The sequence below is a fragment of the Aquirufa nivalisilvae genome (assembly GCF_004307455.1).
GTDB classification, from domain to species: domain Bacteria; phylum Bacteroidota; class Bacteroidia; order Cytophagales; family Spirosomataceae; genus Aquirufa; species Aquirufa nivalisilvae.
Genome location: NZ_SEWX01000005.1, coordinates 576,716 through 807,401, shown reverse-complemented (window position 1 = coordinate 807,401; position 230,686 = coordinate 576,716). Strand labels below are relative to the sequence as shown.

The window sequence follows — 230,686 nt, the reverse complement described above, 5'->3', positions numbered from 1 at the left end:
TTTGGTGATATTGTTAAGGTAACCCCTTCGTCTAAAGTAGTGGGAGATATGGCTATTTTTATGACGGCCAATTCTTTAACGGCAGAAGATGTGTATGCCAAAGGTGCAACGCTTTCTTTCCCAGAGTCGGTGAAGGATTTCTTCAAAGGAGGATTAGGTCAGCCATATCAAGGATTTCCAAAACAATTGCAAGAAATCATCTTGAAAGGAGAGATTCCGATGGATGGGAGACCTAATGATCATTTAGCTCCGATTGATTTCGATAAAGATTTTGCTGCTTTTCAAGCAAAATTCCCAGATAACGAAGGTGGATTCTATGACTACTTGTCGTACAAGATGTATCCAAAGGTGTACGAAGACTTCTACAAAAATCACCAAATTTTTGGTGATTTGACAGCTATGCCTACACCAGCATTCTTCTATGGCTTAAAGCAGGATGAAGAAATTATGATTACGATTGAGCCAGGAAAAACGATTATCGTTAAATTCTTGCATATGTCAGAACCAGATGAATCAGGTTTACGTAATGTAACTTTTGAATTGAATGGTCAGGCTCGTCGAATCAAGGTTTTAGATAAGAATATCAAAGTAGAACGCCCACAACATGTGAAGGCTTCTCAAAAAGGGGATATTGGTGCACCATTGCAAGGACGCTTAAGTCGTATTTTGGTAAAACCGGGAGAAGAAGTTAAGAAAAATGCTCCTTTGTATGTGATAGAAGCCATGAAGATGGAATCCATCGTTTCTGCTCCTTTCGAAGGAATCATTGGCAATGTAGTTTTACATGAAGGAACGGTAGTAGAACAAGAAGATTTAGTATTAACCTTGGAGGAGGCTAAGCTTCCTGAACCCAATGTAGAAGAATATCTATTTGTCTATGGTACACTTCGTCGAGATTGTGGAAATGACTTACATCGATTACTAGCGCGTAATTCTGACTACATTGGTATGGCAACTTACCAAGGACGCATGTATCAAGTGGCAGAATATCCTGGAATCATTGCATCGGAAGATTCAAAAGATCAAGTTGTAGGTGAATTGTATCTTTTATCCAATACCATTAAATTATTGAGTGTATTGGATGAATATGAAGAGTTTGATGCCGATAAGCCTGATAAAAGTTTATTTGTTAGAACTAAAGTACAGGTTCAATTGAATGGACAGGAAGTTGAGAGCTATGCTTATTTATACAATAGACCGACGCAAGCTGACACTCAAATTGTTTCTGGTGATTATTTAAAGAAATAGGATGAAAAACGTTTTCTTAGGCATATTACTTTGTTTTTTTGCAAGTAATTTGATGGCTCAGCAGGCCTTATTAAAGGCGCATGCTCACAATGATTATGAGCATACGAAGCCATTTTATGAAGCATTTAATCTAGGCTTCGGGTCTATTGAGGCAGATGTCTATTCCATCAAGGGTGAATTATTAGTAGCCCATGATGTGAAAGATGTCAAAGCTGATAGGACATTAAAGACTTTGTATATTGACCCTATTGTGAAGGTTTTGACCGAAAATAAACAAGGGAATTTTCATCAGTTTTTAATTGATTTTAAAACGAGTGCAGATTCTACTTTGCCCGTTTTGATAAAAGCTTTAGAGCCTCACAAAGACTTATTTATCAAAAGAGGATTGAGGATCGTCATTTCAGGAAATCGACCAGCGATTAAAAATTATGTATTGTATCCAACTTGGATCACATTTGATGGCCGGTCTACTGAAACATATCCTGCTGGATTAGGAAATCGAGTGGTTTTAGAGAGTGAATCCTTGTATAAATTTGGAGCATGGAGTGGACAAGGTCCCATCAGCCCTGAATTGAAAGAAAAATTAAAAGCTTATGTAGACCGAGTGCATGCTCAAGGAAGAAAATTGAGGTTATGGGCTACGCCAGATAGTTTACTAGGTTACCAAACTTTATATGATTTAGGGGTTGATTATATCGGAACAGATCATTTAAGTGAATTAGCTGATTTCTTGCGATTAGCCGTTAAGTAGATTAGACAAAACCTTACCTTTACCACATAAACCTACAACTATGATTAAGCGTCGGGAGTTTCTCCAGCAAAGTTCTTTATTGGCCATCATGGCTTCCTTTCCTGCATCAGTAGCAGATTCATCCTTTAAAATGGGGTATTCAGCCATTACTTGGGGAGGAAAAGATGAACAAGCTATTTTAGATATTGCCTCTTTAGGATTCAAGGGAATTCAATTAAGAGCGAATTCTTACACTAAATACAAAGACAATCCACAGGAATTAAAGGCATTGTTGGATGCCTCTAAACTTCAATTAGTCATGTTTTCCAGTGGAAATGTGGAGATTGATCCAGCTAAAGTTCCTGCTTCGATCGAGCAACATGTAAACCATGCAAAGTTTGTCAAAGCTTTAGGTGGAGATTCTATTCAGTTAACAAATAGTTTGAGAAAAAAGGGAGAAACACCTAGTCAAGAAGATTTGGTGAAATTGGCAGAAGTGATGAATGAAATTGGTAGAAAGACCAAAGAAGTGGGAGTACAAGCTACCTACCATAATCACATGAATCAGTTTGGTGAAACTCCAGAGGAAGTTGATATCTTGGTTAAGAGCATGAATCCTGCTTATCTACGTTTGTTACTTGATGTGGCACACTACCATCAAGGAGGAGGCAAGCCAGCAGATGCTGTTTTGAAGTACAAGAATATCATTCATGCATTTCATATCAAGGATGTGGAGAGTCCTATCAAAGGGCAAGAATCAAATCCATCTTCGTACAAGTTTGTCGAACTAGGACAAGGTAATGTAGATATGAAAGGTATTTTCAATAATATTAGAAAAATTAAATTCAAAGGATGGGCCATTGTGGAATTGGATGGAGTACCTGATAAAGCAAAAAGCCCTTTACAATGTGGAACAATCAGTCGAGATTTTTTACGTGATACAATAAATTACAAGTTTGTATAAGTGCATCAACTAGCATAAAATGGCTCGTCAAAAAGGTTCAGCAAGTATATTATTCATTTTTATTACACTAGTTATTGATGTATTGGGTATAGGTCTCATTGTACCGATCATGCCCACCTTGATTTCTAGTTTCACAGGGGGTGATTTGAGTTCTGCATCTCAGTATTCAGGTTGGATGATGGCATCTTATGCGATTATGCAATTCTTGTTTTCTCCAGTTTTAGGTGGTTTGTCAGATCAATTTGGTCGTAGACCAATTATATTAATTTCCTTGCTTGGGTTTAGTGTCAACTATTTAATTTCGGCCTTGGCTCCCAGTTTGATGTGGTTGTTTTTGGCTCGTATTTTTTCAGGAATTACAGGAGCAAGTTTTACTACTGCTCAAGCTTACATAGCTGATATTTCTAAACCCGAGGACCGTGCCAAGAATTTTGGTATGGTAGGAGCGGCATTTGGTATAGGTTTTATCATTGGCCCGGCGGTAGGAGGTTTTCTGGGAAGTTATGGAGTTACCGTGCCATTCTATGCATCTGCTATTTTGACTTTGCTAAATGCCATGTATGGTTATTTTGTTTTACCTGAGTCATTAGCTCAAGAAAACCGAAGGAAGTTTGATATCAAGCGAGCTAATCCGCTTGGGTCATTAAAAATATTTACTCGTTATCCATTGATCACTGGATTATTTGGAGGATATTTTTGTTTACAATTGGCTGGCCAGGCACATCCAAGTACTTGGTCATATTTTACCATGAAAGTATTTTCTTGGACACCAACCGAAGTGGGCTATTCTTTAGCATTCGTTGGAGCCATAGTCGCCATCGTACAAGGAGGATTGTCGCGTTTTATTATGCCAAAATTGGGAGATAAACGTGCTATTTTGTACGGATTGATGATGTATGGCTTAGGTTTTTTCTTATTTGCCTATGCTACTAAATCTTGGATGATGTATCTGTTTATGGTCCCTTTTGGGCTAGGAGGAATTGCAGGACCTGCATTACAAAGTATGATAACCCAACAAGTGGGACCCGATGCACAAGGGGAATTACAAGGTGGTTTAACGAGTTTGCAATCCATCACGACCATTTTAGGCCCTTTAGTCGCATCAAATATGTTTGCCTATTTTACTTCTTCTGCTGCACCCATTCAATTTCCAGGAGCTGCTTTTTTTATAGCGGGAATTCTTGTGTTTATTGGTTTGGCCATCGTTTTGTCTTCTATAACCTCTAGAAAGAGGATTTAATTGATAATAGGTGCATTCAAGGGATGAGTGATTTTTGTATCAAGCATTTATCCTATAATTTCGGGTTCAAATAAAAACCCTAATCATGAGAAAAATCGTTTATTTATGGGCAATTCTTGCCATGAGCATCAGTTCGTTTATTGTTTCTGCTCAAACTGTTGATGAAATTTTTGCTAAGCACCAAGAAGCTATGGGAGGTGCTGATAAGTGGAGTAAAGTTAAATCCGTAGTTCAAAGTACCAAGTTTACGGTCCAAGGAATGGAAATTCAGTCAAAATCATCAATTCTGGTTGGAAAGGCTTTTCGATCGGAAATTGAAGTGATGGGGAATAAAATGGTTCAGGTAATAGAAGGAGAAAATGGTTGGTGGATTCGTCCACAAATGATGGGTGGATCTGGTGAACCTGAAGATATGCCTAAAGAGATGATTAAAGTAAGTAAAAATCAAGAAGCTGTAGGTTCAGTATTATTGAATGCTAAATTGGAAGGAAATAAAATCGATTTAGTTAATAAAGAGAAGCTCGATGGCGCTGATGTTTATGTAGTTCAAATTACTAAGAAAGATGGGGATGTAGGGACGGCATATGTTTCGGCAAGTACCTATTTGGTCATGAAGTTTGCCGCTAAAGTGAATCTAGGTGGCCAAGTTGTAGATACCGAATTGAAATTTTCTAATTATAAGGCTATTGATGGTTTGTATTTTCCTTTTTCTATGGAAACAGCAAGTCCAATGGGCGGAGGAACCATGCAGGTAGATACGACGTCTATTGAAATTAATCCAGCTTTAGATGCGGCAATATTTGTTAAGCCAGTGAAAAAATAGATTTAGGTTTAAGATTTAATATGAAAGAGCCGAGGATTTAAATCCTCGGCTCTTTGTTTTTTTGAAATCGAAACCCCTTTGATCTATGTCCGAGGATTTAAATCCTCGGCACGCGCTCCATTAAGGCAAATACTGCTTAATGTGATTTCTAGCACTTAAAATGGCCTTTTCAATATCCTCATCAGAACCTTCATAAGCTTTGTCCTCCACTTCAATCACAATCGGTCCACGATATCTTACATCATTTAATGCTGAGATGAATTTGCCCCAATGAATATCCCCCAATCCTGGAATTTTAGGGGAATGATATTCCAGTGGATTCGCTAAAATCCCTACTCGGTTCAGTTTTTCAGGATATACTTTTACGTCTTTTAAATGCACGTGGTGTAGTTTATCCGCATAATGATAGATAGGGTAGGTGTAATCCATCATTTGGAATACCATATGCGAAGGATCATAATTTAACCCAAAGTTTTTAGATGGAATGATACTAAATAATTGATCCCAAATTTTAGGTGTAGTCATCAAATTTTTACCACCCGGCCACTCGTCGTCGGTAAAAAACATGGGACAATTTTCTATACCTATTTTGATATTCAATGAATCGGCCAAAGCAACTATCTCAGGCCACACCTCAGTGAATTTGCCGATATTATAAGCTACGTTTTTAGTATAATCTCGACCAACGAAGGTATTAACTGTTCCAATTCCTAATATGGCAGCTGCTTGGATAATTTTCTTAATATGTTCCCGATAGAATAATGCTTGTTCTTCATTAGGATCCATTGGATTAGGATAATACCCTAAAGCGGAAATCTTAACGGGATGTAGAGCTAATTGAGCTTTTAAAGCTAATAATTCATCTGATGATAGACTATCAACAGCAATATGACTAACACCCGCATATCGACGAGTATCGGCATTGCTGGAAGGCCAGCACATGATTTCCACACAGGCAAATTGTTGAGCATGAGCAAAATCCAAAACCTCCCATAATGTTTTATTCGGTAGAATGGCAGAAACAAATCCTAAGTCAAGCATGTATTAATTGTATTTTTTATCAAGTAAATAAAATGTCACAAAAGATAGTGAAGTAATCCAAAGGCCAACTGCCTCACGAGCTAATTCTTGATTCATGGTTTTCATACTTAATCCATCCGTAATGAAACCTTCCCAGGCTGTCATTTCTACCCAAGTTTGTAAGCCAGCAACTCCTGAAAGAATGAATAATATGATCATTAATTCAGAATTAACTTTTCCAGAAATGGCTCTAAATGCCGTGTATGTAGGAATTAAGTAAACAGGTACCCATAAGATTGGATCTGGGTCATTTAATTGCCAATAGGCAAATAAGATAAAAATAAGGGTAAATAAGCTTCCAGAAATAAGAAATGCTTTGTTCATTTTGCTTGGGTTTAGGTGTTATTCACATAGTTTGTGGACAGCCTCTTTGGCTCCCGGGTAATTCAATTTTCCTGCTTGCTGGAATGCTAAACAGGCTTTTTCACTCAATTTTTGCTGGTATAAACTTAAGCCTAAGGCATAATACCCTTTTCCAAATTCAGGATTAATTTCAACAGTTTTTTCAAAGTCCTTGGCCGCCTCTGTTAGGTTTTTCCCTTGATAATAAATATTGCCTCGGTTGTACAATGCATTAATATCATTGGGATTTTTACTCAAACAGGTAGTGAAATCAGAGATGGCTTGCTGAGGTTTAGCCAATGCAGCCCATACTATTCCCCTTTGTAAATAGGCAGAGGCAGAATCTGGGGCATTTTTTATGGCAACTTCTAATGGTGCCAATGCTTTTTCCCAAGCAGATTTCTCCATTCTAACGGCAGCTAAATTCAGCTGAGCTTGATATAAAGAAGGTTTTAATTCAGTGGCTTTGATATAATTGCTTTCAGCTTCTTCGTATTTCTTCTCTTGAAAGTCAATGACACCTAACATATTGTAGGCTTCAGCTGAACCGGGGTTTTTATCAATGGATTTTTTTAGAGCCTCTCGGGCAGAAACTAATTCACCTTTTTTAAGGCGTGTTTTTGCTTCTTCTAGCCAAGCATCTGAAGAAGAAGAACAAGAAGTCATTAGGGCCAAAAGTATACAGCCAATTAAGGGCCAGGATTTTAGGAAACGTATGTTGGTTGATAGCATGACCAAAGTTAATGCCTAGTGGGAAAATAACGGTATGTATTTTGAAAAAAGGGGCATTTTTTATTATATTTGCAACGGCAAATTACCAGCTCCCGCTGAATCCCCCAGGTCTTGATCGAAGCAAGGGTAAGTTGGTTGTAGCGGTGAATTTGCCATTTTTTTGTTTAAACCAATCCATCCCATGAAATTTTTTATTGATACAGCTAATTTAGATCATATTAAAGAAGCACAAGATCTAGGTATTTTAGATGGTGTTACTACCAATCCATCCTTGATGGCCAAAGAAGGCATCAGCGGTAAAGATCAGGTATTGAAGCATTATAAAGCCATTTGTGATATTGTTGATGGAGATGTTTCTGCGGAAGTAATTGCAACTGATTTTGCAGGAATGATTCGTGAGGGTGAGGAGTTGGCAGAATTAGATGAAAAAATTGTTGTTAAGATACCTATCATAAAAGACGGTATTAAGGCGCTAAAGTATTTTTCTGATCATGGTATTAAAACCAATTGTACATTGGTGTTTTCTGCAGGACAAGCATTATTAGCGGCTAAGGCTGGTGCAACTTACGTATCTCCATTCATCGGTCGTTTAGATGATATTTCTTATGATGGTATTCAATTGATTGAACAAATTCGATTGATTTATGATAACTATGAATTCGAAACAGAAATTTTAGCTGCTTCTGTTCGTCACCCAATGCACATCATCAATTGCGCTGAAGTAGGTGCAGATGTGATGACTGGTCCATTATCTGCAATTCTCGCTTTATTAAAACATCCATTGACTGATAGCGGTTTGGCTACTTTCTTGGCTGACCATGAAAAAGCAAAGAATAAATAAGCAAATCTATGGCCGTTCTATCCTTTGAAAATGTAACTATTTTGCAAGATGGTATTCCAACCTTGCAAAACATCAGTTTGGAGATGAATGAGGGAGATTTTGCCTATTTAATTGGCAAAACAGGCAGTGGTAAAAGTACACTTTTTCGCTCCATATATGCCGAACTTCCCATCGAATTAGGCGTAGCTAAAGTTGCAGGATATTCATTGAACGACATTAAGCGTAACGATGTACCATTCTTACGTCGTAAACTTGGATTTGTTTTTCAAGACTTTCAATTGCTAACAGATCGCAATGTTGAAAAGAATCTTTCTTTTGTGCTTGAAGCAACAGGCCACACAAATCCAGAGGAGATTCGATTTAGAATAGAACAAGTATTGGCGCAAGTGGGTATGAGCAATGCCATTCATAAGCGTGTTCATCGACTGTCTGGTGGAGAGCAACAACGAATTTGTATTGCAAGGGCTATTTTAAATAACCCTGTTCTTTTATTGGCAGATGAGCCTACAGGTCACCTAGATCCTGAAGTGTCATTGGAGATTATGCAATTGTTCAAACAATTAAATCAACAAGGCACAGCTATATTAATGGCAAGTCATGATTACAATACCATGCGCCAAATTCCAGGGAAATTCCTAAAATGTGAAGGCGGGAATATCTTTCCTGTAGATAGTATTTAGAGTGGAAAGAGCTGAAACATTGCTTCAGCTCTCAGCTTGTTCTACTTACCTGTCAGATACACCACCGGTATAATGCATTCTTCCAGTGAAATTCCTCCGTGCTGAAAAGTATTTCGGTAGTGATTCACGTAGTGATTGTAATTGTTTGGATAAGCAAACATATAATCTTCTTTACTGAACACATAGGTAGTGGATACATTGGGCTTGGGCAAAAACAATTGCTCTGGCTTCCGAGAAACCATCATTTTGTTGGTGTTATCCCAATTTAAATTTTTCCCCTGCTTATACCTTAAATTGGTATTTGTAGTTCTATCTCCCACAATTTTGATAGGATTCTGAACACGTATCATTCCGTGATCAGTTGTAATAATTACTCTACCTTTTTTATCTGCAATCCGTTTTAATAAATCAAAAAGAGGAGAGTGTAAGAACCAACTGGCGGTCAAACTCCTATAAGCAGATTCATCCGGTGCCAATTCCTTAATCATGGCCATGTCAGTTCTCGCATGGGATAGCATATCCACAAAATTATAGACAATCACATTCAGATCATTCGTCAATAATTTGCTGAAATTATCAACCAAATTTTTACCTTGATATTGATGTATAATTTTATGATAAGATGCCTTGGCATTGATTCTTAAACGCTTTAATTGTTCCTGCAAAAAGAACTCTTCATATTGATTAAAACCTTCCTCATCCTCAGAATCTCCTAAATCAAAAATCCATTTATCAGGATAGTTTTTTTGAATTTCCAATGGCATCATCCCAGCAAAAATCGCATTTCTTGCATAGGCAGTTGTAGTAGGTAAGATCGAATAATAAGTCTCCTCTTGTTCCAATTGGAAATATTCTTGAATAAAACCTTCTAATATTTTCCATTGATCAAAACGTAAATTATCAACTAGAATAAAGAATAGGGGGCTTTTCTCTTTCAGTTTAGGAAAAACATATTTTCGCATCATCAAGTGTGAAAGTATGGGAGTTTCAGTGTCTGGTTTTTGAAGCCAGTTTTCATACGAATTCTCAATGAATTTGCTAAAATGGACATTGGCTTCAGACTTTTGACTACTTAAGACCTCTGCCATCGACTTGTTCTCTGTTTTGTCAATTTCAAGCTCCCAATACAATAGCTTTTTATAAATATCGGCCCATTCCTTGGCACTTAATTGATCCTGATATTGCAGGGATAATGCTCTGAATTCTTGCTGATAACTAATATTAGTTTTTTCTTCTTCCAATCTCTTTTTGTCAAAAATACGTTTAACAGAAAGTAGTAATTGGTTGGGATTGAGTGGTTTAATTAGGTAGTCGGCAATTTTCGAACCAATGGCATCTTCCATAAGTTCTTCTTCCTCTGATTTGGTAATCATGATAACTGGAAGATTAGGTCTAATTTGTTTGATGGAAATTAAGACTTCTAAGCCTGACATACCTGGCATATTTTCATCTAAGAAAAGCACATCAAATTTTTGTTTTTCCACTAATTCCAAGGCATCCGCTCCAGAATTGACGGTTGTTACCTGATAGCCCTTGTTTTCAAGAAAAAGTATATAGGGTGTTAATAAGTCGATTTCGTCGTCAGCCCAAAGTATCGAATACGTCATAATTGTTATTTTATTCTTCTTCCTTAACCAATCTCTGAATGAAATATTGCCCAATCAAAAATTTAATTTTTGTTAAATGGACAATCTAGGTTTTGGTCACCTAAAATTAGCTAATTTTGTTTGGTAATCATTTTTTTCCATGTCTAATACGGGAGCTCCTGTACGTTTTACTGAAAGTGCTAAAGCAAATTTGTTGCCATTGGTTCATGATGGTAAAATGCCTGAGCCATTCATTCGGGTAGGAATGAAAGGAGGAACCTGTGGAGGTACCTATGTTTTGGGTTTTGATTCCAAAACGGAATTTGATGAAGAATACCTGATAGATGAAATACCTTTATTAATTGATCGTCGACAATTGCTTTTTGTCCTTGGTACCGAAATTGACTTTGAGGCCCGTGCCAATGGCTTTTATTTACATAAACCCTCTGCTCTATGAAGTTTGCTGCTATTGATATTGGATCCAATGCTGCCCGACTACAAATTTCCAGTGTATTGGAGAATAACGGAGCCATTAGCTTCAAACGGATTGAATATGTTCGTTTTGCCTTACGTTTAGGGCATGACGTATTCATTGATGGAGTTATTTCTCCTGATTCAGAGGTAAGAATATTTAAGCTGTTGCATGCCTATAAATTACTTATGGATTTGCACGAAGTTAAAGATTATTCCATCTGCGCAACTTCTGCTATGAGGGAAGCCTCCAATGCCCCAGATATCATTACCCGAATTCATAAAATTTTGGATATGAAGATCAATGTAATTGATGGAAGTAGGGAAGCTGAGCTAATCAATGATGTGGTGGTACAATCTTTACATCCCAAGAAAAATTACCTACACATAGATGTGGGCGGAGGTTCGACGGAATTAAATATATACCATAACCGCCAGAAATTAGCCTCTAAATCCTTTAAAATTGGTTCAGTCAGGTTGTTGGAAGGAAAAGAGAAAGAAGGGGATTGGGAAAAGATGCAAAAGTGGATTATTCATCAAAAGATGGAAATTCCAGGGCAAATGATTGCTGTAGGTACAGGAGGTAATATTAGTAAATTGTATAATATTTCTGAAAAAGTCAATGAATCTAAAACGATGCAATTCAGTGAATTACAGCGTATTTCTGATTATGTAGCATCATTTACTTATGAGGAGCGCGTTCATAAATTGCGCTTAAATACTGACCGGGCCGACGTGATTGTTCCAGCAGCTTCAATCTATTTAGCTGCCATGAAAGCAGCAGAATGTGAAGAGATTTTTGTGCCTGATTTAGGTCTAAAAGATGGAATCATCCAACTGTTGTACGACCGTCACATGCAACGAAAAAAATGAGGGATTTTGTGGAAGTGTTTAGTTATTAGGGATTAGTTATGGCAGCTACATTCTTAATTCTACATTCTACATTCTTCATTCTACATTCTTCATTCTTCATTCTACATTCTACATTCTTCATTCTTCATTCTTCATTCTTCATTCTTCATTCTTCATTCTACATTCTTCATTCTTCATTCTACATTCTTCATTCTTCATTCTTCATTCTTCATTCTACATTCTTCTTTATTCCTCTAAAAACTAATCACTAATAACTATTTAGATATTTTATACAATAATCCCATCGATAATATCTGGGAAAATTGCCAATTGGGATCTTGGTCATAATCTCGGAATAGAACAGCCTGAACGTTTGTGCTCAAGTATTTATTCACTTTCATGGTTAAATTGGCATCAAATCGATGAACAATACCATTGGAGACCCCAAATCGGAAATAATCGATTAAAGCAGAATACCGCGCTTTAAGATTCACGTTTTCAAAAACATCTTTATCTACGTTGGCTAGAAATTGGAATACAAATTGGTTACGAATATTATCGCCTGGTTTTTGTAAACCATATAATCCAGCCCTAGAAATTCGCTCATCTAGCACAAAAGTTTGACGTAAACTACCAATACCAAAGCGGGTATAAAATGCCTTTTGAGGATGGTACTCAAATCCCATAGAAGTAGTTAAATAGGCTGGGGCAAAAATGGATGATGTAATCGAGTCAACTGGAACTCCCGCACTATTCTTCTTATTATATTCAAATCCCTGGAAAAATTGAGTTTGAAAGTTGGTTGATCCATAGTAATCCCATTTTGGACTAATCCGATAACCTGCTTTAAATTCGTAAAAGATTCGGTCTACGTTTTTACGTAAACTCTGTGTTCTATTTTGTAAGAATCCGACCTGCATTTGTAAATCACTGGCTAAACGCCATGAATTATTTTGCACATTGGCCGAGTGGTTTAAATACCATCCTGTAGCAAATGTATTCGTTCCCCCACCTTTCCAGTTATCGCTAAAGCTTGATTGATTTAGGTTAATACCCGTAGTAAATTCCTGCTTCCATTTTCTCACAACGCTGTCAGGCTTCATCGAGCCCATAGACTGAAAAGCAACAAAAAGGCCAGCGAAAATTAGGAGTAAATGGAACTTCATAAGACAAATGTACAAAAATGATTGTTCTACCTTGTGAGCTCTAACGGATTTCCTACCCAAATTTGTACATTTCCTTGAAAAAAATCTTTTGGTTTTAATTGAATTAGCCCATCCAATGTATTAAATGCATCCGTATTGGCCGTCATTGGTTCAATTGCAACGCAATTTTCATTGGCAGGAGCAAAGACTACCAAAAATGGGAATAATTTACTGGACTGCTGTACAAATAAGGCTCTATTTTGCTTGGTATCGACTAATTCGGTCAAATGAGTATCTACTGAATTCAGTCGAAAAACATGATCTATTTGTTCGGTTCTAAAGGATAAACCATTTTTCATTTCTAACGCTTCCTCCTTCATGGGAATCATTTGGGAATCAGATAAAAACCTACTTTTTCCTTGAAAGTAGATGTAGTAATCAGCTAATTCGGTTCCAGGAATTTGGAAATAAGGATGCCAGCCACAGGCAAATGGCATGTCACTATCACCTGTATTGATACATTTCATGGAAACATCCAATGCCCCTTGCGTTAAAGTGAATTCCCACTCAAATTGAAAATGAAAGGGGTAAGCATCAAAATCACCCACATAGTTATAAAACAAGACGACTTTGGCATATTCCTTCGTAGTTTCCTGTTTTCCTAATTCAAATTTTCGCCTAGCTAAAAAACCATGAATCGCATTGCCCAAGGCCTTTTCATTGATTGGTAATTGATAGTTTTTTCCCAAGAAAGAATAATTGCCATTTCTTACTCGGTTTACCCAAGGGCAAAGTAAAGCACTTGGATACAAATCATTTTCCTTCATAGAATATTGATTTGCCTGAGGAATAGCGATGATGTTTTCCACTTTTTCATGTAAGTTCAGATGCAAGCTTTTTAATGCTCCTCCCAAGTCTTGTAAAATTTCAGCAGATTCTCCTGTGTCAGGATTATGAAGCTGAACCACTTGGCCATCAGGTGAATCGAAAATATTTATTTCCATAGCGTTTTTTCTTCTATTCCCATACCATACAACGCAAAATCATATTGTATAGGATCCATTGAATCATATAATTTTAATACTCGAGTTAATTCTAATGCTTTCTTCCAATTAGTAGGACCAGCAGATACTAAGCCCAATTTTTCTGCTGTTCGTTGAGAATGAACATCCAATGGGCAAATTAATTGGTGAGGAGATATTTTTGACCAAATTCCAAAATCAACTCCCGCTGTATCTTTTCTAACCATCCACCTTAAAAACATACAAAGTCGTTTGCATGCAGAGTTTTTCAAAGGAGCAGAAACGTGTTTTTGGGTTCTCTTTGGGGCCCATTCTACTTCAAAAAAATAACGATAAAAGCCATTCAAAGATGCTTCAATCGTTGAGTTGTCAGGCTTAAATTCTCCTAGAGTAAAGGCTGCTTCTAAGCTGGAATATTGCTGGAAATGTCTTTGGAAAAAGGAAATGAAATATAAAGTATCCGTGTAGTTAAACGTTCGATGTTTGAATTTTTCAAATCGCTGAAGATCATTTTCTTGATGATGAAGTACAAAGTCATAAGGAGCACCATCCATCAAATCAATCAATTCATGACCTTTCTGTAAAATAGTTTTTCGTTGACCCCAAGCTAACATCGAAATCCAAAAGCCCATAATTTCTATGTCCTGCTGCTTGCTAAATAAATGCGGGATAGAAATAGGATCATGTTCAATGAATCGAGGATGATTGAAAAATGCCACTTTCTTATTCAGTAGCTCAGCCAGTTCCTGCTGCATCTTCCTATTTTTTTGAACCAAAGAAAGCTATGATTTTAGATGGTAAAGAGAAAATCCAAACCAAACAAGTGACTAACACGGAAAATACGGCAATGAAAGGGTAGGATAAGATAAAAAATATCTCAAATACAACATTTCCTGCGGTAATTGGCCTTTTACGTTTTGCCATCTTATTGAACTAAATAACTGATTTCAGTTCGTATACGTTTATCAACAGCATTTAATCGCTCAAATGCTTTAGGTGATAATTTGATGATGACCTTATTGTCGGTATTAGGTAATCTTCCAATCACTTTCACCCAAATACTTTGATTGTTAGCTAGATTTTTCACTAAAACCAATGTTCCTATGGGCGCAGATTTATGCAAGGCTAAATATTTACCTGAATTGTCAGGCACATCGATCAATTCTGCGATACCGGTTTCAATAGTCTTACGAATCCCTTCCTGTGTTGTACTTCCCTCTGGTGTATTCGTACTTGTAGCTGCCGCTGCATTTTCTTTAGCAGCTGGTAAAGTCATATCAATTTTCGCTTCGGTACTAGCTGGCGCCTTCTCCGTTTTGTTAGGTAGCAAGCTCGATTTATCAATGCTTGTAGCAGCACTTGGTTCTGCTATAATCAAACGTTGACCTTCTTGTAATCGATCAGAGGTAAGATTATTCCACTTTCTGATTTGCGCCATCGTTACTTGGTGCATGTTGGCAATGGTCAAAAGACCTTGTCGACGAGCCACGATGTGAATACCTTTATCCGACTTATTTCCATCTTCCGCTATTTTTTCATTAGCCGAAGGTGCTACACTTGTTTCATTGGGCTTGTCGATCGTTTTAAGAATACTAGGACTTTCCTCCAAATACCGTAATGGAATAAACACCAATTCCCCTGTTTTTACAGGAATAGCAATTTCAGGATTAACTTGCTTGAATTCAGTTAAGGATAAATTATAACGACGAAGTATTGAAAATAAAGACTGTTTAGGTCCTACTTTAAATACGACATAAGTTTTATTGTTTTCTTTTTTTAAGCCAAGAGAATCTACCGTAATGGCATTTATTTGCGAGGAAAAACCTAAGCAAATAAAGAGGAAGAGTATACATGATTTAAAATTCATAAATTTCTAGTTGTAGCTTATGTTGAATAAATAATAAGTGATTTTGGAAAATTTGGAAGGTATGATATCCCATTAAATCACCCTCTTCTAATAGTTCATGCAATAAAATCTGGAAGTTTAGATCGCAGACCAAAAGGTAATTTTTCCAAGCACCATCGTAAAGATAATAAGAAAAAATTAGCTTATCCTCGCCTTCCCAATAATCCAAACCCTTTGCAATCTGTAAACTGAATTTTAAGCTAAAAAATTGTTTGAAGGCATTAAATTGTTCTTGACTTTCTTCAATATGATGTGGGCTTTCAAAGTTAAATCCCTCATTATCAATGTTTTTCTTTTGCTCAGAAAGTATTTTTCCAGAATCTAAATCCAAGATTAAAACAGAATTCCCTTGTTGAATAAGTACTTGATCCTCTGTAAGTTCTTTAGCTTGTTGACTTTCAACAGTATATCGCAATTTACCATCCTGTAACTGATAGGCTTCAATGGCCTCAATACCCGGATTTTTTCCTGATTGTAAACGCACAAAAACACCTAAATTTTCTCGACCTTTTAACCATTGTAAATGACTGCTATGCGCAGGAATAGACGAAATGACACTTAGCTGGTTGGTATTGAAATCATATGCATACCAATTTCCTTCTAGCGCATTTTTTGCTTCTATCCATAATTTGGGTGTATCACTGAGGCCCCAATAACCTAGGCTCCAGATTTGTTGAGGAAATTGATATTGGAATTTTTTTTTCAAGTCGGACAAAAGGTTTCTAGGCAAATAATGTGCAAATTTGGCAATATTCTATCAATTAACGTACATCTGAATATGATGCAAGGCAAAAAAGTCGTAGCAGTAATCCCAGCTAGGTATGCTTCTACTCGCTTTCCAGGAAAACCATTGGTTGATTTGGGAGGTAAACCCATGATTCAACGAACCTATGATCAAGTGGCTTTGGTACCCGGTTGGGAGAGAATCATCATTGCTACGGACGATGAACGTATTTATCAGGTAGCCCAATCGTTTGGAGCCGAGGTAATGATGACAGATGGATCACATCAATCAGGTACTGACCGTTGTGCTGAAATTTTAAGCAAATTGGATAGTCCTGTGGATTATTTAGTTAATATACAGGGAGATGAGCCTTTCATTAATCCTGATCAATTGGTTGAACTAAGTAGAGGATTTGAGAGTAATGCCCCCATATTAACTTTGGTCAAGGAAATACATGATGAATTAACGCTATTCAATACCAACGTGCCCAAAGTAGTCATGGATGATCAGCATAATGCCTTGTATTTTTCACGACAAACCATTCCTTATTTGCGTGGTGTGGCCACAGAAGATTGGTTCGATCACCACCACTTTTTTAAACACATTGGGTTGTATGCTTATCGAGCTGATGTTTTGCCTAAATTAAGTCGATTACCAGTTTCTAGTTTAGAAAAGGCGGAAATGCTGGAACAACTGCGCTGGTTGCAACATGGCTTTCAAATTAAACTCATCGAAACCCAGCATGAAACGGTCGGAATCGATAGCCCATCAGATTTAGAAAAAATTAAGAAATTAGGCTTTCTTTAAATAAATATCTCTTTATCTAGACCTCCAAAAGGCGTATCTTTATCAGATTTTTAGTGATTATTCGAATTTTTGTAAGATTCTAGGAAGGTTTATATCTATATGCAGAAACAAAATATTTTCGATCGATTGAAAGATCGAATCCTAGTGCTTGACGGCGCTATGGGTTCTTTAATTCAACAGTATCAATTAACAGATGCCGATTACCGTGGAGAAAGATTTAAAGATTTCCCTCACGAAGTGAAGGGGAATAATGATTTGTTGTCCATTACTCGGCCAGATGTTATTAAGGAAATTCATGCCAAATATTTTGAAGCTGGGGCTGATATCGCAGAAACAAATACTTTTTCAGGTACCTCCATTGCCATGGCAGATTATCACATGGAGGATTTGGTATATGAGTTGAATTTTGAATCGGCTAAAATAGCCAAAGAAGTTGCTGACGAATTTAGTAGAAAAACTCCCGATCAACCACGCTATGTAGCAGGTTCCATTGGACCAACGAATAGAACACTTTCATTATCTCCTGACGTCAACGATCCAGGTTTTCGAGCTGTTTCTTTTGATGAATTAGTGGAAGCTTATCAAGAGCAGGTAAGAGGTTTAGTTGAGGGTGGAGTCGATTTACTTTTGGTAGAAACCGTATTTGATACCTTAAATGCCAAAGCAGCTCTTTTTGCTATCGATCAATATTTTCAGCAGAATCCAGACAAGCCTTATTTGCCTGTCATGGTATCAGGTACTATCACGGATGCGTCGGGAAGAACACTTTCTGGTCAAACGACAGAAGCATTTTTGGCTTCCATAGCCCACATGCCTTTGCTTTCAGTTGGTTTAAACTGTGCTTTAGGAGCGGATTTAATGCGACCATACATCAAGACGCTTTCTGATAAATCTCCTTTTTTAGTTTCGGCTCACCCTAATGCGGGTTTACCAAATGAAATGGGAGAGTATGACCAAAGCCCAGAGCAAATGGCCGTAGTCATTGAAGATTATTTACAAAACGGCTTTATTAATATCATTGGTGGATGCTGTGGAACTACCCCTGAACACATTCGTTTAATAGCGGAGACAGCAGCAAAGTATCCGCCACATCAATTGCCAACAAAAAATCTAAACCAAAAGCTTTCTGGTTTGGAGCCTTTGGAAATTACGGAGTTGACCAATTTTGTTAACATTGGTGAACGGTGTAATGTAACTGGTTCTAAGAAATTTGCTCGTTTAATACGTGAAGAAAACTTTGAGGAAGCAATTGCCATTGCTAGAGAACAAGTGGATGGCGGAGCTCAAATATTGGATGTCAACCTAGATGAAGGAATGATTGATGGTGTCAAAATGATGCCTCAATTCCTGAATTTGCTGATGTCAGAACCTGATATTTCACGATTGCCCATCATGATAGACTCCTCTAAATGGGAAGTTATTGAAGCAGGCTTGAAATGTGTTCAAGGTAAGTCCGTTGTGAATTCGATTTCATTGAAAGAAGGAGAAGAACGCTTTATTGAATTGGCCAAAAAAGTAAAACGCTATGGCGCTTCCGTCGTGGTGATGGCCTTCGATGAGCAAGGTCAAGCGGATTCATACCAGCGTCGGATAGAAATATGTCAAAGAGCCTATGATATTTTAGTCAATGTAGTGGCTTTCCCTCCACAGGATATCATTTTTGATCCCAATATATTGACCGTAGCAACTGGAATGGAAGAGCATAATAATTATGCCAATGATTTCATTGAAGCTACAGCTTGGATTAAGAAAAACCTTCCTTACGCTAAAGTATCAGGTGGAGTTTCTAATATTTCATTTTCTTTCCGAGGTAACGAAGTTGTTCGAGAAGCCATGCATACGGTATTTCTATACTATGCAATTCAAGCGGGTATGGACATGGGTATCGTTAATGCCAGTCAGCTAGGTGTTTATGATGAAATTTCTCAACCTTTAAGGGATCTTTGTGAAGATGTACTACTCAATAGAAATCCAGAAGCAACCGAGAAATTAGTGGCATTTGCCGATACAGTTAAGTCGGCTGGAAAAGAACAAGTAATCGATGATGCTTGGAGGAGATTACCTGTTAATAAGCGCCTTGAACATGCTTTAATCAAAGGTTTAACGGAGTTTATTGATGAAGATACCGAAGAGGCTAGAAAGCTTGTTGATCGTCCTATTCAAGTGATTGAAGGCCCATTGATGGACGGAATGAATGTGGTGGGAGATTTGTTTGGCGCTGGAAAAATGTTCTTACCACAGGTAGTAAAATCTGCCCGTGTCATGAAAAAGGCAGTAGCTTATTTGTTGCCATATATCGAAGCCGAGAAACAAGTAGGTGAGAGCTCTTCTGCTGGAAAAATATTATTAGCTACTGTCAAAGGCGATGTTCATGATATTGGAAAAAATATTGTGGGAGTTGTATTAGCATGTAATAATTATGAAGTAATTGATTTAGGAGTCATGGTTTCCTGCGATAAGATTTTGGCTGCTGCCAAAGAGCATCAAGTGGATATTCTGGGCTTATCAGGATTAATTACTCCAAGTTTAGATGAAATGGTTTATGTAGCCAAAGAAATGAAGCGCATGGGCTTTACCATTCCATTGTTGATTGGAGGAGCAACCACTTCCCGTTTACATACGGCGGTGAAAATTGATCCTCACTATGACGGACCAGTTATTCACGTATTGGATGCTTCTCGCTCCGTACCAGTGGCAGGTAGGTTATTGCAAAGTGAATTATCTCAAAAAGAAATATTCACCGAAATCAAGGAGGAATATGCGCAAATTCGGGTGCAGCATGCAGCTCGTCAACAAGAGAAAAATTATTTGACGATCGATCAAGCTCGACAAAAATCAAGAGGAATCGATTGGTCTGAATTTCAAGCACATCAACCTAGTTTCTTAGGAGTAAAATACTTTGAAGATTATTCTTTGGCTGAAATAGCTAAATACATCGACTGGACTCCATTTTTTGCAACGTGGCAACTGAGCGGTAAATACCCTCGTATATTTGATGATACCGTAGTTGGCCCTGAAGCCAAGAAGCTATTCCAAGATGCGCAGGATTTATTAGCGGAAATTATTCGAGATAAATCATTGCAAGCTAAAGCTGCTTTAGGATTTTTCCCTGCCAATGCTTTTGGTGATGATATTATATTGCATGATTTTAAGGTCAAGGAAAATAAAGTGGCTTGTGAAAAACATGGAGAGCATATCCATGTGCAATATGAGATTCAAAAGAAGGATGCTAGCTCAGATTCTAGTCAATGGCTACACCATTTACGTCAACAAAATGTCAAGGCAGCCAATTTAGCGAACCATTGTTTAAGTGATTTTGTAGCTCCTTTGGAAACAGGTGTTACTGATTATGTAGGAGCTTTTGCTGTTACCGCAGGTATCGGAATTGAAGCTTTATTGGAAAAGTATGATAAGGCTCATGATGATTATAACTCCATCATGGTGAAAGCTTTAGCAGATAGGCTAGCCGAAGCATTGGCAGAATTGTTGCACGAGCGAGTACGTAAAGAATTCTGGGGATATGAGCGAGATGAAGATTTATCCAATGAAGATCTAATTGCAGAGAAATACACAGGTATTCGCCCTGCACCAGGTTATCCAGCTTGTCCAGATCACACTGAAAAGAAGCGTCTGTTTGAATTGTTAGATGCCGAAGATAAAATTGGGATTAAGTTGACTGAAAGTTATGCCATGTATCCAGCATCTTCCGTTTCAGGTTTTTACTTTTCCCATCCTAAATCAACTTATTATGGTTTAGGTAAAATTACCAAAGATCAAGTGGAGGATTATGCTCAACGTAAGCAGATGTCGGTAGAGGAAATTGAACGTTGGCTAAGTCCTGTATTAAATTACGATGCATAGATTATGACTAAAATTACTGAGTATTTTAAGAATTCAGGAGGTAAAACCTTATTTTCCATAGAAATCATTCCTCCTGTTAAAGGACAGCATTTAGGGGAGTTAATGGGGCATATTGAGCCATTGATGGAATTTAAGCCACCCTTTATAGAAGTTACCTACCACCGTGAAGAATTCATAGAGAAAGAGGTGAACGGGGAATTGAAAAGAATTCCTATTCGTAAACGTCCAGGAACCTTAGGAATCTGTGCTGCTTTGATGCAAAAGTTCAAAGTAGAAGCGGTTCCTCACGTTATTTGTGGAGGATTTACCCAAGAGGAGACAGAGGATTTTTTGATTGACTTACATTATTTAGGAATTGAAAATGTTTTAGCCTTACGTGGTGACCAAGAAAAAGGAGAAGATCGATTTATTCCTAAATTAGGAGGACATGCTTATGCCAATGAATTGGTGGAACAGATATGTCGAATGAATAAGGGACAATTACTTTATGAAGAAACGGAATCATTCCCAACAAACTTTTGTGTAGGTGTAGCGGCCTATCCTGAGAAACATTTTGAAGCCGTTTCCTTAGAAACAGATCTACAGTATTTAAAACAAAAGGTGGATGCTGGGGCGGATTATGTAGTAACCCAAATGTTTTTTGATAATCAAAAATACTTTGATTTTGTGAAGGCTTGTCGGGCCGTAGGAATTAATGTACCTATTATACCAGGAATAAAACCATTAGCTACTGTTAAGCAATTGGAGGTATTACCAGCGATATTTCATTTAGAAATTCCAAACGATCTATCAAAAGCAGTATTGGCTGCAACAAATTCAGCAGGTATCAAACAAGCTGGAATAGAATGGGCAATTCAGCAAGGAAAAGAATTAATCGAAGCGGGTGTTCCAGCTTTACATTTTTATACTATGAGTAAATCGGATAGTGTCCGATCCATCGCTTCGGCATTATTTTAGTAAAAAGAGCGATTGAAAAATCGCTCTTTTTTATTTACAAGACTCCTGTTTCTTCTAGCTTGACATGTTTCCAGTTTTCACCTGAACGAATCCGGTTAAGCTGAGTATGTGTAATGCCGAATTGCTTAGCAATCATTTTAAATCGACTTTTCTCCGATTTTAACATTTTTTTAATCATCAATACTTTGCTTTCCGTCAGCTTATAATTCTTGGTTCTTTTCGGAATTTGACGATTAATCACACTTGGATTATTTTTATTGTGTGCTGTGACTAGACTTCGATTTCCCCAAACTAGATTTTCAGCTCGATTATTCATTTTGTCATGATCCAAATGCAACACAAAATTGTCGGATTCTTCTTTTTTCTCAACAAAACATTCAGCCACTAATTTGTGGATATAGCGATTCGCAGATTTTTGCTGAAATCGAATATTGAGAGAACGATATCCCTGAATCATTGAACCTTGAATCAGATCACCCTCGGGATTATTCTGAAAGCTTTTTACTCGGCCGTAATTAGAGATTTCATAATGAATTTGATTATCAAATTCGGGGAACGGAATGCGCTTCCATTGCTCATTCCAATAGTTTTTTAAGGCGGTCATAGAATTAAAGTACTTATTATAGAACGGGTAGTTTTGCAATTTAAATATATTCTTTGAATTGCGAAAGTTTAGGTCAAAACGAAAAACTTCATTCAAAATTGTTAAATATTCTGAATCTTTATTTCAAAAAAGGTATGAGTGGTTTTTATTCGATTTAGCAATGGTTTAGGAATTTCTATTTAGCTTTCAAAATGATTGAATTTGATCCTTGAAAGTAATTTTTTAGCTAATTTCTGGAAGGTGATTATTAATTCAATTTGGCATTGATTTAGTAAATCAAGAACTTTATTCAACTAAACTAGGTTCTAAAAGAATAATAAAACATAGCCTTAACTTTATCATAATTCATGAAAGTTTTAATTTACGGAGCCTCCATCAACCCTCAACGTTACGCCTATTTAGCGGCTCATATGCTGCATAATAAAGGGCATGAAATTGTATTGGTAGGAATAAAAAATGGAGAATTATTGGGAACAAAGATCCATCCCATTGATTGGATAGAAGAAAACGTAGATACGGTCACTTTATACGTAGGTCCACAAAATCAAAATGGCTTATTGGACTACCTTAGAAAACTAAAACCAAGAAGAGTAATATTTAATCCAGGTACGGAAAATGAAAAGCTGAGGACGAGCCTGGAAGAAGAGGGGATAGAGACAGATGAAGCCTGTACCTTGGTATTATTGCAAACAGGGCAATTTTAATAGGTATCTGTTAGTTTGTATCCCAACAGATACCGACTTTATTTAGATGGCCTTCAATACGAAGTCAAATTCTTCCATAATCAAGTTCGCAAGTAATTTCTTACATGCATTGGTTACAATGTCATTGGCCTCTGCCTCTGAACTAGCTTCTATTTGCAGCTGAATATGTTTGCCAATACGCACATCAGCTACCTGATGTATATCTAAGTTTTGTAAACCGATACGCACAGCTTTACCTTGTGGATCAAGGATTTCTTTTTGAGGCATTACATTAATTTCAGCTAAAAATTTCATTTTTTTTGGGTATTAAGTATGTAAAGAACTCCTGAAAGGAGAATATAGGATGCTACTAACAGTGGCAATGCTGCAAATTTAAGGAAAATCAGTCCAGCAACACAAAAAACTAGGAAAATGAATTTAATTTGATTGCTTTTCCAATCCCAAGTTTTAAACTTAAAGGCCATTAAGGGCAATTCACAAACGAGTAAATAGCTCATGAAAACAGAATAGATCAATAAGCCCTTAAAATTAAGTACGTATTCACTGAACTCCGGTTGAAATTCCAAAATGAGTGGTAAAGCAGCAATCACAATCCCATTGGCTGGAGTAGGAACACCAATAAATTGATCACTTTGTCGGGTATCCACATTGAATTTGGCCAAACGATAGGAGGAAAATATAGCCAAAGAAAAAACGATAAATGGTTTATAAAAGCCAAATAATCCAACCGAGCATTGTGTTCCACAACTAGCTTCTACTAAATGAAATAGCATAAACGCAGGTAATACACCAAAGGAAACCATATCGGCTAAGGAATCAAGTTCTTTGCCTATTTCCGAATATGCATGCAATAATCTAGCTAAAAAGCCATCCAAGAAATCAAATATAAGTGAAATTAGAATACAGTAGGAGGCCCATAATACATGCCCTTGCATAACAAAATAGAGACCAAAACAGCCTGACAATAAATTGCCAAGGGTTAAGGTATTGGGGATTTCTTTTTTGATTGACATCTTATGCTCTAACAAATGGATTTTGAATTTTCTCTATTCCAATGGTGGTACTTCCTCCATGACCAGGAAAAACTTCAGTTTCCTCTGGTAATACATATAATTCATTTTGAATGCTGTTGACTAAGTCCGCATGATTGCACAAGGGAAAATCAGTTCTTCCAATGCTTCTTCTAAATAATACATCTCCATCGATGAGCCAGCCTTGTTCTTCCAAATAAAAGGCTACATGTCCAGGTGCATGACCCGGAACAAATAAAACTTTAAGCTTCATTTCTCCTATTTCAATGATTTCATTGTCCACGAGAAAGCGGTCAACTTCCACTGCTTGGAAGGCAGGAAAACCATATACTGCCGCTCTATTGGCTGCATCATTTAATAAAGGTAAATCTTTGGGATGTAAGGCGAAAGGAACCTTAAAATGCTCTTTGATATAATGAACCCCCATCACATGGTCAATGTGCGCATGTGTATTAAGGCAATACTTCAATTGGATTCTCTTTGATTCAATAAACTCAGTAATTATTTTTCTTTCCTCATAATTGTGGCAACCTGGGTCAAAAATGATTCCATTTCCTTCATCATCCCAAAGCAAATAGGTGTTTTCTTGAAATGGGTTGAACGTAAAAACTTCTTTATATACCACGAATGACTTGTTTTGAATGCAAATTACTTATTTCCTGTAAATTGATGTTGACCTAATAAGAATAAGCAGGGTTTTTTATGCAAATCAGGAGGAAGTTTAGCCCATGTTTCTGTCGTTTTAGTTTGTATGAACCCTGTTGGGGCTTGAATATCGCATCCAATACAGATTAATTGGTATTTGGGGCAAATCTGCAATAAATCCTCTAATAAGGCATTGTTTCGATAGGGCGTTTCAATGAATAGTTGAGTTTGTCCGGATTTGTCAACTTCTTTTTGTAATTGCTCTATTTTTTTCATTCGAGCATTTTTATCAATGGGCAAATAGCCATGAAAACAAAAACTTTGTCCAGAAAAACCTGAAGCCATTAAGGCCAATAGGATAGAAGATGGACCAACCAATGAAACAACTTCAATTTGTAGTTGATGTGCAATGGATACCGCTAATGCTCCAGGATCGGCAATGCCTGGACAACCTGCTTCTGAAATGATACCAATGGAATGATTCGCTTGTACTTGTGTCTGAATGAATTTTTCAATGGTAGAAGCACTACTATCTTTATCTAATACTTCAAAAACTAAATCTTCAATCTTGATCCCTAGTTTTAACTCGCTGATAAATCTCCGTGCCGTGCGAATATTTTCAACCAAAAAATGCTGACATGACAATATGGCTTGACTAACCTCAGGTGCTAACACTTGAGTGGCGGTATTTTCAGCGATAGGACAAGGAATCAAATAGATTTTCATAAAATACTTCGTAAGACTTCAACAAAAGCCTCTGGTTGGTCTGCCTGAACCCAGTGACCTGCCTGAGGGACTTCAATCAGTTCAAAGTTGGGGAAAATTTCAGCAATATAGCGCTCATCTTCTGGCTGGATATAATGTGATTCTGCCCCTTTGATGAAATAGGCAGGAATGTTGACTGAGTTTTTAACCCAAAGTTCATGTCCTACCACATCGATATTTTTAGTGATTACCTTGACATTAATTCTCCAAGCGAATTCTTGTTGATCATTTCTGTACAAGTTTTTTAATAAAAACTGACGAACTCCTTCTTTTTCCTCAAATCGCTTTAAATGTTCATTGGCTTCTGTTCTACTTGCCAAATTTTTCAAATCTAGGCTATTTAAGCCTTCCAAAATGGCGGTATGATGTACTGGGTAGAATTTGGGAGCAATGTCCACTACAATCATCTTTTGAGCTATATCAGGATGGTTTAAGGCAAATTGCATGACCACTTTACCACCCATTGAGTGTCCTAAGATAATGGGTTTAACCAATTGATGTTCTTGAATAAACTCCAATAAATCTTCAGACATAACTTGGTAATCAAATTCATCTGACCATGGTGATTGGCCATGATTTCTTTGATCCACTAAATAAACTTGGAATTGGTCAGCAAGTACTTTAGCAATTCCTAACCAATTGTCGGATGAACCAAAAATGCCATGAAGTATAATGAGAGAAGGTCCTTGTTCTCCCACTTTTCTAAAGTATAATTTCATTTATTGAATATAAATAGCCTTTTCTTGTTGTTTTATTGTTTTCCCAATAAAATCTAATGAGAAACCTTGTGCTTTTGCAAATGATTCAAATTCAGATTGAAAATTCTTGTCGACTGCAATCAATAGTCCACCAGAAGTTTGTGGATCAGCACCAATGAGTTGTTGAAATTCAGAAATACCTTCTTCAACTCGATGTCCATAACTAGCCCAATTTCTGGATGTTCCACCTGGAAAACATTTTTGCTCTAAATAATGACCAATCTGTGGTAAGGTCGGAATTTTATCAAAATACAATTGGGCACTGACTTTTGATCCATCGCACATTTCCACTAAATGACCCATTAAGCCAAAACCTGTTACGTCAGTTAATGATTTGACATATTCCAATGGCCCTAGTTTTTCACCCAAGTGATTGAGTGTACTCATTTGTTTGACAGCTATTGCTAGGTCCTCGGGGCTCACTATGCCTCTTTTTTGAGCAGTAGATAAAATACCTACACCTAATGGTTTGGTTAAATACAATAGGCAATTGTCCGTAGCTTGATCGTTTTGCTTTAAATGTTCCTTTTTAACTTTACCTGTTACTGCTAAACCAAAAATTGGTTCAGGAGAATCGATGGAATGACCTCCTGCTAGAGGAATTCCGGCTTCAGCACAAGCAGCACGCCCACCTTCCAACACTTTTTTAGCAATCTCTGGAGCTAATTTGTCAATAGGCCATCCTAAAATTGCGATAGCCATTAGAGGAGAACCTCCCATGGCATAAATATCTGAAATAGCATTGGTGGCAGCAATTTTCCCAAAATCAAATGGATCATCAACAATGGGCATGAAAAAATCCGTGGTGGAAATGACAGCTTCTCCATTTTGCCAATCAAATACAGCAGCGTCATCCCTACTTTCATTTCCAACTAAAAGGAGGGGATGATTTTTTTTTGGAGTATCCGTATGTAAAATTTGATCTAAAATTTGAGGTGAAATTTTACATCCGCAACCTGCTCCATGGGAAAATGAGGTCAATTTTATGCTAGTGTCCAATGTCTATATTTTTAAATGAGTGGTACAAAAATATTCTTTAAATAATTAAAAATTAAGTTTGTGTTAAGATTTAAGCCAAAATAGTACAATTAGATGACCATATTCATGTATATAATTACAGAAAATGCCTTATAAGTTCTAATTATCAGTTGATTAGTGCAATTTTCCGAGAAATGACTTTTGTCAAACAGTTGTAGTATTTGATTTTTTCCATTTATTTTGTGTAAATATCTTTCAACACAATTATAACTAAATTCCAAATTTATGCAGAAAAGATTTATTACTCGTTCTGTGTTATTGGGGGCGTTTTTTGCGCTTTTGATGGCATTGCCGATTGGGCAGCTATTTGCTCAAGTTACTAGCTCTTCTTTTACCGGTACGGTTACCGATGCTAAAGGAGAAGTTTTGCCAGGTGCTAGCGTTTTAGCTGTGCACACTCCATCAGGTACCAAGTATGGAGTAGCCACCAATGCCGCTGGTCGTTATACCCTCATTGGTGTTCGTGTGGGTGGACCATTTGTTCTAAAAGTAACTTTTGTAGGTTACAAAGAACAAGTTAAAGACAATTTATTTACTAGTTTAGGAACTTCTACTAACGTAAGTTTCAAGTTAGAAGAAGAAGGTCAGCAATTACAAGAAGTTGTAGTAAAATCTTCACGTTCAGATCTATTTAGTTCGAATAGAACAGGAGCTGCTACTTCATTTGCTACAGAAACCATCAATGGATTACCAACGATTGGTCGTACCATTGACGATATTACTAAGTATAACGCATATAGTAACGGACGTTCATTTGCAGGACAAGATTCTCGTTTCAATAACTTCACTATTGATGGTTCGGTATTCAATAATGGTTTTGGTTTAGGTAGTTCATCTCAAGCAGGTGGTCGTACTAGTACAACGGCCGTTTCATTAGATGCAATTGAGCAGATTCAAATCAATATTGCTCCATTTGATGTTCGTCAATCAGGTTTTGCAGGAGCTGGTATCAATGCCGTGACTCGTTCAGGAACTAATGATTTTACTGGTTCAGCATATCATATTTTTAGAAATAGTGATTTAGTAGGAAAGAAAGCTGATGGTAAAGATTTGCCTCCAGTAAATATTTCTGAGAAAACAACTGGATTTCGTGTAGGAGGTCCTTTGATTAAGGATAAATTATTCTTCTTTGCTAACTACGAAGAATTCAAGAGTTCTACTCCAGCATTAAACTGGTCGGCTAATCGTCCGGGTGCTACAGGTAACGTATCTCGTGTATTGGCCTCTGATATTGAAGATTTAGGAAATTTCATGAAGACTAATTTCAATTATGAAATCGGTGCAATTGATAATTTTAATAATGAAGTTAATTCTAAAAAAGGTTTATTGCGTTTGGATTATAACATCAATAACAACAATAAGTTAACGATTCGTTACTCTCAACATGATTCAGATTCAGGAGTTACTATCTCTAATTCAAATAGTAGTAATACTGCTGGAAATGGTAACCGTACTAACTCTTCGTTAGCTTTATCTCCACAGAATACAGGTTATATCATTCAAGATAACACACGTTCTATCGTAGCTGAGTTAAACTCTACTATTAATTCAAAATTTGCTAACAACTTCATTGCTACATACAATAAGCAAATTGAAGATAGAGCTCAAACGGCTTTGTTCCCAACGATTGATATCTTAAAAGATGGTTCTACCTATACATCTTTAGGTATGGATCCATTTACTCCAAACAACAAGTTGAATTATTCTACTTTGAATTTTACTAACAACTTGACTTATTTCAATGATAAACATACGTTCACATTCGGATTAAGTTATGAGTATTTTGTGTCAAATAACGTGTTCTTCCCATCATCGAACGGTGTCTATGTTTTTAACTCAATCGCTGATTTCAAAACTGCTGCTTTAGCTTACAAAGCCAATCCAAATTTGGCTGTTTCTCCAGTAGTGATGCCTCGTTTTAACTACCGTTACTCTTTGTTGCCAGATGGTGCTGAGCCATTACAGCAATTGAAAGTTTCGACTTATTCAGCTTATTTACAAGATGAATTCCAAGTGTCTGACAAATTTAAAGTTACTGGTGGTGTACGTTTTGACTTATTCTCTTATGATAATTCAACTTCGAAGGATTTTTATAATCCAGTTGTTGCAGGTTTGACTTACAAAGATGAAAATGGCAATGATTTGAAAGTAAACACAGGAGCATTTCCTCCAGCTAAATTATTGGTTTCTCCACGTATTGGATTTAACTATGATGTAAATGGTGACAAATCTCTACAAATTCGTGGTGGTACAGGTTTCTTCGTATCAAGAATTCCTCAAGTATTGGTTTCTAACCAATTGGGTAACAATGGTGTTAATACAGCGGTTATTTCTGCTTCAAACACAACTGCTTATCCATTTACGATGAATCCAACTGTTTACAAGCCAGCTACTACTGACATCAATAAATTGCCAGCTTATGTAGTAAATGCTTCAACAGAAGATTTGAAAAACCCAATGATTTGGAAAACTAACTTTGCTGTTGATAAGAAATTACCTTGGGGCTTAGTTGGAACATTAGAGGCTATTTATAATAAAAACCTTAACTCATTGCGTTACATTGATGCTAACTTAAAAGCACCAACGGCTAACTTTGTAGGTCCAGATACTCGTAGCCGTTTTGCTACAGCGGGTCGTTTCATCAATGCAGCTACTACAAACGTATTCGTGTTAACTAATACAGATAAAGGAGAGTCTTACTCTTTCACTGCTAAATTAGAGAAACCAACTGTAGATGGTTTTGGTGGAATGTTAGGTTATACTTATGCAGTTGCTAAGGATATTCAATCTGTTGGTTCTACTGTACAAGCTAACATTGCTACAGAATATGGTCAAAACTATTTGGGTACTTCTTATTCAGATAACGACTTGCGTCACCGTTTTGTAGGATTTGTTAACTATCGTTTGAATTATGGTGGTAAATTAGGTGGATCTACTATGTTTACTTTAGGTGCAGTTTCATCTTCAGGTTACCGTCAATCATATACATTCGGTGCTGACTTCAATGGTGATGGTCAAACGAATGACTTGATTTTTGTTCCTTACAAAGGCTCTGATTTGACTTTCACTCCTCAAACTATCAATGGACGTACTTATTCAGCTGCTGAGCAAGCTGCTGCTTTTGATACTTTTATCGATGGAAACGATTATTTGAAAAATCGTCGTGGAATGTATGCTGAGCGTAACGGTGCTTATTCTCCTTGGTTAACTCGTTTCGACTTTACTGTTGAGCAAGATTTTCATATCAAGACGGGTAAAAACAAAAGAAATATCATCCGTTTACGTGCTGATATCTTGAACGTAGGTAACTTAATTGATAATACTTGGGGTGTAGGTTGGGTTCCAACGAATGCTAACCCATTGCGTTTCACTACAGCATCTAATGGTACTGTTACTTACCAAATGGGTACTCAAGTTATTCAAAATGCTTCAGGAGCAAACGAAACAATTTTATTACGTGATTCATTCGTGAAATCAATCAACGTAAATAATGTTTGGCAAGCTCAATTGGGTATTCGTTATATCTTCGAATAGTCGAAATATACAATTTCAATATGTTAAAACAGGCTGCCCATTGGGCAGCCTGTTTTGTTTTCAACGCATTTTTCTCACGCTGGCAAGGTTCCGAACCTTGACAGCGTTGTGCGTTGATAACGATTTTGAAAATAATTTTATTTTAATTCAATTCTTCTTATCAAGTTCTAGATAAATATTGGACAAAAAAAAGCCAGCAATTGCTGGCTTTTACTTTCAATGTTATTTTTAGATTTTATTTAAACTCCTTATGATGTGCTAATCGATGTAAGTCATCTTGACTTAATGATTTGAAATATTCATAGGTGATTTTTAATCCTTCAGCTCTAGAAACCTTGGGCTCCCAGCATAATATAGCTTTTGCTTTGGTAATATCTGGTTTTCTTTGCTTGGGATCATCCGTAGGCAAAGGAAGTGAAATTAATTTCTGACTTGTTCCAGTTAATTTGATAATTTCTTCTCCAAACTCTTTGATGGTGATTTCATCTGGATTACCAATATTCACTGGTTGGGCATAATCACTGAGCAATAAACGGTATATTCCTTCAACCAAATCATCTACATAGCAAAAAGCTCTAGTTTGAGAGCCATCACCAAACATGGTTAAATCTTCTCCACGTAAGGCTTGACCAATAAATGCAGGTAAAACACGACCGTCATTCAGACGCATTCTTGGCCCATAGGTATTGAAAATACGTACAATTCTTGTTTCAACACCATGATAGGTGTGATATGCCATGGTCATAGCCTCTTGAAAGCGCTTAGCTTCGTCATAGACACCTCTTGGACCAACTGGGTTCACATTTCCCCAATACTCTTCTGTTTGAGGATGAACCAAAGGATCTCCATAAACTTCGGAAGTAGAGGCAATCAGTACACGGGCATTTTTGACACGGGCTAATCCCAAACAATTATGAATTCCCAAAGAACCTACTTTTAAGGTTTGAATGGGGATTTTTAAATAATCAATTGGGGAGGCAGGTGAAGCAAAATGAAGAATATAATCTAATTCACCGGGTACGTGGATGAACTTAGATACATCATGATGATAAAATTCAAAATTGGGAAGCTTAAAAAGGTGCTCAATGTTTTTCAAATCGCCCGTGATTAAATTATCCATGGCAATCACATGAAAACCTTCTTTGATAAAACGATCACAAAGATGCGATCCTAAAAATCCAGCTCCTCCAGTTATTAATACTCTTTTCATTTCAATGATTTATGATAATATGGTTTGACGGCCAATCGAATAATAAGTATATCCTAATTCCTTCATTTGAGATAATTCATATAAATTTCTGCCATCAAAAATGACTTTATTTTTAAGTAATGAATCCATCTTCTCGAAATCAGGAGTACGGAATTGAGGCCATTCTGTGACAATTAACAGTGCATCAGCTTCTTCCAAGGCCTCATAAGGATTTTTACAAAACTGAACGCTGTCTCCTAATAGAGCCTGAACGTTTGGCATAGCTTCTGGATCATACGCTTTAATGGTACATCCCGCCTCCAACAACGCTTCAATGTTATATAAGGCAGGAGCTTCACGAATATCATCGGTATATGGCTTAAATGCCAATCCCCAAATGGCAATGGTTTTACCAGCTAAATCATGGTTGAAATACTGACGTACTTGAGGTAATAATTTAGTCTTTTGGTTTTCATTAACCCGCATGACACTATCCAAAATATGGAATTTATAATTATTCTCTTCGGATGTTTTTGCCAGAGCTTGAACATCTTTCGGAAAACAACTTCCTCCATATCCTATACCCGCAAACAAAAAGCGCTTACCAATCCGAGAATCGGTACCAATACCTCTACGAATATCGTCCACATTGGCTCCTACCAATTCACACAAATTGGCAATTTCATTCATAAAGGTGATTTTGGTAGCTAAAAATGCATTAGCAGCATATTTGGTCATCTCCGCAGAGCGTTCATCCATAAAAATGATTGGATTTCCTTGACGTACTAAGGGAGCATATAATTTGGTCATTAATTCCTTGGCTCTGTCTGATTCTGTTCCAATCACCACGCGGTCTGGTTTCATAAAATCTTCTACTGCCACTCCTTCGCGTAAAAATTCTGGATTTGATACCACATCAAATGGCACTTTGGCATGTTGAGCAATAGCATTTTTGACCAATTCAGATGTTCCAACAGGAACTGTACTTTTATCAATAATGACTGTATATTCTTTTAATAAAGGACCTAAATCATTAGCTACTTGTAATATGTATTTCAAATCTGCTGAACCATCTTCTCCTGGAGGGGTTGGAAGTGCCAAAAAGATTACTTTGGCTCCTTCAATTCCTTCTACCAATGAAGTGGTAAAGTTTAATCGACCTTCTTCCACATTGCGGTGAAATAAATCTTCCAAACCTGGTTCATAAATGGGTACTATACCCGCTTTCATTTGATTAATCTTAGCCTCATTGATATCTACACATGTGACGTGGTTACCTGTTTCTGAAAAACATGTTCCTGTGACAAGGCCAACATATCCCGTTCCTACTACCGCAATTTTCATGGGTTAATCTTTATTTAGTTCAAAAATTTGGCTCAAAATTAGCCATTTTTCTTATAAAATTTATAATTGAATTGGAATATCAAAACTTATTTAGCTATCGGTATAATTTTACCAATACTTCCTGACGGCTCCATGCAACCTAACCAATTAGCTAAGGTGGTAGAAATGTCACTTATGCTCGTTCTGCTACTGAGTTCTTGTGGTTTCACCTTCCAACCATAAAACAATAAGGGTACATGAGTATCATAAGCATAAAGTGTACTATGCGTTGTTCCCGTCTTTCCACCCATGAACCATTGTGGTTTTAATAATATCATGAAATCGCCACTGCGAGCTGGATTATAGCCATTCGTAACCAAATCTTTATAGGGTTGAATTAAGGTACTATTCGCAACATCTTGCATATCAATGATGGTGGATGTACCCTCAATTTTAGAATAAGCTGCTAAAATAACTTGGTGTAATTTTTTACGATTGATGGCTAATTTTTCCACCAAAGAATGATCAATGTAAAATTGCGAGTTTTCACTTCCAATAATTAATTTATCAGAGCCAAACTCTTTTTGCAAGGCACTTTTCGCCTCTGTTAATGCTTTATTCGCCTCAAATACACCACCTGGCATTTTTTTCGATTGTAAGTATCCTGGAACCTCAGCTACGGCATGGTCAGCAGTTAAAAACACCAATACTCGATCTTTACCAAATTGCTTATCCAAATAGCTCAATAATTCAGCAATATCTCGGTCCAAACGTAAATACGTATCTTCCAATTCGATGGATTGTGGTCCAAAAGCGTGACCTACATAATCAGTTGAAGAAAAGCTAACTGCTAAAAAGTCAGTGTTATTGTTTTGGCCCAATTTTTCTTCCTCAATAGCCTTTAATGCAAAATCTTTCGTAATCGAATTACCATATGGTGTAGAACGAATGATTTCTAATGGATTAGGTCCTTCTAATGCATGTGGGAAAGTAGGTGTTTTTTCCGAAGGTAGTTTTCCTTCAAAAGGCAAATTGTCTTCTGCACTTTGAACATATGTATCAATGGGATATAAGGTATTCCACCCTTGTTTGACATATTTAAGTGCTTTTTCTTCGGCATTGAATTTCTGAACCCAGCTCGGTAATTCTTTCATGTAAAACGTGGAAGTAATCCAACGGCCTTCTTTTGAATCATACCAATAAGAACCATTAGCTGTATGACCACCTGGTAAAATAGCACCACGATCTTTTAAGGCAATGGCAATGGTTTTTGAACGGAAATTTTGAGAAATACGTAATTGATCAGTAATGGTGCTGGTCCAAAGATTTTTGGGTGACATAAACCCTGTTTTACCTGTAGTTCCTACCGTAGTAACTGTACTGTCTTCTGTACAATATACCTTTTTTCCAGTGGCTACATCTGTCCAATCATTTCCAACAATGCCATGAACCGCAGGCACTGTTCCTGTATATACACTAGCATGTCCAGCGGCTGTAACAGTAGGAGCATAGTTATAATGATTATCTTGGCAGTTTAAGCCTTCTCGCATCAAGCGCTTAAAGCCATTGTCGCTATATCGATCTTGATATTTATATAAATAATCATAACGCATTTGATCTACTACAATTCCTACTACCAATGCAGGTCTTTTAGCTAATGTTTTGGATTTGTTTTGAGCCCAAGTTGTACTAAAACTAAGTAGGCTAATGATTAAATAGGCAAATACTTGTGTCGTTTTTTTCATGAATAAATAGGAAAATGTGTTAATGTATTCGTTTTTTGGTGTAATAAATCTATTTCTAATAGTTTGGTTTCCAGTCCATTAGTAAGCACTAAATATTTGGAGTTTATCTGTTTTTGATATTGACTAATTTGCTGCCAAGTAATTTCTGTGAGCTTAACATGAGGTGCTTTACATTCAATCACCATAAAAACAGTCCCATCCTTAGCAAATATTTGAATATCACTTCTTCTTTGTAACTGATTAACAATAATGCCTCCTTCAATTTGAATCATTCCACTTGGATACTGCAAGTGATTCGTAATGTACTGCAAGCAGTGCTGACGCACCCATTCTTCTGGAGAAAGTAGCCTATATTTTTTGGCAATAGGGTCAAAAATATAGAGTTTTCCATCCTTTTTTTTTAATTTGTAATCATAAGGGGGAAACTGCAGCGTCAGGTCAGCTATAGGTTGCATCATAGGCCATTACACAAACTCTAAATTAATCTATTTGTAGATTAATTTCATCACGAACTAGCTCTTTTCATGAAAACTAAAGAAGAAATTGTACAAAATTGGTTACCTCGCTACACAGGTACACCCTTGGAAAAATTTGGTCAGTATATATTATTAACCAATTTCAAGAATTACGTCGATATGTTTGCACAAAAATTTGACGTAGAGATATTGGGACAAGATCGTCCTATGCAAACGGCAACGGCAGATAATATCACCATCATTAATTTTGGAATGGGTTCTCCTATGGCTGCTACCGTGATGGATATTCTTTCCGCCATTTCTCCTAAAGCTGTATTGTTTTTGGGTAAATGTGGTGGACTGAAAAAGAACCTCGCTTTGGGAGATTTAATTCTTCCCATTGCAGCCGTTAGAGGGGAAGGTACTTCCGATGAATATATGCCCAAGGAGATACCGGCTTTACCATCATTTCGCTTACAACGTTCCGTTTCTTCCATGATCAAGAAACACGAAAAAGATTATTGGACAGGTTTGATTTACACCACGAATCGTCGCGTGTGGGAGCATGATGAAGAATTTAAAAAGTATTTATCGGATATCCGTGCCATGTGCATCGACATGGAAACGGCAACAATTTTTACCGTAGGATTTGTGAATAAAATTCCACGTGGAGCACTCTTGTTAGTGTCAGATAATCCGATGACTCCAGATGGAGTGAAGACAGATGTGAGTGATAAAAAAGTTACAGATAATTATGTTAATCTACACCTTCAAATAGGTATAGATGCCCTGGAAGAATTAGCATCTTCAGGTGAATCGGTTAAACACTTACGTTTCGAGTAAAATTAGTTACAGAAATCTCGGATAACTTGGAAGGAGGGATTGTATCCTAATTCTCCTGATTTGCTTAAATCCAAACATCCTGTGGTGTCCGCTAAGGCTAATTTGATGATTCCTCTGACAAAATAAGCTTCTGCGTATTTGGCATTCAATTTTATGGCATTACTGCAATCTTGAATGGCATTACGTTGATCTCCCACATTGGATTTGGCCATGGCTCTCATGAAATAGGCATCAGCATAAATGGGATTTAAGGAAATTGCCCGATTATAATCTTCCATGGCTTGTTTAGGATCACCCGATTTTGATTTGGCCAAGCCTCTGTTGAAATATATTTCAGCACGTTCAGTAGTGAATTCGGCTATTTTGATTTTATCCTGAACTGAATTACGTAATTCATCTAATACGGCTTTATTCATTTTGGCCGTGTAAAGAATTTTAGCATTATCTAAATTTCCCATATCCACAGCTTTGGTATAATCCTCTATGGCACCACGTTGATCTCCTAGTTTAGATTTAACAAAACCACGGCCATAGAATGCTTCTACTTTAGCAGGTTCTAATTCTAAAGCTTTGTTGAAATCTTCTAAAGCACCTTTTTCTCCATTTTCTCCTCGAAAATTTTCCAATTGCGTTTTGCAAAATCCTGAATAATACCAATCATTGGCTTCATCTGGACTGATTTTTAATGCCTCATTGAAATCCTTTAAGGCATTGGCAAAATCATTTAATTTCATTTTGGCAAATCCTCTTCCAGAATAATACGTAGATCTTTTAGGGCTAATTTCAATGGCTTTGCTGTAATCCTCTATACTACTAGCAAATTCTCCTAATTTAACTTTGCAATCTCCTCTAGCAGCCAAGCATGGAGCATATTCTGGGTTTAATTCCAAGGATTTGTTGAAGTCTGATAAACCTCCTCGGTAGTTTTCTAATTTACTTTTTGATAAGCCTCTAGAATAATAAGCGGTAGCTTCTAATGGGTTTAAGCGAATCGCTTCATTGTAATCCTGAATAGCAATCTTGTGATTGTCTTGCTTACTATAACTTTGACCGCGGGCAATGAATGCCTCGTAATACGTGGATTTTAATTCAATCGCTTTTTCGAAATCCAAAATAGCTCCTCTGAAATCCTTTAAATTATATTTAGCAAAGCCTCGGTTATAAAAAGCAATAGGATTGGGATTAGCTGTGTTTTTCTCTATTTCAATACTGAAGTTTCGCAATGCCTCAGCATAATTACCAGTTTTGTTTTGAGTTAAACCTAATTCCATGTAATTGACGCCTTCTTGAGCCAAAACTGAATTAGAAATAAGTAGTAAGCAGGCAATAGCCAGAGAAGTCCACTTCATGGTTAAATTTAAATTTATACTGTAAAAATAAGGGAAATCACTCGCTAAGAAAAATTTGAGTAAAGCCAAATACTAAAATTAGCCATAAGGTAATTAAAGCTGTTTTTTTTAAATATGGATCTATTTGTGTTGGCGTTAAACTAGGTTGTAATTTATTGGCTAATAAGGCTATAGGAATGAAGGCTGCCAGCATGGTGGAGCTTTGCATTAAAGTAGGAGGGGTTCCATGATTTAACATGGGAAATAGACCAAAACTTAAGATGGTCAAAATGTAAAGGAATTTTTGATATAAAAATCCAGCGGTTTTACCAATACGAACAGGAATGGAGAGTTTGCCTTGTTTTTTGTCATTTTCTAGGTCACGTAAATTATTCAAATTCAACACAGCTACTGACATAAATCCACAACCTGCTGCTGGTAAAAAAGTAACAAATTTGAATTCTAACGTTTGTAAGAAATAGACTCCAACTGTACCTACTAAACCAAAAAATAGAAATACGGAAAGGTCTCCCAATCCCATATATCCATAGGGTCTTTTCCCCACGGTATAGGCAATAGCTGCAGCTATTGCCAATATGCCTAAAACTAAAAATCCAAGTATAATTTCAATACTCGCCGTTTGAAGGCTGATATACAATAGACTGATGCCCGAAATAAACGCTAAGAGTGCACTGATATAAACGGCTTTTTTCATTTCTGAAGGACTAATGGCCCCAGTTTGAACAGCCCTTAGTGCCACTTTTCTATCGGCATTATCAACGCCATTTTGTGTATCCCCCAAATCATTGGCAAAATTGGATAAAATTTGAAGCAGCAGGGTCGTAAGAATGGCTAAGGCACCAATAGTCCAAAGAAAATGACCATCTACATAGGCCAATATATTTCCTAAAATGGTACTTGCTATGGCCAATGGTAATGTGCGGGGCCTAGCGGCTTCAACCCAACGATTCATATATTTTCGTATTAATTAGAAACAAATATCCCTGAATTAGGTCATAATTCAGGGATGTAAGAAATCAATTACTTCGCTAAAGCTTGAAGGAACTCAGGACTTGTAGGTTTAATTGCCGAAGCAAAAAAGTTAACTAGTTCACCCTTTTCGTTGATGACATATTTACAGAAATTCCAGCTTGGTTCTTTTTCATTCCAACCATTACCTTTTTTATCTGTAAGCCATTTGTATAAATCACATTTTCCATCGCCTTTTACCACGACTTTTTCCATCATTTGGAAACTAACACCGTAGTTTTTTTGGCAAAAACTCGCAATTTCTTCGTTGCTACCTGGTTCTTGACCCCCAAATTCATTGGCAGGGAAACCTAAGATAACAATGTCTTTATTAGCTTGATGGAATTTCTCCCAATCAGCATACTGTGGTGTATAACCACATTTAGAAGCGGTATTTAATACCACTACTTTCTTACCTTTAAATTGGCTAAAGTCTATAACCTTGCCATCAATACCTTTCATTTTGAAATTATGAAAAGTCGGTGCTGCAACAACAGTTTCCACGTTTTCTGGGCGATTTAAAATGATGTTTTGCGTAAACGGCAATGTAAGAGCCGTTAATAAGGATCCAATTTTTACAATATTTACTAGCATAACGATAGTGATTAATATAAGTGAGAAAGTTAAAATTCGTTTCATGTTACATTCGTTCAGGAGAAACTATCCCCAATAACGAAGTTGCGTGCTGAATTGTTTTGCCTGTTAAGTCTGCCAAGGTAAGTCGAATTGTTCTAATCTCCTCGCTTTCTTCATTTAAGATGGTCAATTCATTGTAAAATTTATTGAATTGTTTTGCTAAATCAAAGGAATATTGTGCAATAATTGAAGGAGAGAAGTTTTCACATGCTTCTGCTAGTTTCGTTTTGTAGGTTCCCAACAGATAAATTAATTCTCTTTCAGATTCCGCAAAGGATATGTTCGATTGAGTTTCGCCACTTAGAGGAAAGCCTTTTTCTGTGGCTTTTCTACGGATAGAGCATATTCTTGTATGAGTATATTGAATGAAAGGGCCTGTATTTCCTTGGAAATCAATGGATTCCTCCGGATTAAATAACATGCGTTTTTTAGGGTCCACTTTTAATAAAAAGTATTTTAATGCGCCCATTCCCAATTGTTGAAACAATTGATTCGACTCTTCTTCTGTGAAACCTTCTATTTTTCCTAATTCCAAGGTTCTTTCTTTGGCAGTATTTACCATTTCCTGCATCAAATCATCCGCATCCACTACCGTTCCTTCTCTTGATTTCATTTTACCATTTGGTAAATCCACCATACCATAGGATAGGTGATAATTCCCTAGTGAGAAAGGTTTATTCAATTTCTTTAAAATATGAAACAAGACCTCAAAATGGTAATCTTGCTCATTACCAACCACATATATAGACTGTTGTGCTCCAAAGTCTTCATATTTTAATTGGGCAGTTCCCATATCCTGGGTGATGTACACCGAAGTTCCATCCTTTCTCAATACCAATTTCTCATCCAATCCTTCTTCCTCCAGATTAATCCAAACAGAACCATCAGGCTTTTGATAGAATACTCCTTGAGCTAATCCTTCATCAACTAATTTTTTACCTAATAAATACGTATTGGATTCGCGATAAATTTTGTCAAAATCAACGCCCATTTGCTTATAACTAGCCGCAAAGCCATCCAATACCCAGGCGTTCATGGTTTCCCATAACTGGATCACAGACGGTTCTCCTTGTTCCCAAGCCAATAACATAGCCTGAGCTTGTAACATGATTGGAGCTTGTGCTTTCGCTTTTTCTGGATCAATACCAGTAGCAACTAATTGTTCAATTTCAGATTTATAAGCCCTATCAAAGGCCACATAATATTTACCTACTAAATGGTCGCCTTTCAATCCACTGGAATCAGGTGTTTCGCCGTTGCCAAATAATTGATAAGCCAACATCGACTTGCAAATATGTATGCCCCGGTCATTGACTAAATTAGTTTTAATCACCTCATAACCACCGGCTTTTAGTATTTGAGCGACCGAATAGCCCAGAAAATTGTTTCTTAAATGACCTAAATGAAGTGGTTTATTGGTATTGGGGGAGGAATATTCAATGACAATTTTTTCATTTTTATGTGCCAATTGAAACGCCGATTTATCTAAGGCTAATTCTTGCAATAATCCATACCAAACAGAATCGTGTAAGGAAATATTCAAAAATCCTTGAACAACTTGGTAGGCTTTTACTAATTGAGGGTTGTTTTCAACTAAGAAATCACCCAAGGCTTGAGCAATTTGTGCCGGTGCCTTGCCAGCCCTTTTGGTATATGGAAATACAACAAAAGTATAGGCTCCTTCAAATTCCTTTTTAGTTTCTTGAAGGCTGAGGTCACTTTCCTCTATTTGAAATAAGGAACTTAAACCGGCTTGAATACTTGCAATGAGTTGTACTTGTATACTCGACATACCAAAGACGAAGAAATTGTGATTAAAATGTTTGCAAAGGTAGCCAATTCAAGCTAAACATTGATTCTCGACTTAATAAAAGAGGAATTAATCTTTACCTTTGTGATATGATACAGTCCATTTACGACGACGCAGTAAAATCATTAAAATCAGGAGGAGTACTCTTATATCCTAGTGATACCATCTGGGGTTTAGGTTGTGATGCCCGGATGGATGCGTCCATTGAGAAATTGTTTGACATCAAACAAAGACCAGAAAACAAGGGTCTAATTTTGCTTATATCCAAGATAGAGCAGTTAAATGAATATGTAGAGCAAGTGCCAGATATAGCTTGGGATTTAGTAGATTTTGCCGAAGATCCCTTAACAGTTATTTATCCCAAAGGTAAAAACGTTAGTAAGCATGTGTTAGGTCCTGAAGGAACCATTGCCATTCGTTTAGTTAAAGATGAGTTTTGTAAAGGTCTTGTTTATCGATACCAAAGAGCGATTGTTTCCACTTCAGCGAATATTTCAGGAGAGCCTTCACCAGAAAACTTTGAGACTGTTTCACCTATAATAAAAGGAGGAGTAGACTATATTTTACAAAACCCAAATCCTCCCAAAGGGAAAGCCAAGGCATCTAAAATTGTCAAATTAGGCTTGAATGGTGATTATACTATGATTCGTCCATGATAAAAACGGGAAAGGAAATTATTGAGAATCCAATTTTTGTCAAGATTGGAGCTGCTGCTGACCGTTTAGGATTAGATACCTATGTCATTGGAGGATATGTACGTGATGCCATTTTAGGTAGAGATAGTAAGAAAGACATTGATGTAGTTTGCATAGGCTCTGGAATTGCATTAGCAGAAGAAGTAGCCCGTGAATTTAATTTGCCTGAACATCAAGTTTCCGTTTTTAAGAACTTCGGTACAGCCATGTTGAAAGTGGACGATTGGGACTTAGAATTTGTTGGGGCGAGAAAAGAATCCTACCAACGTGATTCCAGAAAACCCATCGTGGAGGAAGGCAGTTTAGAAGATGATCAAAATCGAAGAGATTTTACCATCAATGCCATGGCAGTTCAGTTAAATTCAATGCATTGGGGTAAACTTCTGGATCCTTTTGATGGATTGAAAGACTTAGAAGCTCGAATTTTACGAACACCTCTCGAGCCAGGAATTACCTTTTCTGATGATCCATTGCGCATGATGCGCGCCATTCGTTTTGCTGCTCAGTTAGGTTTTGATATACATCCTACCACATTTGAGGCGCTTCAAGTAGAGAATGTTCGCTTGGAAATTATTTCTATGGAGCGTATTTCGGAAGAATTAAACAAAATTATACTTTGCAGAAAACCTTCCTATGGTTTTTTACTTTTAGACGCCTGTGGGATTTTACCCATCATTTTCCCTGAATTTGTTAAGCTAAAAGGGGTGGATACAGAAGATGGAAAAGGACATAAAGATAATTTTTACCATACCCTTCAGGTTTTAGATAATATTTCTCAACACACAGACGATTTGTGGTGGCGTTGGGCTGCCATTTTACATGATATTGCCAAACCTGCCACCAAACGTTTTGATCCTAAAAAAGGCTGGACATTTCATGGACATGAAGAAATGGGAGCGAGACAAGTGCCCGCTATTTTCAAGCGATTAAAATTGCCTTTGAATGAGAAGATGAAATTAGTTCAAAAGCTCGTTCGATTGCATTTGAGGCCAATTGCTTTGTCAAAAGAAGAAATTACCGATGCGGCTTTACGTCGATTGTTATTTGAGGCAGGTGAGGAGTTAGAAGCATTAATGACACTTTGTCGAGCTGATATCACTTCCAAAAATGGAGATAAAGTAAAGCGCTATTTAAAGAATTTTGATAAAGTAGAAGAGAAATTGAAGGAGGTCGAAGAGAAGGACTCCTTGAGGAATTTTCAACCTGTCATTTCGGGTGAGATTATCATGCAAGTCTTTGATATTGGACCAGGAAAAGAAATTGGTTTAATCAAAGTGGCTATTCGAGAAGCAATATTAGAAGGTCAAGTCAAAAATGATTTAGCTTCTGCCTGGGAATTTATGTTGGAAGAAGGGAAGAAACTTGGATTGAATCCTCAATTAAGTTTGGCAGATTTGGCATAAAAAAAGGTCTCCACGGAGACCTTTTTCTTTTTTAAACAATATGTGTAAATAATTCTTCTTTTGGCCAGCGTACTTTTTTGGCATTGACCATAAAGTCGGAAGCCTCATCTCGCTCACCTATTGCCATCATTAAAACAGCATGCAATCCTTTTTCTTTGAGATTTAAAATCTCATCCACTTCGGAAGGTTTGAATCCCTCCATAGGGGTGCTATCAATTTCTAGTTTGGCAGCAGCAACTAATGCTGTACCTAAAGCGAGGTAAACTTGTTTATCCATCCATTTAACTTGATCTTCCACAGGTCTACTAAGCAAAGAGCCTGCAATGGCATCTTTATAGGCTTTCAGGTCAGCGACGTCGACATTTCTTGTTTCGGAAACTAATTGAATGAAAGCATTAATTTTTTCAGCTGTAACTTCATTCCAAGCGGCAAAAACCAACAAATGCGAAGATTCTACAATTTGCGGTTGATTGTATGCGGCAGGTTGAATTTTCGCTTTTAATTCTTGGTTTTCAATCACAAGAATTTGATATGGCTGTAAGCCAAATCCTGATGCAGATAATTGAATGGCTGATAAAAGGGATTCAATTTTAGATGCGTCCACTTTTTTTCCATTCATTCTTTTGGCGGCATAGCGCCATTGCAAAGCATCTACTAAAGACATAATTTTAGGGTATAATTGTGTTAAACAAAGCTTAGCCTTTTTAACAGGCTAAGCTCGTAAATTGTTTTATTCAGAAACTAAAGTCACTGCTAAAGAGAAATCATCAAAGATGGCTTTATCGCCAATTGATTCGAAAAATTTCTTAGAACCAAACTTGATGTCATAGTCTGTACGGTCAATCGTGATGTTAGCTTTCGCACTCACTTTGCCATTGTTTACTGTAATTTGAGCAGGAAACGTGATCGCTTTTGTGATACCTTTGATAGTCAAATTGCCACTTACTTGGTTGCCAGCTACTTTGGTGATAACAAATTGTGCAGTCGGGAATTTTTCAATCTCAAAAAAGTCACCAGAAGAAATATGACCTACAAATTTCTTGTTGTACTCAGGATCAGTAATATCCTTACAAACAATCGATTTCATATCAATAGTGAAATTACCACCAGTGATCTGATTTTTATTAACTACTAATTTACCTGCTGAAATGCCAATAGTACCAGTGTGCTCACCAGTTACTTTTTTTGCATTCCAAACAATGCTACTAGCTTTAGTAGAAACTGGACTTGTACTAGGAGCAGCAATAGATGTTTGAGTAAATGCCACAAAGGCTAAGGCGGAAAGAATAAAGCTTACTTTTTTCATTGTTGATTAATTTTAAAAGGGTTTTAATTGAATTGAATAGAGAAATATAAAATTGTTGATGAATTGTAATGCGTATTTAATTTCTAAAAAGGTCCAAAAGTTCATTTAGTTTGATTAAATCTTCTTGAGTCATGTGCTCAAAACGTTTAACCCACTGATTTTGAATTTCATCCACTTGTTGAAGTAAGGCAAGTCCTTCAGGAAGAATGAGGACATCCACCGCTCTACGGTCATTCGGACATTCTCTTCTGAGGACCCATTTTTTTTCTACCAACTTATCGACCAAACGAGAAGCATTGGATGTTCGATCCAACATGCGCTCAATGATGGCCAGTACTGTCATGGGTTTTCCATTTTGACCTCTTAAAATTCGAAGTACATTGTACTGCTGCATCGATAAGTCAAAAGGTTTCAACAATTCTTGTTGTTGGTAGGCAATCCAGTTACCTGTGAAAATCACATTAACAATGGCTTTAGCCTCTTCTGAGGCAAAGTTGGTTTGTTGTAATTCGTTTGCAATTCCCATATCAGTATAAATTGATGTTGCAAAATTAAATGTAATTACATTAAATACAAATGTTTTTAAATATTTTTTTTGAAAATGGGCCTACATGAATCAAAATCATGTATTTTTGATTCATGTCAAGCTCACTATCTCTCCAATATCCTCTAATTTTAGCGTCAAATTCTCCTCGCAGAAAAGAAATTTTAACGCAGGCAGGTTTCGATTTTACCGTTTTGCCAGCTGATATTGACGAGTCGATTGATGCAGCTTGGCAGATAGAAGATGTGCCAGGTATTTTGGCAGAAAAGAAAGCCAAGGTTTTAGCGGAATCATGTCCGAATCAATTGATACTTGCTGCAGATACCATCGTCGTGGTGGATGGGCAAATTTTGAATAAGCCGGCAGATAAGCAGGAGGCCCGAGAGATGTTGTTGCAACTTTCAGGCAAAGATCATGAAGTTTTTACAGGAATATCGCTCATTGGACCCAATGTAGCTGATACTCAAGTGGATCGAGCCGTAGTTTCATTTAGAAACTTGTTGGATTGGGAGATTGATTGGTACGTGAAAGGCGGTTCATCTTTGGATAAAGCGGGTGCCTATGGTGTACAAGATTTTATTGGTATGGTGGGAATCAGTCGATTAGAAGGTTCTTTTTATACCGTGATGGGTTTACCAATTCATCGAGTATATCACATGATGCAACCCTATATTCTGGAAGGTCGACAATCAATATTATCTTTTTAAAGAAAATTTAGATAGAAAAACTCTCTCCGCAACCACAGGTACGTGAAGCATTCGGGTTTTTAAATTGGAAGCCTTTGCCATTTAAGCCATCCGAAAAGTCTAATTCAGTACCAGCTAAGTAAAGGATGGATTTTTTATCAACCATCACTTTAACTCCTTTGTCTTCGAAAATCATGTCTGAACTTTGTGGCTCAGCCGCAAAATCCAACTGATACATTAATCCAGAACATCCGCCACCTTCAACTGCCACTCGGATGTTGTACTCTTCAGTTAAACCTTCTTTAGATCTTAACTCTTTAATACGGTCTGCCGCTAAATCAGATATAGTTATCATGGTGATGAATTTTGTATTTGATGCAAAATTAGAAAAAAAATGGAGAATAATCGCTATTGTTTAGAGTGAATCTAAATAAGCTATGGTTTTTCCAAGGTATAGGTTATAATTTTGTGATTCAAAGCAAGAATCAAATACAAACATTATGCTGTCAATTAAAAATTTACATGCTTCTATTGGAGAAAAAGAGATTTTAAGAGGAATTGATTTAGAAGTAAAAGCAGGTGAAGTACATGCCATCATGGGACCCAATGGTTCAGGTAAATCCACCTTAGCATCCGTTTTAGCGGGTCGAGAAGATTATGAAGTTACTGAAGGTACAGTACAATTTTTAGGTAAAGACTTGTTAGACTTAGCTCCTGAAGCCAGAGCTGCAGAAGGTATTTTCTTAGCATTTCAGTACCCAGTAGAAATTCCAGGTGTATCAACTACCAATTTCTTGAAGTCTGCAGTGAATGAAATTCGTAAATACCGAGGAGAAGATCCGATGGATGCGGTTCAATTTTTGAAGATGTTCAAAGAAAAGATGGCTTATGTTAATATCGATCAATCTCTTTTGAGTAGAGCTTTAAACGAAGGTTTTTCAGGAGGGGAGAAGAAGCGTAATGAAATCTTCCAAATGGCTGTTTTAGATCCTAAATTGGCTATTTTGGATGAAACAGATTCAGGATTAGATATTGATGCATTGCGTATTGTAGCGGAAGGGGTTAATAAATTGAAAAGTCCGAATAATGCGACCATTGTCGTTACTCACTACCAACGTTTACTAGATTACATCGTTCCAGATTATGTACATGTACTTTATAAAGGACGTATAGTGAAATCTGGAACCAAAGAATTGGCTTTGGAATTAGAAGAAAGAGGTTATGATTGGATTAAATCTGAAGTAGATTAATAAGATATGTTATCAGCTGAATTAAGTACAACATTACAAGATATTGCCCAGACATTAGGTTTGGAATCTGACCAAGGTAAAGCTTTGAGTCAGTTTCTAGCCAAAGGTTTTCCTACGTCAAAATGGGAAGAGTGGAAATATACTTCATTGAAAGATTTTAATGGAATTGATCGGAATTGGTTTCCAAAAGGAAATTCCAATTTACCTGTTTCAGCCGATTGGGCAGAATTGATTATTCGTTCATCTGATGCTTATCTAAGCATAGATAAGGCTAGTTCAAATGATGGGATTGAGGTACTGAGCTTTGATGAATTTGTTCAAAAATGCCCTGAATTCCAGATGATTTGGGCCAATAAAAACCCTATTTTAGATCAGAATTCATTATATGATTTGAATGTGGCACTTTGTCCACAGCATACGGTTATTTGGATTAAGAAGGATGTTGAAATTGCCCAAGCTATTCTACATCAATATCAAGTAAATTCGACTGAAAAAGCATCTTCTGTACAATCAAGACTGCTAATCTATGTCGAAGAAGGAGCAAAAGCTAGTTTAATTGAGCAACAAACTTCTACAGGTTCGGCAGATATCTTATCCAACTTTGTTCAAGAGATATTTGTTTCTAAAGGGGCTCAATTTACTTATTTGAAGGATCAAGATTTCCAACAAGGGGTAAGCCACATAGACCATACCTTTATTTATCAAGCAGAAGGAAGTCAGGTTGATACATTTACGTTCTCCTTAAACGCTTCTTTGATTCGAAATAATTTACATTTCTACATTGATGGTCCACAAGTAGTTTCCAACTTGAACGGCTTATATGTTCCAGGAGAAAATCAATTGATGGATTCTCACACGGTCGTGGATCATAGAATGCCCCATGCTGAATCCAATGAATTGTATAAAGGAGTATTGATGGGAAATGCCACCGGCGTGTTTAATGGAAAGATTTTTGTTCGTCAAGACGCACAAAAAACCAATGCATTTCAATCTTGTCGAAATGTATTAGCTTCTACTAGAGCTACCATGAATACGAAGCCGCAATTGGAAATTTGGGCAGATGATGTAAAATGTTCGCATGGAACTACTACTGGCCAATTGAATGAAGAGGCCTTATTTTACATGCGTTCTAGGGGAATTTCATTAGCAGCTGCTAGAACTTTATTGCTATTGGCATTTGTTCAAGAGGTAATTAATAAAGTGGAGCATCCTGTTTTGAGAGAATCTCTAACAGAGAAAATAATAGCTAAAATTCAACAGTCCGTCGATTTGTCAAATTAGTATCATGGCCAGCATTGAACAAATTCGTTTAGATTTCCCCGTGTTAGACCAACAAGTCAATGGTTCACCATTGATTTATTTTGATAATGCCGCCACGACACAAAAGCCCCAAGTTGTTTTAGATGCGCTGAATAAGTATTATTCTGAGGATAATGCCAATATTCATCGGGGAATACATGCTTTGGCAGAAAGAGCAACAGCAGCATTTGAACTGACACGTAAAAAGATTCAATCCTTTTTACATGCTGAATCAAGTGATCAAATCATATTTACCTCAGGAACTACAGCAAGTATCAATTTAGTAGCTCAAACCTATGGTAGAGCTAATTTTGAAGCTGGGGATAAAATTCTTGTTTCTAATTTGGAGCATCACTCCAACATTGTGCCTTGGCAAATGATTGCTTTGGAAAAAGGAGCAGAGGTAATGGTTATTCCAGTGCTCGACTCAGGAGTGTTGGATTTAGATGCTTACCAGAAATTATTACAAGAAAATACCGTCAAACTTGTAGCGGTCAATCATGTTTCCAATGCCATTGGAACGATCAATCCCATTCAAGAGATGATTGCATTAGCTCATGCACATGGAGCTAAGATTTTGATTGATGGTGCACAATCGGTCGCACACATGGAAATGGATGTTCAGCGTTTTGATATGGACTTTTTTGCCTTTTCAGCTCATAAATTATTCGGTCCAACTGGGGTAGGGGTTCTTTATGGTAAACGCGACTTACTGGAATCAATGCCACCTTATCAAGGAGGAGGGGAGATGATCAAAGAGGTGAGCTTTTCTGGTACAACCTACAACGAATTACCATATAAATTTGAAGCAGGAACGCCTAACATTGCGGATGTAATAGCTTTTTCGGCGTCTTTTGATTACCTGAACTCTTTGGAAAAAGGTTGGGTGGAAGAGCAAGAAAATGCATTGTTAAGCTATGCGACAGAACAATTAAGTCAAATCGATGGTTTGAAGATCATCGGTACAGCACCCAATAAAATAGCTGTAGTAAGTTTCTTAATTGAAGGAACTCATCCTCAAGATATAGGTGTTTTATTAGACAAATTTGGTATTGCAATTCGAACAGGACACCATTGTGCACAGCCTTTGATGCAGCGATTTGATATACCTGGAACTTGTCGGGCTTCATTCTCGTTCTACAATACTAAAGAGGAAATTGATCGATTGGTTGCTTGTTTGAAACGAGTTGTTACAATGTTATTATAATATGGCTTTGAGTATAAACGACACCCAGGAAGAATTGATTGAAGAATTTGGTCTTTTTGACGATTGGGCTGATAAGTATGAATATTTGATTGACCTAGGTAAGAAATTACCCGGATTGTCAGATGAATTTAAGACCGAAGAAAACGTCATTAAAGGTTGCCAAAGTCGCGTTTGGCTTCATGCTTTTATGCAAGATGGAAAACTGATTTTTCAAGCTGATTCGGAAGCAGTCATTGTAAAAGGACTAATCAGTATGTTGATTCGCGTTTTATCTGGGCACAGCCCAGCTGATATCATGAAAGCTGATTTATACTTCATTGATCAAATTGGAATGAGTCAACATTTAGCTCAAACCAGATCCAATGGATTGTTGTCCATGGTAAAACAAATGAAAAATTATGCACTTGCTTATTCTTCACAAGCTTAAGATATGGAAAATACGACACCAAGTTCAGTGCTAACTGAAGCAGATTTAAAGGAAAAGGTTGTACAGGCCATTAAAACAGTATATGATCCAGAGATTCCTGTGGATGTGTATGAATTAGGGCTGATTTATGAAATCAAGATTTTCCCAGTTAATAACGTGTATGTACTGATGACTTTAACTTCCCCATCTTGTCCTTCTGCCGAAAGTATTCCGGTTGATATAGAAAAGGCAATTCGTGAGATTGAAGGAGTAGCTGAAGTTTCAGTTGAATTAACTTTTGATCCGCCATATTCTCAGGATATGATGTCAGAAGTGGCCAAATTAGAACTTGGCTTTATGTAAATGATTATCACATTCAAATTTAAATAGATTTAATATGTATCCAGAACATTTAGTACATCCTATGAGGATGGATATCGTAGAGGGTGGATTTCAAGAATTGAAACAAGCCTCAGAAGTGGAAGAAGTTTTAGCTAAACCAGGCACCACTTTATTGTTTATCAATTCAGTTTGTGGTTGCTCGGCTCGCACGGCTCGTCCAGGTGTGAAAGAAGCAGTAGCTGCCTCAACAAAAAAGCCTGATACCTTAGTAACTGTTTTCGCAGGAGTAGATCAAGAAGCTACTCAAAAGGCGAGAGAATATACCTTACCTTATCCTCCTTCATCTCCATCCATTGCTTTATTTAAAGATGGGGAGTTGGTTCACTTTGTGGAGCGCCACCACATTGAAGGTCGTTCAGCAGAATTGATTTCAGCGCATTTAGAAGGCGTTTTTGAGGAATTTTGTTAGTATAAAAAAAGCCGAAGCTTAATGCTTCGGCTTTTTATTTTATATGAGCCCAAGCAATGCTTGGGCTTTTGTTTTTTGTGCCATAGCATTGCTAGGGCTTTTAGCTTAGGGCTTAGGAGCACCGCCTACTGCACCTGTATTACTTGGAGCAGTTTCAGCCTTGGCTGCTTTTTTCTTAGCAGCACCTTCATAATCTCCAGCCTTAATTAATGACATTTTTAGTAAGTCCAACGTTTTGCGAGTCGCTTGTAAAATTTGCTCAGAAGTTAAAGCATTTACTTTTTTATCTAATTCCTCTGAGAATTTTAAACTACGATTCAAGAATAAATTATTATTCAACGTATTGCTTAACGAATTGTCTTGAGAGCGAGCCACTTGTCTACCTTGTAACCAAGATTTTTTCGCTTCTTCAATTTCTTTTTCGGTATAACCATCTTTTAAGATTTTTTCAATTTCTTCTTTGAAAGCAGCTTCTAATTTGGCTAAGTTCTCAGGTGCATAGATCGCATAGGTTAAGAAACTACCTGCTTTATCAATTGGATGAGCACTAAATTGTGAAGCAACACCATAAGATAAACCTTCTTTTTGGCGAATTCTTTGCATTAAGCGGTTTGCAAGGCCAGGACTACCACCTAATATGTAGTTACTAATTTCCAAAGCTGCAAAATCTGGATCTGTATCAGAAATTTTTAATGGTTGATATGCTACAAAAAATGCATTAGCCTTATCCGGAGTTTCAATGGATTTAATGATAGGTTTGGCATCTGTAACAATTTCAGGTATTCTCGTATAAGGCTTAAGAGATTTCCAAGTTGAAAACTCAGTTTTAATTAGGTCTTTCACCTCATTTTCATCAAAATCTCCAACTGCAGAGAATGTAGCTGAACTTGCTCCATAAAAATTCTTATAGAATGAAATGGCATCCTCTAATTTAGCGGCACTATATAGGGAACTTTGCTCAGCTAAAGTAGGATTGTATCTAACATCATTTTTAGGGTAATGTGCTGTCCTCACTTGGTTCAAAGCCTCAATAGCTTTCGCTTGTGGATCGCTTTTTTGAGCATCAATTTGAGTTAAGTTTTCTTGCTTTAACTTTTCAAATTCATCCGCAGGGAAAACAGGAGTCTTTAACGCTTCAGCTACTAATTTAAGCGCAGGTACTAAGTTTTCATGGGTAGTTTCAATAGATACATTAGCTTGAGTAGCACCACCAGTGATAGTGACACGAGCTTTTAATTTATCAAGTTCATCTTGGAATTGCTGACGAGTATGCTTCGAGGTCCCTTTAGTCAACATATCTGCTGCTAAATCAGCTACTGTCGCAGTTCCTAATAAGGATTTTTCATCACCAAATCTCAAAGTCATACGAGCATAAACCGAACTACCTCTCGTTTTCTTGGATAATAATGCCACTTTGACCGATCCAATTGTTTCTTTTTTTGTTCTAGAATCAATATTACTTGGAGATGGATCAAATGCTTCACCTTCTGCAACGGCTGCCCTTCCTTTGAAGTCTTTTAAAACCACTTCTGCTTCATTTGCTTCTGGGATTTCAGCACGCTCTGGTTTTTCTGTTGGATAGAAAATACCTGATGTACGATTGGATGCTTTGAAATATTTTTGAGCCACTCGCTGAACATCTTCAGCTGTAACCTTTTCTACTAAATTTCTTGTATGAAATAATAAACGCCAATCTCCTTGTGCGATGTATTCAGATAATCCAACACCTACACGTTGAGCATTGTTTAATAATAATTCAATGTTCTTGATGTTTTTTAATTTAATACGATCTACGTCAGCTTGAGTAGGAGGAGTTTTAGCAAATTGCTCAATCGTCTCCAACATAATGGTACGTACAGAATCTGCTGATTTATCTTTAGGCACCTCGGCACCAAAATAAACCAATCCAGGCTCTTTTAACTGGAAACTAAAGCCAAATTGAGAAGCCGCTTTTTTAGTGTCAATCAACGCTTTGTAAAGCCTTCCTGAAGGGGCATCAGTCAATAAATCAACAAACACATCGCATGCAATGTAGTCTGGATGCAAACCAGATGGAATATGATAAGCTGCACCTACCGCTTGAACATCACCAACACGACGAAGAATAACTTGGCGCTCACCGTCTTGAGTAGGTTCTGCCGTAAAGGTCTTAGTTAAAACACGTTCTGGTTTAGGGATTACTCCGAATTTTTGATTGATTAGATTTAATGTCTTTACTGGATCAAACTTTCCAGCTACCAACAATACGGCATTATCTGGTTGATAATATTTCTTATAATAGGCTTGCAAGTTCTCAATAGGAACTTTTTCAATGTCGGAACGAGCTCCGATTGTTGAGTTACCATAATTGTGCCACAAGAAAGCCGTAGAAACGATTCGGTCATTTAACACAGAACCAGGATCATTTTCACCCATTTCAAATTCATTACGCACAACAGTCATTTCTGTTTCTAACTCACTTTTGGCAATTCTAGAATTGATCATACGATCAGCCTCCATGTCCAAAGCCCAATCCAAATTTTCATCTGTGGCAGCAAATGTTTCAAAGTAATTCGTGCGATCTAACCAAGTTGTGCCATTAAATTGAGCACCATGGTCGGTAATTTCTTTTGCAACATCTTTGTGTTTCTCCTTTGTTCCTTTAAACACCATATGCTCTAATAAGTGAGACATACCTGTTTCACCATAACCTTCGTGACGAGAGCCAACTAAATACGTGATATTTACAGTGATGGTTTGTTTAGAAGGATCAGGAAACAATAATACTTTCAATCCATTTCCTAATCGGTATTCCGTAATTCCTTCAGCAGAAGTTACTTTTTCCGGAATAATTAATGTACTTGTTTTTGCTGTGGCATTACTTGTTTTAGGAGCAGCACCAACTGTTTTTGATTTTTGTTGAGCTTGTATACTACTGATTCCAATAATATACAATAGTGCAATGAGAATTGTTCTTTTCATAAAAATTAGGGTTGGAAAAAAATAAGTATGGAAAATGCCAAAATATAGAGGAAAATTCTAGCAATTAAGTACAAATGGTTTCAAAACTACATGTAAGGTTATTTCTTATACTGTTGAATTAGTTTAAAAATAGCCTTTTGAGTTTCTAAATTGGGGAAAAACTCAAATATGACCTCGTGCTTGTCGTAGTCTAAAAGTAGACCAGATTCTAAGAAATGAAAGGCATCTTTAAACTGACCGGCTTTTATCAAATAAACAGCAGAACGATAGTATAATTCAGCTTCTTCTGGCAACTCATCAATGGCTGAGAGCATGATATCAGCCGATTTTTCATAATCTTCTAATTCAAAATGCAATTGAGCCCATTTAATCCAAGTTGGAGCAAAAAATGAATCTAATTCAATGGATTTTTGATATGCTTCATCTGCCGATAGTGTATTACCTAGATAGGCTTCAACGTCCGCTAATCCAGTCCAATAGAGCGGATTAGTCTCATTCAGTTTAAGTGATTTTTTTAGGAAATGAAGGGCTTCAAACCATTTGTCTAATTCAGTCAAGCAAACTGCCAAGCCATAATATCCCTCATCCCACAATGGATCAATTTTAATGGCTTCTTTATAAAATTCAATAGCTTCATTGAATTTCTTTTGTCGTTCTAAGCTAGCTCCTAAACAACAATACAATTCAGGATTAGGCTCATCGTATTTTAAACATTGACGGTAATTTTCTTCAGCTTGCACATAATCTTGAAGGTTCATGTGCGTATTACCCAAATTAAACAAGGAAGACCCAAACGTCGGCTCAATGGCTAATGAATATTCGTATGAATCTATCGCTTTTTCGTATTGTTTGAGTTTAGAATAAGCAATACCTAAATTATACCAAGCAGTATAGGAAAAAGGATCTTCATCTATGAATTGCTTGTAAAAAGGAATGCTTTCCTCAATTTTGCCTATATCATCCAAGGAATTGGCTAATTCTACTAATGCATTTTCATTCTCTGGATTAATTTCTAAAGCCTTTTTGAACATATCCACCGCTTCTCTTGGCTTTGACCAAGCATGATAGGTTAAACCTAAGCGAAAATAGACCTCATCCTTTTCCTCAGCTATTTCTAGAGCTGCAAGAAATACTTCTACAGCCGCTTCATGCTGTTGCATTTGACTCAGTAAAGAACCTTTTACCAACATGATTTCTAAATCTGTTGGAAACAACAAAATAGCATTCTCAATTAATTCCATGCCTTCTTCTGGCTTCTGCATGTCGCCCAAAATTTGAGCTTTTAGCGAAATTAATTCCAGGGTATAGGGAAAATGAGTCAATCCTAAATCACAGGCTTTTAAGGCTTCATCGAATTTGGCGTGAATAAAGTAGTGCTCAGCGATTTGTTCCAAAGTCTCAACATCAAAAAACGAATTCTCATGCTGATAAATCATTTTTTCGAAACGCTGAACAGAAGATTGTAAATCTTCTTTGTTTTCATCATAGTTTGGATCCAGCATAAATTTTTGTTGAGATGGAGGAAGCGAACGTTTCCTCTAAAATAAAGAAAATAATTCAGGACTTTAACCTCAATTGGGATTAATTTTGTTCCAAAATAGAAATAAATATGACGCCTCGTGCGATTATCGACTTAGGTACAAACACCTTTCAATTATTGATCGCACAAAAAGCGAATTCTGAGAATGGAATGCTTGTTTTAGCTCATGAACAAAGGGCAGTTTCTTTGGGTAAAGGTGCTATGAAATCTGACATTTTGCAGGATGATGCCATGGAAAGGGCATTTGAAACCTTAAAGGAATTTAAGCAGATTGCCAATTCTTACCAATGCTCAGATAATCAAATTGTTGCCTTAGGAACTAGTATATTGAGAAGGGCAAAGAATACACCTGAATTGGTAGAAAAAGTCCAAAACCAATTGGGCATTCGAGTGGAAATAATTTCTGGAATTAGAGAAGCAGAATTAATTTATCAAGGTATTGAATCATCTTTACCTAAACCTTGGAATTCAACAAGTTTAGTGATGGATATAGGTGGAGGAAGTGTCGAGTTTATTTTATTTCGCTCCAATCAAGTACTAGGAAAAATAAGTTTGGAAATCGGAGGATTGCAGTTACAATCCTTATTTCATGTTCATGGTGAGTATGACCAACAAATAGAGGAAACTTTGGAGTCTTTTATTCAGCAGGCTTTAGAACCTTTGGATCAATTATGTTTGCATGAAAAACCCGAAGTATTAATTGGAGCTGCTGGTGCATTTGAAACCCTTTGGGACTTAGAAATGGCTTCGAGTTTGACAGAAAATAATTCGGCGGGGAGTTCTCATCCTTTGTCAATCTCACAATTTCAGATTAACAAGGCATTGATTGAGAGCATACCTTATTCGGAAAGAGTGAATTTACCAGGGATGAAAAAGTTTCGGGCAAGCATCTTACCTTATGCCAATGCCTTAATATCTCAAGTTTTACAACGGTACCATATACCTAAAATGTGGATTTCAACGTTTAGCCTAAAAGAAGGATATTGGTTTTATTTGCAATCTCAAGCCGATAAATAGGACTAGAGATTTTGAAAAAAAAATCGTAAACTTGTAAACAATTGTAAACCTTATTTAAGACTTATCTTTTATGGCTTTATCGCTAGCTTCCATTCTACTTCAAGCAGGTTCGACCCTCGATTCAGTGTCTGCTGCAGTTTCCGATTCCATTGTTAATGCTCAGCCAGTTCAACAAGCTACCAAAGTAGTGGAAGAGTTTTCTGTACTAGATCTATTAGGAAAAGGTGGATATGTTATGTATCCTATCGGATTCTTATTTGCTGGAGCAGTATTCTTGTTCATTGAGCGCTATTTGTACATTCGTAAAACAGCCAAATTGGATGAGAATTTTTTACATACCATTAATGATATGTTAGTTAATGGGAATGTTCAAGGAGCCATTACCTATTGTAAAACATCCCAATATCCGATTGCCAAATTATTGGAGAAAGGTTTAAGTCGTTTAGGTTCTCCTATTCGTGATATTGAAACAGCAATCGAAAACAAAGCTAAAGTTGAGATTTATAACATGGAGAAGAATTTAGGAATCTTGAGTGCTATTGCACGTATTGCTCCTATGTTCGGATTCTTAGGTACTGTTACTGGTATGATTCGTACGTTTCATAATATTTCTATCTCTAATAAGATTGATATTTCAACCATTGCAGGAGGTATTTATGAAAAAATGGTGACTTCTGCATCAGGTTTAATTGTTGGTATTATAGCCTATGTGTTATATACGCTTTTAATGACTATGATTGATCGTACGATCAATAAAATGGAAATTACGGCTATTGATTTCTTAGATATCCTTCATAAACCAGCTAATAAAGTTTAAGAGGCATGAATTTTAGAAAACGAAATAGAGAAGCCTCAGAAGTTGAAACAGGCGCATTAGCAGATATTTTATTCTTTTTGCTCATGTTCTTTTTGATGATTTCTACCTTGGCTTCGCCTGATGCAATCAAGCTTTTGCTTCCTGAAACAGCTAAACCTGCACCTACACCAGCCAATGAAGTAGTTCGCTTGACGGTTGATGAAAATCGTAATTATTTTATTGACGATAATCCTGTGGATTTTGCCAATTTAGAAGCCGAATTGACTCAGGCTGTATCTGCTAAAAAAGCAGCCACGCTAATTGTACGTATGGATCGTAACCAAACGGTTCAGGAATTGACGAATGTATATGATTTAGCTGCCAAATTGAACCTATCTATGGTCATGGCAGCAGAAAAGAAAAAATAATATGGAGGGCTACGTTCTTATCGCCCTTAAATCAATAGCCGTCTACGTGTTCATCGTGGCGGCTATTCGTTTTTTTGGGAAGCGCGAATTTGCTCAATTATCAGTTGTAGACGTGGTGTTTATTCTGCTTATCTCGAATTCTGTACAAACGGCTATGGTAGGTGAGGACGCTAGCTTACTAGGTGGACTGGTGGCAGCCATGGCACTTTTTTTAATGAATTTCCTATTTAAAAAAATCATTACCTCTAATAAATCTTGGTCAAAAGCCATTGATGGAGAGCCTATTTTATTAATCTATCAAGGTGTATTAAAACCTGCAGGACTAAAAGAGGCAAGTCTAACGATGGAGGAATTAGAAGCTGCTATTCGAGAACATGGGGTGGAAAAAATAGAGGAAGTGAATTTAGCTGTTTTTGAAGTCGATGGAAATATATCTGTTCTTTCAGAAAACTATCGAAAAATATCCAAAAGGAGGCGAGGTGGCCATCGAATTATAGGGAATAATACAGCCTAATCTCGTATATTTGTCGAATTCTTGTCTGTTTGTAGAGGCAAGTATCATTTTTCTCTTCTTAATTAATGGAAAAAATTTTAAAATTCGGAGGGACCAGTTGTGGAAGCGTCGAGAGTATCCAATCCGTCTTATCCGTCATTGAATCCAATTGGAAATCATCAAAACAGTTTGCCGTGGTATTTTCCGCAATGAGCGGAGTTACCAACTCGTTGTTGGAGGCAGGTAAATTGGCATCTCAAGGGAAAGAACCTTATTTGCCATTGATTGAAACCATCGAAACAAGGCATTTTGAAGTCATCAAACACTTCATCCCTTTAAAAGGACAATCTCAAGTTATAGCCCATATTCGAACCTTAGTGAATGAATTAAGGGACGTGTTAAAAGGTATTGCCTTAGTCAAAGAAATTTCTCCTAAAACCTCCGATTTGTTGGTCAGTTTTGGTGAAAGATTATCGACCTCATTAATCACTTCTATCTTAAAAGAAAAAGGTTTGCCTGCTCTTTTTGTAGATGCCCGTCAGTTTATTAAAACCAACGATACTTTTGGTAAATCTGAGGTCGACTTTGTTCAAACCAATGCCTTGATTCATACATTTTTTGAGCAGCATGCTCAGGAAATTTGTTTAATTACTGGCTTTATAGGTTCAAATGCTCAAGGAGAAACAACTACACTTGGTCGTGGTGGCTCAGATTATACAGCTTCAGTGATAGGGGCGGCCTTGGACGTTAAAGAAATAGAAATTTGGACCGACGTTGATGGTATGATGACTGCGGATCCTCGTAAAGTGAGCAATGCCTTTACTATTCCTTCCATTAGCTATGCGGAAGCCATGGAATTGACACACTTTGGAGCCAAAGTGATATATCCACCTTCCTTACAGCCTGCTTTTGCGAAGAATATACCCATTCGGGTGTTGAATACGTTTAACCTGAACTTTAAAGGAACAGTTGTAAGCAAAGAACAAAAGCCTAACCCATACATTATCACAGGAATTAGCTCCATTGATTCTTTGGCATTAGTCAATTTGCAAGGATCAGGAATGATTGGTGTTGCTGGGGTTTCAGCTAAATTATTTACCGTTTTAGCTCGGGAAAAAATATCTGTTATCTTAATTTCTCAAGCTTCATCCGAGCACTCTATCTGCTTTGCCATAGAGCCACAAAATGCCGTTCGAGTAAGTGAAATTTTAGAGGCAGAGTTTGCTCAGGAAATGGCTATAGGTGATATTGAAGGAATCGATATTCAATCTAATTTGTCTGTAATAGCCGTTGTTGGAGAGGGGATGCGCAAGCACACAGGTGTTAGTGGTAAATTATTTTCTGTATTAGGTAAAAACGGAATTAACATTGTTGCCACTGCCCAAGGTTCTTCTGAATTAAATATTTCGGTAGTTATTGAGCAGAAGGATTTATCTAAAGCACTGAATGTTATCCACGAAACCTTCTTCTTTTCTAAGTTAAAAACATTGCATTTGTTTTTAGTGGGTACTGGATTAATAGGAAAGACTTTACTAGATCAATTGGCTGGACAAGAGCGTTATTTGGCCAAATATCGTGGACTGAAAGTCAAATTGGTGGGTATTGCTAATTCTAGACAACAACTCATTCAAGAAAAAGGAATTGATGTAAAAACGGCTTTAGGCCAACTGGCTCAACATGGAAAATCTCAGGATTTACCTGTATTTATAGAAAAAATAAAAGCGCTCAATTTACCAAATTCAATCTTCGCAGATTGTACAGCAGATAAACAAATTTACTCCCATTACTTAGGTTTATTTAAGTCGAATATTTCTGTAGTAACTCCCAATAAAGTCGCTAATTCAGGACCTTATCCATTATATGCTGAACTGCATCAAACGGCCTTAGAAAAAGGAGTTAAGTTCTTATACGAAACCAATGTAGGGGCAGGTTTGCCCGTTATTAATACCTTACAAGGATTAATTGCTTCCGGAGATCGCTTTGAAAAAATTGAAGGAATTTTATCAGGAACCTTATCTTTTATCTTTAATCAATTTAAACCAGGGCGTTCATTTGCTGAGGTGTTGAGAGAAGCGAAAGCCAAAGGTTATACCGAACCGGATCCTCGAGAAGATTTAAGCGGTATGGACGTAGCTCGTAAAATCTTGATTTTAAGTCGTGAAATTGGTTTAAAACTGGAGTTCTCCGATATCACGATTGAAAAAATCATTCCACCAGCTTGTGAACAAGCCGCTACGGTCGATGATTTCTTTTTGGAATTGGAGAAAGCCAATGATTATTTCGAAAAAATGGTGGCATCGGCCTCAGAAAGAGGGCATGTTTTACGCTATATCGCAGCATTAGAAAATCAAAAAATCACGATTGGTTTGCGTGAAATAGATGCTCAACATCCTTTCTATCAAATGGATGGAGCTGATAATGTGATTGCATTTACCACCAAACGATACCATGATCGCCCATTGGTGATAAAGGGACCAGGTGCTGGTGCAGAAGTAACCGCTTCAGGTGTTTTTGCTGATATTGTTTCAATGGGTAGCTATTTAGCATAATATGGAAAAGATACGTGTTTATGCCCCTGCAACAGTAGCTAATGTAGCTTGTGGATTTGATATATTTGGTTTTGCGGTCAACCGACCAGGGGATGAAATTGTATTAGAAAAAAGAACTGAACCAGGAATTAGCATCATTGAAATTACAGGAGATGATGGTCGATTACCCAAGGAAGTAGCTAAAAATACGGCTGGTATTGCCATTCAAAAATACCTAGCGCATATAGGAAGAGAAGACCAAGGGTTTAATTTGTCCTTGCATAAAGATATGCCTTTAGGTTCAGGATTAGGATCATCGGCTGCTTCTGCTGTAGCAGGTGTTTTTGCTGCCAATGAATTGATGGGTAAGCCTTTGACTCAAAAGGAACTTCTTCCTTTTGCCATGGAGGGAGAACGGGTAGCTTGCGGTTCTGCTCATGCTGATAATGTAGGACCAAGTTTATTGGGGGGATTCATCATCATTCGAAGTTATGATCCCTTGGATATTGTTCAAATTGCTACTCCCCTTGATTTATATGCTAGTATTGTGCATCCGCACATTGAAGTAAATACCAAGGATGCACGTGGTATTTTAGATAAAGAGATTTCATTATCAACAACGATTACCCAAATGGGAAATGTGGCAGGTTTAGTCGCAGGATTAATGCTGCCTGATTATTCCTTGATTGGTCGTTCCTTGGTGGATGTGATTATTGAGCCTTCTCGAGCCATTTTAATTCCTCAATTTGCGGAAGTAAAAGCAGCTGCCTTGCAGGCAGGAGCTTTAGGTTGCTCTATTTCGGGTTCTGGACCGTCCTTGTTTGCATTATCCAAAGGAGAGGAAACGGCTCAGCAAGTGGCAGAAGCTATGCGCGATCAGTTTGCACTAGTCGGAATTGGGTCGGATATTTTCGTTTCGCCAATAAATCAACAAGGCCCTATGATATTGCCTAATTAGGCTTTTGGGTGAGCTTGTGCGTAAATTTCCTTGATTTTTTCCATGGAATTATGGGTATACACTTGAGTGGCTGCTAAGTTGGCATGCCCAAGAAGCTCCTTAATCGCATTTAAATCAGCTCCATTGTTCAATAAATGAGTGGCATAGGTATGTCGTAGCACATGAGGAGAAAGTTTCTCTAAGGTACTAATCTCTCCCAACTGTTTTTTAACGAGCCTTTGGACCATCATGGGGTAAACAGGCTTTCCTTTATTGTCTACGATTAAATGTGGACTATCAAATGGGCATAATGTCAAATATTGCTGAATGAGTTGTAGCAGAAATGAAGGGATGGGTATAATTCTTTCTTTATTTCTTTTCCCCAATACACGCAATGTTCCTTGTGCTTGATTAATATGACTTTTTTGAAGTGAAATAAGTTCTGCCAAGCGCATGCCTGTTCCATACAATAAGTATAAAATCAAATGATCTCTGATGGTAGCGAAGTCTTGATTTGTTTCATCCATTCTGGGGTTTTCGGCCATTTCACTTTCTCGTAGAAACTGAGGAAGTTTTTTCCTAGTTTTAACGGTTCGAATGGGTAAAAGGGGATTTTCCTGGATTCGGTCTTTTTGCAGTAAAAATTTATAAAAAGTACGTAGACTAGCTAATTTTCGATTAATACTACGATTTTCAATGGAATTTTCTGACAAATAAACCATCCAAAGTCGGATTTGACTGGACGACACTTGGGTTAATGGGAGGGAGTCATGCTGCTCTTTTAGAAAGAGGCTAAACTGGTTTAAATCAGTCGCATAGGAGGTAATCGTGTGCGGACTGCAGCGCCGCTCCACGGATAAGTGCTCTAAAAAAAAATTGACTACGTCCGAATTCATCACTCGAAAGTAGTCAATTATTAGAAATTAGGGGAATTAGTTATTGATATTCCCGTAAGTTTTTTGCTTGTAAGACGCACGAATCAATTCAGTACGGCGAGCGATAGATGGTTTTTCGAAAGCAGATCTTCTACGCAATTCTTTAACTACACCCGTCTTCTCGAATTTCTTTTTGAATCGCTTTAATGCTTTGTCTATTGACTCGTTTTCTTTGATTGAAATTATTAACATGTACGTAATGATTTTTAAAATGTCCGCAAATATAACTCTTTGTTTTTTTACATGCAAACCTTAATTCAAGATTTTAAGAGATTTATTCGAGTTCCAAATGCTGTTTTTTAGCTAAATTTGTATTTCATTTTAACAAGAGATATGTCAGAGTTTAAACGAACCACTGTTACTGCAGCTTTAATTTATGCCAATGGGCCTATTCATATCGGTCATTTGGCTGGATGTTATTTACCTGCCGATATCTATGTTCGTTTTTTAAGACTTCAAAATAGAGACGTTATTTTTGTTTCTGGAACAGATGAACATGGTGTGCCTATCACCATCAAGGCTCAAAAAGAGGGAAAAACTCCACAAGAGGTAGTGGATTATTATTACAAAGAGATTAAGCAATCATTTGAGGAATTTGGGATTTCATTTGATATATATGGAAGGACGTCTGATCCTGTTCATCACAAACTATCTCAGGAATTCTTTTTGAAATTATACCAAGAAGGTAAGTTTATTGAAGAAGTAACAGAGCAGTTTTACGACGAAGAAGCTGGTCAGTTTTTAGCTGATCGTTATATCGTAGGAGAGTGTCCTAGTTGTCATCAGCCAGGGGCTTATGGAGATCAATGTGAGAAATGTGGTACAACTTTGTCTCCCAATGAGTTGATTAATCCTAAATCCACTTTAAGTGGTTCTGCACCGTCTTTGCGTCCTACAAAAAACTGGTTTTTGCCTTTAGATCAATGGCAACCAGAACTAGAGAAATATGTGGCTTCTCATGCTGATTGGAAGCCCAATGTAGCTGGTCAGGTTAAATCTTGGTTAAATGATGGCTTAAAGCCCCGTGCGATGACACGTGATTTATCTTGGGGAGTTCCTGTGCCGATTGAAGGGAACGATGGAAAGGTGTTGTATGTGTGGTTTGATGCTCCCATTGGTTATATTTCTATGACCAGTCAATTACGTCCCGATTGGGAGAAATACTGGAAAGATAAAGAAAGCAGAATCGTTCATTTTATAGGTAAGGATAATATTGTGTTTCACTGCTTGATTTTTCCAGCTATGTGCATGGCTCATGGAGAATATCAATTAGCTGATCAAGTTCCTGCGAATGAATTTATGAATTTAGAGGGGGATAAAATTTCGACTTCTAGAAATTGGGCGGTTTGGTTACATGAATATTTGCAAGAATTTCCAGGTAAACAGGATGTTTTACGCTATGCCTTAACGGCTTCAAGCCCTGAAACGAAGGATGCAGATTTTACTTGGGCCGATTTTCAGACGAAAAATAATTCTGAATTGGTAGCCATTTTAGGCAATTTTGTCAATCGAGCATTTGTGCTTTTGGATAAGAATTTTGAATCAAAAGTGCCTGCAAAATTAGAAGATACCATCCTTGAAATTGAGTTAAAGAAAGCGGTAAGTGAAATACCAGAAAAATTAGCAGCTGCTTTAGAGGGGTATAAATTTAGAGATGCATTGGTGTATGCTATGGAAGTAGCTCGATTAGGAAATAAATATTTGGCTGAATCGGAACCTTGGAAGTTGATGAAGGAAAGTCCTGAAAAGGCGGGTCATGTATTGAATTTTGCCATTCAATTAGTTTCTCATGTTAGCATTGCTTTGGAGCCATTTTTGCCATTTACAACGCAAAAATTGAGAAATGCATTGGGAATAGAAAAGGCAGATTGGGCTTTGTTAGGAGATTTTGAAAGTATACCGGTGGGGACGGTATTGAAAAATCCGGGTTTATTGTTTGAAAAATTGGAGGATGATGTCATTCAAAAGCAAGTAGATAAATTACAGCAAACGAAGCAACAGATGTTATTGCAATCTAAACAACCTAATCCCATCAAAGAAACTGTTGATTTTGAGAGTTTTGCCAAGATGGATATCCGAATTGGTCAGATAATTGCGGCTGAAAAGATGGAGAAAAGTAAGAAGTTGTTGAAGTTGACTGTTGATGATGGTTTACGTCAACGTACTATTTTGAGTGGAATTGCGGAGCATTTTCAAGTGGAAGAAGTGCTTGGGCGTAAGGTAACATTCTTAGCCAATTTGGCTCCTCGTAAAATGATGGGCTTGGAAAGCGAAGGAATGATTCTGATGGCCGAGGGTCAAGATGGAAAATTGTCCTTTATTGAACCTGAATCAGGAATTTGGAATGGTGCCACAGTGAGTTAATTAGGGCATTTTAGGCATAAAAATAAGGTCAGAAGATGCTTCTGGCCTTATTTATTTAACCTCTAAACCTATTTAACTATGAAAATTTATACAAATATATATGATTTCTTAGAATAATATAAGATTAATGCAAAAAAAATTATTGTATCATTTAGATTAAATAAAAAAGGTGTCGTTATCAACAACACCTTTTTTTATTACCTCTAAACCTATTTAACTATGAAAACTACTTACAATCTAATTTTTGAATACAACAACTAATTCTGCGTTTTGTTCCGATTCCAAATCTAATTTTGAATCGATTACCGGTTCTTGACCTAAAATTGCCCAGATAGTATTGATGGCTTTTGCCGATTTGTTAATCTCTTTCATCCAGTTTAACGATTTTTCATCCGAGAAATTTTGCGCTTGGCGGGAAATTGTCTGGATAGTTTGGTTGAACGTGATTTTATCTTGTTTACTTGCATTTAAGTATTCTGCTTTTCCATTTTGATAATCTTCTAATATAGAGATAGTTAAGCTGGCCGCAGATGGCTTAGTTGCGTTGTGATCTTTCTTTATAAAACTCTGAATTACTTCAGATAAAGTTTCTTTCTTGATAGACAAATTACTTGTCGACGTTTCGTTGCTACGATTTGTACCGCTTGCTTTTGTTTCCGCTCCGATTAGGCTTAGTCCAACTAAACAGCTAATCACTAATAAATTCTTTTTCATAAGTTTTGTTATATTTATTTCCTAAATCAACAATACAAAATTATTGTATTTTTTCGATATAGCAAAACTTGAATTTAGACAATTTGTAATATAAAAATTCTAAAAATTTGTTTTTAGGCTAAAAAATCAGAATATTTTATATGTTTTTTATATTTATTCGGAATAATATTTGGCAATACTTATTGATACATTTTGATAATTCTAATTTGAAAATTTAGGAATAATTCAAAAATTCTTTAAAAAGTACAATTACTGATTGTATTTATTCATTGTTTGTTGGATGCCTTCCAAGCAAAATGTTTCAATGAATGGGATGGACCTCTCTAAGACCTCTGGAATTAGTCCTAATTCTTCTTCGGAAAAGTTACTAAGTACATATTCGGCTTGTCGACCTTTGGGAAAATTGTCGCCAATACCCATTCTTAGCCTAGGGTATTCACTACTTTGTAGGCTTGCCTCAATACTTTTTAAACCATTATGGCCACCACTGGAACCTTTAGGCTTTAAACGAAGTGTTTCAAAGGGTAATGCCAGGTCATCTACAAGGATTAATACGTTTTCTTTTGGCACTTTGAGATGTTGCATCCAATAATTCACGGCCTTACCACTTAGATTCATGTAGGTGTTGGGCTTGATGAGGTGAATTTGATGACCTTTTAATTTATAAGAACACTGGCTAGCATATCTATCGGGTGAGAATTTCAAATCTTTTAGTTTGGCTACATAATCCAATGCCATAAATCCTATATTATGGCGAGTAAAAAGATATTCAGGGCCAATGTTGCCTAATCCTACAATCAGATAATTCATAAGTCAATTTTTGACAAAAGTACAAGCAAATTTTTTAGAAGACAGCTTTGACCTTAACTTAGTAGAAAAATTTGATATGAATAAAATTGCTTGTATTACAGGGGCCAGTTCAGGAATTGGTTTAGCAACTTCTAAAGCTTTAGCTGACTTAGGGTTTCATTTAATTCTTTGCGGTAGACGACGTGAACGATTAGAAGAATTGCAGCAATCCATATCATTACCTAGTTATATATTAACTTTTGATGTTCGAAATTGGACTGAAGTAGAGCAAGCTTTTCAAAGTTTGCCAATTGAATGGAAAAACATTGATGTGCTGGTTAATAATGCCGGAAATGCCCATGGACTTGCTCCTATACAAGATGGTGACTTAGAAGACTGGGATGCCATGATTCATGGGAATGTTAATGGCTTATTGTATGTATCTAAAATGGTTATACCAGAAATGATACGGAGAGAGCAAGGGCATATTATTAATATGTCTTCTATTGCTGGTAAGCAAACTTATGCTAATGGGAATGTGTATTGTGCTTCCAAAGCGGCGGTAGAAGCTTTATCGCAAGGTATGCGTATTGACCTCAATCCTTTTAATATCAAAGTATCCAACATTGCTCCAGGAGCAGTTAATACAGAGTTTTCAGCAGTACGTTTTAAAGGTGATTTACCAAGGGCAGCATCTGTTTATCAAGGTTTTACACCATTGGAAGCTTCGGATATAGCTAGCTTGATTGCCTATATGGTAGCTTGTCCAGCCCATGTGAATTTAGCGGACGTGACAATTTTACCAAGTGCACAAGCTTCAGCTACACAAATCAAGAAAGTGTTGTAATTAGTCTATTCTTTGACGTAAAGCTTCGTAGATGATGACACCTGCGGCAACTGATACGTTGAGAGAGCCTACTTGTCCCGTTTGAGGAATTGCAGCTAGTTCATCAGACTTTCGGATAATCTCATCTGAGATTCCATCTTCTTCCGAACCTAGAACGATGGCAGTAGGTTCTTTAAAGTCCTTAGAATAAACGGAATCTTTGGTTTTTTCTGTACAGGCAATTACTTTTAAACCAGCATTTTGTAAGTATTCAATCGTGCTGATTAGGTTTTCTTCCCGACAAACCGGTAAAAAATTTAATGCCCCAGATGATGTTTTCATGGCATCTGCATTAATCTGAGCAGCTCCACGAGAAGGAATCACGATGGCATGTACGCCAGCGCATTCTGCAGTACGTGCTATAGCTCCAAAATTTCTTACGTCAGTGATTCGATCTAAAATTAGAATTAAAGGAGTTTGACCTTTCTCAAATGTATCTGCAATGATATTTTCGATCTTGGCATAATGAATGGCAGAAACGAAAGCAATGGCACCTTGGTGATTTTTACGAGTAATGCGATTAAGCTTTTCAATTGGTACTTTCTGTACCTGAATGCCTTTTTCTTTGGCTAATTCTAAAATCTCAATACTTCCTAATTCCCTTTGAACTAGAAGGCGGTCAATTTCCTTTCCAGCACGAAGCGTTTCTAAAACAGACTGAATTCCAAATACAAATTCTTTATTATCTGTTTTTGGGGTTGTAAAATGCCTAAATGGCTTCTTAAAAGGCTTGGGATCTTGATCGAATGACACGTTGAATAGCTATAATGTCCTGCAAAGGTCGGGATTTTTTTTCATTTTTCTTTAAAATCCTTATCTGGAGCTAAATCATGCATCGAAAAGTAAGGTTGATTCGCAGATCTGTTACCTTTTTTGATTTGGCAAGAGCATGTTTCCAATGTTCTTGAATTGCCCCCTTCATATTGATTAATTGCCCATTTTCTAAATCCAAACTTCTTTTTTCACCTGTGGCGAGATGTTTTAAATCGAATCTTCTTCGGCAACCTAAACTTAAAGAGGCAATGCTTGAATGTCGCACAATGGACCTTTCATTATCTGCATGCCAGCCCATGCCTTCATTTCCATCATGATACAAATTCAATAAACAAGCATTGTATGTAGCCTGACAAATTTCTTCCACTTGGGATTTGATCTCCCAAAGGAGTGGAGTCCAAGTATGAGCATGTTTGACACTTCCTGAGTACTGATATGTCCTACCTTGATCTCCATACCAAGCTACTTTTCGAGCGGTAATATGGGTTTTTCCAAATATTCTAACTTGATCATGTTCCCAAGCTATACTCTGTAATAAGTTATTTAAGTTGGCATTAGCCTGAACTTCACTATAGATTTTGCCATAAGAATATAATTCTCCATCAAAAGGAAGTAAATTTTGTATGTTTTCTAATGCTTGCATGGCAAAACTAAGCTAATTAAAAATCCTGACTCCTATTAGGAGTCAGGATCAAATTACATGCCCGAAATTAAATCAAATGAATCGGCTTATTTTATGGTTAGGTATTATTTTCATTTAAATGGAGATAAGTTTTAATGTTTTCTACATAAACTTCAAATGCTTTTTTTCCAGTTTCTGATATGTGTATGATGGTTAAGGGATAATTATTTTTGAATGTTTTCTGTATTTGGACGTATCCTGCCTCATGTAGTTTTTTTAATTGATGACTTAAATTACCTTGGGTAGTTTGTGTTTCCTTTAATAGATCATTGAATTGGGCATGCTTTACTGTAAGTAAAATCGACATGACCGCTAGTCGTACAGGTGAATTTAATATAGGGTCTAATTCATTAAACATGTTGAGAAATTAGATTTGGCATGACATTGCCTATGAGCATACAAGCGCCATTGAGCAGTAATTGTTGCTGAAAGGGTAGGTATAAGCAGTAGATGGCCCCTATTCCAAATAGGATGCCACATAGAATGAATAATCGGTTTTTCATCATGAAACCAGATATACTAGTACCAATTCCAACGCAGACTAATATAGATGGGAATGGACTGTTCTGATAGAATAGGGAAATGTAAAGAGAGATTCCCATGGCGATATACAGCGTAAACCACATGGTTAGTACAAAATGATTGTAATAACTTAAAGTGGTCTTTTTACCTGAAATTCCCCAAAATAAGCTCAGAATTAGTCCTATGCTTGGGAAAAAAATCCAAGGAAAATACCAAGCTAATGAAATATAGTTGTTTAAAATGGCATATTGAGTGAAACTAGCTACTGCAATTAATATTCCCCAGAGGATGTAAAATTTTCGTTGAATGTGATAATCTTGACGAGTAGAGTTGACTACTTTTTGGATTATTGCGAGACTTTCATGAGGTGTAAGTATAGTTTCTGACATGTTTTAGTGGTTTAGTGTTTGCAATATTAATGTAGTTTGCAATGCAAACCAAATTATTTAGAAAAAAATATTTATTTGAATATTCCTACCTTTGTAATCAAATTCATGAATATGTATAAAACTACTGAAATTGCCTCCTCTGAGATTGCATCGGATAATCCGATTCACCAACGTCTATTATTTCCTTATTTACATGTAAGTCAATTAGTATCCGGAGATGTATTGGAGATTGGATGTGGTACTGGTAGGGGAGTAGGTGTATTAGCGCCGCAAGTCAGTAATTATACTGGGGTAGATAAGAATACAGAATTGATGCAGGAGTTAAGCCAAAAATATCCTTCATTTACCTTTATTGACATGTTTTTGCCTCCTTTAAAAGATTTGCCATCCAATCATTATGATTTTGTGGTAACTTTTCAAGTGATTGAACATATCGAAAACGATGACTTTTTCCTTCAAGAAGCAGCTAGGGTATTAAAACCAGGTGGTAAATTATATTTAACTACAGTTAATAAGAAATTCTCTTTAACACGTAACCCTTGGCATGTAAGAGAGTATGATGCCATCAGTCTCCAAAAATTGATGGAAAAACATTTTTCTACGGTAATTACAGAAGGGATTCATGGAAATGATAAAGTGATGGCTTATTATGAAGAGAATAAAAAATCGGTTCAAAAAATTACTCGATTTGATTTTTTAAACCTTCAATACAGATTGCCAAGAACCTGGTTACAAGTTCCATATGATATTGCTAATCGGATGAGTCGTTTGATTGTTTCTAAAGCTAATAATCAACTAGTAGATTCCATTCAAGTGGATGATTATTCGTTAAATCAGACTCCAGATACGTCTTTTGATTTCTTTTACACCGGTATAAAATAGTACCATGGAATTCATAGATCCAGCTATTGATGCTTATTCTAGGGCATTTACTGAGCCTGAAAGTGATTTGTTGAAGCGCCTAGATCGTGAGACTCACGCACAAGTCTTACAACCTAGGATGTTATCTGGGCATTTACAAGGACGATTTTTGGCGCTCATCTCTTCCTTACTTCAACCTAATTTAATCCTAGAAATTGGCACTTACACAGGTTATTCAGCTCTTTGCTTAGCAGAAGGCTTAGCGCCCTCTGGTAAATTAATTACCATAGATGTCAATGAAGAATTGGAGCGCTTTACTCGGTCTTTCTTAGAAAAATCTCAGCTAAGCTCACAAATAGATTACCGAATTGCTGACGCCAAAGATGAAATTCCAAAGATCCAAGAAGAAATAGATTTAGTCTTTATTGATGCAGATAAACGTAACTATACCTTATATTTTGATCTTGTCGTGGATAAGGTAAGAAAAGGAGGTTTAATCATCGTAGATAATGTCCTTTGGAGTGGAAAGGTAGTCGATGAATCAGCCAAAGATAAATCGACTCAAGCATTGAGAGATTTTAATCAAAAATGTTTAGATGATCCACGAGTAGAAAATCTACTACTTCCTTTAAGAGATGGTCTTTTAATTCTTAAAAAGAAAAGTTAAGGCTGAATTTTCAATTTTTGACCTACTTGAATCGTTGGTTTTTTGCCTAATTTATTCCAATCGGATAACTTTTGAACACTTATGCCGTATTGAGAAGCAATTCTAAATAATGTTTCTCCGGCTTTCACTTGATGAAATTTGGGGCTAGCAGGTGTCGTTTTAGTTTCTACTGTTGCAAGGGTTTTTACGAGTGAAGTTTTTGGGGTCTCCTCCATTACTTTCACTTCAGATTTTTTTTCTTTTTCGGGAGCATCCGATCGGATCGTAATTTCTCTACTTACGGCAGGGTCAATGTAAATCGAACTCCCTGTACTTTTGATCGTTACTTTAGGTTCTTCAACGATAGCTTCTTCTTGTTTCTCTTTAGATTCAACGACTTTAACAGGGGCTTTTTTTGCTTTTTCATCCAATTGCTCTGCAATTAATTCCAGCATAGGTATTTTGCGAACTATTTTGATTTTTTGACCTAAACTAATTACTGAGCTCATTTCTAAATCGTTCAGTTTTAATAATTCGGGCAATTTCATTTCAAATTTGCGCGCAATGGAACTTAGACTTTCGCCAGATTCAACGGTATGAAAACGAGTTTCTACTTTATCGCTTAAAATGGGTTTATGTTTTTTCTTTGGGTATAATGCTTCTTGTGGAATTTCTGTTTCCACATATAGTTTATTGGTGTCATTCGAGGCTATTAGAGCGGAGCTTTGAGCGGCTAAACTTACATTTCCTTTGGATTCAAAAATAGAAATATTGGAGGGATGATACAGTGTATATTCCTTATCATCGGGCACCCAGTCCTTTAATACCCAAGAATTGTATTTTTTCAAATCATCGTAACTAACTTTCCATTCATCAGATAATTCCATCAGGTTTTTGCCTTTTACCTGTTTATAGGTGATCATGCTAGGAGAATCAGTGGCTACTTCTTGAGAATTCAATTGTAATTCTGTTTCCCAAAAATGTTTGTAGGCTAAAAAACGTAACACGTACCAGTCGGTACTTGAATCAACCTCAATCAGGGATTTTCCGAGCCAGTCTGTTGCTAAAGGCATTTTTTTTAAGGTGCCTAACCCTAATCGGTAGGAAAGCAAGGTGCTTAACCAGTTATCTAATACGGTATTATTTCGACTCAAGTAATTGACAGCTCCCTTGGTAGCTTCCATTATGTGGCGCCTTTCGTCTACTTCTTTATTCACTTTTAAGCCAACGTCCTTGGCTGTTTCTAATTTAAATTGCCAATAACCTACGGCATTGGAAGTAGAAACGGCATTGGGGTTCAATGAACTTTCTTGAACGCATAAGTATTTAAAATCATCGGGTATATTACCCTCTTTCAAAATGGGCTCAATCAATGGAAAAAATAGCCGCATTTTCTCTTTCATCATCCCAACAAATTTCTTGTTGGCGCCAAGCATGGCCCATTCTTTTTCTAAAATGGGTTTGGCAGAAGGATGGATAGCCACACGTAAATTGCCCAGACTTAAGGTGTCAGGACGTGTGATAGCATGTACAGAGATTAATGAACAGCTTACAAACAACAAAAAAAGAAATAGTAGCTTTTTTTGATTCATACGTAATGGGATAACAAAGCAATGAGAGCTTTTAAAGCCTATTTTATGTAAAATTACCAAATATTCTCATTTAACGGTTTTAAAATAGGATTATTGCTAATTCTCCTTTTGTTTTAAGAGCTTGCGAATATCTTTACCTTTGTGAAAAATAGAAAAAAATGATTTTAATTGACGATACCGTTATCAGTGAAGATGTAGCCGATGAATTTTTTGTATGTGATTTAAGTAAGTGTAAAGGTGCATGCTGCGTGGAAGGTGATTTAGGAGCACCCTTAGAAGAAGATGAACTGGCTATAATAGAAAGTATTCAGGAGCAAATAGCTCCTTATTTATCGGAGGAAGGTAAAGCTGTCATTGAAAAAGTAGGGACATGGGTCAAAGATGAGGATGGCGATTTTTCAACGCCAGTTATTGAAGGAAGAGAATGTGTGTATGCCATTTACGATGATAAAAAATACCTGAAGTGTGGTATTGAACAAGCTTTTTTTGATGGAAAGATTGACTTTAGAAAACCTATTTCTTGTCATTTATACCCCATTCGAATTGCTAAATTAGCAGAGTATCAGGCATTAAATTATGATCGCTGGAGCATCTGTTCTGATGCTTGTTCTCATGGTAAACAATTAGGAGTACCGATTTATAAATTCTTGAAAGAACCCTTAATCCGTAAATTTGGTGAGAAATGGTACAGTGAGTTGGAGAAAGAAATAGAGGAGAGGAAAGAAGAGAAGTAAATTTTGAGTTATCAATTACAAGTTATAATTGATCGTGTATAAGTTAATGTGTTAAAAATGGCTGCCAATCTCAATTCCTTTGATGCAATTTATCAAGTTGTTCAACTGATTCCCCAAGGAAAAGTGACTTCCTATGGAGCTATAGCAGCATATTTAGGGATGAAGGGTGGCGCAAGAATGGTGGGTTGGGCTATGAATGCTTCCCACACATTGGAAAATGTTCCTGCTCATCGTGTGGTGAATCGAAATGGTTTATTAACCGGTAAAAATTTCTTTGGAGGGAATCGGATGCAAGAACTTTTGGAAGCGGAAGGAATTCAGGTGAAAGATGACAAAATTGTGAATTTTCACCTACATTTTTGGGATCCTAGTTCTGAGTTATAACCAATGGATTTCGGCTATTAATCAATCTGACTAACAAATTTTTTACCCCCAAGCATGCGCATTTGTCGTTGGATGGTATTACTTCTACGTTGTACGTAGTTTGATGGGTTTTGAATGGAAAAACGAATGGGATTGGGTAAAACGGCGGCTATTCTGGCAGCTTCGGCACGACTCACCTCTGAGGCAGAATGACCATAGAACTTTCGACATGCTGCTTCAACTCCAAAGGTCATTTTACCAGTTTCAGCCACATTGAGATAGACTTCTAGTATTCTTTGTTTGCCCCAGATTAATTCAATCATGAAGGTAAAATAGGCCTCTAATCCTTTTCTAAGGTAGCTTCTTCCTTGCCATAAGAAGACATTTTTGGCAACTTGTTGAGAAATAGTGCTCGCACCTTTGATACGTTTCCCTTTCATATTATGGCGCATGGCACCCCACATGGCTTCAAAATCAAATCCATTATGCTCTGGGAAAAGCTGATCTTCAGATGCAATTACTGCCAAAGCGCAGTTTTTATCAATTTCTGAATAGGAAGTCCAATTGGAATAAATTTTACTAGGCTTGCCTTCCATGATCGCATCAATTTTACGGCTAGCCATGGTAGGAGTAAAGTATATGGGAAGAAATTTCAATAAAACGATCATCACCAATGAGGCAATCCATGCATAAAAAACAAACCAAGCCAACTTAATGAGGTACTTTTTGAAGATACTTCTAGATTTAGCACTTGAACTAGAATTAACTTTTCCGAATTTAGACGATTTTGTGGCTAGGCGCGCTTCTTTCGTTAAGTCAATTCTTTTTGCCATTGAGATGTTGAGGTATTACAGATTACAAAAATACAATCTTAATTGAAATGCAGGTTTAAATTAGAAAAATATCACTACTCAATTTATCTGCAATGAGTTTCCCTGACTCTGTTAAGATTAAAAATCCATCTATTTCTTTTGCCCATTGTCTTTCTTTCCATTCATTAATTTCTACGATCGGGAAGCTTTGGTTTATTTCTTCGATTGACTGTTTCAAATATGCCAAATCCAGGCCCCACATTGTTCTTAATCGGGTCATGATGTATTCATTAATGCGATTTTCAGGACTCAGATGTTCTACTTCAAAATAGGGGTTCCCTTGCTCTATGGCTAATAAATAGGATTTGTTATTAGCAACATTCCATTGGCGGCTATGGTAATTAAAACTATGAGCAGAAGGACCAATTCCTAGGTATTCTTCTTGGTTCCAATAGCTCGAATTGTGTTTGGAATAACGCTTGTTTTTGGCAAAATTGGAAACTTCATAAGCTTCGAAACCAGCAGATTGTAATAGCTGGTGACTTAATTCAAAATGAGCAGCCATTTGATTATCTGGTGTTTCTTTGAGCAAGCCTTTATCTTTTTGTTTTCCAAATACGGTTCTGGGCTCAATGGTCAAACTATAAGCTGATATATGATCAACATTTAGTGAAATAGCTTGTTGAATGTCAAACTCTGTATCAGACAAATTATGGTCCTTTAGGCCATAAATGATATCTATGCTCATGTTTTTTAAGCCCAAATCTTGAGCCTTCTTTATCGCTTCTATCGATTGCTCGCTGCTGTGGTTTCGGTGTAGGTGTTTTAGACTTGAATTATTAAATGTCTGAATGCCAACACTTAATCGGTTTATCCCAATTTTTTTTACCTGTTGGATATATTCCTTGCTCAAATCTTCGGGATTTGCTTCCAAGGTAATTTCAGCACCTGGGTTGATTGAATATAGTTGATTGATTTTATCAAAAAGCTGATTTAATTGAAATTCAGATAATAGAGAAGGAGTACCCCCTCCTAAATATATGGTATCAATTTGCTTATTACTTAAATAGTCTTTTTGTATTTCTAATTCCTGCACCATAGCATTTACCATCACCTCTCTTTGAGAAAGTACCGTCGAAAAGTGAAAGTCACAGTAGTGGCATGCTTGTCGACAAAAGGGAATGTGTAGGTACAGATGCAAGGGATTCCTTAAGGTTCAAAGATTAGGTAACTAAGCTGATCTGGCACAAACATCTCTTGTGCTAAGGTTTGTAACTTATCCGAAGTAATGGCATCAATTTGTAGGAATAATTCATCCAAACTTTCAATTTTCTCTCGATCAAGTAAGTTTTTAGCCATCATAAGCATGAAGTTTAAATTACCTTCTTCTGCCATGGCTAATTGACCTTTTAGTTGCGACTTGATTTTTTGCAAGGCAGGACCTGACAAAGCTTTTTGCTGAAGCTTTTCGAACTCCCTCATAATTAACTTGATGGATTTATTTACTTGATTAGGTTCTGTACCAAAGTAAATAGCCCAAAAACCGGAATCAATATAGGATGTAAAGCTAGCTTCAATGGAATAGACTAATCCATGTCTTTCTCTGACGGAAACGTTTAATAAGGAGTTCATTCCTGGTCCTCCTAAAAGATTTATCAAGGTAAAAAAGGCCATCCGATTGGGATTAGCTAAGGCATAAGATTGCCTACCTAATGCCACGTGAGATTGGGTCACGCCTCTTTTCACGACTTTTCTTTCAGGAAGCATTAAGCTTGGCTGAATGCGTTTTAACTGTTGTTTTTTTGCTTCAATATGTCCCAAATGTTTTTCTGCCCAAGCAAAAACTTTATCATGAGGTAATTTTCCGATGGATGAAAATACGATGCGCGATGTATCCACATTTCTCTCAATGAACTGAATCAAATCGGATTGTTGAAAACGTTGAACGGTTTCATTCGTTCCCAAAATATTCATTCCTAGAGAATGATTGGGGAACAATAATTCGTCGAAATCGTCTTGAATAGCATCTTCTGGAGAATCATAATACATGGACATTTCTTCCAAAATGACACTGCGCTCCTTTTCTAATTCCTTTTGAGGGAAAGTAGAATGAAAGGTGATATCAGCTAATAATTCTAAAGCTCGTTCATAATAGGGACTTAAAACGGAGGCATGAAAACAAATCTTTTCTTTGGTGGTGTAGGCATTTAATTCTCCTCCGATAATTTCTAAACGATTGATAATCTGTATATTATTTTTCTTTTGAGTGCCTTTAAATGCCATGTGCTCCCAAAAATGAGCCAGACCTTGCTCGGAGTCATTTTCATCTCGACTACCTATGTCTAGCATGATGCCTACATGCGAAATTTCTGTATGTACAACTTGTCGGTGGACAAGGATAATGCCATTGGAAAGCGTTCGGGTTTGAATCGAATTCATGTAGTCAATTGGATAAAAATGTCCCAAATTTAACTAATTTTATGGCCATTTCATTCATTTTTTTCTATGCTTGAGCATTCCAAAGTCCTTTTGATTCAAACAGCTTTTTTAGGGGATGCTGTATTAGCTACTGCTTTATTAGAGAAGATTCGAAATGAATCTCCAGATACAGAAATCCACATTTTAGTTAGAAAGGGAAATGAAAGTCTTTTTAAGGCCTATCCTTATCCTAACTTGCGACGAGTTTGGACCTACGATAAATCAAAAAAATGGTCTTCTTGGTTGGAATTACGTCATGATCTGAGCTCCGAGCATTTTGATGCAGTTTTTGTCATTCAACGTTTTTTTGGCATGGGACTGTTAAGTTTAAATATTGGGGCCAAGCGAGTTGTTGGCTTTGATAAAAATCCTTTGTCATTATTTTTTACCGAGAAGGTTAAACATGAATGGGGGACAGGGGTTCATGAAGTAGAAAGAAATACAGCCTTAGTCCAATCTTGGTTAGGAGGGAAGGTGTATAGACCTTGTTTAAAAGCAGCAGATATAGGTTTAGGGCCTGAAATGAGAAAGAAGGAATACATCTGTATTTCTCCAGGGAGTGTTTGGGAAACCAAGCGTTTACCTATCCGAATTTGGATCGAATTTATTCAACTCTTGCCTCAAGATCAAGTGGTTGTGTTGATGGGCTCGCCAGGAGAAATTGATTTATCCAATCAAATTGCCGAAGCATTTCAAGGAAGTAATCGAGTGATATTAAATGAAACGGGTAAGCATCCTTTATTGGCTTCAGCTTATATATTTCAGCAAAGTAAGATGAGCTTTGTGAACGATTCAGGTCCCATGCATATTTGTTCGGCAGAAAATGTACCAACTGTCGCAGTTTATTGTTCTACTGTTCCATCTTTTGGCTTTGGACCGCTAGCTGATTGGAATCGAATTGTTGAAACAAAAGCGGCATTAACCTGTAGACCATGTGGTGACCACGGGAAAAAGAATTGTCCTTTAGGACATTATGCTTGCGGAGAAGGCATTGAGGCAAATGCCATTTTTCAGGCATATCAAGAATATTTAAGCGCGGGAAGCCAGTAAATACAGCACGGCCATTCTTACTGCGACTCCATTTTCTACTTGATCTAAGATGATGGAATGGGGAGAATCGGCGGCATCGGAACTTAGTTCCACACCTCGATTGATAGGGCCTGGGTGCATCAAGACAATTTCCTTTGGCAATTCATCCAGCATTTTTCTCGTGATTCCAAAGAATTGGGCATATTCTCGAAGCGAAGGGAAATACTTGATTTGTTGACGTTCTAATTGAATTCTCAAGACATTGGCAGCATCGCACCAAGCTAGCGTGTCTTTCACATCATGAGATACTTCCACGCCTAGACTCTGTATGTGCTTAGGGATCAAAGTGCTTGGTCCACAAAGTCTAACTTGGGCTCCTTGTTTTTTCAAGGCATAAATATTGGAAAGGGCCACTCGAGAGTGTAAGATGTCACCAATGATGGCTATTTTTTTGCCCGCTAAATCACCCAGTTTTTCTCTAAGTGAAAAGGTATCTAACAATGCTTGTGTCGGGTGCTCATGTGTACCGTCCCCTGCATTGATGATATTGGCTTTTATGTGCTTGGATAAATAATGTGGAGCACCTGGGCTGGCATGTCGCATGACAATCATGTCCACCTTCATGGCCAAAATATTGTTGACCGTATCTAGTAAGGTTTCTCCTTTTTTAACGGAACTTCCTGAAGCTGAGAAATTAATGGTATCGGCAGAAAGTCTTTTTTCTGCTAGCTCAAAGGAAAGACGAGTCCGAGTAGAATTCTCGAAAAACACATTGGCAATGGTCACATCACGTAAAGAAGGCACTTTTTTAATAGGTCGGTTTAGGACCTCTTTAAATTCTTTGGCCGTTTTTACTATCAGGTCAATGGATTCTGCATCCAGGTCTTTTATTCCTAATAAATGTGGCGATTTCAACATATTTATTTCATCATGGATGAGTGATTAACCAAATTTTATCTGATTCATGGCCTTGTTCGGTCCATTCAACCAGTACTTTTTCGGTTGAAAGTGTATTTACACTTTTACCAATATAGTCAGCATTAATAGGCAAATCTCGGTTGTAAATTCGATCAATTAATACGCAAAGTTCTACTTTAGCAGGTCTACCAAATGCAGTCATGGCGTCAAGTGCTGCGCGTACCATACGGCCTGTTGCAAGCACGTCATCCACTAAGATAACCCGTTTATTTTCAATGATAAAAGGGATATGCGTGCTATTAGGAGCAACGGTATCTCTTCTTCTAAAATCATCTCGATAGAATGTAGCATCTAACTGACCTATTTGGGGTGCTTCAGGAAGATGTTTGCTTAATTCTTTGGCAATTCTTTCGGCGAAGTATATTCCTCTAGGCTGAAGGCCTAAAATTACCGTTTCAATGCCTTGAATTTGATTTTCAATGAGCTCTTGGCATAACCTAGATATGGTTATTTCTAATAATGGGCTTGATAAAATCAGCTTACGAGTCATTGTTACAAAGGTAATATTTTTAGCGTATCTATTTTAAAAGATTCGCTCGGCAGCATTAAAATCTGGCAAAATTTGATCTTTATCAGATACATTGGGTTGATCAACGCCCCAATCAATGGCTAGGGTAGGGTCATTCCAACGAATACCTGATTCAGCTTCTTTATTCCAGAAATCAGTACATTTATATACAAAAATGGTTTCTTCTAGTGCAACAAATCCATGGGCAAAACCCACAGGAACATAAAGCATATTTCCTTTATCGGCATCCAAAAGGAATTTTTCATGTTGACCGAAAGTTGGGGAATCTTGTCTTAAGTCCACAATGACATCCATCACTTTGCCTGTCATGCAACGTACCAGCTTCCCTTGTCCATGAGGATTTTTTTGAAAGTGTAAACCTCTTAGTACTCCTGGGGTAGAAAAAGAATAATTATCTTGAACGAAATTTTCTGATATACCATTGGCAGCAAATAATTTTTGGTTGTAAGACTCATAAAAATGGCCTCTAGCATCAAAAAACTTGGTTGGGACACATTCAATAACTCCTGGGAGTTGGTGTTTAATAAATTGCATAAATTCGAGATGGTGATTGCTTTCCTCTTTTTTTGATATTGCTTGGAAAGAACTTAATTTGCGCCAAAATTATTCATATTTCGGCATTTAAACAATGTCCTTTCCCAATCTCTATGAATTCAGCTGAATTAGTCAAACAAATTGAACAAAAACGGTCATTTTTATGTGTAGGATTGGATTCAGATCTCAGTCTGATTCCAAGTAAATTCCGTCAAGAGAAAGACCCCATTTTTGCATTTAATCAAGCCGTCATTGATGCGACGCATACTTATGCAGTAGCGTATAAGCCCAATATTGCTTTTTATGAGGCCATGGGACCTCGTGGTTGGGAGAGTTTGCAGAAAACAATGGAGTATATACCGAATGATATTTTTACCATTGCCGATGCCAAAAGGGGAGATATTGGGAATACTGCCTTGAAATATGCTCAAACATTTTTTGACCCTGCCAGCAGTGGATTGAATTTTGATTCCATTACTGTAGCGCCCTATATGGGTCGCGACTCGGTTGAGCCATTTTTGACTTATCATGATAAATGGGTGATTCTTTTGGCCTTAACTTCCAATGTGGGTAGTCATGATTTTCAAATGACTAAATCAGAAGATTATATGCCCCTTTATGAGCGAGTGATGCGTACTGCCATGTCGTGGGGATCACCAGAGCATTTAATGTTTGTCATTGGAGCAACTCGCTCTGATTTTTTACAAAAGGTAAGGGAAATTGCCCCAGATAATTTCTTTTTAGTTCCGGGTGTAGGAGCACAAGGAGGAAGTTTAGAAGATGTGGCTAAATATGCCATGAATTCCAATGTAGGATTATTGGTTAATTCTTCCCGAGGTATTATTTATGCTGGCGATGATACTTCGGTCTCTGCCGCCCGTGAAGCCAAGAAGATTCAAGAAGAAATGGATCGGTATTTGGATGAATACCGGAAGTAAATGATAAATTATGAATGGTAAATTGTAAATGGTGAGTGGTTAATGTTTTGATTTATAATAGGCTGATTATCATTTGTTTAATTTGTTTTTAAATTCTTTTGTTTCAAGTTTTGAATATCAGTTTAAATGGAATAAAAATTTCTATGTGCCCCAAAACGGTCAACGTCATTCAGGCATTCACAATATCTCATTCACCATTCACCACTCACCATTTAACATTCACTTATGGAGCTTAGCATATCAACCCCCGCATTATTGTTTTCAACAGTCTCATTATTGATGATCGCATTTACCAATCGATTTATGTCGATGGCATCATTGATTCGAGATTTACATGTGAAGTTTCAAAAGAATCCTGAAGATGCTATTTTCAAGCAAATTGAAAATCTGAGATTGCGGATGAAGTTAATTCAGTCGATGCAAATCATAGCTATTTTTAGCTTACTGTTAAGCGTGATTTGTATGTTTCTTCTTTTCATGAATGAAGAAATCATTGCCCGATGGTTTTTTGGAATTGGACTCATTGGGATGAGTTTAGCCTTGAGTTTGAGCGCTTGGGAAATTACAATTTCGACAAAAGCTTTGGAGGTAGAACTGTCCGATATGGAGGATATCATCGCCAAACGAAAGTAATCCAAATTTATTTTTATTTTTTATTCGAATAGTTAAAAATATTTTTTGTTGCTATTTCAAGTATTGAATATTAATACTATTTTTGTGTACAATTTCAATGATTAATAAGATGAAATTGTATTGAAACAGAATCAAACATTAAAAATACTACTTAGGCGGATTGAATAAAGGCTCGGAATTTTTCTGAGTCTTTATTGTTTCTAAGCCTTTAGTATTAATGCAGCCATAGGAGGAAGATTCAAAGAAATAGAGAAAGCTTTTCCTTGCCAATTGATCGCTTCTGTCATCACTGCTCCTGAAATTGGATAATCACTTCCTCCCAATTCTTTCTTATCCGAATTGAAAAGAACCTTCCAAACACCTGGCAATGGTACCCCAATACGATAATTTTCTCTTGGTGCAGGAGTTAGATTCAATATGACTATGACTTGTTGTTTGGCAACTTCTCCTTTACGGATGTAAGTAATGACGGAATTTCCTTGGTCGTTTGATTCTATCCATTCAAATCCTTCATGGGAGAATTGCTTGCTGTACAAAGCAGCTTCATCACGGTACAATTGATTTAAAGCTTTGACGGTCGACTGGATTCCTTTATGATAGAAATTATCCAATTCATGCCAATCCAAGGATTGATTATGATTCCATTCTTCTTTTTGGCCAAATTCACCACCCATAAACAGAAGTTTACTTCCTGGATGGGTGAATTGTTCACTCAATAATACCCTTAGATTAGCAAATTTTTGCCACTCATCTCCTGGCATCTTATTTAGCAAGGAATTCTTGCCATAAACTACTTCATCATGAGAAAGAGGCAGACAGAAATTTTCTGTAAAGGCATAAATGAGTGAAAAAGTTAAATCATTTAAGTGGTATTTACGGTGTATAGGATCCTTATGGAAGAAGTTCAACGTATCATTCATCCAACCCATCATCCATTTTTGACCAAAGCCCAATCCTCCCTGAAATACGGGTTTAGTCACTCCAGGGAAACTGGTTGACTCTTCAGCAATCATTTGAATATCTGGGAATTCACCATACATGTGAATATTTAATTCTTGCAAAAAGGAAATGGCCTCTAAATTATGGTTTCCTCCATATACATTTGCTTCCCATTCTCCATCATTTCTAGAATAATCCAAATAGAGCATCGAAGCCACAGCATCTACCCGTAAACCATCGATGTGGTAACGATCTAACCAAAATGCAGCATTGGACAGCAAGAAGCTTCGTACTTCATTTTTTCCATAATCAAAAATATAGGATTGCCAATCTGGATGGAAACCACGCTTTGGATCGGGATGCTCATATAAACAGCCACCATCAAAATTGCGAAGTCCATGATCATCACCTGGAAAATGGGAAGGAACCCAGTCCAGAATAACACCAATTCCTTCTTGATGGAATCTTTCTACTAAAGTCATAAATCCTTGAGGATCTCCAAAACGAGAAGAAGGGGCAAAGTATCCCGTTATTTGATATCCCCAAGATGGCGCATAGGGATGTTCCATGATGGGCATAAACTCCACATGAGTAAAGCCCATGTCTTTAACATATTGAACTAATTTGTCGCTCAGGTCAGCATAGCTTAGATATTCATTTTCTAAGGTTTTTTGCCAAGAACCAAGGTGTACTTCGTATATCGACATAGGTGCGTTCAGGGAGTTCTTTTGACTTCTTTCTTGCATCCATGTTTGATCTTTCCATTCTTTATAGGTATTCCAAACAATACTGGCTGTTTTAGGAGGAGTTTCGCAGAAAAGGCCCATAGGGTCTAACTTTTCTAAAATTTCTCCCGTTTTACTTTTTATCCAGTATTTATACGTTTCCCCAGTTTTGATGTTGGGGATAAAACCTTCCCAGATTCCCGATGAATCCCAGCGTGGATACAATCCATGTTCGCTTGAATCCCAGAAATTGAAATTTCCCACGACAAAAACAGATTCGGCATTGGGAGCCCAAACGGAGAAATAGGTACCTACTTCACCTTCTAATTCAATTTCAAAAGCACCTAGTTTCTCATATAAACGGGTGTGTTTACCATTTAAAAAGAGTGCAATATCAAAATCGCTAAAAAAAGAATGAGGTTTAACTATAGCCATAAGAGGGTGGGTTTCAATGTAAAGGCTAAAATAATAAAATTAAATTGATTAAAACTCGCTTTTTTTTTTCGTGCAGTATTTGAATTTTTAAAGGAAAGCTCTACCTTTGTGCCACCAAATTAATAATTGGTCCGTTCGTCTAGGGGTTAGGACACGTCCCTTTCACGGATGAAACACGGGTTCGATTCCCGTACGGACTACTTCGGTAGACAAATTGACCCTGTAAATGAATAATTTACAGGGTTTTTTGTTTTATTTCGGCTCGCCCATCTTCCAGTTTTAGTCTTTTATCGGTCAATTTTGATCCAATTAATTCCAATCTTTTAGAGTCTGATATATCCAATTTTCACTCCTATGCCTCAGGTCAGCACGTCTATTTTTTTGTATTTTACCTTGGTGAAGTAATTTTATTCTCCATGTTAAGAGTTTACTGCCCTTCGAAATCATTCAAAAAGGGTATAGATATTAAAGTATAATCAGATATAAGGGTATTAGTTTTGATTCAGAATTAACTCATTTAATTATACATCTCCTAAATTGATTACGTTTAATAAATTTATGCCAAGTCTAAGCGCATTTTAAATCTATTTCTAAAGATTAATTTATAAGTTTACATTTCTCCGGTTCTATCCTTCATACTATTTATACCATTGTAAATAATATTTGGTCAGCATGAATTCTTGGTCACCGGTAGATTATTTGTTCTATTTGAGTTTTGTCTTTTTTGCATTTGGAATTTCCTTGTTCTTCAAAAAGGGATTAATTGCAACAAAGTTTCTTGGTATTCAATTTATCGGATTAGCATATCAGCTCTATGCTGGGTATTTTATTCAACCTAGTCGTATCTATGATTACCCACATTTTTTCAGAACCGTTTCTCCTTTTTTCTATCTATTAGGGCCACTCGGGTATCTTTTTCAGCATTATTTACTTTATCCAGAACGGAAGTTTAGGCTAATTTATCTGTTACATTTTCTTCCATTTGCTCTACATGTAATCGAATATATTCCTTTTTATATGCTTCCTGCGGAGTTGAAATTGGAAGAAGTTAAGCATGTATTTCAACAAAATACCTTTTATAATACGCAATCTATCTACGGATGGATTTCCATGCGCGACCATCTATTCGTTAAGACCATTTATTATATCGCCTATATCTTTTGGACGCTCTATGAATTATATAAATTTTATAAAACCACTTCTCAGTCGTTCCTGAGAAAAAATTCCTTGATTGTTTATTGGTTATCAGGCGACATGGTCATGAAGTTTGTGGTTATTATTTTGCATTGCTTCAATTTAGTTTTTGCTAAAAAAAGGCATTTGGAGCTAACCTGGATGGATTATGTATTTGTTCTCGAATATATTACCATGATGCTTTTCATGTTATTTAACCCCAAATTGTTACAAGGGCCCACGCTGAAAGGTTTAGTATTTCAACATTCTGCGGGTTTTAACGAAAAAGAATCCATCGAGACGACCAAGCAAGTGAAAGCCCATCAAAAGTCATCTCGTGACAAAAATGTACTATTCACCTTGAATCGATATTTTGAAACGGAACAATTATTTCTCCGACCAGAAATCACCTTGGCAGAAGTTAGTCGATATCTGAAAATTAAACCTAGAATCATTCGAATGGCGCTTCAGATGGAATTGGACCTGTCATTTTCTGATTATGTCAATACTTGGAGAATTCAATACGCAGAGGAACAGTGCCGAGAAAATCCGAAATGGAAAAATTATAAGTTGGAGGTAATCGCCATGGAATCAGGGTTTGGAACTCGTCAAAGTTTCAATTCTGCCGTGAAAAAAATTAAGGGTGTTTCTCCAGGTAAATATTTTGAAAACATCATGCAACAACCAAAAAAATAAGAGTTTTAAGTATTAATTAGCCCGTTTATTATAAATTCAAATAAAAAAGAGACAAACATCCAAGAAATAGATATCCATGGCACCCATAGATTACTTATTTTATCTTTGCTTTGTTTTTTTTGCCTTTGGAGGATCCTTCTTCTTCAAAAAAGGTATTGTAGCTACCAAGTTTTTAGGGCTTTTGTTTATTGTCTTAGGTCTACAGACTTTTTTGAACTATTACATTCGACCAGAGTATTTATTAGAATATCCGCATTTTTTTAGAACAGTTTCCCCCTTGATGTTGACCATCGGGCCTCTGTATTATTTGTTTCAGCAATTTCTACTTTACCCAGAAAGAAAATTTAGGCCAATTTTGTTCTTGCATTTTTTGCCTTTTGCGCTTCATGTTATTGAATATATCCCCTTTTATATTTTACCAACAGAGTATAAAATTATGGAAATCAAAGAAATGATTTCCGAAAATACCATCTATACCATCCATTCAAAATATGGCTGGATTACGATGAAAATGCATTTATACATCCGATTCACTTCATTTTTTATTTATATCGGTTGGGGTTTTTATGATTTACTAGCCTACTATCAATCAGCATCTAAAACATTCATTAAAAATAACCTATTGATTGTCTATTGGTTGTTTTTTAACATGGTTTTGAAGTTCATTGTCATGGGTTTGATTATTTACAATTTGATTTACCCAGGAGAAAAACAAATCAACTTACCTTGGAAAGATTTTTTCTACTTGATTGAATATGTGTTGATGATGTTGTTTATGCTGTTTAATCCTAAATTATTATATGGTCCAACCTTGAAGGGCTTGATATGGCAACAAGCATATCATAGGATGGATGGCCCAGTAGAATTAGTCAATAATAAGGATGTTTCTATTAAGATTATTTCTGGAAATGAAAAAGAAAAGGCTCTATTGGGTTCTTTGAATCGCTATTTTGAGACAGAAAGGATTTTCTTAAAACCGACACTAACCTTAATTGAAGTAGCTCGTAAACTTAAAGTTAAACCTCGTTTGATTCGAATTGCTTTACAGTCTGAAATGAATTTGTCTTTTTCCGATTATGTCAATACCTGGCGCATTCAGTATGCAGAAGAACAATGTCGAGAAAATCCCAAATGGAAAAATTATAAACTAGAAGTAGTGGCTTGGGAGTCTGGTTTTGGAACCCGCCAAAGTTTTAATTCGGCAGTTAAGAAAATCAAAGGAGTGTCGCCAGGGCAGTATTTTTCTGAATTTTTGTATTAGTTTCACTCTATGGTTACATTGTAACCATCAGTTCATTTGTTCTATTCATTTTTCAACTTAACTAATTAATATGGGTTTATTTTCTGCCATTTTGGGGAATGCTGGCTCGGTTTCAGCAGATCAATTACAAAAGGATTATGCCAAAATTTTAATTGATGGCGAGGCCATCGAGATTGGCTTTAAATTACTTCGAGATACCTTCATTTTTACTAATAAACGCTTAATTCTGATAGATAAACAAGGAATTACAGGTTCTAAAACGGAGTATAAATCCATCAATTACAAGACTATATCTCGATTCAGCGTAGAAACTGCTGGGACATTTGAATTGGATGCTGAATTGAAAATTTGGATATCAGGAGAGGCCAATCCTAGTATTATTAAGCAATTCAATAAATCAGTTGATGTGTATGAGGTCCAAAAAGTATTGGCTTTTCACGTTCTGAAATAAAATCTTACATAAAAAAAGCATGGCTTTATGGGCCATGCTTTCTATTATACTTCAAAAGAAATTACAATTTCCAGCCTGCGCGGTATTCGCGTTTCACAAACTGATTGGCATCTTCGAAATTGGTGATTTTCATATTTTGTCCATCCCAAAGTAGCTTTTTACGGCCTGGATATGTGAAGCGATTCGCTTGACCTTGAATTGGAGTACGAAGAGTATAACTTCGTATCGCTAAATTACCCATCAATACCGTTTCAGATAATGGACCAGCATAATCGAATGAAGAACTTAATTCTTTATGCTCTTTCGAATTAAATCCTGCCTTACAAGCTTCTGCCCACATGGCCTGATGTCCATATTCTTTTAAGTTGTTGGGCTCTTGTTTAGGCATTTCAATTTTATCCCCATTATTTAAGTAAATACGTGGTTCTAAACCATAGGTAGCATGTGTTAAAACACCTTTGCTACCAATCATCACGACACCATTGCTGTTATCTGCTGTTCCAATGGGATCATCCGCAGGAATTAGGTCTGGGTGGAATCCACGTAAACCTCCATCCGTCCAGTTCATGGTTACGGCCGACTTATTCTTTTTAGAAGCTGGAAATTTCAATTGGATAGAAGCAGATGGTGGACAACCCTCAGGAATGTATTCTGGTTGGTTTCCACTGATAAACACAGAACCTATACTAGCCTCCACCTCAGTTGGATAACCTAGGCCTAAAGCTCTGAAAGGCCCATCAATTAAATGGCATCCCATATCACCCAATGCACCTGTACCAAAATTCCACCAACCTCTCCATTTAAATGGATGATAAGCAGGGTTATAGTCAATCAAAGAGGCTGGTCCTAACCAAACATCCCAATCGATGTCGGCAGGCTTGGCGTGCTGACCCGTTGGCACAGGTATACCTTGTGGCCAAATAGGACGGTTTGTCCAAATGTTTACGGTATGAACCTTTCCAATAAGACCTTGATCGATCCACTTAACAATTTGTTGTGTGCCAGGGCTAGATGCTCCTTGATTACCCATTTGCGAAACAACTTGGTATTTTCTAGCTGCTTCTGTCATCGTACGTGCCTCAAAAATATTATGGGACATGGGTTTTTGTACATACACATGTTTACCTAATTGCATGGCCGCCATGGCAATTGCCGCATGGTTATGGTCAGGAGTAGAAATAGTTACCGCATCAATACTCTTGTCTTTTTCCAACATAACACGCCAATCTTGATATTGTCCTGCTTTGGCATATTTTTCAAATAAAGGCTTGGCTCTGGTTAAATCCACGTCGCATAGGGCAACAATGTTGTTGACACCTTCATTGAAGGCATTATTGACATCGGATAAACCTTTTCCATTGATACCAACTCCCGCAATATTTAATTTATCGCTTGGAGCTCGATAACCTTTTCCCAATACATGTCGGGGAACAATGTAAAAGCTACCTGCAGCCAGCGCGCTCTTACCTAAAAAACTTCTTCTTGAAATGCTCATGAGCTATGTATTTTAATGTATTTAGATGAACGGATAAATCAATCCTGTAGGATTTAGTAAGCCAATATAGAGTAAAATAGAATAATTTCTATCTGTATTTGGATTTAATTAGGTAAAATTGAGCGGCATTTTTTGCTTCTTTCCATTTTATCCTATTCAGGATAGTCAGCCCATTTAATTTACCTAATTTGCGCCCTCATTGAATCTGGATTTATTCCATTCTTTATTTTTTCGTTTTTTGTGAAAAGAAGTTTATTAGTTTTTCTTCTATTATTTAGTTTCGTGATACCCAACATTTTGGCCCAAAACATTGCCAGAATGCGTCAGGATGATAATTTCTCTTATTTAAAACTAGATACCAATCGATTTAAGACTTGGGATGAGTCGTTAAAGTATATTCCCTTCGTTCGGCGCACGACCATTAGTTTTGGTGGGGAGTGGAGAGAACAATATCAGTCCTATCAGCATGTCAATTTTGGGGATGTTCCGGATAATTTTTTGACAGAAAACCCACATCAAATCATGCATCGGGTGATGTTGCATGCTAATTGGGAAATTAGTCCATCATTTCGAATATTTACTCAATTAAATAATACACTTCGGTTTTTAAATGATAATCCATTTACATCTACATTAGATCAAAATGCCTTGTCGTTGCATCAAGCGTTTTTGGAATGGAATATTAAACCCAATTTAGCCTTGCGACTAGGTAAACAAGAATATACCTGGGGTTTAGAGCGATTAATGGCCCTTAAGGAAGGACCCAATACGAGGCAGCCTTATTATGGAGCAACACTCAAATGGCATCAAGGGAATCAGAAAATAGATGCTTTTTTGGCTAATCCGATGAAACAAAATACGGGTGTTTTTGATGATGTACGTTCTTCTGAAGTGGTTTCTGGTACGATCTGGAATCATACATTTTCTTCCAAAAGAGACTTTTTTGATGCTTATTATTTTTTCATGGAAAGTTCCTTGAGGGAATACTATTTAAAGAAAGGGTTGGAGGCGAGAAATACCTTGGGAACACGCTGGTATAGCGAGAAGAAGACATTTAATTATGATTTGGAAATGGCAGGTCATTGGGGCATTTCAATGATCTGAGCATTCAAGCATTTCTATTTGTGTATGATTTCAATTATGAATGGAAGCGGAATTTTTATGTTGGATTTAGTGGTAATTGGGTCCCTGGTGATGTTTCCAACCATGATCAACAGCTAAATACGTTCAATACATTATATTCCAGACCACCTTTTGGCCAGACGGTGTCTTTGAACATCACAAATACCTTGAATTTAAGCCCTTATATTCGATATAGCGATAACCACAAATGGTTGACAACCTTAAGAGCGTCATTTGTTCAAAGAGCCAGTTTACGGGATGGTATTTTTACTCCCAATATGTCGGCATTGTTACCTGTCATAGGGCGTCAAATTGAAAGCAATGCTAGCGGAGTGGCAGATATTTTTGCCTTGGAAGCCAATTATTTTGCGAATAAACACTTGGCATTTCAATTTGAATTGGGCTATTGTGCTGCTGGTGCCTACTTAAAGGAAACAGGACCAGGGAAAGATGTTCAATATTTGGCCACTCGGGCGGCGTATAAGTTTTAATAATGCTTTTGGCTTCGAGAACCTCAGCCAAAGCGAGTGCGTTTTGTTGGCTTCGAGTGCCTCAGCCAACAGCGAGAACCTCAGCCAACCACGAGAACCTCAGCCAAAACGAGAGTCTCAGTTTTAAACGTTGGCTTCGAGTGCCTCAGCCAACTCAGAGAGCTTCAGTTTTAAATGTTGGCTTCGAGAACCTCAGCCAACTACGAGAGATAAAAGGGATTTGTAATACTAAGTTTAAAGTTGGCTTCGAGAACCTCAGCCAACTGGCTGTTGTGCATTCGATTTTTATGTGGTTAATGGATGTATATGTATTTGTCCTCCAACTGCTTTCAAAACTTTCATTATTGTTGAAAATTGAGGTTTGGATCCTTCCGACAGCGCTTTGTACAAACTAGGTCTGCTCATCCCAGTTTCTTCTGCAATTTTGGTCATACCAATTGCTTTTGCAATATGTCCAATTGCAGTAATAACATCAGCCTCATTGCCTTCTTCCAAAACGGTATTTAGGTATTCAGCAATCATTTCGTTGTTGTCCAAATAATCTGCAATGTCAAATTTTGACGTTTCCATTTTCTATTTTTTTAATTTTTTCCAAATTTCTTTTGCCTTTTCAATGTCTTGTTGTTGAGTCGATTTATCGCCTCCCATAAGTAGGATAATTATTTTCTGATCAATTTCTTTGAAATAAACTCTGTAACCTTATGCGTAGTTTATTTTCAGTTCTTGAATTCCATCTCCAACAGGTTCGCAATCTCCAAAGTGTTTGTCTATTTCTATTTTTTGAATTCGGAACAAAATTTTTGCTTTTGCTCTAATGTCATTTAGTTTCTTAAACCACTTATCAAATTCCGTTGTTTTTTCAATGAAGTACATTATTTCAAATGTATCCAGTTGGATACAAAATTATGATTAATAAGTTAACTAGCAAATTCTTTTTAAACGTTGGCTTCAAGTGCCTCAGCCAAAGCGAAAGTCTCAGTTTTAAACGTTGGCTTCGAGTGCCTCAGCCAACTGAACACAGCTGTTCGACATGTTCACCTCTCTACGTTTCGGTGTAAACCGAAGGGCATATCTAACGTCAGAATTATATAATATTGACTTTGCGGGTCTTGAATGGAATATGCATGAGTCATGGTTACAGATCAAATGGACAAATTGCGGTTTTTTTGTTTTCAAAAATAAACCAGCAAATGAACAATAGTAATCTGTAAACTGATAATGGTTAGAAGAAATCAGTTTAATGGATTATTTATGATGTATGGGGATATGTCTGAGATTAAAAATCCCTTTCCTCTGTCGTTCGACATAACCCTTCGGAACATGTCGAACAGCAGAGGCCTTTGGAACATGTCGAACAGCGGAAGGCATTATTTTATTTGTCAATATAAAAGTCAATTTGCTTGATTGTTGAGGTAGGCAAAATTATGCAGCGTTTGGGAGGTTGATACATGAATAAATATTTGTCTGTCTGTCCAATGTAATAACATGACTTACTTGAAATGTATGTAGTATCATTTGTCACAATTTTAGTCCCATCATATTTTCCATTAATCACTAATTTAAGTTCTTTTGAGGTCGTAATTGTAACATGTAATAATGTCAACGCCAAAAAAAGTAAAAAAAACGAAAACTCTTTATTCATTTCAAGGTATTCCTTAATGAATTTGGTTTGTCTAATAGTGATAAACAAGAAAATGTATGTGTAAGCTGAATTAACAATCTGTCTGTAATATTCTTTCTCTTGTAAATTCCATATTAAAAGTCCAACGTTCACTACAAGGACGAATATGCTAAGAATTAAATTTGCTTTATCTTTTGAAGAAAAAAGCGTGAATTCTTTTTTTATATTATCTTTTATCAATATTTCAACTGACAATAATATAAAATAAATTAAAATAAAGAGTAAAATATCTTCTGCAATTATTATTGTAATTTCTGTGAGACCAACAAAGTACTTAATTGGAAGGTCAAAACAATTATAAAAGATGAGCAACTTGATTATACCTAAAATGATGATTAAAGCTCCTAATATAGGAATATGTTCAATTAATTTTCTAGTCATTTTTGTAGCTTTTTGATAAGATAAATTGCTTTCTGTTAACGTTCCCATGCTTGGCGCAGTGGCGGCTTTCGGAGCACAAAACTGTCAACCAGCACTGAACTTGAATAGAAGCACAAAGCTCCATGTTTGCACACGTCACCAGGCTGATGCAAAACCCGTGTTAGCAGCCACTTTTCTGTCTGTCATTGCAAAATGGATTTCAAGTAATAAATTAGTTTTTTGTAAACCGAAACCTTATACCGCTTATTAAGAATACATGTCTTATTCTTATAAAGGTATTTGGTGAAACCAGTGTTACGGTAATGATACTCTATCTCTTTTTGTGTAACTGTTAAGTTTTGGCTATTGAGCACAAGTTCAGATAAAGATTCTGTTGTCTCCCATACTTTGTCAAGCAATAGATAATTAAAAGTAAAATCTAAAAAACCGAGTCTATATTTATCATAACTAATTTCTCTAATTTGCGTCTGTTCGGTAATGTATTCGGATGTCAATTCCCAGTCACCAATAAAACCATTAAGGTCCAATAAATTTGGTTTAGCCAAATAAGTGTTGAGATTATTTCTTATGTTATCGTGTCCCTTAATGAAAATATTTTGAGCTGCTAAACCTCCCCACATTGAAATTATGAGTTTGTCTTTATTCTCTAATGTCGGGGTTTGCAATGTTTTAAGTTTTGGTTTTAAATGGATTCCTCCTCTCCAGTCAGTAGTGTCTGTATGAGCCGCATATATATTGGGTGAAAGAGTTATACTTTTCACTTCAAAGTCATCGTCAAAAAGTTTTGCAATTACAGCGTGTCCACTTTCGTGAATTGCATCCTTTTTTTGTTGTTCTGTCGCCATTTAAATCTACTAATTGTCTATTCTATTTGTAAAATGTCTATGAAAAACGGTTGTAATAAAGTGGCTGCTAATTAGAATATACACCCTACACTATAGCGTAGATATATGTGAAAATGGGTGTATTGGCGCTAAAGAGTTAAGTAAAATCAATATAATATGTTTTATAAATTATCAAAGAGGGAACTGAATGTTTTGGATGCTTTTCGTTTTACGTGGGTCTATTTTTAAAGACAACTAACTGTTTTAACCATAGAAACCTAACAGAAGATTTTAGATGATTATTGCTTTTACTTGCAGTTCTTACTTTTTGTTTAAACTTTCGTCCTTCAAATCTTTGTAATTCGCTAAAATTAAAATTAAAGTTATGAATGCTGCCAACATTTCAGTTCCAACAAAAAATTTAGCATAAAAAGTCTTGGCTTGGATTTGACTTGTGTTATTCATTATAAAAATGCCAAAACTGTATAATATGAAATCTAAATATTCTTTTTCTGCAGAAACGTTTGTGAAATTTAAATTATTGTAATCGAAAATGCACCAATAATAAGAAGCAAATGTTAGAGATAATAAAATAACAACTCCCATTGTATGAGCTAAAAACTTTCGCCTTCCTGAACTGTTATTCTGATGTTCATCTATTTTTTCAGTATGATATGTCAAGAAATATAAAGTACTTATAAAGAGAATAAAAAAAAATAAACAACCAAAACCAAAACTGTATTTTTCAAAACTGTTATATTCTGTTGCTAAAAATACTTTAAAGGTAAAATAACATAAAAAAGGTGTACCTATAAATATTACGTGTTTTTTAAAGTATTTGATTAAATCTTTCATTAACAGGAGGTTTATTTGAATTACCACTAATATATCTTTCACCCCAAAGCCCAAAGCTCAAATATATTCGCTAATAAGGCACCGAGAAACCCAAATATAACAAGTATTATCAATTATCGAAGCGAGAGTTGAAGCTTATACAGATTACATAATCAACCAAAGCATATTGACTTTTTCATCATATTTTAATACATAATTGTTTAAGCTTAAGGATAAGAGTTTTACCTTCGTTAAATTTTTTAAACCTATGAACAACATATTAAAATCTATTTTTCTTTCTATTTGCGTATTTCAAGTTAGCGCACAAACAATTTTAGAAGTACCCGGGCGAGATTTGCCAGCCAAAATTGACATCCATGGTTATTCTGTTTTACCTTCTGGTCGATTAGTAAAACCAGCCGGAAAAACGCTTCGCATCAACAGTGATCCATTCGGTATGGTCATTAGTCCAGATGGGAAATGGGCCGTAACCTTGCACAATGGTGCATTTACCCGCATTGATTTAGAAAAACAAATCTCTAAACGTTTTCCTCCTTACGGCACACCTTCCAAGCTTTCACCCTACGGAAAAAGTACCTATTTGGGCGTTGTATTTTCACCCAATAGTGAATGGATTTACTTAAGTGGGGGCGATTCAGGCAATGTATTGGTCGTTGAATTATCCACAGGAAAAGTCCTAAAAACCTTTAGCCTAAATGGAAGCTTTATAGGATATGATTTTGATGATAGCTTTACTTCAGACCTAGTTCTATTGCCAGAAAAAAATGAATTGTTGGTTTTGGATCGGGCCAATTTCAGGATGGTTCGCATGAAAGCGGAGACCGGTGAAATTGTAGGTGTGGTTCCAACGGGTCGTCAACCTTTTGGTATTTCATTAAGTCCTGATCATCAATTTGCTTTTGTAGCTAATGTAGGTATGTATTCTTACCCATTGATCGAAGGTACCACCTTAGCCAATCTGCAATCACAGCACATTCCTTGGCATCCCTATGCCAACGACACGAAAGAGTCTCGTGAAGGAACTGAAATCATGGGTAAAAAGATCCCAGGGGTAGGGGATCCTAACTCGGATGAATCCATGAGTATTTTTCAGATTAATTTGTCGACAAATCAAATCACTAAAAAATACAAACCAGGCTTTTTATTAGGCGAAATGGTGGAGGAGATGGAAGTAGTGGGCGGATCTAGTCCCAACTCATTGGCTGTCAGTTCAAAATTTGCTTATGTGAGTAATGCTACTAACGATAATATTGCGGTGTTGGATTACGCGACTCGACAAATCAAATCGCATATTCCGATTAAGCTAAATGCTGTTTTAGATAAGCGAAGAGGTTATTTGCCATTTGGTTTATGCCTGAGCAAAGACGAAAAAACCTTGTATGTGACATTATTAGGTTTAAATGCCGTGGCAGTTATTGATATTCCAAGTCAAAAAACCAAAGGTTTTATACCAACGGGTTGGGGCCCAACGCGCGTTCGACTATCTGCAGATGAGAAAACGCTTTATGTGACGACTTGTCGCGGTTATGGAGCAGGACCCAATGGCGGTAAAGACTTTAAGGCACCTGAACAAGGCTCTTATGTAGGTGATATTCAATTGGGTACATTCCAAACGATTGAAATGCCGAATGAGGCACAATTAGCAGCTTATACACAAGAAGTAAAGAATAATACCTACCAAGAATATTCAAGTAAGGGGAGAGGGAACAAAATCCTGTCGTTAGACAAAAATAAGCAGGCCCAATCTCCGATTAAGCATATTGTTTACATCACGAAAGAGAATCGTACTTATGATGAGATTTTCGGTCAATTTAAAGGTGCCAATGGCGATTCAACCATTGCACGCTATGGCTTAAATCAGACAGTGGTATTGCCTGATTCTTTGAAAACAACTTACCATAATGTCAACGTGATGCCTAATCATACGCTTTTGGCTAAGCGATTTGCCATGAGTGATAATTTTTATTGTGATAGTGATGCCTCCATTCATGGACATCACTGGATGGTAGGAGTAATCCCCAATGAATGGGTAGAAGCGAACTCAAGTGTCAGTAAGTCAGCCAAAATATTCTCAAAAGCGCCGGGCAGAAGACATCCAGGTACCACTGGAAGTATTGATCCTGAGGATTATGCGGAAGCGGGTGGTTTATGGGAGGCCTTAGAGCGCAAAAATATTTCCTTTTATAATTTTGGAGAGGCTAATGAAACGGCACATAACAGAGAAGAGTGGTTTGATACCTTAACAGGAGCAGGCCATGTGGTCATGGTGCCAATGCAAAAAGCATTGTGGAAGAATACGAGTCATAATTATGCAGGTTTCAATACGGATATTCCGGATATGTTTCGTGCTGAGCAATTTGAATCAGAATTTACCAAGATGTGGCTGAAAGGAAAGAAAAAAATGCCTTCTGTGGTGACGATTCAATTACCCAATGACCATGGTGCGGACCCAAGACCAGAAGATGGATACGTAAGCAATCATTCCTTTATGGCAGATAATGATTTGGCATTAGCTAGAATGATTAGCTTCTTGTCAACGACTCCATATTGGAAAAATATGTTGGTCGTCGTTACCGAAGATGATCCACAAGGAGGAGTAGACCATGTTGATGCTCACCGAAGTGTCTTAATGATGGCTGGACCCTATGTGAAGCGTAATTATGTATCTCACAAGCATGCCAATTTTGGATCCTTATTGCGCTTGATCTATACCAATTTTGGTGTTCCAAGTGTGAACCATTATGATCAAACAGCTACCTTATTAGATGATTTTTTCACTGAAAAACCCGATTTTAGTCCCGTTGATTTTGTATTCCCAGACCGTCGAATTTTTCAGCCAGAGGTGACCATGAAAAAATACAATAAGAACATTGATTGGAAGAAAATTAAAAAGCGTGTTGAGATGGATAATGTAGAGGAAATGCGCAAGGAACATTATAAAAGCCTAGAAGACAAGTAGACTTTTTTCGCAGGATTTTGGATTTTTGTCGCAAATTTTTCCTCATCCAAGACGATTTTTTGATTTGTTAATTGCTTTTGTCTTATTTAATGGTAGTTTCGAGTCGTATAATTAACCCATTAAAAAATATTAATATGAAAAAATTACTTTTAGCTATTGCTCTTTTATCATGTGGAATATCTGCACAAGCTCAAAAATGGAATGTAGACAAATCACACTCTAAGTTAGGATTTAGTGTTGTTCACTTATCTATTTCAGATGTAGAAGGTGCATTTAAAATTACTGAAGCAACGATGACTTCAGCTAAAGATGATTTTACAGATGCAAAATTCAATATTGTTGCCGATGTAAATACTGTATTTACTGACAATGAGCGTCGTGATACGCACTTAAAAAGTCCTGATTTCTTTGATGCGGCTAAATTTCCAACATTGACATTTGCTAGCAAGTCAATCAGTAAAGTAGCTGATCGTAAATATAAAGTAGCTGGTGATTTAACCATGCACGGTGTTACTAAGCCTGTTACATTAGATTTAGTGTTAAACGGAACTACTACTAACCGTCAAGGTAAAAAAGTAGCTGGTTTTAAAGCATCAGGTGCTATCAATCGTACTGCTTGGGGTGTTGGAACTATGCCAGCAGCTATGGTTGGAGAAGATATTGAATTACGCGCAAGTGGCGAGTTTATTCAAGAGTAATTATTATTCCAAGTTCTAGTAGAAGGGCGGCCCTAGGTCGCCCTTTTTATTGTCTATTATTTTTTAATTCGGATAGCCCAAAGTAGTGCAAAACAGATAGCGCCATTGAGAATCAATTTAGCGAAACCAAAACCTCCAAATAAAGCTTGAGATTGCCATTCTAGTAAAAAGGTTATGATAGGGGAGGCTACGCAAATAATTGGAACCCATTTGTCTTTTACCTGAGTTTTGGTGAATAAACCAAAGGAGAATAGACCTAATAGCGGTCCATAGGTATATCCAGCCAAATTGAACACAGCCGAAATCAATTCTTGGTTGTTGAAAATATGAAACAAGCCAATGACCACGAAAAATAAAGCGGAGAAGCCTAAGTGAACATAATGTTTGATTTTATGTCTTTTTTGTTCTTGAAACTTCTCAATTCTTAAGAAATCAATACAAAAAGAGGTGGTTAAAGCTGTCAAAGCAGAATCAGAGCTGGCATAGGAGGCTGCAATGATCCCGAGTAAAAAGGTAACAGCCGCTAAGGTGCCAAAGTGCCCATTTAAGGCAAGCATGGGATATAAATTATCGGTCTGTGCAGGAATGGCTATGTTTTTGCTTTGCGCATAGATGTATAATAAGGCACCCAAAGAAAGGAATAAAAGGTTGATTAATAGAAGCACCCAATAAAACCAAAACATGTTTTTTTGCGCTTCTCCGATGGATTTACACGTCAAGTTTTTTTGCATCAAATCTTGATCAAGCCCAGTCATTACAATAGCAATAAAAACCCCGGCCAGGAAGTCTTTTCCAAAGAAATGGGTGTTTTTCCAATCCCATTCAAACATGTGGGAATACTTACTATCTGAAATGGTGTGAACCATATCCATGAATCCCATGTTCATTTGTTGACCTACCAAAAAGATGGTAATAAATAGTGCGATCAGTAGGAATAAGGTTTGTAAGGTATCTGTCCAGATGATTGTTTTTACTCCTCCACGGTGAGTATACAGCCAAATCAGCAAGATGGAAATAAACACTGTCAAGCCAAAAGGAACCCCAATAGGAGCGAAAATAGCGATTTGTAAGACATTAACAGCCAGATACAAACGGGCAGCGGAGCCAATGGTTCTAGATAATAAGAAAAAGGCAGAGCCGGTTTTATAGGACCAAAATCCGAATCGACTTTCTAAATATCCATAGATGGAAATTAGGTTTAGTCGATAATATAAAGGCATTAAAACGAGAGCAATGGTTAAATAACCAAATGAATGCCCTAAGATTAATTGATAATAAGTAAAAGAAGTTTTACCTACAGCTCCTGGAACAGAAATAAAAGTTAATCCAGAAATGGAAGTACCAATCATCCCAAAGGCAACTAACCACCAAGGAGATTGTCTATTGGCTGTAAAAAATGCATGTGTATCTGCACCTTTGGAAGTAATGTAGGAGATGATTAAAAGAAGGCCAAAATAGATGGCAAGAATTCCTCCGGCTAAAGTTACAGACATAGGTGTTTCAAAGGATTTTTTTTAAATTTGCTAAGAGGTCGTTTTTAAAATCGTATCAAAAATATGGAATTCTCGGAAGATAACATTTCTCGTTTTCGTATTTCTTTTCAAAACCAAGAAAAGCATCAAGAAGATGTTGAGGTGGCCTTTGACGAAGAAGTTGTAGCATCTCATCAGTTGGTGGTGTATAATGATGAGGTTAATTCCTTTGATTATGTCATTATTACCCTGATGGAGGTATGTGAGCATAGTCCAGAACAAGCAGAGCAATGTACCTTGCAAATTCATTTTAGAGGGAGATGTGGAGTTAAATCAGGAGATTTTGATGAATTAGTTAGTATGCGAAATGAAATATGTCGACGAGGTATTTCTGCTGAAATAGAGTCTTATCAATAGCTTATGGCCATGAACAATTACCCTTCTCGGATCATTGAACAAGCGGTAGAAGAAATATCGAAATTGCCGGGTATAGGTAAAAAATCAGCATTGCGCCTAGCTCTTCATTTATTGAAAAGACCTGAATCGCAATCCTTGCAATTAGCACACGCTCTAGTTCAATTACGTACAGAGACTCAGTTCTGTCCACAATGTCATATGATTTCAGATGGAGGTTTGTGTGGAATTTGTAATAGTCATAAGCGAGAAGAAAGTCTGATTTGTGTCGTGGAGGATATGCGTGATGTATTAGCCATTGAAAATACAGGTCAATTTATAGGTCTTTATCATGTTCTTGGAGGTATTATTTCTCCATTAGCCGGTATTTCTCCCAGTGATTTACAAATAGATTCTCTTATCCAACGGGTAGGTACGGGTCAAGTCACCGAAGTGATTTTAGGGCTTAGTCCAACCATGGAAGGCGATACTACCGCTTTTTATTTGACAAAAAAATTAAAAGAATTTCCTATTAAAATCTCCACCATTGCTCGTGGTATTCCCATTGGCGGTGATTTGGAATATACGGATGAAATTACCCTTGGGCGAAGTATTGTCGGCCGAGTAGTCTATGAATAAACAATTTTTCTACGCTCATGAAAAGATCACATTTTTTGCAAAAAACAGTCGGGCTTTTAGGCGCGAGTATTGTTTTACCTAGTTTCACATCTCGAGCACAAAGCTCTCTTGAAACAGCCCCATTCAGCCTGCCAGCTCTAGGATATTCATTTGATGCTTTAGAGCCGCATATCGACAAGTTGACGATGGAAATTCACCATGATCGTCATCATAAAGCTTATGTTGATAATTTAAATAAAGCTGTTACAGGAACTCCTGCTGCTTCTTTATCATTAGAGGCAATGATGGGTCAAATGAGTCAATTACCCGTAGCTGTTCGCAATAATGGAGGTGGACACTGGAATCATAGCTTTTTTTGGAAATTGATTGGACCAGCTACAGGCACTAAGCCAAGTGCAGATCTTTTGGCACAAATACAGAAAGATTTAGGTGGATTAGATGCACTAAAAAGCGAATTTGCAAAAGCTGCTACCGGTCGATTTGGTTCTGGCTGGGCTTGGTTGCTTTGGAAAGATGGGAAATTGGTCATTAGTTCAACTCCCAATCAAGATAATCCATTAATGGATGTGGCAGAAGTAAAAGGTACACCTATTTTAGCATTAGATGTTTGGGAACACGCCTATTATTTGAAATATCAAAATAAAAGAGCTGATTATATTACGGCGTTTTGGAATGTAGTCAATTGGGATTTTGTATCTCAGCAATTTTCATCAATAAAAAAATAAAACATGTTATTAGAAGAAATCCCTTCTTTGGATTTGAACGAATTTACTTCTGGCGATCCAGTTAGAAAGGCCAAATTTGTTCAGGATTTAGGTAATGCCTTTAATACGATTGGCTTCGTTGCGGTGAAAGGACATGGCCTTTCAGATGATTTTACAAAAAAATTATATCAAGAAGTTGAGCAATTTTTCCAATCACCTGATTCCTTAAAACAAGCCTATGAAGTTCCCGGTATTGCGGGACAGCGAGGATATGTAGGAAAAGGTAAGGAAACTGCTAAGGGATTTAAAGTGCCTGATTTGAAGGAGTTTTACCATGTGGGTCAGAAACATCAAGACGATGGAGATTCAGTGTGGAGTGAATATCCAGAAAATATTTTCCCCAAGGAATATCCCGATTTTGAGACATATACGGTTGGAGCTTATCAAACCTTAGAAAATGCTGGTAAATCACTTTTAAGAGCGATTGCTTTGTATTTAGAGTTACCTGAGGATTATTTTGAAGATAAAGTGAAAAATGGGAATTCCATTTTAAGAGCCATTCATTATTTCCCGATTCCTAATCCAGATGCTTTGCCAGAAGGAGCTGTTCGTGCAGCTGCCCATGGAGATATCAATTTGATTACCTTGTTGATGGGTGCATCTGCTGAAGGCTTGGAAGTTTTACGTATGGATGGAAAATGGATTCCAATTACTGCTTTGCCAGACCAAGTGGTGGTGAATGTGGGAGATATGTTGGATCGACTGACAAATCATCATTTGAAATCTACGATTCACCGTGTAGTGAATCCACCAAGAGAGAAAATGGGTACATCTCGTTATTCCATTCCTTTTTTCATGCACCCTAGATCGGAAATGGATTTAACTTGTTTGGAATCCTGTGTATCTGTAGAAAATCCTAAAATGTATACCGATATGAGCGCTGGAGAGTTTTTAACAGAGCGTTTAATTGAATTAGGTTTGAAAAAATAAGCCCATGTGGAGAAAGCCCAAACATGTCGAATTCCTTTGGGATGTGTTAGTGTTGGCTATGACTTCATTTGGTGGTGTGCAAGTACATATAGCCCTTTTCCTCAAAAAATTAGTGAAGGAGAAGGGCTATTTGACGGAAGATGAATTGTTTGAAATCCAAGCTCTTTGTTCTTTTTTACCAGGTCCCACTTCGACCCAAATGATTACAGCCATTGGCTATAAAAGGGGAGGTGCCAATTTAGCTTATGTTACGCTGATTGCATGGATTAGTCCTGCGGTTTTTGTTATGACATTAGCTGCTTTTGGGATGACTTATTTAAGAAATAGGGACATTATTCAATTTGTAACTCCAGTGGGTATTGGCTTAATTCTTCAAGCAGGATGGATTATGGCACAAAAGTTTCTGCGTGCGCCCATGTATATCCTGATATTTTTGTTCACGGTGGCCATCGGTTTGTACATCCAAAGTCCTTTTATATTTCCTGTTTTACTTTTGATAGGCGGTTTGATTTCGTCGTTGAATTTTAAAGATTTTCCGCGTCAGAATAAACATAAAATGATTATCCCCTGGGCCAATTTTCATTTATTCTGGGGCTTTTTGGTCTTTTTAGCAGTCTTGGGGCATTTTACGGATTATTATCCCATTCGAATTTTTGAGAATTTTTACCGAAATGGGAGTTTGGTTTTTGGAGGTGGACAAGTGTTAGTTCCTGTCTTATTTACTGAATTTGTTGAATTTAAGCACCTCATTCGTGAAGATGATTTCTTGACGGGGATGACCTTGTCTCAGACCTTACCAGGGCCCGTTTTTGCACTTACGTCTTATCTTGGTGTATTATTGATGAAAGATTATGGTACCCTTGGAGAACTTGCGGGTAGCGTTATTGGAGCATTAGGTATATTTTTACCGGGTACTTTCCTTATCTTTTTTGTGTATCGAATTTGGGGACAATTAAAGCAGTATCGCTTTATAAGAGCCTCTTTACCAGGAATCCAATCCGTTTCGGTTGGATTAACCATCGTGGCAGTATATGCCTTTATTCATCCGATGATTATACAAGCGAACCTGATTGGATTCGGTATCGTTGTGGTGACATTTTTGGTGGCGCAAATGACAAAGCTTCCACCCATTGCCTTGTTTGTTATCGCTTTATTAGCTGGAATAATTGTTTCTTAACGCAGTAGATTTAATAAATACTGACCATATCCACTTTTTACCAATGGTTTGGCAATCGCTTCTAATTGTTTAGCATCAATAAAACCCATACGGTAGGCTACTTCTTCAATGCAGCCAATTTTCATACCTTGACGCTCTTCGATGACTTGTACAAACTGACCAGCCTGCATCAAAGAGGCAAATGTACCTGTATCTAACCAAGCTGTTCCTCGGTTTAAAATACCCACTTTAAGCTTTCCACGTTTTAAATATTCTTTATTGACATCCGTGATTTCATATTCACCACGAGGAGAAGGAGCAATGTTTTTGGCTATTTCAACCACCTCATTGTCATAGAAATATAAACCTGGGACGGCATAATTCGACTTAGGTTGACTCGGTTTTTCTTCGATGGATAAGACATTATTGTTTGAATCAAATTCCACCACTCCGTATCGTTCAGGATCGTTGACAGAATAGGCATACACGACTCCACCATCCGGGTCATTGTTGGCTTGAAGTAGCTTACTTAAGCCAGAACCATAAAAGATGTTATCTCCTAATACTAAGGCCACCTTTTCTTTTCCAATGAATTTTTCGCCGATAACAAAAGCTTGCGCTAAGCCATTTGGTTCAGGTTGAACGGCATATTCAAAGCGACAGCCAATTTGTGAACCATCACCTAATAATTTCTCAAAGTGAGGTAAATCATGTGGCGTGGAGATAATCAATATTTCACGTATCCCTGATAACATCAAAATGGATAAGGGATAATAAATCATTGGTTTGTCGTAAACAGGCATTAATTGCTTACTTACTGCTAAAGTCAATGGATGTAGACGAGTTCCTGAACCGCCTGCTAAAATAATTCCTTTCATTTTTATCTTTCTTGATACATGTTTTGATAATACTGCTGGTAAGCTCCAGATGTGACATCTTTCAGCCATTTCTCATTGTTTAGATACCAATCTACGGTTTTTTCTAAACCTTCAGCAAATTGTAATGAGGGTTCCCAGCCTAGCTCGTTCATGATTTTATGTGCATCGATGGCATAACGTAAATCATGGCCTGCACGGTCTGTTACATAGGTAATCAATTGCTTGGATGTTCCTTCTGCACGACCTAGTTTTTGATCCATAATTTGGCATAATAAATGGACTAAATCGATGTTTTTCCATTCATTGAAACCTCCAATGTTATAAGTATCTCCAATCTTTCCTTGGTGGAATACCGTATCAATCGCGCGAGCATGATCAACTACATAAAGCCAATCCCTTACGTTTTCACCTTTTCCGTATACAGGTAAGGGTTTGTTGGTAAGGATGTTATGTATCATCAAAGGGATAAGTTTCTCTGGGAAATGGTTGGGTCCATAATTGTTGGAACAATTCGTGATGACGGTCGGCAAACCATAGGTCTCATGAAAAGCTCTTACAAAGTGGTCAGAAGAAGCTTTGGAAGCTGAATAAGGAGAACGAGGATCATAAGGAGTAGTTTCTAAAAAGAATTCCTCTGGATTGTGCAATTCACCATATACTTCATCTGTGGAAATGTGATAAAAACGCTTTCCTTCGTACTGATTAGCCCAATGCTTTTTGGCTGCTTGTAGAAGATTAACCGTTCCAATGACATTGGTTTTAACAAAAGCTAATGGATCTGAAATGGAACGATCCACATGTGATTCGGCCGCTAAGTGCAATACACCATCAAATTGATGTTCAGCAAATAAGGCATCTATATGAACGGCATCGGTGATATCCGCTTTGATGAAATGATAATTTGGCAAATGAGCGATATCTTCGTTATTGGCTAAATTACCTGCATAGGTTAAAGCATCCAAGTTATAAATTTGGTATTCAGGGTATTTCTGAACGAACAAACGTACCACATGCGATCCAATGAATCCGGCACCTCCGGTAATGACTATTTTTTTCATAAAATTATGATTTAAGAAGCTGTTCTTGCCATCTCCAAGAATCAACTAATGCTTCTTCTAAGCTTTTTTTTGTTGACCAATGTAAAATCTCTTTCGATTTATCTGTAGCTGCATAAACAGCTGTTATATCTCCTGAACGTCGAGGTTTTATTTCGTAAGGTACTTTTTTACCTGTGGTTTTTTCAAAGGCATGAATGACATCTAATACTGAACTACCTGTTCCTGTCCCAATATTAAAATAATCATAATAAGTAGCCTGAGGCTGATTTAATAAATAAGCTAATGCCTTAACATGTGCCTCAGCCAGATCACAAACATGGATATAATCCCTAATGGCCGTACCATCGGGTGTTGGATAATCATCTCCAAATACCTGCAAGGGGCCACGTAAACCAGCCACAGATTGCATTAAAAAAGGCACTAAATTAGCCGGGGGGCCAAGAGGCAACTCTCCAATTAATGCACTTTCATGTGCTCCAATAGGATTAAAATAACGTAACGAAATAGCTTTTAAATGGGCATTTTTGGCATGAACACTATCTCGGATGATTTCTTCACAAATTTGCTTGGAATTCCCATAGGGGGAAACTGCTGGTTGGACGGGGGCTGATTCCGTCACAGGTAAGCTTTCTGGTTGTCCATAAACCGTACAAGAAGAAGAAAAAACAAGGTTTTTAACACCGTATTCATTCATTTTCTCTAACAACAAGACTGTTGCAGCTACATTATTTCGGTAGTATTTTAACGGATTCTCTACAGATTCACCAACTGCCTTAGCTGCGGCAAAATGTATCACTCCATCAATGGTATACTGTTGAAATAGTTGGTCATAGACCGAAGCATCATTGACGTCACCTTCTACATAAATCACCTCATCCTTAGTGATGGTTTTTAAACGTTCAATGACATCGATGGATGAATTGGCAAAATTATCAACGATAATAGGAGTGAAGCCGTTTTCTTTTAGGACTACATAGGTATGTGAGCCTATGAAACCCGCTCCTCCAGTTATTAAAATATTCATATATTGAATTGATGCTTCAATGAGCTAGCAAATTTAGGCTTATATTCTCTTGAAAAAAAATATATCGGGTCAACAATTATTGTACGGGCTTACCATGTAAGCCGTTTGTAATTCGATACTTAGTGCTTATTTTTGATACAAATTAAAACCCTTATGAAGGAACCAGCTATCAAAGCCATGATTCAATTGCTCGACGACAGTGATTCTGAAGTCGTACAATTGGTGGAGCAACAGATTCGGACCTTAGGGCCTTCCATTATTCCTGTTTTGGAATCAGAATGGGAACAATTAAGCTTAAACCCATTTTTGCAAGAGAAAATTGAAAATTTGATTCATGATTTTCAGTTGGAATCTATGCGTAATCGACTGGCAATCTGGAAGGAAGCTGGGGGAATGGATCTCATGGAGGGAATGTGGATTGTGGCAACCTATCGCTTTCCAGACTATTCTTTTTCTCAATTAAAGACAGATTTAGACCAACTTTATTATGAAGTTTGGCCTCAAATACGAGAGAATTTGCATCCTATGGATCAAATTAAAGTGTTGAATGGGGTTATTTTTGACCAATTGAAATTTGGTGCCAACACTAAGAATTTTCATGCGGCCAATAATTCCTATATCAATGTGGTGTTGGAGAGTAGAAAAGGAAACCCGATTAGCTTATGCGTCATTTATATGTGGATCGCGCAACGATTAGGATTTCCGGTATATGGAGTCAATTTGCCTAATTTGTTTGTGTTGACATACAAGCAAAAGGGTGTGCAGTTTTATATTAATGTATTCAATAAGGGATTGATTTTCAATCGAGTAGATATTGATAACTATTTGGCGCAATTGAACTTAGCTCCCAATGAAATCTACTATAATCCATGTTCGAACTTAGAAATCATTCGTCGAGTGCTTCGGAATTTAATCATGGCTTACGATAAGGCAGGAGATGAGGAGCACAAAAATGAATTGAGCCAAATAATCGATTCATTGGATTAAATTCGAAGTGCTAAACTAATCCAGAAGTTGGGGAATTCTTCCTGCCAAAGCTCAAAGTCAACTCTTTCTTGAGCTAGCTGGACAAATCCTTTTTCTATTGGACCTATTAAATTAAAACCGATTTCTTTCCTAAAATCTAGACCAGCTTGATGCTGCGCTTTGTAAATAGCTTCTTTAACAGTCCAAGCAGATAAGAGTTTGATATCATCATTTTGAGACCAAGCTAATTCACTTTGGGATAGAAAGCGAGCAGCCACTTTCTGTATGTTTCTATCTTTTTTTTCAAGGTCCAGGCCAATGCTATTTTTATAACTTAACGCTGCAGCCACATAAGGAAACGAATGACTGATGCTGATTTGCCAGTCGGAATCACTTAAATAAGGTCTATTAGTACTTGATTTCAATAATTCGATTTCATGACCTACTTGGGATTGAACAATTTGCCACAAGCAATATCGTGCCGCCAAAGACTCTAATCTCTTGGTTTCATGTGCTTGATTGGGAGGAAGTGTCATTTTCCAAGAATCAGGAATTTGGGCAAAAAAGGCCTCATTTTCTGTAATTTCCCAAATCATACAAGAGGTTCCCGTAAAGTTTAATTCTTGAATAGGTAAAATTTGAGGCATGTATGAACGTATTTGCTGGTAAAATTACCATTTTTGTGTTCAAATTTTGACATCATGCAAATTGAACGGATAGATACCTTTTCAGGGCATCGTGGACCGATTTATTCTTTAGCATCTGGGGAACAAGCGCATGAATTTTATTCAGCAGGCTCAGATGGATGGGTAGTTCAGTGGAATTTACAAAAGCCAGATTTGGGCAAAGTTGTAGCTCAGATAAACGGGTCTGTGTACGCGATGAAGCAGGACGATCAAGGCGTATTATGGGTGGGTCAAAATTTTGAAGGAATTCATGGAATTCAATTATCCAATCAGGAACGTATTTTTTCAATTGCATTAGGAGCAAATTCCATCTTTGATATCTTATTTAATCAAAATCAAGTTTGGGTGGCCCATCAAGATGGATTGATTAGTGTGGTAGATAGCGTTTCGAAGCAAATTATCAAACATATCAAGGCAAGTGATAAGAGTGTTAGAACCTTACGCTTATTACCTCAAGGCCGTATAGCTGCAGCGTACAGTGATGGGTATATCCGTATTTTTAATTCAAAATTTGAACTGGAATATGCTTGGAAAGCCCATGAAGGAAGTGTTTTTGGCATACAATATTGGGAAAAGGAAGAAGTGATCATTTCGGTAGGAAAGGATGCCCGAATTAAGAAATGGAAATTAAGTACTATTCATTCCGCTCAATTCTTACCAGAATCAGAGGTGATTGCGCACATGTATTCCATTCACGATTTAGTCTTTCATCCGCAAAAGCATTTATTTGCTAGCGCCAGCATGGATAAGACCATCAAAATATGGGATGCAACAGATTTGACTTTGTTAAAAGTGATTGATGCAGCACGATATGGAGGGCATAAAAATTCGGTTAATAAATTAATTTGGACTTCATTCGATGATCAGTTAGTCTCAGCATCGGACGATAAAAATATCTCTGTTTGGAAGATTCATTAATTTTTTTTCTATTTTAGCAGATTATGAAGCATATATACGAACTACCTGAAGCAGCTTTTTCTAAATCCTTTCGTGGATACGATGTTTCTGATGTGAATGATTATTTATTCCGAATTGAAGAGTATCATCAGTCGGTCCAACAAACACAAGATCGCTTGGAAGCCAAGATTGCAGATCTAGAAAAAGAGCTCAATCGTTTAAGAGAAGCCGAATCTTCCATGTTGAAAGCCGTTCAAATGGCTGAGGAAGCTCAATTGAATTGGAAAATAAAAGCAGAAAAAGATGCTGAACTAGCTTTGCAGAAGGCGGAAAAGCAAACAAGTAATCTAATTGAACAGGCGGAGAAAGAGGCTGCCAAAATCAAATTGATGGCAGAAGGAGAATCTAAGCAGATTTTATTACAGACAAATCAAACGATTAAGGAGCAGGAACGTGTTTTGCGAGGACTTCAAGAAGCTCAAAAAGAGGTTGCAGAACAATTGATGGGCATTTCAGAAAAAACATTGCAACAAATCAAAACTTGGTCTGTTTCTAATGATTCCCTACTTACTGTCAATTCGGAAATAGAAAATAGTCAAGTACTTGATAGTAAAACGGTAATTCCCAAAGCCCCAAGAGCTCCCAAACAGGTAAAAAAAGCTAAAAAGACTTCGGTGAAAGCTAAACCCAAAGGAAAAGTTGGCCGTCCCAAGTCAAAATCATCTTCCAATGCTGAACAAAAAATACCAGCCAAAAGGGGAAGAAAACCTAAGGCTATCATCTTAGCTGAGCCAGTAAAAAAAGCTACATCGCAAAGAGCTAAAAAAATACCAGTTAGAAAGAATAAAGGAATAGATCCTACCCAATTAAGTCCTGATGATAGTCTTCCAACATTGAACAAGGTATTGGAAGCTTATGCTAAATCTTCTGGGCCACAAGGGAAGATTGGAGAGATAAATTAGTATGGACTTTTACCAAGTTTCCTGGCAAGGATTACGTTTTTATGCCTATCATGGTTTCTTCCCGGAAGAAAGAATATTAGGTAATTGGTATGAATTGAATATTACAATTAGCTTACTTTCTCTTGAGGAGTTTCAAGATAATTTAGAACAAACGTTGGATTACAGTCAAGTTTACCAAATTTGTCAAACTATCATGAAAGAGCCAGTTGATTTATTGGAAACATTGGTTGAAAAAATGGGGAGTTCCATTTTTCATCGTTGGCCACATATCAAAGGAATAGAGTTAAGCCTAAGTAAAATCAATCCACCATTAGGACAAAGTCAAGGAAATTCCTGTATTCAATGGCATAAAACATTTGAATAACAGGCTGGTTTATAGATAGTAGAAACAAAACGTCAAACGGAATGCGTCATCAAGTAACAATCAAAGATATTGCTAAGCAGTTGAATGTTTCTGTGGCCACTGTTTCACGCGCCCTTCGTGATTTACCTGATATTCATCCAGATACGAAGAAATTAGTTTTGGATCTGGCCAAAGAATGGGACTACCAGCCTAATTTGTTGGCTACAAGCTTAGTGAAAAGTAAAACCAAGACATTGGGTTTAATTGTGCCTGATTTAGGGTATTACTTTTTTTCTACCGTCATCAAACACATTGAAGAAGCAGCAGTTAAAGCTGGATACAGTTTGCTGATTACGCAGACGCAGGAGTCTTATGAACGTGAATTGACCAATATTCAAAATTTGTCGAGAGGTCAAGTGGATGGAATCATTATTTCACTTTCTCGTGAAACCAGTAATTTTGAACATTTGACTCGTTTACAGAGGAGAGGAATACCTTTGGTATTTTTTGATCGTAATTGTGAGGATATTGAAGCTTCAAAAGTCATGGTGGATAATGAACAATCAGCCTATGAAGCAGTTAAGCATTTAATTGAAAATGGATGTAAGCGGATTGCATTTTTGGCAGGTCCAAAGAACGTTTCTGTTAGTAATCAAAGGCGATTGGGTTACATACATGCTTTAGAGGAAGCTGGTTTATCAGTAGATCCTAGTTTGATCATACATTCTGACTATTATCAAGATACTGCTCGATCTCAGACTCATTTGCTCATGCAATGCGACAATCGACCTGATGGGATATTAGTGGTTTCTGATCGCTTGGCCTTAGGTGTATTGACAGCATTGAAAGAGCTTAAAATAAGTGTTCCCCAAGATGTTAAGATTGTTAGTTTTAACAATGAGCCAATATGTCAAGTGATTTCTCCGACAATAACCTCTGTTTCACAGCCCTTAGATGATATTGGTCGGATTTCAGTGGAATTGCTTTTGGCTCAAATAGAGCATAAGACAGGGGAATCTATTCCTAGAATAGAAGTATTGAAGACAAATTTGGTCGTGAGAGAGTCCTCAACCAAACTGAATTAATGCGTTAATTTAAGGGTGAATCTTTTACCTTGATAATGGTATTCCAAAATGTATTGACCACTGGGGATTCCATCCATGATATGCTGGTCTACTACACCTTCTTTTTGGATTGATTTCCAAGGCCTTCCCAACAAATCGAATATTTGCAATGAATCAAAAGGTTGAGATATTAACTCTTCCCAATTCGTGGTACCTAATGGAGGATTAACGGTAATTTCATATTGATCTTGCAAACATTTTTGACTGTCGGTAACCGTATAAGTGCTTGATTTTAAAGGCCTTAAATTTATTTTTTCGGATTTGTCGCCGGTTGACCAATTATAAGAATTGGCAGGTGCAGGCCAGGAGGCTTTAAGTTCGATGGCATCGTAGGCATTGATGGTTTGCTTAATGACTTTGTTGACTTCTTTAAAAATGGTAAACTGATCGATCACGGCACCATCTTCATCAATGAATTTGGCATCTAAACGATTATTTTCAATGTCAACGGCCATGGATCCACCTCGCTTATCCAGAGAGAATTCCATTACTGGATGTGGCCAGTTGAAACGATGTGCGGCAGTTTGTCCTCCGCATCCATTGACTACATAGGTGGTACCTTTTTTACTTGGATCTGAGTTATTCATGACATAGGCGCAGGATTTATCTGTACCGTCATATCTTCCAGATGAATTAAATGGCCAGTTTTTTTCCGGAGAAAACTCACTAGACAGGCCATATTGACCCTTTAGCGGTCTAGATCTTTCATAAACATGGCTATGGCCAGACATTACCAAATCAACCCCGTATTCGTCAAATACGCGTGTTAAATAATCCCTAAGCTTGATGATTTCACCACTGACATCGGAGTCATAAGTACCTTTTGTATATACTGGATAATGAAAATACACCACTTTCCAGTCTTGCTTGGTGGCTTTTAAATCTTCCTTTAACCAATTTAATTGGATATTATTGACTTGATCAAATATGCGAAAATTGTCTTTTCCCCAGGCATATGAATCTAAGCAAACGAAATGTGCGTTCCCATAATCGTAAGAATAATAGGCTTCGGAAGTAGAGGGAATACCACCTAATTCACCTTTGCTGGGTAAGGTGAAATTTTGAAAATAAGCCATATTAGGCTCATCTTGTTGATACGGGAAAGGCTGATTATCATAATCATGATTACCTACAGATGGGAATAAGGCGCTTTGACGTAATAAACGACCCGTATGATAAGGGGTGAAAAATTCATCTTGCCAACAAGCATCACTTCCACCGCAATATACATTATCTCCTAAGCTCAGGAAAATATTGGTATAATTGTTTTTCTGGTAGTTTAAATAGGCATTGTATACCTTTTTTTGAGTATCGCCTGCAGCCATGTCGCCCACTGAAAAAATGGAAATTTTTTCTTTAGAACCAATACTTGGAGCTGTTTTGAAAAAGTATGAGGAGTCTCCCACAATTTCTTTATCTCCCAAATGAACTCGGTAATAATATTTAGTACTAGGTAGTAAGGAGTTTAAGGGAAGACTATGTTCGGTTTGAGCGCTGGTGCTTTTTATGCTTGGACTGAAACTTTTACCATCCGTACTTAAGCTGATTTCAGAGGTGATGGCTTGATCTGTACGGTAACGAATTAGAACGGAAGTAGATTGAGCTAATTGAATATAAGGGTATCGAATAATTTTTTGTGCTGAGGAAAATGTAGAAGTGCATAAAATCAATAACAGGGAAATGAATCCGATACTGGAATAGTATGCTGAAATGATTGATTTTCTTAGGTTCATAATTTTTGGTATCGAGTAAAGATAAACAAAAGCCCAAATTTTGTATTCAATCTGTGTCTTAGAGCGAGTGATTTTTTGAATAGCCCATTGCTCTTAGTCATAAAACAATCAAACTATTTAGATTGAATATAAATAATTTCAAATCTACGAAAGAATGTGCGATATACCTAGGTGCTTTGGATTTGAGAACCGATTAGGTAGCACTCAACTTTTGGATAAACTAAATGAAAGAAATTTGAAATAATTAGGGTAGGATTAGTAGCTTCATTCACAGGTGTTTATAGGAAATTTTAAATAGGAGAGGGGAAAAAAGGAGGAAAAAGGGAAGAAAATTTGGTGAAAATAATACCTAGTTCATGTTGGAAATAGACCTAAAAATGAAGGTGGGAAATGAGTCCTAAAATGCTATTTTTTTAGGTGGGAAAAATTGACAATTTATTGTGATTTATCTTGGAAAAATAGGCATAATTAATGATATTTGTAGCTATTGGAAATCTCTGTAATTCAATCATTTTTTGAGTTGATTCTTGGAGGTTGTTCAACGCATCAAACCATAATTTATGTCAGTATCTACAAATATTATCCCTATCAACATCGAAGATGAAATGAAAGGGGCGTACATTGATTATTCAATGTCAGTAATAGTGTCTCGTGCATTACCCGATGTTCGAGATGGATTGAAGCCGGTTCACCGGAGGGTGTTGTTTGGAATGGAGGAGTTGGGAGTTAGTTATAATAAGTCATACAAGAAATCTGCTCGTATTGTCGGGGAGGTATTAGGTAAGTATCACCCGCATGGTGACTCATCTGTGTATGATACGATGGTGCGTATGGCTCAGGACTGGTCTTTACGTTATCCTTTAGTAGATGGTCAAGGTAACTTTGGTTCGGTAGATGGGGATTCTCCAGCAGCGATGCGTTATACCGAGGCAAGATTGAAGCGAATTGCCGACGAAATGTTGTCGGATTTAAATAAAGAAACCGTTGATTTTCAGCCCAATTTTGATGATTCATTAGAAGAGCCAACCGTATTGCCGGCTAAGATTCCTAATTTATTATTAAATGGTACTTCGGGAATTGCTGTGGGTATGGCTACTAACATGGCTCCACATAATTTATCGGAGGTAGTAGACGGTATTTCGGCTTATATTGATAACCGTGATATTACAATCATGGAGTTGATGCAATATATTAAGGCACCCGATTTTCCAACAGGTGGTACTATATATGGTGTTCAGGGGATCAAAAATGCTTTTGAGACGGGTCGTGGACGTATTGTTGTTCGTGGAAATGCGACATTTGACACCTCGAAGACAGGTAAGGAGCAAATCATTGTTTCTGAGATTCCTTACATGGTAAACAAAGCGTCATTAATCAAGCAATGTGCTGATTTAGTGAACGACAAAAAGATTGAGGGAATATCTGAAATCAGAGATGAGTCTGATCGTCAAGGAATGCGCATCGTATTTGATTTGAAGCGTGATGCGGTTGCTAATGTTGTATTGAATAATTTATACAAGCATACAGCACTTCAATCTTCTTTCAGTGTCAATAACGTAGCCTTAGTAAAAGGACGCCCTATGATGCTTAATTTGAAGGATTTGATCCATCATTTTGTTGAGCATAGAAATGAAATTATTGTTCGTCGTACTAAATACGATTTACGTGAAGCTCGCAAAAGAGCCCATATTTTAGAAGGTTTTATCATTGCATTAGATAATTTAGATGCAGTAATTAAATTGATTCGTGAGTCCAAAGATCCGAACTCAGCACAAGAAGGCTTGATGTCGACTTTCAACTTATCTGATTTGCAATCGAAAGCTATATTGGAGATGCGTTTACAGCGTCTTACCGGTATGGAGCGTGAGAAAATCATGAATGAGTATGCCGAGATCATGAAGTTAATCGAGGATTTGGAAGATATTTTGGCAAAACCTGATCGTCAGTTACAGATTATCAAAGATGAATTGACTGAAATGAAAACACGTTATGGTGATGAGCGTAGAACGCAAATCAACATGACAGATGATGAATTCTCAGTGGAAGACATGATTGCAGATGAGGAGATGTTGATTACTGTATCTGCACAAGGTTACATCAAGCGTACGCCTATCACCGAATATCGTGCTCAAACAAGGGGAGGAGTTGGTTCTCGAGCAGTAGCGACAAAAGACGATGATTATACTGAGCATTTATTTACAGCAACGATGCACAATTGGTTGTTGTTCTTTACCGAACGAGGTAAATGCTTCTGGTTAAGAGTTTACGCCGTTCCTGAGGGTTCTAAAGTTTCCAAAGGAAGACCTATTCAAAACTTGATGAACATTGAGAATGGAGATAGTATTCGTGCTGTTATCAATGTGAAATCGATTACTGATCCAGATTATATTGACAATAACTTCATTGTTATGTGTACGGAAGACGGTACGATTAAGAAAACAAGTTTAGAAGCGTACTCTCGTCCTCGTCAAAATGGTATTATTGCCATTACGATTCGTGAAGGGGATCGTTTATTAGATGTAGCTTTAACTAACGGAAATAATCAAATCGTCATTGCTACTAATACTGGTCGTTCTGTTCGTTTTGAAGAGACACGTGTTCGTCCAATGGGGCGTTCGGCTGCTGGTGTGAAAGGTATTTGGATAGATGAGGATATTGCTACGGAGAAAGTAGTTGGTATGGTTTGTGTATCTGATCCAGAAGTACAACAGTTGTTAGTTGTATCTGAAAAGGGATTTGGTAAGCGCTCGGAAGTAGAAGATTACCGCTTGACTAATCGTGGAGGAAAAGGTGTTAAAGCTTTGAATATCACTGAAAAGACAGGTAATTTAGTTGCGATCAAAGAAGTGAATGATAATAATGATTTGATGATCATTACAAAAGCGGGAATTTTGATTCGTACTAGTGTAGCTGAGTTGCGTGTCATGGGTAGAAATACCCAGGGGGTTAAGTTGATTCGTTTGAAAAACGAATCAGATGAAATTTCATCAGTGACTAAAATCGACAAAGAGCCTGAAATAGAAGAGGTTGAAGTGCTTGATGGAATTGCGACCGTTGTGGAGGATACTATCATAAGTGATTCCTCAGAAGCGGGTAAAGAAGGGGAGGAATTAGGAGCAGAAGATGAAACTTTAACAGAAGAATAATAATTTTATCGGCCTGAGATTAAATTCAGGCTTTTTTTTAATTTAATCAAACACATGAAAAAACTAGTTTTAACCCTGTTTACTGTGGCTATGGCCATGGGCTCGACCTTCGCTCAAGCGGATAAGGCTTTGGTAGAGGCTCAGAAAAAATCGATCTTGGAGTCTGTAAAGAAATCAGATGAAGAGGCAAAAAAAGCGCCTACGAAGGCCAAATCATGGTTAAATAGAGCTTTAGCTTATGTTGACGTAGCGTCTTTTCCTGATTCTACTTTTGCATTGACGGATGCAGATGCAGCTTTTAAAGCCATTGAATACATCAATGAAGCGGTTAAGTTGGATACCAAAGATGGTAAAAAAGGTTCGATTGCTAAAGAAGCAGAGAAATTGATTGAAGACAAGAAAATTTATACGGCTTTGATGAACATGGGTGTTATCAAGTATCAAGGAAAAGATTACAAAAATTCCTTGAAATACATGTCTAAAGCTTCTGAGTTAACTCCTAAAGATACAACTTCAGCTATGTATACTGGGGTGGTTGCTCAGTTATCTCAAAACGATGACGTGGCTTTGACAGCTTACGAGCGTTATATGACAATAGGAGGGAAGGACGTGGCCATTATTTATGGTTTGTCTCAAATCTATAAAACTAAGAAGCAAGAAGATAAGGCTTTGGCTTTATTAGACCAAGGAATTGCTCTTTATCCAGCTAGTAAGGATTTGAAAAATGAGAAATTCAATATGTTGATTTCTTTCAATCGAATCGATCAAGCTATTGATCAATTGAAAAAAACGATAGCTGCAGATCCAAAGGATGCTATGTCTTTACTAAACATTGGTTTATTGTATGAAAACAAAATCAATGGATTGAATGATGAAGCTCGTAAAATTTCTGATAAAACAGTTAAGGTAGAAGAAGCTAAACGTAAAATAGCGGCTCAGAAAGAGCAAGTAGCAGCATTCGCGGAAGAGATTACGCGCAATAAGGCTAAATTAAAAACTGCTCAACCAAAGCAAAAAGCAGCTATTACTGCTCAAATTGCTCAATTAGATGGAACAGTTAAAGAGCAGAACGCAAAACTAGAAGAGTTGAAAGGGGAGTTGAGTAAGGTAGAATCAGAAGTAGGGGATGCAGCTCAAAATGCAGCTAAATTAGCTGACTTGAATGCTAAAATGGATGCTTTGAAGTCAGAAGTTCCTGGCTTTTATACTAAGGCTTTAGCTATTGATGCCAATTATTATGATGCATTATATCAAATGGGAGCTTTCCGTTTCAATGAAGCATCTGAAATCAAGAAGAAAGTGAATGCCATGGATATGGAAACATATAAAAAGGAAGGTAAAAACGTAGAAGCTCAAATTTCAGCTAAATACAATGAAGCATTACCATTCTTTGAAAAGGCTTATGCTGCTAAAAAAGACGAGGATTTGAAAGAAATCTTAAAGCAAGTTTACCGAGAACTTAAGATGGAAAGCAAATTGGCAGAGTTGAAATAATCTGACTTTCATTAAATTTTAGCCCATCAGCCGAGGATTTAAATCCTCGGCTGATTTGTTTACTAGAAAAAGCCCAATCTTAAGATTGGGCTTTTTGTTTATAGAGATGAATTATAAGCAAAGCAAATTAGCAGAATCTGATTAAAACAGGTTATCCGAGGATTTAAATCCTCGGATGTTGGTCTAAACGCCACAGCCTTGGATTTAAATCCAAGGCTGTGGCGTCATAATACATGATACAAAATAATGATTGTGGGGGATTGAATTTAATGAATCGATTATAGCATTTACCTTAATACACAATCTATTTAACATAATATATATTATATAACAAATATAATAATGATTACAAATCACGAAAATCTATAACTTATAATCTATAATTTATAATTTCCTCTCACGGTTTTGTCTGAGGTAAAGCCATGGTAAACTCTGTCCATTCGTTGGGATTAGATTGAACCTGAATTGTTCCGTTATGCAAATGAATAATACGTTCTACTAAAGATAGTCCGATACCATAGCCTTTAGATGAGGCGGTATTTTCACCACGGAAAAATGGTTGAAAAATAAATGGTAGATCTGTTTTAGGAATACCTTTTCCTTCGTTTTTCACGCGAATATTGATGGTGTTATGGTAAACGCGCAATCCCACAAAGGCACAATGTTTAGGACTGAATTTACAGGCATTTTCCATCAAGTTTTTAATCGCTGTTAGAATCAGTTTCTCATCACCCCGAATCATCAATTCTTCTTCATCATCAGGCATAAATGATGTATCAATGCTAACTTTATAATGGCTATTGAGCTTTTGAGTTAAGCTTCTAGCTTCCCAGATAATTTCATCAATTCGAATTAATTGAAAACCTGCTTGATAGTCTGAAACGCTAATTTTGTTTAATTCTAATAATGATTCAGTGATAGCTGCCAGTTCTTGAGTATCTTCTAATACAGAAGCTATGGTCTCTTTATAATCTTCTGCGGCGCGTTCCTTTAGTAGACTAACTTCCAATTGAGAGGAAATCTTTGTTAATGGGTTTTTTAGTTCATGGGACACATTCGCAATGAATGTTTTTTGCAGTTTAAAAGCATTCTCGATGCGTTCTAATAGACGATTGATAGTGGATACCATCTTCCCTATTTCGTCCTCAGAATCAGAGGATTCCAGCCTCTCTTCCAATCTTTTGGGAGAAAGATGATCAACTTGTTTGATGACTTCAGAAATGGGATTGACAGCTCTACCAGCAAAAAACCAGCCTGATATCACCACAATGAACACAAATAAGAGAAATAAGGCTATCAATATGTTTTTTAAATCCTTCGCATTTTCAGCGGAATATTGATCAACAGCACCCGCAAAAACCACAATTCGGCCCTCTGGAGTGGCAAATACAGTTCCAAGAATTTCAATATCTTCATGCGCAAATCGTACTTCTTTTTTGCGACGCACTTCCTTTACTCGGTTAACATCTATATGAAACGAAATGGTATCATTCGAACGGTAAATACGTTCATTGCAGGTATCATAAGCCATGATATTTTCCCGGAAGAGAATGTCCCGGTTAGCTCGGTCAATGATACGTAATAGCTTAGAATCCACTTGGTTGACATTGACCAGGAGCTCTGCTGCTGTATTAGCCTTTTGCCTTAGTCGAGAATAGAAATTCTCCTTATAATTTTGCTGCGAGAAAACATAGATAATTAGATAGGATACGAATAATATCGCAGACACCAAATAGGTAAATTGATATGTCAATCTGGAACGTATCTGCATGTTTTCTTATTCTTGTCGGAGGATATAACCCATACCAAACTGCGTATGTATCAATTTACTAGGGAAGTTTTTATCCACTTTTTTACGTAAATAATTGACATATACCTCAATGAGGTTTGACGAATTTTCGTCTTCAACCTCCCAAATATTTTCAGCGATTTCAGCTTTGGAAATTACTTTTTCTTGGTTTTTTAGGAAGTATTCCAATAATTGAAACTCTTTAGCTGTTAAATTGATCTTTTGCCCTGAACGTGTGACTAATTTACTAGTAAGGTCAAGTTCTAAATCAGCAAATTTAAGGACTTGAGAATCTACAAGAGTTTGATTAGAACGCTTGATAAGAGCCTTTACACGCGCCATAAATTCTTTGAAATCAAAGGGTTTAGCTAAATAATCATCAGCTCCAGCTTCAAATCCTATCAATTTATCGTCTGTTGTGCTTAATGCAGTCAACATTAATATGGGTGTTTGAATACCTAAGCTTCTCAGTTCTTTACAAAGTTCTATTCCATTGATTCCTGGAATGATGATGTCAGAAACGATCAGTTGATAAGTATTTCTGGTAGCTAATTGCTTGCCCATAAGACCATCGTAAGCCACTTCTACCTCATAGTTATTCTCTTCCAAACCTCTTTTTAAGGATTGCACTGTTTTAGGTTCATCTTCTATGAGTAAGATTCGTATCATCCAATGATGTCTTTAAGATTAGCTGGGGAGTAAGCGATTGATTTTAATACTTTATTGTCCGATTTACGGTAAACTTTCCATAAACCATGTTCTTCCTTGATTTCCGCTTCGGTGCCATCTTTTAAGAAGTAATATTCCACCGTTTTTTCAGCTTCTTCTAGGCTTTTACAGGCCTTGGACATATTAGAACGCTGAACTTCATTAAACAAATCGACAAATTTTTCTCCCAAACCAAATTCCAAAACAGCTCCCGATAGAACATATTGTAAATCACATAAAGCATCAGCTATTTCTATCAAGTCATGGTCTTTGATAGCTTGTTGTAATTCTTCTAATTCTTCTGCCAATAAACTCACCCGTAGTTTGCAACGATCTTCAGATGGAATACACGGTTGAGCTAAAATAGGAGCTCCAAATGTTTCATGAAATAAGGCAACTTGATTTAAGGAATCGATTTTTTTCATAAGGAATATCTAATAGATTAAAATTAGTCAATTAATTGAATAAAGTAAATCCCTAAAATGGATGCTTTATCCACATTTTACGGTGATAATTTTCGGTACAATTTGAAATGACGGAATTATCAAGCTGAATTTGTTTCCTTTTGTACACATTTCCACGACTTATCCACAGCTCCTTGTGGATAAGTAAAGTCAAATTAGTTTAAATCGAACAGATTTATAAAAAATAAGGGAATATATAGGGCTAACTCAAAGGTCTCAAAATACAATTGTGCACGAATGTGGATAAGTCGTGGATAAGTCAATCAGAATGTTACTAATTGTTAATTCGTAACAATATATAGAACAACAGGAATGTTAGAACACCAGGAAATATAAATTATTGTTTTTTATCATTCGCTAGGTTTACTTTCTGTAAAAGATCCATCAGTATAAAAGATGATAACTCGTTCAATCCTTTTAGTCAAATGAGTACTTGAAGCGGCTTGATTAGCAACAGCCATCGAGGAATTGCCTGAACTAGGGCTGATTTTAGCGCTTTCTCGGTTCCGCCTGAGATTTGATTGTACGATAGTTGGCTCAGCTAAAGAATTTTTATCCGATTCTGAAGGGCTTGCCTCTGGAGCATCAAAAAGAGAAGGATTGGAATTAGTCACCTCTATTTTAGAAGTGGGAGATGAATTTAAGGAGAGTAGTCGATCATCAAATAATAATTCCTCTGCGGTTAGCTCTGGAAAAGCTTTAAGGATTTTCTGAACAACATCCAAGCTAGGCTTATTTCTGCCCGACAAGATATGGGATACACTACTTCGTGGTATTCCTATCTTGTCAGCAAATTGAGAAGAACTGATTTGTTTTCTCTGAATTAACAATTCTATCTTTTGACTTAAATTCATCTTTGTAAATATTCATTACGAGTTACAAAGTTAAATTTATAATAGACAAAAGCAAAATTTATTTATATTACAAATGTTTATGATTTGATTATACAATTGTCACCAAGTGTAATTAATTTACTTTTGTATAAGCCACCTACAGCCTTCTTGAAATCCTTTTTTGACATACCTAATTGCTCATAGATTTCTTCCGCAGGGCTTTTATCGTGTAGGTTTAATGTACCACCATGTAGTTCAATAGCTTCCATAATCTTTTCCCTTTGTGAATCCATACGTTGAATGCCTACGGGTTCAATACGTAAATCAAGTTTACCATCTTCACGTATGTTATCAATGTAAACATCTAATAATTGCCCGAGTTTAACATTTGTAAATATTTCATTTTTGAATAATTGACCAAGTTTACAATTGTTTACTAAACATTTGATTCCTAAGTTGGTGTATTCAAATGGTAATGCTTGTACTTTCTGACCAATTGTAAATTCTTCCACTTCGTCTAATAGGGATAAGAACTTATCAATTCTAGCTGATGCCACAATCCGATCAGTTTGAGGATCTAGGTAGACATATACTAAATATGACTTTCCTACAGACATCTTTTCCCATTGTTGACCAAAAGGAACTAATAGATCTTTCATTAGACCCCATTCAAGGAAAACACCTATTGGGGTAACTTGCTTAACTTCTAGGAAGGCAAACTGATTAATCGTGGCCAGCGGTTTTAGCGTAGTCGCTATGATTCGATCTTCTGAGTCTCGGTAGATGAATACATCGATGAATCCATCTATTTCATAACTTTCTGGTACATACTGAAGAGGAAGAAGTATTTCATCTTCATATCCATCTAAATACAATCCGAAGGGGACTTCTTTGACGATTCTTAATCGATTATATTCCCCAATTTTTAATTCATTTTCCATAAAAAAACCCGGTGTTTAGCCGGGTGTAAAGGTATTCAATTTTCTGACGTTAAACGACTACGTTGTTTTCACGTAAGGCTTGATTCAAAGAAGTCTTCAAATCAGTGCTTTCTTTTCTTTTACCAATGATTAGGGCACATGGAACTCCGTAAGTACCAGCTGCAAAAGTCTTTTGAATGCTACCTGGAATAACTACTGAGTTTTCAGGAACGTATCCAATGTATTCAACCGGTTCAGGACCACTAACATCAATAATCTTAGAACTACCAGTAATAGTAACTCCAGCACCTAATACGGCTTTTTTTCCAATATGAGCGCCTTCTACTACAATGCAGCGGGAACCTATGAATGCACCATCTTCAATGATTACTGGAGCTGCTTGTGGCGGTTCTAATACTCCACCAATACCAACGCCACCACTTAAATGGACATGCTTACCAATTTGAGCGCAGCTTCCTACAGTAGCCCATGTATCAACCATGGTTCCTTCGTCTACATATGCACCAATATTGACATATGAGGGCATTAGAATAGTTCCTTTAGCTAGATAGGCACCATATCGGGCAACAGCAGGGGGAACAACTCGAACTCCTAATTCTTTGTAATTCGATTTTAAACGCATTTTATCGTGGTATTCAAAGATACCCACTTCACTTACGGACATTTGACGAATAGGGAAATACATCACAATGGCTTTCTTTACCCATTCATTCACTTGCCAGCTTCCATCTGCTAATGGCTCAGCTGTACGTAAGATTCCTTTGTCGACTTTTTCTACTACTTCTTCAATGGCTTGAACCACTTCCGGGTTTTGACGCAAGGATGTATCGTCCCAAGCAGATTGAATGATATTTTCTAATGAATTCATATAATATGTATGCAAAATTTGATACTACAAAGAACGGAGAAAATGCCTGCATAATCAATATGACAAAGGAATTATCTATTGGAATATTGAAAAGCACTAGCTAATAGCTATAAAAACCTAGTAAAATTTAACTTCAACTTTAATAAGTTAAGTTATTGATTATCAAGTAGTTGATAATTTGTTCAAAATTTAATTTGGTGAAAAATATGCTAGAATTTAGCTAAAAAGACAAGTGACATTCTGTCACGCCCCTACCCTTTTGATAATGCTGGGTAATTGGCTTATGTAAATATGCAAAAAAAGCTTGAATAAAAAACGTATCCAGTTATTTTTTTACTAAAAATATATTATTTAGCCTAATGGGTAAATAATTATGTGTTTGTTTACTTTTGTGTAAAGTGCCTTCTGGGCGATTAAACATATATTTATCGTTCAATTTTTGAGAATTGAGGAAAAAAGGGTATTTTTGATTTTAATCTGAAATCAAATTATTTGTATCAATGAAAAAAATTAAAGTAGCTATTAATGGATTTGGTCGTATTGGTCGACTTACTTTTCGTAGATTATTAGAAAAGGAAAATGTCGAAGTTGTTGCGATCAATGATTTAACAGACAATGCCACTCTGGCTCATTTGTTGAAGTATGATTCTGTTCACGGTCGTTTTAATGGAACTGTGACTTCTGATGCTGATTCTATTACTGTTAATGGAAAATCAATCAAGGCATTAGCTGAGCGTGATCCGAAATTATTACCATGGGGTGCTTTAGGAATTGATGTAGTTCTAGAATCTACAGGTCGTTTCGTTGATGAAGCTGGTGCTGGACAGCACTTAACTGCTGGTGCACGTAAAGTAATTATCTCTGCTCCTGCTAAAGGAAATGTTCCAACTGTTGTATTAGGTGTAAATGAAGATACATTAACGGATGAAATGACTATTATTTCAAATGCTTCATGTACTACGAACTGTTTAGCTCCAATGGCTAAAGTGTTAGACGATGCATTTGGTTTAGAAAAAGGATATATGTCAACTATCCACGCTTATACAGCTGATCAAAACTTACAAGATGCTCCACATGCTGACTTACGTCGTGCTCGTGCTGCAGCTTATTCTATTATCCCTACATCTACAGGTGCTGCTAAAGCAGTTGGTTTAGTATTACCACACTTGAAAGGTTTATTGGATGGTTCATCTATGCGTGTTCCTACTCCAGATGGTTCAGTTACTGAATTTACAGCCATTTTGAAAAAAGAAGTTAGTGCAGATGAAATTAATGCAGCCGTTAAGAAAGCAGCAGAAGGTCCAATGAAAGGAATCTTGGAATATAATACAGACGAAATCGTTTCTATCGATATTATTGGAAACTCTCACTCTTGTATTTTCGATTCTAAATTGACTTCAACTATGGGAACTTTGGTGAAAGTAGTTGGTTGGTATGACAATGAGTACGGTTATTCATCTCGTGCAGCAGATTTAATTGCTCGTGTAGGTTAATAATAGGCACATTTGATATAAAAAAAGGGAGGCTAGCCTCCCTTTTTTATTTGTTATTAACTGCTCGTAAATACTTGATAGAAAATCCTTTTTGAAAGTACATTTCTTCAAATCTGGTTTTGATACCATAGTGATCTTGATTCCATTCTGATTGATATAAATCCCAAGTTTGAATGAGTAATTGCCAAGGTGCTTTGACCAATTGTTCTAATGAATATTCAAATAAGGAATCTGAATCGGTTTTTAAATGAACAATCCCTTGACTTTTTAATACTGTCTGATATTTATTGAGAAAGAATGGAAAAGTTAGACGTTTCTTTTCATCTCGATCTTTCGGACGTGGATCAGGAAAAGTAATCCAAATTTCATCAACTTCATTTTCCGCAAAGTATTCAGGTAAATGTTGAATATGAATTCTCAGAAAAACGACATTCGTTAATCCTTCCGCCTCAGCCTGCCTAGCTCCTGCCGCTAGACGATCTCCTTTGATGTCTATACCAATAAAATTCTTTTCAGGAAATAATTTAGCGAGCCCCAAACTATATTCCCCTCGACCACATCCTAATTCCAAAACGATTGGATTGTTATTTTGAAAATAGGCCTCTCTCCATTGACCTCTACTAGAATCAAAAAAATCTTTACCTGACTGAATGACCCATGGCGAGCGTATAGCTAAATCGTACTTATATTCTTTTCTTCTACTCAAAACTTACACATTTATTTCAGCCACCAAATAGGTACTGCCCGTAATTAAAATAAAATCATTTTCCTTGGCGGAATGTTTAGCCATTTCTATAGCCTTATTTACATCGTTTTCACAAAAACCTACTAATTCATGCTCCAAAGCCATTTTTTGTAAATTTTCGGATGTAAGTGCTCTTGGATTTTGAGCTTGACAAAAAATATAATGGGCTTCTTTAGGAAATAATTTCAGTACAAGATGGATATCCTTATCCGCCACCATACCTAAAATTATCCACAAATCTCCTTGATTGAGACGCTTTACTTGGGATAACAATTGGCTAATCCCACTTTCATTATGCCCCGTATCAGCCACAATCCAAGGATTTTTTTGAATGAGCTCCCACCTGCCATGTAATTGGGTATTGATTTTTGATTTTTCAATACCAATTAAAATCTTATCCCATTGCAATGGAATAATTCCCTCGCTCTGGATTTGTTCGCACCAGGCTAAAATGCCTGCAATATTCTTTACTTGATATTCCCCAGCATAGGGAGATGAAACTTCAAAGGTTTCATACTGACTAGACTTTCCTTGAAGTTGTAGTTGCTCTTGCAAGTTGGTATATGAAATCCATTGTATTTTATCTTCAGCAAAAACGATAGGTGCATTCAATTCCTCTGCCTTTTTTTGAAAAATTTGTTCTGAGAAACTTTGTCGCTCAGAAATACAAATCGGAACCCCTTGTTTAATTATGCCAGCTTTTTCTTCCGCAATTAACTCCAATGTATCTCCCAATATATCTTGATGATCCCAACTGATATTGGTAATCAAGCAAGCTTTGGGTAATATAATATTCGTAGAATCTAGTCGACCACCCAATCCTGTTTCAATAACGGCCCAATCTACTTGTTGATCTTTAAAATAAGAGAAAGCCATCAACACTGTCCATTCAAAAAAGGAAGGTTTGATATCTTGGATGAGTTGTAAGTTTTTTTCAACGAACTGAACCACCCAATCTTCCGCAACATTTTGTCCGTTTATTTTTATTCTTTCAGTAAATGATTTTAGATGCGGCGAAGTATAAAGCCCTACTCGGAAGCCGTGTTCTTGTAAAATAGATGCCATGAAATGGGACGAACTCCCCTTTCCATTAGTACCAGCGATATGCAATGCTTTAAAGGAATCTTGGGGATTCCCTAGTCGTTCGCATAATTGTTGGATATTCCCTAGACCAGGTTTAAATGCTTTTTTACCTTCCCGATGAAATACGGGTAATTGGTTGTATAAAAAAGCAATGACTTCTTTATAATCCATTCGATGATGTAAAAAATTATTTCGAATTGATTTTAAATACAATAGTTCCAGTAGATACTTCCGGACGTTCGCCGCCTGAGGTTGGCTTAAAACTTAATTTTTCCACAGCTCTCTTATATTTTTGAGCTACAGAAGCCGATAAGGTATTTTCGATGATTTTTAAGGAGATAATATTCCCACTTTCATCAATTTTTAGTGAAAAACGAATAATACCTGATTCATCTGAATCATCATTGACTTGAGGTCTGGAGGCAAGAGCCCAACCTGTCATATTCAAGGCTACTCCATTTCCTCCACCAATTCCACCACCACTACCACCGCCTTTTCCTTTTTGTCCAGAATAAATAGCTGAATTATTAATATCTCCGTCTAATTGACCTTTATCACCAATTTTACCTTTATCATTTCCATTGGAATTTCCTCCTGGAGCATCACTTGTACCTCTTGTTCCATTACTACTAGATTTCTTTTTGAACAAGGCTGATTCGTCAATTTTAGGTTGTTCTTCCACAACAGGCTTTGGAGGTTGAACGGCCACTTTTTCAGCTGGTTTATCAGCAATTTTAACTGTACTTTTAACGGTAGAGCTTAATAAGGGAGTTTCTTTAGTCGGAGTAGTTTTAACGATTTCTTTTTTAGGTTCTACTTTTTTATCGGCAGGTTTAGACTCCACTTCATTGGGTAAATCATTTGCCTGATTGTGAGTTTGAATATTTCCTCCTCCTTCGTCAGTATTACCATAATTCACTTCAAAACCTCCAGCAGGAATTTCCATTTTTACTTCATCGCCTGACCAAATGTTTAAAGTCCAGAATAGTAACAATAGTCCACCATTAATTAAAATAGTGAGCACTAATGCTTTTAACTGATTTTTTTTCTCTAGTTCTTTCTGTGCGAGAACGCTATTCATATGCTTATGGTTTATACACCCAAATGTCTAATTTCTTTAGGCTTTTTATTTCAGCTGCCTTTTTATACCCCTCTTCCATGTTGGCTTCTGTTCCAATACTTACTCGAAAATGGATTTCATCTTGCGCTTTTGGTAAAATGACAGCCTGATCAAATCCTTTTGATTTTAATTCACTCACCGCTAATGCTGCTTTTGCTTGTGTTTGAAAACTAGCAGCTACCAAGTATACTGATTGGGTATTGTGGTTAACAGGGGTTTTGGTTTCTTCTGTAGCAGGAACTAAAGGACTTGGTATAATACTTGAATCTGCAGCAAGTGCTTTTTCTTCAGTGATAGCTACTTTACTTTCTTGAGAAATAGGAGTACTTTTTTCTTTTTTAATTTTGATGGTAAATGGACTCAATGAGCTGTTTACATAACGAGAATTAGGCTCTGTTAAAAAATAGGCACTAAGTCCGCCCAATAAAAAGGCTAAGAGGGCGTAAACATAGACTTTCGTGCTAATTCTTTTGGGTAGAAGTTCTTCTTCCTCTAAAGTATCTTCACTGATTTCTTCATGAAGAATCATGGACTTTTCAACAGGACTTTCAATCAAAGTTGGCTTAGGAATATTTACCAAAGTTGGTAAACCTACCGGATTTAAGCCAAACAGATTTAAATCAAAATTTTGATTGGGATTAGGAGCAAAGGAAATTTTGGATTCAGCAGTTAAGCTTAGAGTTCCAATCTTATCCAATACAATTGAATGTTCTGATTTCAGTGCATCTTTCAGTGATTTACTGAATTGATTGATTTGATCAAAAGCTAGTTTATGACTGATTCCCTCCTTCTTTGCCCAAGCCGTAGCCAATATTCCATCATCCGAACGAAGTCTTTCATTAAAGGCAATCCATCTTTTTCTGGGGTATATCATTTCCTCCGCAGCATTGAATTCAAAATCTTTGATATTGACTACAAAACCCCCAAAATTAGGAATAATGATACAGTCATGCTCATAGAGTAATGTTTCAATTAGGTTAACTATGGAGTTATTGATGGTCATATTAGAAGGAATAAGCAACGCTTACGGTATAGTTTAAGCCTTGTGAAGGGTAAAATAAATACCTTTCATAATTTTTTCCAAGTAAATTATTAGCACTAACAGCCGCATTAAACTTTTTAGTAATTAAATAATTCACTTTTAAATTCAAATCAATGATATCCTTCATGGCCACCGCCGTGTTAGTTCTAGGATTTAAACCATAAAGTCCATTCATATAAAACACATCTGGAGAAATGATGATTTTGTCTTTAAATGTAATGGAGTTGGTAAAAGAGATATTCATGGCTGGACGGTGATATGCCTTTTCCAATGTGCCTAAATTATCATATTGATTGATGTCGTATTTCAATACGGATAAGAAACGTTCGTTCAATTGATAGTTAAACTGTCCAGAAAAATTCATCACTTGTGCCTTTTTTATATCTCCTGCATAGACGACAGTGTATTTAGAACTATCTGCTGCACTAGGTACAAAAAAGGATAAATTACTGAATTCTGAATACATGAATTTAAATTCAAAATCGAAACTATGTTCATTAGATCCTTTGAATCCACCAAATACATTAGCCGTTTGAGCGGTATTTCTTAAATCGATTCGATTTCTCAACCAAGGATTTAGTGAAGCCATTTGACTCAAGGTATTGAAATAGGTATCTCCCCCTAAACCTGCGAAAAAGTGAATAAAATTGGCAGCTTTATAATCCAATTTAACCACTGGAAATAAGCTTGTTGTATTCAATCCTCTTAACTTATCTTTTTCGTTGACCACATTAATTCCAGCGTGAACGGAAACACGATCGCTTTTGTAGAAAAAACTGGGCTTAACTCGATAAAGCTCTCTTCGGTTATTTTCCAAGCTAGCGTATTCGCTCATGGTCATATCACCTGAAAAATGTGCGGATAAATTATCGTTGATGGTTAAAACCGTCTGAATCTTACTATCCCAAATCCATTCTCTTTCATTTTGAGAAGTAGACATCATGGTTAATCCCGAAGTGGCGATATAATCGAATTTGGCATCTTTTTTGGCGCTAGAGATACTGCCCACGTAATTAAAACGATCGTAATACACACCAAATGTGCCGTTAGCCATATTGTTGAATTGCTCTTCAGGTCTACCGTACCAATTAGCCTCTACTCTTTTATAACTAATAGATCCATTCAATAAATAAGATGGAGTAAAAGTCTTGCTGTATACTTTAATTTCATTTTCATTTCTTCCTGAAAAACTAGTTGCTACAGGACCCCTACGATTGGCATCGTGATTGATGTATAAACCATGAAAGGAATTTTCATTGGGAGTAAATCCAAAATGAGCATTCATTAAGGTATGGCCATAATTTCCAGCACCCACCTTAAACACATTTTTAAACTTAGGTCCATAAGATGATGTTAATTCATCTCCTTCTCTAGGATCAACGATGGAAGTATTGATTTTTGGTAAATGAGTTCCCTCCCATTTTCTATCAACCAAATCATATTTCATTTTACGGTCTTTCCGTAAATCTTGTGCCTCTTCTAAGAGATCAAATCCTCTTGAAACCTGCGGCTGTAATTCAATTTTTCTGGTTTTCTCAACTTCAATGGCTTCATCCTGAATAGAGCCTTCCCTTTTTTGGGCAAAACCCTCAAATGCGCCTAAGCAGAGTCCGAATGTAGCAGTGAATAGTACTTTTTTAGCTGTTCGATTGAATCTCATCTTATATTATTTTAAGGGTAAGCTTTCTAATTTAGTTTTGGCAGCTTGAATTACCTCTGCATCACTGGAATTATCCACGATGGATTTTAAGGTAGCTCTTGCTTGTGGGATATTTTTCAAGGCGATGAAATTATCGGCCAATAAAATATAGGCTTTGCCTAAAATGGCATCTGATGCTTCAGAAAAGACATTTCTGAATTTATCCAAAATCATTTCGCTTGATTCTTTAAATTTAGATTCTTTGTATAAAAGACTTGCCAATTTTAACTGCGCTGAAGCTCCGATGTCATTCTTATCTAAATTGGTCGTGATTCCCAACCAATTTCTTTGGTTAACAATATCCCCTCCCGATTCAAAGGTATTAGCCATCTTTTCAGCCAATTTTGCCTTTTCCTCTTCACTGATATCTTTTTGTTGAATTAATTCATCTGTTATATAGGCTGCCGAATCTAACATATTAGCTCCAATGAAAGTGGACAATAGGCCATTATTAGCTAATAATTGATCTTTAGTTCCGGTATATTTAGATTTATACAAATGATACAAATTGGCAGAGGCAGAATAGTTTTTATTTTCTAACTCTATTTCTGCACTACGCTGGATGGCTTTATTGATTTGAGGATGCACATTTTGCTCGACCATTTTCTTGTAATAAATCAGCGCTTCTGATTTGTTATTGGTACGATAAGCAGCATCGGCTATTAAGTAAGTCGCTTCCACTAAATTTTCATTGTTTGGATATTTTTCAATGAAAGCTTTCAATGGGGCAATGGCTTTGTCGTATTTTTCGCCTAAATAAATGCCTTTAGCGGCACGGTATTCTAAATCCACATTTTCCGGTTCATTCGGACTGCTTTTTTGGAAGTTGCCTAGTAATTGTCCAAAATCTTCTGGTCTACCAACTTCATTCAATTCCTCTTGAAGCCCTACTAAAGCATCTTTAGCCGTTTTGTCTGTTGGGTAATCTTGAATAATGCGTTTATAATCTGCAATGGACAACTCATGCTGATTCGTATTAGCATAAGATTGTGCACGTTTCAATAATGCCTGAGTGAAATATGGGCTTTTGGAATTGGTTTCAATTAAATCGGTAAAACCTACAATAGCTTCTTTGTATTTATTGGTATTGAAGGAAATGACATTCTCTTGGAATGCAGCATCATCTACATATTTAGAATTCGGGAATGAAGTTCTTAATTGTTTGAAACTTGCTTTCGCTTCATTGTCGCGGTTCAAATAAGTCAAGGTTACCCCTTTTTGATATAAAGCATAATCTTTTTCCGTCTTAGCCAAATCAATTGCCTGATTATAATAGGTTAAGGCTTCGTCATATTTTTTTGATACTAAATAAGTATCAGCCAAACGAATTAAAATGGTTGGATTGTTTTTGGCATCAGGACTTAGCTTCAAACGATCGACATAAGCTTTGAATAAGACATTGGCTTTAGTAAAGTCTTTGGTATTGAAATAAGCATACGCTAATCCCATACGAACCTTTTGCAAAAAGTCATTGGGTTTAGCTACAGGTGGTGTTCCAATCAATAAGGGAGAATAAACCTGAATAGCTTGTTCATATTTCTTTTGTTGCGACAAGGCCTCTCCTTTTCCAAATAAGGCTTGGAATTTTAAATCAGCACTTTCTGGGTTTTCTGAAGATGTTTGAAATAAATCCAAAGCTTGATCAAATTTATTTTCATTATAGGCTTTTACACCCAAATTATAAGTCAAGGTTTGATAAGCGGCGTTTAATTTAGCATTTCGATTTGATAAACCTTTCAGATAATCCAAGGCAGCTTGAATGTTATTGGAATGAATAAAGGCATCAGCCACTAATTCAGTTGATTCTTCTGTAAACTTACTTTTAGGGTATTTTTTGCTAAATTCTTGAATAGCATAAATGGTTTCACTAGCCTTTCCTAAGTCTAATAATACCTTAGCGTAATTGAAATAGGCTTCCTCTTGAATTTGTGCATTGAACGACAAATCTTTGGCTTGTCCAAATGCCTGAAGTGTTGCTTCTAGATTGCCAGATTTAAGTTGTGCTAAACCTAAAGTAAAGGCAGCATATTGAGCTAAGGTGTCTTTTTTGCCTGCTAAAGCTTTTAATTCATCCGATGCCTCATTGAATTTGTTGGTTTTATATAAGGAATAACCAAAACGGTACTGGATTTCAGAGGTGATTTTTGTCGGATTTAGCTTTTTGTATAAGCTGTAGCTTACAGCTGCTTTTTCAAAATAACCTAGTTTAAATTGTACTTCTGCTACCAAAAGAGATAATTCATCAAGATTATAACCTGCTTTTTTTTGTTTTAAAATAGGTTCAGCATAGTTCAATAATTCATTGAATTTTCCTTCATGAAAATAGCACATGGCAATCCAATTCGGGATATCTTTTCTAAATCGACTTGAACCTTCTGCCTTTTTGAAGTCGGTATTGGCTTCTCCGAATCTTTTTTCTCCAAAATTGATTACTCCAGCATAATAAGCTGCAGCAAAAGCAAACTCTTCCTCAGGCTCGGCTTTAATTTCGTTGAATAAAGGCAAAGCCTCTCTGACATCTTTCAATTGATAATAAGAGACAGCCAATTTGAACTTAGCCTCTAAATTGGTATCAGAAGATTTACTTAAATATTTTATCGCTTTTTTGTAATCGCCATTGTCGTAAAAGAAACTACCTATACCCCTCATTAATTTAACTGCTTGAGGATGTTCTGGGTAATTTGCCACAAAACGGTCCGCCACAATTTCTGCTTCGGGCTGACTCATGTATAAAGTACACATGGTCATGTAGTACTCTGCCAAAACTCGCTGACCTGCTTGCTCATTATTTAGAGGCTCCAAACTTGCTAAGTAGGCAGAAAACTCTTCTTTGGCCGCTACATAATTTTTTGAATCAAAATATTCTTTGGCCTGTCGAAAGTGTAGCGTCTGATCTCCAAAACTCAAGGTTTGTTGAGCCACCGCTGACCAAGAAAGCAAGAAAAATAAAATAGCTGGAATCCAGCAAAGCGTACGATTTTGTTTTCTCATTAGTAGAAGATTACAGCATTCTCAATTACTACAATAATACGATTTTTCTTCCAATTAATTGTAGCGGATACCCAATTTATTTAGGCTAATTTGGGGATACAATGGCCAATTTTAGTTTGATTAAGGCGATTTTCTTATATTTACACTCTACACCTAATCAACATTTAATTTTTTTAATTCATGACAAAATTTACCATAAATTCCTTGGTGCTAGTCACACTTTTGTTGGGAATCAACCTATTAGGCTTTAGTGCCTCTCCTGTTATACGACATGAAATTAGTATGACGGCACCGCACACTCATTACTTTCAAGTTAAAACGACTGTAGACCTAAATCAAAGCCATTGGAACAAGTCCTATATTGATTTTAAAATGGCAGCTTGGACACCTGGCTCCTATTTGATTCGTGAATTCGCTCGTAATGTTGAGTCTTTGTCGACAGTAAAAAACGGAACATTGATTCCCGTTGAGAAGATTAATAAAAATACTTGGCGTGTGCATTTAAGTAAAGGTCAAAAGCAAGTGACTATTTCTTATGACGTATATGCCTTTGAGTTATCTGTTCGTACTTCCTTTTTAGATGATACGCATGGGTATATCAATCCGGCATCTGTTTTATTGTATGTTCATGAGTTGGCACAACAAGCGCAGTCGGTTCAAATTAATCCTCATAAATCTTTTCAAAGGATTTCTACCGCTTTAAAACAAACAGCTTCACAAACCTATGAAGCTAAAAACTTGGATGAACTGATCGACTCTCCTATCGAGATTGGAAATCATCAAGTATTTCAATTTAAAGTGGGAAACATCCCTCATCAAATTGCCTTTTATGGCCAAGCTAAGGTAGATACTACCAAATTCATTGCCGATGTAAAGAAAATGTGTGAGGAAGCGGCTCGAGTAATTGGCCAACATCCTTGTGATCACTATTTGTTTATTATCCATAATTTGCAAAAAGGCTCAGGAGGTTTAGAGCATTTGTATTCCACCACGTGTCAAGTTGCGCGAGCAGCTTATGAAACAGAAAATGGCTACCATGGAATTATCGGTTTATTATCTCACGAGTATTTCCATTTATGGAACGTAAAGCGGATTCGTCCAATGGCCCTTGGTCCATTTGATTACGAGAATGAAAATTACACCCACAATTTATGGTTATCTGAAGGGATGACATCATATTATGGAGCATTGATATTACAGCGCTCAGGACAAACTACTACTGAAGCATATTTGAAATCAGTAGCGGATGAAATTTCATCTGTAGAAAATACTCCTGGAAATAAAGTGGAATCTGCTGCATCAGCTTCTTGGGATGCTTGGATTAAGTACTATCGTCCAAATGAAAATAGCCGTAATTCTACAGTTTCATATTATTCTAAAGGATCTGTTTTAGGAACGGTATTGAACCTTTGGATTATTAAGCAAAGTAATGGGAAAGCGAATTTGGATGATGCATTTAAGTATTTATACCAAAATTATTATGTCAAACAACAGCGCGGATTTACGGATGCAGAGTTGGAAAATGCTTTTTCATTTGTAGCAGGAACATCTGCTAAAACGATTTTTCAGCAATTGGTTTATGGAACTGTTATTCCTGATTATGCAGGTTTATTACGAGAAGTGGGTTATGAGTGGACAGATGTAAACCAAGGGAAAACAATCCCTTATTTAGGATTTACTGTTACAGCAGGAAAAATTTCTACCGTATTGAAAGGAAGTACTGCTTATGATCATGGTTTGAATGTAGGAGATGAAGTATTAAAAGTAAATTCAGATACTTTTGAGAGTGTAGATAAGACTTTGAAAGATAAAAATGTAGGTGATACTTTATTGTTCACAGTTCGTCGAGATGGTCTAGAAAGAACATTGGCTATACCAGTAGGTAAATCCAATTTATCCGCGTTTAAAATAAGTTCAATGACCGATTTGAATGAACGTCAGAAAGCTTTGCGCTTGAAGTGGCTTGGGAAAATCAATTAATTGATATGTTTGCCCATTTCGGCATACATGGAATGGAAATTATTCAGGACATAAGTTTGAAAGGAGGAGCTGGATGCCAGCTCCTCTATTTCTTTTTGAGAGGAAAAGTCCAAAACGGAGAATTTGTAGCTTTGTTCTAAATTAGGTGCTTCAAACTTTACAATGTATTTGGAGTTCCATTCAAACAAGGAAATTCGCATGGATTCGTGGGGAATTTCTTTGATGAAATGCATATACTAAGCCTCTTCTACGATTTTGATACTTTGGATTTTATCGCCTTCGCGAATTAAATCAATCACTTCTAAACCTTCCACTACTTTACCAAAACAAGTATGTTTACGGTCTAAATGAGCCGTATTATTTCTTGAATGGCAGATAAAGAATTGAGAACCACCTGTATTAGGTCCACGGTGGGCCATCGACAATACTCCACGATCATGGAATTGGTTATTTCCCGTTAACTCACATGGAATGGTATAACCTGGGCCACCAGCACCAGTTCCTGTAGGATCTCCTCCTTGAATCACAAAATCAGCAATTACTCGGTGAAATGTTACTCCATCATAAAATCCTTTATTGGATAAATCAATGAAGTTTTTCACGTGAATGGGAGCATCTTCCTCATAAAATTCAATTTTCATTAACCCTTTATCGGTCAACATTTCTGCGTATGCCATAATTTCATTTAATTTTGAGGCACAAAGATGCGAATGAAAATTGAATTATTTAAATTGAAATCTTTTAATTGCCTAAACTAAAGCCACCACATGTTTTCTACAAAACAATTCATCTCATTTTTTTGCCTACTGATCATGGTAGGGTTATTTTCCTGTGATAGTGAAAAAGAGAAAAAAGAGGCCACTCAGTTTTTTTTAAGAGGAAACCAAAAGTTTAAGGAGAAAGAATATTTTGAGGCGATAAAATGGTACAGCGAGGCTATTTTAAAGAAGAAGGATTTTTCGGATGCCCATTATAATCGGGGTTTGATTTATGAGCAGTTGGAAAAAAATGAGGAAGCATTGACTGATTTTTCAGAAGCGGTAGAATTGGATACTCATTTTGGTCCTGCCCTCTTTAAAAAGGTGGAAATGCTTCAAAACATGAAACGATTGGATGAGGCTGAACTGGAAGCACAAAAATTGGTTAAGCTTTTTCCGGATTCATCAGCTTGTTACCGTTTGCAAGGTGATATATTTTTTGAGAAGGAATCCAATAATCAAGCTTTAGCATCTTATGAAAAAGCTATACAAATTGATAGCAATTCGGTTGAGGCATTAATCAATAAAGGCGTAGTACTACAAACACTGGGTGAGCTGGATTTAGCTGAAAAAGCATTTCAGCATGCTTTGACCAAAGGAAAATATAAGCATTTGATTTACAATAATTTAGGTTATTTAGAAATCGAAAGAAGGCAATGGAAATTGGCGGAGAAATGGGTGCGTAAAGCCTTGGAAATTGAACCGAATAATGCCCTGTTTTTGAAAAATTTAGCTAAAATTAATAAGGAATTAGCCCTTAAATAAGGCCATATACAGAGCTAGAGCCGCAGCATTGATACTCGAATTGCTTTCAATTTCCATCAATTGAGCTCGATCTGATTCTTGGAAAAAGCTATTTAAAGCATGAAGTAATTCGTTTTCGTTTTTGACACTGATATAGGTGACACCTGCGTCTTTGGCTGTATTTTCTGCGTTAAAAACTTGCCGAGTTTCCATGAAACTCTCCAATTCAGGAAGATCTTTGGCCCCTTCTAAATTTCTAAATATACCCCCACCTTGATTATTCATGACAATAATCCTTACATTATTGGGTACATAGGAATTCCAAAGGGCATTTTTATCATAGTGAAAAGCCACATCGCCGATGATGGAAATAACTAGATTGGGATTGCCTTGGGCCGCTCCAATGGCAGTGCTTAGGCAACCATCAATGCCAGACGTACCTCGATTGGCAAAGACTTCAATACCTTTCGGAACAAATTTTGTCCAATTTAAATACCTGACAGATAGTGAGTTAGCAACATGTATTTCCGAATTGGATTGAGGTAAAGCTTGGCTTATTTTTTGGAAAATCCCCAGTTCATTCCAATCATTAATATCTTTTGACCTTTTAGAGTCAACAATTTCATCCTCCTTTTCCCAGGCTTGGTAATAGGCTTGTTGCTTTTCAGAAAAGTTGAGTAGTGTCAATTCTTTTAAAAATGCCACTTCATCTATTTCTAATAAATGTTGTAATCCTTTAAATGGATCAGTCACAAGTGCTTGCGGATGAGGGTTAACTTGCCATTCTTGCTTTTCGGCATTTGAACGCAAAAATTGCTTGATTCTTTTGGTGACGAAACTTTTACCAAGATGTATATGAAGGTCGGGCTGTAGACTTTCCCAGGTTTTTGGATTAGCTAAAATGAGATCATGGCTGTCAAATGCTATTCCAGATAAATTGGCAATGGAATCTGCCAGTACAGGAATCCCTTTTTGCATCAATTCCTCCAAAAGATCTTGAATTTTGGAGTTCATCGGCATTTGCCCTACTGTAATAAGCACCTTATTTGAGGAACTCAATTGCCTTTGAATAAATGTTTTGATGGATATATCCAATAATTTAGGAGAAATCCATTTTTGTATTTTTCGTATGGGATGAGCTACAGGTAAAGCTGCTCCTTTTTCTGGGTAAAAAGGTTCTTGAATGGGTATATTGATCTGAACTGGACCTTGAGGGGCAGAAAAAGCCGACCAAAAAGCATCATTGGCTATTCTATTTCGGTGCCAAATTTCATCCAAAGATTCATGTGCATGAGTAGAATAAGAAAAGTACTGTTTGGCATGAGCACCAAAAATACGTTCTTGAAAAATGGTTTGTCCATCCCATTGCCCAATCCATTCTTGTGGACGATCTGCTGTTAATATAATTAGTGCTACTTCTTGAAAATATGCTTCTGCAACGGCGGGAGCCATATTTAAAGCAGCAGAACCTGAAGTACAGCAGAGTATAACTGGCTTTTTGTAACGTAGAGCTAGGCCGAGGGCAAAGAATCCAGCTGAGCGTTCATCGCTAATGGAGAATGACTGAATAGCCGTGTTTCGGCTAATAGCTAACATGATGGGGGCATTTCGTGAGCCAGGGCATATAACTGCCTGTTCTACACCATGTTGGCTTAGGGTTTCGATCAGTTCTACAAGTCCAGAGGGAAAGGCCATAGGTAAAAAAAGCCTCGTGAGAGGCTTTTTAAAATTATCCAAGATATGTTTTCAGAGCTTTACTTCTTGAAGTGTGGCGTAAACGACGAATCGCTTTTTCTTTAATTTGTCTTACACGTTCACGAGTCAAATTGAATTTTTCTCCAATTTCTTCTAAAGTCATAGCATGTTCTCCATTCAAACCAAAATACAAGGTTACCACATCGGCTTCTCTTTGCGTTAAGGTAGATAGCGCACGTTGAACTTCTCTACGAAGAGAATCATTGATCAAACCAGAGTCTGGCTTATCTTCTGAATCATTTTCTAACACATCTAATAACGAGTTTTCCTCTCCCTGCACAAAAGGTGCATCCATGGATACGTGACGACCTGATATTTTTAATGTGTCAACTACCTCTCCTGTTGAGATTTCTAAAACTTCCGCTAACTCTTCAGGAGAAGGTTCACGTTCAAATTTTTGTTCTAACTCAGAAAAGGTTTTTGAAATTTTATTCAATGAACCTACGCGGTTCAAAGGCAAACGAACAATTCTAGATTGCTCAGCTAATGCTTGTAAGATGGATTGACGAATCCACCAAACGGCATAAGAAATAAATTTAAATCCACGAGTTTCATCAAAACGCTGTGCAGCTTTAATCAATCCTAGGTTTCCTTCGTTGATTAAATCACCTAAGCTTAGTCCTTGGTTTTGATATTGTTTTGCCACAGACACGACGAAACGTAAATTGGCTTTCGTGAGACGTTCTAAGGATAATTGGTCCCCATCTCTAATTTTTTGAGCGAGGATTACTTCCTCATCTGGGGTCAACAAATCCACCTTGCCAATTTCTTGTAGGTATTTGTCGAGTGATTGACTCTCCCTGTTGGTAATCTGTTTGCTAATTTTTAGCTGTCTCATAGGGGCTTACAAAAGAATGAATGGGTTATATAAAAACATATAACCCATGAAATAACATATTAGTTGTCAGAATTTTCTGAGCTACGTTCTGGTTTTGGTAATAACACTTTAGCAGATAAACGGAATTTCCCTGTTTTCTTGTCTACTTCTACCAATTTTACTTTCACTTTGTCTCCTTCTTTGAAAACGCCATCCATGGTTTCGATGCGATCCCAAGAAATCTCAGAGATGTGTAGTAAACCATCTTTTCCAGGTAAAAATTCCACAAAAGCACCAAATGCTTGAATGTTTTTCACTTTACCTTCATATACCTCACCTACTTCTGGAATAGTAACGATGCCTTTGATCATTCGAACAGCATGGTCCATAGCAGCTCCGTTGGCAGAGAATACGCTTACATAACCACCATCTTCTTTTTCTTCAATCGTTACTGTAGCGCCTGATTGCTTTTGGATATCTTGAACTACTTTACCACCTGGTCCGATTACCGCACCAATTTGGTCTTTCATGATCTTGATAACTGTAGCGCGTGGAGTTTGAGGTTTGAAATCTTCTCTTACTTGAGGAATCGCTTTTTTCATCTCATTTAAGATGTGTAAACGACCTTCTTTAGCTTGAGATAAAGCTTCAACTAATACTTCGTAAGAAAGTCCTTGAACTTTAATGTCCATTTGGCAAGCCGTAATACCATTTTCTGTTCCTGTTACTTTAAAGTCCATATCTCCTAAGTGATCTTCATCACCTAAAATGTCGGAAAGAACGGCATATTTACCCGTTTTTGAATCAGAGATTAAACCCATAGCAATACCAGAAACTGGAGCTTTGATTTTAACACCGGCATCCATCAAGGCTAAGGTACCTGCACAAACAGTTGCCATAGATGATGAACCATTAGATTCTAAAATATCAGAAACGATACGCAATGTATAAGGGAAGTCTTCCATTTTAGGAAGTACTTTCTTGATAGCACGCATAGCTAAATTACCATGTCCTACTTCACGACGGCCTACACCACGATTTGGTTTAACTTCACCCGTTGAGAAACCTGGGAAGTTGTAATGTAGCATAAACTTATTATAACCTTGAGTCATTGGTTGATCGATGATTTGCTCATCCATCTTAGTTCCTAAGGTAACAGTCGTCAATGATTGTGTTTCTCCACGAGTAAATACAGAAGAACCGTGAGGAGTAGGTAAATAATCTACTTCACAAGTAATTTGACGAATTTCGTTCAATTTACGGCCATCTAAACGGTAGCGCTCTTGCAATACCAATTGACGTGCTGCTTCTTTCTCGATATCGTGGAAATAATGTTTCGCTAAGGAAAGATTAACAGTATGATCTTCAGGTAATGAAGCTACATACTCATCTACGATAGCTTTGAAAGCTGCTTTGCGCTCATCCTTTTTAGGATTTGCTTGCTTAGCTACTGCCAAATATTTCTCATAATAGTTTTTCCACAACTCTGCACGTAATTCTTCATCATGTGTTTCGTGTGAATAAGTGCGCTTTTCTGTCTTTCCTGCCGCAACAGTCAATTCATTTAAAGCAGCACATTGTAATTTGATTGCTTCATGAGCGATTTTTAAAGCTTCGAGCATTTCTATTTCAGAAACTTCGTCGCCTTCGCCTTCTACCATCAAAATATCGTTTTCGTTGGCAGCAACGATTAATTCTAAACTAGCCCCAGCTAATTCGCTAACGCTTGGATTTACTTTATATTCACCGTTGATTTTGGCAACACGAACTTCAGAAATAGGTCCATTGAATGGAATATCTGAAACTGCCAAAGCAGCAGCAGCAGCTAAACCTACAAATGCATCTGGTAAAACTTCGGAATCAGCAGATATTAAGTTGATTAAAACTTGAACGTCTGCATGATAATCATCTGGGAAAGTTGGACGCAAAGCACGGTCAACTAAACGAGAGATAAGAATTTCATAATCAGAAAGGCGAGCCTCTCTTTTAAGGAAAGAACCAGGAATACGTCCGTTTGACGCAAATTTTTCTTGATAATCTACAGATAATGGAAGGAAATCTACTCCTTCTTTGGCCTCTTTGTTGGCTACTACAGTAGCTAACAACATCATATTTCCGGATTTGACTACAACGGCTCCATCGGCTTGCTTGGCTAGTTTGCCAGTTTCGATTTGGATTTCCTTGCCGTCAGGCATTGAAATATGTTTCGTAATAATGTTAAATGACATACGTTTTTGAATAAATTACTACGCCCTATGCGTAGAATAAAGATGTTTGTTTGATGATTCAAACTGTACCGCAATGAATAAAGCAGGGCTTCATGACATGAAACCCTGCAATTAATCTTATTTACGAATACCTAATTCAGCGATGATAGCACGATAACGTGTAATATCAGTACGAGTTAAGTAATCAAGTAAACGACGACGCTTACCAACTAATTTCAAAAGACCTAAGCGTGTGCTGTGATCTTTCTTGTTTTTCTTAAGGTGCTCCGTCAAATGATTGATTCTGAATGTAAATAACGCAATTTGCGATTCAGCAGAACCAGTATCGATTTTTGACTTTGCTTTCCCTTTAGATTCAAAAATTTCTTGTTTTTTCTCGGGTGACAAATACATCTTTTACCAGTTTTTAAATTGTGAAAAATTAATTTGCAAAAGTAGGAATTTTTAAGAGAAATTCCAAATAGTATCACTTAAGCCTTGGATGATATTCTGTTCTTGCGATTCTCCCAATAGGTTTTTATTCGATCCCAAAGGATTCTGTAGAAATCTGATTCAAAAAGTCGAGAGTCTTTCAAAGCTATTCGAAGGAAATAGGCACCAATTAGCGCCAAAATACCATTGGAGATCCAAGCACCAATTTCCACTAGCACCTTCCCTTCTTTAGCCATTTTGTCCCCTTGTTGGGTTAAGATATACATCAAAATAAAGAAAGAAACCGCTACGACAACTGGAATGCCAAAACCTCCTTTTTTGATAATGGCCCCAAGGGGTGCGCCAATCAGGAACATGACTAATACCGCCAAGGAATTGGTGAATTTATGATGCCATTCCAAATCGGTTTTTTTAAGTTCGGTGACACGTTCGGCTAAATTGACTTCATTGGTCTGTCCGAAAGCAATCAGATTTTGGACTTCTTGTTTGGCCAATTCTTCCATGGGGCGGAAATCTTTACTGCTTTTTGACTTTTCAGCAATTTTTGGCCCTATCCATTTCGTATGATGGTTCATGCTCCGAAGTGATGCTCCTATAGGTTTCCTGAAATAGACATAATATACACTTGAAGCTATGTTGAAACCCTTTCTCATGTTGCGAATGTTCCTCGACAATGAATCGGCATCATCGGCCAATTGGTTGTTATTCCGCATGATTTGATGGTGGGCAAACTGATTTTCCTCGGTTTTTTGTAAATCAAAACCAGACAGCGACATCACAATTTTACTTCGTTTAAAGCTGTGAATAGCTAGTTCAGATAAATCATTGCCAGGTCCTCGATCAGCATCTTCAATGTAATCTTTCCCATTAAAGAGTTCGAATATCAAGTATTTTCTATCCAAAATGGTATACATCTGGGCGGAATCCGCCACAGTGACATGTCGATTTCCGTCGTTTCCAGTATGGTCATAGATAATAAGCGACTTCAGTGTTTTATTGTCGGGAAATTTCTTCGCTACCTTGATGGAATATCCTGGAAGGTCATTATAAAAAATTCCTTCTTTGATATTTAAAGTAGTTTTAGTGGTTTTGATGTCATACAACAAGCTCCATCCTTTCAAGTTAGCCCAAGGAAGCGCCACATTGACAAACCAAAACATAAAGATGCTGATAAGTACAGTTGTGACAAAAATAGGCCTAAAGATGCGAAAAACGGAAATTCCTGCACTTTTCAGAGCAGTCAATTCAAAGTTTTCTCCCAATTTTCCAAATGTCATCAAAGAGGACAACAATATGGATAAAGGCATGGCAAGTGGTACGGTAATTAAGGAAAAATAAAAGAACAGTTCGACGTAAACGGTCGCACCTAGGTCTTTTCCAAATAGATCGGCAAAGTAAAAAAGCACCAATCGTAATAGGAAAATGAAAATGACAATAAGGAAAGTAAGAACAAATGGCCCCCAAAAGGCATTGAGGACTAGTTTATCTATTTTACGCATGTTAGCTCCCGACGATTTCTTTTAATTTATCGCAAAGATAATCCCAAAGTTCGGCAGCATCATCGTCTGATTTAAAAGTTGATGCACTATCTGTTACTTTTAAATAGGTGGTATTGGAAAGTTCGCTGACTTCTAATTTGAGTTCGATAAAACCTTTGGAAGTCTCATCTTTGGAATTTAAAAACTCAAATCGAACGAATTTGTTCAATTTACTTTGTATTAAAACCGCAGGATGATTTTCGTCATCCCAGTAAAAATGAAAGGTGCTGGCATTAGGGACTGTGACTTTATCAGCAAACCACTGTTGAAGACCTGATGCAGTACTTAAATATGGATAAAGTACTTTTGGTGAGGCTTTTACCTCGTATTCAAACTCAAAATTATTTGCTGGCATATCATTTATCTATTAATGGATTAGGCTTTTCACTCACGATTCTAACCCGCTGTTAGCAAAGGTATTATTTCTAAGTTAAATCCCAAATCTGCCACAAAATTAATCAATATTAAGAAATTATTTGTGACTCTAATCGCTTTCTACTACCTTTGCAACGCAATTTGGCGGGGTAGCTCAGATGGTTAGAGCGTTGGATTCATAACCCAAAGGTCGGCAGTTCGATTCTGCTCCCCGCTACGATTAGAAAGACAAGTCGAGAGATTTGTCTTTTTTTTTGCAGGTGGCTTCGAGAACCTCAGCCACCTGCTACTTTCTCTTTCTCTATCAAGCACCTCAGCTATCATTCATTTATATCAGGTATCTGAGTCTCTCGAAGATACTTGACAGAATCTCAAACACTTTCAATAATTTGAGGTGACTTCTAGAACCTCAGCCACCTTCTTCTTTCTCATTCTCTATCAAGTACCTCAGCTATCATTCATTTATATCAGGTATCTGAGTCTCTCGAAGATACCTGATCCTATTCAATAATTTGAGGTGGCTTCGAGAGCCTCAGCCACTTGCTAATATCTCATTCGCTATCAAGCACCTCAGTATTCATTCAGAATATCAGGTATCTGAGGCCCTCGTAGATACCTGATTGCTTTCAATAAGCTGAGGTGGCTTCGAGAACCTCAGCCACCTTTTACCATCTCATCAACTCTCAAATACCCCAGCTATCATCCAGAATATCAGGTATCTGAGGATCTCGAAGACATAGGAGCTGTATATCTCGATGTGCCATTGCTAGTTTAGGTAATAATTTATAAGCACCCTTAATTAAAGCCTCTTTTTTCTCCCTTCTCCATCCCTGTACTTGCTTCTCTCGATGAAAAGCTAAATCAATTCGAGGGAATATTTCATAATAGATTAATGAGACTGGTAACCTATTTTTTGTGTGATTGGCTCCTAAACCCATTTGGTGTTTTTTGATTCGTCTTCGAAGGTCTTTTGTGCTTCCGCAGTAATAACTATCATCGCAACATTTTAAAATATACATGTATCCTTTCATGTTTATTTGGTTAGGTATTATTGGAAAGTTAGGATATTGGAATTATATATTTTTGTTAACAATTGAAAATATCAATTAGTAGATAGGTGGCTTCGAGAGCCTCAGCCACCTTTTACCATCTCATCAACTCTCAAATACCCCAGCTATCACCCAGAATATCAGGTATCTGAGGCCCTCGAAGATACCATCCAGAATCTCAAACACTTTCAATAATTTGAGGTGGCCTCGAGAGCCTCAGCCACCTTTTGCTATCTCATTCATTATCAAGTACTTTATCAAGGATTCAGAATGTCAGGTATTCAAATATTATATTTTTCAGTCTGTGCCTGAGGTTCTCGAAGGCACAGGGGCAGTAAGTCAATCATGTCAGAGGTATCTGAGTCTCTCGAAGATACTTGATTGCCTTGAATAATTTCAGTTAGCTTAGCCTCCCAAAGCCACCTATAGCACTCCGTGTTTAGATTTAAAAGGAAGTCCACTGCTATTCAATTGAAAAATAAATCGGATATTTGTGGTCAAATTTGCCTCACCGATTCTTCAGTCTATATGAATAAACCCCCATTCGATGCGATTTTCATGGAATTAGCTCAAAATTTAGCTTTGAGATCGCATTGTACCCGTGCCCAAGTAGGATGTGTTCTCACGAAAGAAACCCGAATTATATCCATTGGCTATAATGGCCCACCAGCGGGTACACATAATTGCGATGATGAATTTGGCGAAGACGGATGTCCTAGAGATTCCAAAGGATCATGTTCTTTGGCTTTACATGCTGAACAAAATGCTATTTTATATGCCTCCAAAAATGGAGCTGATGTGGAAGGATCCACCATTTATGTGACCCTCTCCCCTTGCATATCCTGCGCGAGAATCATTTATAGCATGAAAATCAAACGTGTAATTTACTTAAATTCTTATGCTGCCTACAAAGGCCTTCCTTCGGACGAAGGGGTGGATTTTTTACGCAAATTTGGCGTTGATGTGATGGCTTATTCTGAGATGGAATTGCAATAGAATGAAGAATGTAGCATGTAAAATGTAGAATGAAGAATTTTTAATGTTCCAAAATTCATTCTACATTTTACATGCTACATTAACAATTAATGATGGTGTACTCCACCTTCGCCATGCACATGGCCATGAGCAATTTCTTCGGCAGTAGCTTCACGTATTTTAATTACTTTTCCACTGAACATTAAGTCTTTTTCTGCCAATGGATGGTTAAAGTCCATAGTAACGGTTTCAGGACTTACTTGTACTACCATACCTTGCATACGATTTCCTTGATCGTCAGTCATAGGAATGAAATTCCCGACTTTCAACATATCACTCGTATCTTGTCCTTCAATTTGAAAGATGGATTTGGGTAAATCTATAATGGCATTAGGGTCAACAACGCCATAAGCGTCTTCTGCCTGAATAGTAAAATCAAAGGTATCATTAGCTGAAAGGCCATTTAAATTAGCTTCGAAAGCTTCTGGCAATCCACTCAATCCATGGATAAATACCATAGGTTCATTTTCGTCAACTATTTCCACCACTTCTGGCTCACCTTCCTCATTCGGGAATGATAATTGGTAAGAAATGAATACAACGGAGTTCGGTTTAATCTGCATATTGTTCTATTTTACAGCAAACCTACGGGATTAATTTGTAAAGCTTGATGCTCCTGCATTAATATTTTTGGATCAAAAGCTTTTGATTAGCTTTGTGTTTCGAATTAAATTTCAAGATTTCCATGCAAAAAAGTGCTCAAGACGTATTAAAAGACATCAAACAACAAAAATTGGCACCTATTTACCTTATACATGGGGATGAGCCGTTTTTTATTGACCAAGTGGTGGATGCTTTTGAAAATAAAGTGTTGAGTCCAGACCAGCAGAACTTTAATCAATTTGTCATGTATGGAAAAGATCAAAGCTTAGCGGAAGTGATTTCCTATGCCCGAAGATTTCCAATGATGTCAGACAAACAGGTTATCATTGTGAAAGAAGCTGTTTTTTTGGAAGCTATGGCCAAAGGGAAAACAGATACTAAAGACAAAGGCAATACAGATTGGAAAGCTTGGGTGGATTATTGTGAAAGACCTACGGAGTCGACAATACTAGTTTTTACGCTGAAGACCTTACTGACTGATAAATCCAAAATTTTAGCTCCTTTAGATAAAAAAGGGGTGGTTGTAACATCGAAGAAAATCTCAGAGGATCGTTTAGGAGTTTGGCTGAAAGACTATTTAGGTTCTCATTCTTTGCATATTCAGGCTAATGCTCAGGAATTAATGGTTTCGTTTGTAGGGACAGATTTAAAGCGAATGGCACATGAGGCCGATAAATTGGTTGTGAATGTACCACAAGGCAAGGAAATAGGCTTAGATGAAGTAGAGAAATACATTGGGATAAGTCGTGAGTATAATTATTTTGAATTTCAAAAAGCCATTATACAACGAAATGGAGAGAAGGGGCAGAAAATAGCTTTTTATTTTGCTGATAATACTAAACAAAACCCAGCGGCACCGATGTTGATTATGTTGTTTAATTTCTTTGCCAAAGTTTTGCAAGTACATGATTTAGGTGCAATCTCAGATGGAGAAATGGCTAGCGCTCTTGGCGTCAATCCTTACTTTGTCAAGGATTATACCTTGGCCAAGCGTAATTACCCTCTTGGAAAGGTAGTTCGTATCATAGAAGCCATTAAAAACGCAGATTTACGTGTAAAAGGAGTTATTGGAAATGGAGATAAAGAAAGAGAAATTATTTTAGATCTCAGTTTTGAAATATTTAACCTCTAATTAATCGGTAAGTAATCGTCGGCCTTGACATAGCCAAGCTCTCCTTCAAAATAGCAGTTTACCCAGATATCTTTTTTCTGCCAGTGAATAATTCGATTTCCTTTTTTGAGCATTTGCTTAACAGGTGCGGCAGAAGAGGCATAATCTCTCAAATAGGCCTTCTCCTTGGTGATAATACCGTATTGAAGTAAAGCTGGGAAATTGGCAAACCAAGTCAAAAACAATAAATAAAATCCTAAATAATACAGGCTATAGGTCTTGATTTTCATTTTTTTAACTTTTTTGAAGCTGAGAATTCCAACAACATAAAAAGCCAGAGCAAAAAGAAATCCCATGAGGTAAGGAAAGTAAGTAAAATAAATCCATAGAAATTGGTCCATGAGATTGATTTGAAAACCGGAGAGCGACTGCCTATCCCCTATTTCTTGAAGACGCTTAGCGATGGCTGGCCTGTCTTGCTCAGCTTGCAAACTAGATAAATAATATAATTCTTGTAGCCAATCATTTTTAGCCTTGGCGATATAGGCTAATTTTAATCGGATTGTTTCATTTTCGTTGCGCTGGGATTCTGCGAATGGTAAATAAATTTTTTCCGCTTCCAATAATCGATTGGATTTAAACAGAGAATCTGCCAGGGCCAATTGATTTCTATCTATTTGGCTATAAGCAGGTTGCCAAATGCAGAAAGAAAAAAGTATAAAAAATATAATTTTATTTAGATGATAGTCTTGCATAATTCGAAAAACCGTACTAGTTTTGCACCGCAATAAGGGGAAAATGTTCTGCTTTTGCAAACAGAAGTTGGCCAGTGGCTAAACTTCCTTTCGACTCCAGAGTGGGTCAATTGATATACAAGCGTAAGCTTGATGATTCCGTAGCTCAGTTGGTAGAGCAATACACTTTTAATGTATGGGTCCTGGGTTCGAATCCCAGCGGGATCACACGAAAGCCCTCTAATAATTTTTTAGAGGGCTTTTTTTTGTGGATTTTAAATTAATTGTATAGTATTTTGTGTAGTAATTTTGTTTTTAGAAAATTCATATCAAAGTTCCTTTTCTTTTCCTTGATCAAAGTTTTGATTATCCTTTTTATTCCACTTTTCGGGAATCTTCTCAATTACTTTTGAAATTACTGCTGCACGCAAGGCTGAGGTAATGATAATTGTCATTAAGTCAACTATTCCCTGATTCTTTGGAATTATCTAATTACATATTGAACGCCACAGCCTAGTCGTATAATTCCTAACATTTGATTTGGCTCATTATTGAATTTAGAAATGGCTACATCACCTGAAAGTGATAAGTGATTTCCTAATTTAAACTCAACTCCTTGTCCTATAGAATAGGCAAAATACTTCCCAGAATCGATAGGAACACTATTTTGTGAGTCTTCAGGTAAGAACCGACTATAGGTTGACAGTCCTACCCCAGCAAATACAAATGGAGTGAAAGGGAATGCTGTTTGAGGAAAATTATGAATATATCTTCCTCCATAATAATTGAATTGTTTTTCAAAGTTGTTTGAAATAGGTAATATAAAAGCCTCAAAATGATTGACTTGATTAAACATGTGTTTCCAAGATAAACCACTCATAGAATAAGCATATCTTATTCCAAAACTGTTGTTGGCCTCAGTATCTCCAGGTTCCGTTGAACCGTTTGAGAAAGTAGGTGAAAATGTAAGCCATGCGCATACCATCATTGCGGCTAAATTGATAGCCGTAGTTTTTAAAATTTTCATTAGATAAATTGTTTTAAGAATTTTATTGAGGCAGAAGGAGAATAGATCAAAATTCTAACTACCTAATTATCAGTTCATTTGGACTGAAATTTTATGTAAAATTAGAGCTTATAAACGAATAAATTTTAACTGCATAATTCTATGAAGCTTGTTTTAACCCCTAGAAATGCATTTTTGAAAGACAAAATATTGTAAAAATTTAATATATTATTAGTAAAAGTCAATATTGGTCAAGTCAAGAAAAATGAAGCAAATTTTGAAATAATGTTTATGCTTATGAGTTTAAAATTAAACAAGTAGAATGTTGCTAAAAGCTGAAAATTACCATTAAATAACGATACGATGGACTCTTACATTAAATCATAAAATTTCTTATTAAAATCTTATTTATCGTATGAAATGATGTCGGCATACATCTTATAGTAATTATTATATTATTTATATGTAAATTAATATTTTGTTTAAAATCAGGAAAAAAATAATATAATTTTTGTAAAGTCGATAAATTTATAAAAATTTGAGATAAAATAACATCAGTTATTTTTGAATTTATAGGCTCAAATTTGCTAAATGTTAGTCAAATTATTAAAATATAGATTCAAAATATGAAGTAGGTGAATGCTTGTAGTTCATTTTATTTGATTTGAATGGCATCCATTGGTTAACCTTCCAATAACTCATTTAACTATATGTTGAAGTTTTCTCGTGTAAGATTTTGTTATATTGGAGACTATTCAATCGATTATGTCAGATAGCTTGATTTTAGAATCCACCATCACCTGTCCACATTGTGCTCAACAAGCCACAGAAACTATGCCTGTAAATGCTTGTCAATATTTTTATGTTTGTACTTTTTGTGGAGAATTGTTAAAACCTAAGCCGGGCGACTGTTGTGTGTTTTGTAGTTATGGATCTGTTCCATGTCCTCCCATTCAACAAGGAAATCATTGCTGCTAGTAAATTTTGCTACATCCAGAGTACCTTTAGTAAGAAGATTTTTTCTAATTAAATTGATATACTTCTATATCAAAAAAGGGTGATAATTTCTTATCACCCTTTTGACAAATTAAACTAAGAATAGATTAAACCTACTATCTCCATCCCCCACCCAATGCTTGATAAACATTGACTTGAGCATTTAATTGCTGTTTTTTCGTTTCGACCAATTCAATCTTAGATTCTAAAGCATCTCGCTGCGTCAATAGAACCTCCATATAATCGGCACGTGCTGATTTAAATAAAGTGGACGAAATCTCAATGGATTGAGTTAATGCATCCACCTGTTGGCTTTTTAAATCATAGCTTTTCTTCAAGTTGACAATTTGGGATAGCTGGTTAACAACCTCCAAATGTGCTCTTAAAATGGAACGTTCATATTCATATACTGCCTGAACCTGTTTGTTGTTAGCGGAATAAAAATTGGCTTTTATCGCATTTCGATTAATCAAGGGAGCCACCAAATTTCCACCCAAGTTAAACAAAAGAGACTCCGGAGTATCAAGGAAATATTTAGCATTAAAAGCTCGATATCCTAATCCTGCATTAATTACAAATGAAGGATAAAACTCTGCTTTTGCCACGTTAACATCTATTTCAGCCGCTTTCAAGGCAAGTTCTGCTTGTTTGATGTCCGTACGATTAAAAAGCAATTGGGATGGAATTCCTGCTTGAATGGAATCAATCGGTAATTCTGTAAAACGGGTGGAATTTCTCAGCACTGCCTGTGGAAATCTACCAACCAAAAAGTTGATCCTATTTTCTGTTTCGACAATTTGTTGTTTAATAGAAAACTGACGACTTTTTGTTTTAAAAACCTCAGCTTCAAATCTTCGAACCGCCAATTCCGTTACACGAGCATATTGCTTTTCAATTCTAACGATATCCAATGAGTTTTGATACAATTCGATATTTTGATTCAATATGGTTAATTGATTATCTAATGCCATTAATTCATAGTAGGAATTCGCTATCTCTGCTATCAAGTGGGTTACCATGAAGTTTTTACCTTCCACTGTCGACAAATACTTCAATACCGCTGATTTCTTGGCATTTCTGAGTTTTTTCCAAACGTCAATTTCCCAACTGGCATTGATGCCTAATTCATAATTTTGCAAGAAATCAGGTACAGCTTTTCCAGGTACAATTTCATTATTGGCATCACTAGCACCTTGACTTGTATATCGTCCCACTTTATCCACCCCTGCTCCTGCTCCAACCGAAGCAAAGGGCAAATATGCCCCTTGCTTAGCTAAAACTTCATTTTTGGCTATTTGGATTTCTTGCATTAATATGTTGACTTCTTGGTTTTTTTCCAAAGCTGAATCAATCAATGCAATGAGCGCAGGGTCTTTAAAAAAGGCCCTCCAAGCTGTTTTAGATACCGTTACTGTATCTTTTGATCCAGTATAACTATCTGGAATTAATTGACTTACCTTTTTGGTTGCAATTTGTGGAATTTGACAAGAATCAAATAGACAAACGATGAGGCATAGTCCTATAAGCTTTATTAAATTATTCATTTTCATCTTTCTCTAAAGTTTGAGGAAATTTGTCCATCTGATTTACTAAATCCTCCGTAAGTGGATTATTGTCTTCATTTTTAATGAGTTTGCGACCATTGGCCATAGAACCAAAAATGAAATACAAGCCAGGCACGATAATTACACCAAAAACGGTTCCAAAAATCATACCTCCCAAAGCGGAAGCACCAATCGTTTTATTTCCAATGGCGCCAGCTCCATGTGCAAGAACTAAGGGAATTAGACCAGCAATGAAGGCAAATGAGGTCATTAAGATAGGACGAAAACGTACTTTGGCTCCTTCTATAGCTGCTTCTAGTACGGTGAATCCCTGTTGCTGTTTTTGAACAGCAAATTCCACAATCAGGACAGCATTTTTACCCAATAAACCTACCAACATGACTAGTCCTACTTGAGCGTAGATATCGTTGGCGAGTCCCATTCCCTTGATTAATAGAAAGGATCCAAATATTCCAGCTGGCAATGAGAAAATGACAGACAAAGGAATAATGAAGCTTTCATATTGTGCAGCTAATACAAAATACACAAACAATAAAACCACCAGGAATATATAAATGGCTTCATTCCCTCTCCTAGTTTCATCATAAGATAGTGCTGCCCAATCTATATCATAGCCATTAGGTAAGGTTTTAGCAGCTACTTCTTGTACTGCTTTTATCGCTTCCCCACTGCTATAACCTCTGGCAGGACCTCCTCTGATAGCGGAAGTATTGTACATATTATATCGATTGATTTCATTGGCCCCTTGTTTCTTTTTAATTTTCATGAAAGCAGAAAAAGGTACCATTTCATCCCGATTATTTTTAACGTACAAATTCATGACGTCAGTCGGTAGTTTTCTGAATTCGGGCGCAGCTTGGACAAATACCTTGAAAAAACGTTGGTATTTAATGAAACCTAGCTCATAAGTACTACCTACAAAAATGGATAGTGTATTCATGGCATTGTTAATCGAGACGCCTTTTTGCATGGCAGCTTGATTATCAATTTCAATTTCATATTGAGGATAATTAGCACTAAAAAACGTGAATAAACCCGTTATTTCTTTGCGCTTTCTTAATTCACTCATAAAATCCGTCGTGACCTTTTCTAGCTGTTTGTAGTCCCCACTATTGGTTTTATCTAATAACTGCAAGGCAAAACCACCTGCTGCACCAAAACCAGGAACGGCTGGCGGATCAAAAAACTCAATGGTTGCCCCAGGGATTTCTTTTGATTTTTGCTCTAATTCTGCAATGATTTCACTTACCGAATGTTCTCGCTCATTCCAAGGTTTTAGATTGATTAAGCAAGTACCGGCATTTGAACCACGTCCTTCTGTCAAGACTTCATATCCAGCAATAGATGAAACAGATTTAACTCCTTCTACTTTTTGAATGATAGAAACCAGTTTGTTAGATAAATCATTGGTTCTTTCCAGCGTTGAACCTGGAGGTGTCTGAATGATGGCATACAACATTCCTTGGTCTTCACTCGGTATAAAACCAGAAGGCAAGCTTTGACTTACGCCCAATATACCAATGGCAAAAATTCCAAATAAACCTATGGTTACAAATTTACGGTGGGTAATAGCCTTTAAAATCCAAACATATTTACCTGTCAATTTTTCAAACCAATGATTAAAGCCATCCAATATTCGATTCATCCAGGTCTTTTTCCTTGGTTTTCCATGATTATTCTTTAAAATCATGGCACAAAGAACGGGTGTTACTGTAAGGGCAACAATACCAGATATCACGATGGAAGAGGCCATGGTGATAGAAAATTGTCTGTAAAAGGTTCCAACAGGTCCTGTCATGAATGAAACTGGAACAAAAACAGAAACCATCAATAAGGTGATGGCAATAACTGCACCACTGATTTCTCCAATTACTTTTCTTACTGCATTGTAAGGAGACAGGTTCTCTTCTTCCATTTTGGCATGGACGGCTTCCACGACGACGATTGCATCATCGACGACAATACCAATAGCCAATACAAGCGCAAATAATGTTACCATGTTGATGGTAAGTCCGAATAGTTGCATGCAAAAGAATGCCCCTATCAGGGATACAGGTACTGCTAATATGGGTACAATGGTAGACCGCCAATCTCCTAGAAATATAAAAACAACTAGGGCTACTAATATGAAGGCATCCCTAAGTGTATGCATCACATTTTCAATAGATGCATCCAAGAAATTAGAAACGTCATAACTAATTTCATATTCCATTCCCGGAGGAAATGATTTTTTTAGTTGTTCTAGTTTATCTTTTACTTGTCCGATTACTTCACTGGCATTACTTCCATAAGTTTGCTTTAAGACTAAAGCGGCAGATGGATGGCCATTCATGTTAGAATAAATATCGTAATACTCACTTCCCAGTGAAACGGTTGCAATATCTTTTAACCGAAGAATCTCTCCATTGGGATTAGCTCGAATGATCACATTTTCATATTGTTTTGGATCATTAAAACGGTCTGTATAGGTCATCACATATTCCAAAGCTTCCGCCTGTTTACTGTCACCACGACCAATTCTACCAGGTTTACCAATGATACTTTGATCACTTAATGCTTCCATGATATCATCTGGAGAAACATTATATGCCCTCATTCTATCTGGATTTAACCAAACCCGCATGGCATATTGTCGACTACCCAATATTCTTACTTGTCCAATTCCATTGATTCTTTGAAGTTCTGGCACCATATTCACCCCTGCATAGTTGAATAAAAATTTCATATTGGCATTTTTATCCTTGCTGTAGAGATTGACATACATGAGCATACTAGGAATTACGGGTGTAATCACCACTCCTTCTCGCTGTACCAAAGTAGGTAGGCGATTTGTAACTTGCTGAACCCGATTTGAGACTTGAACCAATGCTTGATTAATGTCAGTTCCGGGATTAAAAACCACCTGAATGTTGGCCTCACCAGCACTTGTCGCATCCGAAGTCATGTATCGCATTCCCCAGGCTCCATTGATGGACTGTTCCAAAGGGATAATAACCGATTCAGCCAGTGATTTGGCACTTGCTCCTGGATAAGAAGCAGATACCATAACTACCGGTGGAGCTACTTCTGGAAATTGAGAAGTAGGCAGACTTTTGATAGCTAAAAATCCTACAAATAAGATGACAAGCGATATAACTATAGCCAAAACTGGCCTTTGAATGAATTTGCTAAACATATTCTTTTCGTTTATTTGTTAGATTATTCAACGTATACCTTGAGATTCTTAATGACCATTTTAGGATCTTCATATTTATAGCTGATCTTGTCATTTTCTTTCACCTTACGAATACCCTCAAGTAGTATTTTTTCATCTCCTTTAAGTCCATCGCTGATGACATATAAATCTGGCATTTCGGCCCCAATTGTGATTTCTCGCGAATGCACCTGGTTATTTTTATCTAACACAAAAACATATTTCTTTTCCAAGACCTCATACGTGGCTTTTTGAGGAATGATAATAGCGTTATTTAAGGGGATGTTCATCTCAATGTTACCCGTTTCCCCATGTCGTAAAAGATTTTCAGGATTAGGAAAAGTAGCTCTAAAGGCAATATTCCCTGTTTCATTATTAAAATCAGCCTCAATTGTTTTGACAATTCCCGGATGTTTGAATAATTGATTATTTGCCATCAATAGGTTCACTTTCACCAAATTCTCCTGAGTCTTATTAGTCTTATAATTCAAATATTCAGCTTCTGGAACATTAAAATAGACCCACATTTGACTGTTGTCTGAGAGGGTTGTTAGTAAGTCACCTTCATTGATTAAACTACCTAATCTGACTTGGAAATGATCCATAATACCAGTGAAAGGAGCTTTGATTTCAGTGAATTGTAAATGGGTTTGCGCGAGCAATAATTCAGCTTTAGCCTTATTTAATTTAGCTTTAGCCAAAGCCAATTCATTCACTGATACCACATTTTTATCGCTCAACTGCTTGGTATTTTGATACTCAATAGCAGCAAAATCAGCTTCAGCTTGTGCTTTTTGCATTTCAGCATTATAGAGCATGGGCATAATTTTAAACATGATTTGCCCCTTTTTGACTAGCTGTCCTTCATCCACGTAAATATTTTGTAAATACCCTTTTTCCAGCGCTCTCAATTCAATATGCTGAATAGCGCGAATTTGACAAACATACTGGCGAGTAATGGATGTATCGGTCTTTAGCGTACTCGTAACGATGTATTTTGTTACTTCTTCTTTTTCTTCTTCCTTATGACTCGTGCAAGCAGTCAAATAGATGGCACAGCAGGCCACAATGAACATGATGAATTTATTCATTTCTTTTTCTAATAAAATATGTAATAATTGTTTTGACAGCTTGGTATATAGATACCAAGCTTGGTTTTTAGCATGAAGCTATTTTACGACTGATCTTGATCTAAAACCGCGTAAATAAATTGGAACGAAAAGGGGGTAATCAAATTAGAAAAACCTGATTCTTAATATATAAAGGGAGTTTTGTAAATGAAGGAAGGGAATTGGTGTAATGAACCTTCCTTGCGGATTTAAATACAGAATTTAAACCGGGTACACGAAATGAATTAAGAGAAGATAGATAGGATTTAAAGCTTTTTTTAAATCCTGAGCATTCTTCATCTTCTTCAATCTCAAAATCAACTAAAGGAGTGAAAGATTGATGGGTATTTACTGGATTTGCCAGTAAATGTAAATCCGAAAAAGATGTATTTGTAGAAAATGAAGATATACCCTCTTGGAAGGATATATTGGAAAAATCTAATTTATTAAAAGATTGCTTATGTGCGAAGCTAGAGGATAAAAATATACCAAAGCTGCATAGAACAGTGAAAACAAGGGCTACATGTTTGTTTTTAACTGATGAAAGCATAGAAAACGAATGGTATGTTAATTGTTTGCAAATGTAATAGCAAAACGTCAAATAAACATAATTATATTTTTCGAAACGAAAATAATTCTGTTTTATTATTCTTTCAAGAAGTAATTAGGATGAAATCAATTGATAATCAAGCTTTAAAGCTTTGATTTGATTTTTGCTTGGACTCGTTTTAACGTCGTTTTATTGATTATTAATATCCAAAACAACCTTAGTTGCTTTTCCACTCACAGCCAAAGTCATGGCATCCTCTATCCTATCCAATGGGAATCGTTCGGATATAATTTTGCCTGGATGAATTTTATTCTGAGCAATTAATTCAATGGTTTCGGCAAAATCATTGGGGTGGTCGTATATGATGGAAGGTAAAATGGAAATCCCTTCTCTAGCGATTTTTAAAGGTATAAACTGAGCTAACTCATTGGCTAGTCCTACTAAGATAATTTCAGATCCTCTAGGAGCTGTTTCTAAGATTAAATTAGTGGCCTTGGCTACGCCTACACAATCAAAAATGGCTACAATCTCTTGATTATATAAAAATGACTCTAAGTCTTCTTTGGGCAATATTCCTGCTCCCATGACCTTCGCCATGTTTTGTTTATCTTCATTTAAATCCTTTACCCAAACTTGGTAGCCCTTGGTCAGTGCTAGTTGGCAGAGCAATAATCCAATAGCTCCTAACCCGAATACTGCTATGTGTTGATTAGGTAAAGCAGAGCTTACTTGCAAGGCATGCACGGCAACGGCTAATGGTTCAATACAAACAGCATCTTCATCTGAGATGGAATCAGGTAATTTCCAGCAAAAATCAGCGTCTAAACAGATGTATTCAGCAAAACAACCGGGAGAATTTACGCCAATGACTTGTTTATTTGGGCAAATGTTTCCTTTATCTTGTAAACAAAATCGACATGAACCGCAGGGAATATTAGGTTCAATCACCACTCGTTGCCCTAATTGAAAACCAGTCACTTGAGAACCCATTGCCTCAACCCATCCAAGTCCTTCATGACCAAGAACAGTTGGAACGGGCAACAGTCGATCGCCTAGGAATAAATGTACATCTGAACCACAAATCCCGGTTGATTTCAATCGAATCAATATTTCATTCGCTTTTGGAATGGGTTTTTCAAGATTTTGGACCTGAATATAGTTTGGTTTTTCTAATACGGCAGCTTTCATAATTTTTGAGAAGGTAAGGTTCGAATGATCAAACCCATCACTAATAGTGGTAAAGAAAATAAAACAAATAATACGGTGTTACCCACGTGGCTATCTGATAAAATACCGAATACTGCCGGCCCTAAAATGGCTCCAAGCCGACCAATACCTACGGTGTAGCCCACTCCTGTAGCACGAATGGATGTAGGATAAATACGGGATAATATCGGCCAAATACCATTAAATCCGCCTTGAGCAAATACTCCAATGAACATTACTAATATGAATATTAGCACGGTATTAAGAGGTAAAAAGGCATATAATTGCATGACCGTAAAGGCCGAGAGCATGTAAATAAAATGGGTTTTCTTCAATCCGAATTTAGAGCCTAATGCACCAATGGAAGAAGAACCAATGGCTGCTCCAATATTGAGGGAAATGCCTACATAAGTAGCTAATTCAAAGGGCATTCCTGAATCTTTGGCAATGGTAGGAACCCAACTCATAACAGTATATAAGGTCATAAAGCCAAAAAATGCCGCTAACCAAAGTCGCCAAGTATTGGGTTTTAGTTCCTCTGTTAGGAGCACTTTAACTCCTTGCTCTTCTATTTTTTTACTTTGAAATTCCTCTGAATCTTTCATCACAAAGAATACCAAAACTGTCATCATAGCTGAAAAACAACCTGCTAGAAAGAAGGCATAATGCCATCCCTTTAAAGGAATTAAATCAGCACAGATGAGGCCTGTTAAAATGGCTCCAATGGGCCAGCCTGCTTGAATTAAACCTACATTAAAATCTCGGTATTTGTCATTTGAATATTCTGCCGCCGTAGTGGCAATGGTAGGTAAAATCCCTCCAATGCCTAAGCCTGTTAAGAAACGCCATGCCAAAATAGGTACATAGGCTTGTGCAAATGCCACGCCAAACATCCCTAGGCTTATCATGAGCAAAGAAATCAAAAAGATTTTCCTTCTGCCGTATTTGTCGGCCAATGGTGCTAATGAAAAGCAACCCAAGGTCATTCCAGCCAATCCTGCACTAAAAATATAGCCCATTTCTGTTTTGGATAGACCAAATTCCCGGATGATTTCAGAGCTAGAAAAAGACACAATTAAAACGTCTATTCCGTCATTGAAATTCATAAAAAAACATAAAGCCACCATTAAGACCTGAAATCCCGACATGGGAGCACTCGACTGTAGTTTGATTTGATCCTCCATTATTTTAAAAAACCTCCTTGTGGTTTAACTCCATTTTTAACCCAATTTCTCAATATGTCAAATGAAGTGGCCATTTGTTGAGGAGTAAAAGCACAGTGCGCCTGTCCATTGGTATATTTTACGGTAAAATATTGATCTTTTTGTTGCTGATGCACCATGTTTTCATAATTCACTACGGCATAACTTGGAGGAATTAATTGATCATAAATAGTATGAACTAAGAGTACAGGCTTATTGATGTTTCCAGTACGATCATAGCGAGAAAATAATAGATTCGGGTTTTTCGTGGCAGGTAAACGCTCCGCGACTTGATTAGTCAATAAATCATCAGGAAATCCAGTATAAACTGTTTGTAAGTTATCAAACGGATTACCTCCTAACCTGACAGCAATATCTCTTAATACATTTTGATTAAAGAATAGTGATCCCCCAAGGTCCTTTAATTTCAAATCAAATTTTTTGGCAAAGGCTTTAGCTAAAGTAGAATCTTTTTCCATGATAGCTTTCATAATTTGGCCAATCTTTGGACCAGCTTGGGCTAAATTGACATAACCTACTGATGAGTTAATGTCGAATATATCTTTTAAGCTGGGTATGATTCCTGGAAAAAGCCCATTAAAAGTTGCATACATATCGTATTCTTTTCTGCATTGAAGATAGGGTCTGGAAGCTAGTGGACATAATGGAAGAGCACCATGGTAATTTTCACCAAAGTTTTCCATCGTTCCCAAGGTAATTCCCCCTCCCATGGAATGACCTACCATAAAAGTTGAATCAGGTTTTCCCACGTTTTTGACAAAAGCTTGTCGTAACTCCTCCGTGGCATCGATGCCTTCGGGTAATACGAAGCCTACCGCAGGATAATCCGAAGCCGCAATGGCAAAACCACGATCAAGAAATACTTGTAATCGTTTTTCTAATCCAACATTGGATTCTTGAGGTTTTTGACCTTGAAATTGGTATCCATGGGCATACATGACCAATTTTTTATTCCAATTTTGGGGGATTAAGATTTGGTAAGTTCCTCCAAGTAAAGTTCCAACATCTTTTTTTTCAATTTGACCAAAGAGTGAAAAACTGGCCAATGCAAATAGAATTACATACTTCATGCTGAGTAGGATTAGGTATTTATAGGGTTTTGTCCATTTTTGAATTTCTAATTTACCATTTTTTCCTACGAATATTTATATCCTTATTCCTAAAAATAAACGAATGAGGTTCTTTGGGGATATCCATGCCCATTTTTGCAAATTGTGGAATCATGGATACAGGTCAATTTATTCCTGATTGTTTTTTAGATTTATCATTCAATAAACGAATTCATCTATGCGCAAACTACTTATTTTACTCTTTACTGTTCCTTTTTTTGCTACAGCCCAATCTTCTCAAGATAGCTTGAACATTAAGAAAATGGCCGATGAAATCATGAGGAATGGGAAAGCCTATGATTTATTGAGAGAATTAACCAAACAAATTGGAGGTCGTTTAGCTGGATCACCCCAGCAACAAAATGCTGCCATTTGGGGGAAAAGAAATTTAGAAGCTTTTCAGGTAGATAAAGTCTATTTCCAAGCAGTAAAAACCCCTAATTGGAAGCGAGGTGGAAATGATTTTGCAGCTATTTCTGCCGTCAATGGAAAAGCTCAATTGCGTCCTATGAAAGCACTTGCATTAGGAAATTCATTAGGATCCAATGGTTTAATTGAAGCGGAAGTCATAGCTTTTGCGAGTTTCGATGAAATGGAAAAACGGAAAGATGATATCAAAGGTAAAGTGGTTTACTTTCATAGTGTATTTGACCCAACCAAATTCCAGACTTTTAGAGCCTATGCTGAATCAGGCGTATTTCGTCGGGTTGGACCTAGTCGTGCCGCTAAATACGGAGCTGTGGGTGTCATGATTCATTCCTTAAGTACAGCTACCGACAATGAGCCGCATACAGGTAGTATGGTCTACGATGAGGCTTATCCCAAAATTCCAGCACTCGCTTTAGGGCCTGAAGATGCCAAGGAATTGTATGAATTATGTAAAAAATCGACGGTTCGAGTTCAGTTACAGACTTATGGATTTTTCCTACCCGATGCTGATGAAAACAATGTAGTAGCTGAATTAAAGGGCTCTGAATTTCCAGAGGAAATTATTACCGTTGGTGGTCATTTGGATAGTTGGGATATAAATGAGGGAGCCCACGATGATGGTGCGGGTATTGTGCAAACCATGGAAATTCTTAGGACAATGAAAGCCATCAACTATCGACCGAAACGGACGATTCGTTTTGTTTTATTTGCCAATGAAGAGAATGGTATGCGAGGAGGAAATGAATATGCCAATCAAGCAAAAATGAATCAAGAGAAACACATTTATGCTTTGGAAAGTGACGAAGGTGGATTTACGCCAAGATCCATAGGAATTAGCTGCTCCAAAGAACAGTGGAAGAAATTTCAAGCATGGTCTCCCCTGTTTAAGCCATTTGGAGGTGAACTGACTTTGGGAGGAACAGGTGCTGATATTGGGCCTTTGGTTAAAGTGAATCCTACCATCGTTTTATCGGGATTGATACCTGATAGTCAACGGTATTTTGATTTACACCATGCCAAAACCGATGTATTTGAGAATGTGAATAAAAGAGAATTGCTTTTGGGGGCAGTTAATATGGCCGCTATTATTTATTTGATTGACCAACATGGTACCAATCCTTAAATTTTAAACAAATCAATTTTGAGTAAAAATGAAGTGCATTTAGGTTTTAGATGTAGTTTATTGAAATAAAACAATATGAAAAAGTCAGTCTATCATCGCCTGTTATTACTCGCCTTCATTTTTAGTTTCAGCCTTTCTCCTGTTTGGGCTCAAAAAAATCAATTGAAGAACAGTCGGGTTTTAGTTTATACAAAGAACGGTGTAGGCTATGTGCATGATAATATCCCTTCTGCAGTAGCCTGTATACAAGAGCTAGGTGCAGAAAATAAATTTACTGTTGATGTATCTGATGATCCTGCGGTCTTTTCAGAGGCAAATTTGAAAAAGTACACATTACTCATTTTTACGAGTACCAACAATGATGTATTTGCTACGGATGAACAGCGTGTCGCATTTAGGCGCTATATAGAAGCTGGAGGAGGTTTTGTTGGAGTACATTCCGTGACGGGTACAGAAAGAAAATGGGCGTGGTTTAAAATGATGGTTGGTGAAACATTTACTTGGCATGCTAATTTCCAACAATTTTCATTAATTAATATTGACCCTAAGCATCCTGCAATGGAGGGAATTCCAAGTGTATGGACTAAAGAAGATGAGTGTTATTTTGGAAGAGAAATGTACCCCGGTATCCGTGTTTTGATGATGCATGATGTAAGCACTTTGGATAAAAAGCAATCGGATTTAATTCTTAAAAATGCAGGAACTTTTGGAGATTATTTTCCGGCTGTTTGGTACCAGAATTTCCAAGGAGGACATGTGTGGGTAACTACCTTAGGTCATGCAAAAGCGGATTACCAGAATCCCTTATATAGAAAACATCTTTTACAAGGGATTAAGTTTATTGCTAATCAACATCAAGGAATTGATTATAGCAAAGCATTTTCCACAGGGAAAGACGATAAATTAATGGTAAATGATAAGTTGTAAATGGGGAATTTTTAATTGTAAATGGTGAATTGTTAATTGTAAATGGGGAATGCTTGAATGACGATGGCCATTTTATGAATATGTACTCGTTCACTCAGGATAGTAAGCACTTTCTTATAACTAATCTCTAATAATTTATACCTAGTTTATTTCTTTTTTCTTTAATTTTATAGAAATACAAATTCGTTCCTGTATGTCTATAAAACTATCAATTTCCTTGTTTTTTATATTTCTTTTGGGCTCGCAAATTTCTATTGCCCAAAATTCAGATGATTTATTTAGTCAAGCAAGGACGGCGGCATTTGATCATAAACAATATACTTTGGCGAAGCAATTGGCCAAAGCTGCGATATTAAAATCTCCTGATTATCTTGAAATTCGCATTTTCCTAGGCAGAATTTACACTTGGGAAAAGCAAGCTGATAGTGCTAGACTTGAATTTGATAAGATTATCAAGTTAAATCCTCAGGTGGAAGATGTTTATATAGCTTATTCCAATCTTGAGTTTTGGAATGATGATACGGAAAAAGCGCTTAGTATATGTAATCAAGGGATGAGTTTATTCCCAAATTCTGTCGATTTGGCTATTTTAAAGGCGAAATTTCTGAATGATTTAAAAAAATGGTCAGAAGCAGATCAAGTAATCTCAGAAGTATTGACTAAGCATCCTAATCAAACCGAGGCTCGTGCATTAGCAACGAGAATTCGTGAAAATAGTGCAACCAACAGAATTGGGGTTAATTACACATTTGTGTCCTTTGATAAGCAATTTGCAGATCCTTGGCATTTGACTAGTTTAGATTACAGTAGACAAACTTCTTTTGGTTCAATTATTGGAAGAATCAACTATGCGAATCGATTTAATGGTAATGGGGTCCAATATGAAGTGGATGCCTACCCTCGTTTGTCAAATACCTTTATGGCTTATATAAGTGGAGGTTATTCACCTAACTTAGGCGTTTTTCCTCAAACTAGAGCTGGTTTTTCTCTTTATGCTAATCTACCCAAAAGCATGGAAGCCGAAGCTGGTTTTCGCTATTTACAGTTTGGAGATAATACCTGGATTTATACCGCATCTTTGGGGAAATATGTCAAATCATTTTGGTTTAACTTGAGAACTTATCTCACCCCATCTTCTGGCCAAGTAGGACAATCATTTACATTGACCACTCGGTATTACGTAGGTGGAACCGACGATTTTTTGAGCCTAGGCCTAAGTACCGGACTCTCACCTGATGATCAAAGGAATATTGTTTTAATCAATGCTTCTTCCTATAAATTACAATCTAATGGATTGACCTTGGCTTACCGACGATCCATTAATTCATTTCATATCATCAATTTAAAAGCTAGTTGGACAAATCAAGAATACCAGAGAGATACAAGAGGTAATTCCATTGAATTGGGTGTTGGATACATTCGTAGATTTTAGATATAATGAAGCAAAGATTTAAAAATAAATTTTTTTGGATCATTAGCCTGATTTGGCTAATTCCTTTAATGATGTTTTTATTTTGGTTTTTTACACCTTCCACTAAATGGGTGGCTGCAATTGTCGATAAATCGGTTTTAACACCAGCTGGTGATGAACATATTTCGTTTACCTGGTTATTGAATCAAAAAAGGTTGACAAAAACGAATGCAGATCGATATCAGATTGATCATGATTATTTTGGTTTTTTTCCAAAAGACAATGATAAATTTAGAATTAAGGGACTAGAAAGATTTTCTTCTAGCCAATTGCGTCAATTAAGTGAGGATGCAGATATGGCGTATTTTACAGATACTTATGGCATTTATAAACAAGAATGGTATCATAAAAATGTAGGAGAAACAGTTGGTTTTGGAATGCTATATGGTGGATTAAGTAAGCAGGATTTAGATTTTCTTCAACTAATGAAGGAAAAGAGAAAGTTAATTATCACCGAATTTAATACCATAGGCTCTCCAACCACTAAAGAGAATCGAGAGAAATTTGAATCGATGTTTGGAATGCGGTGGACTGGATGGACTGCGCGTTTTTTTGATAACCTAGATACCACCGTGAATTTGGAATTGCCGCATTGGATGATTAAGAATTACAATGCTTCCCATCAAGTCAAATGGAACTTTAAAAAATCAGGTATTGCATTTGTCAATGAAGAAGGAGGACAAGTTATTGTTCTAGAAGATCAGAATCATTTAACTAATCCAATTCCCTTTATTCGAAGTAGTGAATTGGGGCAAGTGAAGTTTGGTTTGCCAAATGAAATAAAATATCCATTTTGGTTTGATGTGATTGTTCCTGATACAAGGATTAACGTTGTTTTATCTGAATTTTCTCTAAAAACGAACGCTACAGGTTTGGCAGAATTAAAACGTAATGGTATTCCATCTACCTTTCCTGCTGTGATCATGGCCAAATCTGGGTATTCTCCATTTTTCTATTTTTCAGGGGATTTTTGTGATAACCCCATCCACATGTCAGCTTCCTATTTTAAGGGGATCGAAACATTTAAATTCTTGTTTTACAATGATAGAGACCCTATGGAAAGGAAAAGTTTTTTTTGGGAGTTTTATCGCCCTTTAATGAATCAGATTCTGGATGATGCCGTCAATAAACCCAAAGCATCAATTAATTCCGTATCGGCTAATTAGTGAATCAGGAACAATTTTTACACCCCGAATTACCTGAGAATTTTTCTTCTTGAATTGATTAAAAGCCTGCTTTAATTGATTCAGTTTTATATCATCACTTATTGGGCTTTCTTCCATGTTTTCAGTGATTTTGAAGAGGCTATTTCCATTGATATGATAGTCGTTCATGACAAAGTCAACCAAAGTTGATTTATTTTGCATGAGTGGATAATGATGGATATTCCTAAATGTTTTGATGGTATCAAGTCCATCTCCTATCCAGCTATTACCTGCTTTAGGGAGTTTTATATTGATTTGTTTTTCTAAGGTGGCTAATAAACTTGGCGCTATATCAAAATGAGTTGAAACTGAAGCAAATTGTGCCGTTCGCTTTAACATGGGTGAATAAATTAACAGTGGGACATGGTAGCGATCTATTTTGGTACTCATAGGTATTTCTGGTAATCGATGATCTCCCGTTATGATGAAAATCGTATTGGCAAAATCAGCTCGTTTGGAATAGGTCTGGATAAACTTTTTTATTGATTCATCTGCATACATAATACTCGAAAACTGATTCAAGAAATTGTTGTATTCAGCTTGTTTATTCTCATCTAGACCTATTTGTTTCATCCTAGATTTCGCCATTTGGATGTATTTATCCTGATTCCTAATTAAAAAGGGATCATGTGTAGCTATCGTCAAAATGACATTTAGCTCAGGTTTTTTTAAGGTAGATTTACTTCTATTCTCAAAGTATAATTGATATAATTGATCGTCGGAATAGCCCCAAGTGAAATTTTGTGCCGTAGCAGGTAACTTGGTGTATCCAGCTGGAAATGATTTTTCTTCTATAATTTGATCGACATGATTGTTATCCAAATAGGATTTCATTCCATCAAATTCCGTTTTCCCTCCATAGTAGAATGAAGTTTGATATCCATTTCTTTTTAAAATAGTATATAAGGAAAGGTGTTTAGGAATATCATTTCCCATTTCCAAAATGCCATTTTTACCAAAGGGCATAGATCCCATTAATGCAGGAAGTACAGCGAATGTTCTACCTCCAGCACTCAGTATATTTTTCCAATACAAGCTTTTTCCTGCAAGCGAATCAATAAATGGCGTAAAATTCCCTAAATACGCTCCATCATTTGTAAATGCCCTCCCCAATCCTTCTACAAGTAGAATCACGATATTAGGTTGTTTTTTTAGTGGTTGAAAGAAAGGAGATAATACATCTGGAGCAACATTACTGTGATAAAATGGATATTGATTTTCAAAAGGATATTCCATTTTAGCTACCGTTGAAGCTATCCCATCAAAATCTCCAATATAAGCATCGGAATAAATATCTATTTCTTCATTGGAGTTAAAAAAATACTCTGAACTTGATGATAAGAAAAAAGCTGTTTTGTTTTTGATTAAGTTGTTTTCATATTCAGTTGGCATGTTAAACCCAATGGAATACAAAGGAGTAAAATAGAGAAATATAGATGCCAAAGGAAAACCAATAGCCATGAATGGTCTAAGTTGTAGCTTGTTTAACAGGTACCTAGTAACAACAAAAAGCAAGGCTAATAATCCAAAAAATAGTAATAGGATAATGATGTTTAAACCAGAAGTAGATCCAATAATTTGCAGTATATCTGTCAATGAATAGCTGAATAAGTCAGAACCTAATGGAACAAGTGCCGTATTGAAATAATCCATTAAGGCTAATTGAATGGCAAAAAATACCATCAGGCAAGTTTGGCCAATGATGATGGCCAATTTTTGAGAAAAATAGGAAACAACTAAGAAGATAAAGAATAAACCAAAAAGATCAGATATCCAAAAAATGAGATCATTAGCAAAGGCAAATATAATTACTTGAAATATCTGGGAAGGATACTGTCTATTGATACTATTAATGACGATTTCTAAAATACTCAAGAAAAACATCGAAAATAACCAAACTAGAGCTAAGCGACTAAATAAATGACAAAGCAACAAAATATTAGCTTTTTGATCTTTCATGTTTTTAAACAAGGAATTCATAGTCGAGATACTTAATTTTTACCACTAGTTAAATGGTTTGAATTTATCATAGTGTTAAGTAAATATAAATCACGAGCTTCAATAAGCTTTCATTTTTAGAAGATAATTATCTCATTGGGATAGATATATTTTATTTTTTCTTTACATTTTGGAAAAAATATATCATGGATAAAACGGCATATCAATCCATTGACCATTATATAGAATCTCAAGATGTTGATAAACATGATCGCTTACAAGTGATTCGGAAGATCATGCAGCAATTAATCCCCGAGGCTGTTGAAGTGATTTCCTACCATATGCCCGCATTCAAATTGAAAGGGAAGATTGTGGCTTATTTTGGAGCATTTAAGGACCATATTAGCTTGTTTCCTCATGCTAGTTGCATTGAAGCCTTTCAGGATCAATCCAAAAATTATGTCATGTCCAAAGGCACCATCCAATTTCCTATGAACAAGGAATTGCCCCAAGGGCTAATTCGGGAAATGATACAATTTCGAATTCAAGAGATGGAGCTTCAAATAAAAATGAAAAAATCAAAATAGTTATTTAAACCTATCATAAACAATGAAAATAAATCGTAGACATTTTATTCAATCTGCCGGACTTATTCTGGGAGCAGCTAGCCTATCGTCATTTACTTGGGCTTTGGGAGATGAACCAGAGCTTTGTCGAGGAGGCTATTTTACAGAAGCCGAAGGGAAAGCATTTTTAGAACAACATATACCTGCTAGTCTTAAGGCATGGAATAAGCGTTCAGAACAAATCATTAAGCAGATCAAAGTGGGAATGGAGTTGAACAAAATGCCAGCAGCGCCAAAATCCACACCAATAATTCATAGTAGAAAGGAATACAATGGTTATACCATTGAAAATGTAGCCTTTGAAAGTATTCCAGGTTTTTATGTAACTGGGAATTTATATCGTCCTGCTGAATTAGTTTCGGGTAAAAGCTATCCTGGAATTTTATGTACACATGGACATGATGGTGCAGCAGAAGGAAGATTTAGGGAACAAACTCAAAGGAGATGTGCTACGCTTGCCCGTATGGGTGCCATTGTATTTGCATATGATATGCTTGGATATGGTGATTCTCAACAATGCACACATAATATCAAGAAGTCACTCAAGCTGCAGACAATCAATGGTACACGGGCCTTGGATTTTTTGATGAATTTACCTCAAGTAGATGCCGAACGTATAGGCATGACAGGTGAATCCGGTGGAGGCACGCAGACTTTTTTATTAGCTGCTTTAGATAAGCGAATTAAAGTAGCTGTACCATGCGTGATGGTTTCTGCTCATTTCTTTGGAGGATGTAATTGTGAAAGTGGAATGCCCATTCACAAAAAAGGAGAATATCAAACCAATAACGTGGAAATAGCCTCTCTTACGGCTCCAAGACCCATGCTGTTGATTTCAGACGGGGCAGATTGGACAAAGAACACTCCGAATGTGGAATATCCTTTTATCAAACATATTTATTCTTTATTTCAAAAGGAGACTTTAGTAGAAAATGTCCACCTAGCCAAAGATGTGCACGATTATGGAGTGAATAAGCGATTGGCCTTATATCCTTTTTTAGCTAAGCACTTAGGTTTGGATATGAGCCTTATCTTAAATAAAAAAGGGGAAGTGGATGAAAATAAATCGGTCATTTTAACGAATCAAGAACTTCGTGTTTTCAATGCCCAGCATCCTATTCCATCCAATGCCCTGCGAGGAGATGATGCGGTGATGGCGATGTTGTAGAATGAAGAATGTAGAATGGAGAATGGAGAATGAAGAATGGAGAATGAAGAATGGAGAATGAAGAATGAAGAATGAAGAATGAAGAATGAAGAATAACGGGTAAATTATGTCTTTCTTTTCTATGTATGATAAATAACAATTCTACATTCTTCATTCTACATTAAAAGAATCTTCCCATTCCTTCCGGGAGTTTCATAAGCTTGAATGGCTTCTTGGAATTTTTCTAATGGGTAAGAGCTCGCTACGTCAACTTGAATACTTTCTTTACTCAAGTGCTCAAAAACAGTCTTAATAGCTGTTTTTTGCATTAGTGGACTAGTGTTTTCCATCCAACTAGTTAACCAAAATCCTTTGATCGTCAGGTTTTTAAAAATGAGAAGTCCAGAGTTCAATGGAATGTTGTCTAAACTAAGAGAGCCAAATACGTACATAGTCCCTCCTATTTCTAAACTAGATAGGATTTTGCCCGCTAATTCTCCTCCTACCGCATCAAAAATTGCTTTAACTCCTTGGGGAGCATTTTCTCTCATTATACCACCGACTTTCTCATTATCCGTATTAATTACCAAATCAGCCCCCATTTGATATAAAAGCTCCTTTTGAGAATCCTGTCGAACGGTAGCTGCTACCCAAATACCTTTTTGTTTGGCCATTTGTATCACTAATTTACCCCAAGCCGACGCTCCTGCTGTAATCAATAGTTTATCACCTTCTTTCAATCCACTTTCTTCTAACATGGCATAGGCTGTTAATGGATTGATAAAAGCCTGACATGCAATTTCATTTGACATATTGGCAGGAACAGGAACCACAGAGTTGACTGGGGCGCAAACATATTCTTTCCAAGTACCTAAAGCCGTAAATAATACGCGAGTACCCACAGGATACGTTTTCAAGCTATCGGTGCTTTCAATGATTCCGACAGCCTCAAATCCCGCACTACTTGGTAGTTTCGGCTGAATGCCATATCGACCTTGAATAAACATGATGTCAGATGGATTGATGTTTCTAGCTAGCACTTGAATTCTAACTTCATGAGCTTTGGGTTCAGGCATAGGTGCATCGACCAATCTTAGTACATCTTTCGGTAATCCAGTTTGTTCAAAAATGACTTGTTTCATTTCGCTATAAATTGGTAAGAAGAATTAAAAAGGAATATAAAAAAAATCATTGAAAGACTATCTAAGTCTTGCTTAGAATGCTTAAATTGTTTCTTAACAAAATATTATTTATGCACCCATTTACTTTATTTTCCTTGGAGGGAAAAGTCGCTTTAATCACAGGAGCTAGTAAAGGCATTGGTTTAAGTATAGCGGAGGCTTTTGCTCAAGCTGGCGCCAAAGTGGTCATTAGTAGCAGAAGACAAGAGTCTTTGGATGAGATGGCATTAGAGCTTCGAGAAAAAGGATTGTTGGTGGAAGCAATTGCCTGCCATGTAGGACATATGGATGAATTACAAGCTTTGGTAGATCAGACGATCGAGCTGTATGGGCAATTGGATATCGTGGTAAATAATGCCGCAACAAATCCAGTTTTTGGTCCTGTTGAAGATACTAGCTTAGAAGCCTTTGATAAAATCATTGAAGTGAATTTAAAAGCTCCTTTTCAATTGATGAAGATCTGCTTTCCATACCTTAAAAAATCTGATGGCGCTTCAGTGATTAATATTTCATCCATTGGTGGATTATCTCCAGAGCCAGGTTTAGGTATATACAGTGTCAGTAAAGCCGCCTTAATTTCCATGACAGAAGTATTTGCCAAGGAATGGGGAGAACATGGCATTCGTGTCAATACTATTTGTCCTGGATTAATCAAAACAAAATTCTCAGAAGCACTTTGGGATAATGAACATATATTAAAACACATGATGAAAAGCCTACCTATCAAGCGCGTGGGTAAACCTGATGAAATAGCCGCAGCTGCTCTTTATTTGGCTTCTGAGGCATCTTCATATACAACAGGCACCGTTTTAACTGCCGATGGCGGATTTACGATTTAAACCCTATGGAATCAATACCATCTATATTTTTATCAGAACGAGTTTCCAAGCTTTTGCCTCGTTACCAGCAATTTGTCCAAGAACATCTTAGACCGCTAGAACAAGGCGCGATTTATGGTTCATTTAAGGCTCATTTATCAGCTTTACATGAATTAAGGCGTAAAGCTAAGATGGAAGGATTATTTGCGCCACACCTATCTGTAAAGGAAGGGGGATTTGGCCTTAGTCTATTGGAGTTTGCTTCTATTTCGGAAGTATTAGGTCAAAGTCCCATTGGACATTATGTGTTCAATTGTCAGGCTCCAGATATTGGAAACATGGAACTGCTGCACCGATTTGCCTCGGAAGAATTGAAAGCAAGGTACCTGCATCCACTACAAAAAGGAGAAATACGTTCATGTTTTGCCATGACGGAACCAGAGCATGCAGGAAGTAATCCAATTCACCTTTCCACCCGAGCCGAATTGGATGGAGATGAATATGTCATAAATGGACATAAATGGTTTACTTCTTCTGCCGACGGAGCTTATTTTACTATAGTGATGGCTGTGACGGATCCTGACAATACGAATCCTTATCAAAGGGCCAGTATGATTTTAGTACCATTAGATAATCCCGGATACCGTCTGATTCGAAATATTCCTATCATGGGCGATGTCGGAGAAGATTATTTATCTCATGGAGAAGTTGAATTTAAGGATTGTCGAGTTCCTAAATCAAACCTTATCGGTGAAGCTGGCTCAGGTTTTGCTTTAGCTCAGGAAAGATTAGGACCGGGTAGAATACATCATTGTATGCGCTGGATTGGAATCTGTGAAAGGGTGTTGGAATTAACATGCAAAAGAGCTGCAACTAGGGAATTAAATCCAAACCATGTATTAGCAGATCAACAAAGCATTCAGCATGGTATTGCTGAAAGTGCTGCAGAAATAAAGGCATCTCGTTTGATGGTTTTGCAAACAGCCTATTTGATTGAAAAATATGGTGCTAAGGCTGCCAAAGAGGACATTTCTACCATCAAGTTTTATGTTTCTAATGTCTTGATGCGAGTGATTGACAAAGCAATTCAAGTGCATGGTGCACTGGGAATCACGGATGATACCATATTATCTTTTTGGTATCGACATGAACGAGGAGCAAAAATCTATGATGGTCCAGATGAAGTTCATAAGACTGTATTAGCGAAAAGAATTATTCAATCTTATGCCGCTCGATGAACGATTTAGCCAATTCTTCCTTATTGGAATACTTATCGGATCATTTACATGTTCCCATATCAGAAATTCAATTAAAGCCATTTAAAGGAGGTTTCTCAAATTTAACCTTTGGATTAGAAGCTCTTGGTAAAAAATGGGTTTTGCGGAGGCCACCTTTGGGAAAGAAAATATCCAAAGCGCATGATATGGCCAGAGAATTTAGAATTTTGGAAGCCTTAGAAAGAGCAGGATATCAGAAAATACCTAAACCTATTCTCTGTTGTGGGGACGAGAGCATTTGGGATGCACCTTTTTTCATCATGGAACATGTAGAGGGTCCTATTTTACGCAATAAAATGCCGGAAGGGCACCATCTAACGCCTCATTTTTTTAAACAGCTTTCAGCTAAATCATTGGATGTATTGCTGGAGTTACACCAATTGGAACTGGAGAAATCTGGTTTGGGAAATTTAGGAAAGCCAGAAGGATTTGTTGCCAGACAGGTTCATGGTTGGGCAGATCGCTATTCCAAGGCCGAGACAGAAGAAATCTTGGATATGAATCATTTGGCAGCTTGGTTACAAGATCATATTCCTATTGAAGAGCATATTGGATTCATTCATAATGATTTCAAATACGATAATTTGGTTTTATCCAATTTTGAGCAACCAGAAATTAAAGCAGTACTTGATTGGGAAATGGCCACTGTGGGAGATCCATTAATGGATTTAGGAACAGTGTTGGCCTATTGGGCGGAGGCAAATGATCCTGAGATTTTAAAAATGTTCAATTTATCCTATGCAGAAGGGAATTTTACTCGTGCGGAGGTAATCGAATATTATGCTCAAAAGAGTGCATTGAATCTAGATAATATACATTTTTATTATGCTTTTGGCTTATTTAAAGTAGGTGTAATTGCTCAACAAATTTACCAAAGACATGTACAAGGTTTTGCCCCTGATCCTCGCTTTTCGGCATTGATTCACGTTGTTAAAGCCTGTGGAAAATTAGCTGTTCAAAGTATTCTAACTCATCGGATTTAATATGGAAATCAAATATGTATGTATTTTAGGTGCAGGTACTCTTGGCAGCCGAATTGGTTTTCAAGCTGCTTTATCGGGTTTTTGGGTTAAAATTTATGACATCAAAGAGGAATCATTTATTCTTTCTCAAAAGATGATTTCCAAGATTGCTAAGGGACTTTTTGCTGCTGAAACATATTCAAAAGATGAAATAGCCGCAGCTTTAAATCGATTGAGCTATACATTAAATGATGAGGAGGCAGTTGCTGAGGCCGATATCATTTCAGAGTCTGTTACGGAAGATTTAGCGCTCAAACAACAAGTATGGGCAAGAATGGCACAAATTGCTCCTGAAAAAACGATATTTACGACTAATACTTCTTATCTACTCCCCTCCTCTTTGGCTGCATTTACAGGTCGCCCCACCCGTTTTTGCGCTTTTCATTTTCACGATGTATTTTATTCGAAAATCGTGGACATTATGCCGCATCCTGAAACTGATGCTGAATTAATACCCATTTTGGATGATTTTGGGAAGAGACTCAAACAAGTACCCGTTTTAGTTAAAAAAGAAAATCATGGCTACCTGTTTAATGCCATGTTATTATCGTTTTTGGGAGCTGCTGGAAAACTATTGGTGAATGAAGTGGCAACGATTGAAGACATCGATAAATCTTGGATGGTGAATTTTCATGCACCTATGGGTCCTTTTGCCATTTTGGATTCCATTGGTTTAGATACAGCTTGGCATGTCACCCATCAATTACCAGATGCTAATTCGAAAGCCTTTGCTGCCTTGTTAAAAACCTATGTAGATGCTGGAAAACTAGGTGAAAAATCAGGAGAAGGGTTTTATAGGTATTAGAATGTAGAATGAAGAATGTAGAATTATTACTTCCTAGACAATGAAGAGAAATATCTAAATAAGCAGCTATTTTACATTCTACATTTTGCATTCTACATTCTACATTCTACATTCTTCATTAATTACTCCGGATGATACACCCTCTTCGCTTGTTCAAGCACCGTTTTTTTATCTAGTGTCATTGGCTTAACTTGTTGAGCTTGGTAAAGAGGTCTTTGGTCAGCAAAATGAGGGCTAGTAGGATTAGAACTTGCACCAAAAGTATTGATTGATTCAATAAACGGAAGTCCTCCATCTTTGGGGAATCGTACAAATTGGATATAAGCATCTCCACTATTCATTCTTCTTTTTCCACCTTCCATCTCAACGGACATAACAGCCGCTAAAACATCGGGCATACCCCCTTGTGCCCAATTTTCTTTTCCTCTAACAAGTCGTTGTACATCACCTAGTGCCAAATCTGTACGCTTGAAATGTTGCATTAAAGTCTTTTGAATATATTCAAATACTTGAACTGCTTCCGCTGAAGTCAAAGTTTGATCTTGTCGACCTGCCATGATTTTAGGCACTTGATAATACGCCATCAAATAAATCAATGCTCCCTGACTTTCAGGTGAGGCCACATGATCCCAAGCTTGTAATTTCTCAATCAATGGTTGAATATGTGGATATTGGGCAGCATTTAGCAAAAACAAGGAATCAGCTTTATATCCATAAGGAAACAAGATCTTCTTCGGTAATTGTCTGTCAAATTTGATCCGCTTTAATTCTGTGTAACTGATTTTATCCTCCGCATCCAATAATTCCTTAGCTCGAGCACTTCGGTTGTTGTGATATAATTCATAGCCATCATTGGCATCAAAATCCTTGGGATTCAGATTTTCCTGATCTGTAGTTGCCAAGAAGGGAGAATGATTGGTATTAAATAAATATCCACTTTTAGGATTATGGTATTGTGGTAAAGCAGAAAATGGTTTAAATGAAGTCCACAAACTGGATTTGGTATTTCCAGCTATAGTAGATGCCCAATTAAACTGTTTATCTGGATTCCGAAAGGGTATTTTACCATTGGAAACATAGAAAATATTACTTTCTTTGTCTGCATAAAGTATATTAAACATGGCCAAATGGTTTTCTTCCAAGGCTTTTTTGAATTCACCGAAATTATTGGCTCTATTCATGTGATACCATTGTTCCAACGCTTTGGAATCCATCAAAGAGGGTAATCGCATCGAAAAATAGGCCCCTTGTGGGCCCTTGACGGTTGGTCCGTAGATGGAACGATAAGCCATTTTGCTGATAGAAATTGGAAGACCTTTGATTTTTAGTTTGATTTTTCTTTTTTCCAAAGGCAACCATTCGCCATCCACTTGATACATTCCTGGATGTTTAGAATCGGTTTTTAATTGATAGACATCTATTTTATCTTGAAAGTTGACCGTATGCGCCCATGCTAGATTAGGACTAGTTCCGTGAAAAATTAATGGGGCACCAGGAAATAAGCCACCTAACATATTCCAGCCTTCCTCACTCTGTAAATGTGCCTCATAGAAAGCGGTAGCTCCTTCAATAGGTTGGTGCGCATTTATCACTAGCATGTTTTCGCCACTTTCGGATTTAGAGGAATGAATGGCAAAAGAATTACTTCCTTCTCCTGTAAATCCTGGTAAAGTGGCAATACTACCATTGAGAAGTTTAGGTAATGTCCTTTCTACTCCACAAAATACGGCTACTGAAAAAACGGTGGTGGATAAATATTCCTCTACACTGATAGGAAAAACATGTTTATTTAAGACTTCTTTAGGATGAGCTTCTGCATAGGCAGTTAAACCTAACAAGTATCCTTTGATTAGCATAATGAATTTTGGGTCCATCGTGCTAATTTGATCTTCCACCAATTTTTTAGTTTGAAGAAGGCCAAATACATAATCCACGGGTGCCCCTTTCTTTCCTAAATAGGTACCCAATTTGCCTTTTCCAGTTAGAATTAAAGTTTGTATGGTCTTAAAATCATCTTCTGCATGTGCCCAAGCCAATCCATAGGCTACTTCTGGATCCGTTGGGGCAAAAATATGAGGGACTCCATAGGAATCCCTCGCAATTTGAATTTTCTCTGTTCTAATAATGGGAAAAGAATAGGTTTGCGCGATGACATTGACGTGAACCATCAACATAAACGCGAGACAAGCTATTCCTGAAATGCTTACTTTCATTTACTATTGGGGTTACTGATTAAATTAGCAAATAAGCGATATGCTCCTGGTATGCCAGCAGGTAATTCACGGAAGAAAACTAGTCCAGTATAAATGAATCGACCTTTACCATATTTGGCTATAGCAATATTTCCTTTTTCAAGTTTTTCACCTGGATCTGTAAAACCCAATGGAAATTCTACATGGGGATCATTGGATTCTCCTAAATAAATGCTGCGTTCCTGTACCCAACCTTGGAAATCATCGACTGAGATTTTATTGGGTTGATTAAATACAGCATGATTAGCTAGTAAAAACTCGGGCTGAGCATTTTCTCGAGTAATTCTTGAGCGTCCCACTTGAAATGGATAAGGAGCCATCTGAGACTTCATTGGACCTAAAAAACTGGCAGTATTATATTGAACTACATAATTCCCTCCATTCTCGATGTATTTCATCAATTCTGGATGAGCATTGCCTAAATAATCTTCCGTATTGTAGGCTCTAACCCCAGTCACGACGGCATCATATTTCTTTAAAGATTCAAATTTCAAATCACTTTCTTTCAAGAAGTCCACTTGATAGCCCATTTGCGATAAAGCTTCAGGAACCTTATCTCCTGCCCCGCGAATGTAGCCTATGCGTTTCCCTTTACTAAGAATTGGGCTATGAATTATATCCAAACCTACTCCAGTAAAATATCGCTGTGTTGGAATATGAGCATATTCAATGGTGTGAAGTTCTAAAGAGTCAATCCAGTTTCCTTTCTCCGTGGAATAAGCTAAGGATAATTGGTGATGAATTTTTCCAGTTCCTTTCAAAGAAGATTCTTGAAATGATATGTCAAAGGATCTTTTCTCCCCTTTTTTTAATCCTTTTTCCAATGAAATATTGGCCAAGGTTTCTCCTAATTCATTTTTAATTTGGACACTACCTGGGCTTATCGTTGACATCGCAGTAATATTCACCAAGGTATTTTTATTTGCTTTAGAGCCGATGGGCAATAAAAGTACGTTAGAACTTAACGAGAAAACACTTTTAGGAGTAATGGCAATAGGCTGATAAATCTCTCCTTTTACTGGATCCACAAACATTTGTTGAATGGATTTTTCTAGACGAAAAGTTTCACCTTCTAATTGAAAGCTTAGTTGAACAGTAACAGCTGGATCTACATCAGCTTGTCCAATTTTCATAGGATCTTCTACTACAAAATTGCCTGAATTTCTTGCTTTTTGTAACCAATATGGTTGTGTATAAGCTTGATTTACAGGTATTTTAGATGTCCATATAAGTTTTCTTGAGCTATTTATTTTACCAGCAAATGTGGTGTCTTTTTGAAGTACTTTTACTTGAACATTTTCTAATGTCAATGGGCTTCTTAAAATAATTTCAGTTTTGAAATTCATGGTATCACCCGTCGCAATGGTGCTTTGCTGAGTCGTTCCTGAAACATATAAAGCTGCGGCTTTCAAAATCCAATTATTGACTTGAACCAGTTTCTTCTGCTGATAGGTCGATTTTGGTAGAGCTTCAATGGATTTTTTCAAAGCAATCATGGCTTTTACACTGGCATAAGGCTTTTCCCACTGATATGATTGAATGATATCTTTCAACTGAGCTTCTACTGATTCTGAACCAGGGATTCTTGACCAGGAAGTCGAAACACCATCCCACAATTGTTGTTTTGGTGCCTCTCCTGCTAAGGTTTCAAAGTATTCGGTGCTTAATCCTCTATCAGCAGCAAATCCGAAGCCTTGGCACTTGTGTTGGCTTCTACTTAAAGCAGCCAATTCACCAGTACTTACGCCAAGAGCTGGCAAATAATTTCCAATTTGGATTTTAAACTGGTTTTCATTGATGGTATTATTCGCTGAGCCAGGAAAACGGAATGTATTCCAAAGCAAGCGTTTCGCTTGCCAGGTTTGCACTCCCCTGCTTAATTGCTCAGGAAAGCGCTTAGGGTCAGCTGCTGCAGTATATGCCTCAATGGCTAAGGCTGCCGATGCTGAATGGTGTCCATGGCCAGCTCGAGCATCAGGAGGGAATCTGGTGAAAATAATATCGGGTTGTAGTTTCCGAATTACCCAGACCAGGTTGGACAAGATTAGTTCATGATTCCAAGTACTTAATGCTTCATCCGTGGATTTAGAAAAGCCAAAATCCAAAGCTTGAGAAAAATATTGATGAGCTCCATCTATTTTTCTAGCGGCAAGCAACTCTTGAGTTCTTAATAAACCCAATGGAACGCCTTGTTCATCTCCAATTAAGTTTTGTCCTCCATCACCTCGAGTACAGGAGAAATAATTGGCTTCCCAATGCTGTTCTTGAGCAAACCAAGTCAACATGTGTGTACTTTCATCGTCCGGATGCGCTGCTACGTGCAGAACGGTTCCTAAAACTTGAATGGATTGTAAATCCTCATATAATTGTGCGTTGGTTTGCTGTGCAAAACTTGAAAAACTACTACAGGCTAATAAGTAAAGAAAGATTTTTTTCATGGATATAGAATAGGCTTTTGTTGATTTGTTTAATTATCCCAATTATCAGTACGGAAAAGATTAACAGGTAATCCTTCTCGACTGAATAAATTAGGTATGGCATCGTTGGTAAAGGAATATCGAACAGCTACTGGATTAGGAACCTCTGGGGATGAAACGACAAGTGTATTTCCATCAATTTTGCCTTGGGCTGGATAGAATTTCTGATCTTCTCCTGCAATCATTAAATGAGATGGATCTCCACCTTTGGCAACTAATTTGCCATTTAATTCTCTAAAATAAATGCGGATTTTGCCCTTTTCTACTCGATGTCTGTCGTATTTAGGGTAAAAGATAGGGCCAGCTTCTTGGCCATAATTTTTCACTAATGCCAAACTGGCGAAACGATGTGCGACTTCAATTTTTTGTGTTGGGTGAATGTTGCTCACATCGGGAACTAAATCACTCAAAACCACCATGGCAGTCTTTTCTATGCCCAAATTTTTCGTTTGAGCTTCTCTCAATTTAGCTCCAAAATTATTTTCTCCATATTTGGAATATGGGGCAATTTGTGCAAAATAGAACGGAAAGTTATTCTTGAATGCTGTTCTCCATGAGCTAATCATGGTTTCCATTAGTTCGGCATAGGTTTTATATTGTCCTACATTACTTTCTCCTTGATACCACAAGGCTCCTGCAATGGTATAAGAAGTGATAGGCGCAATCATGGCGTTGTAATTTAAGCCGGGATAAACGGACCAAAAAGAATTAGGTCTCAATTGTTTAGCGGCTTCCCACAGATTAGATTTTTTTGCTAATATATCCTCAGGAGTCCAAACTTCTGCGGGTGTTCCTCCCCAATTGGAATTAATTAATCCCATAGGTACGCCTAACTTTTGGTTTAATTCCTTACCAAAAAAGTAACCAATGGCTGAAAAGGATTTCATAGCTTCGGGATTACAGACTACCCAATGTGCTCTGACATCTTCTTGTGGATATGAAGATGTAGCTTTCGGAATATAGAAAAATCGAATATCCTTATTGTTGGCATTAGGCATTTCATCCAAGCTTTCTTGGAGATTTTGATCCCCACTCCACTCCATATTACTTTGACCAGAGAAAACCCAAACTTCTCCAAATACCACATCGGAGACTTTTATGGAATTTTTGCTTCCCTGAAATTCAATTTGATGGTTTCCTCCAGCAGCAGGTGTAGGAATTTGAATACTCCACTTTCCTAAAACCGATTTGGCTTTAAAATGAGTTGTATCCCAATCCACATTGATCTTAACCGTTTCAGTTGGATTCGTAGTCCAACCCCACAAGGTAACCTTGCTTTTTTGCTGCAAGACCATGTGATCTCCAATGATAGCAGGCAATTGTACATCAGCGCGAGCAATAAAGCCAGCGCAACAAAGTACCAATGAATAAAATATCTTTTTCATTCTTGTTCTTAATTTATGATTTTAACATGTTTCTGTTCCATGGTCCACGATATGGTCTGGCCAATAAAGCAGTAGCCTGAGGATCATTAACAATGATTTTGGCACTTGGGTCATAAATTAAAGGTCTTCCACCTAAGTCCATGGAAACATTAGCTAACAGGCAACTAGCTGTAGAAATATGTCCCTCTCCAATATCAGCGATTGGCTTGGATTTTTTATCAATGGCTGCTAAGAAATCCAACATATGCAAACGCGTAGCCGGAGCTGCATTAAGCTCGATTCGCTCTTCTGTTAAATCTTCTGGATATTTTTCTTTTTCGTAAACCACATCCATGTGCAGGCTTTTTTGCTTGGAGTCTACTGGGGTAAAATCATATTTCATGGTGCTGGCACGTAGCGTACCTTTTTCTCCATAAATGGTTAATCCCCAAGGATATTCAGGATCATTGGGTGTTCCCCAAGTACGGTGTTGCCAAACGCAGTTTAGGCCATCGTATTCAAAAACCGCAGATTGAGTATCAGAAATATTGGATTTCCCCTCTTTTTGAACATAAATACCTCCTTGTGAACTGATGCGCTTTGGCCAGCCTAAATCGAGCATCCAGCGGGCAGTATCAAACATGTGGATACACATGTCGCCCATAATGCCATTGCCATATTCCTTGAATGTTCTCCACCAACGGATATGTGGACTTCCATCATATGGTCTCATAGGGGCTGGTCCAGTCCACATCTCATAATCAAAATAGTCTGGAACAGCTTGAACTGGCGGATTACCATTATTTCTCATGTGATAATAACAGTACATTTCCACGTGGGCAACTTTTCCTAAAAGACCTTTATCAATGATTTCTTTTTTAGCGTGAATTAAATGAGGAGTACTTTTTCTTTGTGTACCTACTTGGACGACTTTACCATATTTTCTTGCGGCAGCTACCATGGCCTCTCCTTCCAATACATCCACCGAAATTGGTTTTTGAACATAGACATTCGCTCCTGCTTTGACCGCCTCAATCATTTGTAATGGATGCCAATGGTCTGGGCTTCCAATCAAAACAATATCCAATTCATTTTCGCTTAAAAGATTCCGATAATCACCATAAAGACGGGGTACTTTACCAGACTTTTGACGTTCACTCACCAATTTACCAGCTTGGTTTAATTGGTTTTTATCGACATCACATAGGGCTATCACTTCGACAGGCACTACTTGGATAAGTCGGAATAGGTCACTCTTTCCATACCAACCTGTTCCAATCAAGGCCACACGTAATGGTTTGTCAGGATGAATCAAATCAAGTCCATAAGCACCGAATTGAGACATGGCCAAACTGGCCGTGGCACCTTTTAAAAAATGTCTTCGATTAATGTTGAATGTTTTCATAGCTTGAGTAAAAAAGTTGAAACAGAAGAACCTGGAATATCTAGGTCTACCGTTTTATTTAGGTATTGAATGGGTAATTTTTGTTTTTCAGGACCTTCATTTTGAACCAATAAACAGATTTTCTTATCGGGTCTAAGAATGGCAACCATGGGTAAATGGGCTAATAAGTTAATTTTAATTCGTTTAGAACCTGCAGGGATAAATGAGGAAGCTTGTGCCATAATGTAATATGCCACATTGCGTTGGATTCCTTTGTCGATGGTAATTGCTCCCAAACATTCCGTACATCCTCCAGGGCTATGAGGCCCTAAGTTTTTGTCATTCGCTAAATTCCATTCTAAAGCTGTTTTAGCACCTTGATTCAAAGCGCCAATGACCACGTTTTTTATATGCCACATAAAATCTCCATAAAAATCACCTTTCACTCCTGTCCATTGTTCTGTGAAATAGAGGTTTTTATCTGGATGCTTTGTCCTTACTTGTGCTAATGCACTAATATCTCCGTTGTATAAATGAAAAGCTGATCCATCGATATACTGTCTCGCTTTTGGGTCATTTAAAATGGTAATGGGATACTCGGTTTTATCGCAATTATGATCGTAACAAATGATTTTTGTAGAAATGCTGTTTTTCTGAAACTGAGGCCCCAAATAATCTCGAATAAACACCAATTGATCTTCTGCCGTCATCAGCAAACTGGGGTTGTTACCAGGATGAAGCGGTTCATTTTGTGGAGTAATAGCATGAATAGTAATGCCTAATTTTTTCATCTCTTGAATGTATCTGACGAAATACCGAGCATAAACATCGTAGTACTTGAGAAGTAATTTACCTCCTTTAGAGTCCTGATTATCTTTCATCCAAGTTGGCGGACTCCAGGGAGTAGCAATTAGTTTTATTTGGGGATTGAGGGTCAGAATCTCTTTTAAGAGAGGAATAAGTGCTTTTTGTTCTTCTTGTAAACTAAACAGTTGAAGGGAATAATCTTCTTTACCAGTTGGCACATCATCATATGAAAATACCTTTTCATCCATATCTGAAGAGCCAATACTAATTCGTAGGACGGACAAATTTAATTGCCCTGACTTATTTCCAAAGAGTTCCTCTAAGAGCTCTTTCTTCTTGGCCTTATTTAGGGCCTGAATTAAATGGGCACTTCCACCTGTTAAGGTATATCCAAATCCATCGATAGTTTGATCGAAAGTGGTAAGATTTAATTTGATTGGTTCTGTTTGATTTCTGTTATTACTTGTGTCCCAGGCTAGATTTGGCATTTTTTGGAACATCTGCTTGCTCTTTGGAAGTGAAATCCAAGATTCAATGGATTGTCCAAATAAGCTCAAAGGGGTTAACAAAATAAAAAGCATCCAAATGTACTTTGGATTTGCTTTTAGAACCTTCATAAATTATGAATTTGTTTGTAAACTTAAAGATATTCATATTTTGAAATTGTTCAATTCTATCTTGCTATTTTTCAAAAAAAAAGCGAACCCTTTGGGGGCTCGCTTGCAAACACGGATTGTATTGGGTTTTGTTAAAAATATCGGTTAGAAAATTCAGTATGCGTTTTAGAATTAGGTCCCATAAATATTCGGGCATAAATCCGCATAATGGAAAGTCCATCCAGTATGAAACTCAGTGAAACCACTGCCGCTAAAGCAAATTGGTCTTCATGAATGTGTGAGAAAATAACATCTTCTCCAATAAATGTAGGTGTAATAGGAAATCCTGTCAAACCTAAACAAGCCAATAGAAACACCAAGGCTATTTTAGGATGATCTGCAGAGAGGCCATGAAAACGATTCAAGAGTATTTTACCTTCAAGTCGGAATAATCGCATGATACAAGCGTATCCAACCAAACCCGCAATGAGTATACCGCTTAAATAGATCCACGTTTCTTTGCTATCATAACTTTCATTGAATGAAATGGCTAAAGCGATGGTAATGTGGTTAATGATAACCAAAATCCAGCTTAAGCGCAGACTTCTTCTTTGCGTGAAAGATTTCAAAACAAATATTAATCCAATAGACCCTAGTATAACTGGCATGTAAAGAGTCCAGTCATTGTTGAAGTAATTTCCTTCTTTGACAATAAAAATGCCTACTAATATGGGAACAAAAATTCCAATTAACCTTTTGACAGTCAAGAAATTAAGCTTGTTTCCTGCCCATTTCATGGGATTCCATAAATATTGATACATGATGGAGTCTAAATTCCATTCTTTCAAGCATAGTAAATACAACGTATTTTGGATTTTATCTGGAAAGGAATCTTCCACAGTCTTATCTTTTGGTTCAAAATGATAAAATTGTTCCCGAATCAAATAACTAACTACGGATGGAGAAACCAACAATTGGTAAGTTCTCAAAAATGCATTTCCTGCAAAGTGAAACAGGGCTAATTTTTCAAATCCAAGCGATATCTCAATGAAAATCAATCCAATTTGAGCTATGGAAGAATAGGCAATCTGACTTTTCACGGATGATTGTACCCGAGCTATTCCTGTGGCAATCACGGCAGTAATCAATCCCATGGCTGCAATGAGAATACGAATGGAAATTTGATGTTCCCAAAAAGGAAATGTTCTCAACATTAAAAAGACTCCGATATGTACCGACAAAGACCCATAAAAAATGGCACTTGAAGGAGTTGGGCCTTCCATGGCTCTGGGAAGCCAAGATGAAAATGGTAATTGGGCTGATTTCGCACTGGCAGAAACGAGAAGCATCAAGGAAATAAAAACACCTATAAAGCTATGCGTTTGCAAATGTTCATGGACCAATTCGGCATTGTTTAATTGCGAAAAAGTAATGTTTTGATGCCATAAATGGTGGCTCGCCCACATGGCTAAAATGATCCCTACGTCGCCTATTCGATAGATAGAAAAGACTTTCACCGCATTTTTAACGGGTAAATAGCGCTCCCGATAAAAGGAAATTAATAAAAAGGATGAAATACCAAGCATCTCCCAACCGACGAACAAGGTTTCCATATTCCCAGCCAAAATGGTGATGCTATATCCTAAATAAAAGAAAAGCGTGGTATTAAAAAAGCGCTTATATCCAGGTTCACGGTGTAAGTAATATCGGGAATACAGAGTAACCAAAAAGGTTAAAATAGCTCCTACCAGAAGATATACGCTGGTGATATAATCAAATAGAAAATCAAGTTGAAATACATAATCACTGTTTTTAAACAGAATCCAACTTGTCATTTGCCATTCTGGAGCACCTAAAAATATCCAGTTGGCAACAAATAATGTAGCTATAAGCAATTGTACTCCTAGAGTACCAAAAGCTGTATAGGATATTTTACTCTCGTCGTTTTTAGGTAAGACTAAGCTTATCAAAAAACCTGCCAGAGGAATTAAAATAAATATGGGAAGGTAATTTTGCATGGTATTAGTCTTGTTGGATTAAATACACGGGGAAATTCTCTTGATTACTTTCCAATAAGCTTTCGATTTCACGAATATGATCTAATTGTTTATTGATCGGCTGATAAGGATAGAATTGCCCTTTTTCGAATATTTGGACTTCTTTTGTTTCTGGATTGACGGAAGCTAAGATGACCCAATCATTGATAAACCATTCATAAGTCTCAGGAGATTTTTGGATGGTTCTTAACACAACATCTGGGAAGTGTTCAACGATAAGTAATAATCGAATAGGATCATGAACTTCTGTCATTTGGGAAGGTAAACCAGGACGTAAATCCCCATCAATGCCATTGGCAACTCCAAACAATCCCATGACATTATGGGGTAATTTGGTTCCAGCACCCAATTTTTCGCTGTCCACGCGGGAGAAATAATATTCTAAATTAATTCCACCACAAACGGGTGCGGCAGCTTTTAAAATGTTTAATAAATAATTTCCCTCTGGATCTACCCGATAATCAAACGAGTTTAAGAAAGATCTCCTATCTAAGAAAATACCTTTAGAAAGCTCTCTACGGCCAACCAAACACAAGGCATTAGTCGCATGATTTAATTCAGGACGAGGCTCAAATAGCGATACAGAGCGTAGGCGGATCTTTTCATGAATTTCCTTCGGGCTCAGTTGCGTATTGATCGACTCAAACCGTCTAGAACGTTCTTTGGCATTTAAGTCAAGCGCTTTTTCAAATACCTTTACATGTTGCTCATGTAATTTTTGATAAATAGGATCTTTAATTTCATCATCATAAAAAACGACTTCGTCGCGCGTAGTATCATGTAATCCCCCCACAAAAATGGTTGAATCTGGAATGTCAATGCCTCTTTCTTTTAAAATAGCTCGAACTTCTGGTTTATTGGCCATTTTGCTTACTACACGTGCATTCACTGAACCTGCTCTACCAGAACATGCTCCACAATCATAGGCAGCATAATGAGGATTATTGACAGAACTGGCACCATGACCTACTGCATATACGATGGGAGCGAAATTATCCACCAAGCCAATACTTTTGAGCATTCCTTCTACTCGATTGGCCATTTCTTCAATCTTAAAGCCAATTTGTAAACCATTTTCTTGCTGGAACAAAGCATCGTAATCCACCTGTAATTGGGAAAACTTATCCATGTGACGCAAGGATGAGGCTGTAGCTGGACTCATACTAGGTTTAAAAATATTTCCAAACAATTTCAGAGCAGACCAAAAACCTAAAGTTTGAGAAATAATCCAGCCTGTATAAAAATTATGGCTGTGTTTGGAGAAATGTAGCTCTGTTTCTCTTTTCTTTTCATCCCCAATTTCTTTGATTAAGAATTTGGGTGTAACGGGTGCAGGACAAAGCTTGGAATAGAATTTACCTCCTATAGGTTGATAAAAGAATTCTACACTAAAGAATCCAGGAGTACCATAGGTATCACACTGAGGATCAAGAGATTCTAAATATCTGCGGAATGAACACTCGCGGTCATCAATACAAAATAATCCCTGAAAGCTCTTATTGCCAGTCCTTTTTGGAATTTTTGATTCTTGCTGAATTCCAGCTAAAACCTGATCATAATACGTCCATTCAAACGCTTCTTGGAAAATGGATAGAATTTCCATGACCTCAGAATGCTCGATGGGGTCTAATAAAGATGGTAGTTGATTTTCTAAGGTATTTCCTAAACCGTTCCACCCACTCGATAACAGATAATCAATGGTATCAATTTCCAATAGACATTCTAACATGATTAAATCATGCAGACTAATTTGTCTACGATCGAGCAATGTTTGTGGTAAATCTTCTACGGTAGAAACCATTCCTGACCATCCTTGATGAGCAAATTGCTGATCAAAAAGGTATTGCTCAAACAAATGAGGATGTGAACCAACTAAAATAGTTAATAAGTCTTCTAAGGTGGTATGTTCATCTAAGAGCATTTTTTTAGCTCTTTTCCCCTTAAATAAACTAACCCAACTTTTTCTTTCAAGCTCCTTAATGGCTTCTAAAAAACTTTTATTCTCAATAGGAAAGTGCCAAATGGAAATACCTTGATCTAAATAACTGGAAATCAAACGAAATAGATTGGGATGAACCATTGAATCTAAATCGATATTGAACACCTTTTTCCATTGACCTCTTAAAGCACCGATTCTAGGGTTAGGTAAGCCATCCAGCTCTTGGTGCAATAATTTGTATTTCCACTGAGTTGTTTTTTTTGCACCTTTTTTCTTTTCAATGACATTATTTAAAATATCGTCATTGATTCGTTTAGCATGATAAAGTTCACGAAACTGATCTACGCTCAGGTATACTTGGTAGCCAAGTGTAGTTTGTGCCTTTCTTAATGCCTCATGAAATGGTAAATGTTGGAAGGCATGCAACGTATTATGATGCACAAAATCCATTAATGGAGCCTGTGCGGGTAAATAATGTTTTAATTCGTGTAGTACATGCTCTACATGAAATACCTTATGTGTTGAAGTCATCTTCCTCAATTTATTATTCCCATGAGAATTAATATTCTCATGGGAATGAATGAAAAATGTAGGCGGAATGAGATGTGAATCTCAAAATGAAATTAAGAAATTGCTTGTTTCTTTTTTCTAGCTGCCAATTTGTGTTCAGAAAGTAAAATATGCTCATCAAATCCGATGATGGTAAATGTACCTCCTGCCGAAATATAATCTGCCTCAAAATGATGCAAGTTTTCCATCACGGAATGATCTACTAAATGCGTATTACTAAAGTCCATTGTTACATGCATTCCTTGTGGAATGGCATCCAATTTAGCTTTTAATCCCATATAATTAGTAAATACGGCCGCTTTAGATACTTCAACTAAATATTGATCATCATTAAATGATACCGCAACATTGGATTTAAAGAAACTGGAAATAGGTGCACCATTCAAAATATGTATTAGAATCTTGACTAACATACCAGCCGCAATACCAATTAACAAATCTTCATACAAGGTAAAGAAAATAGTTACCAAGAATATAGCCAACTGACCTTTACCAATATTAAAAATATGGATGAATTCTTTTGGATGCGCTAGTTTGATACCTACTGAAACTAACATTGCTGCTAATGCTGCATTGGGAATAAGTTCAATGACTGGAGCTGCAAATACCACAAATACCAAAATGAAGAAACCGTGGAAAAAATTTGCCCAGCGTGTTTTTGCGCCATTGTTGACATTCGCAGAACTACGAGCTACTTCTGAAATCATAGGTAAACCACCTAATATCCCTGCTAAGGTATTTCCAATACCCACTGCAATTAAATCCTTGTTAGGATTCGATTTACGCTTGAATGGATCCTGCATGTCAATGGCCTTAACGGTCAACAATGACTCTAATGAGCCAACCAAAGCAAACATGACCACATATTTGATAAATACCATTTTATTGGCAAACCCAGCAAAGTCCACATTGACATGAATGTTGTCAATCAAACTACCAATTTTTACTAAAGCAGAAGCTGGTTCAGTATGCTTGAAATCTAAAAATATCTCTGCTGGAATAGCGATACACAATACAATTAAAGCAGCAGGGATTTTGCGTAAAAAGTTGACAGGAATCTTTTGCCAAGTCATCATGATGATAAAACTTAAGATACCGACGATGGCTCCGTTTCGATCTAAATTCATCACAAACTGAGGAATAGATGCAGCTAATTCAAATGGACTTTTTCCTTTAGCTAAAATTGGGTTTACATTCAATAAAACAGGAATCTGCTTGAAAATAATGATTAAGCCAATAGCAGCCAACATGCCATGAACAGCTGAAAGCGGGAAGAAATCAACTAACTTACCCAGTTTAAATACGCCAAATAGTATTTGTACAATACCCGCAACTACAATAGCACCTAAGGCATAATGCCACCCTTGCTCTCCCCCACCAAAATCGGCAACAGCGCCTACAATAATGACAATAAGTCCAGCTGCTGGACCTTTAATAGTTAATCTAGAACCGGAAAATAAACTGACAAGAATACCGCCAATGATGGCAGTTAATAATCCCATCAATGGAGGGAATTCAGAAGCTTTAGCAATCCCTAAACTTAAAGGCAAGGCTAATAAAAATACAATAAAACCAGAAACAGCATCAGCACTGAAATTTTCTTTCAAGCCAGCTATTCCATCTTTAGGGATTTGAGACGTTACATTTTTCATTTTCATTTTTCATGTTAGCGCATTCATTTCTCCTAATACTATAAAATTGACTGACAATTTTAGAAAGAAAAATCAATGTGCGGTGGTAAAATTTGGATAGGATCCAATTAGGCGAATTAAATAAAGGATAATCTATTCGATTATTCCTAGACTCTAATATTCCTAAACAGTATGAAAAATGGATTTGTAGAATCGCTATTTGCCTTCATGGAAGGAATAGCTGTCGAAATTAATGCCCCAGAATAGGGATCATTGAATGAAAAATGGTTAGGTAAGTTGAAATCGAGAAAGTGGAATTCCAGACTAGAAGATTCTTCATCCTCTTCCGTATTATCTCGGTCTTCTTCAAATAAAAGGTTAAAAAAACTAAGCTCTTTTTGCTCCGTTTCTTTAACCTTAAAATGGCTATCAATTGTACTTTCTTGATGTATACCAATAACTTGCTTCATCGAGGCCGTAACCATGAAGAAGAAGATACTGATAAATAATAAGAAGTGACGGTTGATATTCATAAAAACCTGCGAAAGGTACAAATGTATATTTAATTTCTTAAAGATGATAAAAATTCTACGACATCCCTAATTTCTCTCTTAGACATTAGGCTTCCCATAGGTGGCATACTGGATGGGAAATTCTCTCTAGACTTGATACGAGATATTGCAATTTTCAAAGGCTCAGCTTCTGATGTTTTCAACTGAATCATACTTTCCGTTTCAGAAATAACCGTTCCACTAACTTCTTGACCATCTGTTAATTTCAAATTAATAGTGCCATAACCTGGCGCAATTCGCTCACTTGGCTCAATTAAAGCTTGTAAAATTTGCTCTCTACTTAAACGACGGCCAATACCTTTTAAAGAAGGTCCAACAATCCCTCCCTCTCCACCAGCATTGTGACAGCGAACGCATTGAACTGTTTGATTTCTGTAGAAAATGGCATTTCCAGCTTGAATACTTCCACCAAACATGGCATCTTTAAATTCATCTGTCAGCGTACCTTTTGTTTTCAAGGCATCTAATTTGGCAATTAATCTTTGAGAGTTAGTAGCCTCTACTGCTTCCACTAAATCTAATCGAATATCATTGGATAATTTATTCCCTATCATGCGTTGAATTAAATCAGCCAAAACATCTTCTGTATTATCGACAGGCATTTTACCAATACTTTGTAATAATTGCTGTTGCTCAACAACGCTCCCCTTTTCTATGATAGGATTTACTACATTCGGCAATTGAGCTTTAGATAAATCCACTTTATCTAAGAAACCAAGAGAAGCTCCTCTAACACTCCTATCGGCATCGTTCATTCCTTTCTGAATAATTAAGGACAAATTGGCATCTTTCAAGGCTACTAAGGAACTTAAATGAGCTGCTCTCACTTTCGCATTCACATGATTCAAGAAAATTTGAGTCTGCTCACTCTTGAAATCCGTCATTTTTAATTCCGATAATAATTTCGCTGTGGCAATCAGAACTTCAGGATTAGTACTTCTTAGAAAAGTAGCAATCTTAGGATAAATACGACCCACCACATCGGCTGGATTTCTTTGTAATGTGCCTCTATGACGACCATCTACACGATCTAACACAGATGGGTTAGCCCATGAACCTAAGGTAGCAATAGCCTCTGCACGAATGACATCAGATATATCATTTCTCTCACTGAATTGAATTAAGGCATCGATTTCTTTGCTAGTACCAACACGTAAACAAGCGTTGATAGCTCTACGTAATAATGGTTCTCCTTTCCAAGCTTTATTGTTTAATGCGGCTGCTAAAGCAGGTAGTGCTGCAGGAATAGATTCATCGTCATTGATAGCTCTGGCCGCTTCTGTAGCAATATATTCATCGGAGTCTTGTAAAAATAAAGCGACTTTTGGACTAGATAAACGACGTAATACTAACACTGCTGCTGTTTTTAAGGCAGTATTTGATGAACTTGCCAAGGCCACCAAAGGTTCTTCTTTTCCAATTCTAGCTAATGCTAAAACTGCAGCATGGCGGATATAATGATCCTCATCGTTATTTTTTTCAATGACCTTTAATAAACTAGGAATGGCATTTTCCGATTTGATTCGTCCTACTGCTTGACAAGCAAAGAAGCTTACCCGTGGATTTTTGGAATCAATTAATTGAATCAATCGACCTTCATGATCTTTATTAAAAATGTCACCCAAAACTTTTGCTGCTTGAGCTACGATTTCCTCATCTTGATCTTGTAATTGTTCACCTAACAAGGCTCCCACTTTAACATCTGTGGTACCAAGCTGTCCCATTCCCCATATTCCATGAATTCGAGCCAATTGATTTTCTTTTTGTTGAATGGCTTTTTGAAATATTGCTACCGAAGCATTGCCTCTTTTAGCTAACTCAAATTGGGCTTTCATGCGTACACGTAAGTCGTTATAGAATAATAAATCATACAAAGTGTTAGCATGTTGCTTCTCATAATCCAATTGAATTAAACGCTTAGTTTCTGCTCTTTCTTTATCTAAATCATTGTTTTTAGCATCTACATCAATTTTCCAAACTCGGCCATAGTGTTTCACATCCCAGCCATTTACCCAGTCGGCAGCATACAAAGCACCATCTGGTCCAAAGCGCATACCAGTTGGTAAAATCCCACTAACCACATCTTCTTCAGATTTAAAATCAAAAGTCGCACCCTTAGGTTTTAAATCAAATGACCAAATGTGGGAAGCATTAGGATTGCCTACAAATTCCACTAAAAAGAATTTATTGGTCCATTTTTTACCAAGGGCAGTTCCCGGATTGAATAACATTCCGGTAGGTCCATTATGGTAGTTTCTGATTGGAGGAATGATGTATGCAGCTTGTCCTTTCCAACGAGGCACATACAATCTTTCATCCATCCATACTTTGTATAAATTATTTCCCGGATCGGTATATTTACCGTATTGCCAGTTGGATCTCCAACCCGCATCTGAACCTTCTACAATATGTACTAAACGCTCACTTTCGCCTGGATGGTCACCATCATTGTCAGAACTAATTAAATTACCATAGTGATCAAATACGAATTCATGTGTATTACGTAATCCAGAAGCAAATACTTCAAAATTACTTCCATCAGGATTTGAACGTACAATTACTCCTGAATTAGGATATTTGTACTGCTTGCCATCTAAAGCGGTAATGTTGGCTCCAATATCTCCAATTTGCCAATAAATTTTACCGTCTGGACCTTCTATGACCCCCGACATACCATGACCTCCAAATCCAATATGAACGCCATAACCGGTGGAAATTGATACTGGTTCAGTTAATAAACCATTTTTCTTCGTGTTATTTAAACGCCATAAATCAGGTCCAACAGCTATAAAGGCATCTTTTTTACGAATTAAAATCCCTCCAGCGACGTCGGTATACTCTTCGTGAAATCCATTAAATACTCGTGTAGCTTGATCAGCTAATCCATCTCCATTTTTGTCTTCAATTTTCCAGATTTCTTCTTTTTCTACTTTCAGGTCATTCACATCATGAATACCATCTTTGTTTAAATCTGGTAACCAATCGTTTTTGGCAGAATTTTCTGAAGCAAAAGTCTTATGTAAAAATGCTTTTCTATCTGCGACCGACTGAAAACCAATGGATTCTGTCATCCAATCACGATGTCCACGAATATCAAATTCCGAATATTTACCACGATTGGTACGAGTAATGTATACCGCACCTTTATCATCCATATCAATTCCAACAGGATCTGGGGCTAAGGAATCAGAAGCAAATCGAGTTATCTGTAAACCAGGTGCAATTTTAATGGGTAATTTTTCTTTGGCAGTCTTAGCTTTTTCTGCCAAATTATCTTGATCCTCAAGAATGACACGGTAAGTATCTTTTTCCAAAGAATTACTACAAGAATAGGATATTGCGGAAACTAGCCCAAGCGCATAAAGAAATTTTAATTTCATGGTAAATATGGTTTTCAAAAGCAAAATTTTTCAATCAGAATTACAAACATAAAAAGACAAAGCCACATATTTTATACCCGTATCTTGAAAAAAAGGAATCTCTTGGGAGATTTGGAGTATGTTCTGGAATTTATTCAGGCTGACCATGAAAAAAATGTATTTTTGTTTGATTAACATCAACACTATGAAATTTAGAATTATCCTCCTCTCCTTCTCTTTGATTTTCTTTGGAATCAATCTGTGTCAGGCCATAGAAATCAATCCTAACCAACTGAATGCATGGAAAGCCCAATCCAAACGAGTAAAAATTATTCGAGATGAATATGGGGTTCCCCATATTTATGGCAAATCCGATGCTGATGCGGTATTTGGCTTGTTATACGCCCAATGTGAAGATGATTTTATGCGAGTTGAGATGAACTATATCGAGAAATTAGGCCGTAAAGCCGAAGTTTTTGGTCCAAGTGAATTAGCGAATGATTTATATATTCGTTTGATAATCAGTCAGGAAGAAGCGAAACAAGAATATCAAACAAGTCCTATTTGGTTAAAGAAATTACTGCAAGCTTATGCAGATGGTATAAACTATTATTTGTACAAACATCCAGAAGTTAAACCAGCCTTATTATCTCATTTTGAACCATGGTATCCCCTATTATGGACGGACGGAAGCATTGGAGCCATTTCCACTGGAAGTGTCAATCAAGCGGAGGTTGCCAAGTTTTACGGCTTATCAGGAAATAAATTAAGTTACATAAAAAAGAATCCTTTGGATCCAGAGGCTGATCTAACAGGTTCAAATGGTTTTGCCGTCGGTCCTGCCAAATCAAGATCGGGAAATTCTCTTTTCTATATCAATCCACATGTTACCTTTTATTTTCGACCAGAAGTGCATGTAAACAGTGAACAGGGATTACATGTATACGGAGCTGTAACCTGGGGTCAATTTTTCGTATATCAAGGATTTAATCAATTTGGAGGTTGGATGCATACCTCTAGTCAGGTGGATGTCGCAGATAATTATGCTGAAACTACCCGTGAGGGGAAGCAAGGCAGAGAATATCTTTTAGATGGGAAATGGCTTCCAATAAAAGAGCAACGCATTGTTTTACAAGCCAAAGGACAGCCAGCTCAATCCATTCCAGTTTATTTTAATCACCGTGGACCTATCATGGCTGAAAGAAATGGAAAGTGGATTTCAGTGAAGTCATATAATCGATCCATTAAAAGTTTAATCCAAAGTTGGGCTAGAACCAAAACCAGAAGTTTTGAGGAATTTCAATCGGTGATGAACATGCGGGCTAATACGTCCAACAACACGGTTTATGCCGGTAAAAACGGTCGAATAGCTTATTGGCATGGTAATTTTGTACCTAAAAGACAACCTGAAATCGATTGGTCCTTGGTTCAAGATGGAACAAAATCGTCTCTGGATTGGAAGGGTTTACATCCATTGAAGGAAATTGTGCAGTCCATAGACCCTGCTAGTGGCTGGATTCAAAATTGCAATTCTACCCCATTTACGGTTTCAGGTTTTTCTAGCCCACAAAAATCGAAATATCCAGTGTATATGGCTCCAGATGCAGAAAACTTCCGAGACAGAAATGCTTTTCGATTATTTTCTACTGCCGAAAAACTTAACTTAGATGAGTTGATTCATCTTGGTTATAATCGCAAGTTAACCGCCTTTGAATTACTGATTCCAGCTTTAGTCAAGGCTGGAGAATCAAGAAATGTGACTAATAGCTCTGCTTCTTTCAAGGGGGCAATTGATACGCTGAAACGATGGGATTACCATGCTAGGTTAAATTCAGTAGCTCAAACCTTAGCCATTCAATGGGGCCAAAAAATGCTTTTGAAAATACCAAGAAAACAGATGTTTGGTGGAGAAATCGACTTAATACAAAGCATAGTAGCCTACATTGCATCAGGTAAGGGTGAAGAAATGTGTCAAGTCTTAGAAATCGTTTTGCAAGATTTGAATAAAAATTGGGGAACCTGGCAAGTAGCGTGGGGAGAGTTAAATCGCTTACAACGCATTGGAAATCAAGTTGAATTGACTTTTGATGATGCTCAGGCTAGTTACCCTGTTCCTTTCGCTTCTTCTACCTGGGGTATGTTACCATCATATAATAGCAAGGCCTTTTCTAATACCAAGAAATGGTATGGGGTGAATGGGAATAGTTTTATTTGTGCTGTAGAATTTGGGCCAAAAATTAAAGCTAAATCTTTATTGGCAGGTGGACAAAGTGGCGATGTCCGTTCACCTCATTTTTTTGATCAAGGGCAGCAATATGCCGAAGGAAAATTCAAGGATGTACATTTTTATTTTGAAGATGTATTGAAGCATCAGAAATCAGCATATCATCCTTAAATTAATTGTAAAAGAAGTCAAATGTTGTAATTTAGTTGGATTAATTTGCGGATATGTCTCAGTCTATTGTTTCCAGATTTCAATATGAAGCTATCTTCAATGAGGCAGCGATTGGTATTCTGGTGACGGATTCTTCGAGTAATGTCATCATGACAAACAATTTTGCGGATCGTCTATTTGGTTACGCCCCCAATGAATTAAAGGGTAAGAATATTGATATACTGATTCCCAATCACTTGCGATCTCGGCATCATGGACATCAAGCAAAATATGCCGAACATCCACAAGATCGGCCTATGGGCGTTGGTTTGGATTTGAAGGCTAAAAGAAAAGATGAATCTCTCTTTCCTGTTGAAATTAGTTTAAGCCATTTTAAAGAAGATGGTCAAATGTTTTACATCGCTTTTATTAGTGATGTGACCTTGAAACGCAAGGTAGAAATGGAGCTGATTTTGAAGAATCAGGAGATCAATCAATTGAATGAAACCTTAGAAGAGGAAGTAAAAGCAAGAACGCAAGCATTACAAAATACCTTAGAGAAATTAGAAGCTAATACCTTAGAATTAGAAAATGCCTTACAAAAGGAAAAGGAGTTAGGAGATTTAAAAACACGTTTTGTGTCCATGGCTTCTCATGAGTTTAGGACTCCCCTTACCTCTATTTTAAGTTCTGCAACTTTGTTGGAGAAGTATCAAAAAGCAGAAGAGCAAGAAAAACGAGAACAGCATATCCGACGTATAAAGGCTTCTGTAAATCATTTAACGATGATTTTAGAGGAATTTTTATCGGTAGGAAAACTAGAATCTGGGCATGTTGAGATTCATGCTTCGACGATTGAATTGGAACCCTTGTTTTTAGAAATTAAAGCAGATCTGATTCCGTATAAAAAAACCAATCAAAAAATTATCTTGGATTTTGATGCTCCCGAAACCTGGGTGAGTGATGAATCTGTTTTAAGAAAAATCTTATTGAATGCTCTTTCCAATGCCTTGAAATTTTCCAATGATAGCGTTGATTTAATCGTTAAAGAGGAAAATAACATCTTAAAAATCACGATCTGTGATAAAGGAATTGGAATTAGTGAGGAAGATAAAAAACATTTATTTGAACGATTTTTCAGAGGAAGTAATGCTACTGTGATTCCTGGAACAGGTTTAGGATTACATCTAATTGATCGATATTTGGAATTGATCAATGGTCAACTGAAATTAGAATCAGAATTGAACCAAGGAACTCAACTTACCATAGAAATACCGAGATTAAACCATGATGAATAAAATATTACTTATTGAAGACAGTGATGATATCCGCGAGAACACGGCTGAATTGCTGGAATTATCAGGTTATGTGGTAGAAACTGCAGCTGATGGTATTGAAGGGGTTCGAATGGCTCAACAAAATCTACCAGACTTAGTGATTTGTGATATCATGATGCCGCACCTAGATGGTTTTGGTGTTTTACAGGTATTTTCAAATCATGAATATCTTTCAAAAGTTCCGTTTATTTTCTTAACGGCCAAAACAGATCGTTCGGATATGCGCAAAGGCATGGAGATGGGCGCTGATGATTTTTTGACTAAGCCATTTCAAGAAGTAGAACTATTACGTTCTATTGAAACTAGGTTAAAAAAGAAATCACTTCAGCGAACAGAAGGGTTTGTAGATGCGGAATTACAAACTGAAGTTTCTTTAGCTCAAAAAGCCTTAGATTTTCTTGATTTCACCCATTTTGATGGAGAGAAAAGGACACATCATGTGCAGAAAAAGCAAAGTATATATACGGAAGGCGATAGTCCATCTCGTTTGTTTTTCTTAGAAAAAGGTAAAATTAAAACATACCATACTAACCGTGAAGGAAAGTATTTTATTACTTCATTCATCAAAGAAGGTGAGTTTTTTGGCTATGTGGATATTCTTGAAAATCAAATTTATCGAGAAACAGCAGAAGCTTTAGAGGAGTCTGTGATTTTAAGTATTTCCTCCAATGAGTTCAAAGATTTACTTAAGCAAAATATTCATTTAGAGATTTATTTCAGAAAGGCCTTAACAAGTTATCTCATGAAAAATGAGAAAATCTTAGTTTCCATGGCTTATCAATCTTTACGTATTAGGGTTTCTATGGCTTTAGTTGAGTTAGCTAAGACTTATGGGAAAGATGTCAATGGGCCTGTTGTAATTCGCCTATCTCGAGAAGATTTAGCCTCTCGTGTGGGTACGGCTACCGAGACAGTCATTCGAACATTAAGTGATTTTAAAAAAGAAGGTTTATTGGAAATAAGAGGAAGTGAAATGACCCTCTTAGATGTTAATAAACTGGCAAATTTGCGCTATTAGAGCTAAATGGATGACAAATAATAGGACTTAGTGGAGAATTCTTCAAGTAATTCGAGTGACTCATTCCTATTCCCCATGCTCCCCGAAACAAGAGCAAAAAAGCGACAGCCCAGCTCAAGTACTTCACGTATTGCATTAAATTCTTTTGCTTGTTTTCTAACCACCGAAAACCTAAGATAGCCGTGGTGATGGCAGGTAATGTACTTAAGCCAAATATAAACATTGTCCAGGCGCCCAACATGGGACTCGGTTGAATTAAGGCTAAACTAAGTCCTCCAATCACTAAACCGCAGGGTAACAATCCATTTCCCACACCTAAAAAGAAATGGCCAATGATTCCCATTCCTCTCCCCGATTTTTGTAAAGGTTTTCCTATCCAACGATACAGAAAATCGAATGAACTGTCTTTAAGTTTTCCACTGGATAGTAAAACCAAAACTATTCCTGCAAATAAGTAATAAAAATGCCACCAAGTTGGGAATATCCAAATAGAGCCCATACTGGCTACAACTAAGCCAAGAATAGAATAAGTTAAAATTCGGCCTATTTGATAGATAATCGTACTGGTATTGGCTTGTTGGTTCTTTTGCCTTACATGAAGCATAATAGGGCCACACATAGCCACACAATGCCAGCTACCTGCTAAACCTATTAAAAAGCTGAGATACCAAGTTTGCATTAAGGAACTATAATACGATGATCTTCCAGATAGCTTTTATCTGCCACCATCCATTCAATATTAATTTTCCAGGGACCTTTCGACAAGAATTCTCCAGGAATAGTCCAGATGCTATCACTTGGATTTTTCAATGTAAACGACTTGTCTTGCGCAGCAGATGAAGGACGAAAGAAATTAACTTTGACATCATGCGAGCCATTGGGTATGTTTAATTTTACTTCTTTAGTCGTGGAATTAAACTGTAGTTCTACCTTTTTAGCTAATAAGGCCGTTTCCTTTCTTTGATCTATTTTCTTTTGAAATTTCTGTCCATCTTCATAGTAATGATCACCAACCAATTCGATGGTTTCATGCGTCATATTGACATAAAAATAGGCCATAAATGCACCAAAAAGTATAAATACACCAATGATGGCATGTCCCCAATTCAACGATTTTTTTTCTGTATTACTCATCAGGTTGTATAAATCTAGTTTTGATTGTTTCTTTTTTACCCTCTTTATTCAGGATTTGAATTTCAACTTTGTCTTTACTTTTCCATGCACCCATGGGTGCTTTGATGAAAAATTCTGACTTCACCATTTTACCAGGTTCGATACCATTTGGTGGTGTTCCAACCCATTGAATGCGCATGGGAGCCTCAATTTGAAACTCTAAATTTTGCAAATCCAGCGATTTGTTCAAAATCTCAATGGAGTACAAATTACTCACTTCTTTGTTTTTTTCATCCAATTGGAAAGTCATGCCAGGAGTTCTTAATAATGTAGTTTCCCATGGACTTCTCGTGAGTAATAAAAAGGCAATTGCTGCCACTAATAATACCAGCACCCCGCTGTATGCACCAATTCTTAAATTAAATTTCAATTTTTTCTTTTCATTGATACCATTGACAGAATCATAACGGATTAAGTTTTTAGGCTTATTGATTTTTTCCATGACTTCATCACAAGCATCTATGCAAGATGTACAACCAATGCACTCCAGTTGATTACTACCATTCCGTATATCAATTCCTGTTGGGCATACTCGTACACACCAATGACAATCAATGCAATCCCCTTGATGACTCTGATCAACGCCTTTTTGTATCTTTCCTCTAGGCTCTCCTCGTTGGTGATCATAGGAAACCAATATGGAATTATTATCTAGCAAAACCCCTTGAAGTCGACCATAAGGACAAACCACGATACATACTAACTCCCGGAATCTCGCAAAGACAAAATAAAAGGTACCAGTAAATAATAGGATAGCAAATAAGCCTGCCAAATGTTCTAAAGGAGGTTCAGTCACCAATTTAATCCATTCCTTTTTACCTAAGATATACATCAAAAAGGTATTTGAAATGGCGAATGACAATAGAATGAATAAGCTATGTTTACTAACTCGTTTAATTATTTTACTACTATCCCAAGGTGCGGCATCCAATCTTTTTTGAGCTTTATCATCTCCATCAATCCAATATTCTATTTTACGAAATAACATTTCCATGAAGATGGTTTGCGGACATGCCCATCCACACCATACCCGACCAAACAAAACGGTGAATAAGCTGATGAAGATTAAGGAGGCAACCAAGCCTAGAGCTACTAAATGGAAATCTTGAGGAAAGAAAGGAACACCAAAAAAGATGAATTTCCGCTCAATGACATTAAATAAAAATACGGGTTCACCTTTTCTTTCTACCCAAGGCAATCCAAAAAGCAAGAGCATCAATAGGTAGGAGAAATAGGTTCTTAGGCGATATAATCGACCTATGATTCTACCTGGGTATATCCAAAGACGTTTACCATCTTTGGTTTGATTATATAGATGATTACGATAATCATCATTTTCTAAACTGATATTTGACATATAAAAAAGAAGGTCCGTTTCCGGACCTTTTTAACTTAAAATGGAGCCTTTTCTCTACAAGTACTTATACCAAAAGGTTTATACAGGGGGCAAAAACGAACAATTCCTGTTAAGGCAATAATGCCCGCAACTACATATACTACTACGGATAAATTCTCAGGAATTATCCCAGCATAGGTTAAGATGGCAAGCGCTACTGCAGCAGCAATTCGCGCAATCCGATCTGTACGTCCAACATTCTGTTTCATATAAGTTGAGATTTGATTACTATTTTTGCTCAGTACCTTGAGGTTCTTTAGCCCCTGGAGGGTTACTTCCTTGCAAAGTTAGAATGTAGGAAGAAACTTGTTGAATTTGAATAGGATTCAATGTTTTGTTCCAGGCAATCATCCCTTTTTCCGGTACACCATTCGTGATGGTATGGAATAAGTCCTTAATACTTCCACCGTGTAACCAATACACATCGGTTAAATTTGGACCTACGCCACCTTGACCTTTATCACCATGACAAGCTACACAATTTGTAGAATAAATAGTAGAACCCTCTGTTAAATCTTTTGCAGCACTTAGGGCCTTTACATTATCCTCGTTAACTGAATTGGCGAATTTCTTCATGTATTCGTCTCTTGCTTTCTCAGCAATTGCTACTTCTGTTTTGTATTCTGTCTCTTGGGTATTGCCATCTTGAGCTATGTGGTAATAGAACAAATAAACGACACCAAATAAGATTGTAATATAAAACAGATACATAAACCAAGGTGGAGTTGGATTATCTAACTCCACAATTCCATCGTATTGATGTTCCATTTCTAGATCTTTTTCCTTTTCTAAAGGCTTTAATCCAGTAAATTTCTGCCACCAACTTAAGGACACTTCCTCCTCCTGTTTAGTTGGATCTAAGGTTAATTTCTTTAGTGCAGAAGAAAGCTGCATCGTGACGATTAATACCAAAATGCTTGTTAAAAGTATCAAGCTGATTAACCAAATTTCTGTGAATGAATTAAACATATTGTTATGAATAAATGTTATCAAAAATCTTTAAGACCTATTCTAGAGGCATTTTTCGCATTTTGTCTAAATGTTTTTTATCCATCCAGAACAAATAAACGCCTACCAAAACAAAGAATACTAAGAATACCAATAATGAAAATATCATATAGGAATCAGCTCCTGGTATCGTGGAAATAAATTGCTTAAACATGGTCTTATTTTTTAGAAATGTCTGTACCTAATCTTTGTAAATAAGCAATCAAAGCGATAATCTCTTTATCTGAACTTACTTTGATTTTTTCTTCTGCTAAACGAGCTTGAATTTCTTTCGATTGAGCCTCTAAGTCTTTTACAGCATTTTTGATTTGAACGTCATCATATGGAACGCCCAATGTCTTCATTGCTTTCAATTTTGCTTGTGTTTGAGATGTATTTAAACTTTGCTCATACAACCAATCGTAAGCTGGCATGATGGATCCAGGTGACATTGATGAAGGTTCACGCATGTGATGATAATGCCATGAATCGGGATATTTTCCTCCTTCACGATGCAAATCTGGTCCAGTTCTTTTTGATCCCCACAAGAAAGGGTGATCGTAAACAAACTCTCCTGATTTAGAAAACTCACCATAACGCTCTGTTTCACTACGGAATGGTCTTACTAATTGCGAGTGACAATTGACACAACCCTCGCGGATATAAATATCACGTCCTTCTAATTCTAAAGAAGTATATGGTTGTACCGCTGCAATGGTTGGTACATTGGATTTAACCATAAAGGTTGGAATTAATTCAACTAAAGAACCCACCAAAATCATGATTAAAGAACCAATCAATAATTGAATTGGTCTTCTTTCAATCCAGCTATGCCAGTGCAAGCCTTTTACTTCTTTTTCAGAAACAATAACTTCAAGTGGAGCAGCTTCAGCAGGTTCGTTAGCTAAAAGTGTACCTTGAGCCATCGTTTTAAATAAGTTGTAGGCCATTAATATAGCACCTACTAAGTACAAGCTTCCACCCAAAGCACGCATTTGGTGCATTGGAATGATTTGCAACGTAGTATCTAAGAAGTTACCATATTGCAGTGTTCCTTCTGGAGTAAACTGCTTCCACATCATTCCTTGGGTGAAACCAGAGATATACATCGGGATAGCATAGAAAGCAATTCCTAAAGTACCTATCCAGAAGTGAGTTTTTACTAATTTTTCAGAAAATAAAGTAGTTTGGAATATACGTGGAACCATCCAATACAAGATTGCGAAAGTTAAGAAACCATTCCATCCTAAAGCTCCAACGTGAACGTGCGCTACAATCCAGTCCGTAAAGTGAGCAATAGCGTTCACATTCTTTAAACTTAACATAGGGCCTTCAAATGTGGCCATACCGTAAGTTGTGATACCCACAACCATAAATTTCAAGATCGTATTTTCACGTACTTGATCCCAAGCACCACGCAAGGTTAACAAACCATTAATCATACCACCCCAAGATGGTGCAATCAACATAATAGAGAATACTACTCCTAACGATTGTGCCCAATCAGGTAAGCTAGAGTAAAGTAAGTGGTGAGGACCAGCCCAGATATAAATAAATATCAAAGCCCAAAAGTGTAAAATAGATAAACGATAAGAATACACTGGACGATTGGCCATTTTAGGTAAGAAATAATACATTAAACCTAAGAATGGAGTGGTTAAGAAGAATGCAACCGCATTATGTCCATACCACCACTGAATTAAAGCATCTTGAACGCCAGCGTACACATAATAACTTTTGAATAGCGAAATTGGTAACTGTACCGAGTTAGTTAAGTGTAAAACAGCTACAGTGACAAACGTGGCAATGTAAAACCAAATAGCCACATATAAGTGACGCTCTCTACGTTTGATGATCGTACCAAACATATTGATACCAAATGCTACCCATACCAAAGTAATGGCAATATCAATAGGCCATTCCAATTCAGCATATTCGTGAGAAGTTGTAATACCTAATGGTAATGTGATAGCTGCAGCTACAATGATTAATTGCCAACCCCAAAAGTGGAACGACGAAAGAAAATCACTGAACATACGTGCTTTTAAAAGCCTTTGAAGGGAATAATACACACCTGCAAAGATGGCATTACCCACAAAAGCAAAAATCACGGCATTAGTATGCAGTGGACGTATACGACCAAATGTTCCGTATTGAGTGACGTTCATTGCAGGTTCGAACAACTGCGAGGCAATGATGACCCCAACAAGCATTCCAACAATACCCCAGATAATGGTTGCAATGGCGAAATTCCGAACGGTTTTATTGTCGTACGAGAATTGATCCAAAGTAGTCGTTTGTGACTTCATAAGCGTTTAAATTGAGTTTAATTAATAGTCTTTTTATCATCATTAAGAATGCGCATGCCTGGAGTAATGAGGTCATCTTGTTGTCCTGAGCGTACAAACCAAATAAAGGCTAACAGGAAACCGATGGCCATGAGTAAACTCAAAAAAATCATTAAGTACATTATTTCCATGGCACTATTATTTAGAGAACAAGGATTGCAGAAAGAGTTTTAGTACTCCATACTACTTTGTAAAGTTCTTTTTATATCGGGGCTTAAAATATGATTTTCCTCAGCTAAGTTGTGTACTGTATATGATTTCAATTTGTTTTTAATTTGCTTACCATAAATATTCATTCCCCAGGTAGCAATAATCAACATACTAATTGAATTTACGGGCATTAAAATAGCAGCCACCAATGGAGATAAATTCCCTTGTACTGCAAAACTTAGTCCGATGGCATTATATACCAAGGATACCAAGAAACTCATTTTGATTAAGGTAATTGCCTTTTGGGAGAATTGCAAAAATTCAGGTAAGCGACTTAGCGAACGGCCTTGCAAAATGGCATCACTGGCGGGTGTAAAATGTAAGTGATCATCTGAAACGGCTATCCCTACATGTGCTTGTTGTAAGGCACCCGCATCATTCAATCCATCTCCTATCATCATGACTTTCTTGCCTGCAGCTTGCAATTCGCGTATGAATTCCATTTTATCCATAGGACTGCATTCAAACTTCATGTGGCCTTCTTCTGAAAACCAATCTTTTAAGCTCTTTGCATGACTGGCTTTATCTCCAGAAACTAAATACACATCATAGTGATGCTGTAATTTTCGGAGCATGTATTCTACGCCATCTCGGTTTTCCCATGGGAAGTCCAAATATCCAAGTGACTCCTCTCCTATTTGTATAAATAATTGAGATTCAGATGAATAGAAATCCTGAGGCGAATGATAATTAATGTCTAAAAATTTGGCAGATCCAAGCTTAATTGTCAAATCCCCCCATTTTGCTTCCAAACCTTTACCAGGGATTTCCTTGAAGGATGATAAGTGGATTAAATTTCTGTTGCCTAAGCTCTGCGTATAAGCACAAAGTCGACGAGAAAGTGGATGGGTAGACTGTACAGATAAAGAATATAAAAGATCTAATTCCTGTTCGCTGATATGACGATTTAACTGATTTTTAGGAGCCTCAGATTTGGCAAGGGTTAACGTTCCTGTTTTGTCAAATACTAAGGTGTCAACCTGCCCCATACGTTCTAATGCCTGAATATCCTTGACATATAAGTGGAATTTAGACAGCCAACGAACGCCATGGCCTAGTGCAAATGGGTATGAAATGGCTAAAGCGCAAGGACAGGCAATCACCAAAATACTGACCACCGAATTCTGCCATTTACTTGGATCAACCTGTATCCAGTATGCTGCTACGACTGTTGCCAAAGTAATTAGGCCAATGGTAAAATAAACTCCAACTTGATTGGCAAAGTTTTCCCAGTTTTCCATTTTAAAACTAGGATCTTTAAACGCTTGCTGTTCCCATAATTGGGTTAAATGACTTTGTTGGAGGTCTTTTTTGACTTCAATTTCGATCATTTCTCCGTGATGCTTCCCTCCTGCATAGATTAAGTTTCCAGATTGTATGGGAACCCATTCACTTTCTCCTGTAACAAAACTATAATCCATGTTACTTTTCCCTTTCATCAAAATCGCATCTGCTGGAATGATCTCTTCATTCCGGATACGCAAACGATCTCCTACTTTGATTTCACTTAATGGAGCTGTTTCCTCATTTCCATGAATGATTTTAGTAATGACCAAAGGAAAGTATGAGGTATATTTTCTTTCAAAGGATAAAAAATCAAAGGATTTTTGTTGAAACCATTTCCCTACCAACAGAAAAAACAAAAGTCCAGAAACAGAATCCATATAACCTGCTCCAGTGTGACTCAGGATTTCATAAACACTTCGAGAATAACCCACCATAACGCCTAAGAGTATAGGCATTTCAATGGTTATTTTTTTTAATTTTAAGTGCGCCCAAATGTTTTTGAAATAATCTGAACCTGAGTAAAATAAAGCTATAGACCCCAAGACCAGGTTTAAATAGCCGAATAAGTTCTTTAAACTTCCATCCTCAATACCTAAATATTCAGGAAAACTAAAAAGCATGATGTTGCCAGCACAAAAGCCGGCAACACCTAGTTTGATGAAGAGTTGTGTTTGTTGAGAAAGTCTTTTTTTCTTCTCTTTGCCTTCGGATTCTTCGGATAAAAGAGGTTCATATCCAATTTTTGCCAATAAAGAGGCCAGTTCGCCTAAACTAATCTCATTTTCTTTAAACCAAATACTCAAATCCTTCTTTCCAAAATTCAATTGTGTTTTAATAATTCCAGGATTCAGTTTGTGCAGGTTTTCTAATAGATATAAACAGGACCTACAGTGAATACTGGGGAGATTAAAACTGACTTTTGAAACTTCTTGATTTGAAAACTGAATTAGTTTATCTCTAAAAGCAGGTTTGTTGAGGTAATCAAAGTTTTGATTACTGGGCGAAATACCAGGATTTACATCACAGGTGTAGTAGTTACTTAATTCATGATCGTTCAGGAGCTCATACACATTTTTACATCCCTGACAGCAAAATTCCTTCTCTTGAAATTCGATGATTTCGTCAACAAATGGCTCTCCGCAGTGATAGCAGATGTTTTTTGTTAGGGTGGTATGGACAGGTTGTTCCATCATAAACTCAATCTTTTTTCAAAGTTCCTCTGAAAAAACTGCTCTGTTAATGATAAAAAGCAGGTCAAAACATGAGCATTGTCATGAAATTAATTCCAGAGTAAATCTACTTTCGTAAACAAATTTTAAAAAGTATGGATCAAATGATCGAGACCGAACGTAAAGTACTAGCTAGCGGAATAGAAATCAACTATTTAGCTAACGAATTTTTGTTCCGTCAAGGTCAGAAAGCGGAGTTTGTATTCTATTTTCAAGGAGGTGAAATTGCTTTAAAGTCGTTCAATTCCCCAGAAGGTATTATATATCACGCCAATCCTATATTTCTAGGTATCAGTGAAGTTCTTGAAGGCAAAAAGCATAGCTTTTCTGCTGAAACACTTCAAACATCAAAATTTTTAGTTTTTGAGAAAAATTATTTTTTGATGCTGATGCAAGAGTTTGATTTTGCATCGTCCTATTTTGAGCAAAAAAGTAAGGAATTCGACGCCGTATTTACGGAATTAGTTCCTCATTGAACAGGATTTTAATTAAGAGGTTTAACCTCTGTAAAAAATAGAGTGGTAAGTTAAAAGGGTTGTACTGCCCTGCTTGACATTGTCGGGCAGGGCTTTTACTTTTTTATTAGTTTTTAGTTATTAGTGTTTAGTTATTTGTAATAGACGTATTTCATAACTAATCACTTAAAACTAATACCTATTTCAGCGGGCTATCCTTCTCTTTTTTCAAGGTATTATACACCAGCCTATCCATGAAACCGTTTAGCCATTTGTTTAAAAAGACAGTCAGTTTTCCTTGGAAGGTTAATACCAAGGTCTTTTTCTTTTGTTCAAAGGCCGTATAAATGCGTGCCGCTACTTCTTCAGCCGACATCATTTTTTCTTCGTCACGCATCGTATCACCTGTGATTTTACCTTCTGAATTCAAAGAAGCATTTCGGATGTTGGAAGCCGTAAAACCAGGACATGCCGTTAAGACATGTACACCTGTTTCTAATAATTCTGTTCTCAATGCCTCTAAAAAGCCATTCATAGCAAATTTGGAAGCCGAATAGCCAGTTCTTACCGGTAAACCTCGGTATCCCGCAATGGATGAAATACCGATGATTCCTCCTTTACTTTCTTTTATATAAGGCAAAGCAGCATGGGTAGCATACACCATTCCCCAGAAATTAATGTCCATCAATTGCTTCAATACTTTCAGATCTACATTTTCAAACATGGACCTCATGGAAATCCCCGCATTATTAATCAATATGTCAATCCTTCCAAATTCTTGAACTACCTGAGCGACCATGGCTCTGGTTTGTTCTTCTGAACTACTATCACAAACAATAGCTTGGCAGGAAATATTGGCTGCAACTAATTCCGCCTTCGCTTCTTCAAGCTTAGCTTCATTTCGACCCGTTATTACAACTAGGGCACCTTTGTTTCCATATTCAAATGCTAAGGCTTTTCCAATTCCAGAAGAAGCACCTGTGATAATGACGACTTTGTTTTTCATATGCAAAATTTGTTCTCAAAGTTAAGCTTTTATCCCATAATTGATTGACTAGCCAAATGAAAGCCCTATTTTTGTGCCAGAATTTACCTTATGAGCGCCAGAAAATATAAAATCCCCCAAGTCCTAGAACAAATTTCCATCCTTGATTTCGCAGCTGAAGCTAAATGCATTGCGAAGGTAAACGATGAAGTTATTTTCGTACAAGGTACAGTTGCCCCTGGTGATATAGCCGATTTACGTATTCTTAAGTCGAAAAAGAAGTTCAAACAAGCTCAGGCGATCAACATTCAAGCACTGTCTCCTTTTAGGACAGATGCTCCTTGTACTCATTTTGGCGTATGCGGTGGATGTAAATGGCAACACGTTTCTTATGAAGCTCAATTAGCTTTCAAACAGCGACAAGTGAAGGATAATTTAGAGCGAATTGCTAAAGTTAAATTGCCTGAATTTCAACCTATTTTAGGTTCTGATGAGGCATATTATTATCGTAATAAATTAGAATTTACATTTTCATCTTCTCGCTGGTTAACCAATGAGGAGATTGGAAAAGATGATTTAGGTTCCATGAATGCCCTAGGATTCCACGTTCCTGGTCGTTTCGATAAAATATTACCTGTAGATCACTGTTATTTACAACCAGATCCTTCCAATGCCATTCGAAATGGTGTTCGTGATTTTGCAGAAGCCAATGGAATTTCATTTTATGAATTAAAAAATCAACAAGAAGGCGCTTTACGTAACCTGATTATACGAAATGCAAGTTCTGGTGAATGGATGGTGGTCGTACAGTTTGCATATGCCACGGAGGAAGAAATTAGCTTGGTGATGAATTACCTAAAAAGCCATTTCCCAATGATTACTTCTTTGAATTATGTGGTGAATCAAAAAGGAAATGATACTTTCCATGATTTGGATGTCATTTGTTTTCATGGTAAGCCATTTATTGAAGAACAAATGGAAGATTTGCGTTTTCAGATTGGGCCTAAATCCTTTTTCCAAACCAATGCCAAACAAGCTTTGCGTTTATATCAGTTGGTTAGAGAATACGCTGATTTACAAGGAGATGAGTTAGTATATGATTTGTATACTGGTACAGGAACTATTGCTTTGTTTTTGGCCAAATATGCAGCCAAAGTAGTAGGATTAGAATATGTAGAAATGGCAGTAGAAGATGCCAAAATGAATGCCATTCATAATAAAATAGATACAGCTTCCTTCTTTGCAGGGGATATGAAAAAGCTTTTAACAGAAGAATTCATTGCGCTTCATGGAAAACCTCAAGTGGTTATAACTGACCCTCCTCGGGCTGGTATGGATGAAGATGTGGTTCGTCAAATTCTTCAAGTTCGCCCTGAAAAAATTGTCTATGTTAGTTGTAACCCAGCTACACAAGCGCGTGACTTGGCTTGGTTAGATGAAGCGTATGAGGTGGACGTTGTTCATCCTGTTGATATGTTTCCACAAACACACCATGTGGAAAACATCGTTCGCTTACGACTAAGAAAATGCTAGAATGGTTCGTTCAAAGGATCAAAATCTGCAGGAGGTAAATTCATTTTACTTCCTTTAAAAACAGAATCACTATTTCCTTGCTCAAATTGAGATGCAGTATCCCCTAATTCACTGAGGTTGAATACTCCATTTCCATTGCCATCCGCAAAAGGTTGGAAATCCAAATCACAATATTTGGTGAACTTACCGATGAACTTCAACCACACATTTTCAAGGGAACCAGAACGGTTTTTAGCCATGATGATTTCTCCCATTCCTGCAATGGAATTACCTTGTTCATCTGTGGTAATGCCATAGTACTCAGGTCGATAGATGAACATAACCTGGTCAGCATCTTGCTCAATGGCTCCCGATTCACGAAGGTCAGATAATTGAGGCTTTTTATTACCTCCACGCGTTTCTGTTGAACGATTTAATTGAGAAAGCGCAATCACTGGTACATCCAATTCTTTCGCTAATTGCTTTAATGCACGGGAAATCTGGGCAATTTCTTGTTCACGGTTACCACTTGCCCCTTTCCCAGATGTATCTCCTGTCATCAATTGCAAGTAGTCAATGACTATGAGTTCAATGTTCTTTTGAGCTTTCAAACGACGACATTTGGCTCTTAATTCCAATATGGATAAAGCAGGAGTATCATCGATATAAATAGGTGCTTGGAATAATTTATCAATCTTGGTGTGCAATTGTTGCCATTCATGCGGCTCCAATTTACCTTTTCTAATTTTTTCAGCTTCAATCTCAGCTTCAGCAGAAACAATACGATTGACCAATTGAATCGAACTCATCTCCAGCGAGAATAAGGCAACTGCATGGCCAAAGTCCAAAGCCGCATTTCTACAAGCGGAAACAACAAAGGCCGTTTTACCCATACCTGGACGAGCGGCAATGATGATAAGTTCTTGTTTTTGCCAGCCTGAAGTATGGCGATCTAATTCCGTAAAACCTGAAGGAATACCCGTAAGGCCACTTTTTTGCTTTTGTTTCTTTTCTAATTCATCAATGGCCTTCTTCAAAATATCCGACATACTTTCGTAGTTCTTTCGGATATTGGATTCAGCAATGGAAAACAATTCTTGTTCCATACGATCCAAAATTTGAAATACGTCAGTCGTATCTTCATAAGCTAAACGCTGAATTTCAGAAGAAACATGAATTAGTTGACGTTTAATGAATTGCTCAATGATGATCCTAGCATGAAATTCTACGTTGGACGTGGAACTTACACGTGAAGTTAATTGGGCTAAATAACTCGTCCCTCCTGCTTTTTCTAAGTCTCCATTAACTTTTAGGTAATTGTTGACGGTTAGTAAGTCGACAGGCTGCGAAGCTTGGAACAATCCCTGAATGGCCTGAAATATCTTCTGATGAGCTTCTTTGTAAAAAGTCTCAGGTTTCAATAATTCAATGACGTTGGCTAAGGGTTCCTTTTCCAACATCAAAGCCCCCAATAATACTTCTTCTAACTCAGGTGCTTGCGGAGGAAGCTTTCCTAAGCCTAAATCACTTAATCGTGCAGGTTGATTGGAACGATTATAGCTAGAATTTGCTTTTTTAGAAATTGATGAGGGATTGTTTGATTCCATAGACTACAATTTTACAATATTTTGATAAAAATATCATTCTAATCAACCGATTAAATTTCAATTATTCTCTATTTTAGTAAATATTTTTCACCTTAACTTTTTCATACTTGTTAGAAAAAATTATTGCCTTAACGGATGTGTCTCTGGTTGATTTTCTCGGAGTCTCAAATTCCAACTTAACACTATTGACGGAAGCTTTTCCACAAACCAAAATCATTGCTCGCGGTGATCAAATCACAGTTCGCGGTTCAGATGACCAAATTTCTTTGGTGGAAGCCATTGTCAATCAATGTATCAAGCATTTAGAAAAACATAGTTCTTTGTCGGCCAACCACATGAAGGCCTACATTGATTTGATCTTAAACCCAACAGGAGAAGAAAATGAAACTCCTTGGGTGGAAGATAAGGACGTTTTGCTTTTTGGAACCAAGGGATTGGTCATTAAAGTAAAGACTCCTAATCAACGCAAATTGGTAGAAGCAGCTAGTAAAAATGATATTGTATTTGCCATTGGGCCAGCTGGTACAGGTAAGACTTATACGGCGGTAGCCTTGGCCGTAAAAGCACTTAAAAACAAGGAGGTCAAAAAGATCATTATTACCCGCCCTGCCGTTGAGGCTGGTGAAAATTTAGGTTTTTTACCAGGTGATTTAAAAGAAAAAATCGATCCCTACCTACGTCCAATTTACGACGCATTGGAAGACATGATTCCTGCAGAAAAATTAAAATTCTATATTGAAAATAGAACGATCGAAATAGCACCTTTAGCGTATATGCGTGGTCGAACCTTGAATAAAGCATTTATCTTGTTGGATGAAGCTCAAAATACCACTTCGATGCAAATGAAGATGTTTTTGACGCGTATGGGTATTCAGTCGAAAACCATCATAACAGGTGATAAATCCCAAGTCGATTTACCTAAAAACCAAGTGTCTGGATTAGGTGAAGCAGCCAATATATTGAAAGGTATTGCTGGTATTTCATTCGTAGAATTGGATGGCTCCGATGTAGTACGTCACCGCCTAGTTCGTGAAATTATTGAGGCTTACGGAAAACAAGAGAAATAAGATGGTCGAAATCACTCAAGCCAAATCTTTGGAGGAAATACACGAGGTTTTTGCTATCCGAATCGAGGTATTTGTGGTGGAACAAGCCTGCTTACCATCTGAAGAGTTTGATGAATTGGATGCACAAGCCAAGCACTATTTATTGTGGGAAGATGGAAAACCGGTGGCAACTGGTCGTTATCGAAAAACAGAGAAAGGGATTAAAGTTGAGCGTATCGCAACACTAGCATCTGTCAGAGGAAAAGGATATGCCAGTCAGATCGTGCAACACATTATTCAAGAAGCCAAAATGGCTTATCCAGAGCTTACTTACTTTTATTTGCATTCTCAACAATCTGTCATGCCACTTTATGCCAGTTTAGGATTTATGCCTTATGGTGAAACTTTTATAGAGGCAGATATTGTTCATCAAGCAATGTCACTCATAATTAGGGATTAGTTATTAGTGATTAGTGTTGGTGATTTCGGAGATTTACTCCATTAACAATTGATGATTATGACAAAGAAAGTCGAGTTAGTGTATCCTCCAGGCGAGGTACATTTTGTGGGAGATGGGTTTAGAGTGCATAATTTTATTCCTAGTCGATACGGTTTGGACATGCAACGCATGAGTCCATTCATTATGTTGGATTATGGTTCTAAACACTATTTCGCTCCTTCTAAAGAACCTAAAGGTGTGGGAGTTCATCCACATCGAGGTTTTGAAACAGTGACCATTGCTTATAAAGGTCGTGTAGCTCATCATGATAGCAGTGGTGGAGGTGGAATTATAGGTGAAGGAGATGTTCAGTGGATGACTGCAGCTTCAGGTGTATTGCATAAAGAATACCATGAGGAAACTTTCAGTGCCGAGGGTGGTGATTTCCAAATGGTACAATTGTGGGTTAATTTACCTGCAAAGGATAAAATGTCCCCACCTAAGTATCAGGCTATCTCCAACCAACAAATCAAGAAAGTCGATTTAGGAGATTCAGGCTTCATAGAGGTGATTGCAGGAGAATATCAGGGTATAAAAGGGCCAGCATTTACATTCACTCCCGTGAATATGCTGAATGCCAAATTAAAGCGTGGAGCAAAAGCTAGTTTTTCATTTTCCGCTTCTTATAACACCTGTTTATTGGTTATTGAAGGTAGTGTATCAGTCAATGGCACTGAAGATGTTGACTTGGATAATTTAGCTTTAATGGAAAACAATGGAGAAGATTTTACGATAGAAGCTAAAGAAGATAGTATTGTATTGATTCTTAGTGGTGAACCTATCCATGAACCCATAGCAGCCCATGGTCCATTTGTCATGAATACGCGTCAGGAAATCATGCAAGCTTTTGAAGATTTTAATGCAGGAAAATTCGGGTATTTATCGTAGATAATAGAGTTCTAGCACTGCTAGATCTCTTGAAATACAGAATCCCTCAAAAAAATAAAGCCCTAGCATCGCTAGGGCTTTATTGGTATAGATCTTAATCTATTATTAAAATGGAAGATCATCTCCAGATTCAGCTTCCAATGGAGGGAACTGATAACCACCACTAGCAGTTGGCGCCACATTAGGAGGAACAGATGGTGCTGCACCTGAACGATCTAAACGATATGCTCTGATTTCTGTATACCAGCGATCATTGTATTCTCTTGATTCGACATTGAATTGTACTTTCACAATTTCACCTTCCTGTACTGGAGCTAAATCTTGAGTCTTATCACCCCAGACCGACATACACACTTTTTTAGGGTATTGATCTTGGGTTTCAATGACAAATTCTTGCTTGATCCAATTGGTTCCGTTACGTCCAGTACCGGTTACTTCAGGAAGTTTTTTAATTAATTTTCCGCTGATTTCTAAAGCCATTCTGTTTATTCAGATTTGATGAAAACTTGATTTCCTTGCAAGTAAGCAAATATTTGGTAATTTTGCTAACCATTTTGGCGATGTGGTGGAATTGGTAGACACGCTACTTTGAGGTGGTAGTGCCGTTTTAGGTATGGGAGTTCGAATCTCCCCATCGTCACTGTTTTTTTTATTATTAATCTGTAAATCATGTTGAAGATGAAACCTTACAGTGTGTTGCTTTACTATAACTACACCCCTGTGCCAGATCCTGAGGCTTATCGGGAAAAACATCACCTTTTTTGTATTGAAAACAATATTCTAGGCCGTATAATTGTGGCATCAGAAGGATTGAATGGGGCCGTTTCAGGACTCAAAGAAGATTGCGACAAGTACATGCAATGGTTGGAAAGTGACCCTATTTTTCAGGGTACAGATTTTGACTTTAAAATCGAAGAATTTGACAAACATACCTTTAATAAATTGCATGTGCGTGTCAAAAATGAAATCGTTCATTCCGACTTGCCTGTTAATCCCATAGAAAGAACAGGTAAGCATTTAAAACCCAAAGAATTCAAGGAATTATTGAAAAATGATCCTGATGTGGTTTTGGTAGATATGCGTTCCAATTATGAACATGAATTAGGCCGTTTCAAAGGTGCTTATACCTTTGACATGGAAAATTTACGTGATTTACCTGATCATGTGCATGAAATTGATCATCTGAAAAATAAAAAAGTCATTACTTACTGTACTGGTGGTATTAAATGTGAAAAGGCTTCTGCTTATTTACTAGAGAAAGGTTTTAAAGATGTATATCAATTGCACGGTGGTATCATTAAGTATGGTTTAGAAGAAGGAGGAGAAGATTTTGACGGATCTTGTTATGTATTCGACAGTCGTGTAGCTACTCCTGTTAATAGTGTTAATCCTTTGGTTATCTCCAAATGCCATGTTTGTCAGGAACCATCAGATCATATGGTCAACTGTGCCAATCCTGAATGCAATGAGCATTTGGCTATTTGTCCAAGCTGTTTAAAAGAAATGGATGGAGCATGTTCTCCTGAATGTAAAGATCATCCTAGAAAACGCCCATACAACGAAAAAGGGTATTATTCTAAACAATCTGTAGGCTACTCTCCTATTTTAGGCTTTAAATCCTTTAGCAGAAATGCGAAGATTGAAGAAAAACAAAAAAAGGCTCATTCGTGAGCCTTTTTAATTTCGTTTAAATGGAATTCTTGAATTAACGCTGGATTTTCTGGACTTAAAGTAAAGCTTACTTCTAAATCGCCTTTTTCTCCTTCTATTCTAAATTTACCACGCAATTGATTTTCAGGAATCATGTCATGTACCTTTTTGATAGAGCCAACTTTCGAGAATAAGGTTTCTGCCTCGCTTTTCAATACAGGTGTAAAATAATCGGAGAAAAAATTGATGGCAAAAATGCCACTGCTCTCTGCTTGGTCCCAATGTGGCAATATCTTCATTAATTCACTTTGTCTTTGTTTCAAAATGGCAGATACATGTAAAGAACGCTTGGGTATTGATGTTGTATTCAGTAAAGAATCAATGACTTGCATATTGATGCTTCCCATATTGGCATAGGTCAAATTACTAAAAGATATAATTCCTATGTTATAATCTGGAAATATCCGCCAATTACTTCCAAATCCAGGTAATCCCCCAGAATGCGAAATGGAAGTTCTATTAGCATAATCTTTGGTAAAACTTAAGCCATAGGCATAGGCACTAAAGCTTTGACCCACCTGACCGTTAGGATATTTTTGTTTGGCATTCACACTAATAAAATTCCAGGGGAATTGCATTTCTCTGACAGAAGAACGTTTAATAGGACCTGATTCTGGATCATTTCTTTCCGGCCATGAAGATAGATGAAAAGCTACATAATGGCTGAAATCTTCCATGGTAGTAATTAAACCGCCCATAGCTCCATAAGCGCCATCATGTTCCAAGGGCTGCTCCACCCAAGTTTGGTTAATCCATCGATAACCTAGAGCCAATTGGTTCTTTGGTACATCCATATATTCCCAATAGGTATGTGTCATGCCCAAAGGCTTTAAAATTTTCTCTGTAATGTAAGTTTGGTATGACTGTCCAGATACTTTTTTAATGATACTTCCCAAAAGCGCAAATCCCATATTGCTGTATTCAAAGCTTACTCCAGGATTGTTTGAAAATGAAATACCTTTATTCAACATGTCTGAGAATGCTTTTTCTGAGATACCTAATTGTCGATCTCCCCAAGGGTTATCTTCTGGAAAACCTGCTGCATGGGTCATCAAATGCCTAATGGTAATCTCTGGGGCATCCTTTGTTACAAATTTTTGATTTTTTAATTCAGGAATAAAATGGTGTGCTGGTTCATCCAATTGTAATTTTCCTTCATCTCTCAACTTCAAGATGGCCATGGTGGTGAAGCTTTTGGTCATAGAAGCTATTCGGTAATCGATTTGAGAACTTGCTGGAATTTGTTGTTGGATATTAGCCAAACCGATGGATTGAGTATGTATCAATTTACCTTGATAGACCAATCCATAAACAGCACTAGGTAGTTTTTCTTTCTCCACATATTTTTTAAAAAGTTGATCTATTTGTGGAATAAATGCCTTGATTTTTTCTTCTGTACTTTGTCCCAATGCTGATTGTATACCAATGACAATCAAGAGTAGATGTATTATTTTTTTCATTTTTTTCTATTAATAAATGTCTTGAATGGTGATTTTCTGTTCTCTCAAAAGGATGAACTCTCCTACTTTCTTTCCTAAAAATAAGCTTCCAATGGGTGATTCGGGGGAAATAGCAAAATAGTCTTTCTGTTCTAAACTGATTTTTCCTAAGCCCACTAACATATAATACGATCCTCTATCCGTGACGATGAGCGCACCTTTGTCGATACTTTCATACGTCCTATGAATGGGTACATGCTGGATGATTTGCATGGAATGCCTATTTTGGTCGATCAAAGCAGAACATTTATCCATCTCTCTTTGCATCATTTCTCTACCTGTTTCATATTTGTCGCCAGCTGAACTCTTGGTGTCTGAATCTCTTGATTCTTTTGCCTGAACATAAGCTAGTTGTGCTTCTTGGATGTTTTGTTCCAATCGAAAGACAATTTCCTGATAAAGTTGAGATTTAATATGGGGCCAATCGCTCATTTATTTCAATTTTAATATTTTATGATTAATGTTCATTGAAATCAAAGCAAGCAGGTTTTTAGTATTATTTCTCATGTTAATTTTATTTTTATATTGTCTATAAATAATATAAAAATAAAGCAAATGATAGATATAAGTATACCATATTTATAGTCTAAAACTGTAGCTTCAAAATAATACCTAGATTTCATTTCATAATTAAATACTTTATTATCATAGAGATCGATAATCATTAAGCCATTTCCTTTTTCCTTATACATGTTTCCAAAATATGTACCCATACTTAAGTATGAAATTTTTGTATTATATGGGATACTTTCTTCAAATGAGGGTTTTAATCCTGAAATATTGGTAGGTGTATATTCAGGCATAAATTCAATTTTTTGATAATGCTGTAATCCAAATACAATGGAAAAACCTAACAAAAAGGAAATGAAAAATTGATTAATTATTCTAGCTTTTATTTCAATTACATGTGCCATGTTTTTAAGTAGGTTTAAATACTTTAATTCTAAATTAAAGTATATTATTAAAATATATTGTTTTACTAAAATCAACATTAACAGGATTAACTTCTCCATTATTAATTTTGAAACTTAACTCTTGGATTGAAGAGTTAAAATTTTCTTCAAGAGTAGAATCTCTAAAGAAACCAGTATTAATTCCATTGGGGCTTGTCCAATTACCATTTTTAATTTTTGAATATAGATGTTGAATTAATTTATCCCATAATTTTTCAAGATTTTCATGTTTTAATTCGTCATAACCTTCTTTTATTATAATTTTTTTGTATTCTTTTGGGACAGGATATTTTCCCCAGTAGGGAATAACCTCGCTCAAAAATTTCAATAATTTCTTTTCTTTATCTGTAAAATTTATTGTCGTTATCTCTTTTGCGAGATTCAATAAGTCATGATTACGACTTATGGTATTATCTATTTTGTAATCATTTATATATTGTGGATTTTCAAATATCAAGATGCCTTTTAGAAGATTTTCAATAGAAAGACCAAAGTTTAAAAAAAATGCATTCTTTAGCGTTTTCTCAATATTCATAGTGTGGAACTTATTTATTTCATAAGAAGAATTTGCGATAATGATGTTTGCAGCTTCATGTAATTCCTGTGCATAAACCATCCAAGAAAAAGGAGAAGCTTCAAGTTCAAATGTGTATTTTTGTCGGTCTTCCATTGTATTTAATTTAAAATATGAATAATTATTTTAAATAGGTAAATCTAAACTTACCATATTCTTTTTAATTCATATAGCCGTGTAACATGTAATTTTGCGCAATATCTAGCAGATGGTATTTTTTTTCATAGGATTTTTAAATCCAAATAGCATTAAGCACATACCTACTTTACGTTGTTTAATTTCAATTATCAATAAATTTGTTCATGACCTATTTCTCACCGACCGACTTGATTATTAACCCAGATGGAAGTTCCTATCATTTGAACATTCGTCCGGAGCAATTATGTGATACCATTTTTATGGTGGGGGATCCAGAACGAGTAGAAAAAGTTTCCTGTCATTTTGACCGTATCCATAGCAAAATCCATAAAAGAGAGTTTGTAAGCCATTTTGGGGAACTAGCAGGAAAGCCTATTGGAGTGATTTCAAGTGGCATTGGAGCAGATAATGTAGAAATTGTCATGAATGAATTGGATGCTTTAGCAAACATAGATTTCGAAACTCGAGAGGAAAAAAGTCAAAAGCGATCCTTACATTTTATCCGAATTGGTACCTCAGGATCCATTCAAGAAGATATTCCTGTTGATTCGGTGTTAATATCTGAAGCTGCTATCGGATTTGATAATTTGGCTCAGTTCTATCATTTTTCTTCCGATAAAAGTCTTCTTCAAAATGATTTAGATCAATTTTGTCAACAAATTGGCTATCCATTGCCCATTTATGGTGCCAAAGCTTCCAGTCAATTAGTTCATCGGTTCTCTCAAGATGCCTATTTTCGGGATGCATTTTGGGGAACCACGTTAACTGCACCTGGTTTTTATGCTCCCCAAGGTCGCACCGTGAGAATGGAATCGATCTTACCTGATTTTTTAAAAGACTGTTCCGCCACTCTTGTGGGAAAATCAAAAATTACGAATATTGAGATGGAAACTTCAGCTTACTATGCTTTTTCAGGAGTTTTAGGGCATGAAATGATTTCATTGAATGCCATTTTGGCGAATCGAATTACACATCAATTTTCGACTAATCCAGAAAAACAAATTTGTCAATTGATCGAAAGAGCTATAGCTCTCTTTTCATGATGTAATCGTTCATGTAATAGCCATCTCCTACATGCAAATCAAATTCTTGGTCGATTTGAAATCCTCTTTTTAGGTAAAACTGAACGGCAGAATTATGTCGATTGACATTTAAATACATCGCTTTTTGACCATTTTCTTTAGCAAATCCAGCTACATATTCCAATAAATAGGTTCCTGCTCCTTGACTTTTTTGTAGTGGTCTCAAATAGATTTTATGCAGCTTGCCTTCAAGCTCACTCATAGCTTCATAAGCCGCAAAACCAATAGCTCCTTCTTCCGATTCTAACATGAAAAAATGAACATTTCCTTCGAATTGCTTTTTCAAAACCTCCGTTCGATACATCATGTCTAACATGTAGACACATTGTTCTTCACTTAGGATTGAACCATAGGTTGGACGCCAAGCTTGCTCGGCTATCGCTTGTATGGTAGGAATATCATTTATTTCAGCTTTTCGGATTTGCATTCTGCAAAATTAAGAGAGCAAATTTGTAAATTCGTTAAAATTAAAAAAATATGAGTCAAGAGAAACCGCTTATCCTAATTGCTAACGACGATTCTATTCATTCTAAAGGAATTAGAGTATTAACTGAGATCATGTCAGAAATTGGCGAGGTTGTCGTAGTAGCGCCTGATAGCCATCAATCTGGGATGGGACATGCCATCACTATGGGGACTCCTATTCGTGTAACTAAAACAGAAACTTTTGGGCCCAATATTCAATCCTATAAATGTTCAGGTACGCCTGCCGACTGTGTCAAGTTCGGTAAGCACTATATTTTAAAAGGCCGTAAGATTGATTTGATGGTTTCTGGTATCAATCACGGTTCCAATGCTTCTATTTCTGTATTGTATTCTGGGACTATGTCGGCAGCTATTGAGGCTGCCATGGAAGGAATTCCAGCCATTGGCTTTTCTCTTTGTGATTATGCCAACGATGCAGATTTTAGTCATTGCCACGATTTAATCATTAAAATTGCCCAGCAAGTTTTAGAGCACGGTTTGCATGAGGGGCTAACCTTAAATGTGAATTTCCCTGCTAAAACTGAGGCTCCTATTCAAGGAATACGTGTAGCGCGACAAGCCAAAGCTGTTTATCGAGAGTTTTTTGAAGAAAGAAAAGATCCATACGGCCAACCATATTTTTGGATGGATGGCTTTTTACATAATGAAGACCTCAATAATGGAACAGATTTAGATTGGTTATCTGAGAATTTTGCAACTGTAGTTCCAGTTAAATATGATTTAACAGATTATCAAGCATTGGAAGAAATGAAACATTGGGATTTTACGATATAATCGATTTGACTTTTAAAATAGTCAATAAGCTCAAGGCATCTTGAATTTCCCCGTTTTCGGCCATGTTAAATACTTCTTGTATGGGAAGTTTCCTAACAAGCAATGACTCTGTCTCTTCGGGAGCAGCGATTCCTTGCTGAAGGTCTTTAGCTAGAAACATATAGGCTTTTTCATCAGTCACAGAATTGGATAAATAGCATGTTCCAAGGCTAATCCATTCTTTGGCATGTAAACCTGTTTCCTCTTCTAATTCTCTTTTAGCAGCCTCCAAAGGATTTTCCTTGTTTTCAATTAAACATCCTCCTTCGGGTAACTCCCAAGAATAGGCATCTAAGGTATAACGGTGTTGTCCAACCAAATACGTATTACCGTCTTCATCTAATGGAAAGATAGAAACGGCTATATTTTTAAAATGGACCAATCCATAAATACCTTCATTTTGATTCGGATTAATGACCTCGTGATGCTCAATTCGGATCCAAGGATTTTCATATACGGTATTTTTGGAAAGTGTTTTCCAAGGTTTATCTTGTAGTTCCATCCCGTAAAAATAAGAGGAATTGCTGTATCTTTGTGCATAAATTTTTCCCATGAAACAGCGTTTGCTGCTTATTACTTTCTCGGTCAGTGTCTTGATTTTAATCGGGAAATTTTATGCCTATTATTTAAGTGGTTCCACTACTTTATTGACGGATGCTTTAGAATCCATCATTAATGTGGTGGCAGGTGCTTTTGCCTTTTACTCCATTTATTTAGCCTCTTTACCCAAAGACTTGAATCACCCATATGGCCATGGGAAAATTGAATTTTTCGCTTCTGGTTTAGAAGGCGTATTGATTCTCCTAGCTGCTGCATATATCTTTTTACATGCTTCTCAGCATCTATGGACAAATCAAGAAATCAAGAGCCTGGATATGGGTATGGCCATTTCATTAGGTTCTTCTGCCTTAAATGGTATCATGGGATATTTCTTAATTCAAATGGGTAAAAAGGAGCATTCTCCAACCATGGTGGCAGATGGGAAACACTTACGTTTGGATGCTTATAATAGTTTATTAGTCGTATTAGCCTTAGCTATCACCTATTTTACCAACTGGTTATGGGTTGACTCAGCTGCATCTCTCCTATTTGCCTTTTTTATGTTTTGGCAAGGTATCCGTTTGATTCGTACTTCTGTGGCGGCTTTAATGGATGAGACCAATCCCAAAGTCTTTCGAATGGTCATCGATTGGATTACTAAAAATCAACGTGACGAATGGATTGATTTACATAATTTACGGGTTCAGCAATATGGGGGTGATTTACATATCGACTGTCATTTAACATTACCTCGTTATTGGGATTTGAACCATGTTCATGAGGAAATTCACGACTTCGAAGGAACTCTATCCCGAGTTCTTCCTACCCACATTGAGATATTTGTACACGCAGATCCCTGTTTGGACGAATGCTGTGCACATTGTCAGGTTTCTGACTGTCCAATCCGAGCACATGCATTTCAAGAAAAAATTGAATGGAATAATGTGAACTTAGCCTTGAATCAAAAGCACTTTTTAGAACAACTAAACCGTTCTTAGGCTTCCGATTCCTCCATCTACTCCTATTATTTGACCCGTAATCCAAGAATTTTCAGGTTTTAATAAGAATACAGCCAGATTAGCCACGTCTTCAGCTTGTCCCACACGACCCAAGGGATGACGTTTTCCTCCGGCTTCCACTTTTTCAGGACTATTTAACAAGTTTTGAGCTAGAGGTGTTTGAGTTAATGAAGGGGCAATGGCATTCACTCGAATTTTAAAACTGCTTAATTCAGCTGCTAAAGAACGAGTAAGTCCTTCAATGGCACCTTTCGAACAAGCTATTGATGCATGAAATCCCATTCCTGTTTGAACGGCCACTGTACTGAACATCACAAGGGATGCGCTTTCAGATTGTTTTAAGCAAGGTAATAAGGCTTGAATAACACGAACAGCACCTAAGACATTGATTTTAAAATCTAGTTCAAAATCAGCCGTACTTAGTCGATGAAAAGGTTTTAATACGATGCTGCCCGGGCAATATGCAATACCAGCCAAAGGACCTTGAATGGATGAAAATATACTATCATCCTCTTGAAGGGCGTCCCAAGTATAATTTTCAATACCCGCCAAGTCAGACGCTTTTCTGGAAAAATTAAGAACACGATGTCCAGCAGCTATTAATTGCTCTGCTATGGAGTAACCAATCCCTTGGCTTGCTCCAACCACAACGTAAACTCCCATTAAATGGATTGAATACTACCTAAAAATTCTTTTTTAGTTGCTTCTTCTTGGAATTTGCCCCCATAAAATGAAGTAATGGTCGATGTAGCATCATCTTTTACACCTCTAGAAGAAACGCATAAATGTTTCGCATCAATGTAGATGGCAACATGTTCAGTCTCCAAAACTTTTTGCAAATGCTTCGCAATTTGCATAGTCAAGCGCTCTTGAACTTGAGGTCTTTTGGCATAATATTGAACGATTCGGTTCAATTTGGATAATCCAATGACTTTACCTGAAGAAATATATGCAATATGTGTTTTACCAACGATAGGCACAAAATGGTGCTCACAATTGGAGTAAAAGCTAATATTTTTCTCGATCAGCATTTCGTTGTAACCAAACTTATTTTCGAATAAGGCTACTTGCGGCTCATTTTTAGGATTTAATCCACTGAAAATCTCTTCCACATACATTTTAGCCACACGCTTTGGAGTACCTTTTAATGAATCATCCGTTAAGTCTAAACCTAAGGTCAACATGATTTCTTTAAAATGACCTTCTATCTTTTTGATTTTTTCAGCATCAGAAAGATCAAATGCATCTGATCGCATCGGCGTCTCTATTGAAGTCGCTATGTGATTATCTCCTATCTCATCATCCGTGAAATGGAAATTTTCCGTATCAATGAGCAGGGAATTCAACAAAATTTCTTTCTGTTTCATATAATCTAATTTTTAAGTCAAAGTTGGTGGCAAGTACAGCTCTCATTTTTTGATAAATAACCAAGGCAATGTTTTCAGCTGTAGGATTTAAATCAGCAAATTCGGGCACATCTAGATTAAGATTCTTATGATCGAATTTCTGAATTATTTCCTTTTGAACCAGTTGGGAAACCTCCTTCATATCTATCACATAACCCGTTTCAGGATTAATTGTTCCAGTAATTTGCACAATTAATTCATAATTGTGGCCATGGAAATTCGGATTATTGCATAATCCAAATACTTCTTGGTTCTTTTCATCTGACCAATTGGTATTATATAACCGATGAGCAGCATTAAAATGTTCTTTCCTAAATACACTTACACGAGGAAGCTCCATCATTTTTTTAAATTGAATATAAATTTACAGCCATAATTTGATTAAATTTCAATTTCATTATCTAAAACCAGTTTAACTATTTATGAAAAGGCGAAACTTTATTTCAAAATCGCTACTATATACTTCATCTGCTGCCCTATTTCCCACAATTTTAAAAGGCATAACACCAGAACAAACAAAAGTGCGATTAGGTTTCATCGGCGTTGGACTTCGTGGAAGAAATCATTTGGAAATGGCGATGTATCGTCCCGACGTAGAAATTGTAGCAATTTGTGATGTAGATCCTCAAGCTATTCAGATTTCTCAAAAAATGATTCGCGATAAGGGTCGTAAAGAAGCTGTTGTTTATCAAAAAGGGGATCATGATTTTGAAAATTTAGTCAAACGAAACGATATCGATGGCGTAATTATCGCTACTCCTTGGGAATGGCATGTGCCTATGGCCTTAGCTTCCATGAAAGAAGGAAAATATACCGGTGTGGAAGTGTCAGCTACAGTTACCCTAAAAGAATCGTGGGATTTAGTGAATATGTATGAAAAAACAGGTTCACATTGCATGATTTTGGAAAATGTCTGCTACCGTCGTGATGTGCTAGCTATTTTAAACATGGTTCGTCAAGGCATGTTTGGCTCTTTAACCCATGTACAATGTGGTTATCAACATGATTTACGTGAAGTGAAATTCAATGATGGAGTTAAGCCTTATGGTGGTGGTGTAGAATTTGGTGCGAAAGGATTTTCGGAGGCTAAATGGAGAACCCAACATTCGGTTGATAGAAACGGTGATATCTATCCAACTCATGGCTTAGGGCCAGTAGCTGAAATGTTGAATATTAACCGAGGAAACCAGTTTTTACATTTAACATCTATGGCTAGTCCAGCTTTAGGTTTACATAAATATGTTGTGGATAAAGGAGGTAAAGATCACCCAAATGCCAAAACCAAGTTTAAGTTAGGTGATGTGGTTACTACGTTAATTAAATGTGCCAATGGAGAAACCATCATGATTTCCCATGATACCAACTCCCCTAGACCTTATTCTTTAGGATTCCGTGTTCAAGGAACCAATGGTTTATGGATGGATGATAATAAATCCATTTATTTAGAAGGTGTTTCACCTAAAGCGCATAGCTGGGAGCCATTCAAACCTTATCAAGAGAAATACGATCATCCACTTTGGAAAGCTCATGCACAAGATGCAGAAAATGCAGGCCATGGTGGAATTGATTATTTTGTTTTAAGAGCTTTTATTGAATCGATTAAAAATAAAGTAGCCCCTCCTATAGACGTATATGATGCGGCAGCATGGTCAGCTATTTCACCACTATCCGAAGAATCCATAGCCAAAGGATCTGCCCCTGTTAAAATTCCTGATTTCACACGGGGAAAATGGAAAACAAATCAACCTATTTTTGCTTTAAATGATAACTATTAAACCTTTATGACAACTACAAACAAACCTACCAACACCTCAGCTGCCCTTTTAATTATCGGAATACTCTTTTTTGTATTTGGATTTGTGACTTGGGTAAACTCCGTATTAATTGCTTTTTTTAAAGCAGCCTTTGCATTAAATAACTTTGAATCTCTGTTAGTAACCTCGGCATTTTTTATTTCTTATTTTGTTATGGCCATTCCTTCTTCTTGGGTATTGGCAAAAACTGGATTTAAAAATGGTATGTCCTTGGGATTAATTGTTATGGCAGTTGGAACTGTATTATTTGTTCCAGCGGCTGAAATGTCTAATTATCCCATGTTCCTTTTAGGATTATTCGTGATTGGTACTGGATTAGCGCTTTTACAAACAGCTTCCAATCCATATGTAACCATTTTAGGTTCTCCAGATTCTGCTGCCAAGCGTATCTCTGTTATGGGTATTTGCAATAAAGTGGCTGGTATTTTGAGTCAGTTTATTTTCGGCGGCTTATTGTTATCCTCCACTACTGATGCCAAAGATTTGAGCATTGTGGTAACTCCTTATTTAATTATGACTGGAGTTTTAGTGGGATTAGCCTTATTGGTTCGCTTCTCAACTTTACCAGAAGTAGAAGCCGAAGAAAGTGATGAAGCGGCTGCAGAACAACGCTCAAGTGTATGGGCATACCCTAACCTAGTTTTGGGACTAGTTGCATTCTTCTTATACGTAGGTGTGGAAGTTATGGCGGGTGATACTATCATCAATTATGGCGTATCACAAGGCATTGAAATGGAAGTGGCTAAAACCTTCACAACCTATACTTTATATGGGATGTTGGCTGGATATGTAGTGGGTATTTTGTTTATTCCTAAAATTTTATCTCAACAAAAAGCTTTGAATTATTCGGCCATTTTAGGGGTTGTATTTTCTCTTGGAACCGTTCTTTTACATGGATATTATTCAGTGATGTGTTTAGCCCTTTTAGGCTTAGCCAATGCATTAATGTGGCCAGCTTTGTGGCCATTAGCTATTAATGGTCTAGGAAAGTTTACCAAATTAGGTTCTGCTTTGATTATTATGATGATTTCGGGCGGGGCATTAATTCCATTGTTATATGGAGATATTGCCGATAGAATTCAAGATACACAATTGGCTTATGTCATTATGGTTCCTTGCTATTTGTTTATTCTTTTTTACGCAACAATCGGACACAAAAAGAGTTCTTGGTAATAACATCATGTAAAAAGAGCCTCATCTTATTTTCATGAGATGAGGCTTTTTGTTTGTATTTCGTAAATTTGAAATAAATATACTACCTATGTCAAGCATCCTTCAGTCGTCTTCTGCTCATTTGATAAGCGATGGGAACATTTATGCTCCTACTTTATATGGCTATCAAAGGAGAGAAACGATTCCTGTTTCAATCGGAGATTTGATGTTAGGTTCTGATTTTCCAATTCGAATACAATCTATGACCACGGTAGACACCATGGATACAGTGGGCTCCATTGAGCAGTCCATTCGTATGATTGATGCGGGTTGTGAATTGGTGCGGATTACAGCTCCATCTGTTAAAGAAGCACAAAACTTAGAAAATATTCGAAAAGGTTTACGTTCCAAAGGCTATAAAACTCCCTTAGTAGCGGATATTCACTTTACACCCAACGCTGCCGAATTAGCCGCTAGAATTGTAGAGAAAGTGCGCATAAATCCGGGTAATTATGCTGATAAGAAGCGATTTGAAACAATTGATTATACGGAAGCATCTTATCAGTCTGAATTAGAACGAATTCGTGAAAAATTCTTGCCATTGGTGAAAATTTGCAAGGAATATGGTACCGCTATGCGTATTGGGACCAATCACGGCTCTCTTTCAGATCGTATTTTAAGTCGATATGGAGATACTCCTTTAGGTATGGTAGAATCTGCATTGGAGTTTTTACGTATCTGTGAGGATGAAAATTACTTTAATATCGTTCTTTCCATGAAGGCATCCAATACGCAAGTCATGGTAGAAGCCTATCGTTTATTAAGTAAAAAGCTTGCTGATGGTCGTTTTAAAGCATATCCATTGCACTTAGGGGTTACAGAGGCAGGTGAAGGTGAAGATGGCCGAATTAAATCAGCCGTGGGTATTGGAACGCTTTTAGAAGATGGATTGGGAGATACTATACGTGTATCTTTAACAGAGGACCCTGAATTTGAAATTCCTGTAGCTAAAGATTTGGTTAATCGCTATGTTGGACGAAATCGTCCTAATGCTCCTATTCCAGCTCTTACTAATTTAACTGCAGGATTTGACTCCCCTATTAATCCATTTGCTCATTCAAGAAGAAAGAGTACCGAATTATTGAATTTTGGAGGACATCAAGTTCCTCGAGTTATAGCCGACTTTTCACATTTGAAAAGCATAGGCATGGAGGATTTGAAAGCCATTGGTCATTTTTATTTGCCAGAACCCGATAAATGGGCCATGAATGATTTGGGAGCAGATTATCTATATACGGGAACATTGGATGTGGATTTTATGCTTCCTAATGGCTTGAAACAAATTCAATCTGCTAAAACATGGATTCAATCGAGCCCTTCAGAGCATCAATATCCATTATTTGAAGTAGAAGATTGGTTGAAATCCAGCAAGAAACATACCTCACTTAATTTTGTACATGCAGATGCAGAAGAAATTTGGACAAATGAAGTATTGGTCAATGCGCTAAAATTAGCCCAGCATGAAGTATTAGTACTGTCTTCCAGCTTCTCCAATCGAATGGCAGCCATTCGTCGGGCCTTTTTTGAGTTGGAATTGCAAGGAATTAGTATTCCTGTTGTTATACAATTGAATTACCAAGATATACCAGCAGAACAGTTTCAATTATTTGCTCCTACCGATGCGGGAGCCTTATTGATTGATGGTTTTGGTGATGGTTTGATGTTGTCATTAACAGGTCTTCATGTTCAAGCTTCCCTCGTTAATTCTACTAATTTTGGGATTTTACAGGCCTGTCGAGTACGTATTTCTAAAACCGAATATATTTCTTGTCCATCTTGTGGAAGAACCTTATTTGATCTTCAAGAAACAACGGCAAGAATACGACAAGTGACTGATCATTTAAAAGGGGTGAAAATAGGAATTATGGGCTGTATTGTGAATGGCCCAGGAGAAATGGCTGATGCCGATTACGGCTATGTAGGTATTGGTAAAGACAAAATTGCCTTATACCGTGGTCAGGAAGTCGTTAAAAAATCAGTACCAGCAGATTCAGCTGTGGATGAATTAATTCAATTAATCAAAGAAGACGGAATTTGGAAAGATCCGCAAGAAACGACCAATTAAGATGAGCAGACTAAGAGATCAATTCAGAATAGGTGAAGTATTTACCTATTTCATTCGAGTATTTCAAAAACCAAAACCAGGTGCACCGACGAACTTTAATATTCGCACCATGCACATGATTAATAAAATATCGATTGTGATGTTTTTGTTTTGTGTGGCCGTGATGATTTATCGAGCTGTATTTCGCTAGAATTATTTCATCCCAAATTTACACCAATGTGACTTAGCGTAGGCCAATGCCTTTTTGTCCTTGGTTTTTCCATTGACATAATCGCATAAATATTGATATTCTTTTGGTCCTGGGGCATTGGGCAGCACTGCCAATAATTTTTCAATAACCTGAATAGCCTGAGAAGCTTTCTTTTGTTTGAATAACAAAGAACTTTCTACCATCCACATTCTCCTTTGAATCGAGCTAGCATCTAATCCAGCCTTGGTCATTTGGCTCTTTATCTTTTGTATATCGCTTACACTCAATTTATTTGCTTGAGAGCTAGTCAACACAATTTGAAAGATGTTTTCATAGCTCATTCGCACAGGGTTTGCCTCATAGATTTTCTCATAGGCAGGAATATGTGTGATGAAATAGTCAAATAAAGCATTATTATTATTCATCATGACCATTTGAATGGCATTGAAAGTACTTTGGGAAGTATATTGCCCTGGATTTAAGGTCTTAGCAAACTCATTGAAGGCTAAAATATTGGAAGTGGTATCGCCCACTATCCGTGCGTACTCCGCATAGTTTAATAAAAATTGCGGGTTTTTATCTCCACCTTTTAATCTTTTAGCATAATTCTGTGCATGTTCCGCTGGATTAGCGGCTTTCTGAGCTATAGAATTTACATTAATGACAGAATTCTCCCTCTCTCCAAAGATCTTAGCACCTACAATTTGTAAGGTATTAGGATCCATAAAAATGAAGGTCGGAGTAGCATTAATGTTTATTTTGAGTTTCTTCAGTAAGTTTTGATTTTCAGGATTGCGAATGTCTAATTGGAAATTGACAAATTTAGCATTGTACAAAGCACCAACTTGTGGTTGTGCGAATGTTCCTTTGAAAGCATTACAAATATGACAATCTGGCGCATAAACTTCCATAAATAAAAGTTTATTCTGCTTTTTGGCAGTAGCTATGGCCACATTGAAATTACCTGTTTTGATGAAATTTATCCCCTTTTGAGCCTTAGAAGGCATAGATAGGAGTAAAATGATGGCTAGGAATAAATGGGATATTTTCATGTAAAAATTTTATTGACCTTTCTCAGCCGCGATGATTTCTTTCTTTAAATGACTCGATAAAGTCATACAAACTTGTTCTATTTCCTGTGAAAAATAAGTATCTCCAGTAGCTTGTAAGGAAGCTT

The 230,686-nt window shown here is 36.9% G+C and carries 215 protein-coding genes and 4 tRNA genes (2 of these 219 cut by a window edge); 94 read left to right on the top strand and 125 right to left on the bottom strand.

The window, feature by feature from the left end:
* The 5 genes from EWU22_RS10435 to EWU22_RS10415 all read left to right on the top strand — a co-directional run.
* Positions 1–1,248, top strand: the end of a protein-coding gene (locus EWU22_RS10435; RefSeq protein WP_130925475.1) for a pyruvate carboxylase. The gene continues 2,613 nt to the left of window position 1, outside the view; 1,248 of the gene's 3,861 nt are visible here — the last part of the coding sequence; its start codon lies beyond the left edge, outside the window; it ends in the stop codon at positions 1,246–1,248.
* A gap of 1 nt (position 1,249) precedes the next feature.
* Positions 1,250–1,999, top strand: coding sequence for a PI-PLC domain-containing protein (locus tag EWU22_RS10430; RefSeq protein ID WP_130925474.1), 750 nt, complete (start codon positions 1,250–1,252; stop codon positions 1,997–1,999).
* 40 nt (positions 2,000–2,039) lie between these two features.
* Entirely contained in the window at positions 2,040–2,942 is a 903-nt protein-coding gene (locus EWU22_RS10425; RefSeq protein WP_130925473.1) for a sugar phosphate isomerase/epimerase family protein, read from the top strand.
* A gap of 19 nt (positions 2,943–2,961) precedes the next feature.
* Positions 2,962–4,182 (top strand): TCR/Tet family MFS transporter, encoded by a 1,221-nt coding sequence (locus tag EWU22_RS10420; RefSeq protein ID WP_130925472.1) that lies wholly within the window; start codon positions 2,962–2,964, stop codon positions 4,180–4,182.
* Positions 4,183–4,267: 85 nt separating this feature from the next.
* Positions 4,268–5,005, top strand: a complete 738-nt coding sequence (locus EWU22_RS10415) for a LolA-like protein (RefSeq protein ID WP_130925471.1) — start codon at positions 4,268–4,270, stop codon at positions 5,003–5,005.
* Positions 5,006–5,125: 120 nt separating this feature from the next.
* On the opposite strand, the gene EWU22_RS10410 is transcribed toward EWU22_RS10415, so the two are convergent.
* The 3 genes from EWU22_RS10410 to EWU22_RS10400 are packed head-to-tail and all read right to left on the bottom strand — an operon-like array spanning position 5,126 to position 7,093.
* Positions 5,126–6,046, bottom strand: coding sequence for a sugar phosphate isomerase/epimerase family protein (locus tag EWU22_RS10410; RefSeq protein WP_130925470.1), 921 nt, complete (start codon positions 6,044–6,046; stop codon positions 5,126–5,128).
* A 3-nt stretch (positions 6,047–6,049) separates the two neighbouring features.
* The gene (locus tag EWU22_RS10405) at positions 6,050–6,409 is read right to left on the bottom strand and encodes a transmembrane 220 family protein (RefSeq protein WP_109323262.1); all 360 of its coding nucleotides are present in this window, start codon (positions 6,407–6,409) and stop codon (positions 6,050–6,052) included.
* Between the two features lie 18 nt (positions 6,410–6,427).
* Positions 6,428–7,093 (bottom strand): tetratricopeptide repeat protein, encoded by a 666-nt coding sequence (locus EWU22_RS10400; protein ID WP_161566830.1) that lies wholly within the window; start codon positions 7,091–7,093, stop codon positions 6,428–6,430.
* Positions 7,094–7,340: 247 nt separating this feature from the next.
* Between EWU22_RS10400 and fsa the strand changes: the two genes are divergently transcribed.
* Positions 7,341–8,000: a fructose-6-phosphate aldolase gene (fsa, locus tag EWU22_RS10395; protein WP_109323260.1), complete on the top strand. Its 660-nt coding sequence runs from the start codon at positions 7,341–7,343 to the stop codon at positions 7,998–8,000.
* An 8-nt stretch (positions 8,001–8,008) separates the two neighbouring features.
* Positions 8,009–8,680, top strand: a complete 672-nt coding sequence (locus EWU22_RS10390; RefSeq protein WP_109323259.1) for a cell division ATP-binding protein FtsE — start codon at positions 8,009–8,011, stop codon at positions 8,678–8,680.
* Positions 8,681–8,721: 41 nt separating this feature from the next.
* On the opposite strand, the gene porX is transcribed toward EWU22_RS10390, so the two are convergent.
* Entirely contained in the window at positions 8,722–10,287 is a 1,566-nt protein-coding gene (porX, locus tag EWU22_RS10385; protein WP_130925469.1) for a T9SS response regulator signal transducer PorX, read from the bottom strand.
* 139 nt (positions 10,288–10,426) lie between these two features.
* Here porX and EWU22_RS10380 point away from each other — a divergent pair, with 139 nt between their 5' ends.
* Together EWU22_RS10380 and EWU22_RS10375 are read left to right on the top strand one after the other, a co-directional pair.
* The gene (locus tag EWU22_RS10380; protein WP_130925468.1) at positions 10,427–10,723 is read left to right on the top strand and encodes an iron-sulfur cluster biosynthesis family protein; all 297 of its coding nucleotides are present in this window, start codon (positions 10,427–10,429) and stop codon (positions 10,721–10,723) included.
* A complete protein-coding gene (locus EWU22_RS10375) occupies positions 10,720–11,610 on the top strand; it encodes a Ppx/GppA phosphatase family protein (protein WP_130925467.1) in 891 nt (296 codons plus the stop codon). The genes EWU22_RS10380 and EWU22_RS10375 overlap by 4 nt, the downstream gene beginning before the upstream one ends.
* A gap of 254 nt (positions 11,611–11,864) precedes the next feature.
* On the opposite strand, the gene EWU22_RS10370 is transcribed toward EWU22_RS10375, so the two are convergent.
* The 5 genes from EWU22_RS10370 to EWU22_RS10350 form a co-directional block, all read right to left on the bottom strand.
* Positions 11,865–12,692, bottom strand: coding sequence for a DUF3078 domain-containing protein (locus EWU22_RS10370; RefSeq protein WP_161566829.1), 828 nt, complete (start codon positions 12,690–12,692; stop codon positions 11,865–11,867).
* An 89-nt stretch (positions 12,693–12,781) separates the two neighbouring features.
* Positions 12,782–13,738, bottom strand: coding sequence for an aldose 1-epimerase (locus EWU22_RS10365; RefSeq protein WP_130925466.1), 957 nt, complete (start codon positions 13,736–13,738; stop codon positions 12,782–12,784).
* On the bottom strand, positions 13,729–14,511 hold the full coding sequence (locus tag EWU22_RS10360; protein ID WP_130925465.1) for a TIGR02757 family protein: 783 nt from the start codon (positions 14,509–14,511) through the stop codon (positions 13,729–13,731). The genes EWU22_RS10365 and EWU22_RS10360 overlap by 10 nt, the downstream gene beginning before the upstream one ends.
* Before the next feature lie 170 nt (positions 14,512–14,681).
* Positions 14,682–15,623: a septal ring lytic transglycosylase RlpA family protein gene (locus tag EWU22_RS10355; protein WP_130925464.1), complete on the bottom strand. Its 942-nt coding sequence runs from the start codon at positions 15,621–15,623 to the stop codon at positions 14,682–14,684.
* Positions 15,613–16,368 (bottom strand): hypothetical protein, encoded by a 756-nt coding sequence (locus tag EWU22_RS10350; RefSeq protein ID WP_130925463.1) that lies wholly within the window; start codon positions 16,366–16,368, stop codon positions 15,613–15,615. Before EWU22_RS10350 ends, EWU22_RS10355 begins: the two co-directional genes overlap by 11 nt.
* Positions 16,369–16,440: 72 nt before the next feature.
* Here EWU22_RS10350 and kdsB point away from each other — a divergent pair, with 72 nt between their 5' ends.
* The 3 genes from kdsB to metF all read left to right on the top strand — a co-directional run bounded on the left by kdsB (position 16,441) and on the right by metF (position 22,011).
* Entirely contained in the window at positions 16,441–17,193 is a 753-nt protein-coding gene (gene kdsB, locus EWU22_RS10345) for a 3-deoxy-manno-octulosonate cytidylyltransferase (protein ID WP_226998198.1), read from the top strand.
* 99 nt (positions 17,194–17,292) lie between these two features.
* Positions 17,293–21,054, top strand: coding sequence for a methionine synthase (metH, locus tag EWU22_RS10340; protein WP_130925462.1), 3,762 nt, complete (start codon positions 17,293–17,295; stop codon positions 21,052–21,054).
* A 3-nt stretch (positions 21,055–21,057) separates the two neighbouring features.
* On the top strand, positions 21,058–22,011 hold the full coding sequence (gene metF, locus EWU22_RS10335; RefSeq protein ID WP_130925461.1) for a methylenetetrahydrofolate reductase [NAD(P)H]: 954 nt from the start codon (positions 21,058–21,060) through the stop codon (positions 22,009–22,011).
* 34 nt (positions 22,012–22,045) lie between these two features.
* On the opposite strand, the gene EWU22_RS10330 is transcribed toward metF, so the two are convergent.
* Positions 22,046–22,615 carry an NUMOD4 domain-containing protein gene (locus EWU22_RS10330; protein ID WP_130925460.1) on the bottom strand — a complete coding sequence of 190 codons (570 nt, stop codon included), beginning with the start codon at positions 22,613–22,615 and terminating at the stop codon, positions 22,046–22,048.
* A 347-nt stretch (positions 22,616–22,962) separates the two neighbouring features.
* Here EWU22_RS10330 and EWU22_RS10325 point away from each other — a divergent pair, with 347 nt between their 5' ends.
* On the top strand, positions 22,963–23,319 hold the full coding sequence (locus EWU22_RS10325; RefSeq protein ID WP_130925459.1) for a CoA-binding protein: 357 nt from the start codon (positions 22,963–22,965) through the stop codon (positions 23,317–23,319).
* A gap of 42 nt (positions 23,320–23,361) precedes the next feature.
* Here the strand turns inward: EWU22_RS10325 and purS are convergent, their stop codons facing one another.
* From purS to selD, 6 genes are read right to left on the bottom strand one after another with little or no spacing between them, the layout of a single operon-like run.
* On the bottom strand, positions 23,362–23,613 hold the full coding sequence (gene purS, locus EWU22_RS10320) for a phosphoribosylformylglycinamidine synthase subunit PurS (protein ID WP_109323245.1): 252 nt from the start codon (positions 23,611–23,613) through the stop codon (positions 23,362–23,364).
* Positions 23,610–24,332, bottom strand: coding sequence for a CDP-alcohol phosphatidyltransferase family protein (locus EWU22_RS10315; RefSeq protein WP_130925458.1), 723 nt, complete (start codon positions 24,330–24,332; stop codon positions 23,610–23,612). Before EWU22_RS10315 ends, purS begins: the two co-directional genes overlap by 4 nt.
* 1 nt (position 24,333) lies before the next feature.
* On the bottom strand, positions 24,334–24,975 hold the full coding sequence (locus EWU22_RS10310; protein WP_231962874.1) for an MBL fold metallo-hydrolase: 642 nt from the start codon (positions 24,973–24,975) through the stop codon (positions 24,334–24,336).
* Between the two features lie 23 nt (positions 24,976–24,998).
* Positions 24,999–25,721: an SAM-dependent methyltransferase gene (locus EWU22_RS10305; RefSeq protein ID WP_130925456.1), complete on the bottom strand. Its 723-nt coding sequence runs from the start codon at positions 25,719–25,721 to the stop codon at positions 24,999–25,001.
* Entirely contained in the window at positions 25,718–26,479 is a 762-nt protein-coding gene (locus EWU22_RS10300; protein WP_109323241.1) for an alpha/beta fold hydrolase, read from the bottom strand. The genes EWU22_RS10305 and EWU22_RS10300 overlap by 4 nt, the downstream gene beginning before the upstream one ends.
* Positions 26,480–27,517 (bottom strand): selenide, water dikinase SelD, encoded by a 1,038-nt coding sequence (gene selD / locus EWU22_RS10295; RefSeq protein WP_130925455.1) that lies wholly within the window; start codon positions 27,515–27,517, stop codon positions 26,480–26,482.
* Positions 27,518–27,781: 264 nt separating this feature from the next.
* On the opposite strand from selD, the gene EWU22_RS10290 reads away from it, so the two are divergent.
* Positions 27,782–31,090 (top strand): TonB-dependent receptor, encoded by a 3,309-nt coding sequence (locus EWU22_RS10290; protein WP_130925454.1) that lies wholly within the window; start codon positions 27,782–27,784, stop codon positions 31,088–31,090.
* A 235-nt stretch (positions 31,091–31,325) separates the two neighbouring features.
* Here the strand turns inward: EWU22_RS10290 and EWU22_RS10285 are convergent, their stop codons facing one another.
* The 4 genes from EWU22_RS10285 to EWU22_RS10270 form a co-directional block, all read right to left on the bottom strand.
* The gene (locus EWU22_RS10285; protein ID WP_130925453.1) at positions 31,326–32,300 is read right to left on the bottom strand and encodes a UDP-glucuronic acid decarboxylase family protein; all 975 of its coding nucleotides are present in this window, start codon (positions 32,298–32,300) and stop codon (positions 31,326–31,328) included.
* A gap of 9 nt (positions 32,301–32,309) precedes the next feature.
* Complete coding sequence (locus tag EWU22_RS10280; RefSeq protein ID WP_130925452.1) at positions 32,310–33,623, bottom strand: UDP-glucose dehydrogenase family protein; 1,314 nt, start codon at positions 33,621–33,623, stop codon at positions 32,310–32,312.
* 86 nt (positions 33,624–33,709) lie between these two features.
* Entirely contained in the window at positions 33,710–35,347 is a 1,638-nt protein-coding gene (pafA, locus tag EWU22_RS10275) for an alkaline phosphatase PafA (protein WP_130925451.1), read from the bottom strand.
* Positions 35,344–35,805 (bottom strand): type I restriction enzyme HsdR N-terminal domain-containing protein, encoded by a 462-nt coding sequence (locus tag EWU22_RS10270; protein WP_130925450.1) that lies wholly within the window; start codon positions 35,803–35,805, stop codon positions 35,344–35,346. Before EWU22_RS10270 ends, pafA begins: the two co-directional genes overlap by 4 nt.
* 66 nt (positions 35,806–35,871) lie before the next feature.
* Between EWU22_RS10270 and EWU22_RS10265 the strand changes: the two genes are divergently transcribed.
* Complete coding sequence (locus EWU22_RS10265; protein ID WP_109323234.1) at positions 35,872–36,645, top strand: AMP nucleosidase; 774 nt, start codon at positions 35,872–35,874, stop codon at positions 36,643–36,645.
* A 2-nt stretch (positions 36,646–36,647) separates the two neighbouring features.
* Here the strand turns inward: EWU22_RS10265 and EWU22_RS10260 are convergent, their stop codons facing one another.
* From EWU22_RS10260 to argS, 4 genes are all read right to left on the bottom strand, one after another.
* The gene (locus tag EWU22_RS10260) at positions 36,648–37,994 is read right to left on the bottom strand and encodes a tetratricopeptide repeat protein (protein ID WP_130925449.1); all 1,347 of its coding nucleotides are present in this window, start codon (positions 37,992–37,994) and stop codon (positions 36,648–36,650) included.
* A gap of 37 nt (positions 37,995–38,031) precedes the next feature.
* Positions 38,032–38,946 carry a 1,4-dihydroxy-2-naphthoate octaprenyltransferase gene (gene menA / locus EWU22_RS10255; RefSeq protein ID WP_130925448.1) on the bottom strand — a complete coding sequence of 305 codons (915 nt, stop codon included), beginning with the start codon at positions 38,944–38,946 and terminating at the stop codon, positions 38,032–38,034.
* Positions 38,947–39,014: 68 nt separating this feature from the next.
* Positions 39,015–39,641 (bottom strand): glutathione peroxidase, encoded by a 627-nt coding sequence (locus EWU22_RS10250; protein WP_130925447.1) that lies wholly within the window; start codon positions 39,639–39,641, stop codon positions 39,015–39,017.
* 1 nt (position 39,642) lies between these two features.
* Positions 39,643–41,430 carry an arginine--tRNA ligase gene (gene argS, locus EWU22_RS10245; protein WP_130925446.1) on the bottom strand — a complete coding sequence of 596 codons (1,788 nt, stop codon included), beginning with the start codon at positions 41,428–41,430 and terminating at the stop codon, positions 39,643–39,645.
* A gap of 107 nt (positions 41,431–41,537) precedes the next feature.
* On the opposite strand from argS, the gene EWU22_RS10240 reads away from it, so the two are divergent.
* Together EWU22_RS10240 and EWU22_RS10235 are read left to right on the top strand one after the other, a co-directional pair.
* On the top strand, positions 41,538–42,104 hold the full coding sequence (locus tag EWU22_RS10240; protein WP_130925445.1) for an L-threonylcarbamoyladenylate synthase: 567 nt from the start codon (positions 41,538–41,540) through the stop codon (positions 42,102–42,104).
* A complete protein-coding gene (locus tag EWU22_RS10235) occupies positions 42,101–43,546 on the top strand; it encodes a CCA tRNA nucleotidyltransferase (protein ID WP_130925444.1) in 1,446 nt (481 codons plus the stop codon). The genes EWU22_RS10240 and EWU22_RS10235 overlap by 4 nt, the downstream gene beginning before the upstream one ends.
* Positions 43,547–43,577: 31 nt before the next feature.
* On the opposite strand, the gene EWU22_RS10230 is transcribed toward EWU22_RS10235, so the two are convergent.
* The 3 genes from EWU22_RS10230 to EWU22_RS10220 all read right to left on the bottom strand — a co-directional run bounded on the left by EWU22_RS10230 (position 43,578) and on the right by EWU22_RS10220 (position 45,378).
* Entirely contained in the window at positions 43,578–44,210 is a 633-nt protein-coding gene (locus EWU22_RS10230; protein WP_130925443.1) for an NAD(P)H-dependent oxidoreductase, read from the bottom strand.
* 66 nt (positions 44,211–44,276) lie between these two features.
* Positions 44,277–44,852: a YceI family protein gene (locus tag EWU22_RS10225; protein WP_130925442.1), complete on the bottom strand. Its 576-nt coding sequence runs from the start codon at positions 44,850–44,852 to the stop codon at positions 44,277–44,279.
* Between the two features lie 76 nt (positions 44,853–44,928).
* Positions 44,929–45,378, bottom strand: a complete 450-nt coding sequence (locus tag EWU22_RS10220) for a MarR family winged helix-turn-helix transcriptional regulator (RefSeq protein ID WP_130925441.1) — start codon at positions 45,376–45,378, stop codon at positions 44,929–44,931.
* 113 nt (positions 45,379–45,491) lie between these two features.
* Here EWU22_RS10220 and EWU22_RS10215 point away from each other — a divergent pair, with 113 nt between their 5' ends.
* The gene (locus EWU22_RS10215) at positions 45,492–46,103 is read left to right on the top strand and encodes a Maf family protein (RefSeq protein WP_130925440.1); all 612 of its coding nucleotides are present in this window, start codon (positions 45,492–45,494) and stop codon (positions 46,101–46,103) included.
* Positions 46,104–46,110: 7 nt separating this feature from the next.
* Here EWU22_RS10215 and EWU22_RS10210 read toward each other — a convergent pair whose 3' ends face one another.
* The gene (locus EWU22_RS10210; RefSeq protein WP_109323223.1) at positions 46,111–46,437 is read right to left on the bottom strand and encodes a HesB/IscA family protein; all 327 of its coding nucleotides are present in this window, start codon (positions 46,435–46,437) and stop codon (positions 46,111–46,113) included.
* Positions 46,438–46,582: 145 nt separating this feature from the next.
* On the opposite strand from EWU22_RS10210, the gene sufC reads away from it, so the two are divergent.
* Genes sufC through EWU22_RS10180 form a run of 6 tightly spaced genes read left to right on the top strand, consistent with a single transcriptional unit; the run spans position 46,583 to position 51,055 of the window.
* On the top strand, positions 46,583–47,332 hold the full coding sequence (gene sufC, locus EWU22_RS10205; protein ID WP_109323222.1) for a Fe-S cluster assembly ATPase SufC: 750 nt from the start codon (positions 46,583–46,585) through the stop codon (positions 47,330–47,332).
* Between the two features lie 6 nt (positions 47,333–47,338).
* On the top strand, positions 47,339–48,613 hold the full coding sequence (gene sufD, locus EWU22_RS10200; protein ID WP_130925439.1) for a Fe-S cluster assembly protein SufD: 1,275 nt from the start codon (positions 47,339–47,341) through the stop codon (positions 48,611–48,613).
* A gap of 4 nt (positions 48,614–48,617) precedes the next feature.
* Complete coding sequence (locus tag EWU22_RS10195; RefSeq protein WP_130925438.1) at positions 48,618–49,838, top strand: aminotransferase class V-fold PLP-dependent enzyme; 1,221 nt, start codon at positions 48,618–48,620, stop codon at positions 49,836–49,838.
* 7 nt (positions 49,839–49,845) lie between these two features.
* Complete coding sequence (locus EWU22_RS10190; protein WP_130925534.1) at positions 49,846–50,265, top strand: SufE family protein; 420 nt, start codon at positions 49,846–49,848, stop codon at positions 50,263–50,265.
* A 3-nt stretch (positions 50,266–50,268) separates the two neighbouring features.
* On the top strand, positions 50,269–50,607 hold the full coding sequence (locus tag EWU22_RS10185) for an iron-sulfur cluster assembly protein (protein ID WP_109323219.1): 339 nt from the start codon (positions 50,269–50,271) through the stop codon (positions 50,605–50,607).
* A 34-nt stretch (positions 50,608–50,641) separates the two neighbouring features.
* Entirely contained in the window at positions 50,642–51,055 is a 414-nt protein-coding gene (locus EWU22_RS10180; protein WP_109323218.1) for a BrxA/BrxB family bacilliredoxin, read from the top strand.
* A 105-nt stretch (positions 51,056–51,160) separates the two neighbouring features.
* On the opposite strand, the gene EWU22_RS10175 is transcribed toward EWU22_RS10180, so the two are convergent.
* Positions 51,161–54,016: a M16 family metallopeptidase gene (locus EWU22_RS10175; protein ID WP_130925437.1), complete on the bottom strand. Its 2,856-nt coding sequence runs from the start codon at positions 54,014–54,016 to the stop codon at positions 51,161–51,163.
* A gap of 98 nt (positions 54,017–54,114) precedes the next feature.
* Positions 54,115–55,518 carry a tetratricopeptide repeat protein gene (locus EWU22_RS10170; RefSeq protein WP_130925436.1) on the bottom strand — a complete coding sequence of 468 codons (1,404 nt, stop codon included), beginning with the start codon at positions 55,516–55,518 and terminating at the stop codon, positions 54,115–54,117.
* 107 nt (positions 55,519–55,625) lie between these two features.
* On the opposite strand from EWU22_RS10170, the gene EWU22_RS10165 reads away from it, so the two are divergent.
* From EWU22_RS10165 to EWU22_RS10140, 6 genes are all read left to right on the top strand, one after another.
* On the top strand, positions 55,626–56,573 hold the full coding sequence (locus EWU22_RS10165) for a Ppx/GppA phosphatase family protein (RefSeq protein ID WP_130925435.1): 948 nt from the start codon (positions 55,626–55,628) through the stop codon (positions 56,571–56,573).
* A gap of 70 nt (positions 56,574–56,643) precedes the next feature.
* Complete coding sequence (locus EWU22_RS10160; protein WP_109323214.1) at positions 56,644–57,390, top strand: MotA/TolQ/ExbB proton channel family protein; 747 nt, start codon at positions 56,644–56,646, stop codon at positions 57,388–57,390.
* Positions 57,391–57,395: 5 nt separating this feature from the next.
* A complete protein-coding gene (locus tag EWU22_RS10155; protein ID WP_109323213.1) occupies positions 57,396–57,797 on the top strand; it encodes an ExbD/TolR family protein in 402 nt (133 codons plus the stop codon).
* 1 nt (position 57,798) lies between these two features.
* Positions 57,799–58,311, top strand: a complete 513-nt coding sequence (locus EWU22_RS10150) for a DUF421 domain-containing protein (protein ID WP_130925434.1) — start codon at positions 57,799–57,801, stop codon at positions 58,309–58,311.
* Between the two features lie 65 nt (positions 58,312–58,376).
* Positions 58,377–60,839 carry a bifunctional aspartate kinase/homoserine dehydrogenase I gene (gene thrA, locus EWU22_RS10145; protein ID WP_130925433.1) on the top strand — a complete coding sequence of 821 codons (2,463 nt, stop codon included), beginning with the start codon at positions 58,377–58,379 and terminating at the stop codon, positions 60,837–60,839.
* Position 60,840: 1 nt separating this feature from the next.
* A complete protein-coding gene (locus EWU22_RS10140) occupies positions 60,841–61,776 on the top strand; it encodes a homoserine kinase (protein WP_130925432.1) in 936 nt (311 codons plus the stop codon).
* Here the strand turns inward: EWU22_RS10140 and EWU22_RS10135 are convergent.
* A complete protein-coding gene (locus EWU22_RS10135; RefSeq protein ID WP_130925431.1) occupies positions 61,773–62,651 on the bottom strand; it encodes a tyrosine-type recombinase/integrase in 879 nt (292 codons plus the stop codon). The genes EWU22_RS10140 and EWU22_RS10135 overlap by 4 nt on opposite strands.
* Positions 62,652–62,687: 36 nt before the next feature.
* The gene (gene rpsU / locus EWU22_RS10130) at positions 62,688–62,882 is read right to left on the bottom strand and encodes a 30S ribosomal protein S21 (protein ID WP_109323208.1); all 195 of its coding nucleotides are present in this window, start codon (positions 62,880–62,882) and stop codon (positions 62,688–62,690) included.
* A gap of 141 nt (positions 62,883–63,023) precedes the next feature.
* Between rpsU and metG the strand changes: the two genes are divergently transcribed.
* Complete coding sequence (gene metG / locus EWU22_RS10125) at positions 63,024–65,054, top strand: methionine--tRNA ligase (RefSeq protein ID WP_130925430.1); 2,031 nt, start codon at positions 63,024–63,026, stop codon at positions 65,052–65,054.
* Between the two features lie 237 nt (positions 65,055–65,291).
* On the opposite strand, the gene EWU22_RS10120 is transcribed toward metG, so the two are convergent.
* Both EWU22_RS10120 and pth read right to left on the bottom strand, forming a co-directional pair.
* Positions 65,292–65,768, bottom strand: a complete 477-nt coding sequence (locus EWU22_RS10120) for a hypothetical protein (protein ID WP_130925429.1) — start codon at positions 65,766–65,768, stop codon at positions 65,292–65,294.
* A 249-nt stretch (positions 65,769–66,017) separates the two neighbouring features.
* Entirely contained in the window at positions 66,018–66,578 is a 561-nt protein-coding gene (gene pth, locus EWU22_RS10115) for an aminoacyl-tRNA hydrolase (protein WP_130925428.1), read from the bottom strand.
* 76 nt (positions 66,579–66,654) lie between these two features.
* On the opposite strand from pth, the gene EWU22_RS10110 reads away from it, so the two are divergent.
* Entirely contained in the window at positions 66,655–67,404 is a 750-nt protein-coding gene (locus tag EWU22_RS10110; RefSeq protein ID WP_130925427.1) for an SDR family NAD(P)-dependent oxidoreductase, read from the top strand.
* Here the strand turns inward: EWU22_RS10110 and rlmB are convergent, their stop codons facing one another.
* From rlmB to EWU22_RS10090, 4 genes are all read right to left on the bottom strand, one after another.
* Complete coding sequence (gene rlmB, locus EWU22_RS10105) at positions 67,405–68,196, bottom strand: 23S rRNA (guanosine(2251)-2'-O)-methyltransferase RlmB (RefSeq protein ID WP_130925426.1); 792 nt, start codon at positions 68,194–68,196, stop codon at positions 67,405–67,407. It lies immediately after the preceding gene.
* 70 nt (positions 68,197–68,266) lie between these two features.
* The gene (locus EWU22_RS10100) at positions 68,267–68,860 is read right to left on the bottom strand and encodes an alpha-ketoglutarate-dependent dioxygenase AlkB family protein (protein ID WP_130925425.1); all 594 of its coding nucleotides are present in this window, start codon (positions 68,858–68,860) and stop codon (positions 68,267–68,269) included.
* 97 nt (positions 68,861–68,957) lie between these two features.
* Complete coding sequence (locus EWU22_RS10095) at positions 68,958–69,257, bottom strand: winged helix-turn-helix domain-containing protein (protein ID WP_130925424.1); 300 nt, start codon at positions 69,255–69,257, stop codon at positions 68,958–68,960.
* On the bottom strand, positions 69,250–69,810 hold the full coding sequence (locus EWU22_RS10090) for a hypothetical protein (protein WP_130925423.1): 561 nt from the start codon (positions 69,808–69,810) through the stop codon (positions 69,250–69,252). The genes EWU22_RS10095 and EWU22_RS10090 overlap by 8 nt, the downstream gene beginning before the upstream one ends.
* Before the next feature lie 111 nt (positions 69,811–69,921).
* Between EWU22_RS10090 and EWU22_RS10085 the strand changes: the two genes are divergently transcribed.
* Both EWU22_RS10085 and EWU22_RS10080 read left to right on the top strand, forming a co-directional pair.
* A complete protein-coding gene (locus EWU22_RS10085; RefSeq protein ID WP_130925422.1) occupies positions 69,922–70,692 on the top strand; it encodes a class I SAM-dependent methyltransferase in 771 nt (256 codons plus the stop codon).
* A gap of 4 nt (positions 70,693–70,696) precedes the next feature.
* Positions 70,697–71,338 (top strand): O-methyltransferase, encoded by a 642-nt coding sequence (locus EWU22_RS10080; protein ID WP_130925421.1) that lies wholly within the window; start codon positions 70,697–70,699, stop codon positions 71,336–71,338.
* Here EWU22_RS10080 and EWU22_RS10075 read toward each other — a convergent pair.
* Positions 71,335–72,909: a LysM peptidoglycan-binding domain-containing protein gene (locus tag EWU22_RS10075; RefSeq protein ID WP_130925420.1), complete on the bottom strand. Its 1,575-nt coding sequence runs from the start codon at positions 72,907–72,909 to the stop codon at positions 71,335–71,337. The genes EWU22_RS10080 and EWU22_RS10075 overlap by 4 nt on opposite strands.
* Positions 72,910–73,067: 158 nt before the next feature.
* Here EWU22_RS10075 and EWU22_RS10070 point away from each other — a divergent pair, with 158 nt between their 5' ends.
* Together EWU22_RS10070 and EWU22_RS10065 are read left to right on the top strand one after the other, a co-directional pair.
* Positions 73,068–73,643, top strand: a complete 576-nt coding sequence (locus tag EWU22_RS10070) for a DUF3109 family protein (protein WP_130925419.1) — start codon at positions 73,068–73,070, stop codon at positions 73,641–73,643.
* Between the two features lie 57 nt (positions 73,644–73,700).
* Positions 73,701–74,027, top strand: coding sequence for an MGMT family protein (locus EWU22_RS10065; protein WP_130925418.1), 327 nt, complete (start codon positions 73,701–73,703; stop codon positions 74,025–74,027).
* 17 nt (positions 74,028–74,044) lie between these two features.
* Here the strand turns inward: EWU22_RS10065 and mtgA are convergent, their stop codons facing one another.
* From mtgA to EWU22_RS10050, 3 genes are read right to left on the bottom strand one after another with little or no spacing between them, the layout of a single operon-like run.
* On the bottom strand, positions 74,045–74,839 hold the full coding sequence (gene mtgA / locus EWU22_RS10060) for a monofunctional biosynthetic peptidoglycan transglycosylase (RefSeq protein WP_130925417.1): 795 nt from the start codon (positions 74,837–74,839) through the stop codon (positions 74,045–74,047).
* 55 nt (positions 74,840–74,894) lie between these two features.
* Complete coding sequence (gene hemW / locus EWU22_RS10055; RefSeq protein WP_130925416.1) at positions 74,895–76,019, bottom strand: radical SAM family heme chaperone HemW; 1,125 nt, start codon at positions 76,017–76,019, stop codon at positions 74,895–74,897.
* Between the two features lie 8 nt (positions 76,020–76,027).
* On the bottom strand, positions 76,028–77,257 hold the full coding sequence (locus tag EWU22_RS10050) for a M16 family metallopeptidase (RefSeq protein ID WP_109323192.1): 1,230 nt from the start codon (positions 77,255–77,257) through the stop codon (positions 76,028–76,030).
* Positions 77,258–77,323: 66 nt separating this feature from the next.
* On the opposite strand from EWU22_RS10050, the gene EWU22_RS10045 reads away from it, so the two are divergent.
* Positions 77,324–78,346 carry a glycosyltransferase family 9 protein gene (locus tag EWU22_RS10045; RefSeq protein WP_130925415.1) on the top strand — a complete coding sequence of 341 codons (1,023 nt, stop codon included), beginning with the start codon at positions 77,324–77,326 and terminating at the stop codon, positions 78,344–78,346.
* Here the strand turns inward: EWU22_RS10045 and EWU22_RS10040 are convergent.
* Genes EWU22_RS10040 through rfbC form a run of 3 tightly spaced genes read right to left on the bottom strand, consistent with a single transcriptional unit; the run spans position 78,326 to position 80,366 of the window.
* Positions 78,326–79,243 carry an aspartate carbamoyltransferase catalytic subunit gene (locus tag EWU22_RS10040; protein WP_130925414.1) on the bottom strand — a complete coding sequence of 306 codons (918 nt, stop codon included), beginning with the start codon at positions 79,241–79,243 and terminating at the stop codon, positions 78,326–78,328. The genes EWU22_RS10045 and EWU22_RS10040 overlap by 21 nt on opposite strands.
* Before the next feature lie 10 nt (positions 79,244–79,253).
* Positions 79,254–79,793 (bottom strand): bifunctional pyr operon transcriptional regulator/uracil phosphoribosyltransferase PyrR, encoded by a 540-nt coding sequence (pyrR, locus tag EWU22_RS10035; protein ID WP_130925413.1) that lies wholly within the window; start codon positions 79,791–79,793, stop codon positions 79,254–79,256.
* Between the two features lie 33 nt (positions 79,794–79,826).
* Positions 79,827–80,366, bottom strand: coding sequence for a dTDP-4-dehydrorhamnose 3,5-epimerase (gene rfbC, locus EWU22_RS10030; RefSeq protein WP_109323188.1), 540 nt, complete (start codon positions 80,364–80,366; stop codon positions 79,827–79,829).
* A gap of 113 nt (positions 80,367–80,479) precedes the next feature.
* On the opposite strand from rfbC, the gene pyrF reads away from it, so the two are divergent.
* Positions 80,480–81,304, top strand: coding sequence for an orotidine-5'-phosphate decarboxylase (gene pyrF / locus EWU22_RS10025; RefSeq protein ID WP_130925412.1), 825 nt, complete (start codon positions 80,480–80,482; stop codon positions 81,302–81,304).
* 225 nt (positions 81,305–81,529) lie between these two features.
* The gene (locus EWU22_RS10020; protein WP_109323186.1) at positions 81,530–81,937 is read left to right on the top strand and encodes a DUF2721 domain-containing protein; all 408 of its coding nucleotides are present in this window, start codon (positions 81,530–81,532) and stop codon (positions 81,935–81,937) included.
* A gap of 200 nt (positions 81,938–82,137) precedes the next feature.
* Here EWU22_RS10020 and glgB read toward each other — a convergent pair whose 3' ends face one another.
* Complete coding sequence (gene glgB, locus EWU22_RS10015) at positions 82,138–84,036, bottom strand: 1,4-alpha-glucan branching protein GlgB (protein ID WP_109323185.1); 1,899 nt, start codon at positions 84,034–84,036, stop codon at positions 82,138–82,140.
* 128 nt (positions 84,037–84,164) lie between these two features.
* Between glgB and EWU22_RS10010 the strand changes: the two genes are divergently transcribed.
* The 4 genes from EWU22_RS10010 to EWU22_RS09995 all read left to right on the top strand — a co-directional run bounded on the left by EWU22_RS10010 (position 84,165) and on the right by EWU22_RS09995 (position 87,617).
* A tRNA-Glu gene (locus tag EWU22_RS10010) sits at positions 84,165–84,236 on the top strand.
* 472 nt (positions 84,237–84,708) lie between these two features.
* Complete coding sequence (locus EWU22_RS10005) at positions 84,709–85,905, top strand: helix-turn-helix domain-containing protein (protein ID WP_130925411.1); 1,197 nt, start codon at positions 84,709–84,711, stop codon at positions 85,903–85,905.
* Between the two features lie 76 nt (positions 85,906–85,981).
* A complete protein-coding gene (locus EWU22_RS10000; protein WP_130925410.1) occupies positions 85,982–87,166 on the top strand; it encodes a helix-turn-helix transcriptional regulator in 1,185 nt (394 codons plus the stop codon).
* A 70-nt stretch (positions 87,167–87,236) separates the two neighbouring features.
* Positions 87,237–87,617 (top strand): PH domain-containing protein, encoded by a 381-nt coding sequence (locus EWU22_RS09995; RefSeq protein WP_109323182.1) that lies wholly within the window; start codon positions 87,237–87,239, stop codon positions 87,615–87,617.
* Between the two features lie 61 nt (positions 87,618–87,678).
* On the opposite strand, the gene EWU22_RS09990 is transcribed toward EWU22_RS09995, so the two are convergent.
* On the bottom strand, positions 87,679–89,112 hold the full coding sequence (locus tag EWU22_RS09990) for a Gfo/Idh/MocA family protein (protein WP_109323181.1): 1,434 nt from the start codon (positions 89,110–89,112) through the stop codon (positions 87,679–87,681).
* 282 nt (positions 89,113–89,394) lie between these two features.
* On the opposite strand from EWU22_RS09990, the gene EWU22_RS09985 reads away from it, so the two are divergent.
* Together EWU22_RS09985 and EWU22_RS09980 are read left to right on the top strand one after the other, a co-directional pair.
* Positions 89,395–90,216, top strand: a complete 822-nt coding sequence (locus EWU22_RS09985; RefSeq protein ID WP_130925409.1) for an alginate export family protein — start codon at positions 89,395–89,397, stop codon at positions 90,214–90,216.
* Positions 90,195–90,725: an alginate export family protein gene (locus tag EWU22_RS09980; protein WP_130925408.1), complete on the top strand. Its 531-nt coding sequence runs from the start codon at positions 90,195–90,197 to the stop codon at positions 90,723–90,725. Before EWU22_RS09985 ends, EWU22_RS09980 begins: the two co-directional genes overlap by 22 nt.
* A 285-nt stretch (positions 90,726–91,010) precedes the next feature.
* Here the strand turns inward: EWU22_RS09980 and EWU22_RS09975 are convergent, their stop codons facing one another.
* From EWU22_RS09975 to EWU22_RS09955, 5 genes are all read right to left on the bottom strand, one after another.
* The gene (locus EWU22_RS09975) at positions 91,011–91,295 is read right to left on the bottom strand and encodes an addiction module antidote protein (RefSeq protein WP_130925407.1); all 285 of its coding nucleotides are present in this window, start codon (positions 91,293–91,295) and stop codon (positions 91,011–91,013) included.
* A 129-nt stretch (positions 91,296–91,424) separates the two neighbouring features.
* Complete coding sequence (locus EWU22_RS13515; protein WP_231962873.1) at positions 91,425–91,598, bottom strand: type II toxin-antitoxin system RelE/ParE family toxin; 174 nt, start codon at positions 91,596–91,598, stop codon at positions 91,425–91,427.
* A 499-nt stretch (positions 91,599–92,097) separates the two neighbouring features.
* The gene (locus EWU22_RS09965) at positions 92,098–92,835 is read right to left on the bottom strand and encodes a hypothetical protein (RefSeq protein ID WP_130925406.1); all 738 of its coding nucleotides are present in this window, start codon (positions 92,833–92,835) and stop codon (positions 92,098–92,100) included.
* A gap of 134 nt (positions 92,836–92,969) precedes the next feature.
* Positions 92,970–93,632, bottom strand: coding sequence for a M41 family metallopeptidase (locus EWU22_RS09960; protein WP_130925405.1), 663 nt, complete (start codon positions 93,630–93,632; stop codon positions 92,970–92,972).
* A gap of 300 nt (positions 93,633–93,932) precedes the next feature.
* Positions 93,933–94,466: a hypothetical protein gene (locus EWU22_RS09955; protein ID WP_130925404.1), complete on the bottom strand. Its 534-nt coding sequence runs from the start codon at positions 94,464–94,466 to the stop codon at positions 93,933–93,935.
* 247 nt (positions 94,467–94,713) lie between these two features.
* On the opposite strand from EWU22_RS09955, the gene EWU22_RS09950 reads away from it, so the two are divergent.
* Both EWU22_RS09950 and EWU22_RS09945 read left to right on the top strand, forming a co-directional pair.
* The gene (locus tag EWU22_RS09950; protein ID WP_130925403.1) at positions 94,714–97,425 is read left to right on the top strand and encodes a bifunctional YncE family protein/alkaline phosphatase family protein; all 2,712 of its coding nucleotides are present in this window, start codon (positions 94,714–94,716) and stop codon (positions 97,423–97,425) included.
* Between the two features lie 134 nt (positions 97,426–97,559).
* Positions 97,560–98,123 (top strand): YceI family protein, encoded by a 564-nt coding sequence (locus EWU22_RS09945; RefSeq protein ID WP_130925402.1) that lies wholly within the window; start codon positions 97,560–97,562, stop codon positions 98,121–98,123.
* Positions 98,124–98,179: 56 nt separating this feature from the next.
* Here EWU22_RS09945 and EWU22_RS09940 read toward each other — a convergent pair whose 3' ends face one another.
* A complete protein-coding gene (locus EWU22_RS09940; RefSeq protein WP_109323172.1) occupies positions 98,180–99,616 on the bottom strand; it encodes a sodium:solute symporter in 1,437 nt (478 codons plus the stop codon).
* A gap of 63 nt (positions 99,617–99,679) precedes the next feature.
* On the opposite strand from EWU22_RS09940, the gene EWU22_RS09935 reads away from it, so the two are divergent.
* The 5 genes from EWU22_RS09935 to EWU22_RS09915 are packed head-to-tail and all read left to right on the top strand — an operon-like array spanning position 99,680 to position 103,498.
* Positions 99,680–100,012, top strand: a complete 333-nt coding sequence (locus EWU22_RS09935; RefSeq protein WP_130925401.1) for an ATP-dependent Clp protease adaptor ClpS — start codon at positions 99,680–99,682, stop codon at positions 100,010–100,012.
* A 9-nt stretch (positions 100,013–100,021) separates the two neighbouring features.
* Complete coding sequence (gene recR, locus EWU22_RS09930) at positions 100,022–100,627, top strand: recombination mediator RecR (RefSeq protein WP_109325069.1); 606 nt, start codon at positions 100,022–100,024, stop codon at positions 100,625–100,627.
* Positions 100,628–100,644: 17 nt separating this feature from the next.
* The gene (locus EWU22_RS09925) at positions 100,645–101,352 is read left to right on the top strand and encodes a superoxide dismutase (RefSeq protein ID WP_130925400.1); all 708 of its coding nucleotides are present in this window, start codon (positions 100,645–100,647) and stop codon (positions 101,350–101,352) included.
* Positions 101,353–101,355: 3 nt separating this feature from the next.
* Entirely contained in the window at positions 101,356–102,321 is a 966-nt protein-coding gene (locus EWU22_RS09920) for an isopenicillin N synthase family dioxygenase (RefSeq protein ID WP_130925399.1), read from the top strand.
* A 4-nt stretch (positions 102,322–102,325) separates the two neighbouring features.
* A complete protein-coding gene (locus tag EWU22_RS09915) occupies positions 102,326–103,498 on the top strand; it encodes a chromate transporter (protein WP_130925398.1) in 1,173 nt (390 codons plus the stop codon).
* Here EWU22_RS09915 and rfbA read toward each other — a convergent pair.
* Genes rfbA through galE form a run of 3 tightly spaced genes read right to left on the bottom strand, consistent with a single transcriptional unit; the run spans position 103,495 to position 106,437 of the window.
* Positions 103,495–104,355, bottom strand: a complete 861-nt coding sequence (gene rfbA / locus EWU22_RS09910) for a glucose-1-phosphate thymidylyltransferase RfbA (RefSeq protein WP_130925397.1) — start codon at positions 104,353–104,355, stop codon at positions 103,495–103,497. The two genes, EWU22_RS09915 and rfbA, sit on opposite strands and share 4 nt — an antisense overlap.
* Positions 104,356–104,357: 2 nt before the next feature.
* On the bottom strand, positions 104,358–105,413 hold the full coding sequence (rfbB, locus tag EWU22_RS09905) for a dTDP-glucose 4,6-dehydratase (RefSeq protein WP_130925396.1): 1,056 nt from the start codon (positions 105,411–105,413) through the stop codon (positions 104,358–104,360).
* A gap of 4 nt (positions 105,414–105,417) precedes the next feature.
* The gene (gene galE / locus EWU22_RS09900; RefSeq protein ID WP_130925395.1) at positions 105,418–106,437 is read right to left on the bottom strand and encodes a UDP-glucose 4-epimerase GalE; all 1,020 of its coding nucleotides are present in this window, start codon (positions 106,435–106,437) and stop codon (positions 105,418–105,420) included.
* A gap of 153 nt (positions 106,438–106,590) precedes the next feature.
* Here galE and EWU22_RS09895 point away from each other — a divergent pair, with 153 nt between their 5' ends.
* Positions 106,591–107,424 carry a transglutaminase-like domain-containing protein gene (locus EWU22_RS09895; RefSeq protein WP_109323164.1) on the top strand — a complete coding sequence of 278 codons (834 nt, stop codon included), beginning with the start codon at positions 106,591–106,593 and terminating at the stop codon, positions 107,422–107,424.
* Here EWU22_RS09895 and EWU22_RS09890 read toward each other — a convergent pair.
* Positions 107,421–108,050, bottom strand: coding sequence for a 4'-phosphopantetheinyl transferase family protein (locus EWU22_RS09890; RefSeq protein WP_130925394.1), 630 nt, complete (start codon positions 108,048–108,050; stop codon positions 107,421–107,423). The two genes, EWU22_RS09895 and EWU22_RS09890, sit on opposite strands and share 4 nt — an antisense overlap.
* A 54-nt stretch (positions 108,051–108,104) precedes the next feature.
* Between EWU22_RS09890 and EWU22_RS09885 the strand changes: the two genes are divergently transcribed.
* From EWU22_RS09885 to EWU22_RS09870, 4 genes are read left to right on the top strand one after another with little or no spacing between them, the layout of a single operon-like run.
* Complete coding sequence (locus EWU22_RS09885; protein ID WP_130925393.1) at positions 108,105–109,007, top strand: WD40 repeat domain-containing protein; 903 nt, start codon at positions 108,105–108,107, stop codon at positions 109,005–109,007.
* 23 nt (positions 109,008–109,030) lie between these two features.
* On the top strand, positions 109,031–109,948 hold the full coding sequence (locus tag EWU22_RS09880; protein WP_130925392.1) for a DivIVA domain-containing protein: 918 nt from the start codon (positions 109,031–109,033) through the stop codon (positions 109,946–109,948).
* A 1-nt stretch (position 109,949) separates the two neighbouring features.
* On the top strand, positions 109,950–110,312 hold the full coding sequence (locus EWU22_RS09875; RefSeq protein WP_130925391.1) for a dihydroneopterin aldolase: 363 nt from the start codon (positions 109,950–109,952) through the stop codon (positions 110,310–110,312).
* A 41-nt stretch (positions 110,313–110,353) separates the two neighbouring features.
* The gene (locus EWU22_RS09870) at positions 110,354–111,376 is read left to right on the top strand and encodes a LacI family DNA-binding transcriptional regulator (protein ID WP_109323160.1); all 1,023 of its coding nucleotides are present in this window, start codon (positions 110,354–110,356) and stop codon (positions 111,374–111,376) included.
* On the opposite strand, the gene EWU22_RS09865 is transcribed toward EWU22_RS09870, so the two are convergent.
* Positions 111,373–113,148 carry a metallophosphoesterase gene (locus tag EWU22_RS09865; RefSeq protein ID WP_130925390.1) on the bottom strand — a complete coding sequence of 592 codons (1,776 nt, stop codon included), beginning with the start codon at positions 113,146–113,148 and terminating at the stop codon, positions 111,373–111,375. The two genes, EWU22_RS09870 and EWU22_RS09865, sit on opposite strands and share 4 nt — an antisense overlap.
* 560 nt (positions 113,149–113,708) lie before the next feature.
* Between EWU22_RS09865 and gyrA the strand changes: the two genes are divergently transcribed.
* Positions 113,709–116,294: a DNA gyrase subunit A gene (gyrA, locus tag EWU22_RS09860; RefSeq protein WP_109323158.1), complete on the top strand. Its 2,586-nt coding sequence runs from the start codon at positions 113,709–113,711 to the stop codon at positions 116,292–116,294.
* 54 nt (positions 116,295–116,348) lie between these two features.
* The gene (locus EWU22_RS09855) at positions 116,349–117,788 is read left to right on the top strand and encodes a tetratricopeptide repeat protein (RefSeq protein ID WP_130925389.1); all 1,440 of its coding nucleotides are present in this window, start codon (positions 116,349–116,351) and stop codon (positions 117,786–117,788) included.
* Positions 117,789–118,185: 397 nt separating this feature from the next.
* Here the strand turns inward: EWU22_RS09855 and EWU22_RS09850 are convergent, their stop codons facing one another.
* From EWU22_RS09850 to EWU22_RS09825, 6 genes are all read right to left on the bottom strand, one after another.
* Positions 118,186–119,559, bottom strand: coding sequence for a HAMP domain-containing sensor histidine kinase (locus EWU22_RS09850; protein WP_109323156.1), 1,374 nt, complete (start codon positions 119,557–119,559; stop codon positions 118,186–118,188).
* A 6-nt stretch (positions 119,560–119,565) separates the two neighbouring features.
* Positions 119,566–120,243, bottom strand: coding sequence for a response regulator transcription factor (locus tag EWU22_RS09845; RefSeq protein WP_109325060.1), 678 nt, complete (start codon positions 120,241–120,243; stop codon positions 119,566–119,568).
* Entirely contained in the window at positions 120,243–120,710 is a 468-nt protein-coding gene (locus tag EWU22_RS09840; RefSeq protein WP_109323155.1) for a pyrophosphohydrolase domain-containing protein, read from the bottom strand. The genes EWU22_RS09845 and EWU22_RS09840 overlap by 1 nt, the downstream gene beginning before the upstream one ends.
* A 389-nt stretch (positions 120,711–121,099) precedes the next feature.
* A complete protein-coding gene (locus tag EWU22_RS09835) occupies positions 121,100–121,603 on the bottom strand; it encodes a helix-turn-helix transcriptional regulator (RefSeq protein ID WP_130925388.1) in 504 nt (167 codons plus the stop codon).
* 77 nt (positions 121,604–121,680) lie between these two features.
* A complete protein-coding gene (locus tag EWU22_RS09830; protein ID WP_109323153.1) occupies positions 121,681–122,523 on the bottom strand; it encodes a CvfB family protein in 843 nt (280 codons plus the stop codon).
* 49 nt (positions 122,524–122,572) lie between these two features.
* A complete protein-coding gene (locus EWU22_RS09825) occupies positions 122,573–123,391 on the bottom strand; it encodes a 2,3,4,5-tetrahydropyridine-2,6-dicarboxylate N-succinyltransferase (protein ID WP_130925387.1) in 819 nt (272 codons plus the stop codon).
* 500 nt (positions 123,392–123,891) lie between these two features.
* Here EWU22_RS09825 and gap point away from each other — a divergent pair, with 500 nt between their 5' ends.
* On the top strand, positions 123,892–124,884 hold the full coding sequence (gene gap, locus EWU22_RS09820; protein ID WP_109323151.1) for a type I glyceraldehyde-3-phosphate dehydrogenase: 993 nt from the start codon (positions 123,892–123,894) through the stop codon (positions 124,882–124,884).
* 46 nt (positions 124,885–124,930) lie between these two features.
* On the opposite strand, the gene trmB is transcribed toward gap, so the two are convergent.
* Genes trmB through EWU22_RS09790 form a run of 6 tightly spaced genes read right to left on the bottom strand, consistent with a single transcriptional unit; the run spans position 124,931 to position 133,564 of the window.
* Positions 124,931–125,590: a tRNA (guanosine(46)-N7)-methyltransferase TrmB gene (gene trmB, locus EWU22_RS09815; RefSeq protein WP_130925386.1), complete on the bottom strand. Its 660-nt coding sequence runs from the start codon at positions 125,588–125,590 to the stop codon at positions 124,931–124,933.
* A gap of 3 nt (positions 125,591–125,593) precedes the next feature.
* On the bottom strand, positions 125,594–126,883 hold the full coding sequence (locus EWU22_RS09810; protein ID WP_130925385.1) for a bifunctional folylpolyglutamate synthase/dihydrofolate synthase: 1,290 nt from the start codon (positions 126,881–126,883) through the stop codon (positions 125,594–125,596).
* A gap of 16 nt (positions 126,884–126,899) precedes the next feature.
* Positions 126,900–127,793 carry a hypothetical protein gene (locus EWU22_RS09805; RefSeq protein ID WP_109323148.1) on the bottom strand — a complete coding sequence of 298 codons (894 nt, stop codon included), beginning with the start codon at positions 127,791–127,793 and terminating at the stop codon, positions 126,900–126,902.
* 4 nt (positions 127,794–127,797) lie between these two features.
* Complete coding sequence (locus EWU22_RS09800; RefSeq protein WP_130925384.1) at positions 127,798–128,835, bottom strand: HU domain-containing protein; 1,038 nt, start codon at positions 128,833–128,835, stop codon at positions 127,798–127,800.
* Between the two features lies 1 nt (position 128,836).
* Positions 128,837–130,534 carry a TonB-dependent receptor gene (locus EWU22_RS09795; protein ID WP_130925383.1) on the bottom strand — a complete coding sequence of 566 codons (1,698 nt, stop codon included), beginning with the start codon at positions 130,532–130,534 and terminating at the stop codon, positions 128,837–128,839.
* Positions 130,535–130,540: 6 nt separating this feature from the next.
* A complete protein-coding gene (locus EWU22_RS09790; protein ID WP_130925382.1) occupies positions 130,541–133,564 on the bottom strand; it encodes a tetratricopeptide repeat protein in 3,024 nt (1,007 codons plus the stop codon).
* A 180-nt stretch (positions 133,565–133,744) separates the two neighbouring features.
* On the opposite strand from EWU22_RS09790, the gene EWU22_RS09785 reads away from it, so the two are divergent.
* A complete protein-coding gene (locus EWU22_RS09785) occupies positions 133,745–135,544 on the top strand; it encodes a M61 family metallopeptidase (RefSeq protein WP_130925381.1) in 1,800 nt (599 codons plus the stop codon).
* Here the strand turns inward: EWU22_RS09785 and EWU22_RS09780 are convergent.
* Both EWU22_RS09780 and EWU22_RS09775 read right to left on the bottom strand, forming a co-directional pair.
* Positions 135,541–135,777 carry a hypothetical protein gene (locus tag EWU22_RS09780; protein ID WP_130925380.1) on the bottom strand — a complete coding sequence of 79 codons (237 nt, stop codon included), beginning with the start codon at positions 135,775–135,777 and terminating at the stop codon, positions 135,541–135,543. The two genes, EWU22_RS09785 and EWU22_RS09780, sit on opposite strands and share 4 nt — an antisense overlap.
* 3 nt (positions 135,778–135,780) lie before the next feature.
* The gene (locus EWU22_RS09775) at positions 135,781–136,221 is read right to left on the bottom strand and encodes a peptidylprolyl isomerase (protein WP_109323142.1); all 441 of its coding nucleotides are present in this window, start codon (positions 136,219–136,221) and stop codon (positions 135,781–135,783) included.
* Between the two features lie 135 nt (positions 136,222–136,356).
* Here EWU22_RS09775 and EWU22_RS09770 point away from each other — a divergent pair, with 135 nt between their 5' ends.
* A complete protein-coding gene (locus EWU22_RS09770; protein ID WP_161566827.1) occupies positions 136,357–137,067 on the top strand; it encodes a tetratricopeptide repeat protein in 711 nt (236 codons plus the stop codon).
* Here the strand turns inward: EWU22_RS09770 and menD are convergent.
* From menD to EWU22_RS09740, 6 genes are all read right to left on the bottom strand, one after another.
* Complete coding sequence (menD, locus tag EWU22_RS09765) at positions 137,053–138,741, bottom strand: 2-succinyl-5-enolpyruvyl-6-hydroxy-3-cyclohexene-1-carboxylic-acid synthase (RefSeq protein WP_130925378.1); 1,689 nt, start codon at positions 138,739–138,741, stop codon at positions 137,053–137,055. The two genes, EWU22_RS09770 and menD, sit on opposite strands and share 15 nt — an antisense overlap.
* 34 nt (positions 138,742–138,775) lie before the next feature.
* Positions 138,776–139,639, bottom strand: coding sequence for a sigma-70 family RNA polymerase sigma factor (locus tag EWU22_RS09760; protein WP_109323139.1), 864 nt, complete (start codon positions 139,637–139,639; stop codon positions 138,776–138,778).
* Positions 139,640–139,698: 59 nt separating this feature from the next.
* Positions 139,699–141,846: a polyribonucleotide nucleotidyltransferase gene (gene pnp, locus EWU22_RS09755; protein ID WP_109323138.1), complete on the bottom strand. Its 2,148-nt coding sequence runs from the start codon at positions 141,844–141,846 to the stop codon at positions 139,699–139,701.
* A 117-nt stretch (positions 141,847–141,963) separates the two neighbouring features.
* Complete coding sequence (rpsO, locus tag EWU22_RS09750; protein ID WP_109323137.1) at positions 141,964–142,239, bottom strand: 30S ribosomal protein S15; 276 nt, start codon at positions 142,237–142,239, stop codon at positions 141,964–141,966.
* Positions 142,240–142,316: 77 nt separating this feature from the next.
* The gene (locus EWU22_RS09745) at positions 142,317–143,777 is read right to left on the bottom strand and encodes an LptF/LptG family permease (RefSeq protein ID WP_130925377.1); all 1,461 of its coding nucleotides are present in this window, start codon (positions 143,775–143,777) and stop codon (positions 142,317–142,319) included.
* Between the two features lies 1 nt (position 143,778).
* On the bottom strand, positions 143,779–144,171 hold the full coding sequence (locus EWU22_RS09740) for an START-like domain-containing protein (RefSeq protein WP_130925376.1): 393 nt from the start codon (positions 144,169–144,171) through the stop codon (positions 143,779–143,781).
* Positions 144,172–144,334: 163 nt separating this feature from the next.
* On the opposite strand from EWU22_RS09740, the gene EWU22_RS09735 reads away from it, so the two are divergent.
* Positions 144,335–144,408: transfer RNA gene (locus EWU22_RS09735), tRNA-Met, on the top strand.
* Between the two features lie 466 nt (positions 144,409–144,874).
* On the opposite strand, the gene EWU22_RS09730 is transcribed toward EWU22_RS09735, so the two are convergent.
* The gene (locus EWU22_RS09730; protein ID WP_130925375.1) at positions 144,875–145,222 is read right to left on the bottom strand and encodes a GIY-YIG nuclease family protein; all 348 of its coding nucleotides are present in this window, start codon (positions 145,220–145,222) and stop codon (positions 144,875–144,877) included.
* Between the two features lie 546 nt (positions 145,223–145,768).
* On the opposite strand from EWU22_RS09730, the gene EWU22_RS09725 reads away from it, so the two are divergent.
* A complete protein-coding gene (locus tag EWU22_RS09725; RefSeq protein WP_109323133.1) occupies positions 145,769–146,236 on the top strand; it encodes a deoxycytidylate deaminase in 468 nt (155 codons plus the stop codon).
* 86 nt (positions 146,237–146,322) lie between these two features.
* Here the strand turns inward: EWU22_RS09725 and EWU22_RS09720 are convergent, their stop codons facing one another.
* Positions 146,323–146,838, bottom strand: a complete 516-nt coding sequence (locus tag EWU22_RS09720) for an FKBP-type peptidyl-prolyl cis-trans isomerase (RefSeq protein ID WP_130925374.1) — start codon at positions 146,836–146,838, stop codon at positions 146,323–146,325.
* Positions 146,839–146,960: 122 nt separating this feature from the next.
* On the opposite strand from EWU22_RS09720, the gene holA reads away from it, so the two are divergent.
* Positions 146,961–148,010 (top strand): DNA polymerase III subunit delta, encoded by a 1,050-nt coding sequence (holA, locus tag EWU22_RS09715; protein WP_130925373.1) that lies wholly within the window; start codon positions 146,961–146,963, stop codon positions 148,008–148,010.
* Here holA and EWU22_RS09710 read toward each other — a convergent pair.
* Positions 148,007–148,744 (bottom strand): hypothetical protein, encoded by a 738-nt coding sequence (locus EWU22_RS09710; RefSeq protein ID WP_130925372.1) that lies wholly within the window; start codon positions 148,742–148,744, stop codon positions 148,007–148,009. The genes holA and EWU22_RS09710 overlap by 4 nt on opposite strands.
* A gap of 134 nt (positions 148,745–148,878) precedes the next feature.
* On the opposite strand from EWU22_RS09710, the gene EWU22_RS09705 reads away from it, so the two are divergent.
* Positions 148,879–148,951: transfer RNA gene (locus EWU22_RS09705), tRNA-Lys, on the top strand.
* A gap of 101 nt (positions 148,952–149,052) precedes the next feature.
* Here the strand turns inward: EWU22_RS09705 and EWU22_RS13565 are convergent.
* Together EWU22_RS13565 and EWU22_RS09700 are read right to left on the bottom strand one after the other, a co-directional pair.
* Complete coding sequence (locus EWU22_RS13565) at positions 149,053–149,178, bottom strand: hypothetical protein (protein WP_262708124.1); 126 nt, start codon at positions 149,176–149,178, stop codon at positions 149,053–149,055.
* 29 nt (positions 149,179–149,207) lie between these two features.
* Complete coding sequence (locus EWU22_RS09700; RefSeq protein ID WP_130925371.1) at positions 149,208–149,750, bottom strand: hypothetical protein; 543 nt, start codon at positions 149,748–149,750, stop codon at positions 149,208–149,210.
* A 744-nt stretch (positions 149,751–150,494) separates the two neighbouring features.
* On the opposite strand from EWU22_RS09700, the gene EWU22_RS09695 reads away from it, so the two are divergent.
* On the top strand, positions 150,495–150,707 hold the full coding sequence (locus EWU22_RS09695; protein ID WP_130925370.1) for a GDCCVxC domain-containing (seleno)protein: 213 nt from the start codon (positions 150,495–150,497) through the stop codon (positions 150,705–150,707).
* A gap of 134 nt (positions 150,708–150,841) precedes the next feature.
* On the opposite strand, the gene EWU22_RS09690 is transcribed toward EWU22_RS09695, so the two are convergent.
* The 7 genes from EWU22_RS09690 to EWU22_RS09665 all read right to left on the bottom strand — a co-directional run bounded on the left by EWU22_RS09690 (position 150,842) and on the right by EWU22_RS09665 (position 160,641).
* A complete protein-coding gene (locus EWU22_RS09690) occupies positions 150,842–152,275 on the bottom strand; it encodes a TolC family protein (protein WP_130925369.1) in 1,434 nt (477 codons plus the stop codon).
* Positions 152,262–155,465, bottom strand: coding sequence for an efflux RND transporter permease subunit (locus tag EWU22_RS09685; RefSeq protein ID WP_130925368.1), 3,204 nt, complete (start codon positions 155,463–155,465; stop codon positions 152,262–152,264). The genes EWU22_RS09690 and EWU22_RS09685 overlap by 14 nt, the downstream gene beginning before the upstream one ends.
* Before the next feature lie 23 nt (positions 155,466–155,488).
* Positions 155,489–156,574 carry an efflux RND transporter periplasmic adaptor subunit gene (locus EWU22_RS09680; protein WP_130925367.1) on the bottom strand — a complete coding sequence of 362 codons (1,086 nt, stop codon included), beginning with the start codon at positions 156,572–156,574 and terminating at the stop codon, positions 155,489–155,491.
* A gap of 139 nt (positions 156,575–156,713) precedes the next feature.
* A complete protein-coding gene (locus EWU22_RS13510; RefSeq protein WP_145962626.1) occupies positions 156,714–157,142 on the bottom strand; it encodes a hypothetical protein in 429 nt (142 codons plus the stop codon).
* Positions 157,143–157,331: 189 nt separating this feature from the next.
* Positions 157,332–158,330 (bottom strand): zinc-dependent alcohol dehydrogenase, encoded by a 999-nt coding sequence (locus EWU22_RS09675; RefSeq protein WP_130925366.1) that lies wholly within the window; start codon positions 158,328–158,330, stop codon positions 157,332–157,334.
* Complete coding sequence (locus EWU22_RS09670) at positions 158,327–159,532, bottom strand: MFS transporter (RefSeq protein WP_130925365.1); 1,206 nt, start codon at positions 159,530–159,532, stop codon at positions 158,327–158,329. The genes EWU22_RS09675 and EWU22_RS09670 overlap by 4 nt, the downstream gene beginning before the upstream one ends.
* The gene (locus EWU22_RS09665) at positions 159,532–160,641 is read right to left on the bottom strand and encodes an alpha/beta hydrolase family protein (RefSeq protein ID WP_130925364.1); all 1,110 of its coding nucleotides are present in this window, start codon (positions 160,639–160,641) and stop codon (positions 159,532–159,534) included. Before EWU22_RS09665 ends, EWU22_RS09670 begins: the two co-directional genes overlap by 1 nt.
* A 217-nt stretch (positions 160,642–160,858) precedes the next feature.
* Here EWU22_RS09665 and EWU22_RS09660 point away from each other — a divergent pair, with 217 nt between their 5' ends.
* From EWU22_RS09660 to EWU22_RS09645, 4 genes are all read left to right on the top strand, one after another.
* Positions 160,859–162,232, top strand: a complete 1,374-nt coding sequence (locus tag EWU22_RS09660) for a M20/M25/M40 family metallo-hydrolase (RefSeq protein ID WP_130925363.1) — start codon at positions 160,859–160,861, stop codon at positions 162,230–162,232.
* Positions 162,233–162,307: 75 nt separating this feature from the next.
* The gene (locus EWU22_RS09655; RefSeq protein WP_130925362.1) at positions 162,308–163,159 is read left to right on the top strand and encodes a ThuA domain-containing protein; all 852 of its coding nucleotides are present in this window, start codon (positions 162,308–162,310) and stop codon (positions 163,157–163,159) included.
* 193 nt (positions 163,160–163,352) lie between these two features.
* Positions 163,353–164,591, top strand: coding sequence for a YaiO family outer membrane beta-barrel protein (locus tag EWU22_RS09650; protein ID WP_130925361.1), 1,239 nt, complete (start codon positions 163,353–163,355; stop codon positions 164,589–164,591).
* Between the two features lie 68 nt (positions 164,592–164,659).
* On the top strand, positions 164,660–165,796 hold the full coding sequence (locus EWU22_RS09645; RefSeq protein ID WP_231962872.1) for a hypothetical protein: 1,137 nt from the start codon (positions 164,660–164,662) through the stop codon (positions 165,794–165,796).
* On the opposite strand, the gene EWU22_RS09640 is transcribed toward EWU22_RS09645, so the two are convergent.
* Positions 165,770–167,794: an LTA synthase family protein gene (locus EWU22_RS09640; protein WP_161566826.1), complete on the bottom strand. Its 2,025-nt coding sequence runs from the start codon at positions 167,792–167,794 to the stop codon at positions 165,770–165,772. The two genes, EWU22_RS09645 and EWU22_RS09640, sit on opposite strands and share 27 nt — an antisense overlap.
* Before the next feature lie 185 nt (positions 167,795–167,979).
* Between EWU22_RS09640 and EWU22_RS09635 the strand changes: the two genes are divergently transcribed.
* Entirely contained in the window at positions 167,980–168,360 is a 381-nt protein-coding gene (locus EWU22_RS09635; RefSeq protein WP_130925358.1) for an iron chaperone, read from the top strand.
* A 22-nt stretch (positions 168,361–168,382) separates the two neighbouring features.
* The gene (locus EWU22_RS09630; RefSeq protein ID WP_130925357.1) at positions 168,383–169,567 is read left to right on the top strand and encodes an alpha/beta hydrolase family protein; all 1,185 of its coding nucleotides are present in this window, start codon (positions 168,383–168,385) and stop codon (positions 169,565–169,567) included.
* A gap of 155 nt (positions 169,568–169,722) precedes the next feature.
* Here the strand turns inward: EWU22_RS09630 and EWU22_RS09625 are convergent, their stop codons facing one another.
* Positions 169,723–170,688 carry a zinc-dependent alcohol dehydrogenase family protein gene (locus tag EWU22_RS09625; RefSeq protein ID WP_130925356.1) on the bottom strand — a complete coding sequence of 322 codons (966 nt, stop codon included), beginning with the start codon at positions 170,686–170,688 and terminating at the stop codon, positions 169,723–169,725.
* Positions 170,689–170,798: 110 nt separating this feature from the next.
* Between EWU22_RS09625 and EWU22_RS09620 the strand changes: the two genes are divergently transcribed.
* Genes EWU22_RS09620 through EWU22_RS09605 form a run of 4 tightly spaced genes read left to right on the top strand, consistent with a single transcriptional unit; the run spans position 170,799 to position 174,649 of the window.
* The gene (locus tag EWU22_RS09620; RefSeq protein WP_130925355.1) at positions 170,799–171,566 is read left to right on the top strand and encodes a glucose 1-dehydrogenase; all 768 of its coding nucleotides are present in this window, start codon (positions 170,799–170,801) and stop codon (positions 171,564–171,566) included.
* Positions 171,567–171,571: 5 nt separating this feature from the next.
* Positions 171,572–172,783 (top strand): acyl-CoA dehydrogenase family protein, encoded by a 1,212-nt coding sequence (locus tag EWU22_RS09615; protein ID WP_130925354.1) that lies wholly within the window; start codon positions 171,572–171,574, stop codon positions 172,781–172,783.
* The gene (locus EWU22_RS09610; RefSeq protein WP_130925353.1) at positions 172,780–173,805 is read left to right on the top strand and encodes a phosphotransferase family protein; all 1,026 of its coding nucleotides are present in this window, start codon (positions 172,780–172,782) and stop codon (positions 173,803–173,805) included. The genes EWU22_RS09615 and EWU22_RS09610 overlap by 4 nt, the downstream gene beginning before the upstream one ends.
* A 1-nt stretch (position 173,806) precedes the next feature.
* A complete protein-coding gene (locus EWU22_RS09605) occupies positions 173,807–174,649 on the top strand; it encodes a 3-hydroxyacyl-CoA dehydrogenase (RefSeq protein ID WP_130925352.1) in 843 nt (280 codons plus the stop codon).
* Between the two features lie 122 nt (positions 174,650–174,771).
* Here EWU22_RS09605 and EWU22_RS09600 read toward each other — a convergent pair whose 3' ends face one another.
* From EWU22_RS09600 to EWU22_RS09555, 10 genes are all read right to left on the bottom strand, one after another.
* On the bottom strand, positions 174,772–176,862 hold the full coding sequence (locus tag EWU22_RS09600; RefSeq protein ID WP_130925351.1) for a penicillin acylase family protein: 2,091 nt from the start codon (positions 176,860–176,862) through the stop codon (positions 174,772–174,774).
* The gene (locus EWU22_RS09595) at positions 176,859–179,339 is read right to left on the bottom strand and encodes a PIG-L family deacetylase (RefSeq protein ID WP_130925350.1); all 2,481 of its coding nucleotides are present in this window, start codon (positions 179,337–179,339) and stop codon (positions 176,859–176,861) included. Before EWU22_RS09595 ends, EWU22_RS09600 begins: the two co-directional genes overlap by 4 nt.
* A 29-nt stretch (positions 179,340–179,368) precedes the next feature.
* Entirely contained in the window at positions 179,369–180,763 is a 1,395-nt protein-coding gene (locus EWU22_RS09590; protein WP_130925349.1) for a sialate O-acetylesterase, read from the bottom strand.
* Between the two features lie 13 nt (positions 180,764–180,776).
* A complete protein-coding gene (locus EWU22_RS09585; RefSeq protein WP_130925348.1) occupies positions 180,777–182,147 on the bottom strand; it encodes a Gfo/Idh/MocA family protein in 1,371 nt (456 codons plus the stop codon).
* Positions 182,144–183,550 carry a glycoside hydrolase family 30 protein gene (locus tag EWU22_RS09580; RefSeq protein ID WP_130925347.1) on the bottom strand — a complete coding sequence of 469 codons (1,407 nt, stop codon included), beginning with the start codon at positions 183,548–183,550 and terminating at the stop codon, positions 182,144–182,146. The genes EWU22_RS09585 and EWU22_RS09580 overlap by 4 nt, the downstream gene beginning before the upstream one ends.
* A 131-nt stretch (positions 183,551–183,681) precedes the next feature.
* Positions 183,682–185,547, bottom strand: coding sequence for a proton-conducting transporter transmembrane domain-containing protein (locus tag EWU22_RS09575; RefSeq protein WP_130925346.1), 1,866 nt, complete (start codon positions 185,545–185,547; stop codon positions 183,682–183,684).
* A 4-nt stretch (positions 185,548–185,551) separates the two neighbouring features.
* Positions 185,552–188,056 carry a YbcC family protein gene (locus tag EWU22_RS09570; RefSeq protein WP_130925345.1) on the bottom strand — a complete coding sequence of 835 codons (2,505 nt, stop codon included), beginning with the start codon at positions 188,054–188,056 and terminating at the stop codon, positions 185,552–185,554.
* A gap of 92 nt (positions 188,057–188,148) precedes the next feature.
* The gene (locus EWU22_RS09565; RefSeq protein ID WP_109325054.1) at positions 188,149–189,747 is read right to left on the bottom strand and encodes a SulP family inorganic anion transporter; all 1,599 of its coding nucleotides are present in this window, start codon (positions 189,745–189,747) and stop codon (positions 188,149–188,151) included.
* A 146-nt stretch (positions 189,748–189,893) separates the two neighbouring features.
* Complete coding sequence (locus tag EWU22_RS09560; protein WP_130925344.1) at positions 189,894–190,259, bottom strand: hypothetical protein; 366 nt, start codon at positions 190,257–190,259, stop codon at positions 189,894–189,896.
* Positions 190,260–190,288: 29 nt separating this feature from the next.
* A complete protein-coding gene (locus tag EWU22_RS09555; protein WP_130925343.1) occupies positions 190,289–193,678 on the bottom strand; it encodes a HEAT repeat domain-containing protein in 3,390 nt (1,129 codons plus the stop codon).
* Between the two features lie 184 nt (positions 193,679–193,862).
* On the opposite strand from EWU22_RS09555, the gene EWU22_RS09550 reads away from it, so the two are divergent.
* Genes EWU22_RS09550 through EWU22_RS09540 form a run of 3 tightly spaced genes read left to right on the top strand, consistent with a single transcriptional unit; the run spans position 193,863 to position 198,386 of the window.
* Positions 193,863–196,052: a penicillin acylase family protein gene (locus EWU22_RS09550; RefSeq protein ID WP_130925342.1), complete on the top strand. Its 2,190-nt coding sequence runs from the start codon at positions 193,863–193,865 to the stop codon at positions 196,050–196,052.
* Positions 196,053–196,105: 53 nt separating this feature from the next.
* Positions 196,106–197,329: a PAS domain-containing sensor histidine kinase gene (locus EWU22_RS09545; RefSeq protein ID WP_130925341.1), complete on the top strand. Its 1,224-nt coding sequence runs from the start codon at positions 196,106–196,108 to the stop codon at positions 197,327–197,329.
* Positions 197,319–198,386, top strand: coding sequence for a response regulator (locus tag EWU22_RS09540; RefSeq protein ID WP_231962871.1), 1,068 nt, complete (start codon positions 197,319–197,321; stop codon positions 198,384–198,386). The genes EWU22_RS09545 and EWU22_RS09540 overlap by 11 nt, the downstream gene beginning before the upstream one ends.
* Here the strand turns inward: EWU22_RS09540 and EWU22_RS09535 are convergent.
* The 9 genes from EWU22_RS09535 to EWU22_RS09495 are packed head-to-tail and all read right to left on the bottom strand — an operon-like array spanning position 198,358 to position 206,980.
* Complete coding sequence (locus EWU22_RS09535) at positions 198,358–199,065, bottom strand: sulfite exporter TauE/SafE family protein (RefSeq protein WP_130925340.1); 708 nt, start codon at positions 199,063–199,065, stop codon at positions 198,358–198,360. The two genes, EWU22_RS09540 and EWU22_RS09535, sit on opposite strands and share 29 nt — an antisense overlap.
* Entirely contained in the window at positions 199,065–199,520 is a 456-nt protein-coding gene (locus EWU22_RS09530) for a FixH family protein (protein WP_130925339.1), read from the bottom strand. The genes EWU22_RS09535 and EWU22_RS09530 overlap by 1 nt, the downstream gene beginning before the upstream one ends.
* Complete coding sequence (ccoG, locus tag EWU22_RS09525; RefSeq protein ID WP_109323095.1) at positions 199,513–200,916, bottom strand: cytochrome c oxidase accessory protein CcoG; 1,404 nt, start codon at positions 200,914–200,916, stop codon at positions 199,513–199,515. The genes EWU22_RS09530 and ccoG overlap by 8 nt, the downstream gene beginning before the upstream one ends.
* A gap of 35 nt (positions 200,917–200,951) precedes the next feature.
* Positions 200,952–201,164 carry a YgaP family membrane protein gene (locus tag EWU22_RS09520; RefSeq protein ID WP_109323094.1) on the bottom strand — a complete coding sequence of 71 codons (213 nt, stop codon included), beginning with the start codon at positions 201,162–201,164 and terminating at the stop codon, positions 200,952–200,954.
* Between the two features lie 19 nt (positions 201,165–201,183).
* Complete coding sequence (locus tag EWU22_RS09515) at positions 201,184–201,924, bottom strand: cbb3-type cytochrome c oxidase N-terminal domain-containing protein (RefSeq protein ID WP_130925338.1); 741 nt, start codon at positions 201,922–201,924, stop codon at positions 201,184–201,186.
* Between the two features lie 37 nt (positions 201,925–201,961).
* Positions 201,962–202,117 (bottom strand): CcoQ/FixQ family Cbb3-type cytochrome c oxidase assembly chaperone, encoded by a 156-nt coding sequence (locus EWU22_RS09510; RefSeq protein ID WP_109323092.1) that lies wholly within the window; start codon positions 202,115–202,117, stop codon positions 201,962–201,964.
* A 4-nt stretch (positions 202,118–202,121) separates the two neighbouring features.
* The gene (ccoN, locus tag EWU22_RS09505; RefSeq protein WP_130925337.1) at positions 202,122–204,251 is read right to left on the bottom strand and encodes a cytochrome-c oxidase, cbb3-type subunit I; all 2,130 of its coding nucleotides are present in this window, start codon (positions 204,249–204,251) and stop codon (positions 202,122–202,124) included.
* A 17-nt stretch (positions 204,252–204,268) separates the two neighbouring features.
* Entirely contained in the window at positions 204,269–204,421 is a 153-nt protein-coding gene (ccoS, locus tag EWU22_RS09500) for a cbb3-type cytochrome oxidase assembly protein CcoS (RefSeq protein WP_109323090.1), read from the bottom strand.
* A gap of 39 nt (positions 204,422–204,460) precedes the next feature.
* On the bottom strand, positions 204,461–206,980 hold the full coding sequence (locus tag EWU22_RS09495) for a heavy metal translocating P-type ATPase (RefSeq protein WP_130925336.1): 2,520 nt from the start codon (positions 206,978–206,980) through the stop codon (positions 204,461–204,463).
* 131 nt (positions 206,981–207,111) lie between these two features.
* Between EWU22_RS09495 and EWU22_RS09490 the strand changes: the two genes are divergently transcribed.
* A complete protein-coding gene (locus EWU22_RS09490) occupies positions 207,112–207,492 on the top strand; it encodes a cyclic nucleotide-binding domain-containing protein (protein WP_109323088.1) in 381 nt (126 codons plus the stop codon).
* Positions 207,493–207,670: 178 nt separating this feature from the next.
* Here the strand turns inward: EWU22_RS09490 and EWU22_RS09485 are convergent, their stop codons facing one another.
* On the bottom strand, positions 207,671–208,477 hold the full coding sequence (locus EWU22_RS09485) for an SDR family oxidoreductase (RefSeq protein ID WP_130925335.1): 807 nt from the start codon (positions 208,475–208,477) through the stop codon (positions 207,671–207,673).
* 90 nt (positions 208,478–208,567) lie between these two features.
* On the opposite strand from EWU22_RS09485, the gene rlmD reads away from it, so the two are divergent.
* Positions 208,568–209,989, top strand: a complete 1,422-nt coding sequence (gene rlmD, locus EWU22_RS09480) for a 23S rRNA (uracil(1939)-C(5))-methyltransferase RlmD (RefSeq protein ID WP_130925334.1) — start codon at positions 208,568–208,570, stop codon at positions 209,987–209,989.
* On the opposite strand, the gene dnaB is transcribed toward rlmD, so the two are convergent.
* Positions 209,986–211,575: a replicative DNA helicase gene (dnaB, locus tag EWU22_RS09475; protein ID WP_130925333.1), complete on the bottom strand. Its 1,590-nt coding sequence runs from the start codon at positions 211,573–211,575 to the stop codon at positions 209,986–209,988. The genes rlmD and dnaB overlap by 4 nt on opposite strands.
* 107 nt (positions 211,576–211,682) lie before the next feature.
* Here dnaB and EWU22_RS09470 point away from each other — a divergent pair, with 107 nt between their 5' ends.
* The 3 genes from EWU22_RS09470 to EWU22_RS09460 are packed head-to-tail and all read left to right on the top strand — an operon-like array spanning position 211,683 to position 214,008.
* On the top strand, positions 211,683–212,642 hold the full coding sequence (locus EWU22_RS09470) for a PhoH family protein (protein ID WP_109323084.1): 960 nt from the start codon (positions 211,683–211,685) through the stop codon (positions 212,640–212,642).
* A gap of 1 nt (position 212,643) precedes the next feature.
* Entirely contained in the window at positions 212,644–213,081 is a 438-nt protein-coding gene (locus EWU22_RS09465) for a GNAT family N-acetyltransferase (protein WP_130925332.1), read from the top strand.
* A gap of 57 nt (positions 213,082–213,138) precedes the next feature.
* The gene (locus EWU22_RS09460) at positions 213,139–214,008 is read left to right on the top strand and encodes a pirin family protein (RefSeq protein WP_231962870.1); all 870 of its coding nucleotides are present in this window, start codon (positions 213,139–213,141) and stop codon (positions 214,006–214,008) included.
* Between the two features lie 105 nt (positions 214,009–214,113).
* Here EWU22_RS09460 and EWU22_RS09455 read toward each other — a convergent pair whose 3' ends face one another.
* The gene (locus EWU22_RS09455; protein WP_109323082.1) at positions 214,114–214,488 is read right to left on the bottom strand and encodes a DUF3127 domain-containing protein; all 375 of its coding nucleotides are present in this window, start codon (positions 214,486–214,488) and stop codon (positions 214,114–214,116) included.
* A 76-nt stretch (positions 214,489–214,564) separates the two neighbouring features.
* Between EWU22_RS09455 and EWU22_RS09450 the strand changes: the two genes are divergently transcribed.
* Positions 214,565–214,648, top strand: a tRNA-Leu gene (locus tag EWU22_RS09450).
* A gap of 38 nt (positions 214,649–214,686) precedes the next feature.
* Positions 214,687–215,679: an oxygen-dependent tRNA uridine(34) hydroxylase TrhO gene (gene trhO / locus EWU22_RS09445; RefSeq protein WP_130925531.1), complete on the top strand. Its 993-nt coding sequence runs from the start codon at positions 214,687–214,689 to the stop codon at positions 215,677–215,679.
* Here trhO and EWU22_RS09440 read toward each other — a convergent pair.
* The 4 genes from EWU22_RS09440 to EWU22_RS09425 form a co-directional block, all read right to left on the bottom strand.
* Positions 215,670–217,178 carry a serine hydrolase domain-containing protein gene (locus EWU22_RS09440; protein ID WP_130925331.1) on the bottom strand — a complete coding sequence of 503 codons (1,509 nt, stop codon included), beginning with the start codon at positions 217,176–217,178 and terminating at the stop codon, positions 215,670–215,672. The two genes, trhO and EWU22_RS09440, sit on opposite strands and share 10 nt — an antisense overlap.
* Before the next feature lie 9 nt (positions 217,179–217,187).
* Positions 217,188–217,649: a 3-oxoacyl-ACP synthase gene (locus EWU22_RS09435; RefSeq protein ID WP_130925330.1), complete on the bottom strand. Its 462-nt coding sequence runs from the start codon at positions 217,647–217,649 to the stop codon at positions 217,188–217,190.
* Between the two features lie 71 nt (positions 217,650–217,720).
* A complete protein-coding gene (locus EWU22_RS09430) occupies positions 217,721–218,131 on the bottom strand; it encodes a hypothetical protein (protein ID WP_130925329.1) in 411 nt (136 codons plus the stop codon).
* 34 nt (positions 218,132–218,165) lie between these two features.
* Complete coding sequence (locus tag EWU22_RS09425; protein WP_130925328.1) at positions 218,166–218,840, bottom strand: hypothetical protein; 675 nt, start codon at positions 218,838–218,840, stop codon at positions 218,166–218,168.
* 206 nt (positions 218,841–219,046) lie between these two features.
* Between EWU22_RS09425 and EWU22_RS09420 the strand changes: the two genes are divergently transcribed.
* Positions 219,047–219,925: a nucleoside phosphorylase gene (locus EWU22_RS09420; protein ID WP_130925327.1), complete on the top strand. Its 879-nt coding sequence runs from the start codon at positions 219,047–219,049 to the stop codon at positions 219,923–219,925.
* On the opposite strand, the gene EWU22_RS09415 is transcribed toward EWU22_RS09420, so the two are convergent.
* Entirely contained in the window at positions 219,906–220,391 is a 486-nt protein-coding gene (locus EWU22_RS09415; RefSeq protein WP_130925326.1) for a GNAT family N-acetyltransferase, read from the bottom strand. The genes EWU22_RS09420 and EWU22_RS09415 overlap by 20 nt on opposite strands.
* A 50-nt stretch (positions 220,392–220,441) precedes the next feature.
* Between EWU22_RS09415 and surE the strand changes: the two genes are divergently transcribed.
* Entirely contained in the window at positions 220,442–221,224 is a 783-nt protein-coding gene (gene surE / locus EWU22_RS09410; protein WP_130925325.1) for a 5'/3'-nucleotidase SurE, read from the top strand.
* Here the strand turns inward: surE and EWU22_RS09405 are convergent.
* Positions 221,214–221,816, bottom strand: a complete 603-nt coding sequence (locus EWU22_RS09405) for an NUDIX domain-containing protein (protein WP_231962869.1) — start codon at positions 221,814–221,816, stop codon at positions 221,214–221,216. The genes surE and EWU22_RS09405 overlap by 11 nt on opposite strands.
* Here EWU22_RS09405 and EWU22_RS09400 point away from each other — a divergent pair.
* On the top strand, positions 221,815–222,801 hold the full coding sequence (locus tag EWU22_RS09400; protein WP_130925324.1) for a cation diffusion facilitator family transporter: 987 nt from the start codon (positions 221,815–221,817) through the stop codon (positions 222,799–222,801). The genes EWU22_RS09405 and EWU22_RS09400 overlap by 2 nt on opposite strands.
* Here EWU22_RS09400 and EWU22_RS09395 read toward each other — a convergent pair.
* The 3 genes from EWU22_RS09395 to EWU22_RS09385 are packed head-to-tail and all read right to left on the bottom strand — an operon-like array spanning position 222,787 to position 224,568.
* Positions 222,787–223,485 carry an SDR family NAD(P)-dependent oxidoreductase gene (locus tag EWU22_RS09395; protein ID WP_130925323.1) on the bottom strand — a complete coding sequence of 233 codons (699 nt, stop codon included), beginning with the start codon at positions 223,483–223,485 and terminating at the stop codon, positions 222,787–222,789. The genes EWU22_RS09400 and EWU22_RS09395 overlap by 15 nt on opposite strands.
* On the bottom strand, positions 223,485–224,189 hold the full coding sequence (gene folE / locus EWU22_RS09390; protein WP_130925322.1) for a GTP cyclohydrolase I FolE: 705 nt from the start codon (positions 224,187–224,189) through the stop codon (positions 223,485–223,487). The genes EWU22_RS09395 and folE overlap by 1 nt, the downstream gene beginning before the upstream one ends.
* Positions 224,149–224,568, bottom strand: coding sequence for a 6-pyruvoyl trahydropterin synthase family protein (locus tag EWU22_RS09385; RefSeq protein WP_130925529.1), 420 nt, complete (start codon positions 224,566–224,568; stop codon positions 224,149–224,151). The genes folE and EWU22_RS09385 overlap by 41 nt, the downstream gene beginning before the upstream one ends.
* Positions 224,569–224,650: 82 nt before the next feature.
* Here EWU22_RS09385 and EWU22_RS09380 point away from each other — a divergent pair, with 82 nt between their 5' ends.
* From EWU22_RS09380 to EWU22_RS09365, 4 genes are all read left to right on the top strand, one after another.
* Positions 224,651–226,003: a Gfo/Idh/MocA family protein gene (locus EWU22_RS09380; protein WP_130925321.1), complete on the top strand. Its 1,353-nt coding sequence runs from the start codon at positions 224,651–224,653 to the stop codon at positions 226,001–226,003.
* Between the two features lie 6 nt (positions 226,004–226,009).
* Positions 226,010–227,215, top strand: coding sequence for a sugar MFS transporter (locus tag EWU22_RS09375; protein ID WP_130925320.1), 1,206 nt, complete (start codon positions 226,010–226,012; stop codon positions 227,213–227,215).
* Positions 227,216–227,303: 88 nt separating this feature from the next.
* Positions 227,304–229,319: a (E)-4-hydroxy-3-methylbut-2-enyl-diphosphate synthase gene (gene ispG / locus EWU22_RS09370; protein ID WP_130925319.1), complete on the top strand. Its 2,016-nt coding sequence runs from the start codon at positions 227,304–227,306 to the stop codon at positions 229,317–229,319.
* A gap of 1 nt (position 229,320) precedes the next feature.
* The gene (locus tag EWU22_RS09365; RefSeq protein WP_231962868.1) at positions 229,321–229,509 is read left to right on the top strand and encodes a DUF6728 family protein; all 189 of its coding nucleotides are present in this window, start codon (positions 229,321–229,323) and stop codon (positions 229,507–229,509) included.
* A 2-nt stretch (positions 229,510–229,511) separates the two neighbouring features.
* Here EWU22_RS09365 and EWU22_RS09360 read toward each other — a convergent pair whose 3' ends face one another.
* Both EWU22_RS09360 and gldC read right to left on the bottom strand, forming a co-directional pair.
* Positions 229,512–230,561, bottom strand: coding sequence for a thioredoxin family protein (locus EWU22_RS09360; RefSeq protein ID WP_130925317.1), 1,050 nt, complete (start codon positions 230,559–230,561; stop codon positions 229,512–229,514).
* Between the two features lie 9 nt (positions 230,562–230,570).
* Positions 230,571–230,686: the end of a gliding motility protein GldC gene (gene gldC, locus EWU22_RS09355; RefSeq protein ID WP_109323067.1), read on the bottom strand. It continues 235 nt past the right edge of the window; 116 of the gene's 351 nt are visible here — the last part of the coding sequence; the start codon falls outside the window, past its right edge; its stop codon occupies positions 230,571–230,573.

Coding starts and splice junctions, on each gene's coding strand:
- EWU22_RS10100 (WP_130925425.1), bottom strand. CDS start 68,860: ATGCAAGCATTAGAAAACATACAAAATTTACTTCCTTTTGATGGAGAA.
- EWU22_RS09655 (WP_130925362.1), top strand. CDS start 162,308: ATGAAAAAGTCAGTCTATCATCGCCTGTTATTACTCGCCTTCATTTTT.
- gap (WP_109323151.1), top strand. CDS start 123,892: ATGAAAAAAATTAAAGTAGCTATTAATGGATTTGGTCGTATTGGTCGA.
- EWU22_RS09375 (WP_130925320.1), top strand. CDS start 226,010: ATGACAACTACAAACAAACCTACCAACACCTCAGCTGCCCTTTTAATT.
- EWU22_RS09555 (WP_130925343.1), bottom strand. CDS start 193,678: ATGAAATTAAAATTTCTTTATGCGCTTGGGCTAGTTTCCGCAATATCC.
- EWU22_RS10160 (WP_109323214.1), top strand. CDS start 56,644: ATGGCTTTATCGCTAGCTTCCATTCTACTTCAAGCAGGTTCGACCCTC.
- EWU22_RS09510 (WP_109323092.1), bottom strand. CDS start 202,117: ATGTTTAAGCAATTTATTTCCACGATACCAGGAGCTGATTCCTATATG.
- EWU22_RS10140 (WP_130925432.1), top strand. CDS start 60,841: ATGGAAAAGATACGTGTTTATGCCCCTGCAACAGTAGCTAATGTAGCT.
- EWU22_RS09805 (WP_109323148.1), bottom strand. CDS start 127,793: ATGAATAGCGTTCTCGCACAGAAAGAACTAGAGAAAAAAAATCAGTTA.
- EWU22_RS09380 (WP_130925321.1), top strand. CDS start 224,651: ATGAAAAGGCGAAACTTTATTTCAAAATCGCTACTATATACTTCATCT.
- menA (WP_130925448.1), bottom strand. CDS start 38,946: ATGAATCGTTGGGTTGAAGCCGCTAGGCCCCGCACATTACCATTGGCC.
- argS (WP_130925446.1), bottom strand. CDS start 41,430: ATGTCGAGTATACAAGTACAACTCATTGCAAGTATTCAAGCCGGTTTA.
- metH (WP_130925462.1), top strand. CDS start 17,293: ATGCAGAAACAAAATATTTTCGATCGATTGAAAGATCGAATCCTAGTG.
- EWU22_RS09935 (WP_130925401.1), top strand. CDS start 99,680: ATGGAATTCTCGGAAGATAACATTTCTCGTTTTCGTATTTCTTTTCAA.
- EWU22_RS10325 (WP_130925459.1), top strand. CDS start 22,963: ATGAAAGTTTTAATTTACGGAGCCTCCATCAACCCTCAACGTTACGCC.
- EWU22_RS10280 (WP_130925452.1), bottom strand. CDS start 33,623: ATGAAAATTGCGGTAGTAGGAACGGGATATGTTGGCCTTGTCACAGGA.
- EWU22_RS09430 (WP_130925329.1), bottom strand. CDS start 218,131: ATGGCACATGTAATTGAAATAAAAGCTAGAATAATTAATCAATTTTTC.
- EWU22_RS10170 (WP_130925436.1), bottom strand. CDS start 55,518: ATGCTGGATCCAAACTATGATGAAAACAAAGAAGATTTACAATCTTCT.
- EWU22_RS09680 (WP_130925367.1), bottom strand. CDS start 156,574: ATGAATAAATTCATCATGTTCATTGTGGCCTGCTGTGCCATCTATTTG.
- surE (WP_130925325.1), top strand. CDS start 220,442: ATGAGTCAAGAGAAACCGCTTATCCTAATTGCTAACGACGATTCTATT.
- EWU22_RS09855 (WP_130925389.1), top strand. CDS start 116,349: ATGAAAAAACTAGTTTTAACCCTGTTTACTGTGGCTATGGCCATGGGC.
- EWU22_RS10265 (WP_109323234.1), top strand. CDS start 35,872: ATGAAAACTAAAGAAGAAATTGTACAAAATTGGTTACCTCGCTACACA.
- EWU22_RS10230 (WP_130925443.1), bottom strand. CDS start 44,210: ATGTCTTTAGTAGATGCTTTGCAATGGCGCTATGCCGCCAAAAGAATG.
- EWU22_RS09885 (WP_130925393.1), top strand. CDS start 108,105: ATGCAAATTGAACGGATAGATACCTTTTCAGGGCATCGTGGACCGATT.
- EWU22_RS09780 (WP_130925380.1), bottom strand. CDS start 135,777: ATGCATTTCATCAAAGAAATTCCCCACGAATCCATGCGAATTTCCTTG.
- EWU22_RS09415 (WP_130925326.1), bottom strand. CDS start 220,391: ATGCAAATCCGAAAAGCTGAAATAAATGATATTCCTACCATACAAGCG.
- EWU22_RS09385 (WP_130925529.1), bottom strand. CDS start 224,568: ATGGAGCTTCCTCGTGTAAGTGTATTTAGGAAAGAACATTTTAATGCT.
- EWU22_RS09880 (WP_130925392.1), top strand. CDS start 109,031: ATGAAGCATATATACGAACTACCTGAAGCAGCTTTTTCTAAATCCTTT.
- pyrR (WP_130925413.1), bottom strand. CDS start 79,793: ATGACTCGTAAGCTGATTTTATCAAGCCCATTATTAGAAATAACCATA.
- EWU22_RS09700 (WP_130925371.1), bottom strand. CDS start 149,750: ATGAAAATTTTAAAAACTACGGCTATCAATTTAGCCGCAATGATGGTA.
- EWU22_RS10040 (WP_130925414.1), bottom strand. CDS start 79,243: ATGTTGAAATCGCCACATTTATTAGGAATAAAAGACCTGGATGCAGAA.
- EWU22_RS09425 (WP_130925328.1), bottom strand. CDS start 218,840: ATGGAAGACCGACAAAAATACACATTTGAACTTGAAGCTTCTCCTTTT.
- EWU22_RS09790 (WP_130925382.1), bottom strand. CDS start 133,564: ATGAGAAAACAAAATCGTACGCTTTGCTGGATTCCAGCTATTTTATTT.
- EWU22_RS09920 (WP_130925399.1), top strand. CDS start 101,356: ATGTTATTAGAAGAAATCCCTTCTTTGGATTTGAACGAATTTACTTCT.
- EWU22_RS09365 (WP_231962868.1), top strand. CDS start 229,321: ATGAGCAGACTAAGAGATCAATTCAGAATAGGTGAAGTATTTACCTAT.
- EWU22_RS10400 (WP_161566830.1), bottom strand. CDS start 7,093: ATGACTTCTTGTTCTTCTTCTTCAGATGCTTGGCTAGAAGAAGCAAAA.
- EWU22_RS09590 (WP_130925349.1), bottom strand. CDS start 180,763: ATGAAAAAGATATTTTATTCATTGGTACTTTGTTGCGCTGGCTTTATT.
- EWU22_RS09685 (WP_130925368.1), bottom strand. CDS start 155,465: ATGTTTAGCAAATTCATTCAAAGGCCAGTTTTGGCTATAGTTATATCG.
- EWU22_RS10135 (WP_130925431.1), bottom strand. CDS start 62,651: ATGAATTCGGACGTAGTCAATTTTTTTTTAGAGCACTTATCCGTGGAG.
- EWU22_RS10425 (WP_130925473.1), top strand. CDS start 2,040: ATGATTAAGCGTCGGGAGTTTCTCCAGCAAAGTTCTTTATTGGCCATC.
- EWU22_RS09785 (WP_130925381.1), top strand. CDS start 133,745: ATGACAAAATTTACCATAAATTCCTTGGTGCTAGTCACACTTTTGTTG.
- EWU22_RS09545 (WP_130925341.1), top strand. CDS start 196,106: ATGTCTCAGTCTATTGTTTCCAGATTTCAATATGAAGCTATCTTCAAT.
- EWU22_RS09620 (WP_130925355.1), top strand. CDS start 170,799: ATGCACCCATTTACTTTATTTTCCTTGGAGGGAAAAGTCGCTTTAATC.
- EWU22_RS09610 (WP_130925353.1), top strand. CDS start 172,780: ATGAACGATTTAGCCAATTCTTCCTTATTGGAATACTTATCGGATCAT.
- EWU22_RS09760 (WP_109323139.1), bottom strand. CDS start 139,639: ATGAGACAGCTAAAAATTAGCAAACAGATTACCAACAGGGAGAGTCAA.
- EWU22_RS09630 (WP_130925357.1), top strand. CDS start 168,383: ATGAAAATAAATCGTAGACATTTTATTCAATCTGCCGGACTTATTCTG.
- EWU22_RS10180 (WP_109323218.1), top strand. CDS start 50,642: ATGTATCCAGAACATTTAGTACATCCTATGAGGATGGATATCGTAGAG.
- EWU22_RS09830 (WP_109323153.1), bottom strand. CDS start 122,523: ATGGAAAATGAATTAAAAATTGGGGAATATAATCGATTAAGAATCGTC.
- EWU22_RS09690 (WP_130925369.1), bottom strand. CDS start 152,275: ATGAAAATGAATAATTTAATAAAGCTTATAGGACTATGCCTCATCGTT.
- EWU22_RS09560 (WP_130925344.1), bottom strand. CDS start 190,259: ATGAATATCAACCGTCACTTCTTATTATTTATCAGTATCTTCTTCTTC.
- EWU22_RS10085 (WP_130925422.1), top strand. CDS start 69,922: ATGTATAAAACTACTGAAATTGCCTCCTCTGAGATTGCATCGGATAAT.
- EWU22_RS10045 (WP_130925415.1), top strand. CDS start 77,324: ATGCTTGAGCATTCCAAAGTCCTTTTGATTCAAACAGCTTTTTTAGGG.
- EWU22_RS10365 (WP_130925466.1), bottom strand. CDS start 13,738: ATGGAAATAAATATTTTCGATTCACCTGATGGCCAAGTGGTTCAGCTT.
- EWU22_RS10155 (WP_109323213.1), top strand. CDS start 57,396: ATGAATTTTAGAAAACGAAATAGAGAAGCCTCAGAAGTTGAAACAGGC.
- menD (WP_130925378.1), bottom strand. CDS start 138,741: ATGGCCTTTCCCTCTGGACTTGTAGAACTGATCGAAACCCTAAGCCAA.
- EWU22_RS09800 (WP_130925384.1), bottom strand. CDS start 128,835: ATGACCATCAATAACTCCATAGTTAACCTAATTGAAACATTACTCTAT.
- EWU22_RS10300 (WP_109323241.1), bottom strand. CDS start 26,479: ATGAAATTATACTTTAGAAAAGTGGGAGAACAAGGACCTTCTCTCATT.
- ispG (WP_130925319.1), top strand. CDS start 227,304: ATGTCAAGCATCCTTCAGTCGTCTTCTGCTCATTTGATAAGCGATGGG.
- EWU22_RS09605 (WP_130925352.1), top strand. CDS start 173,807: ATGGAAATCAAATATGTATGTATTTTAGGTGCAGGTACTCTTGGCAGC.
- rpsU (WP_109323208.1), bottom strand. CDS start 62,882: ATGTTAATAATTTCAATCAAAGAAAACGAGTCAATAGACAAAGCATTA.
- EWU22_RS09960 (WP_130925405.1), bottom strand. CDS start 93,632: ATGGCGACAGAACAACAAAAAAAGGATGCAATTCACGAAAGTGGACAC.
- rfbC (WP_109323188.1), bottom strand. CDS start 80,366: ATGCAATTTATTAAACACCAACTCCCAGGAGTTATTGAATGTGTCCCA.
- EWU22_RS13565 (WP_262708124.1), bottom strand. CDS start 149,178: ATGACAATTATCATTACCTCAGCCTTGCGTGCAGCAGTAATTTCAAAA.
- EWU22_RS10175 (WP_130925437.1), bottom strand. CDS start 54,016: ATGAAAAGAACAATTCTCATTGCACTATTGTATATTATTGGAATCAGT.
- EWU22_RS09710 (WP_130925372.1), bottom strand. CDS start 148,744: ATGCAAGACTATCATCTAAATAAAATTATATTTTTTATACTTTTTTCT.
- kdsB (WP_226998198.1), top strand. CDS start 16,441: ATGATGCAAGGCAAAAAAGTCGTAGCAGTAATCCCAGCTAGGTATGCT.
- glgB (WP_109323185.1), bottom strand. CDS start 84,036: ATGGCTATAGTTAAACCTCATTCTTTTTTTAGCGATTTTGATATTGCA.
- EWU22_RS09550 (WP_130925342.1), top strand. CDS start 193,863: ATGAAATTTAGAATTATCCTCCTCTCCTTCTCTTTGATTTTCTTTGGA.
- EWU22_RS09870 (WP_109323160.1), top strand. CDS start 110,354: ATGCGTCATCAAGTAACAATCAAAGATATTGCTAAGCAGTTGAATGTT.
- EWU22_RS10215 (WP_130925440.1), top strand. CDS start 45,492: ATGTCAAGCTCACTATCTCTCCAATATCCTCTAATTTTAGCGTCAAAT.
- EWU22_RS09360 (WP_130925317.1), bottom strand. CDS start 230,561: ATGAAAATATCCCATTTATTCCTAGCCATCATTTTACTCCTATCTATG.
- sufC (WP_109323222.1), top strand. CDS start 46,583: ATGCTGTCAATTAAAAATTTACATGCTTCTATTGGAGAAAAAGAGATT.
- EWU22_RS09490 (WP_109323088.1), top strand. CDS start 207,112: ATGGATCAAATGATCGAGACCGAACGTAAAGTACTAGCTAGCGGAATA.
- trhO (WP_130925531.1), top strand. CDS start 214,687: ATGAAACCTTACAGTGTGTTGCTTTACTATAACTACACCCCTGTGCCA.
- EWU22_RS09835 (WP_130925388.1), bottom strand. CDS start 121,603: ATGAATTTAAGTCAAAAGATAGAATTGTTAATTCAGAGAAAACAAATC.
- EWU22_RS10165 (WP_130925435.1), top strand. CDS start 55,626: ATGACGCCTCGTGCGATTATCGACTTAGGTACAAACACCTTTCAATTA.
- EWU22_RS10430 (WP_130925474.1), top strand. CDS start 1,250: ATGAAAAACGTTTTCTTAGGCATATTACTTTGTTTTTTTGCAAGTAAT.
- EWU22_RS09725 (WP_109323133.1), top strand. CDS start 145,769: ATGAATAAACCCCCATTCGATGCGATTTTCATGGAATTAGCTCAAAAT.
- mtgA (WP_130925417.1), bottom strand. CDS start 74,839: ATGGCAAAAAGAATTGACTTAACGAAAGAAGCGCGCCTAGCCACAAAA.
- EWU22_RS10225 (WP_130925442.1), bottom strand. CDS start 44,852: ATGAAAAAAGTAAGCTTTATTCTTTCCGCCTTAGCCTTTGTGGCATTT.
- EWU22_RS10150 (WP_130925434.1), top strand. CDS start 57,799: ATGGAGGGCTACGTTCTTATCGCCCTTAAATCAATAGCCGTCTACGTG.
- EWU22_RS09890 (WP_130925394.1), bottom strand. CDS start 108,050: ATGCCTCAAATTTTACCTATTCAAGAATTAAACTTTACGGGAACCTCT.
- EWU22_RS09950 (WP_130925403.1), top strand. CDS start 94,714: ATGAACAACATATTAAAATCTATTTTTCTTTCTATTTGCGTATTTCAA.
- EWU22_RS09405 (WP_231962869.1), bottom strand. CDS start 221,816: ATGGGAAAAATTTATGCACAAAGATACAGCAATTCCTCTTATTTTTAC.
- EWU22_RS10070 (WP_130925419.1), top strand. CDS start 73,068: ATGATTTTAATTGACGATACCGTTATCAGTGAAGATGTAGCCGATGAA.
- EWU22_RS10250 (WP_130925447.1), bottom strand. CDS start 39,641: ATGAAACGAATTTTAACTTTCTCACTTATATTAATCACTATCGTTATG.
- thrA (WP_130925433.1), top strand. CDS start 58,377: ATGGAAAAAATTTTAAAATTCGGAGGGACCAGTTGTGGAAGCGTCGAG.
- EWU22_RS09460 (WP_231962870.1), top strand. CDS start 213,139: ATGACAAAGAAAGTCGAGTTAGTGTATCCTCCAGGCGAGGTACATTTT.
- EWU22_RS09865 (WP_130925390.1), bottom strand. CDS start 113,148: ATGAACCTAAGAAAATCAATCATTTCAGCATACTATTCCAGTATCGGA.
- EWU22_RS09540 (WP_231962871.1), top strand. CDS start 197,319: ATGATGAATAAAATATTACTTATTGAAGACAGTGATGATATCCGCGAG.
- EWU22_RS09640 (WP_161566826.1), bottom strand. CDS start 167,794: ATGAAAGATCAAAAAGCTAATATTTTGTTGCTTTGTCATTTATTTAGT.
- EWU22_RS10005 (WP_130925411.1), top strand. CDS start 84,709: ATGAATTCTTGGTCACCGGTAGATTATTTGTTCTATTTGAGTTTTGTC.
- EWU22_RS09925 (WP_130925400.1), top strand. CDS start 100,645: ATGAAAAGATCACATTTTTTGCAAAAAACAGTCGGGCTTTTAGGCGCG.
- EWU22_RS09670 (WP_130925365.1), bottom strand. CDS start 159,532: ATGGAGGATCAAATCAAACTACAGTCGAGTGCTCCCATGTCGGGATTT.
- EWU22_RS09650 (WP_130925361.1), top strand. CDS start 163,353: ATGTCTATAAAACTATCAATTTCCTTGTTTTTTATATTTCTTTTGGGC.
- EWU22_RS10330 (WP_130925460.1), bottom strand. CDS start 22,615: ATGACCGCCTTAAAAAACTATTGGAATGAGCAATGGAAGCGCATTCCG.
- EWU22_RS10000 (WP_130925410.1), top strand. CDS start 85,982: ATGGCACCCATAGATTACTTATTTTATCTTTGCTTTGTTTTTTTTGCC.
- EWU22_RS09585 (WP_130925348.1), bottom strand. CDS start 182,147: ATGAAAACATTCAACATTAATCGAAGACATTTTTTAAAAGGTGCCACG.
- rfbB (WP_130925396.1), bottom strand. CDS start 105,413: ATGAAAAAAATAGTCATTACCGGAGGTGCCGGATTCATTGGATCGCAT.
- EWU22_RS10390 (WP_109323259.1), top strand. CDS start 8,009: ATGGCCGTTCTATCCTTTGAAAATGTAACTATTTTGCAAGATGGTATT.
- EWU22_RS09615 (WP_130925354.1), top strand. CDS start 171,572: ATGGAATCAATACCATCTATATTTTTATCAGAACGAGTTTCCAAGCTT.
- EWU22_RS10020 (WP_109323186.1), top strand. CDS start 81,530: ATGGAGCTTAGCATATCAACCCCCGCATTATTGTTTTCAACAGTCTCA.
- recR (WP_109325069.1), top strand. CDS start 100,022: ATGAACAATTACCCTTCTCGGATCATTGAACAAGCGGTAGAAGAAATA.
- EWU22_RS09395 (WP_130925323.1), bottom strand. CDS start 223,485: ATGGGAGTTTACGTTGTGGTTGGAGCAAGCCAAGGGATTGGTTACTCC.
- EWU22_RS10375 (WP_130925467.1), top strand. CDS start 10,720: ATGAAGTTTGCTGCTATTGATATTGGATCCAATGCTGCCCGACTACAA.
- EWU22_RS10305 (WP_130925456.1), bottom strand. CDS start 25,721: ATGAAAATCTATTTGATTCCTTGTCCTATCGCTGAAAATACCGCCACT.
- EWU22_RS09810 (WP_130925385.1), bottom strand. CDS start 126,883: ATGGATTATAAAGAAGTCATTGCTTTTTTATACAACCAATTACCCGTA.
- EWU22_RS10090 (WP_130925423.1), bottom strand. CDS start 69,810: ATGTCAGAAACTATACTTACACCTCATGAAAGTCTCGCAATAATCCAA.
- EWU22_RS09400 (WP_130925324.1), top strand. CDS start 221,815: ATGAAACAGCGTTTGCTGCTTATTACTTTCTCGGTCAGTGTCTTGATT.
- EWU22_RS10120 (WP_130925429.1), bottom strand. CDS start 65,768: ATGAAAAAGAATTTATTAGTGATTAGCTGTTTAGTTGGACTAAGCCTA.
- EWU22_RS09465 (WP_130925332.1), top strand. CDS start 212,644: ATGGTCGAAATCACTCAAGCCAAATCTTTGGAGGAAATACACGAGGTT.
- rlmD (WP_130925334.1), top strand. CDS start 208,568: ATGAGCGCCAGAAAATATAAAATCCCCCAAGTCCTAGAACAAATTTCC.
- EWU22_RS09565 (WP_109325054.1), bottom strand. CDS start 189,747: ATGAAAAATGTAACGTCTCAAATCCCTAAAGATGGAATAGCTGGCTTG.
- EWU22_RS09435 (WP_130925330.1), bottom strand. CDS start 217,649: ATGAGCGATTGGCCCCATATTAAATCTCAACTTTATCAGGAAATTGTC.
- pth (WP_130925428.1), bottom strand. CDS start 66,578: ATGAATTATCTGATTGTAGGATTAGGCAACATTGGCCCTGAATATCTT.
- EWU22_RS09455 (WP_109323082.1), bottom strand. CDS start 214,488: ATGGCTTTAGAAATCAGCGGAAAATTAATTAAAAAACTTCCTGAAGTA.
- EWU22_RS09570 (WP_130925345.1), bottom strand. CDS start 188,056: ATGACTTCAACACATAAGGTATTTCATGTAGAGCATGTACTACACGAA.
- EWU22_RS10355 (WP_130925464.1), bottom strand. CDS start 15,623: ATGAATTTTAAATCATGTATACTCTTCCTCTTTATTTGCTTAGGTTTT.
- EWU22_RS10290 (WP_130925454.1), top strand. CDS start 27,782: ATGCAGAAAAGATTTATTACTCGTTCTGTGTTATTGGGGGCGTTTTTT.
- pafA (WP_130925451.1), bottom strand. CDS start 35,347: ATGAAAAAAACGACACAAGTATTTGCCTATTTAATCATTAGCCTACTT.
- EWU22_RS10410 (WP_130925470.1), bottom strand. CDS start 6,046: ATGCTTGACTTAGGATTTGTTTCTGCCATTCTACCGAATAAAACATTA.
- EWU22_RS09515 (WP_130925338.1), bottom strand. CDS start 201,924: ATGTTTAATTCATTCACAGAAATTTGGTTAATCAGCTTGATACTTTTA.
- EWU22_RS09520 (WP_109323094.1), bottom strand. CDS start 201,164: ATGAAACAGAATGTTGGACGTACAGATCGGATTGCGCGAATTGCTGCT.
- porX (WP_130925469.1), bottom strand. CDS start 10,287: ATGACGTATTCGATACTTTGGGCTGACGACGAAATCGACTTATTAACA.
- EWU22_RS09850 (WP_109323156.1), bottom strand. CDS start 119,559: ATGCAGATACGTTCCAGATTGACATATCAATTTACCTATTTGGTGTCT.
- EWU22_RS10315 (WP_130925458.1), bottom strand. CDS start 24,332: ATGTCAATCAAAAAAGAAATCCCCAATACCTTAACCCTTGGCAATTTA.
- EWU22_RS09575 (WP_130925346.1), bottom strand. CDS start 185,547: ATGCAAAATTACCTTCCCATATTTATTTTAATTCCTCTGGCAGGTTTT.
- holA (WP_130925373.1), top strand. CDS start 146,961: ATGCAAAAAAGTGCTCAAGACGTATTAAAAGACATCAAACAACAAAAA.
- EWU22_RS10050 (WP_109323192.1), bottom strand. CDS start 77,257: ATGAATTCGATTCAAACCCGAACGCTTTCCAATGGCATTATCCTTGTC.
- gyrA (WP_109323158.1), top strand. CDS start 113,709: ATGTCAGTATCTACAAATATTATCCCTATCAACATCGAAGATGAAATG.
- EWU22_RS09495 (WP_130925336.1), bottom strand. CDS start 206,980: ATGATGGAACAACCTGTCCATACCACCCTAACAAAAAACATCTGCTAT.
- EWU22_RS10195 (WP_130925438.1), top strand. CDS start 48,618: ATGGCCAGCATTGAACAAATTCGTTTAGATTTCCCCGTGTTAGACCAA.
- metG (WP_130925430.1), top strand. CDS start 63,024: ATGTCAGAGTTTAAACGAACCACTGTTACTGCAGCTTTAATTTATGCC.
- EWU22_RS10235 (WP_130925444.1), top strand. CDS start 42,101: ATGATAAAAACGGGAAAGGAAATTATTGAGAATCCAATTTTTGTCAAG.
- galE (WP_130925395.1), bottom strand. CDS start 106,437: ATGAATATTTTAATAACTGGAGGAGCGGGTTTCATAGGCTCACATACC.
- EWU22_RS09740 (WP_130925376.1), bottom strand. CDS start 144,171: ATGCCAGCAAATAATTTTGAGTTTGAATACGAGGTAAAAGCCTCACCA.
- EWU22_RS10095 (WP_130925424.1), bottom strand. CDS start 69,257: ATGTTTAATGAATTAGACCCTATATTAAATTCACCTGTACGACTAGCG.
- EWU22_RS09825 (WP_130925387.1), bottom strand. CDS start 123,391: ATGAATTCATTAGAAAATATCATTCAATCTGCTTGGGACGATACATCC.
- EWU22_RS09440 (WP_130925331.1), bottom strand. CDS start 217,178: ATGAAAAAAATAATACATCTACTCTTGATTGTCATTGGTATACAATCA.
- EWU22_RS09720 (WP_130925374.1), bottom strand. CDS start 146,838: ATGCAGATTAAACCGAACTCCGTTGTATTCATTTCTTACCAATTATCA.
- EWU22_RS09955 (WP_130925404.1), bottom strand. CDS start 94,466: ATGAAAGATTTAATCAAATACTTTAAAAAACACGTAATATTTATAGGT.
- EWU22_RS09660 (WP_130925363.1), top strand. CDS start 160,859: ATGCGCAAACTACTTATTTTACTCTTTACTGTTCCTTTTTTTGCTACA.
- EWU22_RS09600 (WP_130925351.1), bottom strand. CDS start 176,862: ATGAAAGTAAGCATTTCAGGAATAGCTTGTCTCGCGTTTATGTTGATG.
- EWU22_RS10360 (WP_130925465.1), bottom strand. CDS start 14,511: ATGCAGCAGGAACTGGCTGAGCTACTGAATAAGAAAGTGGCATTTTTC.
- rpsO (WP_109323137.1), bottom strand. CDS start 142,239: ATGTATTTGTCACCCGAGAAAAAACAAGAAATTTTTGAATCTAAAGGG.
- EWU22_RS09695 (WP_130925370.1), top strand. CDS start 150,495: ATGTCAGATAGCTTGATTTTAGAATCCACCATCACCTGTCCACATTGT.
- EWU22_RS09730 (WP_130925375.1), bottom strand. CDS start 145,222: ATGAAAGGATACATGTATATTTTAAAATGTTGCGATGATAGTTATTAC.
- EWU22_RS10065 (WP_130925418.1), top strand. CDS start 73,701: ATGGCTGCCAATCTCAATTCCTTTGATGCAATTTATCAAGTTGTTCAA.
- EWU22_RS09940 (WP_109323172.1), bottom strand. CDS start 99,616: ATGTCTGTAACTTTAGCCGGAGGAATTCTTGCCATCTATTTTGGCCTT.
- metF (WP_130925461.1), top strand. CDS start 21,058: ATGACTAAAATTACTGAGTATTTTAAGAATTCAGGAGGTAAAACCTTA.
- EWU22_RS09580 (WP_130925347.1), bottom strand. CDS start 183,550: ATGAAGGTTCTAAAAGCAAATCCAAAGTACATTTGGATGCTTTTTATT.
- ccoG (WP_109323095.1), bottom strand. CDS start 200,916: ATGTCAAATATCAGTTTAGAAAATGATGATTATCGTAATCATCTATAT.
- EWU22_RS10220 (WP_130925441.1), bottom strand. CDS start 45,378: ATGGGAATTGCAAACGAATTACAACAAACCAACTTTGCCTCAGAAGAG.
- EWU22_RS10110 (WP_130925427.1), top strand. CDS start 66,655: ATGAATAAAATTGCTTGTATTACAGGGGCCAGTTCAGGAATTGGTTTA.
- EWU22_RS09975 (WP_130925407.1), bottom strand. CDS start 91,295: ATGGAAACGTCAAAATTTGACATTGCAGATTATTTGGACAACAACGAA.
- EWU22_RS09745 (WP_130925377.1), bottom strand. CDS start 143,777: ATGCGTAAAATAGATAAACTAGTCCTCAATGCCTTTTGGGGGCCATTT.
- pnp (WP_109323138.1), bottom strand. CDS start 141,846: ATGTCATTTAACATTATTACGAAACATATTTCAATGCCTGACGGCAAG.
- ccoS (WP_109323090.1), bottom strand. CDS start 204,421: ATGGAAATAATGTACTTAATGATTTTTTTGAGTTTACTCATGGCCATC.
- EWU22_RS13510 (WP_145962626.1), bottom strand. CDS start 157,142: ATGCTTTCATCAGTTAAAAACAAACATGTAGCCCTTGTTTTCACTGTT.
- EWU22_RS10240 (WP_130925445.1), top strand. CDS start 41,538: ATGATACAGTCCATTTACGACGACGCAGTAAAATCATTAAAATCAGGA.
- EWU22_RS10270 (WP_130925450.1), bottom strand. CDS start 35,805: ATGATGCAACCTATAGCTGACCTGACGCTGCAGTTTCCCCCTTATGAT.
- EWU22_RS10260 (WP_130925449.1), bottom strand. CDS start 37,994: ATGAAGTGGACTTCTCTGGCTATTGCCTGCTTACTACTTATTTCTAAT.
- folE (WP_130925322.1), bottom strand. CDS start 224,189: ATGAAACAGAAAGAAATTTTGTTGAATTCCCTGCTCATTGATACGGAA.
- sufD (WP_130925439.1), top strand. CDS start 47,339: ATGTTATCAGCTGAATTAAGTACAACATTACAAGATATTGCCCAGACA.
- EWU22_RS09840 (WP_109323155.1), bottom strand. CDS start 120,710: ATGAAAAAAATCGATTCCTTAAATCAAGTTGCCTTATTTCATGAAACA.
- rfbA (WP_130925397.1), bottom strand. CDS start 104,355: ATGAAAGGAATTATTTTAGCAGGCGGTTCAGGAACTCGTCTACATCCA.
- fsa (WP_109323260.1), top strand. CDS start 7,341: ATGAAATTTTTTATTGATACAGCTAATTTAGATCATATTAAAGAAGCA.
- EWU22_RS09775 (WP_109323142.1), bottom strand. CDS start 136,221: ATGGCATACGCAGAAATGTTGACCGATAAAGGGTTAATGAAAATTGAA.
- EWU22_RS09895 (WP_109323164.1), top strand. CDS start 106,591: ATGAAGGAACCAGCTATCAAAGCCATGATTCAATTGCTCGACGACAGT.
- EWU22_RS09965 (WP_130925406.1), bottom strand. CDS start 92,835: ATGGGAACGTTAACAGAAAGCAATTTATCTTATCAAAAAGCTACAAAA.
- EWU22_RS10415 (WP_130925471.1), top strand. CDS start 4,268: ATGAGAAAAATCGTTTATTTATGGGCAATTCTTGCCATGAGCATCAGT.
- EWU22_RS09675 (WP_130925366.1), bottom strand. CDS start 158,330: ATGAAAGCTGCCGTATTAGAAAAACCAAACTATATTCAGGTCCAAAAT.
- EWU22_RS09485 (WP_130925335.1), bottom strand. CDS start 208,477: ATGAAAAACAAAGTCGTCATTATCACAGGTGCTTCTTCTGGAATTGGA.
- EWU22_RS09665 (WP_130925364.1), bottom strand. CDS start 160,641: ATGAAGTATGTAATTCTATTTGCATTGGCCAGTTTTTCACTCTTTGGT.
- dnaB (WP_130925333.1), bottom strand. CDS start 211,575: ATGGAATCAAACAATCCCTCATCAATTTCTAAAAAAGCAAATTCTAGC.
- EWU22_RS09915 (WP_130925398.1), top strand. CDS start 102,326: ATGTGGAGAAAGCCCAAACATGTCGAATTCCTTTGGGATGTGTTAGTG.
- EWU22_RS10185 (WP_109323219.1), top strand. CDS start 50,269: ATGGAAAATACGACACCAAGTTCAGTGCTAACTGAAGCAGATTTAAAG.
- pyrF (WP_130925412.1), top strand. CDS start 80,480: ATGAATTCAGCTGAATTAGTCAAACAAATTGAACAAAAACGGTCATTT.
- EWU22_RS10380 (WP_130925468.1), top strand. CDS start 10,427: ATGTCTAATACGGGAGCTCCTGTACGTTTTACTGAAAGTGCTAAAGCA.
- EWU22_RS09420 (WP_130925327.1), top strand. CDS start 219,047: ATGACCTATTTCTCACCGACCGACTTGATTATTAACCCAGATGGAAGT.
- EWU22_RS09990 (WP_109323181.1), bottom strand. CDS start 89,112: ATGAGCATTTCAAGAAGAAGTTTTTTAGGTAAGAGCGCGCTGGCTGCA.
- EWU22_RS10080 (WP_130925421.1), top strand. CDS start 70,697: ATGGAATTCATAGATCCAGCTATTGATGCTTATTCTAGGGCATTTACT.
- EWU22_RS10405 (WP_109323262.1), bottom strand. CDS start 6,409: ATGAACAAAGCATTTCTTATTTCTGGAAGCTTATTTACCCTTATTTTT.
- EWU22_RS09770 (WP_161566827.1), top strand. CDS start 136,357: ATGGTAGGGTTATTTTCCTGTGATAGTGAAAAAGAGAAAAAAGAGGCC.
- EWU22_RS10420 (WP_130925472.1), top strand. CDS start 2,962: ATGGCTCGTCAAAAAGGTTCAGCAAGTATATTATTCATTTTTATTACA.
- EWU22_RS09795 (WP_130925383.1), bottom strand. CDS start 130,534: ATGAGATTCAATCGAACAGCTAAAAAAGTACTATTCACTGCTACATTC.
- EWU22_RS13515 (WP_231962873.1), bottom strand. CDS start 91,598: ATGTACTTCATTGAAAAAACAACGGAATTTGATAAGTGGTTTAAGAAA.
- purS (WP_109323245.1), bottom strand. CDS start 23,613: ATGAAATTTTTAGCTGAAATTAATGTAATGCCTCAAAAAGAAATCCTT.
- ccoN (WP_130925337.1), bottom strand. CDS start 204,251: ATGAAGTCACAAACGACTACTTTGGATCAATTCTCGTACGACAATAAA.
- EWU22_RS09595 (WP_130925350.1), bottom strand. CDS start 179,339: ATGAAAAAAATCTTTCTTTACTTATTAGCCTGTAGTAGTTTTTCAAGT.
- EWU22_RS09945 (WP_130925402.1), top strand. CDS start 97,560: ATGAAAAAATTACTTTTAGCTATTGCTCTTTTATCATGTGGAATATCT.
- EWU22_RS10285 (WP_130925453.1), bottom strand. CDS start 32,300: ATGAAAAGAGTATTAATAACTGGAGGAGCTGGATTTTTAGGATCGCAT.
- EWU22_RS10075 (WP_130925420.1), bottom strand. CDS start 72,909: ATGAATCAAAAAAAGCTACTATTTCTTTTTTTGTTGTTTGTAAGCTGT.
- EWU22_RS09995 (WP_109323182.1), top strand. CDS start 87,237: ATGGGTTTATTTTCTGCCATTTTGGGGAATGCTGGCTCGGTTTCAGCA.
- EWU22_RS09875 (WP_130925391.1), top strand. CDS start 109,950: ATGGACTTTTACCAAGTTTCCTGGCAAGGATTACGTTTTTATGCCTAT.
- EWU22_RS10210 (WP_109323223.1), bottom strand. CDS start 46,437: ATGATAACTATATCTGATTTAGCGGCAGACCGTATTAAAGAGTTAAGA.
- EWU22_RS09635 (WP_130925358.1), top strand. CDS start 167,980: ATGGATAAAACGGCATATCAATCCATTGACCATTATATAGAATCTCAA.
- EWU22_RS10370 (WP_161566829.1), bottom strand. CDS start 12,692: ATGAAGCCTGACAGCGTTGTGAGAAAATGGAAGCAGGAATTTACTACG.
- EWU22_RS09535 (WP_130925340.1), bottom strand. CDS start 199,065: ATGCAAACTTGGTATCTCAGCTTTTTAATAGGTTTAGCAGGTAGCTGG.
- EWU22_RS09625 (WP_130925356.1), bottom strand. CDS start 170,688: ATGAAACAAGTCATTTTTGAACAAACTGGATTACCGAAAGATGTACTA.
- EWU22_RS09645 (WP_231962872.1), top strand. CDS start 164,660: ATGATGTTTTTATTTTGGTTTTTTACACCTTCCACTAAATGGGTGGCT.
- EWU22_RS09530 (WP_130925339.1), bottom strand. CDS start 199,520: ATGAGTAATACAGAAAAAAAATCGTTGAATTGGGGACATGCCATCATT.